This is a genomic window from Cylindrospermopsis raciborskii Cr2010, from assembly GCF_003367075.2.
Taxonomy (GTDB): Bacteria; Cyanobacteriota; Cyanobacteriia; order Cyanobacteriales; family Nostocaceae; genus Raphidiopsis; species Raphidiopsis raciborskii.
The window spans coordinates 403,700-634,385 of record NZ_CP065936.1 but is presented as its reverse complement, the minus strand read 5'-3'; the positions used below and the strand labels follow the sequence as shown (position 1 = coordinate 634,385).

The 230,686-nt window shown below is 40.3% G+C and carries 210 protein-coding genes, 1 tRNA gene, 13 pseudogenes and 1 CRISPR repeat array (2 of these 225 cut by a window edge); of the genes and pseudogenes, 106 read left to right on the top strand and 118 right to left on the bottom strand.

The window, feature by feature from the left end:
* The 4 genes from C6N34_RS02900 to C6N34_RS02885 all read right to left on the bottom strand — a co-directional run.
* On the bottom strand, nt 1-252 hold the 5' portion of the coding sequence (locus C6N34_RS02900) for a phycobilisome linker polypeptide (protein ID WP_006277657.1). Its footprint begins 609 nt before the window's first position; the window shows 252 of its 861 coding nt (coding positions 1-252); the start codon lies at nt 250-252; its stop codon lies beyond the left edge, outside the window.
* Between the two features lie 161 nt (nt 253-413).
* Nucleotides 414-902: a phycocyanin subunit alpha gene (gene cpcA, locus C6N34_RS02895; RefSeq protein WP_006277656.1), complete on the bottom strand. Its 489-nt coding sequence runs from the start codon at nt 900-902 to the stop codon at nt 414-416.
* Between the two features lie 97 nt (nt 903-999).
* On the bottom strand, nt 1,000-1,521 hold the full coding sequence (locus C6N34_RS02890; RefSeq protein ID WP_006277655.1) for a phycocyanin subunit beta: 522 nt from the start codon (nt 1,519-1,521) through the stop codon (nt 1,000-1,002).
* 573 nt (nt 1,522-2,094) lie between these two features.
* Complete coding sequence (locus tag C6N34_RS02885; protein WP_181884024.1) at nt 2,095-3,075, bottom strand: RluA family pseudouridine synthase; 981 nt, start codon at nt 3,073-3,075, stop codon at nt 2,095-2,097.
* Nucleotides 3,076-3,178: 103 nt separating this feature from the next.
* Here C6N34_RS02885 and C6N34_RS02880 point away from each other — a divergent pair, with 103 nt between their 5' ends.
* A complete protein-coding gene (locus tag C6N34_RS02880) occupies nt 3,179-4,105 on the top strand; it encodes a DUF4388 domain-containing protein (RefSeq protein WP_057178023.1) in 927 nt (308 codons plus the stop codon).
* On the opposite strand, the gene cobA (C6N34_RS02875) is transcribed toward C6N34_RS02880, so the two are convergent.
* Complete coding sequence (gene cobA / locus C6N34_RS02875; RefSeq protein ID WP_057178022.1) at nt 4,098-4,859, bottom strand: uroporphyrinogen-III C-methyltransferase; 762 nt, start codon at nt 4,857-4,859, stop codon at nt 4,098-4,100. The genes C6N34_RS02880 and cobA (C6N34_RS02875) overlap by 8 nt on opposite strands.
* A gap of 4 nt (nt 4,860-4,863) precedes the next feature.
* Nucleotides 4,864-5,595 (bottom strand): sirohydrochlorin chelatase, encoded by a 732-nt coding sequence (locus tag C6N34_RS02870; RefSeq protein ID WP_115538460.1) that lies wholly within the window; start codon nt 5,593-5,595, stop codon nt 4,864-4,866.
* A 37-nt stretch (nt 5,596-5,632) separates the two neighbouring features.
* Here C6N34_RS02870 and C6N34_RS02865 point away from each other — a divergent pair, with 37 nt between their 5' ends.
* Nucleotides 5,633-5,821 (top strand): hypothetical protein, encoded by a 189-nt coding sequence (locus C6N34_RS02865; RefSeq protein ID WP_006277650.1) that lies wholly within the window; start codon nt 5,633-5,635, stop codon nt 5,819-5,821.
* Nucleotides 5,822-5,832: 11 nt separating this feature from the next.
* On the opposite strand, the gene C6N34_RS02860 is transcribed toward C6N34_RS02865, so the two are convergent.
* A complete protein-coding gene (locus C6N34_RS02860; protein WP_115538459.1) occupies nt 5,833-6,213 on the bottom strand; it encodes a DUF4359 domain-containing protein in 381 nt (126 codons plus the stop codon).
* 106 nt (nt 6,214-6,319) lie between these two features.
* On the opposite strand from C6N34_RS02860, the gene C6N34_RS02855 reads away from it, so the two are divergent.
* Nucleotides 6,320-6,392 (top strand) — tRNA-His (locus C6N34_RS02855).
* A 57-nt stretch (nt 6,393-6,449) separates the two neighbouring features.
* On the opposite strand, the pseudogene ssb reads toward C6N34_RS02855, so the two are convergent.
* Nucleotides 6,450-6,749: pseudogene (gene ssb, locus C6N34_RS02850) on the bottom strand (single-stranded DNA-binding protein); the annotation flags it as partial.
* A gap of 405 nt (nt 6,750-7,154) precedes the next feature.
* The gene (locus tag C6N34_RS16995; RefSeq protein ID WP_006277645.1) at nt 7,155-7,286 is read right to left on the bottom strand and encodes a hypothetical protein; all 132 of its coding nucleotides are present in this window, start codon (nt 7,284-7,286) and stop codon (nt 7,155-7,157) included.
* Nucleotides 7,287-7,933: 647 nt separating this feature from the next.
* On the opposite strand from C6N34_RS16995, the gene C6N34_RS02845 reads away from it, so the two are divergent.
* From C6N34_RS02845 to clpB, 5 genes are all read left to right on the top strand, one after another.
* The gene (locus C6N34_RS02845; RefSeq protein WP_115538458.1) at nt 7,934-8,941 is read left to right on the top strand and encodes a rod shape-determining protein; all 1,008 of its coding nucleotides are present in this window, start codon (nt 7,934-7,936) and stop codon (nt 8,939-8,941) included.
* A gap of 170 nt (nt 8,942-9,111) precedes the next feature.
* Nucleotides 9,112-9,918 (top strand): rod shape-determining protein MreC, encoded by an 807-nt coding sequence (gene mreC / locus C6N34_RS02840; protein ID WP_057178018.1) that lies wholly within the window; start codon nt 9,112-9,114, stop codon nt 9,916-9,918.
* 31 nt (nt 9,919-9,949) lie between these two features.
* The gene (gene mreD, locus C6N34_RS02835; protein WP_057178017.1) at nt 9,950-10,588 is read left to right on the top strand and encodes a rod shape-determining protein MreD; all 639 of its coding nucleotides are present in this window, start codon (nt 9,950-9,952) and stop codon (nt 10,586-10,588) included.
* A 43-nt stretch (nt 10,589-10,631) separates the two neighbouring features.
* The gene (gene ribD, locus C6N34_RS02830) at nt 10,632-11,789 is read left to right on the top strand and encodes a bifunctional diaminohydroxyphosphoribosylaminopyrimidine deaminase/5-amino-6-(5-phosphoribosylamino)uracil reductase RibD (protein ID WP_115538457.1); all 1,158 of its coding nucleotides are present in this window, start codon (nt 10,632-10,634) and stop codon (nt 11,787-11,789) included.
* 134 nt (nt 11,790-11,923) lie between these two features.
* Nucleotides 11,924-14,539: an ATP-dependent chaperone ClpB gene (gene clpB, locus C6N34_RS02825; protein ID WP_115538456.1), complete on the top strand. Its 2,616-nt coding sequence runs from the start codon at nt 11,924-11,926 to the stop codon at nt 14,537-14,539.
* Nucleotides 14,540-14,548: 9 nt separating this feature from the next.
* Here the strand turns inward: clpB and C6N34_RS02820 are convergent, their stop codons facing one another.
* On the bottom strand, nt 14,549-15,055 hold the full coding sequence (locus C6N34_RS02820; protein ID WP_057178014.1) for an SRPBCC family protein: 507 nt from the start codon (nt 15,053-15,055) through the stop codon (nt 14,549-14,551).
* A gap of 111 nt (nt 15,056-15,166) precedes the next feature.
* Here C6N34_RS02820 and C6N34_RS02815 point away from each other — a divergent pair, with 111 nt between their 5' ends.
* Nucleotides 15,167-15,361 (top strand): hypothetical protein, encoded by a 195-nt coding sequence (locus C6N34_RS02815; RefSeq protein WP_006277638.1) that lies wholly within the window; start codon nt 15,167-15,169, stop codon nt 15,359-15,361.
* Between the two features lie 73 nt (nt 15,362-15,434).
* Here the strand turns inward: C6N34_RS02815 and rpsU (C6N34_RS02810) are convergent, their stop codons facing one another.
* Together rpsU (C6N34_RS02810) and rsmI are read right to left on the bottom strand one after the other, a co-directional pair.
* On the bottom strand, nt 15,435-15,614 hold the full coding sequence (rpsU, locus tag C6N34_RS02810) for a 30S ribosomal protein S21 (RefSeq protein ID WP_008226419.1): 180 nt from the start codon (nt 15,612-15,614) through the stop codon (nt 15,435-15,437).
* Between the two features lie 79 nt (nt 15,615-15,693).
* Nucleotides 15,694-16,551 carry a 16S rRNA (cytidine(1402)-2'-O)-methyltransferase gene (gene rsmI, locus C6N34_RS02805; protein WP_040009283.1) on the bottom strand — a complete coding sequence of 286 codons (858 nt, stop codon included), beginning with the start codon at nt 16,549-16,551 and terminating at the stop codon, nt 15,694-15,696.
* A gap of 70 nt (nt 16,552-16,621) precedes the next feature.
* Between rsmI and C6N34_RS02800 the strand changes: the two genes are divergently transcribed.
* The 4 genes from C6N34_RS02800 (at nt 16,622) to rpsU (C6N34_RS02785) (ending at nt 19,157) form a co-directional block, all read left to right on the top strand.
* The gene (locus C6N34_RS02800) at nt 16,622-17,488 is read left to right on the top strand and encodes a sugar kinase (protein WP_115538455.1); all 867 of its coding nucleotides are present in this window, start codon (nt 16,622-16,624) and stop codon (nt 17,486-17,488) included.
* Nucleotides 17,485-18,336 carry a 3'(2'),5'-bisphosphate nucleotidase CysQ family protein gene (locus C6N34_RS02795; RefSeq protein WP_115538454.1) on the top strand — a complete coding sequence of 284 codons (852 nt, stop codon included), beginning with the start codon at nt 17,485-17,487 and terminating at the stop codon, nt 18,334-18,336. The genes C6N34_RS02800 and C6N34_RS02795 overlap by 4 nt, the downstream gene beginning before the upstream one ends.
* Before the next feature lie 176 nt (nt 18,337-18,512).
* Nucleotides 18,513-18,824 carry an RNA recognition motif domain-containing protein gene (locus C6N34_RS02790; protein ID WP_006277633.1) on the top strand — a complete coding sequence of 104 codons (312 nt, stop codon included), beginning with the start codon at nt 18,513-18,515 and terminating at the stop codon, nt 18,822-18,824.
* A gap of 138 nt (nt 18,825-18,962) precedes the next feature.
* Nucleotides 18,963-19,157 carry a 30S ribosomal protein S21 gene (gene rpsU, locus C6N34_RS02785; protein ID WP_006277632.1) on the top strand — a complete coding sequence of 65 codons (195 nt, stop codon included), beginning with the start codon at nt 18,963-18,965 and terminating at the stop codon, nt 19,155-19,157.
* 86 nt (nt 19,158-19,243) lie between these two features.
* Here the strand turns inward: rpsU (C6N34_RS02785) and C6N34_RS02780 are convergent, their stop codons facing one another.
* The 4 genes from C6N34_RS02780 to C6N34_RS02765 are packed head-to-tail and all read right to left on the bottom strand — an operon-like array spanning nt 19,244 to nt 22,525.
* Nucleotides 19,244-20,458, bottom strand: a complete 1,215-nt coding sequence (locus tag C6N34_RS02780) for a geranylgeranyl reductase family protein (RefSeq protein WP_115538453.1) — start codon at nt 20,456-20,458, stop codon at nt 19,244-19,246.
* A gap of 46 nt (nt 20,459-20,504) precedes the next feature.
* A complete protein-coding gene (locus tag C6N34_RS02775; protein ID WP_006277630.1) occupies nt 20,505-21,089 on the bottom strand; it encodes an ATP-dependent Clp protease proteolytic subunit in 585 nt (194 codons plus the stop codon).
* A gap of 47 nt (nt 21,090-21,136) precedes the next feature.
* Entirely contained in the window at nt 21,137-21,781 is a 645-nt protein-coding gene (locus tag C6N34_RS02770; protein WP_040009238.1) for an ATP-dependent Clp protease proteolytic subunit, read from the bottom strand.
* 54 nt (nt 21,782-21,835) lie between these two features.
* Nucleotides 21,836-22,525, bottom strand: a complete 690-nt coding sequence (locus C6N34_RS02765) for an ATP-dependent Clp protease proteolytic subunit (protein ID WP_006277627.1) — start codon at nt 22,523-22,525, stop codon at nt 21,836-21,838.
* Between the two features lie 244 nt (nt 22,526-22,769).
* On the opposite strand from C6N34_RS02765, the gene C6N34_RS02760 reads away from it, so the two are divergent.
* The 8 genes from C6N34_RS02760 to C6N34_RS02725 all read left to right on the top strand — a co-directional run bounded on the left by C6N34_RS02760 (nt 22,770) and on the right by C6N34_RS02725 (nt 32,827).
* Nucleotides 22,770-24,026, top strand: coding sequence for a vWA domain-containing protein (locus tag C6N34_RS02760; RefSeq protein ID WP_057178010.1), 1,257 nt, complete (start codon nt 22,770-22,772; stop codon nt 24,024-24,026).
* A 7-nt stretch (nt 24,027-24,033) separates the two neighbouring features.
* Nucleotides 24,034-25,314 carry a vWA domain-containing protein gene (locus C6N34_RS02755; protein ID WP_115538452.1) on the top strand — a complete coding sequence of 427 codons (1,281 nt, stop codon included), beginning with the start codon at nt 24,034-24,036 and terminating at the stop codon, nt 25,312-25,314.
* 138 nt (nt 25,315-25,452) lie between these two features.
* On the top strand, nt 25,453-26,934 hold the full coding sequence (gene glgA, locus C6N34_RS02750; protein ID WP_006277624.1) for a glycogen synthase GlgA: 1,482 nt from the start codon (nt 25,453-25,455) through the stop codon (nt 26,932-26,934).
* A 148-nt stretch (nt 26,935-27,082) separates the two neighbouring features.
* Nucleotides 27,083-28,786: a beta-carotene ketolase CrtO gene (gene crtO / locus C6N34_RS02745; protein ID WP_115538451.1), complete on the top strand. Its 1,704-nt coding sequence runs from the start codon at nt 27,083-27,085 to the stop codon at nt 28,784-28,786.
* Nucleotides 28,787-28,886: 100 nt separating this feature from the next.
* Nucleotides 28,887-30,956, top strand: a complete 2,070-nt coding sequence (gene dnaK / locus C6N34_RS02740) for a molecular chaperone DnaK (RefSeq protein ID WP_057178007.1) — start codon at nt 28,887-28,889, stop codon at nt 30,954-30,956.
* A 55-nt stretch (nt 30,957-31,011) separates the two neighbouring features.
* The gene (locus C6N34_RS02735) at nt 31,012-31,989 is read left to right on the top strand and encodes a DnaJ C-terminal domain-containing protein (RefSeq protein WP_115538450.1); all 978 of its coding nucleotides are present in this window, start codon (nt 31,012-31,014) and stop codon (nt 31,987-31,989) included.
* Nucleotides 31,990-32,068: 79 nt separating this feature from the next.
* The gene (locus tag C6N34_RS02730) at nt 32,069-32,536 is read left to right on the top strand and encodes a J domain-containing protein (RefSeq protein ID WP_057178005.1); all 468 of its coding nucleotides are present in this window, start codon (nt 32,069-32,071) and stop codon (nt 32,534-32,536) included.
* Between the two features lie 24 nt (nt 32,537-32,560).
* Nucleotides 32,561-32,827 carry a DUF3143 domain-containing protein gene (locus C6N34_RS02725; protein ID WP_006277619.1) on the top strand — a complete coding sequence of 89 codons (267 nt, stop codon included), beginning with the start codon at nt 32,561-32,563 and terminating at the stop codon, nt 32,825-32,827.
* Between the two features lie 2 nt (nt 32,828-32,829).
* Here C6N34_RS02725 and C6N34_RS02720 read toward each other — a convergent pair whose 3' ends face one another.
* From C6N34_RS02720 to lysA, 3 genes are all read right to left on the bottom strand, one after another.
* On the bottom strand, nt 32,830-33,579 hold the full coding sequence (locus tag C6N34_RS02720; protein WP_057178004.1) for an isoprenyl transferase: 750 nt from the start codon (nt 33,577-33,579) through the stop codon (nt 32,830-32,832).
* Nucleotides 33,560-34,510, bottom strand: coding sequence for a diadenylate cyclase CdaA (cdaA, locus tag C6N34_RS02715; protein ID WP_040009232.1), 951 nt, complete (start codon nt 34,508-34,510; stop codon nt 33,560-33,562). The genes C6N34_RS02720 and cdaA overlap by 20 nt, the downstream gene beginning before the upstream one ends.
* A 73-nt stretch (nt 34,511-34,583) precedes the next feature.
* Nucleotides 34,584-35,984, bottom strand: coding sequence for a diaminopimelate decarboxylase (lysA, locus tag C6N34_RS02710; protein WP_115538449.1), 1,401 nt, complete (start codon nt 35,982-35,984; stop codon nt 34,584-34,586).
* Nucleotides 35,985-36,128: 144 nt separating this feature from the next.
* On the opposite strand from lysA, the gene rimI reads away from it, so the two are divergent.
* Both rimI and C6N34_RS02700 read left to right on the top strand, forming a co-directional pair.
* Nucleotides 36,129-36,689: a ribosomal protein S18-alanine N-acetyltransferase gene (gene rimI / locus C6N34_RS02705; RefSeq protein WP_006277611.1), complete on the top strand. Its 561-nt coding sequence runs from the start codon at nt 36,129-36,131 to the stop codon at nt 36,687-36,689.
* A 363-nt stretch (nt 36,690-37,052) separates the two neighbouring features.
* Nucleotides 37,053-39,524, top strand: coding sequence for an ATP-dependent Clp protease ATP-binding subunit (locus C6N34_RS02700; RefSeq protein WP_006277610.1), 2,472 nt, complete (start codon nt 37,053-37,055; stop codon nt 39,522-39,524).
* A 102-nt stretch (nt 39,525-39,626) separates the two neighbouring features.
* Here the strand turns inward: C6N34_RS02700 and C6N34_RS02695 are convergent, their stop codons facing one another.
* Nucleotides 39,627-41,840, bottom strand: a complete 2,214-nt coding sequence (locus tag C6N34_RS02695) for a glycoside hydrolase (protein ID WP_057178001.1) — start codon at nt 41,838-41,840, stop codon at nt 39,627-39,629.
* A 275-nt stretch (nt 41,841-42,115) separates the two neighbouring features.
* Between C6N34_RS02695 and C6N34_RS02690 the strand changes: the two genes are divergently transcribed.
* From C6N34_RS02690 to C6N34_RS02680, 3 genes are all read left to right on the top strand, one after another.
* Complete coding sequence (locus tag C6N34_RS02690) at nt 42,116-43,087, top strand: CobW family GTP-binding protein (RefSeq protein ID WP_006277608.1); 972 nt, start codon at nt 42,116-42,118, stop codon at nt 43,085-43,087.
* Between the two features lie 55 nt (nt 43,088-43,142).
* Nucleotides 43,143-44,228: a WD40 repeat domain-containing protein gene (locus C6N34_RS02685; RefSeq protein ID WP_115538448.1), complete on the top strand. Its 1,086-nt coding sequence runs from the start codon at nt 43,143-43,145 to the stop codon at nt 44,226-44,228.
* Between the two features lie 140 nt (nt 44,229-44,368).
* Nucleotides 44,369-45,373 (top strand): metal ABC transporter solute-binding protein, Zn/Mn family, encoded by a 1,005-nt coding sequence (locus C6N34_RS02680; RefSeq protein ID WP_115538447.1) that lies wholly within the window; start codon nt 44,369-44,371, stop codon nt 45,371-45,373.
* A 95-nt stretch (nt 45,374-45,468) separates the two neighbouring features.
* Here the strand turns inward: C6N34_RS02680 and C6N34_RS02675 are convergent, their stop codons facing one another.
* The gene (locus C6N34_RS02675; RefSeq protein WP_161808591.1) at nt 45,469-45,645 is read right to left on the bottom strand and encodes a hypothetical protein; all 177 of its coding nucleotides are present in this window, start codon (nt 45,643-45,645) and stop codon (nt 45,469-45,471) included.
* A 330-nt stretch (nt 45,646-45,975) separates the two neighbouring features.
* Here C6N34_RS02675 and C6N34_RS02670 point away from each other — a divergent pair, with 330 nt between their 5' ends.
* From C6N34_RS02670 to C6N34_RS02660, 3 genes are all read left to right on the top strand, one after another.
* Nucleotides 45,976-46,818 carry a tetratricopeptide repeat protein gene (locus C6N34_RS02670; protein WP_115538446.1) on the top strand — a complete coding sequence of 281 codons (843 nt, stop codon included), beginning with the start codon at nt 45,976-45,978 and terminating at the stop codon, nt 46,816-46,818.
* A gap of 73 nt (nt 46,819-46,891) precedes the next feature.
* The gene (locus tag C6N34_RS02665; RefSeq protein WP_057177997.1) at nt 46,892-47,407 is read left to right on the top strand and encodes a DUF192 domain-containing protein; all 516 of its coding nucleotides are present in this window, start codon (nt 46,892-46,894) and stop codon (nt 47,405-47,407) included.
* Between the two features lie 83 nt (nt 47,408-47,490).
* Entirely contained in the window at nt 47,491-47,682 is a 192-nt protein-coding gene (locus C6N34_RS02660) for a DUF2949 domain-containing protein (RefSeq protein ID WP_006276502.1), read from the top strand.
* A gap of 130 nt (nt 47,683-47,812) precedes the next feature.
* Here the strand turns inward: C6N34_RS02660 and C6N34_RS02655 are convergent, their stop codons facing one another.
* Nucleotides 47,813-49,309 carry an LCP family protein gene (locus tag C6N34_RS02655; protein ID WP_057177996.1) on the bottom strand — a complete coding sequence of 499 codons (1,497 nt, stop codon included), beginning with the start codon at nt 49,307-49,309 and terminating at the stop codon, nt 47,813-47,815.
* 288 nt (nt 49,310-49,597) lie between these two features.
* Here C6N34_RS02655 and C6N34_RS02650 point away from each other — a divergent pair, with 288 nt between their 5' ends.
* Genes C6N34_RS02650 through C6N34_RS02640 form a run of 3 tightly spaced genes read left to right on the top strand, consistent with a single transcriptional unit; the run spans nt 49,598 to nt 52,495 of the window.
* Nucleotides 49,598-50,662, top strand: a complete 1,065-nt coding sequence (locus tag C6N34_RS02650) for a mannose-1-phosphate guanylyltransferase (RefSeq protein ID WP_006276504.1) — start codon at nt 49,598-49,600, stop codon at nt 50,660-50,662.
* A 39-nt stretch (nt 50,663-50,701) separates the two neighbouring features.
* Nucleotides 50,702-51,700, top strand: coding sequence for an ABC transporter ATP-binding protein (locus tag C6N34_RS02645; protein WP_115538445.1), 999 nt, complete (start codon nt 50,702-50,704; stop codon nt 51,698-51,700).
* 6 nt (nt 51,701-51,706) lie between these two features.
* Nucleotides 51,707-52,495 carry an ABC transporter permease gene (locus C6N34_RS02640; RefSeq protein ID WP_071242578.1) on the top strand — a complete coding sequence of 263 codons (789 nt, stop codon included), beginning with the start codon at nt 51,707-51,709 and terminating at the stop codon, nt 52,493-52,495.
* Here the strand turns inward: C6N34_RS02640 and C6N34_RS02635 are convergent.
* From C6N34_RS02635 to C6N34_RS02610, 6 genes are all read right to left on the bottom strand, one after another.
* On the bottom strand, nt 52,492-54,648 hold the full coding sequence (locus C6N34_RS02635) for a Tex family protein (RefSeq protein WP_115538444.1): 2,157 nt from the start codon (nt 54,646-54,648) through the stop codon (nt 52,492-52,494). The two genes, C6N34_RS02640 and C6N34_RS02635, sit on opposite strands and share 4 nt — an antisense overlap.
* Before the next feature lie 200 nt (nt 54,649-54,848).
* The gene (locus C6N34_RS02630; RefSeq protein WP_236107363.1) at nt 54,849-55,715 is read right to left on the bottom strand and encodes a Uma2 family endonuclease; all 867 of its coding nucleotides are present in this window, start codon (nt 55,713-55,715) and stop codon (nt 54,849-54,851) included.
* A 569-nt stretch (nt 55,716-56,284) separates the two neighbouring features.
* Nucleotides 56,285-57,607, bottom strand: a complete 1,323-nt coding sequence (locus C6N34_RS02625) for a CO2 hydration protein (protein WP_115538442.1) — start codon at nt 57,605-57,607, stop codon at nt 56,285-56,287.
* Between the two features lie 39 nt (nt 57,608-57,646).
* Nucleotides 57,647-59,161: an NADH-quinone oxidoreductase subunit M gene (locus C6N34_RS02620; protein ID WP_115538441.1), complete on the bottom strand. Its 1,515-nt coding sequence runs from the start codon at nt 59,159-59,161 to the stop codon at nt 57,647-57,649.
* 61 nt (nt 59,162-59,222) lie between these two features.
* The gene (locus C6N34_RS02615) at nt 59,223-61,082 is read right to left on the bottom strand and encodes an NAD(P)H-quinone oxidoreductase subunit F (protein ID WP_115538440.1); all 1,860 of its coding nucleotides are present in this window, start codon (nt 61,080-61,082) and stop codon (nt 59,223-59,225) included.
* Between the two features lie 195 nt (nt 61,083-61,277).
* The gene (locus C6N34_RS02610) at nt 61,278-61,499 is read right to left on the bottom strand and encodes a hypothetical protein (RefSeq protein WP_057176913.1); all 222 of its coding nucleotides are present in this window, start codon (nt 61,497-61,499) and stop codon (nt 61,278-61,280) included.
* Nucleotides 61,500-61,584: 85 nt separating this feature from the next.
* Here C6N34_RS02610 and C6N34_RS02605 point away from each other — a divergent pair, with 85 nt between their 5' ends.
* On the top strand, nt 61,585-61,974 hold the full coding sequence (locus C6N34_RS02605) for a 6-pyruvoyl trahydropterin synthase family protein (protein WP_006277380.1): 390 nt from the start codon (nt 61,585-61,587) through the stop codon (nt 61,972-61,974).
* On the opposite strand, the gene C6N34_RS02600 is transcribed toward C6N34_RS02605, so the two are convergent.
* Nucleotides 61,943-63,118 (bottom strand): AI-2E family transporter, encoded by a 1,176-nt coding sequence (locus C6N34_RS02600; RefSeq protein WP_050784622.1) that lies wholly within the window; start codon nt 63,116-63,118, stop codon nt 61,943-61,945. The genes C6N34_RS02605 and C6N34_RS02600 overlap by 32 nt on opposite strands.
* Nucleotides 63,119-63,838: 720 nt before the next feature.
* Between C6N34_RS02600 and C6N34_RS02595 the strand changes: the two genes are divergently transcribed.
* Together C6N34_RS02595 and C6N34_RS02590 are read left to right on the top strand one after the other, a co-directional pair.
* On the top strand, nt 63,839-65,239 hold the full coding sequence (locus C6N34_RS02595; protein ID WP_057176914.1) for an LCP family protein: 1,401 nt from the start codon (nt 63,839-63,841) through the stop codon (nt 65,237-65,239).
* 55 nt (nt 65,240-65,294) lie between these two features.
* Nucleotides 65,295-66,458, top strand: coding sequence for an RNA-binding domain-containing protein (locus tag C6N34_RS02590; protein WP_057176915.1), 1,164 nt, complete (start codon nt 65,295-65,297; stop codon nt 66,456-66,458).
* Between the two features lies 1 nt (nt 66,459).
* Here the strand turns inward: C6N34_RS02590 and brxL are convergent, their stop codons facing one another.
* From brxL to C6N34_RS02555, 7 genes are all read right to left on the bottom strand, one after another.
* Complete coding sequence (brxL, locus tag C6N34_RS02585; protein ID WP_115538439.1) at nt 66,460-68,478, bottom strand: protease Lon-related BREX system protein BrxL; 2,019 nt, start codon at nt 68,476-68,478, stop codon at nt 66,460-66,462.
* A 39-nt stretch (nt 68,479-68,517) separates the two neighbouring features.
* Nucleotides 68,518-71,136: a BREX-1 system phosphatase PglZ type A gene (gene pglZ, locus C6N34_RS02580; protein WP_115538438.1), complete on the bottom strand. Its 2,619-nt coding sequence runs from the start codon at nt 71,134-71,136 to the stop codon at nt 68,518-68,520.
* 19 nt (nt 71,137-71,155) lie between these two features.
* A complete protein-coding gene (gene pglX, locus C6N34_RS02575) occupies nt 71,156-74,821 on the bottom strand; it encodes a BREX-1 system adenine-specific DNA-methyltransferase PglX (protein ID WP_115538437.1) in 3,666 nt (1,221 codons plus the stop codon).
* 212 nt (nt 74,822-75,033) lie between these two features.
* Nucleotides 75,034-75,789 (bottom strand): ribonuclease T2 family protein, encoded by a 756-nt coding sequence (locus C6N34_RS02570; protein ID WP_181884023.1) that lies wholly within the window; start codon nt 75,787-75,789, stop codon nt 75,034-75,036.
* Between the two features lie 64 nt (nt 75,790-75,853).
* A complete protein-coding gene (gene brxC, locus C6N34_RS02565; protein WP_115538435.1) occupies nt 75,854-79,408 on the bottom strand; it encodes a BREX system P-loop protein BrxC in 3,555 nt (1,184 codons plus the stop codon).
* Complete coding sequence (locus C6N34_RS02560; protein WP_115538434.1) at nt 79,395-79,997, bottom strand: DUF1788 domain-containing protein; 603 nt, start codon at nt 79,995-79,997, stop codon at nt 79,395-79,397. Before C6N34_RS02560 ends, brxC begins: the two co-directional genes overlap by 14 nt.
* Nucleotides 79,998-80,225: 228 nt before the next feature.
* Nucleotides 80,226-80,378 (bottom strand): hypothetical protein, encoded by a 153-nt coding sequence (locus C6N34_RS02555; protein WP_057176922.1) that lies wholly within the window; start codon nt 80,376-80,378, stop codon nt 80,226-80,228.
* Nucleotides 80,379-80,602: 224 nt separating this feature from the next.
* Here C6N34_RS02555 and C6N34_RS02550 point away from each other — a divergent pair, with 224 nt between their 5' ends.
* Nucleotides 80,603-81,229 (top strand): 7-carboxy-7-deazaguanine synthase QueE, encoded by a 627-nt coding sequence (locus C6N34_RS02550; RefSeq protein ID WP_115538433.1) that lies wholly within the window; start codon nt 80,603-80,605, stop codon nt 81,227-81,229.
* A gap of 195 nt (nt 81,230-81,424) precedes the next feature.
* On the opposite strand, the gene C6N34_RS02545 is transcribed toward C6N34_RS02550, so the two are convergent.
* From C6N34_RS02545 to C6N34_RS02495, 11 genes are all read right to left on the bottom strand, one after another.
* On the bottom strand, nt 81,425-82,270 hold the full coding sequence (locus C6N34_RS02545) for a hypothetical protein (protein WP_236107361.1): 846 nt from the start codon (nt 82,268-82,270) through the stop codon (nt 81,425-81,427).
* A gap of 211 nt (nt 82,271-82,481) precedes the next feature.
* Nucleotides 82,482-83,885, bottom strand: a complete 1,404-nt coding sequence (locus C6N34_RS02540; RefSeq protein ID WP_115538431.1) for an MFS transporter — start codon at nt 83,883-83,885, stop codon at nt 82,482-82,484.
* A 203-nt stretch (nt 83,886-84,088) separates the two neighbouring features.
* A complete protein-coding gene (locus C6N34_RS02535; protein WP_115538430.1) occupies nt 84,089-88,825 on the bottom strand; it encodes a non-ribosomal peptide synthetase in 4,737 nt (1,578 codons plus the stop codon).
* 61 nt (nt 88,826-88,886) lie between these two features.
* Nucleotides 88,887-89,903, bottom strand: coding sequence for a sterol desaturase family protein (locus C6N34_RS02530; protein WP_236107359.1), 1,017 nt, complete (start codon nt 89,901-89,903; stop codon nt 88,887-88,889).
* 248 nt (nt 89,904-90,151) lie between these two features.
* Entirely contained in the window at nt 90,152-90,595 is a 444-nt protein-coding gene (locus C6N34_RS02525) for a hypothetical protein (protein WP_236107358.1), read from the bottom strand.
* 180 nt (nt 90,596-90,775) lie between these two features.
* Complete coding sequence (locus C6N34_RS02520) at nt 90,776-91,534, bottom strand: hypothetical protein (protein WP_236107356.1); 759 nt, start codon at nt 91,532-91,534, stop codon at nt 90,776-90,778.
* A 180-nt stretch (nt 91,535-91,714) separates the two neighbouring features.
* Nucleotides 91,715-92,449, bottom strand: a complete 735-nt coding sequence (locus C6N34_RS02515; RefSeq protein WP_236107354.1) for a hypothetical protein — start codon at nt 92,447-92,449, stop codon at nt 91,715-91,717.
* Nucleotides 92,450-92,629: 180 nt separating this feature from the next.
* The gene (locus tag C6N34_RS02510; RefSeq protein WP_236107352.1) at nt 92,630-93,400 is read right to left on the bottom strand and encodes a hypothetical protein; all 771 of its coding nucleotides are present in this window, start codon (nt 93,398-93,400) and stop codon (nt 92,630-92,632) included.
* A 180-nt stretch (nt 93,401-93,580) separates the two neighbouring features.
* On the bottom strand, nt 93,581-94,090 hold the full coding sequence (locus C6N34_RS02505) for a hypothetical protein (RefSeq protein WP_236107350.1): 510 nt from the start codon (nt 94,088-94,090) through the stop codon (nt 93,581-93,583).
* A gap of 80 nt (nt 94,091-94,170) precedes the next feature.
* Nucleotides 94,171-95,211 (bottom strand): RpnC/YadD family protein, encoded by a 1,041-nt coding sequence (locus C6N34_RS02500; RefSeq protein WP_236107348.1) that lies wholly within the window; start codon nt 95,209-95,211, stop codon nt 94,171-94,173.
* The gene (locus C6N34_RS02495) at nt 95,192-95,704 is read right to left on the bottom strand and encodes a hypothetical protein (RefSeq protein WP_236107346.1); all 513 of its coding nucleotides are present in this window, start codon (nt 95,702-95,704) and stop codon (nt 95,192-95,194) included. Before C6N34_RS02495 ends, C6N34_RS02500 begins: the two co-directional genes overlap by 20 nt.
* 400 nt (nt 95,705-96,104) lie before the next feature.
* Between C6N34_RS02495 and queA the strand changes: the two genes are divergently transcribed.
* A complete protein-coding gene (gene queA / locus C6N34_RS02490) occupies nt 96,105-97,220 on the top strand; it encodes a tRNA preQ1(34) S-adenosylmethionine ribosyltransferase-isomerase QueA (protein WP_057178662.1) in 1,116 nt (371 codons plus the stop codon).
* Here the strand turns inward: queA and C6N34_RS02485 are convergent.
* Together C6N34_RS02485 and C6N34_RS02480 are read right to left on the bottom strand one after the other, a co-directional pair.
* Nucleotides 97,217-97,912: a potassium channel family protein gene (locus tag C6N34_RS02485; RefSeq protein WP_006277370.1), complete on the bottom strand. Its 696-nt coding sequence runs from the start codon at nt 97,910-97,912 to the stop codon at nt 97,217-97,219. The two genes, queA and C6N34_RS02485, sit on opposite strands and share 4 nt — an antisense overlap.
* 3 nt (nt 97,913-97,915) lie before the next feature.
* Nucleotides 97,916-99,250 carry a TrkH family potassium uptake protein gene (locus C6N34_RS02480; RefSeq protein WP_040009047.1) on the bottom strand — a complete coding sequence of 445 codons (1,335 nt, stop codon included), beginning with the start codon at nt 99,248-99,250 and terminating at the stop codon, nt 97,916-97,918.
* 138 nt (nt 99,251-99,388) lie between these two features.
* On the opposite strand from C6N34_RS02480, the gene C6N34_RS02475 reads away from it, so the two are divergent.
* From C6N34_RS02475 to C6N34_RS02460, 4 genes are all read left to right on the top strand, one after another.
* Nucleotides 99,389-100,231: a methyltransferase domain-containing protein gene (locus C6N34_RS02475; protein WP_057178661.1), complete on the top strand. Its 843-nt coding sequence runs from the start codon at nt 99,389-99,391 to the stop codon at nt 100,229-100,231.
* 62 nt (nt 100,232-100,293) lie between these two features.
* Nucleotides 100,294-101,214 carry a homogentisate phytyltransferase gene (locus C6N34_RS02470; protein ID WP_115538429.1) on the top strand — a complete coding sequence of 307 codons (921 nt, stop codon included), beginning with the start codon at nt 100,294-100,296 and terminating at the stop codon, nt 101,212-101,214.
* 11 nt (nt 101,215-101,225) lie between these two features.
* On the top strand, nt 101,226-101,948 hold the full coding sequence (cobA, locus tag C6N34_RS02465; protein WP_141303659.1) for a uroporphyrinogen-III C-methyltransferase: 723 nt from the start codon (nt 101,226-101,228) through the stop codon (nt 101,946-101,948).
* Between the two features lie 33 nt (nt 101,949-101,981).
* Nucleotides 101,982-102,803 (top strand): uroporphyrinogen-III synthase, encoded by an 822-nt coding sequence (locus tag C6N34_RS02460; RefSeq protein WP_141303660.1) that lies wholly within the window; start codon nt 101,982-101,984, stop codon nt 102,801-102,803.
* On the opposite strand, the gene C6N34_RS02455 is transcribed toward C6N34_RS02460, so the two are convergent.
* The gene (locus C6N34_RS02455) at nt 102,792-103,223 is read right to left on the bottom strand and encodes a hypothetical protein (RefSeq protein WP_006277361.1); all 432 of its coding nucleotides are present in this window, start codon (nt 103,221-103,223) and stop codon (nt 102,792-102,794) included. The two genes, C6N34_RS02460 and C6N34_RS02455, sit on opposite strands and share 12 nt — an antisense overlap.
* Nucleotides 103,224-103,999: 776 nt before the next feature.
* Between C6N34_RS02455 and hetF the strand changes: the two genes are divergently transcribed.
* Nucleotides 104,000-106,363, top strand: a complete 2,364-nt coding sequence (hetF, locus tag C6N34_RS02450) for a cell division protein HetF (RefSeq protein ID WP_115538428.1) — start codon at nt 104,000-104,002, stop codon at nt 106,361-106,363.
* 111 nt (nt 106,364-106,474) lie between these two features.
* Nucleotides 106,475-106,813 (top strand): P-II family nitrogen regulator, encoded by a 339-nt coding sequence (locus C6N34_RS02445; RefSeq protein WP_057178655.1) that lies wholly within the window; start codon nt 106,475-106,477, stop codon nt 106,811-106,813.
* Between the two features lie 127 nt (nt 106,814-106,940).
* Here C6N34_RS02445 and C6N34_RS02440 read toward each other — a convergent pair whose 3' ends face one another.
* Entirely contained in the window at nt 106,941-107,996 is a 1,056-nt protein-coding gene (locus tag C6N34_RS02440) for an ABC transporter permease (RefSeq protein WP_057178654.1), read from the bottom strand.
* Nucleotides 107,997-108,022: 26 nt separating this feature from the next.
* A complete protein-coding gene (locus tag C6N34_RS02435; RefSeq protein WP_006277357.1) occupies nt 108,023-108,541 on the bottom strand; it encodes an adenine phosphoribosyltransferase in 519 nt (172 codons plus the stop codon).
* A 122-nt stretch (nt 108,542-108,663) separates the two neighbouring features.
* Here C6N34_RS02435 and C6N34_RS02430 point away from each other — a divergent pair, with 122 nt between their 5' ends.
* Genes C6N34_RS02430 through pyrE form a run of 4 tightly spaced genes read left to right on the top strand, consistent with a single transcriptional unit; the run spans nt 108,664 to nt 111,815 of the window.
* A complete protein-coding gene (locus C6N34_RS02430) occupies nt 108,664-109,296 on the top strand; it encodes a DUF3038 domain-containing protein (RefSeq protein ID WP_115538427.1) in 633 nt (210 codons plus the stop codon).
* Nucleotides 109,293-110,657, top strand: coding sequence for a DUF4335 domain-containing protein (locus C6N34_RS02425; RefSeq protein ID WP_006277355.1), 1,365 nt, complete (start codon nt 109,293-109,295; stop codon nt 110,655-110,657). The genes C6N34_RS02430 and C6N34_RS02425 overlap by 4 nt, the downstream gene beginning before the upstream one ends.
* 12 nt (nt 110,658-110,669) lie before the next feature.
* Nucleotides 110,670-111,164 (top strand): GNAT family N-acetyltransferase, encoded by a 495-nt coding sequence (locus C6N34_RS02420; protein WP_115538426.1) that lies wholly within the window; start codon nt 110,670-110,672, stop codon nt 111,162-111,164.
* 27 nt (nt 111,165-111,191) lie between these two features.
* Nucleotides 111,192-111,815 (top strand): orotate phosphoribosyltransferase, encoded by a 624-nt coding sequence (pyrE, locus tag C6N34_RS02415; RefSeq protein ID WP_057178651.1) that lies wholly within the window; start codon nt 111,192-111,194, stop codon nt 111,813-111,815.
* A gap of 20 nt (nt 111,816-111,835) precedes the next feature.
* Here the strand turns inward: pyrE and C6N34_RS02410 are convergent, their stop codons facing one another.
* The 3 genes from C6N34_RS02410 to petB form a co-directional block, all read right to left on the bottom strand.
* Nucleotides 111,836-112,282: an ATP-binding protein gene (locus C6N34_RS02410; RefSeq protein ID WP_057178650.1), complete on the bottom strand. Its 447-nt coding sequence runs from the start codon at nt 112,280-112,282 to the stop codon at nt 111,836-111,838.
* 172 nt (nt 112,283-112,454) lie between these two features.
* Nucleotides 112,455-112,937: a cytochrome b6-f complex subunit IV gene (gene petD / locus C6N34_RS02405; RefSeq protein ID WP_009341662.1), complete on the bottom strand. Its 483-nt coding sequence runs from the start codon at nt 112,935-112,937 to the stop codon at nt 112,455-112,457.
* Between the two features lie 73 nt (nt 112,938-113,010).
* A complete protein-coding gene (gene petB / locus C6N34_RS02400; protein WP_006277347.1) occupies nt 113,011-113,658 on the bottom strand; it encodes a cytochrome b6 in 648 nt (215 codons plus the stop codon).
* Between the two features lie 393 nt (nt 113,659-114,051).
* Between petB and ctpA the strand changes: the two genes are divergently transcribed.
* Complete coding sequence (ctpA, locus tag C6N34_RS02395) at nt 114,052-115,311, top strand: carboxyl-terminal processing protease CtpA (protein WP_057178649.1); 1,260 nt, start codon at nt 114,052-114,054, stop codon at nt 115,309-115,311.
* 18 nt (nt 115,312-115,329) lie between these two features.
* A complete protein-coding gene (locus C6N34_RS02390; protein ID WP_115538425.1) occupies nt 115,330-115,962 on the top strand; it encodes a response regulator transcription factor in 633 nt (210 codons plus the stop codon).
* Here C6N34_RS02390 and C6N34_RS02385 read toward each other — a convergent pair.
* Together C6N34_RS02385 and C6N34_RS02380 are read right to left on the bottom strand one after the other, a co-directional pair.
* A complete protein-coding gene (locus tag C6N34_RS02385) occupies nt 115,955-116,560 on the bottom strand; it encodes an IS630 family transposase (protein ID WP_083383444.1) in 606 nt (201 codons plus the stop codon). The genes C6N34_RS02390 and C6N34_RS02385 overlap by 8 nt on opposite strands.
* Nucleotides 116,535-116,903, bottom strand: a complete 369-nt coding sequence (locus C6N34_RS02380; RefSeq protein ID WP_102981708.1) for a helix-turn-helix domain-containing protein — start codon at nt 116,901-116,903, stop codon at nt 116,535-116,537. The genes C6N34_RS02385 and C6N34_RS02380 overlap by 26 nt, the downstream gene beginning before the upstream one ends.
* A gap of 366 nt (nt 116,904-117,269) precedes the next feature.
* On the opposite strand from C6N34_RS02380, the gene C6N34_RS02375 reads away from it, so the two are divergent.
* From C6N34_RS02375 to C6N34_RS02330, 10 genes are all read left to right on the top strand, one after another.
* Entirely contained in the window at nt 117,270-118,508 is a 1,239-nt protein-coding gene (locus tag C6N34_RS02375) for a glycosyltransferase family 4 protein (RefSeq protein ID WP_115538423.1), read from the top strand.
* A gap of 95 nt (nt 118,509-118,603) precedes the next feature.
* Nucleotides 118,604-118,810, top strand: a complete 207-nt coding sequence (locus tag C6N34_RS02370) for a type II toxin-antitoxin system HicA family toxin (protein ID WP_057177884.1) — start codon at nt 118,604-118,606, stop codon at nt 118,808-118,810.
* Nucleotides 118,807-119,034, top strand: a complete 228-nt coding sequence (locus C6N34_RS02365) for a type II toxin-antitoxin system HicB family antitoxin (protein ID WP_115538422.1) — start codon at nt 118,807-118,809, stop codon at nt 119,032-119,034. Before C6N34_RS02370 ends, C6N34_RS02365 begins: the two co-directional genes overlap by 4 nt.
* Before the next feature lie 847 nt (nt 119,035-119,881).
* Nucleotides 119,882-120,652: a glycosyltransferase gene (locus tag C6N34_RS02360; RefSeq protein WP_115538421.1), complete on the top strand. Its 771-nt coding sequence runs from the start codon at nt 119,882-119,884 to the stop codon at nt 120,650-120,652.
* 94 nt (nt 120,653-120,746) lie between these two features.
* Nucleotides 120,747-121,406, top strand: coding sequence for a class I SAM-dependent methyltransferase (locus tag C6N34_RS02355; protein ID WP_236107344.1), 660 nt, complete (start codon nt 120,747-120,749; stop codon nt 121,404-121,406).
* Nucleotides 121,407-121,806: 400 nt separating this feature from the next.
* Entirely contained in the window at nt 121,807-122,658 is an 852-nt protein-coding gene (locus tag C6N34_RS02350; protein ID WP_220272383.1) for a glycosyltransferase family 4 protein, read from the top strand.
* A gap of 6 nt (nt 122,659-122,664) precedes the next feature.
* Entirely contained in the window at nt 122,665-123,093 is a 429-nt protein-coding gene (locus C6N34_RS02345; protein ID WP_181884022.1) for an asparagine synthetase B family protein, read from the top strand.
* A gap of 11 nt (nt 123,094-123,104) precedes the next feature.
* Nucleotides 123,105-123,797: an IS1 family transposase gene (locus C6N34_RS02340; RefSeq protein WP_141302948.1), complete on the top strand. Its 693-nt coding sequence runs from the start codon at nt 123,105-123,107 to the stop codon at nt 123,795-123,797.
* A 14-nt stretch (nt 123,798-123,811) separates the two neighbouring features.
* Nucleotides 123,812-124,339 (top strand): transposase family protein, encoded by a 528-nt coding sequence (locus C6N34_RS02335; protein WP_236107342.1) that lies wholly within the window; start codon nt 123,812-123,814, stop codon nt 124,337-124,339.
* Nucleotides 124,340-124,429: 90 nt separating this feature from the next.
* Nucleotides 124,430-125,182 carry a transposase gene (locus tag C6N34_RS02330; RefSeq protein ID WP_096547088.1) on the top strand — a complete coding sequence of 251 codons (753 nt, stop codon included), beginning with the start codon at nt 124,430-124,432 and terminating at the stop codon, nt 125,180-125,182.
* Nucleotides 125,183-125,348: 166 nt separating this feature from the next.
* Here C6N34_RS02330 and C6N34_RS02325 read toward each other — a convergent pair whose 3' ends face one another.
* Entirely contained in the window at nt 125,349-126,704 is a 1,356-nt protein-coding gene (locus C6N34_RS02325; protein ID WP_236107340.1) for a serine/threonine-protein kinase, read from the bottom strand.
* 452 nt (nt 126,705-127,156) lie between these two features.
* Here C6N34_RS02325 and C6N34_RS02320 point away from each other — a divergent pair, with 452 nt between their 5' ends.
* Nucleotides 127,157-127,909 (top strand): transposase, encoded by a 753-nt coding sequence (locus C6N34_RS02320; protein WP_096547088.1) that lies wholly within the window; start codon nt 127,157-127,159, stop codon nt 127,907-127,909.
* Nucleotides 127,910-127,998: 89 nt separating this feature from the next.
* Here the strand turns inward: C6N34_RS02320 and C6N34_RS02315 are convergent, their stop codons facing one another.
* Nucleotides 127,999-129,156, bottom strand: coding sequence for a GUN4 domain-containing protein (locus tag C6N34_RS02315; RefSeq protein ID WP_236107338.1), 1,158 nt, complete (start codon nt 129,154-129,156; stop codon nt 127,999-128,001).
* A gap of 788 nt (nt 129,157-129,944) precedes the next feature.
* Here C6N34_RS02315 and C6N34_RS02310 point away from each other — a divergent pair.
* Nucleotides 129,945-130,550, top strand: a complete 606-nt coding sequence (locus C6N34_RS02310) for a vWA domain-containing protein (RefSeq protein WP_040010139.1) — start codon at nt 129,945-129,947, stop codon at nt 130,548-130,550.
* Between the two features lie 1,211 nt (nt 130,551-131,761).
* Nucleotides 131,762-133,144: direct repeats of the CRISPR family, unit length 36 nt; unit sequence GTCTTGACCTTCGCAAGAAGGAATAGGTATTGCGAC.
* A 115-nt stretch (nt 133,145-133,259) separates the two neighbouring features.
* Here the strand turns inward: C6N34_RS02310 and C6N34_RS02305 are convergent.
* Together C6N34_RS02305 and C6N34_RS02300 are read right to left on the bottom strand one after the other, a co-directional pair.
* Nucleotides 133,260-134,123, bottom strand: coding sequence for a tyrosine-type recombinase/integrase (locus tag C6N34_RS02305; protein WP_115538089.1), 864 nt, complete (start codon nt 134,121-134,123; stop codon nt 133,260-133,262).
* Between the two features lie 427 nt (nt 134,124-134,550).
* Nucleotides 134,551-135,066, bottom strand: a pseudogene (locus tag C6N34_RS02300) (DNA/RNA non-specific endonuclease); the annotation flags it as partial.
* Here C6N34_RS02300 and C6N34_RS02295 point away from each other — a divergent pair.
* The 3 genes and pseudogenes from C6N34_RS02295 (at nt 135,041) to C6N34_RS02285 (ending at nt 136,893) form a co-directional block, all read left to right on the top strand.
* Nucleotides 135,041-135,295, top strand: a complete 255-nt coding sequence (locus tag C6N34_RS02295) for a hypothetical protein (protein WP_147290739.1) — start codon at nt 135,041-135,043, stop codon at nt 135,293-135,295. The pseudogene C6N34_RS02300 and the gene C6N34_RS02295 sit on opposite strands and share 26 nt — an antisense overlap.
* A gap of 362 nt (nt 135,296-135,657) precedes the next feature.
* Nucleotides 135,658-135,963, top strand: a complete 306-nt coding sequence (locus C6N34_RS02290) for a hypothetical protein (RefSeq protein WP_181884001.1) — start codon at nt 135,658-135,660, stop codon at nt 135,961-135,963.
* Between the two features lie 9 nt (nt 135,964-135,972).
* Nucleotides 135,973-136,893: pseudogene (locus C6N34_RS02285) on the top strand (transposase).
* A gap of 179 nt (nt 136,894-137,072) precedes the next feature.
* Here the strand turns inward: C6N34_RS02285 and C6N34_RS17050 are convergent.
* Nucleotides 137,073-138,254, bottom strand: coding sequence for a GUN4 domain-containing protein (locus C6N34_RS17050; protein ID WP_329606425.1), 1,182 nt, complete (start codon nt 138,252-138,254; stop codon nt 137,073-137,075).
* A gap of 72 nt (nt 138,255-138,326) precedes the next feature.
* Between C6N34_RS17050 and C6N34_RS16990 the strand changes: the two genes are divergently transcribed.
* A complete protein-coding gene (locus C6N34_RS16990) occupies nt 138,327-138,455 on the top strand; it encodes a hypothetical protein (RefSeq protein WP_268906689.1) in 129 nt (42 codons plus the stop codon).
* 672 nt (nt 138,456-139,127) lie between these two features.
* Here the strand turns inward: C6N34_RS16990 and C6N34_RS02270 are convergent.
* Nucleotides 139,128-140,267 carry a GUN4 domain-containing protein gene (locus C6N34_RS02270; RefSeq protein WP_236107336.1) on the bottom strand — a complete coding sequence of 380 codons (1,140 nt, stop codon included), beginning with the start codon at nt 140,265-140,267 and terminating at the stop codon, nt 139,128-139,130.
* Between the two features lie 97 nt (nt 140,268-140,364).
* On the opposite strand from C6N34_RS02270, the gene C6N34_RS02265 reads away from it, so the two are divergent.
* On the top strand, nt 140,365-141,024 hold the full coding sequence (locus C6N34_RS02265; RefSeq protein WP_236107334.1) for a hypothetical protein: 660 nt from the start codon (nt 140,365-140,367) through the stop codon (nt 141,022-141,024).
* Between the two features lie 49 nt (nt 141,025-141,073).
* Here the strand turns inward: C6N34_RS02265 and psbA are convergent, their stop codons facing one another.
* Nucleotides 141,074-142,156, bottom strand: a complete 1,083-nt coding sequence (gene psbA, locus C6N34_RS02260) for a photosystem II q(b) protein (RefSeq protein ID WP_006277031.1) — start codon at nt 142,154-142,156, stop codon at nt 141,074-141,076.
* A gap of 367 nt (nt 142,157-142,523) precedes the next feature.
* On the opposite strand from psbA, the pseudogene C6N34_RS02255 reads away from it, so the two are divergent.
* From C6N34_RS02255 to C6N34_RS02235, 5 genes and pseudogenes are all read left to right on the top strand, one after another.
* A pseudogene (locus tag C6N34_RS02255) lies at nt 142,524-142,898 on the top strand (4-Cys prefix domain-containing protein); the annotation flags it as partial.
* A gap of 222 nt (nt 142,899-143,120) precedes the next feature.
* A complete protein-coding gene (locus C6N34_RS02250) occupies nt 143,121-144,080 on the top strand; it encodes a Uma2 family endonuclease (RefSeq protein WP_236107332.1) in 960 nt (319 codons plus the stop codon).
* A gap of 48 nt (nt 144,081-144,128) precedes the next feature.
* A pseudogene (locus tag C6N34_RS02245) lies at nt 144,129-144,362 on the top strand (IS4 family transposase); the annotation flags it as partial.
* 130 nt (nt 144,363-144,492) lie between these two features.
* Nucleotides 144,493-144,981 (top strand): helix-turn-helix domain-containing protein, encoded by a 489-nt coding sequence (locus tag C6N34_RS02240; RefSeq protein WP_057178152.1) that lies wholly within the window; start codon nt 144,493-144,495, stop codon nt 144,979-144,981.
* Nucleotides 144,982-144,994: 13 nt separating this feature from the next.
* The gene (locus C6N34_RS02235) at nt 144,995-145,540 is read left to right on the top strand and encodes a PIN domain-containing protein (protein ID WP_220272392.1); all 546 of its coding nucleotides are present in this window, start codon (nt 144,995-144,997) and stop codon (nt 145,538-145,540) included.
* 1,092 nt (nt 145,541-146,632) lie between these two features.
* Here the strand turns inward: C6N34_RS02235 and C6N34_RS02230 are convergent.
* Together C6N34_RS02230 and C6N34_RS02225 are read right to left on the bottom strand one after the other, a co-directional pair.
* Nucleotides 146,633-147,562, bottom strand: a complete 930-nt coding sequence (locus C6N34_RS02230) for a Uma2 family endonuclease (RefSeq protein WP_236107330.1) — start codon at nt 147,560-147,562, stop codon at nt 146,633-146,635.
* A 328-nt stretch (nt 147,563-147,890) separates the two neighbouring features.
* The gene (locus tag C6N34_RS02225) at nt 147,891-148,184 is read right to left on the bottom strand and encodes a hypothetical protein (protein WP_236107328.1); all 294 of its coding nucleotides are present in this window, start codon (nt 148,182-148,184) and stop codon (nt 147,891-147,893) included.
* A gap of 464 nt (nt 148,185-148,648) precedes the next feature.
* Between C6N34_RS02225 and C6N34_RS02220 the strand changes: the two genes are divergently transcribed.
* Nucleotides 148,649-149,542, top strand: coding sequence for a transposase (locus C6N34_RS02220; protein ID WP_236107325.1), 894 nt, complete (start codon nt 148,649-148,651; stop codon nt 149,540-149,542).
* A gap of 371 nt (nt 149,543-149,913) precedes the next feature.
* On the opposite strand, the pseudogene C6N34_RS02215 reads toward C6N34_RS02220, so the two are convergent.
* A pseudogene (locus C6N34_RS02215) lies at nt 149,914-150,042 on the bottom strand (IS4 family transposase); the annotation flags it as partial.
* A 136-nt stretch (nt 150,043-150,178) separates the two neighbouring features.
* The gene (psbU, locus tag C6N34_RS02210; RefSeq protein ID WP_057177262.1) at nt 150,179-150,568 is read right to left on the bottom strand and encodes a photosystem II complex extrinsic protein PsbU; all 390 of its coding nucleotides are present in this window, start codon (nt 150,566-150,568) and stop codon (nt 150,179-150,181) included.
* Between the two features lie 224 nt (nt 150,569-150,792).
* Between psbU and C6N34_RS02205 the strand changes: the two genes are divergently transcribed.
* The gene (locus C6N34_RS02205; RefSeq protein WP_236107323.1) at nt 150,793-151,218 is read left to right on the top strand and encodes a helix-turn-helix domain-containing protein; all 426 of its coding nucleotides are present in this window, start codon (nt 150,793-150,795) and stop codon (nt 151,216-151,218) included.
* A 215-nt stretch (nt 151,219-151,433) separates the two neighbouring features.
* Nucleotides 151,434-152,628 (top strand): annotated as a pseudogene (locus tag C6N34_RS02200) (IS4 family transposase).
* A gap of 143 nt (nt 152,629-152,771) precedes the next feature.
* Here the strand turns inward: C6N34_RS02200 and C6N34_RS02195 are convergent.
* From C6N34_RS02195 to C6N34_RS02185, 3 genes and pseudogenes are all read right to left on the bottom strand, one after another.
* Nucleotides 152,772-153,539: a Uma2 family endonuclease gene (locus tag C6N34_RS02195; protein ID WP_236107321.1), complete on the bottom strand. Its 768-nt coding sequence runs from the start codon at nt 153,537-153,539 to the stop codon at nt 152,772-152,774.
* A gap of 299 nt (nt 153,540-153,838) precedes the next feature.
* Nucleotides 153,839-153,979 carry a pentapeptide repeat-containing protein gene (locus tag C6N34_RS02190; RefSeq protein ID WP_115538286.1) on the bottom strand — a complete coding sequence of 47 codons (141 nt, stop codon included), beginning with the start codon at nt 153,977-153,979 and terminating at the stop codon, nt 153,839-153,841.
* Nucleotides 153,980-154,466: 487 nt separating this feature from the next.
* Nucleotides 154,467-155,303 (bottom strand): annotated as a pseudogene (locus C6N34_RS02185) (Uma2 family endonuclease).
* A gap of 566 nt (nt 155,304-155,869) precedes the next feature.
* Between C6N34_RS02185 and C6N34_RS02180 the strand changes: the two are divergent.
* Together C6N34_RS02180 and C6N34_RS02175 are read left to right on the top strand one after the other, a co-directional pair.
* Nucleotides 155,870-156,616 carry a ParA family protein gene (locus tag C6N34_RS02180; protein ID WP_236107319.1) on the top strand — a complete coding sequence of 249 codons (747 nt, stop codon included), beginning with the start codon at nt 155,870-155,872 and terminating at the stop codon, nt 156,614-156,616.
* Entirely contained in the window at nt 156,616-157,536 is a 921-nt protein-coding gene (locus C6N34_RS02175) for a ParB/RepB/Spo0J family partition protein (protein ID WP_115538284.1), read from the top strand. The genes C6N34_RS02180 and C6N34_RS02175 overlap by 1 nt, the downstream gene beginning before the upstream one ends.
* Nucleotides 157,537-157,680: 144 nt before the next feature.
* On the opposite strand, the gene C6N34_RS02170 is transcribed toward C6N34_RS02175, so the two are convergent.
* Nucleotides 157,681-157,878 carry a hypothetical protein gene (locus C6N34_RS02170; protein ID WP_236107317.1) on the bottom strand — a complete coding sequence of 66 codons (198 nt, stop codon included), beginning with the start codon at nt 157,876-157,878 and terminating at the stop codon, nt 157,681-157,683.
* On the opposite strand from C6N34_RS02170, the gene C6N34_RS02165 reads away from it, so the two are divergent.
* Entirely contained in the window at nt 157,873-158,565 is a 693-nt protein-coding gene (locus tag C6N34_RS02165) for an IS1 family transposase (RefSeq protein ID WP_141302948.1), read from the top strand. The two genes, C6N34_RS02170 and C6N34_RS02165, sit on opposite strands and share 6 nt — an antisense overlap.
* A gap of 48 nt (nt 158,566-158,613) precedes the next feature.
* Here the strand turns inward: C6N34_RS02165 and C6N34_RS02160 are convergent, their stop codons facing one another.
* The 4 genes and pseudogenes from C6N34_RS02160 to C6N34_RS02145 form a co-directional block, all read right to left on the bottom strand.
* On the bottom strand, nt 158,614-158,751 hold the full coding sequence (locus tag C6N34_RS02160; protein WP_236107315.1) for a hypothetical protein: 138 nt from the start codon (nt 158,749-158,751) through the stop codon (nt 158,614-158,616).
* Between the two features lie 405 nt (nt 158,752-159,156).
* Nucleotides 159,157-159,270 (bottom strand): annotated as a pseudogene (locus C6N34_RS02155) (pentapeptide repeat-containing protein); the annotation flags it as partial.
* A gap of 394 nt (nt 159,271-159,664) precedes the next feature.
* A complete protein-coding gene (locus C6N34_RS02150; protein WP_236107313.1) occupies nt 159,665-163,177 on the bottom strand; it encodes a hypothetical protein in 3,513 nt (1,170 codons plus the stop codon).
* 417 nt (nt 163,178-163,594) lie between these two features.
* Nucleotides 163,595-163,759 carry a hypothetical protein gene (locus tag C6N34_RS02145; protein WP_236107310.1) on the bottom strand — a complete coding sequence of 55 codons (165 nt, stop codon included), beginning with the start codon at nt 163,757-163,759 and terminating at the stop codon, nt 163,595-163,597.
* Between the two features lie 363 nt (nt 163,760-164,122).
* On the opposite strand from C6N34_RS02145, the gene C6N34_RS02140 reads away from it, so the two are divergent.
* The 7 genes from C6N34_RS02140 to C6N34_RS02110 all read left to right on the top strand — a co-directional run bounded on the left by C6N34_RS02140 (nt 164,123) and on the right by C6N34_RS02110 (nt 167,666).
* Complete coding sequence (locus C6N34_RS02140; RefSeq protein WP_236107308.1) at nt 164,123-164,848, top strand: hypothetical protein; 726 nt, start codon at nt 164,123-164,125, stop codon at nt 164,846-164,848.
* Between the two features lie 29 nt (nt 164,849-164,877).
* Nucleotides 164,878-165,135, top strand: coding sequence for a hypothetical protein (locus C6N34_RS02135; protein WP_236107306.1), 258 nt, complete (start codon nt 164,878-164,880; stop codon nt 165,133-165,135).
* A 16-nt stretch (nt 165,136-165,151) separates the two neighbouring features.
* Nucleotides 165,152-165,844 carry an IS1 family transposase gene (locus C6N34_RS02130; RefSeq protein WP_141302948.1) on the top strand — a complete coding sequence of 231 codons (693 nt, stop codon included), beginning with the start codon at nt 165,152-165,154 and terminating at the stop codon, nt 165,842-165,844.
* A 173-nt stretch (nt 165,845-166,017) separates the two neighbouring features.
* A complete protein-coding gene (locus C6N34_RS02125) occupies nt 166,018-166,155 on the top strand; it encodes a DUF4160 domain-containing protein (RefSeq protein WP_235528960.1) in 138 nt (45 codons plus the stop codon).
* Nucleotides 166,156-166,159: 4 nt separating this feature from the next.
* Nucleotides 166,160-166,483 (top strand): DUF2442 domain-containing protein, encoded by a 324-nt coding sequence (locus C6N34_RS02120; RefSeq protein ID WP_006278987.1) that lies wholly within the window; start codon nt 166,160-166,162, stop codon nt 166,481-166,483.
* A gap of 608 nt (nt 166,484-167,091) precedes the next feature.
* The gene (locus C6N34_RS02115; protein ID WP_115538288.1) at nt 167,092-167,322 is read left to right on the top strand and encodes a hypothetical protein; all 231 of its coding nucleotides are present in this window, start codon (nt 167,092-167,094) and stop codon (nt 167,320-167,322) included.
* Complete coding sequence (locus C6N34_RS02110; protein ID WP_082604673.1) at nt 167,319-167,666, top strand: UPF0175 family protein; 348 nt, start codon at nt 167,319-167,321, stop codon at nt 167,664-167,666. Before C6N34_RS02115 ends, C6N34_RS02110 begins: the two co-directional genes overlap by 4 nt.
* A 245-nt stretch (nt 167,667-167,911) precedes the next feature.
* On the opposite strand, the gene C6N34_RS02105 is transcribed toward C6N34_RS02110, so the two are convergent.
* From C6N34_RS02105 to C6N34_RS02095, 3 genes are all read right to left on the bottom strand, one after another.
* Complete coding sequence (locus C6N34_RS02105) at nt 167,912-168,757, bottom strand: hypothetical protein (RefSeq protein WP_236107304.1); 846 nt, start codon at nt 168,755-168,757, stop codon at nt 167,912-167,914.
* Nucleotides 168,758-169,143: 386 nt separating this feature from the next.
* Nucleotides 169,144-170,112, bottom strand: coding sequence for a hypothetical protein (locus tag C6N34_RS02100; protein ID WP_236107302.1), 969 nt, complete (start codon nt 170,110-170,112; stop codon nt 169,144-169,146).
* 386 nt (nt 170,113-170,498) lie between these two features.
* Nucleotides 170,499-171,242, bottom strand: a complete 744-nt coding sequence (locus C6N34_RS02095) for a hypothetical protein (protein WP_236107300.1) — start codon at nt 171,240-171,242, stop codon at nt 170,499-170,501.
* A gap of 133 nt (nt 171,243-171,375) precedes the next feature.
* Here C6N34_RS02095 and C6N34_RS02090 point away from each other — a divergent pair, with 133 nt between their 5' ends.
* The 4 genes from C6N34_RS02090 to C6N34_RS02075 all read left to right on the top strand — a co-directional run bounded on the left by C6N34_RS02090 (nt 171,376) and on the right by C6N34_RS02075 (nt 175,432).
* Entirely contained in the window at nt 171,376-171,684 is a 309-nt protein-coding gene (locus C6N34_RS02090; protein ID WP_057177413.1) for a transcriptional regulator, read from the top strand.
* A gap of 263 nt (nt 171,685-171,947) precedes the next feature.
* Entirely contained in the window at nt 171,948-174,251 is a 2,304-nt protein-coding gene (locus C6N34_RS02085; protein ID WP_115538933.1) for a GumC family protein, read from the top strand.
* A gap of 77 nt (nt 174,252-174,328) precedes the next feature.
* A complete protein-coding gene (locus C6N34_RS02080) occupies nt 174,329-174,568 on the top strand; it encodes a DUF2442 domain-containing protein (protein WP_115538934.1) in 240 nt (79 codons plus the stop codon).
* A 249-nt stretch (nt 174,569-174,817) separates the two neighbouring features.
* The gene (locus C6N34_RS02075) at nt 174,818-175,432 is read left to right on the top strand and encodes a hypothetical protein (RefSeq protein ID WP_115538935.1); all 615 of its coding nucleotides are present in this window, start codon (nt 174,818-174,820) and stop codon (nt 175,430-175,432) included.
* A 2,174-nt stretch (nt 175,433-177,606) separates the two neighbouring features.
* Here the strand turns inward: C6N34_RS02075 and galE are convergent.
* From galE to C6N34_RS01975, 20 genes are all read right to left on the bottom strand, one after another.
* Entirely contained in the window at nt 177,607-178,590 is a 984-nt protein-coding gene (galE, locus tag C6N34_RS02070) for a UDP-glucose 4-epimerase GalE (RefSeq protein WP_115539333.1), read from the bottom strand.
* Nucleotides 178,587-180,008: a sugar transferase gene (locus C6N34_RS02065; RefSeq protein WP_115539332.1), complete on the bottom strand. Its 1,422-nt coding sequence runs from the start codon at nt 180,006-180,008 to the stop codon at nt 178,587-178,589. Before C6N34_RS02065 ends, galE begins: the two co-directional genes overlap by 4 nt.
* A 183-nt stretch (nt 180,009-180,191) precedes the next feature.
* Complete coding sequence (locus tag C6N34_RS02060) at nt 180,192-181,196, bottom strand: glycosyltransferase (RefSeq protein ID WP_115539331.1); 1,005 nt, start codon at nt 181,194-181,196, stop codon at nt 180,192-180,194.
* A gap of 103 nt (nt 181,197-181,299) precedes the next feature.
* Nucleotides 181,300-182,016, bottom strand: coding sequence for a transaldolase (locus C6N34_RS02055; protein ID WP_115539330.1), 717 nt, complete (start codon nt 182,014-182,016; stop codon nt 181,300-181,302).
* Entirely contained in the window at nt 182,003-182,560 is a 558-nt protein-coding gene (locus C6N34_RS02050) for a D-glycero-alpha-D-manno-heptose-1,7-bisphosphate 7-phosphatase (protein ID WP_115539329.1), read from the bottom strand. Before C6N34_RS02050 ends, C6N34_RS02055 begins: the two co-directional genes overlap by 14 nt.
* Nucleotides 182,557-183,156, bottom strand: a complete 600-nt coding sequence (locus C6N34_RS02045) for an SIS domain-containing protein (RefSeq protein WP_115539328.1) — start codon at nt 183,154-183,156, stop codon at nt 182,557-182,559. The genes C6N34_RS02050 and C6N34_RS02045 overlap by 4 nt, the downstream gene beginning before the upstream one ends.
* 14 nt (nt 183,157-183,170) lie before the next feature.
* Nucleotides 183,171-183,869 carry a nucleotidyltransferase family protein gene (locus tag C6N34_RS02040; protein WP_115539327.1) on the bottom strand — a complete coding sequence of 233 codons (699 nt, stop codon included), beginning with the start codon at nt 183,867-183,869 and terminating at the stop codon, nt 183,171-183,173.
* On the bottom strand, nt 183,869-184,852 hold the full coding sequence (locus tag C6N34_RS02035) for a GHMP family kinase ATP-binding protein (protein WP_115539326.1): 984 nt from the start codon (nt 184,850-184,852) through the stop codon (nt 183,869-183,871). Before C6N34_RS02035 ends, C6N34_RS02040 begins: the two co-directional genes overlap by 1 nt.
* Entirely contained in the window at nt 184,849-185,604 is a 756-nt protein-coding gene (locus C6N34_RS02030; RefSeq protein WP_115539325.1) for an FkbM family methyltransferase, read from the bottom strand. Before C6N34_RS02030 ends, C6N34_RS02035 begins: the two co-directional genes overlap by 4 nt.
* Entirely contained in the window at nt 185,594-186,580 is a 987-nt protein-coding gene (locus C6N34_RS02025) for a Gfo/Idh/MocA family protein (protein ID WP_115539324.1), read from the bottom strand. The genes C6N34_RS02030 and C6N34_RS02025 overlap by 11 nt, the downstream gene beginning before the upstream one ends.
* A 128-nt stretch (nt 186,581-186,708) precedes the next feature.
* Nucleotides 186,709-187,368: a class I SAM-dependent methyltransferase gene (locus C6N34_RS02020; protein WP_236107298.1), complete on the bottom strand. Its 660-nt coding sequence runs from the start codon at nt 187,366-187,368 to the stop codon at nt 186,709-186,711.
* A 322-nt stretch (nt 187,369-187,690) separates the two neighbouring features.
* Nucleotides 187,691-188,548, bottom strand: a complete 858-nt coding sequence (locus C6N34_RS02015; RefSeq protein ID WP_115539322.1) for an SDR family NAD(P)-dependent oxidoreductase — start codon at nt 188,546-188,548, stop codon at nt 187,691-187,693.
* Nucleotides 188,545-189,504, bottom strand: a complete 960-nt coding sequence (locus tag C6N34_RS02010; protein WP_115539321.1) for an NAD-dependent epimerase/dehydratase family protein — start codon at nt 189,502-189,504, stop codon at nt 188,545-188,547. Before C6N34_RS02010 ends, C6N34_RS02015 begins: the two co-directional genes overlap by 4 nt.
* A 187-nt stretch (nt 189,505-189,691) precedes the next feature.
* A complete protein-coding gene (locus C6N34_RS02005) occupies nt 189,692-190,585 on the bottom strand; it encodes an alpha-1,2-fucosyltransferase (protein ID WP_115539320.1) in 894 nt (297 codons plus the stop codon).
* 102 nt (nt 190,586-190,687) lie between these two features.
* Nucleotides 190,688-191,746, bottom strand: coding sequence for an NAD-dependent epimerase/dehydratase family protein (locus tag C6N34_RS02000; protein ID WP_115539319.1), 1,059 nt, complete (start codon nt 191,744-191,746; stop codon nt 190,688-190,690).
* A 151-nt stretch (nt 191,747-191,897) separates the two neighbouring features.
* A complete protein-coding gene (locus tag C6N34_RS01995; RefSeq protein ID WP_115539318.1) occupies nt 191,898-193,172 on the bottom strand; it encodes a hypothetical protein in 1,275 nt (424 codons plus the stop codon).
* A 74-nt stretch (nt 193,173-193,246) separates the two neighbouring features.
* A complete protein-coding gene (locus tag C6N34_RS01990) occupies nt 193,247-194,707 on the bottom strand; it encodes an oligosaccharide flippase family protein (RefSeq protein WP_115539317.1) in 1,461 nt (486 codons plus the stop codon).
* A gap of 137 nt (nt 194,708-194,844) precedes the next feature.
* Nucleotides 194,845-195,546 (bottom strand): DUF268 domain-containing protein, encoded by a 702-nt coding sequence (locus tag C6N34_RS01985; protein WP_161808589.1) that lies wholly within the window; start codon nt 195,544-195,546, stop codon nt 194,845-194,847.
* 707 nt (nt 195,547-196,253) lie between these two features.
* A complete protein-coding gene (locus C6N34_RS01980; protein ID WP_236107296.1) occupies nt 196,254-197,126 on the bottom strand; it encodes a Uma2 family endonuclease in 873 nt (290 codons plus the stop codon).
* A gap of 154 nt (nt 197,127-197,280) precedes the next feature.
* A complete protein-coding gene (locus C6N34_RS01975) occupies nt 197,281-197,436 on the bottom strand; it encodes a hypothetical protein (RefSeq protein WP_181884036.1) in 156 nt (51 codons plus the stop codon).
* Between the two features lie 489 nt (nt 197,437-197,925).
* Between C6N34_RS01975 and C6N34_RS17175 the strand changes: the two genes are divergently transcribed.
* Nucleotides 197,926-198,084 carry an HNH endonuclease signature motif containing protein gene (locus C6N34_RS17175; RefSeq protein ID WP_072149051.1) on the top strand — a complete coding sequence of 53 codons (159 nt, stop codon included), beginning with the start codon at nt 197,926-197,928 and terminating at the stop codon, nt 198,082-198,084.
* 757 nt (nt 198,085-198,841) lie between these two features.
* Here C6N34_RS17175 and C6N34_RS01970 read toward each other — a convergent pair.
* The gene (locus tag C6N34_RS01970) at nt 198,842-199,735 is read right to left on the bottom strand and encodes a Uma2 family endonuclease (RefSeq protein WP_236107295.1); all 894 of its coding nucleotides are present in this window, start codon (nt 199,733-199,735) and stop codon (nt 198,842-198,844) included.
* Nucleotides 199,736-199,889: 154 nt separating this feature from the next.
* A complete protein-coding gene (locus C6N34_RS01965) occupies nt 199,890-200,045 on the bottom strand; it encodes a hypothetical protein (protein ID WP_181884036.1) in 156 nt (51 codons plus the stop codon).
* A 489-nt stretch (nt 200,046-200,534) separates the two neighbouring features.
* Here C6N34_RS01965 and C6N34_RS17170 point away from each other — a divergent pair, with 489 nt between their 5' ends.
* The gene (locus tag C6N34_RS17170) at nt 200,535-200,693 is read left to right on the top strand and encodes an HNH endonuclease signature motif containing protein (RefSeq protein WP_072149051.1); all 159 of its coding nucleotides are present in this window, start codon (nt 200,535-200,537) and stop codon (nt 200,691-200,693) included.
* 757 nt (nt 200,694-201,450) lie between these two features.
* On the opposite strand, the gene C6N34_RS01960 is transcribed toward C6N34_RS17170, so the two are convergent.
* From C6N34_RS01960 to C6N34_RS01940, 5 genes are all read right to left on the bottom strand, one after another.
* Entirely contained in the window at nt 201,451-202,344 is an 894-nt protein-coding gene (locus tag C6N34_RS01960) for a Uma2 family endonuclease (protein ID WP_236107293.1), read from the bottom strand.
* 382 nt (nt 202,345-202,726) lie between these two features.
* The gene (locus C6N34_RS01955) at nt 202,727-203,662 is read right to left on the bottom strand and encodes a Uma2 family endonuclease (protein WP_236107291.1); all 936 of its coding nucleotides are present in this window, start codon (nt 203,660-203,662) and stop codon (nt 202,727-202,729) included.
* 382 nt (nt 203,663-204,044) lie between these two features.
* On the bottom strand, nt 204,045-204,980 hold the full coding sequence (locus C6N34_RS01950; protein ID WP_236107289.1) for a Uma2 family endonuclease: 936 nt from the start codon (nt 204,978-204,980) through the stop codon (nt 204,045-204,047).
* A gap of 614 nt (nt 204,981-205,594) precedes the next feature.
* Nucleotides 205,595-206,488, bottom strand: a complete 894-nt coding sequence (locus C6N34_RS01945) for a Uma2 family endonuclease (RefSeq protein WP_236107287.1) — start codon at nt 206,486-206,488, stop codon at nt 205,595-205,597.
* A gap of 96 nt (nt 206,489-206,584) precedes the next feature.
* Nucleotides 206,585-206,758, bottom strand: coding sequence for a hypothetical protein (locus tag C6N34_RS01940; protein ID WP_219995527.1), 174 nt, complete (start codon nt 206,756-206,758; stop codon nt 206,585-206,587).
* A 489-nt stretch (nt 206,759-207,247) separates the two neighbouring features.
* On the opposite strand from C6N34_RS01940, the gene C6N34_RS17165 reads away from it, so the two are divergent.
* Nucleotides 207,248-207,406: an HNH endonuclease signature motif containing protein gene (locus C6N34_RS17165; RefSeq protein ID WP_072149051.1), complete on the top strand. Its 159-nt coding sequence runs from the start codon at nt 207,248-207,250 to the stop codon at nt 207,404-207,406.
* A 446-nt stretch (nt 207,407-207,852) separates the two neighbouring features.
* On the opposite strand, the gene C6N34_RS01935 is transcribed toward C6N34_RS17165, so the two are convergent.
* The 3 genes and pseudogenes from C6N34_RS01935 to C6N34_RS01925 form a co-directional block, all read right to left on the bottom strand.
* Nucleotides 207,853-208,080 (bottom strand): type II toxin-antitoxin system HicB family antitoxin, encoded by a 228-nt coding sequence (locus C6N34_RS01935; protein WP_115538828.1) that lies wholly within the window; start codon nt 208,078-208,080, stop codon nt 207,853-207,855.
* Nucleotides 208,077-208,283 carry a type II toxin-antitoxin system HicA family toxin gene (locus tag C6N34_RS01930; protein ID WP_057177884.1) on the bottom strand — a complete coding sequence of 69 codons (207 nt, stop codon included), beginning with the start codon at nt 208,281-208,283 and terminating at the stop codon, nt 208,077-208,079. Before C6N34_RS01930 ends, C6N34_RS01935 begins: the two co-directional genes overlap by 4 nt.
* Nucleotides 208,284-208,915: 632 nt before the next feature.
* Nucleotides 208,916-209,059 (bottom strand): annotated as a pseudogene (locus C6N34_RS01925) (Uma2 family endonuclease); the annotation flags it as partial.
* 100 nt (nt 209,060-209,159) lie between these two features.
* Here C6N34_RS01925 and C6N34_RS01920 point away from each other — a divergent pair.
* A complete protein-coding gene (locus C6N34_RS01920; RefSeq protein WP_057178698.1) occupies nt 209,160-210,518 on the top strand; it encodes a GTP-binding protein in 1,359 nt (452 codons plus the stop codon).
* Nucleotides 210,519-210,596: 78 nt separating this feature from the next.
* Complete coding sequence (locus C6N34_RS01915) at nt 210,597-211,832, top strand: FHA domain-containing serine/threonine-protein kinase (RefSeq protein WP_115538903.1); 1,236 nt, start codon at nt 210,597-210,599, stop codon at nt 211,830-211,832.
* Nucleotides 211,833-211,840: 8 nt separating this feature from the next.
* Here C6N34_RS01915 and C6N34_RS01910 read toward each other — a convergent pair whose 3' ends face one another.
* Complete coding sequence (locus C6N34_RS01910; protein WP_040010333.1) at nt 211,841-212,059, bottom strand: DUF4327 family protein; 219 nt, start codon at nt 212,057-212,059, stop codon at nt 211,841-211,843.
* 576 nt (nt 212,060-212,635) lie between these two features.
* Nucleotides 212,636-213,160 carry a type IV pilin protein gene (locus C6N34_RS01905; RefSeq protein ID WP_115538829.1) on the bottom strand — a complete coding sequence of 175 codons (525 nt, stop codon included), beginning with the start codon at nt 213,158-213,160 and terminating at the stop codon, nt 212,636-212,638.
* Between the two features lie 214 nt (nt 213,161-213,374).
* Here C6N34_RS01905 and C6N34_RS01900 point away from each other — a divergent pair.
* The 10 genes and pseudogenes from C6N34_RS01900 to guaA all read left to right on the top strand — a co-directional run.
* Nucleotides 213,375-213,551, top strand: a pseudogene (locus C6N34_RS01900) (FAD-dependent oxidoreductase); the annotation flags it as partial.
* A gap of 665 nt (nt 213,552-214,216) precedes the next feature.
* Nucleotides 214,217-215,767 (top strand): reverse transcriptase N-terminal domain-containing protein, encoded by a 1,551-nt coding sequence (locus C6N34_RS01895; protein WP_115538830.1) that lies wholly within the window; start codon nt 214,217-214,219, stop codon nt 215,765-215,767.
* A gap of 8 nt (nt 215,768-215,775) precedes the next feature.
* A pseudogene (locus tag C6N34_RS01890) lies at nt 215,776-216,987 on the top strand (FAD-dependent oxidoreductase); the annotation flags it as partial.
* A gap of 85 nt (nt 216,988-217,072) precedes the next feature.
* Nucleotides 217,073-217,312: pseudogene (locus C6N34_RS01885) on the top strand (thioredoxin domain-containing protein); the annotation flags it as partial.
* 143 nt (nt 217,313-217,455) lie between these two features.
* Nucleotides 217,456-218,337 (top strand): ABC transporter permease, encoded by an 882-nt coding sequence (locus C6N34_RS01880; RefSeq protein WP_006276772.1) that lies wholly within the window; start codon nt 217,456-217,458, stop codon nt 218,335-218,337.
* Nucleotides 218,338-218,522: 185 nt separating this feature from the next.
* Nucleotides 218,523-218,765 (top strand): Calvin cycle protein CP12, encoded by a 243-nt coding sequence (locus C6N34_RS01875; protein ID WP_057178694.1) that lies wholly within the window; start codon nt 218,523-218,525, stop codon nt 218,763-218,765.
* A gap of 171 nt (nt 218,766-218,936) precedes the next feature.
* Nucleotides 218,937-219,536, top strand: a complete 600-nt coding sequence (locus C6N34_RS01870) for a DUF3177 family protein (protein WP_006276770.1) — start codon at nt 218,937-218,939, stop codon at nt 219,534-219,536.
* A 29-nt stretch (nt 219,537-219,565) separates the two neighbouring features.
* Nucleotides 219,566-219,877, top strand: coding sequence for a DUF7734 family protein (locus C6N34_RS01865; protein ID WP_006276769.1), 312 nt, complete (start codon nt 219,566-219,568; stop codon nt 219,875-219,877).
* 62 nt (nt 219,878-219,939) lie between these two features.
* A complete protein-coding gene (gene cbiD, locus C6N34_RS01860; protein WP_115538831.1) occupies nt 219,940-221,049 on the top strand; it encodes a cobalt-precorrin-5B (C(1))-methyltransferase CbiD in 1,110 nt (369 codons plus the stop codon).
* 88 nt (nt 221,050-221,137) lie between these two features.
* On the top strand, nt 221,138-222,760 hold the full coding sequence (gene guaA, locus C6N34_RS01855) for a glutamine-hydrolyzing GMP synthase (RefSeq protein WP_057178692.1): 1,623 nt from the start codon (nt 221,138-221,140) through the stop codon (nt 222,758-222,760).
* A gap of 29 nt (nt 222,761-222,789) precedes the next feature.
* Here guaA and C6N34_RS01850 read toward each other — a convergent pair whose 3' ends face one another.
* Entirely contained in the window at nt 222,790-223,686 is an 897-nt protein-coding gene (locus tag C6N34_RS01850) for a cation diffusion facilitator family transporter (protein WP_115538832.1), read from the bottom strand.
* 216 nt (nt 223,687-223,902) lie between these two features.
* Here C6N34_RS01850 and C6N34_RS01845 point away from each other — a divergent pair, with 216 nt between their 5' ends.
* Nucleotides 223,903-224,262, top strand: coding sequence for a hypothetical protein (locus C6N34_RS01845; RefSeq protein ID WP_115538833.1), 360 nt, complete (start codon nt 223,903-223,905; stop codon nt 224,260-224,262).
* 118 nt (nt 224,263-224,380) lie between these two features.
* On the opposite strand, the gene C6N34_RS01840 is transcribed toward C6N34_RS01845, so the two are convergent.
* The 5 genes from C6N34_RS01840 to C6N34_RS01820 all read right to left on the bottom strand — a co-directional run bounded on the left by C6N34_RS01840 (nt 224,381) and on the right by C6N34_RS01820 (nt 227,807).
* Nucleotides 224,381-224,617: a DUF4327 family protein gene (locus tag C6N34_RS01840; protein WP_006276764.1), complete on the bottom strand. Its 237-nt coding sequence runs from the start codon at nt 224,615-224,617 to the stop codon at nt 224,381-224,383.
* 321 nt (nt 224,618-224,938) lie between these two features.
* A complete protein-coding gene (rbfA, locus tag C6N34_RS01835) occupies nt 224,939-225,313 on the bottom strand; it encodes a 30S ribosome-binding factor RbfA (protein ID WP_057178689.1) in 375 nt (124 codons plus the stop codon).
* Between the two features lie 66 nt (nt 225,314-225,379).
* Entirely contained in the window at nt 225,380-225,586 is a 207-nt protein-coding gene (locus C6N34_RS01830) for a DUF751 family protein (RefSeq protein ID WP_071985347.1), read from the bottom strand.
* Between the two features lie 120 nt (nt 225,587-225,706).
* Nucleotides 225,707-226,921: a HetZ-related protein gene (locus tag C6N34_RS01825; protein WP_040008673.1), complete on the bottom strand. Its 1,215-nt coding sequence runs from the start codon at nt 226,919-226,921 to the stop codon at nt 225,707-225,709.
* A gap of 232 nt (nt 226,922-227,153) precedes the next feature.
* Nucleotides 227,154-227,807, bottom strand: a complete 654-nt coding sequence (locus tag C6N34_RS01820) for an L-threonylcarbamoyladenylate synthase (protein WP_115538834.1) — start codon at nt 227,805-227,807, stop codon at nt 227,154-227,156.
* Between the two features lie 142 nt (nt 227,808-227,949).
* On the opposite strand from C6N34_RS01820, the gene larC reads away from it, so the two are divergent.
* Both larC and C6N34_RS01810 read left to right on the top strand, forming a co-directional pair.
* Nucleotides 227,950-229,242, top strand: coding sequence for a nickel pincer cofactor biosynthesis protein LarC (gene larC, locus C6N34_RS01815; RefSeq protein ID WP_115538835.1), 1,293 nt, complete (start codon nt 227,950-227,952; stop codon nt 229,240-229,242).
* A gap of 27 nt (nt 229,243-229,269) precedes the next feature.
* A complete protein-coding gene (locus tag C6N34_RS01810) occupies nt 229,270-229,734 on the top strand; it encodes an SRPBCC family protein (RefSeq protein WP_115538836.1) in 465 nt (154 codons plus the stop codon).
* Between the two features lie 6 nt (nt 229,735-229,740).
* Here the strand turns inward: C6N34_RS01810 and C6N34_RS01805 are convergent, their stop codons facing one another.
* Nucleotides 229,741-230,686, bottom strand: the 3' portion of a protein-coding gene (locus C6N34_RS01805) for a tRNA nucleotidyltransferase/poly(A) polymerase family protein (protein WP_115538837.1). It continues 326 nt past the right edge of the window; only the last 946 of its 1,272 coding nucleotides appear in the window; its start codon lies off the right edge, out of view — the gene reads right to left on this strand; it ends in the stop codon at nt 229,741-229,743.

Sequence of the window (230,686 nt, the reverse complement as noted above, 5' to 3'; positions counted from 1 at the left end):
TACTTTGTAGAGTTCAGATTTAGCGATCGCTCTTACGAACTCACGAACGGTCAAATTGCCATCACGCAAAAGTGACTCCGCACTGACAAGTCTATCCGAAGCTAGTATATAGTCATTACCTAATACTTGCCGATAGGCTGTTCTAATAACCAATTCCACCTCTTCGCGACTGGCACTGGGGCGCAGCTCAACCCGACGCGCTTCGCTAAATGGTTCTGTTCCCAGTCTAGACGCTGCTGTTGTAATTGCCATTGTTTTCCCCTTGGTTATTTATACATAAAACTATGCCCGGAGCGAGATTCAACTGCTAGGTGATTCAGTCGCAGGAATCTCACTTCCCCACGCACAACTGACTAAACCCCAAAGGGATCTTCTCATCCAGCACTTGTACCCCTCTCCGGGCAAGGATCTATCTAGCTTAGAGCGTTGATAGCGTAGTCAATGTAGGTATTAGCTTCATTAGCAGCTTGACCGCTCAATCCATGGTTAGCTTTGATATATTTTAAAGCTTCCACATACCAGCTGGGGGATAGGTTAAAAGCACCGTTGATTTCAGCCAAACCAGCAATCAGGAACTCATCCAAAGGACCTGTGCCACCAGCAACTAAGCTATAAGTAACAATGCGGAGGTAGTGACCAACGTCACGAGCGCACTTGGATTTACCACGAGAATCAGCAGCATACTGAGCCCCGGGAGTGGAGGTGGTGTAGGGGAACTTTTGGTATACAGCGTTGGTAGCACCATCAATTAGTTTTTGAGCATTAGCTGTTAAGCCACGGGCGGCTTCCATGCTGGCAGCAGCACGTACAAAACGACCGTTAACTGCTTGTAATTCGGTATTGCTCAAAAAGCGTCCTTGGGTATCAGCAGCTGCAATAGCTTCGGTAATGGGGGTTTTCATGGTTAATTTTCTCCTTGATTGGTTTCGTATCTTGTTGGGAGTAATAAAGCAGAACTAGGATTTCTAGCTTCTGAACTACTTGTAGTTGAATAGGTAATTACGCAACAGCTGCTGCTGCACGATCAAAGTAGCCAGCCAATTCAGAAACTATCTGACTGCAATCGCCCTTGGTAATACCATTGGGATCGTTAACTATCTTGATTGCAGCTTCTTTCATTTTGCCAACACCAACAGCTACGGATGCACCAGGAGTACCCAAAGCTATATAGGTTTCGCGTAAGCCATTCAAGCAACGGTCATCGAGAACACTAGCGTCACCAGCTAATGCAGCGTAGGTAACATAGCGTAAGATGATTTCCATATCGCGCAGACAAGCAGCCATGCGACGGTTGGTATAAGCATTACCACCAGGAGCAATTAGTTGGGGCTGTTCTTCAAACAGTGCACGAGCAGCATCGGTAACGATAGCAGAAGCATTGCTTGTAATACGGTTAACAGTATCTAGACGTTTGCTGCCGGAAGCTACAACTGCTGCTAAAGCGTCTAACTGTTCAGTGCTCAAAAATTCGCCTCTGGCGTCAGCTTGGGAAACAACCTTGGAAAATACATCTAATGTCATGGACTCTAATCTCCTAATTACTTAGTTGAGAGATGGGCTGATCAAAACAACCGGGGATGAATGATCAAAAACTTTGAGCTCATTAGCGCCAACCTTCTCCCTATCCCCTGTGTCTTGGTGTTTCGTCTAGCTCCAGACTGAAATTCTGAGAACCACAGGGAATTTTATGAGAAGCCAGCTAACTCAACCCGATTGGTTGTCTTATTTAACTTTGCTCTGGTTTTGAACCCCTTTCTGATTAGTTTATACAATGCCATAGATACTTTATTTGTTACAATTTATGAATAAATGAGTCAAGAGAGAGAAAACCTCCAAAACCCTTTATCTACAAGGCTTAGATCCCCTAAAAGTTTCTCGAGTTTGTTACATAACTTCATGAAGTTTCCAGAATTTGGCGAATTTTGTCCCCTTTATACTAATTTAAGAATTCCGTAAAAATCTATCAAGACTGAACTGGATTGATGTTCCTGGCCTATCTGGATAGGGTGGTCATTATTAACTAATGTGAACTAGACATTGTAAATTTTACATTTCGAGATATTTCGCCATATTCCTCCATCTTTAGCCAATCTCTCAGCGTCGACGTAAAACCTCGATTAATTTTGTCAAGCTATCAGGAAGTGGAGCGGTTACTTCTACCCATTCTCCAGAAGTGGGATGTTGTAGTTTCAGTTGCCAAGCATGTAACGCTTGTCCTGGCAAGTTTACCCCCACGGAACGACCAGAACTATATACTGGATCCCCCACTATAGGATGACCCATTTTGGCACTATGCACTCTAATTTGATGGGTACGCCCAGTTTCTAGTTGAAAATAAATTAGTGTATAATTACCTAATCTTTCTTTAATGTGCCAGTTAGTAATTGCATTTCTACCTCCCTGCTCTACTGGAACTATGGCCATTTTTTTCCGCTGCTGAGGGTGACGACCAATGGGTAGGTCTATTGTCCCACTTTCACTTTTAGGCGCACCATAAACTACTCCTAAATATTCCCTTCTTGCTATCTTAGATTGTAACTGTAATTGTAATTGTTTGTAAGCAATGTCTGTTTTTGCAATGGCAATTGCTCCTGTAGTATCTTTGTCAAGCCTATGTACAATACCGGGTCGTTGCACACCTCCGATTCCTGGTAAATTAGGACAGTGGGCCAACAGAGCATGAACTAGCGTACCTTCCAAATGACCCGGTGCTGGATGAACCACTAAACCTGCGGGTTTATTGAGAATTAGTAATTGTTCATCTTCGTAGAGAATATCCAGGGGAATATCTTGTGCTACTAGTTGAGCAGCTTGCACTGGGGGAATTTCTACTTCCAGATATTCTCCCCCATCCAGGGTAATATTCTTGGAGTAACAGACTTTTCCATTTACCTGGACATAACCTTGTTCAATTAGGTCTTGAATTCGAGAACGAGATAGATCTGGTATTACAGATGACAAATAACGGTCTAATCGTTGGGTTTTTTGCGTAATAGAAAGATGAATTTTAACCACAATTAGTGAATAGTGATTTGCGATGTTCTTGCCATTTTGCCAGCATCCTGTGCAAATCATAGCAAAATTCCACGCTAATTTTGCTATAAATAGGGGAGAGAAGATAAAGGAAATAATTAACAGGTGTTGTTAAGTTTTGTATTTACACTCGTACTCACAAATTATGTCAACTACTATCCCTATTAATAGATATAGATTTTTTCAAAAAATACAACCTCTATCTATACTAGTGAAAATTGTCAACGACTCTACCACCGGTTGTTTGCAAGTTTTTAGCCCTTCTGGAACCTGGTCAATATATTTACAAGAAGGTCACCTTGTTTACGCTAGTCGGTCAGAAAACATCTGGGAGCCGATTTATCGAAATTTGCAGCGGTTAAGTTGGCAAAATTCTAATCTGATGAGGATTAATGAGCAGTTAGAGAATTTTGTGGAACAATGTGTACAAAATCAGACTATTTCCCATGCGGACTATTTAGCCATTTGCTGGTTAGTGGATGAGCAGTATATTAGCCTTGTAGAGGCAGGGATACTGATTGAACAATTAGTATTAGAGTTTTTAGAATCATTTTTTGAAATTGACCAAGGGAGCTATGAATTTATTCCTCAAAGCTTTTTAGATCCCCTACCCAAATTCTGCCACTTGAACGTCAATTCCTTGGTGCAAAAGTACAAATCAGAAATCCATGTTTCCCGAGAAGAATCTGGTCTGGATCCCCAAAATCTTTCCCCAACCTATACAATTGCTTGTGCTAGTCAAAATATAGTATTGTTAAACTATATTAGAAAACTATTAAATCAAACAATATTTAACATAATAGATATAACAGACCCAGATGTGATGGGAGTTTCTGTCATCAGACCGGACATGATTATTCTGGATGTAACCATGCCCAAGCTCAGCAGCTATGGTATTGGTTTATTATTATGCAAACAGTTCTCTTCAAAAGGCATACCAATAATCCTAGTAACCAAGAAAAATAACTTAATCAATAAAATTATAACTAGACTAGTAGGAGCTACTGCTTGTTTGGGTAAACCCTTCAATCAAGATGAGTTAATGAAAGTGATTTTTGAAAACATCAATTAGACGGTTTCAAAACTCCCTGATGAACGGATAAAACACCATGCATTTTTACTACTGAGCCAATAACAGCTATAGCTGGAGCGCTAAATCCCGTTTTTGCCACTTGTTGAATAATGGTTCCCAACTCACCGATTAATTCTTCCTGCTCCAGACGAGTTCCCCAGCGAACTAAAGCAATAGGAGTTTGTGAACTCATTCCTACCCCCATCAACTGTTCCAGGATATAGGGAAGATTGTGCATACCCATATAAATCACAATAGTTTCTGAACTTTGGGCAATTGCTTGCCAATTGACCGCTGGTCGGTACTTACCCATGGCTTCATGTCCAGTAACAAATGTCACAGAAGAACTATACAGACGATGGGTCAAGGGAATGCCAGCATAAGCTGCTGCTGCAATACCAGCGGTAATCCCTGGAACAACTTCTACGCTAATTCCCCCAGCTATCAACTCAGCCATTTCCTCGCCACCACGCCCAAAAATAAAAGGGTCGCCTCCCTTCAATCGCACGACAATTTCATGTTCTTGGGCTTTTTCTATAAGTAGTTGAGTAGTTTCCTCCTGTAAGAGTGAATGTCTTCCCATCCGCTTACCAGCATCTATTTTTTCTGCTTGGGGACTAATCATGTCCAAAACTTGTGGACTAACCAACGCATCATAGACAACCACGTTAGCACGTTCTAATAAACCCTTACCCTTGAGAGTCATCAGTCCTGGATCACCAGGTCCAGCACCAACTAAATACACCTTACCCAAAAATTTATTCCTCTTGTATTGCTAAATCCCAGATTATATCAACTAATTGGGAAGTTACTCCCAAAGGTGAGGCTAACTCTAACTTGATTTCTGGAAATTTTAATGTTAACCTTTCCACCATAATGACAATCTCATCCGTAATCCCTCCGGAAAAGAGAAAGTATGGTAAGATGCCAATCCGTTGATAACCAGTACTCACCAGGTCTATAACTCTAGCTTCCAAGCTGGGAGAAACTGACCAATAGGCGCTAAATGCACTTAAATTGTTGGCAATGGTTTCTACAGGATGATGAGAATTTGCACGCCTACTACCATGGGCTAAAAGAATGAATGCTTCTGCTGATATTTGAGCCATTCCCACGGCCAATAATTTCCACATCATGGCATGACTACCTAAATATGGTTTAATTTTAATGGGGAGGTCATTCCCTACAGAATCTTGGGCCAGTTTCACCTCCATGGGAAGATCTGACATCAGGTGGACCCCCAGTAGGAGAAACAAAGGTATGACTTGAATAGACTTGCAATTACAAACTACAGCCTTTTGGGCAAAATCCTTTATTTGTCCACTTAATGGCTGACTATTGAATTCTAAAGTGCCTACACCTACTAGGTGCTTTTCTGGATCTTCTCCAGCGTTTAGTTTCTCAAACAATAACCTTGCTAGTTCTTCTATGGCTAAGTTTGGTCGAGAGTCCTTACTACCGTGGGATACTAAAAGGTAAGCTGATGACATTAGATCTTATAGATTTTATACTTTACAAGAGGTTTTTATGAATGAACCAAGCCACGCTATAGAACATTTGGTTGATCAACTCACACTGGCCGCAGTTTTAGAGATCTTAGAACGAATTTGCCATAAAAAAGCGGAAAACCTCCGCACTCACTGGAAAGATGAAGATACTGCTAAACAATGGGAAAAAGCCGCTAAACAAATTGAGAGCATCACCGTAAATGTATAAATTCTTACTTCCTACTCCTGTTTTACTCTATAGGTGTAAAAACTATTGAACGCCCCCAGGGTCTCAAAAGTGTAACCTGGTAGGGAGTTGTGAATTTTTAAGTTGGTGATATATATACTCAGCAAAACATAGTTTTGTCTTTTTGTAGTAGCAACCACCACATCCTTAATCTGTGACTTAGCGGAATCAACCAGCTGATTACAGTCAAACTTAACCAGGTTGCGCAAGAAAATCGGCACTTTCTGACAACCGTCAGTCTTGAGAACAGTAGTTATTTTTTTAACTGCGTATTCCTGATAAGTCACTTCCCTGGGATTGGTATGGGCCATAGTTACTCCCAAACCAGCTATTGCCAGTGCACTTAGAGATATGATGATCACAGAGAGTTTCATATCTAAGGAAAAGAGGTACTTTCTGATTAATTTAACAAAAAAGATGAATTTTTACTAAGGAACTTGATCTTTTTCATGTGGTCGTGTTAATTTAGAAGAGTTGGTGGCGAGCGTAGCCAAGTGGTTAAGGCAGTGGATTGTGGTTCCACCACTCGTGGGTTCAAGTCCCATCGTTCGCCCTTGAATAAATACAGATGGCAGACTGGTAAGTTCCCGTCTGCCTAACTTTTTAGTGATTAAAAGTTCTCCGCTGCTGTATCAGCCATCCCAGCTTCGCTATCTCGTTTAGAACCTAGTAATTCTAGTTGTTCTACTTGAATGACGGGCTTAGAACGGTTTGTACCGGTCTGGCGATCGCTCCAGGTATCAAACTTAAGAAAACCCTTAATACCAATTAATGCACCTTTGCGGACATAATTATTAGCCACCTCTGCTGTTTTGCCCCAGATTTCCAGATTAAACCAATCTGGTTGGTCACTATTACGAGTTCTGCGATTAACTGCTAAAGTCAAATCGCACTTAACAGTTCCCGACTGTTACAGTCGATAAACAGGTCACCCTGGTTACCTCTGCTTCAAAACCGTGCATGCGACTTTCACCGCACACGGCTCCTCAATAACTCAATGGGACGTATTTTGAGTTATTGTGGCTCTGTCTGCATATCCTTTGGCTTTCCCAAAGGCCTTGGCTTCTGAGCCAATCCCTCCCCCCAAAATCATGCGGGTGACTCCCTACTCAGCAATAGAAAATTGAGAGAGAAATTGGGGGGTTATCCCGTTCCTAGCTCCTGCTTGACGATGGGGTTAGAGTCCTACTATCCGCCGGGTTTATGCGGGAATGCCCTAGGTCAAATTTTGGATTGCCTAGCCCAAATCCTTGCCTTTTGGCACAGCCAATAACCTGTGTAGGCTGATATCAATAACGACGGCTCCAACATAGATTCAGATTACCTTACTCATACCCATCTCTGCTCGGAGGGATTCCTTGCCAGGTTCAAAGTTACCTCCTTTACTCCCCGCTTCACCCTTGGTGATTGTCAGTCCCAAAAGTGGGGGCGTTGCATCTTCTGGCATCTAGAAGGAGGGAATTGAAGTTCTAAGAAGCTTGTTAAAGATTTTAATCTATGAGCATTTCTTGACATTTGTTATAGTTTTCTCACATTGCTTAGAAATCTCACCCTCTCAGGAGCTAAGTTTCAAGGTGAAGTAGGCACACAGCCACATCCTTGTAATGGTTTCCAGGCTAGGGCTTGGTTTCCCATTTAACGGGTCGCACCAAAATACTTGATACTGGGATCGCCGCCAGCACGTCCCACCAGAGTGACAACATTAATGCTCATTCGTGTTACCGTTACCTTGTTTCCAAAAAGAAATGCGGTTACATTATAACAAACAAATGTGGTATTGACAATTTAATCGTTATCGAGGCGGGAGATTTTCTTGTGAAAACCCATAAAATATGGTAGTTAATTCTTGGGAGAATATTCTCCCCAATTTTGCGGTTGTACTCAGTAAGTTAAGAATAGAGTAAAGGAGATGCCTGTGACTAATTGCTGAAAATGTCGAGAAAATTACTGGAAAAATAGTCTGATCAACTGGAGTTAGGCTAGGATGTGTCTGAGATCCAGAATAATAACACCTAACTGTTAACATTGAAATTAATGAAATTTGGGGGCATAAGCGTGGTTCCTTTCTTTAGAAACTTCCGCTCGTCATGGGATATGGGTATCGATCTCGGTACAGCTAACACCTTAGTATATGTGTCTGGTAAAGGCATAGTATTACAGGAACCATCAGTAGTGGCGATTGATCATAATGAAAAAATAGCCTTAGCAGTGGGAGAGGATGCCAAAAGAATGCTGGGCCGAACTCCAGGCAATATTACGGCAGTTCGACCCCTTCGTGATGGTGTTATAGCCGACTTTGACACAGCCGAGCTAATGTTAAAAAGCTTCATTCAAAGGGTAAATGATGGGAAACCTCTGCTCCTCCCGAGGATTGTCATTGGCATTCCCAGTGGAGTAACGGGAGTGGAGAGAAGAGCTGTTATGGATGCAGCTACTCAAGCAGGGGCCAGAGAAGTATATCTAATTGATGAACCAGTAGCAGCAGCTATTGGTGCTGGTTTGCCAGTAGCAGAGCCCACTGGTAATATGATTATCGATATTGGTGGGGGAACTACAGAAGTAGCTGTACTTAGCTTGCAGGGAACAGTGGTCAGCGAGTCAGTTCGGATTGCTGGTGATGAGCTGACCGATTCCATCACTCAGTACATGAAGAAAGTTCATAATCTGGTAATTGGGGAAAGAACAGCAGAAGAAATTAAAATCCGCATTGGTTCGGCCTATCCCACCAGTGATGAAGATCAGGGGACTATGGAAGTTCGAGGTCTCCACTTGCTTTCTGGATTGCCAAGAACAGTCACAGTGCAAGGGCAAGAAGTACGTGAAAGCATGCTAGAACCATTAGCAATTATAGTAGAAGCAGTTAAACGCACTCTGGAAAGAACGCCTCCAGAACTGGCAGCCGATATTATTGATAGAGGAATTATGTTAGCAGGAGGCGGTGCACTACTTAAAGGCATAGATACACTAATTAGTCATGAAACTGGTATAGTAACCCACATAGCTGCGGATCCATTGAGCTGTGTAGTCTTGGGAACTGGACGTGTCTTGGAAAACTTTAAGCAGCTTGAACGTGTATTTAGTGGAAGGTCGCGTAACACGTAGAAGTCTTAATGCTAGCCTAGTGGATACCTGGATCCATCTAAATTATTGTAATTGGATAGTATCCACTAAGTAATAATAAAGGTGAAAATCATTATTGAAATGCTTGATGGGTACTGTTTTTTACTAAAACACTGACTGACTAATCCATTACATGTTAATTTAAGGTACAAATGTTTACTATAAAGCGTTGGTGGGAACATAAAACATTGCAACTAGCATTATTAGGTTTGATATTGAGTGGTGCTTGGACATTGAAGGAGACAAATGGTGAATTATTAATGGAGCTATACCAATCTTTTATCTTTCCTTTAACTACTTTGCAATCTAGTAATCATGCGGAGAATAAAATTCGCGATGCCAAACTCATGGAGTTACAAACTCGCATAGTGGAATTACAAACCCAAAACCAAAGACTACAAAATTTACTGGGCTATGTAGAGAAGGGGGGCACTTCCAATCGCCCAGTAGTAGCAAGAGTAGTGGGACGCAGTGCAGATCATTGGTGGCAACAAGTAACTGTAAATAGGGGAGCACAAGTAGGAATTAAACCTGGTTTTGTAGTCAAAGCAGAAGGCGGGCTAGTGGGTTTAGTGCGGACAGTTACTCCCCATACTAGCCGTATTGTATTAATTAGCGATGCCACAAGTCAAGTAGGAGTAACTATTAGTCGAACTGCAGCTAAAGGTATTTTGCGGGGTGATTATTCCGGGGAGGGGGTGTTAGAGTTTTACGAGAAGGTCCCTAATATTAAGATAGGGGATCTAGTATCCACTTCCACCTACAGTCGAAAATTTCCACCCGGGGAACCGGTGGGGAAAATAAAGTCTTTAGATTTAAAGAAATTGCCAGCCCCGTTAGCTAAAGTGGAATTGTTTCCACCAATTCGTTACTTGGACTGGGTGACAATCTATCCCCACGTACCCGATAATCTGGAGGGAATACCAAACAACTCTAATGATAACCAGAGCAATAAATAATTAAACAGAATCTCATCAATCTGGTAAAACAATGAAAATTTCTGGATTTTTTAGTGCTAAAAATCTCAATTCAACCAAAAAATACCAACAATCTAAGCCCTTAATTCCTCCACTGAAGTACTGGTATCCATGGTCACGACAAGGTTTAAACTGGGTAATTATATTTATATCTGTGCTTTTATGTCTATTAATGTCACCAACCAGATTTTTGGGTATGGAGCTGTTGGGAATAGCACCCAACTGGGCATTAATTTGGTTAGTCGCTTGGAGTGTGAAACGTCCTGCAATTTCTGGTGCATTCGCGGGTATAATTATGGGGTTGTTGCAAGATGCTTTAACATCTCCTCATCCTTCCCACACTGTAAGCCTAGCAATTGTAGGAATATTAACTAGTCGACTGCAAAAACACCGTTTTATTCAGGAGGATTTTATTTCCATCGCCCTCATAGTATTTATTATGGTTCTTATATCAAATACTGTTTTTGTTGTTCAGTTATTCTTCACGAATAATAGTTGTAAACCTAATTGTTTCCAGATGATTGAGGATATCTGGATATACTACCAGAGATCTACTCTTTCTTCTGCTATTCTCAGCAGTCTTTGGGCCCCTGTAGTGTATTACCCTCTTAATCATTGGTGGCAAAAAATTATTAAGTTAACTCGTAATTAATAACTCGTAATTCATCATGTATTTATCAGGTGGAAAATAGCTGATGTTAACCCCACTCACAGTACCATCAAATATATTAGATAGCGAGTTTGACGCCCTAATGATGCAAAGGTGTTTAGAACTGGCACGATTAGCTTTGGGACGCACTTCACCCAACCCCCTAGTGGGAGCAGTGGTGGTCAAAGATGGAGAAATTGTCGGCGAAGGTTTTCATCCTCGTGCTGGTGAGCCCCATGCGGAAGTTTTTGCCTTGAGAGCTGCTGGGGAAAGGGCTCGTGGAGCTACTATTTATGTGAGTCTGGAACCTTGTAATCATTATGGAAGGACTCCTCCCTGTTCTCTGTCTTTAATTAACGCGGGTGTGGCTAAGGTAGTGGTGGGGATGGTTGATCCTAACCCATTGGTAGCTGGTGCTGGTATTGCTAGACTGCGTGCAGCAGGTATAGAGGTAATTATAGGAGTAGAAGAAGAAGCTTGTCAGAAACTAAATGAAGGTTTTGTCCATCGTGTTCTACACAAAAAACCTTTAGGCATTTTGAAGTATGCCATGACCTTAGATGGCAAAATTGCTAGTAATTCTGGACACAGCACTTGGATTACAAACAGTCAAGCCCGCAGCGAAGTTCATCAACTCAGAGCAGCTTGTGATGCTGTAATTGTTGGTGGTAACACGGTGAGACGAGATAATCCCCACTTAACAACTCACCAACAAACAGGATATAACCCCTTACGAGTGGTGATGAGTGCCAGTTTGAATTTGCCAGAAAATGCCCATCTTTGGGACACCAGGGTAGCTCCTACCTTGGTATTGACCCAGGAAGGTAGTTCACCTGATTTTCAGCAAATGTTACTCCAAAAGGGTGTAGAAGTGCTGGAACTACCTCTATTAACACCGGGACTGGTAATGGCTCATCTGTATGAGCGTGGCTTTTGTACCGTGCTGTGGGAATGTGGAGGAACTCTAGCTGCAAGAGCAATTGCTGAAAATGCAGTGCAAAAAGTCCTGGCTTTTATTGCTCCCAAAATCATTGGTGGCATAGACGCGCCTACGCCCGTTGGCGACCTGGGTTTGAGTTCTATGACTGAATCTTTAGTTTTAGAACGGGTTAATTGGCGTACTATCGGTTGTGACTGTTTAGTGGAGGGTTACTTGCCACAAAAGACTGTTAATCCGCAGTTAAAAACCACGTCCTCAACTTAAAAAGACCGAAGTATCACATTTGTGTTTTGTACCCATTGGGATAATACTACACGATCGGACCAGGAAGACCGATCCCAAAACAGCTCAATCCCCCATTAAAATTAGACAGAGTTATTTATGATTTATGAAAAAATATGCAGCCAAATAATCCTAACCAATTTACAGAAAAAGCCTGGGAAGCTATTGCTCATACTCCTGATATAGCCAAACAGTACCAACAGCAGCAGCTAGAAAGTGAGCATTTAATGAAAGCCTTGTTAGAACAAGATGGATTGGGAAATGCAATTTTTACTAAAGCTGGAACCAATATTAAAAAAATCACAGATTATACTGAGCAATTTATTATTCGTCAGCCTAAAGTATCAGGATCTAGCACATCCGTATATTTAGGACGGAGCTTAGATACATTATTGGATCGGGCAGAAAAATATCGTCAGGAATTCAAAGATGAATATATTTCTGTAGAGCATATATTGTTGGGATATTGTAGAGATGATCGATTTGGCAAAAATCTACTGCAAGAAGCGGGTCTGGATGAAGCAAAATTAAAAAATATTATTAAGCAAATTCGAGGGAGTCAAAAAGTGACAGATCAAAGTCCAGAGGGAAAATATCAATCACTGGAAAAATATGGCCGTGACCTCACAGAAGCAGCTAAAAAAGGTCAGCTAGATCCGGTAATTGGTCGGGATGATGAAATTAGGAGAACTATTCAAATTCTCTCCCGCAGAACTAAAAATAATCCTGTATTAATTGGTGAACCAGGAGTGGGTAAGACAGCTATTGCTGAAGGCTTAGCTCAACGAATAGTCGCCGGGGATGTACCCCAATCTTTAAAAGATAGAAAACTCATCGCTTTGGATATGGGAGCTTTAATTGCTGGCGCCAAGTTTAGGGGTGAATTTGAAGAAAGACTCAAGGCCGTATTAAAGGAAGTTACCGAATCTGGTGGTAATATTGTATTATTTATAGATGAGATTCACACGGTTGTTGGTGCAGGTGCTACCCAAGGAGCAATGGATGCGGGGAACCTTTTAAAACCAATGTTGGCACGAGGCGAATTGCGCTGTATTGGAGCTACAACTTTGGATGAATATCGGAAATATCTTGAAAAAGATGCAGCTTTGGAAAGACGCTTTCAACAGGTTTATGTTGATCAACCAGATGTGCCAGATACAATCTCTATTCTCAGAGGGTTAAAGGAAAGGTATGAGGTGCATCACGGCGTGAGAATTTCTGATAGTTCTTTGGTTGCTGCTGCTACTTTATCTAGTCGTTATATTAGCGATCGCTTTTTACCAGATAAGGCTATTGATTTAGTGGATGAAGCTGCTGCTAGATTAAAAATGGAAATTACCTCTAAACCGGAGGAATTAGACGAAATTGATCGCAAAATTCTCCAATTGGAAATGGAGAAGTTGTCTTTACAAAAGGAAAGTGATCCTGCTTCTCGTGAGCGTTTAGAAAGACTAGAAAAAGAGCTGGCTGATCTCAAAGAAGAGCAGGCGGTTCTGAGGATTCAATGGCAGTCGGAAAAAGATATTATCACCAAAATTCAATCAATTAAGGAGGATATTGATAAGATTAATTTAGAAATTCAACAAGCAGAAAGAAATTATGATCTTAATCGTGCTGCTGAGTTGAAATATGGCAACCTGGCTAATCTCAATCGACAATTGGAAAACATCGAAACCGAACTGGCTAATACCCAAAGAACCGGTAAATCTTTATTACGAGAAGAAGTGACTCCCGGGGATATTGCAGAAGTCATTTCTAAGTGGACTGGTATTCCTATTAGCAAATTAGTCGAATCAGAAAAAGAAAAATTATTGCATTTAGAAGAAGAACTGCATCAGCGCGTAGTTGGACAAGCTGAAGCTGTAACTGCCGTAGCGGATGCGATTCAACGTTCCCGTGCAGGACTTGCAGATCCCAATCGTCCCATTGCCAGTTTTATTTTCCTAGGACCCACGGGTGTGGGTAAAACAGAATTAGCCAAGGCCCTAGCTGCTTATATGTTTGACACAGAAGAATCCATGGTGAGAATTGACATGTCAGAATATATGGAGAAGCATACAGTTTCTAGGTTAATTGGTGCGCCTCCCGGTTATGTTGGTTATGAAGAAGGTGGACAACTGACAGAAACTATTCGTCGTCGTCCCTATGCGGTAATTTTATTTGATGAGATTGAAAAAGCTCACCCAGATGTATTTAATATTTTTCTGCAAATCCTAGACGATGGTCGGGTGACTGACTCCCAAGGTCGAACCGTGGATTTTAAAAATACCATTATTATCATGACTAGTAACATCGGTTCCCAATATATTCTTGATGTTGCTGGAGATGATTCCCGCTACGATGAAATGCGCCATCGAGTCATGGAAACCATGAGAAATAGTTTTCGTCCTGAATTTCTCAATCGTATTGATGAAATTATTATTTTCCACAGTTTGCAAAAGTCGGAGTTACGGAAAATTGTACAACTACAGGTAGAAAGACTCACACAAAGATTAACTGACAGGAAAATGTCTCTAGAACTTTCTGGATCCGCTCTTGACTTTTTAGCAGAAGTTGGGTACGACCCTGTATATGGTGCTAGACCACTCAAACGTGCCCTGCAGCGAGAGTTAGAAACTAAAATCGCTAAGGCCATCTTGCGGGGTGAATTTGATGAGGGGGATACAATTTTTGTCGATGTCCAAAACGAACGTTTAGTTTTCCGTGGTTCACCTCTGGTAGTTCCTGGTTAATTGTCACACTCAACTACACAAAAATTGTCGCATTTTGCGCAGGTTATCCGGTAATCCCCAGGACATTCCCTGTTCAATTAGCATGGAGGGAATAGGAATATTTGGTGTTGCTTCTACCGTATATATTAGTAAGGTACCATTCCCCATATCCTGAAATTGTAGGTTGGCATGAAAATCTTCAAATGTTCCTCTCTCCATCTTAAACTGTATTTGCTTTCCCAAAACTTCTACTACACTTAGATAAATCTCTACTTCAGCTGTAAAAAATAAAAATGCTTTTCGGGCGCGCTGGTACAAAAACTTGACATCTCCCTGAAAGATAAGTTCGCTTTTTGTCAAATCGGGAAAATACTGTACCCAACGTGGATATTCTGTTATTTTATCCCACACATAAGAACGCACTAAGGGTAAATACATAGAAGCAGTCACTGCACCACCCCAACCATTATGGGAACGAGTTTGTACTAGTATTTTCCCATCTATGAGTGATTTATGTTTGTCTTGACTCAAAAACATATACTTCCGCCTAGCTACAATAGTTGTTAAATACTTCTCCAATTAATTACAGTCTGCTGAGTGGATTTTCTGGATATGATTTGAGCAGAATCAGTTTCAGGATATAGTTAAGTGAAACAATCTTCTTTCAATCGTCAGTTAACTCAGTTTGTGGGTATCCTTATAGGTATGGGAATAGCCCTGTTCATACTTAGGGGTTTACGAATTATTACTTTTCTACCCGGTGGTGTCATTGGACTATTATTTTTGGGGGCGATCGCAATTGGTGTTTTAAGTTACTTACAAACAAAATGGTGGCGCTTTTAAATTTGTGTATTACACAACAAGCTAACCTGCGGCATCCACTGAGGGTGCATCGCAGGTGGGCTATATAATAAACTTATTTAAAACGGCGTTTCCGTCTGGCGGCCACAGCTTTCCGTTTGCGCTTTTCCAGGGGGGTCTCAAAGTGACGATGATACTTAACGTCAGCTAAAATACCAGCTTTAGAAACCTGGCGTTTGAACCGACGTAGGGCTGAATCTATTCCTTCGTTTTCTCCTAGAACCACTTGGGTCATTCTTGCTCTGTCCTCAATTTATCAATAATATCCATAGTCATATTACCCCCAAACCTAGCGAGCTGGTTGCAAACTGGTTTCAAACACCCTCTTGGTCAATAGAAAGTGCTAACTGGTACAAATAACGGCGAGAAATAGAAGTTTCTTGAGCCAACTGTCTGCTGGCCTGGGAGCGAGACACTCCCTGTTTGATTATTTCTAAAAGTTCAGCCCTCAGTTGAGCTTCTGTAATTTCAGGTTGACTTGGTGATGCTCCCCCCACTACTAAAGTATATTCCCCCTGGGGATCCTTTTCCCGGTAATAGGCGATCGCCTCTTTTATGTCTCCTCGCCAAATTTCCTCATATAATTTAGTTAATTCCCTAGCCATCACCATGGTTCTACTTCCACCTAGAATCTCTCCCAAATCCTCCAGTGTCTCCCTTAACCGATGGGGTGATTCATAAAACACCAAAGTTCTAGTTTCCGTTAATAAGGTTGCCAAATATTCTCGCCTATGCTGACGCTTAGCTGGTAAAAATCCATCAAAAACAAACTTACTTGTTGCCAATCCAGAAACACTTAAAGCCGTAATAGCCGCCGTAGCACCGGGAATGGGAACAACATCAATTCCTGCAGCTACACAAGCTGTAATTAACTCATGACCCGGGTCAGAAATTCCTGGCATTCCCGCATCACTGACCAAGGCGATCGCCTTACCATAATGTAGGTAGGTCAAAATTTCGGGAATGCGGCCAGTGCGATTATGTTCGTGATAACTGATTTGGGGGGTGTGAACTTGAAAATGCTGTAATAATTTGCCTGTATGTCTAGTATCTTCCGCTGCGATTATGTCCACAGCTTGTAAAATTCGTACCGCCCGAAAGGTCATATCCTCCAAATTTCCAATGGGAGTACCAACGATATATAATGTTCCTGGTTTCGGTTCAGCTTGCATAAATTTCATTGAGAATGCTTACCCAAATTTCATATTTATCCATCAACAGGTTTACAACCTATGATTTCCGATGAAAAAATCCGCTTTATTTATTGGTTTAATCACCCTGGACCTAATTTATCTAGCCGAATCACCACCTAAGAATAATCAAAAATTAGTTGCCATGGACTATACTGTAGCAGCTGGTGGGCCTGCAACCAACGCTTCCGTTACATTTAGTTATCTAGATAATAACTCTACAATTTTAGGTGTTTTAGGTTCCCATCATCTGACAAAATTAATTAGCACAGACTTAGCCAACTATGAAGTCAAAATAATCGACTTAGATCCTCATAAAAACACACCGCCTCCCGTATCCTCAATTATTGTTACCCAACAAACAGGGGAGCGGGCAGTAATTTCCCTGAATGCGGTCAAAAGTCCTGGGGAGATCAGCTCAATTCCCAGCAACATATTAGAGGGTATAGATCTAATTTTAATTGATGGACATCAAATGGTTGCCAGTAAAACCCTCGTCATGAAGGCCAAAAATCAGAACATTCCCATTGTCATGGATGGAGGTAGCTGGAAAGAAGGACTGGAAGAAATTTTGCCCTATATCGACTATGCCATTTGTTCAGCCAACTTTCAACCTCCTCCATGTGAAACCCGTCAAGATATTTTTACCTATCTCATGGGATTTAACATTCCCTATATAGCAATCACCCAAGGAGAAAAACCTATAGAGTATTATAGCATTGGTCAAACAGGTTCTATCCATGTACCTCAAATCAAAACTGTTGACACCTTGGGCGCTGGAGATATTTTCCATGGTGCTTTTTGCCATTACATTCTACAATCTAGTTTTACCATGGCCTTGGCATTAGCCAGTCAAATTGCAGCTAAATCCTGTGAACTATTTGGCACACGGCGGTGGATGGAGGAGCAAAAACCGTGATCGATTTACAACACATACTAAAAATCACTCGTGGAGTCAGCTGGGGAGCAGCCAACCTACTCAGGTCCTATTATCGGGGAACCGTGGGGGATGGAAACCTAGATATTAAATATGAACAGGATGCTCCTGTAACCATAGCAGATCTGGCAGTTAGTGAGTACATACTCTCACGGTTGCAAGCAGCTTTTGGTCAAGAAAAATTTGGTTATATCTGTGAAGAAACTTATAAAAGTCAACCGGGTCAACACCCTGCAGAATTGGTTTGGATTATAGACCCCCTAGATGGGACAAAGGATTTTATTGGTAAAACCGGAGAATATGCCCTACATATTGCTTTAGTACAAAACAACAGAGCAATTTTAGCAGTTGTAGCTATACCAGAAGCAGAAAAAATCTATTATGCTACCAAAGGTGGTGGTACTTTTATGGAAACAGCCAATGGCTGCCAGCAACTAAAAGTAACTAACAACAAAACAATAGAAGATTTAATTCTGGTAGTCACCCGTTCTCACAGAAATGAGAGGTTAGAATATTTACTGGCAAATCTTCCTTGTAAACAACAAAAAGCTATTGGTAGTGTGGGTTGCAAAGTGACCGCTATTGTTGAAGCACAAGCAGACGTTTACATTTCCCTCTCCGGTAAGTCCGCCCCCAAGGACTGGGATATAGCTGCTCCCGAACTAATTTTAACGGAAGCAGGAGGTAAATTTACTCATTTAGATGGCAGTCCCTTAGAATATAACACCGGTGATGTGAACCAATGGGGTTGTTTACTGGCTAGTAACTTTCCGGAACATGAAATACTATCCCAGAAAGCCAAAGAAATATTAACTGAATTTGCAACATAGCACTAAAGCAAAACTTTTTGAGAAAATGTTACTCATTTTTAAGTTCATCGCCAAAAACTATGCTATACTTACGGATAAAAGAATTATTTTCGGTTGAGTAATTCGTTTTAAAATTACTTTAATGCGTCTCTCCGAATCTAACTCTCTACACTGTCGGTTTGGGAGACCATTACTTTATGTCGATTTATGTTGGAAACCTGTCCTATGATGTGACATTAGAAGATCTGAAAAGTGCTTTCTCTAAATATGGCAACGTGAGCAAAGTGCAGCTACCTACTGATAAGGAAACAGGTCGTCCACGGGGGTTTGGTTTTGTAGATATGTCCAGTGAAGCTGAAGAGAACGCAGCAATTGATGCTTTAAATGGTGCAGAATGGATGGGTAGACAACTAAAAGTAAACAAGGCTAGACCCCGTGAAGAAAGATCTTCCCAGGGTACTTGGGGAGGAGGACGTTCTGGCGGTGGTGGTCGCGACCGTCGTTATTAATCCTGATTAATCCTGTAAGGAAAGATTTTTAAATATGGGGTTGTAAAGGTTATGGACTCAGTTCAGTACCTGTTAGAACTTGCCTTCGGCATTTTTACTGTCTAGTTTGTAAGTATTAACTAAAAAGGAGCAACAATAATGACACAAGTAGTTTTAGGGGAAAATGAAGGAATTGAGTCAGCTTTGCGTAGGTTTAAGCGGGAAGTTTCCAAAGCGGGAATTTTCCAGGACATGCGCAAAAACCGTCATTTTGAAACCCCATTAGAAAAAGAAAAGCGAAAAGCAATAGCTAGACACAAGCAACGTCGTCAGCAAAGAACTCGCTTGAAGTAGTAGCGGTTTGAAGCACTCCCCGACCGGAAGGTACGGGGAATACTCATATATAATATAAACAAATCCTAAATAGTTCTACTATTGTACTAAAACATCAAACCGCCCATTTTGCCTATCATTCGCTCCGCAATTTGATGGAAAGGAGTTTCTCCATAGAGCAAACGAGCGGCAATATGGGTGGCGGTGGGGCGAGTAACTATTTGCTGGTAGCAAAAGTGAGGCCATTGATAGTAAAATCGCGCCATTTGCAGTGCCGCGTCAAAGTTAGCAGCAAACTCATGGTGAATTCGCTGGGTATAACTAGAAGTGGTGTTTGTAGCAACGCACTCAGCTGCAAGCATTCCACTTTTAACCGCATGTAAAATTCCGTCCCCAAAAAAGGGATTAATTAGTCCCGCAGCATCCCCAGCTAAAAGAATTTTGCCATCAGGAGTGTGGCATTTTTCCCTACCATCCCATATGGGTAAAGGATGACCATGAAAACGGATTAATTCTGGGTTGTAAGAGATATCCATAAAGTCTAGATACTGACAGATAGCCTGCTGGAGCTGGTCACGAATGCTGTGGTCACTACGACAGTCACGGCGATCGGGTCGAAACAGTCCCGCCCCCACATTCAAATGGTCTTCTTTCGGGAAGATCCACCCATAGCCATTAGGAACAGCACCGTATTCCAAGTGGATCACATCTGGACGTAGATCCTTGGGGTGATCCTGCGTCCAATTATAAGGGTATTCCACCTCCATGGCCAGGGCCATGGTCCTCTCTCGTCTCAAGTTAGCTATTTTGGCTGTGATCCCATTAGCTCCGTCTGCTCCAATCACATAAGGAGCATAAGCTACAAATTCCCCCCCTCCTATTCCACTATCACTCTTAAAAGATCGGGCACGAACAATGACACCATGGGAGTCAATTTCTAAAGACTTAACTGCTAGTCCATCCCGTAAATCCGCTCCTGCTTGTGCTGCTTGTCGCGCTAAGGCATTATCAAATACTGAACGCTGCACCATCCACAACTTGAATTCTGGTTCGCTCCCCGGTGGGTTAATTGCACCTAAAATTGGATGGTCAAACTTCCATGTGTGCCGCATATAGTTGACTTGACAAGCCACTACTGCTTCCGGGACTAAATCAGGTAATAGATTCCCTAATACAGCAGGCATTCCTCCACCGCATGTCTTGTGACGTGGTAGAGGGTACTTTTCAATTAGCGCTACTTTAAGTCCTGTTTTAGCTGCCATCCATGCTGCCGTTGTACCGGCTGGACCTGCTCCACAGACAATCACATCGTAGTTTAACACAGCAAATTTACCCCCGGTGTTGTAAAGTCCCCATTCCCCAAGTGGTTTATTCGATCACACGGTCAATTAAACCATATTCTTTGGCTTCTTGGGCTGACATAAAGAAATCCCTATCCATATCCTTTTCAATTTTAGATAGGACTTGACCAGTATTGTCAGCATAAATTTGGTTGAGCTGATGACGGATACGTAGAATTTCCCTAGCTTCGATTTCAATGTCAGAAGCTTGGCCACGAGTACCACCGGAAGGTTGGTGAATCATAATTCGGGAATGGGGTAGAGCTAAACGTTTACCCTTCGCTCCAGCAGCTAGGAGGAATGATCCCATGGAAGCAGCTAAACCAACACAAATTGTAACGACTTCCGATTTAATGTACTGTATAGTATCATAAATTGCCATTCCTGCAGTTACAGATCCACCAGGGGAATTGATATACAGGTAAATCGGCTTAGTCTGATCATCGGAATCTAAGTAAAGTAGATAGGCAACAATGGCATTAGCTATACCATCATCCACCTCTTCAGTGAGGAAAATAATTCGCTCCCGAAATAGACGATCCTCTAGATCAATCCATTGCTCGTAATTACTACCAGGAAGACGATAGGGAACCTTGGGAATACCAATGGGCATGACGGTTTAATAGAATAATTAGGGTTTAGATGTACTTTATCTGTGGGTTATAGCTGCTTAGTATTTTCTAAGACATGATCAATTAACCCATATTCCCTAGCTTCTGGAGGGGTCATGTAAAAAATACGCTCACTATCCTGAGCGATTTTTTCGCGAGACTGTCCAGTATTATGGGAAAAAATATCTAGAATCAGGGATTTTTTGCGTAGAACCTCCTGTGCATTCACTTGAATATCCGTAGCTTGACCCCGGGTAGCGCTGCGGAACTGTGCCAAAGCAATACTGCAATGGGGTAGACTCACCCGTTTGCCCTTGGCACCAGAGGAAAGCAACAAAGCAGCCATGGATACAGCTTGTCCTAAGCAAATGGTAACAATTTCTGATTTAACGTGTTGGATAGTATCATAAATTGCCAAACAAGCATTAGTGGACTCCATTCCCGCCATCTCACTAATCATACCAGCCATAACAGGATCACCAAAAGAGTTGATGTAGAGGTAGACAGGTTTGCTTGAGTCCTCTGAGTCAAGATACAGCAGGGAAGAAATGAGAGAATTGGCCAGATCGGTGGTGAGTGGCTGATTCAAAAACAAAATTCGTTCCTGAGCCATACGGGTGTATATATTTACCCATTGCCAGGAATTACTACCGGGAATGTTATAGGGGACTCGGAGGGCGGCATTAACGGACATACGGGTAAGAAAAAACGACTAGAGATGTGGGCAGCAATTGGGGTTATTTTCGTGCTAAACAGGGATGGGCAGGGGTTTAGGCAAATCCTTCATACTTTCTAAAACACGGTCTATTAAACCGTATTCTTTGGCAGCTTGTGGAGTCAAATAGAACATTCTTTCCATATCCTTAGAGATTTTTTCCGGTTGCTGTCCCGTGTTTTTGGAGAAAATGTCTAGAATTGCTGCTTTGTTGGCCAGGACTTCCTTGGCATAAATTTGAATATCCGTAGCCTGACCTCTTGTACCGCTACGAGGTTGATTGAGAACTATTGTAGCATGGGGCAAACTGGCACGAAACCCTTTAGTCCCACAGGAGAGAATAAGTGCTGCTGTACCTATGGCCTGACCAATACAGATAGTATGTACAGGAGTCTTAATGTAGTCTATGGTATCACAAATGGCAAAGGCTTCCGTTTCATAGCCAATAGCATCTCCAGTGTACCAAGATGTACCTGTAGAGTTGATGTAGAAAAAGATGGGTTTGTCTGGGTTGTCAAATTTGAGATACAGTAGTTGGGCAATAATCAACTTGGTGACATCAACCCCCATTTGGCGTTTATATTCATCTGGAGAAACCAAGGGTGTGCCCAGATAAACTATTCTTTCCTTTAGCAATAGGGAGGCCAGGTCTGGTGGTGGTGTACGGTACCAGTTGTCGCTGTAGTAGGAGGTTTGGACAGCTTTGATGGGAGAAGTTTCCATGAACTAAATTGCCTGAGTCTATATTCTTAACTGTATGTATTACATCCTAGCGCGATCCTCAGATTAGTGAATTATTTACCGACCAAGATTAGTTCCAAGATTTAGTTAATGGTGGATCGGCTCAGTCGAGGTTAGAATTATCTTGTGCAGCGGAGTTTGATTGGAGCCTTTCTCCCACACTTTTCCGTATTACATCTACTTGAGTGTGAAATTATTTATTATAATCTGTTTAGGATAATGGTTTATGAAGGTCAATTTGCAGCCCGGTGTCAATAATACTAATGTGGATGCTAGTAAATCTGGTAGTCAACGCCTGATGGCCACCTCTGTTTCCGCTATTGGAGAAACTATAGATTCAAGAGTTCCTTTAAACCTATGTTTGATTTTAGACCACAGTGGTTCCATGAAGGGCCAACCTGTGGAAAATGTCAAACGCGCTGCTTGGTTGCTAGTTGATAAACTTAGGGATCAGGATAGACTAAGCATTGTAGTGTTTAATCACCGAGCGGAAGTATTACTATCTAATCAAAATGTTGTAGATAGAGATCACATTAAACAACAAATCAATCGTCTGTCAGCAAATGGGGGAACATCTATTGATGAGGGATTGCGATTGGGAATCGAGGAGTTGGCTAAGGGAAGAAAGGATACTATTTCCCAGGCCTTTTTACTCACAGATGGCGAAAATGAACATGGTGACAATAATCGCTGTTTAAAATTTGCCCAGTTAGCTGCTGACTATAATTTGACCGTTAACACCTTGGGATTTGGCAATAATTGGAATCAACATATTTTAGAGAAAATTTCTGACGCTGGACTGGGAAGTTTATCTCATATTGAACACCCAGATCAGGCAATGGACAAGTTTGATAGCTTGTTGACGCGAATGCAAACTGTAGGGTTGACTAATGCTTATTTGTTACTTTCACTAGCACCAAATGTGCGTTTGGCTGAATTTAAACCCTTTGCTCAGGTGGCTCCAGATACGATTGAATTACCAGTGCAAATGGAACCAGATGGACGGTTTGGGGTTAAATTAGGGGATTTAATGAAAGATGTGGAACGGGTGATATTAACTAATATTTATCTGGAACAATTGCCCGAAGGTCAACAGGCGATCGCTAATGTACAAGTACGTTACGATGATCCTTCTGTAGACAAAACCGGATTATATTCCCCAAATCTACCACTATATGTGAACGTGGAACGCACCTACCAAGAAAATATTAGTCCAAAAGTGCAAAATTACATTCTGGCTTTAGCTAAGTATCGTCAAACCCAGTTAGCAGAAGATAGATTGCAGCAGGGAGACCGTTTGGGAGCAGCAACTATGTTACAAGCGGCCGCAAAAACAGCTTTGCAAATGGGTGATGCTAATGCAGGGACCGTACTACAAAATTCTGCAACTCGTTTACAAGCTGGAGAGGATTTATCAGCAAGCGATCGCAAGAAAACCAAAATTGTCTCAAAAACTGTATTACAGGATCCTACCCCTACATAAACCTTCAATGAAAATTCAACTACTGTCTGCACTGAACAACACTAACATAGACGCCTCCCAAGACAATAGTCAGCGTCAACTAGAAGTTTCCATTTCAGCCATTGCTGATGAACTAGACACCAGTTTACCCTTGAATTTGTGTCTGATTTTAGATAAAAGCGGGTCTATGCATGGTGAATCCATGAGCATGGTAATTAATGCAGTAGAGCAGTTAATAGACCAACTCCAGTCTGGGGATAGAATTGCCATTGTGGCTTTTGCTGGGAGTGGGGAAGTAATTATTCCCAATCAGATAATTAAAGACCCAAAAACCATTAAATCTCAGCTACACAACAAACTAAAAGCTGGGGGAGGAACCATAATTGGTGAGGGACTTTCCCTGGGAATTACCGAACTACTCAAAGGAAGTAAAGGTGCTTGTTCTCACGCCTTTCTGCTCACAGATGGGTATGGTGACAATGGGTTCAAAATTTGGCGGTTACAAATAGGACCAAATGACAATCAACGCTGTTTGGAACTAGCACAAAAAGCTGCCAAACTCAATCTCACCATTAACAGCTTTGGCTTTGGTGATGAATGGAATCAGGATCTGCTAGAAAAAATCGCCGATGCTGGCGGAGGTACTCTAGCTTACATAGAAACTCCGCAAAACGCTATAGAGCAGTTTAACCGGATATTTAAACGCATTCAATCCGTGGGATTGACTAACGCCCATTTGTTATTATCCCTGGTTCCCGGTGTGCGATTAGCTGACCTCAAACCGGTGGCCCAGGTTGCTCCAGAAACCATTGAATTACCTATCAGCACGGAACTCAATGGCACCTTTGTCTTCCGGTTGGGAGATTTAATGAAAGACGGAACACGGAGAGTGTTAGCAAATATTTATTTAGGTAGCTTGCCAGAAGGTGAGCAAATAATTGGACATATTCAAGTTCGTTACGATAATCCTGCTGTGAATAAAGAGGCTATCCTTTCACCTCTTATTCCAGTCTATGCTAATGTTACCAAAACTTACCAGCCAGCTAATAATCCAGACGTGTTAAACTCAGTCTTAGCATTAGCCAAATATCGCCAAACCCAAGTCGCAGAAACAAAACTAGAATCAGGCGATCGCACAGGAGCAATAACCATGTTACAAACAGCTGCCAAGACAGCATTACAAATTGGTGACAGTCGTGGTGCAACCGTATTACAGAGTTCTGCGACCCGTCTGCAAAATGGAGAAGAACTATCAGATGCAGAGCGGAAAAAAACCAGAATTGCTTCTAAAACAATATTAATGGATTAGTCCCGGGGGGATGGTGCTCCCCCAACAAGTCTCGAGTCACGGTTTCAATCAATAAAAATAAAGAAACAAATGAGTAATAATTACTATATATTAAATGAAGTTAAATAAAAATAAAGTTTTGTGAAGTGAGGGCTAGGAATGTACATAGTACAAATTGCCTCAGAATGCGCTCCAGTAATTAAAGCTGGGGGGTTAGGGGATGTTGTCTACGGACTTAGCAGGGAATTGGAAGGAAGGGGAAATACAGTTGAACTAATACTACCCATGTACGACTGTATGCGCTATGACCATGTATGGGGATTACACGATGCTTATTTAAACTTGTGGGTACCCTGGTTTGGTGCAGCAATTCACTGCTCAGTATATTGTGGTTGGGTACATGGTAGAGTGTGTTTCTTCATTCAACCCCATAGCCAAGACAACTTCTTTAATAGGGGTTGTTACTACGGATGTAATGATGACAATATGCGATTTGCCTTTTTCAGCAAAGCCGCCCTGGAGTTTTTATTACAGAGTAATAAAAGACCAGACATAATTCATTGTCACGACTGGCAAACCGGACTAATTCCTGTCATGTTGTATGAAATTTATAAATACCATGGCATGGAATATCAAAGAGTGTGCTACACCATTCACAACTTCAAACATCAGGGAATGGGGGGTGTAGAAACCCTGGAAGCAACCAACTTAAACCGACCGGAATATTACTTTCAGTACGACAAATTAAGAGACAACTTTAACCCCTTTGCCATCAACTTTATGAAGGCGGGGATCAACTATGCCAATGCCATCACCACAGTTTCACCAAATCATGCTGTAGAAGCACAAACCACAGAAGTAGGTTGCGGATTAGGACACACATTATATTTGCAAAAAGACAAATTTAGTGGAGTTCTAAACGGCATTGATTATGACTTTTGGAATGGGGAAATTGACCGTTATATTCCCCATAGTTACAGCTGGGATGATTTTGAGCAAAAAGCCTATAACAAAAAAGCCTTACGAGAACGACTGATGTTACAGGATGATGATAGCAAACCCATCATCGCCTATATTGGTCGCTTGGATAATCAAAAAGGTGTACATCTTGTCCACCATGCCATTTATTATGCCCTAAATCAAGGAGCGCAATTTGTACTTTTAGGTTCAGCCACCGAACCAGCAATCAACGCTCATTTTCAACATGAAAAACAATTTTTAAATAGTAACCCAGATGTTCATTTAGAACTAGGATTTAACGAAGAACTATCCCATCTAATTTATGCAGGATCGGATATGATAGTTGTCCCCAGTAATTATGAACCCTGTGGATTAACTCAGATGATTGGGTTAAAATATGGCACAGTTCCCATAGTTAGAGGTGTGGGTGGATTAGTAAACACAGTTTTTGACAGAGATCACGAAGAAACCCTACCCCCAGAAAGGCGTAATGGTTACGTGTTTTATAGTCAAGACGAGCAAGGCCTAGAGTCAGCCATGGGTAGAGCTATTGACCTATGGAAGGACCAACCAAAGGAGTTTGAAAAGTTAGCCATTCAGGGTATGCAGTATGACTACTCCTGGAATCTTCCCGGGGAAAAATACTTAGAGATCTATGATTGGATAAGACACAAATGGTAAATTTGGTAAATCTTGTGATATAAGCTAGGAGGGGGAAGTTTTTTTGTCAACTCCCCTCCCCAAAAACTCTATTTTTGAGTTATGATACTTGGGTTATAATACTTACAGTAAACTACAAGCAGTATATATTATAGTATATTAAGGCTACATGAACCATAAAGATGAATATGATGTAATAATTATTGGTGCTGGACACAATGGTTTAGTGTGTGCAGCTTACCTACTTAAAGCTGGTTATAGTGTTCTACTACTAGAAAAGCGTTCCGTTCCCGGTGGTGCAGCTACCACGGAGGAATGTATTCCAGACCAAGCACCAGGGTTTAAATTTAACCTTTGTGCCATTGACCATGAGTTTATTCACCTAGGTCCAGTGGTAGAAGAATTAGAGCTGGAAAAATATGGTTTGGAATATCTAGAATGCGATCCAGTGGTTTTCTGTCCCCACCCAGATGGTAAGTACTTCCTAGCTCATAAATCCCTAGAAAAAACCTGTGCAGAAATCGCCAGGTACAACCCAAAGGACGCTAAAAAATACGCAGAATTTACTCAATATTGGCAACGAGTAATTAATGCCATGATCCCCATTTTCAATGCTCCACCAAAATCAATCATAGAAATTTTTGGTAACTATAATCTGGAAAAATTCCAAGATTTATTTTCGGTTGTTGGCTCTACTCAAAAAAGTTTAGATTTTATTCGCACCATGCTTACAAGTGCAGAAGATATTTTAAACGAATGGTTTGATGAAGAGTTTTTAAAAGCTCCCCTCTCAAGATTAGCATCAGAACTGGGAGCACCACCATCACAAAAAAACCTAGCCATAGGCGTAATGATGATGTCCATGCGTCACCACCCAGGAATGAGTAGACCCCGGGGAGGTACGGGTGCTTTAATCAAGGCGCTAGTAAATTTAGTTACTGCCAAGCAAGGTAAAATCCTCACTGACCAGTTGGTAGAAAAAGTCCTAATTGACAATGGTGAAGCGGTGGGGGTACGTGTAGCTGGTGGTAGGGAATATCGTGCTAAGTATGGAGTAATTTCTAACATTGATGCTCAACGATTGTTTTTACAACTAGTCGATCCCACGGAAGTAGACGATGGAGATCCCCAACTGCGAGAAAGATTGGCAAGACGGATCGTCAACAATAATGAAACTATTTTAAAGATAGATTTAGCCTTAGATGAGCCTTTGCGTTTCCCCTACCACGAACATAAAGATGAATATTTGGCTGGGTCTATTCTAATTGCTGACTCCATGCACCATGTGGAACAAGCTCATAGTAAATGCACTTTAGGAGAAATTCCCGACAGCAACCCATCCATGTACGTGGTAGTGCCTAGCTTTTTAGACCCCAGTTTAGCCCCAGCGGGAAAACACACAGTGTGGATTGAATTTTTTGCCCCCTATCAAATTGCCAGCGCCCAGGGTAAGGGTTTAAACGGAACAGGTTGGACTGATGAGTTAAAAAATCAGGTAGCAGATAAAGTGGTGGAAAAGTTGGCTACTTATGCTCCTAATGTAAAAACCGCTACCATTGCCAGAAGGGTAGAAAGTCCAGCAGAATTAGGGGAAAGACTAGGAGCTTATAAAGGCAATTATTACCATATTGACATGACCTTAGACCAGATGGTATTCTTTAGACCCCTACCGGAATTGGCCAATTACAAAACGCCTATTAACAATTTATTTTTAACAGGTGCGGGAACCCATCCTGGTGGATCCATTTCGGGAATGCCTGGACGTAATTGCGCCAAGGTGTTTCTCCAGTCTAAACACCCAATTACCAAAACCCTAAAAGATGCGGGAAACTCCATCAAATCTACTATGGGTTCGGTGTTTGGCGTTAGTTGACCTAGGCAATTGATGCCGAGCAACCGGGGGACAATGGGAAAGCATAATAGAATAATATCATATAAATCTAGTTGAACAGAAAACAGGAGAAAAAAAACCTATGGGCAAGGTAGTCGGCATCGACTTGGGTACAACCAACTCAGTAGTCGCCGTAATGGAGGGTGGCAAGCCGGTGGTGATTGCTAATGCTGAAGGTATGCGAACTACTCCCTCAGTTGTAGGTTTCAGCAAAGAAGGTGAAAGAGTTGTAGGACAAATGGCCAGAAGGCAAACAGTTCTCAACCCCCAAAATACGTTTTTTGCTGTTAAACGATTTATTGGACGTAGATATGGAGAACTGAATCCCGATTCTAAACGTGTACCCTACACCATTCGTAAGGATGAAATGGGCAATATTAAGGTTGCCTGTCCCAGATTAAATAAGGACTTTGCCCCGGAAGAAATTTCGGCAATGGTGTTGAAGAAATTGGCCACTGATGCCAGTCGCTATTTGGGTCAACCCGTCACTGGGGCGGTAATCACCGTACCTGCCTATTTTAATGATTCTCAACGGCAAGCCACCCGCGATGCTGGTAGAATTGCTGGGTTAGAGGTGCTGCGTATCCTCAATGAACCTACTGCTGCTTCCCTAGCATACGGATTAGAACGAGGTGATTTGGAAACCATACTCGTTTTTGATTTGGGGGGTGGCACTTTTGATGTCTCTATCCTAGACGTGGGTGATGGTGTTTTCGAGGTTAAATCCACTAGTGGTGATACTCAGTTAGGTGGTAATGATTTTGACAAAAAAATAGTAGACTGGTTGGCGGAACAGTTTTTAGCTACAGAAGAGGTAGATTTAAGAAAGGATAGACAAGCTTTACAACGTTTAATGGAAGCAGCGGAAAAGGCAAAAATTGAACTTTCTAATGTGAGTGTTACGGATATTAATCTGCCTTTTATTACTGCAACAGAGGATGGTCCAAAACATCTGGAAACTAGACTGACTCGCTCCCAATTTGAAGGTTTATGTAGTGATTTACTCACCAGAATTCGTAATCCAGTTAAACGGGCACTTAAAGATGCCGGAATTTCACCTGTGGATATAGAAGAAGTGGTATTAGTTGGGGGATCTACCCGAATGCCAATGGTGAAGCAGCTAGTGCGAGATTTAATTGGCATTGAACCTAGTGAGAATGTTAATCCGGATGAGGTAGTAGCTGTAGGTGCGGCCATTCAAGCAGGGATTCTAGCTGGGGAAATGAAAGACGTTCTACTTTTGGATGTTACTCCTCTTTCCCTAGGTTTGGAAACTATTGGCGGTTTGATGAAAAAACTGATTCCCCGTAATACTACTATTCCCGTTAGGCGCTCCGATATTTTTTCCACATCAGAAAATAATCAAAACAGTGTGGAAATTCATGTAGTTCAGGGTGAAAGGGAAATGGCATCGGATAATAAATCCCTGGGAAGGTTTAAGTTATATGGCATTCCTCCCGCTCCTCGAGGTATACCTCAAATTCAAGTATCTTTCGATATAGATGCTAATGGTATTTTGCAGGTCATGGCTTTAGACCGCACCACTGGTAGGGAACAAAGTATTACTATTCAAGGTGCTTCTACTTTAAGTGAATCCGAAATTAACAGAATGATTCAGGATGCTCAGAAGTTTGCTGATGTTGATCGTGAGCGAAGAGAAAGAGTGGAAAAACGCACTCGGTCTGAGGCTCTCATCTTACAAGCAGAACGACAGTTAAGAGAAGTGGCTTTGGAAATGGGTATGCAGTTTGCCCGCAACCGTCGTCAGCGTATTGATAATATTTGTCGTGAACTGCGGGAAAGTCTCAAAGAAAATGATGACCGGGGTATTGACCAGGCTTACTCAGACCTACAAGATGCTCTGTACGAGCTAAATCGTGAAGTGCGGGAGTATTATGCTGAGGATGAAGATGAGGACTTGTTTGGCGCCATTCGGGAGATTTTCATGGGTGAAAAAGAAAAACAGCCAGAATATCCCAGAGAACCCTATCGAGAATCCCGTTCCTATAACAGAGACTATGGTAGGGATAATACTAGGGATCAGAACTATGGTCAAAACAACCGCTCCTCCCCATCCTATAATAACGAGTCCCGTCGCACCCGTCCCGGTTACCAGGATAATTGGGATGACGAGGATGATGATTGGCTATAAATCCCTCAACCAAAATATCTGTTTCCCCCTACTACCCCAGCACTGATAACTAATTATGCAAAATTTGCAGAATTTCCGTGATTATTACGAAATTTTGGGAGTCACCAAGGATGCTTCCAATGAAGAAATTAAAAAGGTTTATCGTCGATTGGCTAGACAGTATCACCCCGATCTCAACCCCGGTAACAAGGAGTCTGAGGAAAAGTTTAAGATGATTGGGGAGGCCTATGAAATACTTTCCGATTCCGCTCGCAGATCTCAATATGACCAGTTTAGTCGCTACTGGCAACAAAGAGGTTTTACAGGTGCTAAAACAGCTGCAAAGTCTAAGAGCTGGGGTACTAACCGCCCTAGTGAATCTAGTAACCAGGGTGTCAATCCAGCTGATTTCCCAGATTTTGAAAGTTTTATTAATCAGGTTATAGGTGTTAGCAGTCGTAAGGAGGCTAAGAAAAGCCCTAATACAACTACTCAAGACCCTTTTGGTAATCCTCGTACCAAGGTCGCTTATACTGTTAATAATCGTACTACCCCTAAAGATATTGAAGCTAGATTGACTTTGCCTTTAGAAAAGGCTTATCAAGGCGGTAATGAGAGAATACGCCTAGAAGATGGGCGATCTTTGGAAGTGACTATGCCACCTGCTATGCTCACAGGACAAACTATCCGCTTACGCAATCAGGGAATTAGTGGAGGTGATTTATATTTAAAAATTACTGTTGAACCTCATCCGTTATTTAAAATGGAGGGATTTAACATTTCTTGTCAGGTACCTGTAACCCCCAGTGAGGCGGTTTTAGGTGGCCAGGTGGAAGCACCTACTTTAGATGGTCCAGTAAAAATGACTATTCCTCCCGCAGTCAGGTCTGGGCAAAGATTCCGGTTGGCAAATAAAGGTTATCCCATGGAAGATGGTAAACGTGGTGACCAACTAGTGGAAATTCAAATCATCACCCCCAAAAATATTAGTGATCAGGAGAGACAACTTTATGAGAAGTTACGGGAAATAGAAAGCTTAAAGCTCAAACCTTAGATAGGTTTGTTCTTGACTAAGTGAAAGAAATAAGTTATACTTCTCTAAATGCCAAGTGCAATTAAGGTAAACCACAACTGTGAATCAAACTGGAGAAGAAGTACAAAGCGATCGCCCTAACTATTACACCTTGCTAGGACTTCACCCCTGGGCATCAGTGATTGATATTCGCCGCGCTTACCGGGAAATGAGTAAACACTATCATCCAGACACTACGGAACTTCCCGATCAGGTTGCTACTGCTAAATTCCAGCAAATTAACGAAGCTTATGCTACTTTGAGTAATCCTGAACGTCGTTTGAGTTATGATTTAAAAATTGGTTATTACAGATTTGGGGTTATTCCATCACCTACAAATTTCAATGATTCCATTCCCAAACCCCATGATTATTCTAAGTCTATGTATTTAGAGGCGAGCGATCGCCCTTTATCATCTGGAGAACTATTTATACTGCTTGTACTAGCTCTGACAATAATAGGTTGTTTGATACTGGTAATCTTAGTAGCATTTATAAGAGGTGAGCCAGGTTTTTCCATTGCTCTATAGTGATTTATTGATTTTTAATTATCTATGTTATCCCCAGAGACCCCCCTATACAATCATCCCTTACCACAAATTGAAGAGTGGTTAAAGCATCAGGGTTGCCAACAAGACGAAACAGAACTACATTGTTGGCGGTTAAAAAAGCAAACATGGCAGGCAGAATTATGGCTAGATATTGAGCAGCTGACAGTAAGATATATCCAAGCGGGGGAAAATGGTCAAGATATCCAACGTTCCTTTAGGTATTCCCTAAGTCGGAAAGATATAGAGCAAGCGGTTTTTTCTGGTCCTTGATTTTATACTCCACCGAACCGTCGTTCTCTTTGTTGATAAGCACGTAGAGCTTGATGGAATTGGTTCCTGTCAAAATCTGGCCATAAAGTATCAGTGATATAAATTTCTGCATAAGCCATTTGCCAAAGCAAGAAATTAGATAAACGCATTTCTCCACTGGTGCGGATGAGTAAATCTGGGTCTGCAATTCCTGCTGTGTACAAGTGACCAGCAAATAACTCCTCAGAAATTTCCTCTGGGTTTAATAGGCCCTCTTTAACTTTTTGAGCAATAGCTTGACAAGCTTGTACAATTTCTTGTCTACCACCATAATTGGTAGCCACAGTAAACTTAATACTTTGATTACCACGAGTTTGTGCCATAGAGTGGGAGATTTCCCGCTGTAGTGCTACAGGTAAGGCTTGTAAATTGCCAACAAACTGAATTTCCACATTTTCTTCAACCATTTCCCGTAGTTCCTGACGTAGCACCCCTTGGAAAAGAGTCATTAAAAATTCCACCTCTTCATGTGGTCTATTCCAGTTTTCCGTGGAAAAAGCATAAGCAGTTAGAGCTTGAATACCCCAATCCTTGCAACAGCGTAGCAAGTTTTTAAGAGCGTCCACACCCTGCTTGTGACCCATAATTCGAGGAAGGCCCTGGCCTTTAGCCCATCGACCATTGCCATCCATAATTACGGCCACATGTTTAGGCAATAATTCTGGTTTTAAATCGGGAGGTAAATATAGAAGTTCAGTTTGTTGTATTGTCATTTTTCAGTCTGATTTTTTTGGCAAAAGATAATGGTAATCTAAATAAACGGAAAACAAATCTAAAAATTTGACTAGCAATTTGACTAACTAAACCGAAAACACCAGGTGCAACGACTTCCCGATCCACAGTGGTCGAAAAACGAGCCTCCAGAGACTCCTTTAGCTTCCTAATTGTCAGTGGTCTATATAAAGTTCCCCGTTCCGCTAGGGAAATAGAACCAGTTTCTTCTGATACCACAACACAAATACAATTTTCCACTCGCTCAGTGATTCCCATAGCTGCTCGGTGTCTTGTTCCCAACTGACGGGAGGCCGTACGTCCTGAGAGTGGTAAAATTATACCTGATGAAACAATCCGTGAACCCCGAATTAAAGTTGCTCCATCGTGTAATAGGGTTTTGGGCTGAAAAATCGTCTGTAGAAGTTCCTTAGACACTTGTGCATTTAACTTTACTCCTGGTACTGAGAAGTCCCGCTCATCGATAGGTTCAGTAGTCTCCAAAATTAATAAAGCACCAATACGATTTTTAGAAAGTTCTTTGATAGAATCAACAATTTCATCAATTACGCTGTCAGATTTAGTTACTGTTAATCGGTGAGGTTGAAATAACTGGCGAAACTCCCCTCTTCCTAGTTGTTCTAGAAACCGGCGAAATTCCAACTGTAATGATACGGCCATGGCCACTGCACAACCAATAACTAGCTTCTCTAAAACAAAATTGAGTAAAATGAGGTTTAAAGCTCCACTTATTGCTGAAGCCAACATTAGAAAAATAAACCCCCTTACCATCCATAGTGTTCGACGTTCACTAATAATTACCAGAATCATATATGTCAAACCGACCACCAAGAGAATATCCAGAGTCCCAATCAGCAAGGACTGTGACCATTCTAAGTTTGTCGTCAGCCATTGCTTCCACCAATTTCTCATGACATCTGGATAAACTAAGGTTAATAACCATCCAAGAGACTCGCTCCTTGATGACTCTCTTAATTACTTCTAATTATTTAAGTCTTTCCGGTAAACAATCTTGTCGGATGATATCTTGATAGGTTTCCCGTTGCAAAATTAAATTTGCCTCTCCATTGGCTACTAGAACAGCTGCTGGACGGGGTAAACGATTGTAGTTGGAGGCCATACTGTAATTATATGCTCCCGTTGTCATAACCACTAGCACATCCCCCGGCTCAGTTTTTGGCAGTTGGACATTTTTAATCAGAATATCTCCCGATTCACAGTGTTTACCCGCTAAGGTGACCGTTTCTGTGAGGGGGGCAGACATTTTATTGGCTACCACTGCTCGATAAACCGATTGATATGTAATTGGACGAGGATTATCGGACATCCCTCCGTCAATAGTTACATAGGTACGAATATCCGGAATGGTCTTAGTTGAACCAATAGTGTAAGCAGTTACACCTCCCGTAGCAATCAGCGATCGCCCGGGTTCACACAAAAGTTTAGGTAAGGGTAAGTTTTCTTCAGCGCAAACACTTTGAACTACTTCACAAATTGCCCTAGACCATTCTTCAATACTTGGGGGATCATCGGACTCGGTATACTTAATTCCCAGACCACCGCCAACATTTAGCTCTGCCAATTCTAGATTGTATTGTTTTGCTTCACGCAACCACTGTACCATGACAGCGGCTAAATCTCGATGGGGTTGACGTTCAAAAATTTGGGAACCAATGTGAGCATGTACACCCACACAGTGTAGTCTTGACTGTTGACTGACAAAGCTAAATACCTCTGGTAAGTCATTGGGGTCAAAACCAAATTTACTATCTAAATGTCCAGTACGGATATATTCATGGGTATGACATTCAATTCCCGGGGTTAACCGTAACATGATCCTGATTTTTTTAGCCTGGTCCTCCTGCTCTAGGATAGCTACCAGGGTCTTTAATTCGTACCAGTTGTCAACTACGATTGTGCAACCTGTCTCTACGGCAAAAATCAGTTCATGGTGAGATTTATTATTGCCATGAAGGTAGATTTTGTCCGGACTCATACCCGCAGTTAAAGCGGTGTAAAGTTCCCCACCAGATACCACATCTATTCCTAAACCTTCTGAAGCAACAATGGCACAAACTGCTAAACAGTTCCATGCTTTAGAAGCATACAATATTTGGGATTGTCCTTTGTAATATTTATTAAAGGCGTCTCGATATTGTTGACAAGCGGTGCGCACAGTTAGTTCATCTAGGATATAGAGGGGAGAGCCAAACTGTTGAACCAGGGTTTTAACATCACACCCGCCAATTTCCAGGAAATCATGATCAATAACTTTGGCACTTACAGGTAGAAGTTGCTGATTAGGAGAAACACTGGTAGGAACATCTACAATAGATAGATACTGATGACCGGAAGGTTGAACCTTGACAGGGTAAGTCGATACCATAATTAATTAAAATTTGTCCTGATTAAAGCTTTGATTTTTGAGTTGGTTAGAGTTAACTTTTGATGGTGGGAGCTAAACTCCCGACATCCACTTTATCAAAAAACCTAGCTAAAAGCTCTAAAAAGAAGATAGAACAGGGGAAGTATGGTGAAATTATCCGAATTAAAAATTGAACCCGTGACCTTAGAACATTTAACTGACCTGCTAGAACTTGATCAGGCTTGTTTTGATGGTCTGTGGACAATAGAAGGCTATCGCCAAGAGATAGAAAATATCAGTAGTCACTTCCTCGGTTTATTTTCACTAATTCCCAGCCATGACTTACTAGGAATAGGTTGTTTTTGGTCAGTTTTAGAAGAAGCACACATTACCATTTTAGCTGTGCATCCGGAATATCAAGGTCAAGGTCTAGGACAAGCCCTATTATACTCTCTGATAAAAGACGCGGTAGATATGGGATTAGAACGGGCCACACTAGAAGTTCGTGTTTCCAACACCCCAGCAATTTCCTTGTATAAAAAGTTTGGGTGGAAAACTGCGGGCATTAGACCCCGTTATTATCAGGATAACCAGGAAGATGGTTTGATTTTATGGATTTCTCAGTTACAACACCCCCACTTTCTCCAAACATTAGAGAAATGGCATGTTCTTGTCGAACAGCGTCTGCAACAGTTCTCCTGGATATTAATACAAGAGGAGAATTAGTAGATAAATCATCAAACATTGAAAATTATTATCTATTTTGGATAAGAATATCTTATGTAAAGTTTTACTAACTTTTAATAAAATTATTATAGGTTGACAAAGCAGCGACCAGTATGATATTGGGTTTAGGCTGAGAATAAGGGCGGAAAAATAGGAGAAAAACTAGTCTATCCTCGAGCCTAGTGGCGAAAAAGCTAGTGAATTAGACATCTACAGCCAACTAGCTAGCAAAAAAGTCCAAGGATCAACCCATCGGCAAAAGTGATGGTCACTGGATATCTATTTTGGCAACAGGGATATCCAAAAGTTTTGCTTGTGCTAAAATCGACGTACCGGCACGACGCAGGTGATGGGAAGGATGCCATGTTTGAACGCTTCACAGAAAAAGCCATTAAGGTAATCATGCTGGCCCAAGAAGAGGCCCGCCGTTTGGGTCACAACTTTGTCGGAACCGAACAGATCCTCCTGGGTCTGATAGGGGAAGGAACAGGGGTGGCCGCCAAGGTGCTAAAGTCAATGGGTGTCAATCTCAAAGATGCCCGAATTGAGGTAGAAAAAATCATAGGTCGGGGATCCGGCTTTGTGGCTGTAGAAATTCCGTTTACACCACGAGCCAAGCGGGTTCTGGAGCTATCCTTAGAAGAAGCACGCCAACTAGGGCATAACTACATAGGCACCGAGCATCTGCTGTTGGGTCTCATCCGTGAAGGGGAAGGCGTAGCAGCCAGGGTGCTAGAGAACCTGGGTGTAGATTTGTCAAAGGTGAGAACCCAAGTAATTAGGATGTTAGGAGAAACTGCAGAAGTTACTCCTGGCGGTTCTTCGGGTCGCACAAAAACCCCGACCTTGGATGAATTCGGCTCTAATTTGACTCAAATGGCCGTAGATAACAAGCTTGATCCCGTGGTGGGACGCGCCAAGGAAATCGAGCGTGTGATTCAAATTTTGGGTCGCCGGACTAAAAATAATCCGGTGCTGATTGGTGAACCTGGAGTTGGTAAAACGGCCATTGCTGAAGGTTTGGCCAGCCGCATCGCTAACAAGGATGTCCCGGACATCTTAGAGGATAAGCGTGTTGTTACCCTAGATATTGGTCTCCTGGTAGCAGGAACTAAGTATCGTGGGGAATTTGAAGAGCGCCTAAAGAAAATCATGGATGAAATCCGCCAAGCGGGTAATGTCATCCTGGTAATTGACGAGGTTCATACCTTAATCGGTGCAGGTGCTGCTGAAGGAGCTATTGATGCTGCTAATATTCTCAAACCAGCTTTGGCCAGGGGTGAATTACAGTGCATCGGTGCTACTACTTTGGATGAGTACAGGAAGCACATCGAACGAGATGCAGCCCTGGAAAGACGGTTTCAACCTGTAATGGTGGGCGAACCCTCTGTTGATGAAACAATAGAAATTTTATATGGGTTGCGCGATCGATATGAAGCGCATCACAAGTTAAAAATCTCTGATGAAGCTTTAGTAGCAGCAGCCAAATTATCTGATAGATATATTAGCGATCGCTATTTGCCAGATAAGGCAATCGACCTAGTTGACGAAGCAGGTTCTCGTGTTCGTCTAATTAATTCTCAGTTACCTCCAGCAGCTAAGGAGTTAGATAAGGAACTGCGGCAAATATTAAAAGAAAAAGATGATGCTGTGCGTTCCCAAGACTTTGACCGTGCGGGAGAACTGCGTGACAGAGAAATGGAAATTAAGGCGGAAATTAGGTCGATCGCCCAAAACAAAGCTAATGGAACCAGTGCAGAGGGGGTTGAACCGGTAGTAACTGAGGAGGATATCGCTCACATTGTGGCTTCCTGGACCGGTGTACCAGTGAATAAACTCACTGAATCCGAATCGGAAAAGTTACTACACATGGAAGATACCCTACATCAGCGTCTTATTGGTCAAGAGGATGCGGTTAAGGCCGTTTCTCGAGCCATTCGTCGCGCTCGTGTAGGTTTAAAAAATCCCAATCGCCCAATTGCTAGTTTTGTCTTCTCTGGTCCTACTGGAGTAGGTAAAACCGAATTAGCTAAATCTCTGGCATCTTACTTCTTCGGATCGGAAGAAGCAATGATTCGCTTGGATATGTCCGAGTACATGGAGCGTCATACCGTTAGTAAGTTAATTGGTTCCCCTCCAGGTTACGTCGGCTACAACGAAGGTGGTCAGCTTACGGAGGCGGTACGCCGTCGTCCCTATACTGTAGTGCTGTTCGACGAAATCGAAAAGGCACACCCGGATGTATTCAATATGCTGCTGCAAATTTTAGAAGATGGTCGTTTGACCGATGCTAAAGGACGCACAGTAGACTTTAAGAACACCTTGTTAATTTTGACCTCTAACATTGGTTCTAAGGTAATTGAAAAAGGTGGTAGCGGTATTGGCTTTGAGTTTGCCGAAGATGCAGCTGAATCGCAGTACAATCGTATTCGTTCCCTGGTGAATGAAGAACTCAAACAGTATTTCCGTCCTGAGTTCTTAAACCGTCTGGATGAAATTATTGTCTTCCGTCAGTTGAACAAGGCTGAAGTTACCGAAATTGCCGACATCATGCTCAAGGAAGTGTTTGGTCGATTGACGGAAAAAGGTATTGCCTTAGAAGTGAGCGATCGCTTTAAAGACCGTCTAATCCAAGAAGGTTATAGTCCTAGCTATGGTGCCAGACCATTACGTCGAGCAATTATGCGATTACTCGAGGATAGTTTAGCAGAAGAGATTCTGTCTGGACGAATCAAAGATGGGGACATTGCTTACGTTGACATAGACGAAAATGGTGTTGTCCAAGTAACAGCTAGACAGCGTCCGGAGTTACTTGCTCCAACTATTGAGCTGTAGTCCGGAGTTTTTAAAAACTTAAACACCTTAAACCTTAAACATCAGTAAACGGTGGGGAAATCTAATCTCCCCACCGTTTTTGATGAATAGATTTTAGAGATTTTAGGGAACCTCGATAGGAATCAGGGCGTTTTCTGGTAAATAACTATGAAAACAGCCATCATCAGCCAAAACCAAAATTAACCGCAGAGGATAATCAGGAGGAATCTGTAAATCTACCCATGGCACTGCTACCTCCAAACAGGTATTTAAAGCCACCTGAGCGCGACTAGCACGGGGTAACCATTGATAATTCTCTACAGCTTCCCGAAATTGAACTGCTTGGGAAATCAAATTAATTTCTAGGTGATGGTGGAACAAATAATTAACCGGAGCCATATCCGGAACCTCCGCTAGAGGTATGGAACTGTTCACCATTGGTCTGTCTGGATAGTACCACAGTAAATTTAATTCCGGTGGCAATTCCTTTCCTGGAGTAAGTCCATTTTTAAAGTCCACTCGCAAATAGAAGTTGAGGTGATCTACCCCATACCAAAGACGCTGGATTAGACTACTTTGGTGCATTGTTCCTCTAGCACCACCCACTTCTACCCTACCAGCCTTGTCCCAATCTTGCTCATCCCCATTACCATCAATAACTGGATGAATAAAACTTTCTGGGCGACGGTCCGCTTTCACTTCATGCAGTTCTAGGGGCGAATTTAAATAAGCAGGTATGGGTTCATTTAGTGCTTTATAAATGCCATAAAGATGCTCTCTAAATAACTGGTCAAATATGGCATCTTGATTTGATGAATGTCCTTCACCAAACCACCAAAACCAGTCCGATCCCTCAGCAGCATATAAAGCCTCCCATGCGGCGGGATTATTTTCTTCCGTAGCTTCCGGGTGTCTGGCCAAAGTTTGTCTAGCTTGAACAAGATAATCCCAAGCTCGGTTTTTTACCGGATCTCCTATCCAAGTGGTAAAACTACCATCTACCCATGAACCACTATGTAACCTGTCTCCATTAATAGTCGCTGTAGGAGGATACTTGTCTAAAAATTCAGAAACCGTTACTAGTTGAATATTAGGTTCGTGACTTAGGGTTTGATATAGAGTTTCTAAAAAGGGTTTGCCATCTTCCGGGTAGAATTCCCAGCAATTCTCCCCATCCAAAGCAATAGTGACCAACCAGGGTTGTTCAGTTGACCTCTCTCTTTGCTGTCTAGAAATTGCCTCTAAATGTCCAACCAAGTTGGCAACCGCTTGCCTAGGTTGCATAGAACTATAGGTAAACCCGATTAAATCCGATAATCTATGATCCCGAAAAACAATAGACACCTCACCTTCGGGAGTTTGTAATCTATAGGGACGATATAGTAGTTCCGGTTCCTGGACATTTCCCGCTCCATCCCGATGGAAAAAATGTCTTGTAGTCCAACCCAAAACCGCTTCATCCGAGCAAATCCACTTGAATCCTTGTTTTATCACATAGGGCAAAATCTCCGGACTAACGGACTGCTCCGAAGGCCATAAACCCCTTGGCACCCTTCCAAATCTTTCTTGGTAGAAATCCCAGGCTTTTTGTAAATGACGAGGAATATCTTCGGCCCAGTTAAACCGAGAATTGGGCAATGTCATATTTCCAACCGCCACCCTTCCAGCATTAGTATCTGCTAATAGGGGTAATATGGGATGGGTATAGGGAGTAGTAGTCACCTCCAACTGTCCGGTTTCCTGCATTTTCCGATGTTGAGGAATAATGCGACTTAGTATTTGTTTCTGTTTAGAATAGATCCTTTGGCGATCGCCCAAAGTAAAATCCCGTCCCTGTTTTAACCAAGCTGAAATTTCCGGGTCATCCCAAAATAGGGGATCAATCCAAGCCAAATTATGCCAAGCCAATAAATCGCCGTAATCCGCCGATTCCCAATTTGACAAACACCAGTTCTGTCCTTTTTCCTGTCTTTGGTGGTATAACTGTCCATAACGGGGATGGGGGTCAATTAAAGTGTGGTGATTAGCATCAAAAAAGTGTTGGATAATGAATTCTTTCTGTTCTATGGTCAAATTTTCCACAGGGGTCAAACTGGCCGTCAGATAGGGGTCAAAAGCATCACCCTTAATATAATCTTCCAACTGGAGAATTAGAGACGGGACCAAATTTACCGTTTGGTGCAATTTAGGATATTTTTCCAGTAATAGGATTAAATCTAAATAGTCCTTTGTGCCATGTAACCTCACCCAGGGCAAACGATAGTGGTTATTAGCGGGTGACTTATACAGTGGTTGATGTTGATGCCAGATAAAAGCGACGTATAACGGATAAGACATAGGAACTGACCAACTACTTAGTATCCGAGATTTTACAAAAGTTAGTACAAGATTCTAGTTCTCTAAATATTTCTTTAACATTTAACTTACCATTCACCCGGTGAGCATACCACCTTCATCTCAACTCCTGCAACAACTATGAGCAAATTGTTGCTAAACTTTACAAAACTTCAAACAAATTAAGTGATTCCTCCCAGAAAATAAGGCTCCCAACTGCCAAAACTTATGTTAAAAAAAAGAATGATTATCAAAAACTGGGGATAAATGGATAAATTATGATAGGTTCAGAAATCTCGACTACCATACCTGTAACCGTTTTAACAGGCTATTTAGGGGCAGGAAAAACCACCCTACTGAATCACATTCTCACCTACGAGCACGGTAAAAAAGTAGCTGTAATCATCAATGAATTTGGGGAAGTGGGCATTGATAATCAACTAGTGATTGATGCGGACGAAGAAATCTTTGAAATGAACAACGGCTGTATTTGCTGTACAGTACGTGGGGATTTAATTCGGATCATTGGTAACTTAATGAAACGGCGGGATAAGTTCGACCATTTAGTGATTGAAACCACCGGATTAGCAGATCCTGCGCCTGTAATTCAGACCTTCTTTGTAGATGAGGACATGCAAAATCAACTATCATTAGATGCGGTAGTAACAGTTGTGGATGCCAAACACATTTGTCAACATTGGGAAGCGGATGAAGCTCAGGAGCAAATAGCCTTTGCCGATGTAATTTTGTTAAACAAAACCGATTTAGTTTCCCCAGAAACTTTGGAGGAATTAGAAAAGCGAATTCGTGCCATGAACGCCATGGCTAAAATTTACCATACCCAGAATTCCCAACTATCCATGGATGCCTTATTAGGTGTGAGAGCCTTTGATTTAGCCAGAGCATTGGAAATAGATCCCAATTTTTTAGGTGAAGATACTCATGAACATGATAATAGCGTAGGTTCAGTAGCTTTAGTAGAATCAGGTGCCTTAGATGGGGAGAAATTAAATGTTTGGTTAGGGCAATTATTGCGCAATCAAGGGCAAGATATTTTTCGCATGAAGGGCATTTTAAATATTGCTGGTGAAGAGGAGCGTTTTGTCTTTCAGGGGGTACACATGATATTTGATGGTAGACCAGATAGACCCTGGAAATATAGTGAACCGAGAAAAAATCAACTAGTTTTTATCGGAAGGAACCTAGATGGGACAAAATTAAAACAAGATTTTTTATCCTGTATGCTATAATCGCTCCCAAGATCATCAACAGAATTGATATTCCCAATTTCCATATTTCCCATATATGAACTTCACCACTAACAAACCGCAAAAATTCACCACCCATTATTCAGAAAAGCTAACAGAATATGTAACATCCTTAAACTGGTCTAAATCCGGTCACAAGCTGGCCGTCACCTCCGCATCAGGAGAGGTAATCATTTGGGAAAACCAAACAATTACCAATCTCCAAACTTCCACAGGTAAATCCCTAGACTGTGGAGGTTTCTCAGCTGATGACCAGTATTTGGCTGTAGGTGGTCAGGATGGAAACGTAAAAATCTGGAAGGACAAAGAGTTAATTCAAACCCTAGCAAACGCTCCAGCTTGGATTGATAAGTTGGCTTGGAACCATACCAATAATCTATTAGCTTTTAGTTTAGGTCGTTATGTTCAAGTGTGGGATGTGGATGCGCGGGAACTGGTGGTCACCCTCAACTTTGAAAACTCATCAATTTTAGGAATTGATTGGCGTCAGGATGGAAAGTATTTGGCTATTAGCGGTTATAAAGGAGTTAAGGTTTGGAATAGGGAAAATTGGGATGAGGAACCTTATATACTGTATACGGATACAGTCAGTACGGGTGTGGCATGGTCCAGTGACGGTAAATATTTGGCTTCAGCAAATATGGATCGTAGTATCGCAGTATTAGAGTGGGAAAATCCCGATCCCTGGCTAATGCGTGGTTTTCCTGGCAAAATTCGTCAATTGGCTTGGTCTAATAGAACAAGTGATACAGGAGATCCCATCTTAGCTTGTGCCAGTGTAGAAGGTGTAGTAATGTGGCATAAATCTGTTGATGAATCTGTAGGTTGGGAGTCAACAATTTTGACTAATCACTTCGACATTGTAACTGCGATCGCCCACCCACCCCAGTCCTTAAATTATAGATTGCCAAATAATGAGTTAGTACTTGCTTCTGCTGGTGCTGATGGTTGGTTGTGTTTATGGGATGAAAATTTTCAAGTATGGGAAATTTTGTCAGGTGTAACTGAAGGTTTTTCTACCCTAGCTTGGGAACCCCAAGGCAAATTTTTGGCAGCGGGTGGAGACCAAGGGGAATTAATTATTTGGTCATCTAATAATTCCCAGTGTGAAGTTATAGACTAAGTAAGTTGGCGTTAAAAGACCAAACTATGTAAAGATAAATAGGATAAGTAGGTGAGTGGAATTAAACATGAACGTAATGGTTTACCCTACCGCTAACCCATCCTATAAATAATCGTGCCTCCCTACTTAAAATAATTGTGATGAATAAGTTGTTAAATTGTAAGTTTTGCAATATTTGTTTACCAATTGGCCTACCAATAATACTAGCAATTTTAGGTTGTAATCATAGGAATCTAAATAATAACTATACTCAAGATCACCAGAATCAAAAGATCAGTCAAAATCTACCCCAAGTTGTAGTTACTACAACCATACTCTGCGATATTACTAACCAAATAGCCAAAGAAAGTATCAATCTAATTTGTTTAGTTCCTCCTGGTTTGGAACCTCCTATATATCAGCCAACACCGGAAGATATCAAAGCCATCAAAAAAGCAGATCTGATTTTATATCACGGTTATAATTTTGAGCCTAACCTAATTAAGTCCTTCAAAAATAGTCGAAAAAACATAGCCAAAATATCAGTTGGTCAACGTGCTGTGAAACAACCACAAAAACTGCACCAAAATGGCAAAATTATTAACGAACCACATATTTGGCATGATGTGAGAAATGCCATCAAAATGGTAGAAGTAGTGAATTTTCAATTAGGCAAAATATCACCGGAAAATCAACAGAGATATAATAGTAATACCCGCCAACTGACCCGAGAATTAAAAGAATTAAACCAGTGGATTAAATCTACTCTTTCCACCATTCCTGACAAAAAACGGAAATTGCTGACCACCCATGGGGCGATGATTTATTACGTCAAGGCCTATGGGTTAGATTATAAAGGAACCTTACCAGATATCAGCAATGAAGATAAATTAACAGCTAAAAAAGCTAAAAGTCTAGCTGAATATATTAAAACAACCCAAGCACCAATAATTTTTGCTGATAGAGCAGTTAATTTGATGTTACTTGCGCCAATTGCCAAAAAAACAAAAGTGAAAATTTTTCCTCGACCACTTTATATTGATGGATTGGGTGAACCAGGTAGTGATGGAGAAACCTATCAAAAAATGATGGATGCAAATACTCGCAGCATTGTAGAAGGTTTAGGGGGTACATATTTAAGATTCGTGCCCAATATTGGTAGATAAATTAGCTTTTCCAGTTGCTACCAACCATTTACCAGCAGAAGGAGCTAGGGTAACACCTCTCCTGAGAGGTTTAACCTTGATATTATCAACCAGGCTTAAATGCTAATAAATACTATTGGTTCTTGACTGGATAATTTGAGTGTAAAAAAATCCCCGTAGGCCTGGGCAGATTTTTCCATTAGTTGCACGGGATTAAAAACCCAGTTGATTCTCTGTAGAAATCTGGGAGTTTGAGACTCACCCGGTAATTTCATCAGGTTTTTTTCTAGCATAGTTAGTATGATTGGTAAGCTGTGATATGAGTTTACTCATTATGGCTTGGGGTTTAATCCTGTTTTTGCCATCTGCTCCCAGTATAACAGATCAATTGAACATTGTGCCACATTAGGAATGAAACTGTTTATACATTAAAACCATCAATTATTTGGTTAAATTTAGGAGAAAGTAAGTGAGTGGGTGGAATTAAATATAAGATGAACGTAGGTTGGGTTGAAGTATGAAACCCAACACCCGCATGGATCTCGTTACTCGACCCATCCTACAAATAATTGTGCCTCCCTACTTAATTCCCTTGAGGATATGAAAGTCATTAATAGAAACTTATGAAATGGCAGTTATTGACACATAATAAGCAAGTGCTAGGCAAAATATTCACAATATTAGTCTTTACTGGGTTAACTGGAATTTTATGCGTTTCTTGTAATCGCAATCAGGATCTTTTGGTAACTGAAATAGGGGTCAATCCCCCTAAACGTCCCACCCGTAAAACCTCTGGTGCAGGAGCATTTTATCTTCAGGGACAAAATCAGCACTCGAGAGGCAATTTTCAAGCTGCTATTGCTGCTTATAGTAAGTCTATCAGTTTAAATTCTGACTATGCACCTGCATTTAAGGCTCGTGGTTTAGCTTATTTTGACTTAAATAATAAAGAAAGAGCAATTAATGATTATAATCAGTCTCTGCAAATTAATCCTAATGACCCAGAAACTTACAACTATAGGGGTAATGCTCGTGCTTTTTTAGGAGACCAAAAAGGTGCTATAGAAGATTATAACGAAGCTATTCGTTTATCGCCTAACTATGCCGAGGCTTTCAATAATAGAGGCAATTCCCATGCTGCTCAAGGAAACAAAAATGCAGCTCTAGAAGATTATACTCAAGCTATTCGCATTGACCAAAATTATTCCGTTGCTTATAATAATCGCGGTAATGCCTATTCTAGTCTGGGAAATACATCAAAAGCGATCGCTGATTATAATCAAGCCATTCGGTTAAATCCACAGTTTGCTCCTGCTTATAATAATCGTGGTAATGCTTTTGCCTCTTCTGGAGATAAACGTCGTGCTTTACAAGACTTGCAAAAAGCAGCAACTATTTTTGACCAAGAGGGTAACAGGGGATTATATCAACAGACCATGAAAAACATTGAGGAGTTGGAAAATTAATTGTCGACTAACCATTAGATATTAGTTGGGTATATCTTAGATATTTAGACATGGATGAGATATTTCATAACTTATGTTACACTGTCTTATAATATGTTATTTACTGTTGAGTATTTTACTCGCCAGCTGTTCTGCTCCGAGTTCGGCCCAACTCAATACCACCTTAAATGCTCAGTTACCCCAGTCAAACACTAAAGGTCAATACTTGCCAGTTTCCGCTCAAATGACCATTGCCAATGGCAAAAAAATTGATTTGGAAGTTGCAAAAACACCAGAACAGCAGATGATGGGGTTAATGTATCGTCCAGCTTTACCAGATAACCGGGGTATGTTGTTTGCATTTCCCTCACCCCAACCAGTAGGATTTTGGATGAAGAATGTACCAGTGTCATTAGACATGGTATTTATTAACAGAGGCGTGGTTCAATATATCAAGACCGCCCCCCCCTGCAAAAATGAACCCTGTCCTACCTACGGTCCAAGAGTGCTAATAGACCAAGTGGTTGAATTAAGAGCTGAACGGGCCCGGGAACTGGGTCTCAAAATAGGAGATAGGGTCAAAATTGAGGTATTCAAACCGCTCAGGTGACACATTAAATACTGTCTTTAGGTAACTAAAAAAAAAGAAACGATATAAGATAATATGCTTTACCCCCGGGAGGTGAGATAGAAATGGTACAATCGAGATACACCCGTCTGATCAATTTCCTGCAGGAAGATTTAGCGATTTCAGCAGCTTCCCTAGCTGTCGCTCTGCGTCACCCTGAGCAAGATACTGGATCCCTAACCATGATCCTGTGGCAATATGGACTAATAACTCTAGACCAGTTAGAGCAGATCTATGACTGGTTAGAAACTATCTAAATTTCACCCAGCTGTAGTTAAATACATTCAGACCTTTCCTAGGAATTAAACATGCTTTTTGATATACTCCCCGACCTGATGGTACGGGGAATATTGATGGTGGCCTCAAATTTCGCCTTTCATTTCTAATCTATTTCCAATCTTCACCAATGCGAATGGTGAGATCTGCATCTAAATCTCCTTGAGCGGAAACTTCAATTTGACCCCTACCCAATATTGTCTGTAGCTCTACTCCTGGTTGTCGAGTTCCTCTGCGAACAAAGATCTGGGTTTGGCGTTGGTTTTCAGCCCAATCGGGAACAGTGTAAATATTAGCAAAACCCTTGGACTTGAGTTGGTTGATAACTTTTGCAGTTACTTGAGGTTGACTGCTGGCATTTTGAATGGCAATTTTTAGCTGAGAAACTGAACGAGAGTCTGATTTGACTTGATAAATATCCACCCCAACATAATTTTTTAACAAACTTTGTTGTCCGGTGAGATTCAACCAGTAACTTTCTGGATCTTTACTGAACTTACTAAAGGTACCAGGAAGCATGGTCATTTGAAAATTATCCCGTTCCACATTGACGGCAAAATTGGCCAAGGCCATCATCTCTTCCATTCTCAAATTGGTGTCAAAATACTTGCGCATCATACGAGTAAGTTGGGGTAACCGAGGTAGAACGACAGGATTATTTAGGCGTTGAACCAGACCACCAATCAGAGCTTGTTGTCGTTGCACCCTGGCTATATCTCCCAGACTAGATTCCCGAAAACGAGCAAATAATTCCGCCTGTTCACCGTTGAGGGTTTGCCACCCACTCACTAAATTTGTTGGTGTTCCACCAGTTTGCTCCTGAGAGCTCATAGACTGGGGTACAAATATATCTACTCCCCCCAACTGATCCACCAGTTCTCGTAAACCACTCGTGGAAATACGAATATACCTATCTATGGGAGCGTTACTAAAAGTGCGACTGATTACCCGTGCAGCTAATACCGGACCACCCTTGGTATTAGCTTCTGATATCTTGCTGAGTCCATCTTCTGGTAAGGACACCATTGTCCCCTTGGGAATGGAAAGCACCCTTATTGATTTATCACTAGGGTTTAACCGCACTAGTAACATGGTGTCACTGCTACCGGCAAAACTTTCTGGTGAACCATCTAGGGTGCCTTTAATCGGTTCAACACCCATCACTAAAATGTTCATGGGTTTGGATAGTTGATAAAGGGAAAGTTTATTCCATAAACCATCCGATACTTTTAAAGTATCTCTATTACTTGGTGTAAATCCGTCATCTTCTGCTTTCTCTAAGTTACTCCATAGGGGAGTCCATAAAGCAACTGCTGACATGAATAGCCCTGATAAGGTGATGCTTATAGAAAAGGTTAATACCCACAATAGCCAACGAGGCATACTTAATCCTAATTTGTCAGAAATCTGATATGGCATTGATCCCATTAGTTCAGCGACTGTTCGTTGACTATTTACACCCCCTGCAGTTACCTCCGCTCTCAATACCGGATTTGACACAGTCTGAGTTTCAACTGACATAAATTGCTCCAGTTGTCCCTCATGTTCTAAAGCAGTCACTTGTTGAATTGCAAGCTGATTTTCTAACCACTGAACTTGTTTAATCACAATTGCCTCCCCACTTAATCACTTTTTCATAAGAGTACGTTCATATTAAGCCACAAATTTCTGGTATCGCAGGTTATAATTCAGATAGTGCAGGGAAAATTAGGCTTGCAAGGAAACCAGTTGAACAACCAAACCAACCTTGATCTGAAATTAATGTAGACTACTAGATTTTTTATTCAATAATTCCCCACTGGCCAGATGGATTCAGTCAAGATTATCCCAAATGGGATGAATAATAAATATAGACTTAATATTGTTTTACAGTAGTTCCCATTTTCTGAAAACAACATGACTAGTTCCATGATCCCCGTTATTTTGGCTGGTGGTAAGGGCGAGCGCTTTTGGCCCCTAAGTCGCAAAGACAAACCTAAACAGTTCTTAAATCTGGATGGTAGTTCCCAAAGTTTACTGCAATCCACAGCCAAGCGACTGCTAAATGTCTCTGGAGGTTGGGATAATCTGTGGGTAATCACTTCCAGCCAAATATCTCAGGGTGTAGAACAGCAATTGCCCAACCTGTTACCCTCAAACCTGTTAGTTGAATTAGAGGGTAGGGATACAGCAGCTGCGATCGCCTGGGCAAGTTTGGAAATCCAGAAGCGTCATGGGGATGACACTGTGATTGGATTTTTCCCTGCTGATCACTGGATTGCTGACCAAGAGGCGTTTGAAAACACTCTCAGTGCTGCTACCCAATTAGCAACCAGCACACAAGCGATCGTCACTTTGGGGATTAAGCCTAGTTTTCCATCCACTGCTTATGGGTATATTGAACAGGGTGAAAGGGTTGGTAAATTTAATAATTTACCAGTCTATCACGTCAACCGGTTTACTGAAAAGCCCAACCGAGAAACAGCTGAACATTTTTTATCTACAGGACGTTTTAGCTGGAATAGTGGCATGTTTGTATTTCGCGCTGGAGTCATACTACAAGAATTACACACCCATACTCCAGAAATTGTCATCCCTTTAGCAGAACATGGACCTGGGATTTACCCTTCTTTGCCTAAGCAAAGTATAGATTATGCCCTCATGGAAAAGACTAATTTGGCTTATGTCTTACCAGTAGAATTTGGCTGGGATGATCTGGGGGACTGGAATGCCATTGAACGTCTACTCAAAACCCAGGAAGATCAAAATGTAGAATTAGCTACCCATGTCGGTCTCCATACCCAAGGAACTATTATTTATGCTTCCGATCCCAACGATTTAGTGGTCACTATCGGTTTAGAAAATTTGGTGATTGTGCGCGATCGCAATGTTACCCTAATAGTTGACAAAGATCGAACTCAGGAAATTAAACAGGTGTTAAAGAAACTACAGAGTGATCCTCGATTTACGGATCTTTTGTAGGCGAAGGCTTGACGTTTCAGCACATATTGTAATATTTTTATGTCGATTATCCAAGCTCAAAATCTTAGCAAATCGTATTCAGTTGCCATTAAACAACCTGGGTTTGTTGGTACAATAAACCACTTCTTCAATCGTCAATATCGTCACATTCAAGCTGTTAAAGATGTAACCTTCACCATAGAACCTGGAGAAATAGTGGGGTTTTTGGGGCCCAATGGTGCGGGTAAAACCACGACCTTAAAAATGCTGACTGGTCTAATTCATCCTTCCAGCGGATCACTAAAAGTGGGGGGATTCAGTCCTTTTCGTCGTCAGGAAGCATTTTTGCAAAGAATTACCCTAGTTATGGGACAAAAGCAGCAATTATTATGGGATTTACCAGCCATAGATTCCCTAAAAATCAATGCTGCAGTATATAATATATCCAATAGAGAATTTCAGCAGCGAGTTGGTGAACTGACAGAAATGCTTTCCCTAGGTAGCAAACTAAACCAACCAGTCAGGAAACTTTCTCTAGGTGAAAGAATGAAGGCAGAAATTTTAGCCGCTCTTTTACACCGTCCCCAGGTTCTGTTTTTAGATGAACCAACTCTGGGACTGGATATTAACGCCCAAGTTAACGTAAGAGACTTCTTAAGAGAATATAACCAACTTTATCAATCTACCATATTATTAACAAGTCACTACATGGCGGATATCACAGCTCTTTGTGAAAGAGTGTTAGTAATTCACCAAGGCGAACTGATGTATGATGGCAGACTGGAAGAATTAATACAGAAATTTGCCCCCTATCGTCAAATCTATATAGAATTGTCCCAGTCACTACCTATTGAAAAACTTACTTACTATGGAGAGGTAGAACATCTAGAAGGTAGAAGAGTTAGTTTACTCGTGCAAAGGGAAGGTTTAACCCGCACCGTAGGACAAATATTAGCAGATTTAGACGTGGTAGATTTAACTGTCACCGAACCACCAGTAGAAGAAGTAATAGGTAAAGTTTTCCAGTCCGTTCTTATATCACCAACCCACCGTAAGTAAATAAAGATGAAGTATTTTTTCAGGAAGGCCCACATCTTCCTCACAGTGTATTACGCCTACATGCTAGAATATCGCTCAGAACTACTATTATGGGTTTTATCTGGTTCCCTACCCATAATAATTATGGGTGTGTGGAATAAAGCAGCACAGGGGGGAAACTTTGGTTTAAGTCCACTTGACTTTACCCGCTATTTTTTTGCAGTATTTCTATTTAGACAACTAACGGTTGTTTGGGTAATTTATGATTTTGAAAGAGAAGTAGTCGAGGGGAAACTTTCCAATCGATTATTACAACCCTTAGACCCGGTATTTCATCATCTTGCTGGTCACATTAGTGAAAGATTTGCCAGAATGCCATTTATTGTGGCAATTGTGGGCATATTCTTCGCATTTTACCCCCAAGCTTTCTGGATCCCCAGTTTTACCAACTTTTTTTGGTTTATCCTAGCTGCATTCCTATCTTTTGCATTGAGGTTCCTCATCCAGTACACTCTAGGAATGTTAGCCTTTTGGACTGAAAGAGCTACATCCCTAGAAAACTTTTGGTTCTTATTATTTCTGTTTCTATCAGGTATGATTGCACCCTTAGAGGTTTTTCCCCCAGCGGTTAAAAACTTCGCCCTATGGACACCATTTCCCTACCTAATTCATTTTCCCGCAAGCATTTTAGTAGGTCTACCCGTAGATTTAACCAGGGGATTTTTATCCATTTTAGCTTGGTTGTGCATATTTTGGATAGCCAATCGCCTACTATGGCGCTTAGGGTTAAAGCAGTATTCAGGCATGGGAGCTTAATTAGGCTTTCTCATAGATAAACTAATACGTTTTAACTTTTCATTCACCTCCAGCACCCTCACCCTTACCAACTGTCCCACCTTAACGATGGTTTTGGGATCCTCCACAAATCTATCTGCTAATTGGGATATGTGAACCAATCCATCCTGATGAACTCCAATATCAACAAAAGCACCAAAATTAGCCACATTAGTAATAATTCCTTCCAATTCCATACCCACGGTTAAGTCCCTAATTTCCTTAATTCCCTCCCGGAAGGTGGCATATTTAAATTCCGCACGAGGATCTCTTCCTGGTTTTTCCAGTTCCCTGAGAATATCTCGCAAAGTAGGCTCTCCGATGGCATCAGTCAGGTATTTTTTGATGCCAGTTTTTTTCAACCGTTCTGCTATTTGGGTAACTTGATTTAATGGTACTTGTAAATCCCCTGCTATCTTTTCTACCAGGGGATAACTTTCCGGATGAACTGCAGTATTATCCAGGGGATTTTCCCCATTTCTAATTTTTAAAAACCCTGCTGACTGTTCAAATGCTTTCGGACCAAGTTTTGGCACTTTCAACAGTTGTTGACGATTTTTAAATGCCCCATATTGATTGCGATAGGTGATAATATTATTAGCAACTGTAGGGTTAATTCCAGAAACAAATGTCAACAGTTCTTTAGAAGCAGTATTCAAATCTACTCCCACATAATTGACACAACTTTCAACGGTTTCATGTAATTTCTTTTTCAGGAGTTTTTGATCCACATCATGCTGATATTGTCCCACCCCAATGGATTTGGGGTCAATTTTTACTAATTCAGCCAGGGGATCTTGCAATCTTCTCCCAATACTAATTGCACCTCTGACAGTTATATCTAAATCAGGAAATTCCTTTCTAGCTACTTCACTAGCTGAATATATAGATGCACCAGACTCATTCACCATAACCTTAATTGGTTTGGAGTGGCAATCTCTTAAAACCTCGGTGATAAATTCATCCGTTTCGCGAGATGCTGTGCCATTGCCAATTGCTATTAGTTGAATCTCATACTTTTCTATGAGCTTTTTTACCGTCTGAACCGCTTTTTGCCTCTGTTCCCCTCCCTGGTGAGGAAAAACAGCTTGATATTCTAGGAATTTACCCGTCGGATCTAAAATCGCTGTCTTACAACCCGTTCTAAACCCTGGATCTATGGCCAAGGTGGGTTTCATCCCTGCGGGTGCAGACAATAACAACTCCCTCAGATTTGCTTCAAAGGTTTTAATAGATTCAACATCAGAATAGGTTTTCTTTTCACTAATTACTTCATTAATTAACGAAGTTTTCATCAAGCGGTTAAAAGCATCCTTTAACATAGCTTGGTAGAACTGTCTGATATTTTGTGTTCGGGTGTGAATTTCCTGAGATTCCAAATAAGCAAGTAGAAAATCTTGGTCAAAACCAATGTCAAAGACTAAGAGTTTTTCCGCTTCTCCCCTACTTAAAGCTAACATATTATGGGGAGCAACATTTTTGACCTTTACCTGATAGTTACGGTACATTTCAAATTTAGTTGTCCCTTCCGCATATTCCTCTTTGATTCGGGAAATAATCACACCCGTTTCCAACACATATTCCCTGATATAGGCTCTTAAATGAGCCTTGTCAGCTATTTCTTCCGCTAAAATATCACTAGCGCCTTTTAACGCCTCTTCACTGGTATTCACACCTTTTTCCTGGGCAACATATTTACTTGCTACTGAATCCAGGGAAATGGATGTACCATTTTTTACATTTAATGATTTAATAAATGCTGCTAAGGATTCCAGACCTTTTTCTCGAGCAATAGTAGCACGAGTGCGACGCTTTGGTTTGTAGGGTAAGTATAAATCCTCTAATTCCGTTTTCTGTAAACAGGAGCTGATTTTCTCTTCCAGTTTGTCCGTGAGTTTACCTTGTTCTGATATGGCGCTTAAAACTGCCCGTTTTCTCTCTTCTAGTTCTGTCAAATATGTATATCTATCGGATAAATCTCGTAGTTGTACTTCCGTCATTTCTTGGGTAAGTTCCTTACGATAACGTGCAATAAAGGGAATAGTTGCACCCTCAGCTAAGAGATCCAAGGCGTTTTGTACCTGGTTGACTTTAAGTCCTAATTCAAGAGCGACTAATTGGGGAATATTCAACATATTTTTAGTGATTAATAATACTGAAAACGGTAAAGTCCTGACGGAATGGAAAGTTCACATAACTGGCAATTATAGCTGTAGCCATCAAGATTAGGACATAATGGCGAGATCCCGTAGGGAGTGCTTCGCAATCGCTCTTCTCTTTAGTATAAACTCCAGTTTTTAAAAACCCCCAAGGGTATTCTGGTGCAGGTAATAGTTTATTCGAGTGCAGTAATATCAATACCCTTAGCTTTTAATTGTGATAGCAATGTTTGATACTTTATTTGTTCCTGCTCTTTGAGAAGTCTTTCACGTTCTGCACGCTGAGTTTCTTGTTCTTTGAGAAGTTTTTCACGTTCTGCACGTTGAGTTTCTTGTTCTTTGAGAAGTTTTTCACGTTCTGCACGCTGAGTTTCCTGCTCTTTAAGCAATTTTTCACGTTCTGCACGTTGAGTTTCTTGTTCTGCATAATTACTCAATTCTACAGGATTAAGAAACTTACTCCCATCTGGATAATAGATGACTAATTCATCTTGGGTCATGTCAAATCTTATTTTCAATCTTGGACTGGTCCAAGTGGTAAAATTCTCAATTTCCTTAAATGAGTTATTTTCCCTAATAGATACTTCTAGACTAGTCTTGTCTGGGTTATACACATAATACTCCTCCACTCCATGTTCCAGATAAAAGAGCTTTTTTCTGTCCATCTCAGTATTATTATTACCAGGAGATAAAATTTCAAACACCACCTGGGGGGGAATATTATTCTCTTCCCACTGTCGATAAGACCCCCGGTACCCCTTGGGTCTCCCAAACACTACCATGGTGTCAGGGGCCAGTTTAATTTTGTTACTACCCTCCACTGGATACCAAAATAAGTCCCCAGCCACAAACACATCCGCATTGGACTTAAATAGTATTTCTAAATTTTCCTTAATTTTGACAATCCATGTAAATTGTCTAGTGTTATCCGCCATAGGTTTATTATCACTTTCTGGGTAGACAATTTCAGGCGTCTCCACACCCTGACTAATGTTAGATTTTATCACCCGCAGTTGAGTTTTTGATGGAATTTGCCTCACCATGTCTATACCTCCCATTCACTTTGGTACTGACTCAATCGGTTTAGTTTAATATAACATGGTTTGTCTAGGGGTGTTGAGTTTAATCAACCCAACTTACGATTACCCACGACAAAACCAGTCGGTTTTAGACTGGGAATTGATTCCCGGTCTCCCCAACAGACAGTCTCCAGGTAGGGGTTAATTTAAACAATTATGGTTAATCCCCTGGGGAGCTCCCATAGAGAGTGTTTTGCGAGCTCCCGTAGGGAGTGCTTCGCAATCGCATTTATATATATCCTGTTGGTTTGTTGGGTTTCGTGCCTCAATCCAACCTACGATTACTCAGGACAAAACCAGTCGCTTTTAGACCGGGAATTGATTCCGGGTGTCCCAAACAGACAGTCTTCAGGTAGGGGTTAATTTAAACAATTATGGTTAATCCCCTAGGGAGCTCCCGTAGGGAGTGCTTAGCAATCGCATTTATATATATCCTGTTGGTTTGTTGGGTTTCGTACCTCAACCCAACTTACGATTACTCAGGACAAAACCAGTCGCTTTTAGACCGGGAATCAATTCCCGGTGTTTTATTCTCATCTGTAGTTCGGACTCTGAATGCTTCGCAATTTAGCTGCATCTCGCATTCCATATTCGACACGGGTAAAACGGTTTAGTTGGGATTCAAAGAAGTCTCGATTTGCCTGCAAGTGACGAGGGTTGGTGTCATCCAGTGGATATAAAAGAGCTGTTCTCAATGCTTGAATTACAGCAGATGTGACATTGTACATGGAACGCTGGAAGGTAATTCCCAACTGAATCAACATATCATCCTCACCTCGACAATGTTGTTTATAGTAATCTACCAAGTAGGGGGGGAGGAAATGCAGCATATCCTGCATCAGCAAGGTGGGGGGAATACCCGCAGTTCCTACGGGGAATACATCAGCATAGAGAATACCATAGTGAAAGTCTTTTTGGTCATTTGGCACTTGTCCAGCTTGAGCGTTATATGATTTTGTTCCTCTAAATGGTGCAGTGCGGTAAAACACAGCTTCTACATAGGGTAGAGCTCCTTCATATAACCAAGTGAAACCTTTGGATTTGGGGATAACTTCATAACATTTGCCATCAACGTAAACATGATGATAAATGGGACGACCAGCAATGGCAAAAATGCCATTTATCAGAAAATTCATGGCATCGGGAACACCGGAGAAACCCCCTTCATCATAAATATCTGACATTTCAAAAAATACGGGTGCCATTACTTCCCAAAACAGTCCTAAGTTGGCATAGTAAGACATCATCCGACACTGTTCTAAAAACATGTCTGGGAACAGTTTATAAAGTGCCAACATGGGGAGGTTTTTCCGAAAGTAGGCTTTGATGGCTTGGTCAGCATTAGCTTTATATTCTTCTGAGTCTAAATAGGCATCAAATTGGTTTACGGGAGCATACATTTTACGATGCCAAAGCATGGCTTGCATACAAGCTTCCGCAAATTCCATGTTGATTCTGTCATGGAGTAAATGGTGGAATAGTTTGGGTATTTTCCCGGTTTCACCCTTTTCCATGAATGCCAAAAGTTCCGGATGTGCTGTCGCTTCACCTCGCCAAATTCTTAAATCCGCATCGTCTCCAGCATAATGATTATGTAGGTCTAAGTATTCTTGCGGTAGGAAGTATTTAAAAGCAGGAAGGGGATTTAAAAAGACTCTTTCACCAATGTATAGCAAATCTCTCCAATAGAAGTCCATTGGCACAGCGTATGCTTTATAAATGCCAATGATTTGCATGAGGTTTTCTGGTGTATCTGGTAGCATGGAACCACCAGCTTCTAACCGATGAATGATATCCGCAAATTCATGGGTTGATGGTGGTAGTTTACTGGTGGGTTTGGGGACTGTTTGTACCATGTTGGTTAATTGGATTTAACTGGATTATTAGTGTTTAGTTTACTGCTGATGCTGATTTGTTTCTACTTGGGAAATAATGATTTTCCCCGCTGTGGGAATGGCACCTACCATGGCAGAAGTTGTAGTTTCATTCCAACGCACTAACCAAGTTGGTTGCACTCCTAAAAAGATAATTAGTCCAGCTAGTACTAGAGCAGGTATTTTTTCTGCCCATACTACTTTGGGATAATAGGCAAGATCATTATTAAGTTTACCAAAACAGGTGCGGTTGAGTAGAATCACAAAGTAAACCGCTGTTAAACCAGAGGATGCAACACATAGGAGTGTGGGTATGGGGAAGCTAGAAAAACTTCCTTGGAAAACAATAAACTCCGCAATAAACCCCGTTAAACCAGGAATACCAGCGCTGGCCATACCCCCTAGAACAAGTAATGCACTGACAATGGGTAGTCCCCGAATTGGACTCATCAAACCATTCAGTTTATCTAGTTCTCTAGTACCAACTTTCGCTTCGATAATTCCTACTAAATGGAAGAGAATGGCTAATATTAGACCATGACTAAACATTTGTGCCACCGCACCCACTAAAGCTAGTTTAGTCCCAGAAGCAGCTGCAAGCAAAATATAACCCATGTGACCGATGGAACTATAAGCTACCATCCGCTTGATATCTTTTTGAGAAATGGCTACTACTGCTCCATAAATGGCGCTAATAGCTCCCCATATTGCTAATGTGGGTGCTACCACATTCCATGCTTGGGGAAATAAGCCAAATCCAAATCTTAACAGTCCGTAGGTTCCCAATTTCGCTAGGATTCCACCCAGTAAAATAGCAATGGGAGCAGATGCTTCCACGTAAGCATCTGGTAACCAGGTGTGAAAGGGAATTAGGGGAATTTTAATGCCAAAACCTAAAATTATGCCTGCTAATAAAACTATCTGCATGGTTGTAGAAAGGTTTTGAGTCTTCACAGCATCTAGGGTAAAACTGTGGGAACCACTTAACCAGACTATTCCTAAGAAGGTGGCTAAAATTAACGCTCCTGATACTGCTGTGTAAATCAGGAATTTCATTCCAGCATAAGCTCGTTTGTTACCCCCCCATATAGAAATTAATAGGTAAAAGGGAATTAGTTCCAGTTCGTAGAACAGGAAGAACAGTAATAGGTTTTGAGCTAGGAATGCACCAGCAACTCCACCGGAAACTAATAAAACCAGGGAGTAGAAAAGTTTAGGACGTTCGGTATTTTCGCTACTGCTATAGATTGCAATCCAGGTTAACAAGCTGTTCAATATCAACATGAGGATTGATAGTCCATCAACACCTAGTTGATAAGCTAGACCCAAGGTTTCATTCCAAGGTAGATATTCTGAAAACTGCATTCCCGGATTGGTGATGTCGAATTTCAGCAGGATAAATGCGTTCCATAGCAGAACTAGAAACGCAATAGTTAACGATACTAGTCGAACCCTATTTTTAGGGATGATTGTATCGGGTAGGATACTGATAATGGCAGCACCAATGATGGGTAACCAAATTAAAACGCTCAACATAGTTTAATGATGGGTAGGATATGAGTTTAAAAAATGGGTTATAAACTGGTCATCCGGGTTTTTAAAAAACTAGATTCATAAATTGAACACTCCAAAAAGGCCAGGTTGCCCAAGCTCCTAAAACAGCAACACCAACTAAGACGGTGAAGGCATAAAATTGGGTTTGTCCACTGTTGCTGTACTTCAAACTTTCTCCTCCTAAAAGGGAGAATAAACCCACGAAATTCACTATCCCATCAACCACAAATCTATCTACAATGTCAGCTAGTTTAGAAAGCTGGGCAACTCCAAAAATGATGGTAACTTTATAGAGTTTGGGGGTGTAAAAGTCATAAGCTAACAGGTTCTGTAGGCCTTTCCAGGGTAAGGCAATTGGTTTGGGAATGTTACCCAAGTAAATGACAGCACTAATACTGACACCAAAAATGCTAGACCAAATTAACAGCAGTGCCACATCTTTTTGTAATGCGGTCCAACTGGGTAGTAAGGATAAACTTTGCAAGATTAGTGGTAAATGTAAAACCAGACCAAATAATACCATCATGGGTAAAACCATCAACCAAATGGCTTCTGGTGAACGTTCACTCATTTGTTTGGGTTTACCACCAAATATTAAACCAAATTCTCTGGTTAAACTAAAAGCTGTTAGGGCGTTTACTGCAATAATAATTCCCACTAACCAAGGGTGATTTGCCCATATCCCATCGGCCAATTTCAGAAGGGCCCAAAAACTACCCAGGGGAGGAAAAGCTATTAAACCTAAAGTTCCGACAATGAATGCTAAACCGGAAATTGGACGCCGTGACCATAAACCACCCAGTTGAGTTACATCTTGGGTAACGCTATTCCAAACTATTCCCCCCGTACTCATTACTAATAATGCTGCGGATAAAGCATGGGTGAGGACTAGTAGTAAGGCAGCTTCGTCTTGCTGAGTACCTACTGCAATAAAAACTAGTCCCATATAGGTACTAACTGAATAGGATAAACAACGTTTAATGTCAATTTGAGCGATCGCAATTAGGGAACCACCCACTGCTGTAACTGCACCAATGGCAATCATGGTGGTGGAAGCTATTGGTGATAAGCTAAATACGGGTTGGAGTTGGATTAGAACCCAAGCTCCACTGGCAACTACTACGGAGTTCCGGAGTATGGTACTGGGAATAGGTCCTTCCATAGCTTCGTCTAACCATAGGTGAAGGGGGAACTGAGCGCATTTACCCATGGGTCCAGCGATTAGAGCTAAACAAACTAAGGTGATAATGGTGGGGTCTACTTTAGCTGTCTGTGCCCAGGTGGCTAGATCTTGGTAATCCCAAGTTCCTGCTAATGTCCATAGTCCTAGAACTCCCATCAACAGGAATAGGTCACCTACCCGTTTGGTTAAGAAAGCATCTCTTGCACCAGTTACCACCAGGGGTTGACTAAACCATAAACCTACTAATAGGTAGGTTCCCAGGGTCAGGATTTCTAAAACCACGTAACTGAAGAATAGGTTATTGCACAGAACTAATGCACATAACCCGGCTTCAAAAAATCCTAACAGGGAGTAAAAGCGTCCCCATCCCCAGTCCATTTCCATATAGCCCACAGCATAAACCTGGGCAAGAAAGTTTAATCCGGTGATTACAACTAGGGCACCAACCGTAATTGAAGATAGTTCCAGATTAATGGTTAGGTTTAACCCAGCGGTAGATAGCCATGGAATGAAGACTTCTTTAGCTGGATGGTTCCAAGTGGCTGTAAAAGCAATTGCTGAATGTAAAAAGGCCAAAAATGTTGTTATTAAATTGACATAACCAGCTGGTCTTGGTCCTGTGCGTTTAATTATCCCCGGAGACCAGGGTAATGCCAAAAGACCACCTAATAAAGCATAGCCAGGAACCAACCAAACGGTTTCTAGCAAGTATTGGGACATGTATTTAACCTCTATATTTACCGACAGTATTATTCTTAGAAGACAAAAAGGCGTTGATCCCTAATGATCTCAAGCTAAAAACAATACGAGTTTATCTTTTGTTATCGTTAGATTCAGTTTACCGTTATGTTTGGCAAAAGGGAATTACCCAGGTAGATCAATATGCGATATCTTATGTAACTTATTCTTATAGCTCTATATATTGGTTTCTCCAATGATAAACATTGATTTTTGCTTGAGGTTCTGACTACCCCCATTATTGAACCTCATTTGAGTAGCTATTGGCATTGTTAATTCCCCCGTGGGAGCGGGTTTCATATCCCGATAGTCCAGAATCTGGACTACAATTAGGTAAGCTATAGCTAAAAGGATAGAAATTGCGCCTGTAAGAATTGCGATAATTTTTGATCTACTCATACATTTAATTACTAGCTCGTTGTTATAGTTAATTCTTTAGTTTCCCGTTGTAATAAACTTTGTAATAAATAAGGAAGCCAAATCAATGCCCAGATGGAAATTATCTACGGAATTTACATTTGACAGTGCCCACTACATCAAAGATTATAAAGGACCCTGTGGGAGAATGCACGGTCACACTTATAGAGTGAAAATGGAGGTCACATCATCACAACTCCATAGCTCAGAATACTGTCCCCATCCCGTTATGGTGGCTGATTTTAAAAGTTTACGCTGGGCTAAAAAGGATGTTACCCAGGGAGGTTTAGATCACTGTGTGCTAAATGAGGTTTTACCACCTGAGTACGAAACAACTGCGGAAATGATTGCTAAATATATTTATGATGAAACTAAAAGACGCTTGCCAACGGGGGTGAAACTCAAGGTAGCAGTGTCGGAAACACCTAATTCTTGGGCTGAATATGAGGATGATTAACCAAGCTGGTCATGGGTAAGTTATTTTCTACAGGTGCTAAACCTTGCTCACCTGTCTCATCCAACTGCTGATTTGTCTGGTCAATCACCATGGGAGAACGAATCACTCCAATAATGGTTTTAATTACTACCGCAAAGGGAACAGCAACTATTACCCCTAACAAACCTCCAACTCTGGCTCCAGTAAGCACTGAAATCAATACCCATACAGGATTTAGCCCAGTAAAGTTACCTAGGATACGGGGAGCGAGGATGTTTTCCAAAATCTGTTGAACTATCACAGCTGCTGCTAATACCCTCACCCCCATGGAAATATCCTGGAGGGAAACTAATAGGGTGGTGATGGCAATACCTACGGAACCACCAAAGGGAATTAATGCCATAATCCCGATGGTCAAACCAAATAACAGTCCATAGGGAACTTTTAACCACAAAAATGAGGGAATTAGGGCTGAGGCCATACATGTGGATAAAATCAGTTGGGTGATGAAAAAGTTCTGGAAGCTCAATCGGACTGTTCGAGAAAATGGTTCCCGAAATTTACTCGGTAACCATTCTACTAAGCTTTGCCAAAGTTCACCCCCATGTTGCAACAGATAAAAGGTTAAAACCATAGTTAGCAGAAAGTCTAATAGACTGGTCACAGTCACCACAGCTAAGTTTAAAACCTGAGCGGTAATTGCCTGTAGTTGACTCTTGACACGATCATTAATTTGCACCACAATGGCATCAAGATTGATTGGTAAACCCATCATCTCCGCTTTCTCATTTAAGATCATTAATTGCGATCGCCCGGAATCTATCCATTCTGGTAAGCGGTTTACTAATTGTCTAGCCTGGGTCAAAGCTAAGGGAAATAGGGTCACACCCAATGCTAGGAGAATTGATAAGGCTATCAAAAATACTAGTATGGCCACTTGTTCCCTTTTAGCACCCTGTTTTTCCATCCAGATAAGTGGATAGTTAAGCAAAAATGCCAGGACTGAAGCTCCTACCAAAATTACTATCAATGAATGGAAATAATTGAAAATTGAGGACAAAGCCCAACCATTGATCACCAATAGGGGAGCAAATAGAGCGATCGCCCCGATACGGGACAATGGTGTAAATCTTTGCCACCATTCTAGTAGCTTTCTCGTGTGCATTTTGGGTTGATTGGGGTAAAAATGAAGATGACCGGAGACAAGTTACAGATTAGGAAAAACCTATGACTTAAAAACCATTATTCAAAAATAAGTGGGGAGGCAAAATTATTTCTAGGATGGGTTGAGGAACGAAACCCATGCGGGCGTTGGGTTTCATACTTCAACCCGTCCTACGTTCATCTTATATTTAATTCCACTCACCCACTTATGGTGGTAAGTAACTATCATAGTCGATTTGCCGTATCCTTGACAATTCCAGGTGGTTCAACTGCCAACCCCTCGCTTTTACCTATTAACCCCTTGTATAGCCTAAATAAAGCTATATCTAACTAAGAAACTAAGAATTTACCTAAAGTAAGTAGGGAGGCACAATTATTTGTAGGATGGGTCGAGTAAGGAGACCCGTGGCGTTGGGTTTCATACTTCAACCCAACCTACGTCCATCTAAAGATTGGATTTATTAAGAAACTTAATAGGTTATACTCTCGTCAATATAATCAAATTGCATTGATTACTGTGGGGCCACCATCAACCTTTCCGGATTGCTCATAAATCCGGAGAATGGCATGAAAGTTCTTTTTAGTAATCAAGACGGCCTGTTTTGGGTTTGTGGTAAGTCCCCGTGTCTTTAGACCGGGGGTCATATCAAGTAGAAGTTAATATATTTAATAACATAAAGAAAAAAGGTACATTGTTTTATCCATGAGTGTGAGGAAATCTGTGAGTAGTCAAAGAACATCAGCAGCGGGTAACAAACCAGTCAGAAGTAAATCCAGAAATAAAAAACCCAGGAGGTCAAAATCCGGGCGCTGGTTATTATTTGTGATAGGAATGGGGGGAATTGCAGTGCTATCGGGGTTAGCTGGAGCCCTATTAGCTGTTTCTGATAGCACCCCCTTACAGCAAGCCAACCTCACCCCAGAGCAGGCTTCGGTTTTTGCCAGAAATCCCATTTCTGGTAATGGTTGGCAATTTTCTCAGTTAACTCGCCCTGTGAATATTTTGGTCATGGGTATGAGCGTACTACCCCCCGACATACAAAACCCACCTGACCACACCAAGAATTTGGGTTATTTACCCCAACTTAACTCTTTTGACGGTCTTTCAGATGTGATGCTCCTGCTCAAATTTGACCCCCAGACCAAAAAAATTGTCATGCTTTCTATTCCAAGGGATACCCGCGCCGAAATTGAAGGGGTTGGCACAAAGAAGATTAACTCGGCTAATGTGAACGGTGGACCTGCATTAACAGCTAAAACCGTTAGTAATCTTTTAGGTGGAGTAGCTATTGATCGTTATATCCGAATTAATGTTTTAGGAGTAGGTAAACTAATTGATGCTTTGGGTGGGATAACAGTTTATGTTCCCAAAGATATGAAATATCAGGATGACTCCCAACATTTATATATTAATTTAAAAGCAGGTAAGCAACATCTTAGTGGTGACCAAGCACTACAATTATTGCGATTTCGCCATGACGCTTTAGGTGACATTGGCAGAATTCAACGACAACAAATGGTACTGAGGGCGCTTTTTGAACAAAGTGTGAATGGTGCAACCCTGACCAGATTTCCGCAGATTTTAGAAACTATTAAGGAGCATATTGACACTAATCTATCTATTGAAGAGCTAATTGCCCTGCTGGGTTTTGGCACAGGAACAAATAGGTCTAATATAGAAATGTTAATGCTTCCTGGTGGATTCAGCGAAAACGGTAAATATGGTGCAAGTTACTGGATACCGGATCAAGAGGCCATTCAAAAACTAGCGGTGAAAAACTTTGGTTTGGGAGCATCATGGATGGATACCCAGGAAACCATTGACCCTTCCAGATTACGCATTGCTATTCAAGATAGCACGGGAGAAGGACAATCGGTTAGGGGTCTAATTAATACTTTACAACAAGCTGGATATGTGAATGTTAGTCGCGTTTCTCGTGGTGCGGGGGAACCGCTGGAAACAACCCATATTGTGGCCCAACAGGGTGATAGTAACAGTGCGGAGTCTGTTCGTCAGGTTTTGGGTTTTGGTGAGGTACGGGTAGAAAGCACTGGTGATATTGGTTCTGACATTACTATTCAAGTGGGGAGGGATTGGTTGCGAAAGTCACAGGAATTTTAGGGCGATTGCGAAGCACTCCCTACGGGAGATGATTAATACTGAGGGACTTTACTAAATGACTGACTATAGAGAAGAAATCATATCTGGAGAATCGGAAGAACTGGAATTTAAACGCTCCACCTCTCTACTAAAAGAAGCCACCCAGACTCTATGTGCTTTTGCTAATCACAAAGGCGGCGTACTGTACTTTGGTATATCCGATGACGGAACCGTGGTTGGACAGATGGTAAGTAATGACACATTAAAAAACATTGCTAATACCATTAAGCTCAACACAGATCCCAAATTGTATCCCCAAGTGGAAAAAGTGGAGATTGAAGGCAAATCTTGTATTCGGGTATGCATTGAGCAGAGCCCATTAAAACCCCATGTTGCCTATGGTAGACCCTATATCCGGATTGGCCCCACCACCCAGCAGTTGGATCAGGAGCAGTACCGAATCCTGCTTCAGCAAAGAACCAACGGTTATGGCTTTGATTTCCAGCCTTGTCCTGGTGCCACTTTAGCAGATATAGATGAAACAAGCGTGCAAAGGTTCATGGAAACAGCCAATGTTGTGCGTGACTTCAATCAGAATCTCTACCTACCAGTTGATCAGGTTATGGAAAAGCTGGATCTAGTCAAGAATGGCATAGTTAGCAATGCAGCAGTGCTTCTTTTTGGAAAAAACCCCGCCCGCTTCTTTTTGACCCATTATGAGGTCAAGGTTGCAAGTTTTCCTACAGATACGGGTTATGATGAGATGACAAATAATCATGAGTACACAGGTAATTTACTCGATACCTTTGGCAAGTCCATGGATTTCCTTTTGGGTAGCATAAGGAAATCCTATGGGAAGGGCGAACAACAAGGTGTTGAAATTCTTGAATTCCCCAGGTTGATGCTGCGGGAGGCGTTGGTCAATCTGATCGCCCACCGAGATTACCGTATGGATGTTAAATCCACCATCGAAGTCAGACCCTCGTTTATTCTTTTCTACAACCCTGCTCAACTGTTTACGCCTACTATTACTATTGACGCTCTCAAGCGGCACCATCCATCCAGACCTGGTAATAAATTAATCGCCAGAGTGTTTTATATGATGGGTTTGTTTGAGAACTGGGGTGGGGGCACACTCAAGATTATTGAAAGTGCTAGAGAAAGCACGGGTATAGACCCGGAGTTTGCCTTTGAAAATGGCATGTTTTCCTTGAAGATTTATCGAAAACCAGCCAGCTGACCTAATCTACGGACAAGGCTTTAAATACAGCATCAACAGGGTCAGTGTAAAACGAAGTTTGGAATTTGGCAAACAATTCAGGAGGAACACTGGCAATATCTACTGCGCTGCTCATGGGTAAAAGAATTCGTTTAGCACCAGCATCAAATGCTACTTGTAAACTAGTAGCTAGGTTAGTGACTGGTGTAATAGTACCACCTAGGGTCATTTCTCCCAAAATGACTAGTTGGGCTTGAAGACTGCGTTTAAGAGTGGCGGAGCATAATGAGATGAGTAGAGCTAGTCCACTTTCTTGGGGAATTCCACTACCTTGCAGGTCTATTATTTGTAACAAAAAGTCCCAGTTAGTGGGAATAATACCGCTGCTCACTCGTTGGGAGTTGGCTTTAAAATAGTTCATGGCTATGTTTAAACTATCTTTGATTTTGGATGTGTTGGCCATTCCTGTGCGGGTTAATTTACCGCTACCTATGACTGTTTGTAATTCCAGTTTGAAAGCGCCAATTACATTGTTGTCTGTGGGACTGATGAAGTGAAGGTGACCGGGATTTAAAATATCTGGACTAATTAGGGTTGCTGCTCCCTGTTCTGGAACCGAAACAAACTGCTCTTCCATTGTTTCCAAATCAATGTAGCTAAAATGCACATCATAAAATTCCATGCCACCAATTTTTTTCAGCTGCTCTTTGATTCGCCTCCTTACTTTTAGGGCATATATTAAAGCATCCCGTACATCTTCCTTACTAAATGAGCCATCGGGAAAAATTAGTTTTAGCATGCCTGAAACTGTTTTGCGCACTGCTTGCACGTCTCTTTGTTTTAGATTATTACCAAGACGAAAGTATTTATCTAAGACATCAGCAAAACTACGTTTACGCATTTCCCGCAGCCATTCAGCTAAATAATCTACTATAAAACCATATTGATTGGTAAAGTTCTCCGGACTAAATTTAGGCACTTCCCACCCTGGTATATAGGCGTGAAATCGGTCAAAAAATGCCGTGTCTATCATTGCTTGAGGAAAAGGTGCCAGCAGATGAGATGTTTTAACTAGAGATTCTACGCTATGATCAATGTTACCCACAAATACCATAGAAGCATTGGCACTAATTTCCGCTTTTCCTCGTGCGAAAGAGCCCGATGCCATATAATCTTTCATAATCTGCACACCATCGTTATCATGAAAGCTGATTCCCGCAACTTCATCAAAAGCTACTACGTCGAATAAACCCACTAGTCCAATTCGACGGGTGGACATATTGTAAAACAAATTGGCTACTGTGGTTTTACCTCCCGAAATCAAGATAGAATTGGGAGAAACCTCTTTATACACATGAGACTTACCCGTGGAGCGAGGTCCGAGTTCACAACTATTATAGTTGTTCTCGCACAAAGGTATCAATCTAGCTAGTAAGTGCCATTTTACTTCTTCTTTGAGGGTAGTTGGCTCAATTCCTGTGGATCTAATTAGAATATCAATCCATTCACTACGGGTAAAAGCTAAACGAGTACCAAATAGTTCTTCCATGTCTATTGTGGGCATTTGTACTGGTTTTAAACTACTCACAATAAAAGGACTTGGTTTTGCTCCTGCTTCATACTCTAGTTGCAAAATGCACCAAATTCCACTACCCAATAATTTAGAGTTGGTTTTGACAATCTCCGGATCTATGACTAGATTTTTTATCCCTAGATTGGTTAATGTCCCCTGGTAAATATCATTCTTTTCATTTAATGTGACGCTAACTTGATCTATAACTGTAAAACGCCCTAACTCTCTAATTTTAGACTTTACTAGTTCTGCTTCATCTGGACGTACATAATTTTGGGCAAGAATCTTTTTTACTCGCTCTACCCCTTCCTCAATAGTAGTTTCATCATCGGTAGCACAGTACATACCCAATAGATATTCCAACACATAAACAGGTACATTAGCACCTTCCTTAATACGCTTGGTTAAGTCCTTGCGTACAACTTTTCCAGGATAATGGGTGTTAAGTTTGTGATTGAGGTCGTGCATGGGGGGGAGCTGGGTGAGGTTTATGAAAAGTCGGCAAAATTAAAAGTCGCCAAAATCATTGGCAATTCCGAGACTGATTCTCCATTTTTCTTTGACCAGTTCAGTTTGGTCTTCTTGGTCTTTGATAATTAGGTAACCTTCCGTGGGTGGAACACTTGTGGTTATCATTAATCTTATCTCCATTTCTCGCTCTTTGATATGCTGACTGGTTCTATCTAGGTTGGTGGTGCACTCATCTGTAATTTGAATATTACCTTGAATGTCATACATGGCAACTGTAATCTTACGAGGACGCCATCTTCCTTGTACTGGCTCAGTTTGTAGTATTCTGACCGTAAATCGGTTATTGCTAACTCTTTTATTAGTGCCAATTGTTTCTACTTCCACTTTGCGCGGTAGTCCTTCGTCACCTTTGGCTGGTTTTTGCTGATAATAGATTACGGGGACGCAAATTTCCTGTAGGGATGCTCCTCCATGGACAAATCTTGATCCTCCTCCTTGCACTGCAAATCTTAATGTCCCTCGGGGAACCGCTGCAAATACTTCCTCTTGAACATAAGGGAGTTTAAAATTCTGTAGGGTGTTATCATTCAGTTGTTTACTTGTTAGTAGATAACGACGTGTTTTCTCTAAGATACATTGATCCGATGGCATGACCAGTTTATCTCTTGGTTCAAGCCCAGGTCTTTGATATAAGAATCCATGGTCTGCTGTAATAATAACATTTTTTCCATTCAGGGAATTACAAATTTTTTTGACTAGTCTTAACAGGTCTTCAATAGCTGTTTGACAAGCCGAAAAAACATGAGATTCACTAGATGCTTGGTCACCAATGGCATCAATTACATTGTGATATATATAAATTAGTCTGTTGGGTTGTACTATTTTTTTGGCGTTTTCCGTATTCTTTGTTAATAGCTCTTTAGCTTCTATCACTTTTGCTTGTACAGAGCTGTTTTGATTTAGTACGTTTTCCCTAGTCTTACTGCTTTTCGTACTCATGCTATCTACTAACACATCCTCACTATTTGGTATTAATTCCAACTTAGATCCGGGTAGGAGAGCTGCCATTCCCAGACGGGTAATACTGGGTAAAACACCGAGAACTGGTTCTATTTGGATTTCTCCTCGTAAGTTTTGTTGGATTATTTCTACCAGTTCTTTGGCTACCTCATAGCGAAAAGCATCAGAAATAATGACAAATACTCTTTCTTTGTTATTTCGTTGCAGAATGGGTAACACATATCTACGAAAGAATCGCTGTTGGGGGGGAATATCCGTTAGTTCCCAATTGCTATTCTTGCTGAGAACATTAGACCAGGAGGAACCGAGATTTTCTAAAAACCATTGGGTATAAAAGTTGTCTATATCTTCCATTAGTTCTTTAATAATATCCCCTAAAGATTGGGTACTGGCTAAAATGAAGTGGCGATATTCTTGGTCGAATTTGTATAGGTTTTCCGTATATTCTTGAAATAGGGGTTTGGGAGTTGACTCAAATCCTTTTGGATATTGTTGTTGTATTTCCCAAAGTGCGATCGCTGATTCTAGAGCTTGATAGACATATTTGTATTTAGAGTACCAAATCAACTCGGAACGAGGTTTTAACCATTGTTTCCAGGATTTTACTTCTAGGGGTACAGTTTCTGGAAGGGAGATTTGTGCAAAAGCAGTGCGGAGGGTTTTTACACAACTACGAATTAACACTTGGTCTATCACTTCAAAACTAGCAGATCTGTATAGAATCTCTGGTGGTTCATTTTCGATGAGGTCAAATATTTGTAATTGTTCGCTAATTTCTTCACTGAGTTTTTGCCAACCTTCGCGATGTTTATCATCGCGCATCCACTGGTCTATGAATGAGTAGGCTCGTTGTCCTGGTTTGATAATTTTATCTGCTATTTTTTCAGTTAATGGTGATTCTTTAATTAGGGTTCGTGAAGATGGGGTATTTAAGGATATACTAAAATGGGTAATGAGCAGATGGGTGAATAGCTTATTTAGGCTAGGAGTATTAGATGAGAAACCAGTGTATTCTTCTACCACATCCCAAAAAGCTTGAGCGGAAACAAATCGCACAATATCTTGCCAGATAGGGTTATCAGACTCTAATAATCCTTTTAGTAATACTTCACGAATTAAAAGATTACCATCAGGAACTTTTAAATTGACTAAAACCGAAAGCATGGCCAGTAGTAGTCCTTTTTCTTCCGTGTCGGGAGAAATAGCCATGGATTGTAAATGACCTATCCGCTTTTTACAATTAAAGAATTTTTTGAGATATTGGCGAATAGTCTCTTCTAAAGAGCGATCGCGTAGACCCAGGTCAGCATAAATTAGAGCTGCTGGGTCAGCGGAGAAGGTTAAACTGCTTTTTTCGATATCTAAGAGCCAGTTGTCTTGGGGTTCCGGTGGAGGAAAGGGGGCATAAAGTAAGAAATTTTGCTCAGGTTCTTCAATAAAGAGACGATATTTAAGAGTGAATGGGGTGTCACCCAGTTGAATTTTTTTGACATCATTTATTTCTAACTCCTCAAAAATACTGACAAATTGCCCATCTGGGTCATACCAAAATACAACTCGTCTTTGGTGGTGAGGCCAACGGGAATCTTCTTGAAATAGATTTTGCAGTAGGTTTTTGATACGTGTGATGTTCATGTGTTCATTTTCGTCTCTCTCAATTTTTCCATTGTGATGCTTTTTCTAAGTCAGCAATTTTAAGGTCAGTGCCCTCATAGACTAGTCCTTTGAATTGACAGTAGTTATATGCTACACCATCATCTAAGTCTAGTTTAATTCGAGCATCAGCTAAATGTTGCAGTTTTTCTTGATATTCTGCTAGTTCTGACTGTTGGTCTTGTAATTCTTTGAGACGCTTGGTGGCAATTTTTTTATCTGCATTGTTAGTGCTGATTTCCAGTTGTTTTTGATATTTAGTGATTTCTCCTTGGAGTTTGATTTGTAATTCTAGGACATAGTCTGTGCGCATACGGGAAAGGGTATCTTCCTGGTAGCGGTGTAAATAGATTAAGGCATTAAAGGCTCGTTTTTTCCCGCTAGTGAATAACCAGTATATGGGGCGTTTTTTATAGGTTTGGATATGGTCGGAGATAAATTCTTGTAGGAAGTAGCGTCGGATCCGTTCTCGTGGACTTTCTGAGTTTTTGATGGTGAGGGTGTCAGCAATGAATTTGAGGTTTGCACTCAGGTTATTGGGATCCCAGGCAATTTGCAGGAATTCTTCAAAACGAGTAAGGATGTCATTGGGGAAGTAGGTTTGATCTGTGATGGGGATTATGGCATCATTACTAGCTGGGAATTTTTGGTGTAGGGATGGGTCGAATTTGCTTCCAGCGTGAATGATTCCGGGTTTGTCAAGTCTATATCTACCCATGATACAGCCAATTATGTAGGAAATGAGGGAGCGCATATCTCGTTGTGGGTCTGCGCGGTGGATGGTGACTTGGTCTTCTGGGACTTCTGGTGTGAGTTCTGTTTCTAGTCCGTAGGATTTTATCCAGTATCGGTTATTTTCTTCTTCTAGCAGTTGGAGTTGTCGAAATGCGGTTTCTGTGCGGTTTTGCCAATTGGTGAAGGATGTGGATATATTGGGGGAGTTTTCTCGCAGTAAGGGGTGGGTTTGGAAGTCCCAGGAAGTTTCAAAGTTATCCCAGTCTTCTTTAGCAATGTTAATCGCTTGTTCTATGGATTGATTAAAAACACTATCTTGTAGGGAGGTAATAATAGGTAGGTTAGCAACATTTCCTACTTGAAAATTAAGGGTGGGGTTCATGATTTCCATGAAACTGGAAATCACTTTACTGCATAGGAGTCCCACTAGGTTAATGATTATTTGAGAGTGCGGGAATATGGAAGATCCTCCTACATCAAAAATAAATCCTTTGGGCGAATATCTAACTCCAAAATATGAAGAACTTACAAAAGACCAAGTTATACTTTCTTGAAAATATTTATCTGTGTTTTGGGGACGGGATCTAGCTTTTAGTCCATGTTCAGTGCCAAAATTACGAATCTCGAAACCATCATTTTCCCAATTAACAACATATTCCTGATTGCCATACCATTTTCTAAATTCCCCGCCTTTATTATAGGGAAACCATTTTTTTCCAGATTTTTTTGCCGCTTCTCTGCTATCTAATCCAAAACCTATATTATTAATGTTAACTTCTGTCCATAATCTCAGAAATCTATCATTATTACCAGTTTGCAGTCCAACACATGGGTTAGCAATATCATTCAGGGGTTTGGATTGTTGAAAAATCTCTAAAATCTTATCACTCACCCAATAGGCGATCGCACTTCCTGGAATTTTGCAGAAATCAGCCGACTTAGCATAATAAAGATACCCGCAATTAGGATTTTTGATAGCTTCTAGCAACTTGACTGGTTGGATCTCTGATCCATAAAATTGATTAAGGTCAATAAATATTCCTTGATGTTCTGGTAAACTTCTATTTAATAAGGTAAAGGTACATATTGGGACATAAGCAGAATCAAAAAAGGCATGATATTCTGGTCTTATCAAACTTGTTATTGTTGTGGTATTTAATATATTTTTACGTAATTTTTCATAGGAGCTTAGAAACATCCATGTAAAAGGTGTCATGAATCCAATGAACCCGTTTTTGAAAATCATGGTCAAAAAGCGTTCAATAAACATGGAGAAAGCATCTGACTTGGAATTGGCGTAATTTTTACTAGCAAAGGTCTTGAGGACATCATTCAAACTCCTATTCCCCATATAAGGAGGATTTGCCACCACTACCCAATACTGATTACTCAATAATTCAGCCTGATCAACTAAATGACGTAAAAAACCAACAACTTCCTGTTGAAAAAGAGGATTATCCAATGCTAAATCTGCCAATTGCTTTCTCAAAATCGTGCCATTAAAAGATGGCGGGGTAATCAAACTCCCTAAATTATCTGCATCAGAAAAAGCCTCCACTAGAGGTTGCCAATCCTTCTCAACAACCCCTTGTATGGTTGGTAACTTATACCCCCGTGTACAGCGCACAGTTTTAATATTCAAAGTAGGAGCGGTAGGAGCATTTTTAAAAACACGCTTATTTATAGCCCTTGCCTTCATTAAAACTGCAAAACTTGCTAACTGTACAGCTCTTTCATCTATATCCAATCCATACAAATTATGAGTTAAGATGAGTCCGGGAATATCCTTTTCCAAATATCCCTGCTCCTTATAAATTTCCACCAACAAATCGAAAGCATAGACCAAAATATGTCCACTCCCACAAGCTGGATCAATTACTGTTAACTCCTCCGGTGTTAAAGGAATTCCTGGACTTACCTTCTTGAAACTGGGGGGTGTTGGGTTCAATAATCCCAACAATGGAGCTGTGTCCCCTGATTGTTCTTCTTGTTCTTCCCCACCCCTGATTTTCTCACCCTCCAAATAATAGGGCATTTTTTCCCGTAAATTTGATTGGGGGTGGTTTTCTAACCATAACCTGCCTAAACTATTTTCTACCATATACTGCACAATCCAACGAGGTGTGAATAGTTGAGTTGCTGCTGGTATATCCTTAGCTTCTATCTTAGATTTGGCTCCAATTACCTGGTCTTTGCGCTCAGAAATATAAAATTGATATAGCCATCCCACTATTTCTATATCTTCCCAATCTTCCTGGGCAATTTCCTTCACCAGTCTCCCGACGATTGAATCTTGACCTAGTAGATTAACTGGCAAAAATAATGCTGGATATCCCGTATCAAATAAAGCTGGTACACTAGAAGACAAGGCCTGACACTGGGCTAATAATAATTGACGGTATAGATATTCATCCGGATTAGTCTGTTTACTTGCTAGATCCTCCCATTTTTTCAGGGTTTCTCGATTAATTCCAGCTATTTCTCCCGTATCTGCTATGGAATCCCTATCTCGCAAAATGTCCGGATCTACCAAACTGCGATCGCTACTACTTAACACCCTTCCGATATAGCCCTTAACCTCCATAAAGCGCAGTGCTACTAATCGGTTAAACCAGGTATAGGCAATTTCCTCAATCAGTATATCCAGAACACTATCAACTTGTTTAGTTAACTTTTTGTCTAAATTTTTAGATGCTTGTTGTTTTAATAAATATTCTATATGGGAATGTAGTTGTTGATATTGTTTAGCTTCCTCGCTATTGAGAGTTTGCTCCCCACTCAATAAACCTCCCGCAAAGGTCCTTTGGTCAGTAATGGTCTTTTCGGTAATGGTTTTTTCGGTAATGGTAAGTTGGGTAGCACGAGTGCTTACCTGTTCTTTTAGATGGTTCCGTGCCCAAATGGCAAAGTTTTTAATAGTGGTTCTATTCATAACAAAAGTTGAATAAGTAAGTGGGTGGAATTAAATATAAGATGAACGTAGGTTGGGTTGAAGTATGAAACCCAACACCCCCATGGGTCTCGTTACTCGACCCATCCTACAAATAATTGTGCATATCTACTTACTAGTTTTATTTTTGACTTTTCCCTGGTTGAAAACACCAGGGACTCTAGCAAACCAAAAAATTTTTTAAAAAATCTTTATTAGTTTAAACTGCTAACACCAAAGCCATCAACCACAACTTGACTACAAGACTGACCACCACTGGGAAGTAGGAGATCCGCCAGTTTTTGACCAACCTGAGGGCGTTTGATTTTCAGACGAATTTCGGTGGCCAAATTGTTCCTAGAATCGCATTTAAGACTCAAACTGGAAGAACTACCACTGCCAAAAGTTCCTTCAAATGCTGTTTTTACCTGATCTAGGGAGATTGTTTCACCTATGTGCTCAACAAACAAATTTCGCACTTGAGAATCATTAAATTCCTTCAGTAGGTCTACAGATAAATCATAGTAATCATCCGAGTTTCTCCCATCACAGGTTCCATGTTTGATCCATTCATGACGTTCAAGACTAGACTCTCCAAAACCCGGCATTACTTCATCTAATTCATCAGTAGTTTCTCCGTCTACCTCCACTGTGGGTAAATCTTTCCAGTTCCCGGTTTTGTCGTTCTTGATATTACTAGCGGAAACATTACAGTATTCCAACTTATCCGGCCATAATCCATGTAAGGTGAAGTTACTAGCATCGTAGCTGGTTGCTGTTTGTTCCTGACATTCTGCTTTATCCCCATGGGTTTCACAAAATCCAGGTTGCCAGGATAATGCTAAAGTATATTTTTGAGCGCATCCTTTGGTGGGACAATTATCTGCTATTGCAGTTCCTTGATGAGTAAGTAGGAAAGCTAGTATACATGCTATTACTAGTCTTACAGATTGCATAAGTCGTCTAGTCATAAGTTCAGATTCGTTAGAAAACACACAAAATTTATCACATTATATTTATCACATTATTTTGGCATCATCTCTCCAAACGGATTCTGTAACCTGTTTGAATCTGTTTGAGAAATTCCTCCCGCAATACTCCCAGATACACCTCCACATCTTCTTCATTTTCTAGCACTTTGCTGGGAGTAAACCTCCCCAACTGAATAAAAGTGATGGGTTTTACTTGCTCTGGTATGTGGTTTGCTGTATGATATGATTTGCCCAATTTTTCTTGAACTTTTTGAGCTTCAGCATCTATTTTCTTCCATAACTGGTTTGTCTTGTCGCTTAATTCGCTCCGATGGGCGATCGCTGAATCAATAGTTTTGATTTCCGATGGGTGAAAATTGTTTATCTCCTGCGTGATCTCAGAAATTTCATTGACAATCGCTGGGTATTGCTCCTGAATATAATCGCGTATTTCTTTTTCTTGGTTTTCCATTTCCCGATGCAGTTCTCCAATCTTTTGTCGGAGGATTTCCTGTATTTTTTGCTGCACTGGTTTCAGCAAATTTGGCAACAGCTGTATTTTACTGGTTGGGTCATCCATATTGAGAATTTCCTCAACTGATTTTACCTGCTCCAGCAGTTCCTCTTCCTCAATATGGCGCAATTCTGGTTTCAACTCTTTTAAACTCTGTTGAGCTTCTTGAAATATTTTCAGTTGTGAGGTGAAGAAAGACCTTAACTTTTGTAAGTCATCAATATATTCTTCCAGGTCATCCCGACGACCACGAACAAGCTGAAAAAACTCCTGTTCATGAGAGTTATCCGTTCTTAGCTCTTCTAGCATGGCTATGTGGTCTTTCAGCAAATTCCCAAATGGTAATTGCTGTTCTTGAGTCAGTTTTAACCATTCTTTTAACCTTTGAACATGTTGCCATAAAAGTTCTTCATAGGTTTGAAATAATTTGCCACTTTCCGTAGGTATGTCTAGTATATTCTTATCAAGTAATTGACTGGCTAAGTCTCTAGCCACCTTTAAACTAGCTGGATCAATGGTACTAGCCAATCTCACAATATAAGTTTCTTTACCATCGCGAGAAAGTAACTTATCTATTAGTCCTTCCTCTTGTAGATTGACCTTATTTTGTGCGTGTCTCAATTCAACTACACCTGCATTAGCCAACTCTGCCATTATCCCTAGGGTGTCTAGCTCTGACCAACCATAGGGAGTACAGGTAAATTTATCTATTAAAGATTTAATCGTAGTTGGATGATGTTTATTTTGACTATGCAAAAAAGATTCCATGTCTTTTCGTGCGGATATATTAACGTCCTTAACCACCTCTCCATCGGTGGTCTTTTCTTGGATATGACGAGTTAAGGCATTTTTCACCTGATCTGAATTTTCAAATCCACTATCGATGTATTTTAACTTGCTGTAGGCATTGTTAATTAAATAGGTAAGAGCTTGTTTTAATAACTCTGTTGCAAATTCAGTTCGAGTAATTTCTACTTTATTGCCATAACTAAACACATCCGCACTGGCAATAAGTTTTTGTAGGCTATCTTTGATATTTTTCTCCCGCTGTGTATTTTCATCTTTCCGTGCTGTTATAATCTTTTGAATACTGGGACTAAGATTACTACCGGCTTTTTGGCGCAAATACTGATCGGTTTGACTAAACGTCTCTAAGTCTTGCAAAAGGTGATCCTCATTCCCTAGCCTAATTAATAACTCTGGACTTGACTGGGTTGTGATTAGACACTTTGTATTGTTCTCAAATTCAGCATAGTTTTCTCCATAGGGAGTAATAATATGCACAGTTAGTTCTTGTAATTTCTTTCCATGATCACGCTCATCTAACTTTCGATTGAATGAATACTTACGTTTACCAAATTTGAATTCCCTATCGGTCAAAATTGATCCCCACACCCATTCTTGCAGTTTTTTGTAAATCTCCCCTGGGTTCACCCTTGTGTTTTTAATTTCTTTACTAATATCTTGCTCTTCGTTTGTGAGAAATATGTATTCATCTGTATTACGCTGAATTAGGGTTTGTTTTTCCAATCTTCCCAGGGCTTCTGCTACTTGTTTTTTCAAGCCTAGTCTATCTTCATCTATGTCGGTTAAACTCAAAGTCGTTAAGTTTTCTAAGTTTGCCCTAATCTCTTTAATATATTTAATCATAAATAGGGTTTTTAAGAGCTGAATATCAAACTCCTTTAGTTGGGGATTATTCGTAGCCTGGGTAATCACCTGACTAATAACACTATCCAAAAAACCCTCAATGGCCAAATAAAAAGTATGAAAAGGAACTAACTTACCCAGGGATTGTGCGGAAATTGCTTGGGAAGCAACCTGAAAAGCATCCAGCAAGGAGCGTTCTCCTGATGCTAAATGTTTACCCGCAGAACCCATTAGCCGAATTTGGGTAAATACCTTCTGCAACAGATAAAACTGATAGGGAATAAACGGATAGGCTGCCACAAAATCCTGTGCATCCTTATACCCTGGCATATCCGCAGAGTCCTTAAATGTGATTTGGTTTGTGAGAATGGCAATTTTTTCGGTATATAAAACTTTTAAACGTTTTTTGGCTTCGTCAGTTTTAGACAATAACCGTAATTTAATTACCTCATCAGTATTAGCAGAAGATAAATTCAGAGGACGATGAAAGCGCCCAATAATTTTAGAGAAGTCTTCCCCCTTGATTTTGTTTTTGGTGATTTCATCCATAGCTTCTTGGGATGTCACCACCACCCAAGCTCTTCCCTGACTATGGATACCCAGATCTTCCACTACTGTTTGCAGATTGAGCATTAATTTGGTATCTTCGCCAATATACTGACCTACTTCATCTACCATAAAAACTAGGCGATGTTTTGGTCCCTTGGTGTGTAAATACTCTTTAACCGTTTTAGCAAAGTCTTCTGGACTTAAAGTATATTTCTCATTGAACTTTAATAGGCGATTAGCCTGTTCTCCACTCATTCCTGTGCTAACGGTTAAAGCAGCAACAATATCATCTTGATAAAAGGCCCAAGCTTCTCGAGTTTCTTCCCAGGATTGGTTGGTTTGGCGATAAAAAGCCTCTTTGAAGGGCTGATACTTACCTTGACTCGCTAATTGACGTTCAAATCGGGCAATTTCCGGTGTTGTGCCAAAATACCCTAAATGGTCGTCAAAGACTTTTTGGAACACCTTGGTAATGGTTTCTTTGTCATTTTTGTTATTGGCATCCGCCTTAGAATCAATATTAAAGAGAATTACATCACAGTGAGTTTGTGCTGATAAGGCAATATTTGCCAACAGGGATGGATCGGGAATTCTTTGGGAATCAAAGTAATCTAAAGCCCGATTATTTCCCACTGAACGGTTTTCTAGTAGATAGGAAAGTATTTTCAAAAAATGAGATTTGCCAGAACCAAAGAATCCGGAAATCCACACACCCATCTTATCCGTGGGACTTTCAATTGATTCAGCAAATCTGCCAAAAAAGGTATAAAAATGCTTTTTGAGTTCTTCGGTAACTACATACTCTTCTAACTCTTGACGGATATTAGTATCATCCTGCTGTCCCACCTTGATGACACCATTAATACTGCGGTTAATATCCTTGGCAAACAGTTCAGCAATGTTCATAGACAGCTCCATGATGTGGTATTAAAGCAAAAGCTCGATAATAGTTATCACTTTTAAAGGTATTAAATAAACAGAGTTCATGTCCATCATAGGATCCAGGAAAGAACAGCACTAAGGGAATGTGGTCAAGATAAGGTTGTAGACCATTCAAAATACTGTGGGATCTAATTAGGGGCCAACTCGCTCCAACTCCAGTCAGGAATACTAATTGTTCGTTCCCCTGGAGATGGTTTTGGATCTGAGTAATCACCTTTTCGGGTCTAACTATGGGTTGGATTTTATTCCAGAGAGATTTGTGTCCTTCTTTCGCTTCTACAATAAAAGCTTTATTGAGAATTCCTTTTTCTTGTAATATCTCTAGGATTATGTTATACAGATTGAATTCTTTAACGACTAGATTTATTGGATCCCTAGTTAACTGCGAAATAAGTATTTTAGTATATTCTTGGACATATAGTTCATCTTCTGGAGCATAATCAAAAACGTAGAAACCAATCTCATTGCCAATACCACGATTGCCCAACAGTCGGGAGTCTTGTAGTTTAGGTAGTAGTTGATTTAATCGTTCCTGAATACTCAATTTAGACATCTGTTTAGGTTAGCAGCACTCAAGAACTAGTATAACAGGCGATCGCATTTTTGAGGAGGGGCTATTATATTTTATGTTATGTTTTATCCAGATAGGTTTGCAGACCATAGCGTGGTTCTTATGAAGCATCAATTGGCAAAGCTTCTTTTTGATAGAGAAGTCAAAGCGCTAGGATCATTCAACCAGTTAGGTTTATAGACCGTAGCGCGGTTCTGTAGTAATATCCACTTACCAGGATGCTAATCTACCCCTCTTATAGGGTACACCGGTAAAAGGTTGAAAACCAGTCATGGGATAAGCATCATCGGTGGGGCTGAATATGCGCATAAAAGCTTCACTGAGAAATTGAACAACTCTAGAAAGCGATTTGGAGATCATCATAAACTTCGACTCCTTATTATTATGCTATTTATCTGATGTACCTGCAGTGTAATTCCAAATCTTGGGACTGACTCATTTTTGTAATATATATACAAGTAACTCAACTTTTCTTAAAAGTTCAATTGGAGTAGTTTTAGGTAAGTTTTATTGGTATAAAATAAACTTGAGAATATTTTCTCGTAAGAAAATATAGTCATCCACCTTATGAGTAGAAAACCAGAGAAATGTCGATTTTAGAAATCAAGCTACCCATTCATGAAACTTTTCAGAGTACAGTTCAAGGTGAAGGGTATTGGACTGGTTCTTTAGTAGATTTTATTCGCTTGTCTGGTTGTCCATTGAGCTGTCCTTGGTGTGACACTGGTTATGCGGATGGTGGGGCAAACTTACCACGATTTGAGCGTACCATTGGTGAGCTTCTAGCAGAACTAAAATCTCCGAGAATAGTTATTAGTGGTGGAGAACCATTCATTCACAAGCATTTACCTGAATTAGTTGAGGCCTTGTTAGATGCTGGTAAACAAGTTAATATTGAAACATCAGGATCTTTTTGGAAAGAAGTTCCTTTATCAGCTTGGATCACCCTATCTCCCAAGGAACATATTAACCCTAAATATCCAGTACAGAATCAGTTTTGGAGTAGAGCTAATGAAGCGAAAATAGTTATAGAAACTGGTCAGGAAATTGATTTTTATCAAGAACAGTTATCCGCACACCCTGATTTGTGTGTCTACCTACAACCTGAGTGGAATAGTTCATCAAAATCACTGGCTCTGATTTTGCAGTTATTACAACAAAAACCCGATTATAAACTTTCTTTACAAACACACAAATATATAGGTTTACAATGAGTAGGTTTTTTGAGTAGGTTTTTTCTCCTAACACTTTATAAAGTTATAAAGGTGCAATAGACTTACTTACGAGTTAAAATAAAATGCGATCGCTTAATGCGGACTCAAAAAAAATGTGGTAATTATCAGGTGGGAATTTGAAAATAGAGTTCCCAAGAACGGTTGTTGTGTGTTGACAGTTTTAAGATCCCAATATCATTGCTCCTGATTTTTTATTTGGTTGACACCCAATTGAGACAGAATAACTGCCAAGTGCTGTAGCGTCTCTGGTGAAAGTCCTTCTAGGAGGTCCTGAGGAGAATATTGCTTTAACACCTCTTCGGGAGAATATTGCTTTAACACCTCTTCGGGAGAATATTGCTTTAATACCTCTTCGGGAGAATATTGCTTCAACACTTCTTCAGTTGGTATCTCTCTCAAGTGACTTATTACAAAATCTTTTTTGAATTGCTCTAATGTGTATGTCATTGGCAGTTTCTCCTTTAAGTAAAACTCATATAGTTGTTGCATTAATATGCTATACTCGCTCTTGCGATAACTTTCTTGATAATGGCTAATCGCTTCTTCCACCACTTCTGCTCTCGCACTAAACAGTCTCCACAACTCATTGTTGACACTTTTGGGTATTTTCGACAGCACTATCAGTCTCACGTTCATGCTAACACATTCTATATCATAAACCCCTTCACTGACAGTTTTCCATTTTAATCTCCCCATTAATTGGGTCGGTTCGTGGGTTGTTAATCCGTACAGTCTGTAATCCTCCTCTGGTAGCAGGTTCGACAAGGATTTACTTGTTTGCTTCCGATAATTGACATAGTGTCCTATTAGTTCCATTAGTGACCAAACTGTGAATGATTCATGAATGGACTTATAGCTGATTAGGTTGTGTTTAGACATGTTTTCTAAACCTGCTGGATACAAATTGAATCCACTGTCTTTATATCTCTTAATGACTATGATGTCTAGCAGTTGTTTTCTGATGGTTAGATCCTTTTCTACTTCTACCTCATAAGGGCTATTATAGAAGTGGACGGTCATAAACATTCCTAAGAGGCGGTGCCAGTCTCTATTTAGGGTGTCGGAAGACTTTTTTTTCTGAGGTTTGGGTTTTTTACTTACCATAACCGGACTGTTCGCATAATTTATTAGATGTGGGTTAATTACCCCATGTCAATATAGTATCAGAAATTATTAAGTGGCTCAGTGGAATTAAATATAAGATTAACGTAGGTTGGGTTTCGTATTAAACTCAACCCAACCTTGTATCTGGTAACTCATCTTCTACAAGACGCAGACGGGGATAAAAGTAGCAAATGAAAGTAAAAAGGATGCTAAATAGGCCCATGATGACGAACATTAAACCAATACCGCGACCATGGCCAATACCAATTATTTGTCCAATGGTGTTTGCTGCTGGTCCGTCAGCTTGCATAAAGGGTTCAAATAGTTGATCAGCTAGTGGTCCTGCTAGCAGAAAAGAAAGGGGTAGAAAACCTTGAGTAACTGCTATGCGGAAGGCAAAGACTTTTCCTTGCACTTCTGGAGCAACTTTCTTTTGATAAATTACCTGGATTGCACCATTAACAATGGGGACCATAAGAAATATAAAGAAATCGGAGATGGTAAACAGAATTGGGTTAGGACGTAACCCGGCTACAATATAGAATATACCTAAGAAAAACATCGAGGTAAAGATGAGGTTGATTTGGCGCTTTGGTCCTCCCCAGATGCTGATGATAAAACTGCTAACTAACATTCCAGAGCTTGCTATGGAAGAGATTGTACCTAGTGCTTCTGTTGAAGCAAAGGAAAGAACTAGAGGTGTGGTGAGAGCTTCAGCACCACCAATAAGAAAGTTGGCGATTGCAATAAGAAAGACTAGGCCAATTAGTCCAGGTCTCTCGATAAAATAATACCATCCAAAGGATAATTCTTGCCAGAATGAAGAGAATAAACCAGCTTCCTCGGTTTCAGTTTCTTTGGTTTTAACTTCGGGGAAATTCACGACCAATAAGCAAAGCAAGGCAAAACACAAAGTACATAAATCAATGAGAACCACTCCGGGAATTTCAACGCTCACTAAGAGTACAGTTGCTACCACTGGTGAGAGAATTTCTGCAACAGCTAATCTAATTTGGGTCATGGAACTGGCGCGACCCAGTTGTTCTTTTGGGACTAATAATGTGGTAGCTGAAGAATAAGCGAGGGCTTGAAATGCACTAAAACTAGCATTAAAGGCGCTAATTAGGCACAGAGTCCACACTTCTAGCTGGTTATTCATAAATAACCAAGCAATAGTTAAGGTACATAAACCAGCACAGAAGTCACTAATAATCATAATCCAGCGTCGGGGAAAGCGGTCAACAACTACTCCTGCAATGGGAGAGATAATAATCGTAGGTAAAGTCGTTGATAGAATTAGGAGGGTGAATTGGGTGGCTGAATTAGTATGTTGGTAAAGCCAAATACTTAAAGCAAAACTGGTCATGCGAGAGCCAACCAGAGATAATACTTGGCCAATCCAGATGAGGACAAAAACGCTCATGCTGGGAGCTTTCTCTGCTTGCTGATTGGAACGGTCCCCAGTCCACTTAAATAAAGATGATGCAAAACTGGGTTTTTGTTTTAATTCTGTTGGGTCGTTATCTAACATAGTAACAGTTATGACTGTATAAGTGGGTGGGTGAAATTAAATATAAGATGAACGTAGGTTGGGTTGAAGTATGAAACCCAACGCCCGCACGGGTCGAGGAACGAGACCCATCCTACAAATACAAATAATTGTGCCTCCCTACTTATTTCAATATTTTCAGTTAGCAAGGTAATTTGGCAGTTAAAACAGGCATGGAATTGTAATTATCCAAATTGGGTAATTGGTCTGTTTGGATTTTGCACAATTTTTTGGAGAATTTCTTGGTAATAAGTAAACATAAACTCTATAGTATCATTTGTAAATAGCTCCGTGCTGTAAAAAACTTTAATTTCAATGGTGGGATTATTTACTGAAGGTGAAGAAACATAAATTTCTAAAGGAATTTCTTCATCCCATAAACTCAGATCACGCTTAATCGATACAAATTCAAAATCCAACATCCGGTTATGCCAATTTTGTGGGGGTAACATAGTTAGGGATGCAGAGATATTCAGTGGTTGTTTACTGGTGATAGTGTCAATGACTGTTCGAGAGGCAATTTCTTTATTGTTGATTGCTTCTATGAGGGTTTGTTGGACTTGTTCTAGAAGAGTAAGTGCGGTTTCCTCAGATGAGAAATGAGAGTGCAAAATTACATCGTTGATGAAGCAACCGAGCATTGTTTCAGTTTCCACTGAACTACGATTACCAACTGTTGTCATTACTAAAATATCGTTTTTACCGCTGTAATTAAACAAAAGTATGTTCAGAGCAGTGATGATAATCACAAAGATAGTAACTTTTTGCTCAAGACTGAAGGCTTCAATTGACCTAACCATACTGGCTGATAAAACTATGGAATAAACGGATGCACTCCTACTCACCTGTGGCGGAATGTTAGAAAAATTATCAGCTATTTGTGAGGTATTGGTTAATTTCTCTACCCAATAGGCCAACTGCTTTAATAAGTAGTGTAAATGTCGAAATGCCATCGGTACTTGTTGAACCATTTGGTTAAATAGTGCGGTCGTGATAAGCAAGATGGTAATACCGTGGGTTTGTAAGCTACTGGCAAAATCTCGTGGTGATAGTATGGTTTCTCTATCGAGAATTACGAGTTTTGCACCATTGAGTAATGCTCCCCAAATCTCAAAGGTAGCAGCGTCAAAGCCAGTATTAGAAGCTTGTGCAATTACATCTGTCGGTTGCAAGTTTACATAGTCAGTATTGACTACTAACCGCACTACCCCGCAATGAGTAACCATCACACCTTTAGGTTGACCCGTTGACCCTGATGTGTAAATAACATGAGCCAAATTATCCGGGGTAGTATCGCAGTTCAAGTTCTGTTGGTTCCTTTGGGCAATGATGGACCAGTCCCGATCTAAACAAATCTGCTCAACATTGGTCAGTTTTCCCCCTAGCTGCTGTTCTGTCAAAAGTAAAAAGGCTTTTGCATCTTGCAGCATAAATGTCAAGCGATCGCTCGGATGGCTAGGATCCAATGGTAAATAAGCACCTCCAGCTTTCAGGATCCCTAGCATGGCGATGATGATTTTAGGCGATCGCTCTAAATAAATTCCCACCAAAGTTTGTGCACTAACACCCAGAAACTGCAAATAGTGGGCTAGTTGATTGGCTTGATTATTTAACTCCCGATAGGTAAGTTGTTGATTTTCCCATTGGATAGCGATCGCATCTGGTGTTCTTTCTACTTGTTGCTCAAATAATTGATGAATACATTGGTGAGGATAATCAGTTTGTGTGTTATTCCATTCCACAAGTAGCTGATGTTTTTGCGCTGCTGAGAGTAATGGTAATTCTCCCACCTTTTCATCAGGATTACTAACAATAGACTCCACCAAAGTTTGAAAATTATCTACCATGCGGGCGATGGTTGTGGTGTCAAACAAATTGGCGTTATATTCAAAGGCTCCTATGAGTTCTAAATTTACTTCTTGCATCGACAGGGTCAAATCAAAAGTCGCTCCTGCTGTAGGTCTATTTAATTCAATTTGGGTTACATTCAGACCTGGTAAGTTGAATTTTTCCAAGGGAGAATTTTGCAATACAAACATTACCTGAAACAGGGGACTGAGATTTTTGTGCCGTTTGGGTTGTAGAGCTTCAACTAGGGTATCAAAAGGTAAGTCTTGATGAACATAAGCATCAAGAGCAACCTGTCGCACCTGGGATAATAGTTGTTTAAACGTAGGATTGTTTTCTAAGCGAGTACGTAAAACTAAAGTGTTGACAAAAAACCCAATTAATGACTCGAGGGCTTGACGATTGCGGTTAGTAATAGGGGAGCCAATAACAATATCTTCTTGGCCAGTGTAACGATAAAGAAAGGTGACAAAAGCTGCTTGCAGCGTCATAAATAGAGAAGTACCCGACTTCTGACTTAATATTTTCAGTTTGTTAGTCAGGTCATTACCCAATCTAAACCGGTGGATACTACCGCGAAATGTTTGAACAGCGGAACGGGGGTAATCTGTTGGTAATTCTATGATTGATGGAGCGTCTGCTAACTGTTGTTTCCAATAGCTTATCTGGGTATTGATAACATCATTTTGCAGCCCTTGACGTTGCCAGTAAGCATAATCTGCATACTGAACTGGCAAGTTTGCCAGGGGAGAATTTCCATATAAACTCGACAATTCCTTGAAGAAAATTGCTACTGACCAAGCATCCGAGATTATGTGGTGCATGGTGACTAGCAAAATATGGGAATTTGATTCCAGGCGAATCAGTTTTACTCTTAGTAGAGGGGCTTGGCTTAAATCAAAAGCTTCTGTATATTCAGCGGTAATTAAGCGTTGTAATTCTGCCTCTCTTTCAACTTCTGCTAGGGTTTGTAAATCTACTAATGGTAAGGTGAATGATAAAGTTTCTGCAATAAATTGCACTGGTTTTCCTTCTGATATACCAAAAGAAGTACGCAGGGTTTCGTGACGTTGAATAATTGACTGCACTGCTTGTTGAAGTGCCATTAAATTCAGGGAACCAAATAAGTGCAAAGCTCTGGTAATATTGTAAGCTGCATTTGCTCCTTCCATTTGGTCAAGAATCCAAAATCTCTGTTGAATCAAAGATAAAGGTGATTCTGCAGTTCGGGAAACTGGCTGTAAAATTGGGAGGGAATTAGTGGGATGAAAATCATCCTGAAAAGTTGTAACTTTTTCGCTTAAACTAGCTATAGTTGGCGCTTCAAATAAAATGCTGATGGATAGCTCCAAAGATAGGGCTTCGCGCAATCTTGATACAACTAAACTGGCAAGTAGAGAATGTCCCCCCAATTCTAAAAAGTTGTCATAAATGCCTACTTTCTCCAGTCCTAAAACTTCTCCCCAAATGTTAGCTATTAGTTCTTCTTGGGGGTTACGGGGTGCAACAAAGTTACTAATTCCAGCAGATAGATTTGGTACGGGTAAATTATTCCTGTCTAACTTTCCGTTGGGTAATACTGGCAGTTTTTCTATCAACACAAAGGCATTAGGAACCATATAATCTGGTAGTTTATGCTCTATAAAGTTCCGAATTTCTGCCAAGTCTAAGGTTTGAGTGTTAGGGACGATATAGGCAACCAAGCGCTGATCTCCCGGTATATCCTCTCGGAGGCTAATTGCACCTTCTCGAACTGAGGGATGCAGTTTTAATATGGCTTCAATTTCTTCCAGTTCTACGCGCATCCCTCGGATATTTACCTGAAAGTCAATCCGACCAAGAATTTCTAAAGTACCATCTTGGCAGTGTCGAGCTACATCCCCGGTTTTGAAAAGTTTTTGCTGGGGATTAAAGGGATTATTAATAAATTTTTCAGCATTGGCATGGACGCGGTTTAAATAACCACGTGCTAATGTACCACCAGCTATGTGCAGTTCTCCAGATTCTCCATTTTTCACCGGTTCCAGTTGGGAGTTGAGGACGTAAACCTGTTGCATGTCTTGGAGGGGATTACCAACGGGAACATATCCTTGTTCAATATCGCAGTTTTCAGGAATGGGATAAAAAGCATTACCAATAGTTTCCGTTTGACCTAGGATATTAAAAAATTGAGGTGGAGTTTGAAATAGGTTACGTAATTTCTTAATTAGTTGATAAGGTAGTAACTCCCCGCCAAATATGAGGTATTTTAGCTTTGATTCCCCTATAGCTACTGTATATTTTTTGTCTAAACTTTCCAAAGCCATGAGTCCATAACGCCACACCGAGGGCACGCCATCACAGATAGTGACCTCTTGTGTTTCAATTAGTTCAAATAACCTAAGGGGATCTCTGGTTTTTTCACGGGTAGCAATAACAACAGCTGCGCCTTGGGATAAGGGTAGGAATAGTTGTCTGACTGAAGCAGTAAATGAGAAAGATGCTGTATGCAGGTAAATATCTTGGTTATCAACCGGGATTATTTTAGTTATACCCTGGAGATAATTCACAATACTGCTATGGGGCATTTGTACTCCTTTTGGCTTACCAGTAGAGCCAGAAGTATATATTAAGTAGGCCAAATTATCTGGTGTAACATCACAACTGGGATTATCTTCACTTTGTTGCTCAATTTTTTGCCAGTCCGCATCTAAACATAAAACCGTGGCGTTGATAATAGGCAGCGCCTCTAAACACTGATTTTCAGTTAAAACTACCTTTGGCTTGGCATCCTCTAGCATAAATGCTAGCCTTTCCTGGGGATAAGCAGGGTCCAAAGGAACATAAGCACCACCCGCTTTGAGGATACCCATAATTCCAATAACTATTTCTATGGAACGAGTTACACAAAGACCTACAAACACCTCTGGTCCTACACCAATCGATTGCAAATAATGCGCTAGTTGATTGGCTTTACAGTTTAATTCTCCATAGGTCAACTGCTGATTTTCAAAGATTATTGCCACTGCATCAGGCGATTTTTCTACTTGCTGCATAAACAGCTCGTGAACAGACTTGTTTTGAGAATATATCATACTATCAGATTAGTATTAACTTATATGTAATATAGACGGGACTACAATTGATCACTGGAATTCAGACTGTGGTTTGATTGATTTGCTTGATTTGCTGCAAAATTGATTTAAATGGTTGTAAAAATATATTGGAGACACTATTAAATAAATTGGATTCTCCATTAGCCAAACCAAAATTCAGTTTTTCATAACTAGTTGGGATATATAAAGAGCCAAAAATCCAGTCCCAAATTCCAAAAATATAACCAAAGTTTTTATCATAATGCTTTGGATCCACACTATGATGAATTTGGTGTTGTGCTGGACTGATAAAAATGTGGCTAACCCATTTGGGGTAAGCTAACCAGATATGAGAATGACGCAAGTTATATCCAGCTAAATAAAAGATAAAGAGATCGAGACTAACTCCACAAACTAATAGACGTTTTATTTCTGTACCAAACAAATAGCTCCAGATACCAGTTCCTAAACCCGTGGCTGTAGTAATGATTATTATTCCCACAAGCAACTCAACTGGGTGGGTTCGATATACAGTCAAAGGTGTGATCACTTCAGCAGAGTGATGCACCTTATGAAATTGCCATAAAGTCTGGTTTTTGTGAGAGAGATAATGGTAGAAAAAATTAGCGAAGTCAGCCAATAATCCTATGAACAAAGTAAATATTAAGTTATGCCAGATATGGGCGTTAGAAATAGCCCAGGGTGCTGTAATATTCGTTATTTCTGTCAGAGCTTTGTTAGTTATATCCGCAATGTTATCTAAATATATTGCTATTGGCTCTACAAAAACTATTTCAAATAAGGCAATGGCAAAAAAGTATTTGTACTGAGTAACTGATGATGGATGTGTATAGACTTCTTTGGGTAATATGTATTGCAAAAAAGTCACATCTTCTTGCCACTTTTTAACGTAAACATATATTACTATAGCAATTAGCACAGATCCCAACAAGTATACCCAATATATTTGGGATGATCCCAGAAAGAATAATTGGAATGGGTAGATAATTAAGTCAAAAATCCTTTTTTCTAACACAAACATTACTGCCTCAAATACAGCCACATCGCAGTACAACATATTTTTCCCTTTGTCAACTCTGTTGATAACAATACCCTAAAATTTAGACTGCATGATGAAGTTGCGCTATATTCCAGTTTAAATCATAAGGGCGATTACAAAGCACTCTCTCTCTTAATTCTAGTTAAAATAAAATGCGATCGCTTAATGCGTGACTCAAAAAATGTGGTAATTATCAGGTGGGAATTTGAAAATAGAGTTCCCATTGTGGAGTGGACTTCTCCCTGCTCTTTAGAGACAGGAATTGATTAGAACCGTTTTTGTGTGTTTACAGTTTTAAGATCCCAATATGTATCCAAACTTTCCTGTAACTTTTTGGGTAACTCCATCATGATGTCAATTATCCCAAATAATCGAATTATTTGCTCTCTATGGAACCCCTTATCATATAATCCCCTGATTAAACTCCATTTCCATTTTTCTCTCTCCCCTAGGTTCCGGGTGGTTGCTTTTGTCTTTAAATGTGCCATCACTATGATAGCAAAAGGATTATTACTTTCTTCTAGCTCTGACCATTTGGCTTCATAGCTGAGTAATTTTACTATGGGGAATTTCAGGGTTACTTCACACCCTCCTATGTTATGATTATAACTTTCTGGTTGCCAATCAGCTCTCTCATCTCCCAGAATTGCCAAACTAATCACCGGTTTTTGATTTAGGTCAAAAGCACGATAATTATAAGGGAGGCACAATTATTTGTAGGGTGGGTCGAGTAACGAGACCCATGGGGATGTTGGGTTTCATACTTCAACCCAACCTACGTTGATCTTATATTTAATTCCACTCACCCACTTAATTGGTGAATTGAAGGAAAGAAGAAGAAGAATTGTTCAAAATACTCGGTTAATGCTTCTTTCCATGGTTCGTCATAATTAGCTCTTATCTGACTCATTTGATTCGGGAACTTTAGGAGACAATTTGACTAAGGATTGATGAAAGTCCTCAAAACAATCAACTTTGATTGCCACTTTTAACAGCTCATCTAAAATAGACAATACTGATATTTTATCCACAGCTTGCTCAATTTTCACTGGTATGTCACCCAATCTTGTTCTCAACACCAGCTTCACATCTTCATGAGCTTTTTCTAATATGCCAATTTCCCTCCCGATTTCCTTACCAATTTCCTTACCAATTTCCTTGCCAATTTCCTTACCAGTCTCTATTCCTCTTAACTCCATATTAGTTAATAACGGCATCTTTCTATCCTCCTCAAATGTCTTTATCTTACTATCCAAACTTTCCTGTAACTTTTTGGGTAACTCCATCATAATGTCAATTATCCCAAATAATCGAATTATTTGCTCTCTATGGAACCCCTTATCATATAATCCCCTGATTAAACTCCATTTCCATTTTTCTCTCTCCCCTAGGTTCCGGGTGGTTGCTTTTGTCTTTAAATGTGCCATCACTATGATAGCAAAAGGATTATTACTTTCTTCTAGCTCTGACCATTTGGCTTCATAGCTGAGTAATTTTACTATGGGGAATTTCAGGGTTACTTCACACCCTCCTATGTTATGATTATAACTTTCTGGTTGCCAATCAGCTCTCTCATCTCCCAGAATTGCCAAACTAATCACCGGTTTTTGATTTAGGTCAAAAGCACGATAATTATAAGGGAGGCACAATTATTTGTAGGGTGGGTCGAGTAACGAGACCCATGGGGATGTTGGGTTTCATACTTCAACCCAACCTACGTTGATCTTATATTTAATTCCACTCACCCACTTAATTGGTGAATTGAAGGAAAGAAGAAGAAGAATTGTTCAAAATACTCGGTTAATGCTTCTTTCCATGGTTCGTCATAATTAGCTCTTATCTGACTCATTTGATTCGGGAACTTTAGGAGACAATTTGACTAAGGATTGATGAAAGTCCTCAAAACAATCAACTTTGATTGCCACTTTTAACAGCTCATCTAAAATAGACAATACTGATATTTTATCCACAGCTTGCTCAATTTTCACTGGTATGTCACCCAATCTTGTTCTCAACACCAGCTTCACATAATCACGGGCATTTTTCAATATGCCAATTCCCTCACCAATTTCCTTACCAATTTCCTTGCCAGTCTCTATTCCTCTTAACTCCATATTAGTTAATAACGGCATCTTTCTATCCTCCTCAAATGTCTTTATCTTACTATCCAAACTTTCCTGTAACTTTTTGGGTAACTCCATCATGATGTCAATTATCCCAAATAATCGAATTATTTGCTCTCTATCGAACCCCTTATCATATAATCCCCTGATTAAACTCCATTTCCATTTTTCTCTCTCCCCTAGGTTCCGGGTGGTTGCTTTTGTCTTTAAATGTGCCATCACTATGATAGCAAAAGGATTATTACTTTCTTCTAGCTCTGACCATTTGGCTTCATAGCTGAGTAATTTTACTATGGGGAATTTCAGGGTTACTTCACACCCTCCTATGTTATGATTATAACTTTCTGGTTGCCAATCAGCTCTCTCATCTCCCAGAATTGCCAAACTAATCACCGGTTTTTGATTTAGGTCAAAAGCACGATAATTATAAGGGAGGCACAATTATTTGTAGGGTGGGTCGAGTAACGAGACCCATGGGGATGTTGGGTTTCATACTTCAACCCAACCTACGTTGATCTTATATTTAATTCCACTCACCCACTTAATTGGTGAATTGAAGGAAAGAAGAAGAAGAATTGTTCAAAATACTCGGTTAATGCTTCTTTCCATGGTTCGTCATAATTAGCTCTTATCTGACTCATTTGATTCGGGAACTTTAGGAGACAATTTGACTAAGGATTGATGAAAGTCCTCAAAACAATCAACTTTGATTGCCACTTTTAACAGCTCATCTAAAATAGACAATACTGATATTTTATCCACAGCTTGCTCAATTTTCACTGGTATGTCACCCAATCTTGTTCTCAACACCAGCTTCACATAATCACGGGCATTTTTCAATATGCCAATTCCCTCACCAATTTCCTTACCAATTTCCTTACCAATTTCCTTACCAATTTCCTTGCCAATTTCCTTACCAGTCTCTATTCCTCTTAACTCCATATTAGTTAATAACGGCATCTTTCTATCCTCCTCAAATGTCTTTATCTTACTATCCAAACTTTCCTGTAACTTTTTGGGTAACTCCATCATAATGTCAATTATCCCAAATAATCGAATTATTTGCTCTCTATCGAACCCCTTATCATATAATCCCCTGATTAAACTCCATTTCCATTTTTCTCTCTCCCCTAGGTTCCGGGTGGTTGCTTTTGTCTTTAAATGTGCCATCACTATGATAGCAAAAGGATTATTACTTTCTTCTAGCTCTGACCATTTGGCTTCATAGCTGAGTAATTTTACTATGGGGAATTTCAGGGTTACTTCACACCCTCCTATGTTATGATTATAACTTTCTGGTTGCCAATCAGCTCTCTCATCTCCCAGAATTGCCAAACTAATCACCGGTTTTTGATTTAGGTCAAAAGCACGATAATTATAAGGGAGGCACAATTATTTGTAGGGTGGGTCGAGTAACGAGACCCATGGGGATGTTGGGTTTCATACTTCAACCCAACCTACGTTGATCTTATATTTAATTCCACTCACCCACTTAATTGGTGAATTGAAGGAAAGAAGAAGAAGAATTGTTCAAAATACTCGGTTAATGCTTCTTTCCATGGTTCGTCATAATTAGCTCTTATCTGACTCATTTGATTCGGGAACTTTAGGAGACAATTTGACTAAGGATTGATGAAAGTCCTCAAAACAATCAACTTTGATTGCCACTTTTAACAGCTCATCTAAAATAGACAATACTGATATTTTATCCACAGCTTGCTCAATTTTCACTGGTATGTCACCCAATCTTGTTCTCAACACCAGCTTCACATCTTCATGAGCTTTTTCTAATATGCCAATTTCCCTCCCGATTTCCTTACCGATTTCCTTACCAGTTTCTATTCCTCTTAACTCCATATTAGTTAATAACGGCATCTTTCTATCCTCCTCAAATGTCTTTATCTTACTATCCAAACTTTCCTGTAACTTTTTGGGTAACTCCATCATGATGTCAATTATCCCAAATAATCGAATTATTTGCTCTCTATCGAACCCCTTATCATATAATCCCCTGATTAAACTCCATTTCCATTTTTCTCTCTCCCCTAGGTTCCGGGTGGTTGCTTTTGTCTTTTCACCCACTTAATTGGTGAATTGAAGGAAAGAAGAAGAAGAATTGTTCAAAATACTCGGTTAATGCTTCTTTCCATGGTTCGTCATAATTAGCTCTTATCTGACTCATTTGATTCGGGAACTTTAGGAGACAATTTGACTAAGGATTGATGAAAGTCCTCAAAACAATCAACTTTGATTGCCACTTTTAACAGCTCATCTAAAATAGACAATACTGATATTTTATCCACAGCTTGCTCAATTTTCACTGGTATGTCACCCAATCTTGTTCTCAACACCAGCTTCACATAATCACGGGCATTTTTCAATATGCCAATTCCCTCACCAATTTCCTTACCAATTTCCTTACCAATTTCCTTGCCAATTTCCTTACCAGTCTCTATTCCTCTTAACTCCATATTAGTTAATAACGGCATCTTTCTATCCTCCTCAAATGTCTTTATCTTACTATCCAAACTTTCCTGTAACTTTTTGGGTAACTCCATCATAATGTCAATTATCCCAAATAATCGAATTATTTGCTCTCTATCGAACCCCTTATCATATAATCCCCTGATTAAACTCCATTTCCATTTTTCTCTCTCCCCTAGGTTCCGGGTGGTTGCTTTTGTCTTTAAATGTGCCATCACTATGATAGCAAAAGGATTATTACTTTCTTCTAGCTCTGACCATTTGGCTTCATAGCTGAGTAATTTTACTATGGGGAATTTCAGGGTTACTTCACACCCTCCTATGTTATGATTATAACTTTCTGGTTGCCAATCAGCTCTCTCATCTCCCAGAATTGCCAAACTAATCACCGGTTTTTGATTTAGGTCAAAAGCACGATAATTATAGATGTACATTCTCTGGGGAAATTCTTCCTCATATTGACTTTGAATTTCAATATGAATTAACACCCACATTTCTTCTCCACTAACCAGCCAAACCTTGTATAGTTTATCTGCATAGCGTTTTTCCGTTTTTGAAGAAGCTGTGACTCTTTGTAATTCTTTATCCAGAGACTCGGGGATTTTTTCCCAATTGATTAATTGGTGAATTGAAGGAAAGAAGAAGAGCAAAAATTGTTCAAAATACTCGGTTAATGCTTCTTTCCATGGTTCGTCATAATTAGCTCTTATCTGACTCATTTGATTCGGGAACTTTAGGAGACAATTTGACTAAGGATTGATGAAAGTCCTCAAAACAATCAACTTTGATTGCCACTTTTAACAGCTTATCTAAAATAGACAATACTGATATTTTATCCACAGCTTGCTCAATTTTCACTGGTATGTCACCCAATCTTGTTCTCAACACCAGCTTCACATCTTCATGAGCTTTTTCTAATATGCCAATTTCCCTCCCGATTTCCTTACCGATTTCCTTACCAGTTTCTATTCCTCTTAACTCCATATTAGTTAATAACGGCATCTTTCTATCCTCCTCAAATGTCTTTATCTTACTATCCAAACTTTCCTGTAACTTTTTGGGTAACTCCATCATGATGTCAATTATCCCAAATAATCGAATTATTTGCTCTCTATCGAACCCCTTATCATATAATCCCCTGATTAAACTCCATTTCCATTTTTCTCTCTCCCCTAGGTTCCGGGTGGTTGCTTTTGTCTTTAAATGTGCCATCACTATGATAGCAAAAGGATTATTACTTTCTTCTAGCTCTGACCATTTGGCTTCATAGCTGAGTAATTTTACTATGGGGAATTTCAGGGTTACTTCACACCCTCATAAGCTATGATTATAACTTTCTGGTTGCCAATCAGCTCTCTCATCTCCCAGAATTGCCAGACTAATCACCGGTTTTTGATTTAGGTTAAAAGCACGATAATTATAGATGTACATTCTCTGGGGAAATTCTTCCTCATATTGACACCTCCCCTAGGATGTACAATTATAGCTTTATGAACGCCAATTAGCTCTTTCATCTCCCAGAGTTGTCAGATTAATCTCTGACAGCACTTAAAAAACCTTGATGCTAATATGAAGCATTTAGACATTAAATATCCTAATTCAAAGAATAAGAATGCAAAATAGTGACCTAGATATCTCATTATCTGGATATGACTATGAACTACCTCCAGAATTAATTGCCCAGAACCCCGTGGTTCCCAGAGACAGTTCTCGCTTAATGGTGATTAATTCCCCCAATACGGGAACCTCCACACCTCCTCTAGACCACATTTTTAGAGATCTACCAGAATTATTAAAACCTGGGGATTTATTAGTGATGAATAATACACGAGTTATCCCCGCTCGACTATATGGTCGCAAGTCTACAGGAGCAAGGGTGGAAGTGTTACTTTTGGAAGAAAAACAACATAATTGTTGGTTGGCATTGGTTAAACCAGGTAAATATTTTAACGTCGGAACTGAAATTATTTTTGATGATCAGGGATTATCCTCTGCGGATAAATTAATACCCCAATTCACTGCTAGGGTGATTGAACGGGATGAGAATACGGGCGGTAGATTGTTGCAATTTGATTTGCCTATAAATGTTTCTTTGCTCCATTTATTACACAAATTGGGGGAGGTTCCTTTACCACCTTATATTAATAATTCTCATGCGCTGGAGGAGCAATATCAAACTGTATATGCTAAATACGACGGTGCTGTGGCAGCTCCCACAGCAGGACTTCACTTTACACCAGAACTATTGGTCAAATTGCGGGAGCGCGGTATTGAACAGGAGTTTCTCACTTTACATGTTGGTGTCGGCACATTTCGACCAGTGGAAGTGGAAGATGTTACTACCCACCAAATGCATGAAGAATGGATAGAAGTTAGTGGGGATTTGGTAGAGAAGATTTACTCTACCAAAAATGCTGGAGGGCGAATTATTGCGGTTGGTACTACGGTAGTTCGCGCTTTAGAAGGTTCTGCCCAAACTGGTTCTTTACAACCATATACAGGCAAAGTTAATCTTTTTATTTATCCAGGCTATCAGTGGCGTGTCGTGGAAGGTCTTATTACTAACTTTCATCTACCTCGTTCTAGTTTGCTTATGTTAGTTAGTTCCCTAATTGGTCGAGAAAGATTATTAGGTATTTATAAACAGGCGATCGCATCTAGATATCGTTTCTATTCTTTTGGTGATGCTATGTTGATTTTACCGGAAGCAAGAATTTGTTGCAGTTAAATTGGTAGGCGATTAATATCCTTATTACAGCCAATTACTACCATCGCTGAACCACGTTCCAGTCGTTTACTGGGGTCAGGATTAATCTTAAACTTACCATCCTGACTAACTGCTAGTAAATTTAGACCATAACGATTTCGCAGCTGGATTTCGGCCACGGTTTTACCATGAAATTCATCGGGGACAATCAACTCTACAATACTATTATCTGGATCTAGATCAAACCGGTCTAAAATTGATGGTTTAGTTAGAGTGCGCGCCAAAGCACAACCCGCTTCGTATTCGGGAAATACTACATGGTCTGCACCTACTCTTTTTAAGAGCTTACAATGTACCTCACTGGAAGCTTTAGCAACCACATGGGGTACACCACCTTCCTTAACATTAAGAGTGGTAATAATACTTTCCTGAACATAGTTGCCAATAGCGACAATAACGGTATCAAACTCAAAAATGCCCGCTTCTTTAAGTGCTGCTGATTCGGTGGAGTCTAACTGCACTGCATGAGCGACAATTGACTCATTTAATGCTTCAGATACCCTTTTTTCATCCACATCTGTAGCTAATACCTGATAACCCAAACCATGTAATGTGGAGCAAACAGAACGACCAAAACGACCTAATCCAATTACTGCAAATTGGTGATTGTCTTGTTTTAAACTGCGAAAAAACTTCAATGATGAAATGTCCATAAACTAACCTACAAGCAAATTTCCTTCTGGGTAGTGAACTCTACTGGGACGAGGATCTCCTAATATTGCTGACATTGACAATAAAACACCGACCCTTCCTATATACATTGTGACAATTATAACTATTTTAGCAGCAGTAGAAATACTACCAGTTATCCCTGTGGATAGTCCCACTGTACCAAAAGCTGAGACTACCTCAAAAAGAATTTGAATGAACTCTAGTTTTGGGTCAGTTAAACTAATTAAAACTGTTGCTGATAAGACGGTTGCCAAAGAGCCGAAAACCACACCTATGGCTTTCAAAATAAGAGTTATGGCTATTTTGCGCTCATAGAGCCAAACTTCTTCTTTACCCTGAAGTATTGCTTTTGTGCAGCTGGTTAATACCCTCAAGGTTGTTGTTTTTATCCCACCACCCGTACCACCTGGACTAGCACCAATGAACATTAAAGCAATGGTAATAAATAGACCTGCATCACTCATCTTACCAATGTCAATGGTGTTGAAACCTGCTGTTCTTGGAGTAACAGACTGAAACCAAGCTAATAATAGTTGGTCGGAAAATCCAAATTTGCCAAAGGTTTCAGGATTTCTAATTTCTATGAGAAAGAAAGCTACTGTCCCTACCACTAATAATATTAAAGTAGTGCTAACTGCTACTTTAAAGTCAAGGGAGAATACCATAAATGTCGTTTTTCTTTTTAGGCGATCGCGTAACCAAAGATACATATCCAAAATGACTTGATAACCAATTCCGCCAAAGATGATTAACCCAGTGACTGTAAAAACCACGAGTAGGGATGTTTGATAACCTATCAAATTATCTTTAAAGAGACTAAATCCCGCATTATTAAAGGAATTGATGCTGTGAAATATTGCTAACCACATTCCATGACTCCAACCATGGTCAGGGACAAAAGCGGGGAGTAAGAGGAAAATTCCCGTAATCTCAAAAATTATAGTTGTAGCAATAATGGAGCGAATAATTTGGCTACTACCACTCATACCTGGACGGTCTAGAGCTTGTTGAATAGCTACCTTTTGCCTTAAATCAAATCTTTTGCCAATTAGTAAAATCAGGAAGGTGGTAGTTGTCATATATCCCAAACCACCGATTTGTACTAGCAGTAAAATCAGTAGTTGACCCCAAAAGGAAAAATAGGTACCCGGATCAACCACTGACAGTCCGGTCACACAGACTGCGGAAGTTGAGGTAAAAAGTGCTACTATCGGGTCGTTCCATGTGCCATTGCTAGTGGAAAAAGGCATCATCAACAGAATGGTTCCACATAAGATAACCGCCATAAATCCCAAGCATATCGTCCGAGCAACAGTCATAACCAAGTTGAGTTAAGAGTTTTTTCAGGATTTTTTTATTGAGCAAAATTGCTTTATATTTAAGTTAAACAGATATGTACCACCTCTAAAATATATTTTCTAGAGTTTTGATTTTTAGTAATTTTTACCTTTAAGAACATGAGTACAAAAATTTATCAGCAAATCCAAGAATTTTATGATGCTTCCTCTGGTTTATGGGAACAAATTTGGGGTGAACACATGCATCATGGCTATTATGGTGCGGATGGAAGAGAAAGAAAGGAACGTAGGCAAGCACAAATTGATTTAATTGAAGCAGTGCTAAATTGGTCAGGAGTAAAACATGCAGATGATATCTTGGATGTGGGTTGTGGAATAGGTGGTAGTTCCCTATACTTGGCGCAAAAATTTCATGCCATGTCCACAGGAATTACCCTCAGCCCAATTCAATCCGCTAGAGCCAAAGAAAGGGCACTGGAAGCCAATTTGCAATCAAGGAGTAGTTTTTTAGTGGCCAATGCTCAAGAAATGCCTTTTGGTGATAATTCCTTTGATCTGGTGTGGTCACTAGAAAGTGGTGAACACATGCCAGATAAAACCAAATTTCTGCAAGAGTGTTATCGGGTGTTAAAACCAGGTGGTACTTTAATCATGGTAACATGGTGTCATCGTCCCACGGATGTTTTACCACTGACTGAGGATGAACAAAAGCACCTACAAGATATTTACCGGGCTTATTGTCTACCCTATGTGATTTCCCTACCAGAATACTATGCGATCGCCAGTCAATTAGGACTAAAAAACATTAAGACTGCTGATTGGTCAACTGGGGTTGCACCATTTTGGAATGTGGTAATTGATTCTGCTTTTACCCCCCAAGCATTCCTGGGGTTATTGTTTTCTGGTTGGACTACAATTCAAGCGGCGCTCTCTCTTAGTTTAATGCGCCGTGGATATGAAAGGGGTTTAATTAAATTTGGTTTGTTATGTGGAATTAAATAGCCAGTTAACTAAATGAACCATATACAATTTACAGATAAACATAAGCAACTTATAAATAGCCCATGAATCAGTTTACTCCTTCTAATTGGCTCCACAGCTTGTGGAAGTTTTCCAGGCCTCATACCATTATAGGCACAACTCTAAGTGTACTAGGTTTATACTTGCTGACTCTTGGTGTGACCAACTCTAATTTTTCTATAGCACACTTGGGTCAAATTTTAATCACCTGGTTAGCTTGTATATCCGGAAATATTTATATTGTAGGTTTAAACCAACTAATAGACGTAGATATTGATAAAATCAACAAGCCCCATTTACCCGTAGCTGCAGGAGAATTCTCCGAAGAGCAGGGAAAGTCCATTGTGATTACTACGGGTATTTTAGCTCTAGCTCTAGCTTGGATTAGTGGACCATTTTTATTGGTTACGGTAGTAACTAGCCTAGTAATTGGAACCGCCTATTCCTTACCACCATTAAGGTTGAAGCAATTTCCATTTTGGGCAGCCTTATGTATTTTTTCCGTCCGGGGAACTATTATCAACTTAGGACTGTTTGAGCATTTTAGTTGGCTATTACAAAGGAGCCAGGGCATACCCTTTGCCGTCTGGACTTTAACATTATTTATCCTGGTTTTTACCATGGCGATCGCCATATTTAAAGACATACCTGATTTGGAGGGGGACTTGCGTTATAACATTAATACCTTCACCATCAAATTAGGGAAAAAAGCTGTATTTGATATTGCCCTTTGGTTACTAACATTTTGTTATATAGGAATAATTATTGTTGGTATGTTCCAGTTAGCAGAAATTAACCCCACATTTCTAGTTATCAGTCACACCATACCCCTAATATTCCTATGGTCAAAAAGCCAGAAAGTGAACTTGGAGAGCAAAAAAGAAATTGCCAAATTTTATCAATTAATTTGGAAAATGTTTTTCCTTGAATATCTAATCTTTCCCATTGGTGCCCTTTTAAATTAATCCGATAGAAAATGTCCAGAAATAAAGTTTATATTGTAGGAGCAGGACCAGGGGATATAGAATATCTAACAGTAAAAGCCTATAGATTACTGGGGATTGCTCAAGTTTTAATATATGATGCACTAGTAGACGAAGAATTATTAAATTCTGTCCCCAGTAACTGTTTAAAACTAGATGTAGGTAAAAGGGGAGGGGGTATAAGCACCTCCCAAGGAGAAATTAATAACCTGTTAGTGAAATATTATCGAGAAGGTAAACAAGTAGTCAGACTAAAAGCAGGAGATCCATTTATTTTTGGTAGATGTATGGCGGAAATTACCGCTTTAAAATCAGCAGGTTGTGAATTTGAAATCATCCCGGGAATTTCCTCAGCTCTAGCGGGGCCATTATTAGCTGGAATACCACTGACAGACACGGTTTTAAGTCAGTGTTTTGCCGTAGCTACAGCACATGATCCTGATATTTTAGACTGGGAAGCTCTATCAAGATTACAAACCCTAGTAATTTTGATGGGAGGAAAAAACCTAGAGATAATAGTCCACCAACTACTCACACATGGAAAATCTAAATCCACTCCCATAGCAATTATTCGCTGGACTGGAACTGCCAAGCAAAAAATTTGCATAGGTGAACTAGGTAATATAGTGGGAAAAACCAGAGACACATCACTTTCTCCCGCTGTAATCGTGATTGGAGAAGTTGTGGGACTGAGAAAATTTCTGGAAAAAGTATAGAATAGATTAATTATTGCTTCCCCTCCTTGAATCGTGTCAATTAATATCTCCATCACACCCCTAAGCGGTAAAACCATCCTCGTCACCCGCGCAGTAGGACAATCCAGCGAATTGAGTCAAGGACTAACCAATTTAGGAGCAAGAGTAATTGAACTACCAGCACTAGAAATTGGTCCTCCTTCCAGTTGGATGTTCTTAGATCAGAGCATATTAGAATTATCCACTTTTGATTGGTTAGTTTTTACCTCCACTAACGGGGTCGAATACTTTTTTGAGAGAATGGCATTGCAAAATAAAAATCAGCAAGCCTTAATTAAACAAGCAATAAATAGAATTAAAATTGCTGTTGTCGGTGAAAAAACGGCTCAAAGTCTGAAAACGCACCACCTTGAACCAGATTTCATACCCCCTGACTTCATAGCTGACTCCCTGGTGAACAACTTTCCCGAAAACCTAGCAGGTAAAAAGATCCTATTTCCCCGGGTTGAAAGTGGAGGGAGAGAGATTTTGGTCAAAGAACTAACACAAAAAGGTGCCCAAGTGGTGGAAGTTCCCGCTTATGAATCTCTTTGTCCCCAGAGCATACCTACCACAGCACAGCAGGTCCTGATTAATCAGTCAGTAGATGTAATTACCTTTGCTAGCTCTAAGACCGTCAAGTTTTTCTGTGTATTATTAGAAAATAATTTACCTCAAGAGATAGAACACTACTTAAAGAAAACTGCGATCGCCTCTATTGGTCCACAGACATCCAAAACTTGTATAGACTTACTAGGTCGGGTAGACATTACTACCCAACAATATACCATTGATGGACTAATCAAGGCAATTGTTGAATGGTCATTAAGAAGGTAAATTTTGTAACCTATTTTGGAGGAAATGACCCCATTGAGCTGCCAAGGGGATCTCGGTAAAAGGTATGTTTAGAGATGGAGCAAAAGCAGCACCTGGGTAAAATATGAACTCCAGTTCTATTAAACGACCCTTCTGGGGCGGTTGGTCCAACCTGACCGATTGACCATCTATCAGAAGGCGGATTTCTTGAACATCCACCAGAGAAAAGGTCTGCACTTGAACAATGGCTTGGGGTGTGGGTTTTCCCCAGGTAATGTAGTTGTCTTTTTGACCAATTACCCCATAAATATCATACTTAGAGCGTTGAAAACTTTCAGCCCAGACACGATAGGTTTCAACCTTTTGATATTCCCTTGCACCTTGCCAAGCCAACCAAAAAAAAACCCCCAGTAAAGGTAACCAAAAAAGACCACGTTCCATAGTTTACAGATATATTGAACTATTTGGAGCTAATATGAATAAAATACATCATAGCGCCAGAACGCTTAGTAAAGGTTGATGTCCAAAAATGAGAATTAGGCAATATTGAATTTGTTTCAATTTGTGATCAGAGCAATCATTCTGGGAGGGGATTTGAGGTAAAAATAGATAAAGAAAGACAAAAGGCAGTTATCATGGGACTAAAAAATCCAAGAAAAAACCCCCAGAGGTTTTAGCCGACTAGGGGGGATTAGTTATCAGGGTGCATCTACCACCTTAGTATCCCGTAGCAGGGGAAGGCAATCCGGATGAATTTTGAGCTTGTTTAATTTTAATTTATAGTTTATGGGCAATAAAAAACCCCCAGAGGCTTAAGGCCTCCGGAGGAGATTAATTATCAGGGTGCATCTACCATTTAAGTCTTCCTCGGCAATATGCCATATTCCGGAGAAAAAGATTGGGAATGAGAGATTTTCTTAATTGGCCAGCTGAAGCAGTTTCTAACTGATTAGTCCCAAGAAAAAACCCCTAGAGGCCTGCAGCCAGCTAGGGGAGTTGAAGATCAAGGTGCATCTACCAGTAAAGTGTTCCAGTGTGAATTAGTTAAATCCGGATAAAGTTCTAAACCATCCAGGAAAAAATGATGGTCAAATGGGAACATTTTAAAAAAAAATACTTCTAAAGTGTTAGCAGAATATTAATATAGTACAAAGGGAAACTAGGGACTTTTTATTTTTAGGTAAGAAGCAAGTTTTAGGAAGCAAACAGGAGAGGTTGTGACCCAGGAATTTCACATTTCCGTAACCCCAGTAGGGCAAAGTGACTACTTGGTGCGGACGGAACAAGTCGCACTTGGGGTGCCCTTGGCAGAAGAACTGGTGACTTGGCCTGTAGCTGAATGGTTAGCAGCTGCGGGACATTTAATGAATGACCCTTTAAAATCAGTGCTACAGGGGGAAAGCTTGACCCAGTCCGCTGGGGGCACTCCCAGAAACCCTGTAAACTTGGTGGCACTGGGTCAAAAATTATACAATGCACTGTTTCAAGGTACCCTCAGAGATAGTTGGATTACAGCTCAGGGCGTTGCCCAAAATCAACACCAGTTGTTGCGATTGCGCTTAGGAATAAAAGACGACAAATTGGCACGATTACCCTGGGAAGTTATGTATGCGGGAGATCGTCCTGTAGCAACCGGTCCCTATATTGCTTTCTCTCGCTATCAGAATGGTGTTCTTTCTGTGTCAAGTCCCATACGCTTACCTCCACGTCAAGAAGAAAATCTCATCAAAGTGTTAATGGTAATTTCTTGTCCTGTGGATCAGGCTAGACTTGAATTACTTAAACAAGAAGCATTGCATTTAAAATCGGAGCTAGATCGTAATAATTGGGTTCGGGAGGAAACTAGTAGGAACTTGCCAGAAATTGAACTAACGGTTTTAGAGCAACCGGGTAGAGAAGAGTTAACTCGGTCCCTAGAACAGGGAAGATACCATGTTCTCCATTACTCAGGCCATAGTAATTTAGGGTCTCGGGGCGGGGAGATCTATCTAGTGAGTCGTCGAACAGGACTGACGGAATCACTAACTGGTGATGATTTAGCAGGGTTGCTGGTCAATAATAATATTCAGATGGCGGTGTTTAACTCCTGTTTGGGAGCTTACAGAGCCAAATCCAATAGTGAAGGAGATACGGGGGAGTACAACTTAACCGAGAGCCTAGTTAAAAGAGGTATTAGTAGTGTTTTAGCTATGTCTGAACGCATCCCTGACGAAGTAGCTTTGACATTAACACAATTATTCTATCGTAATCTTCGTCAAGGCTACCCGCTAGATTTATGTGTAAGTCGAGTGCGTCAGGGGTTAATTTCCGCCTATGGTTCCCATCAGGTCTACTGGGCTTTGCCTACGTTGTATTTACACAAGGAATTTGAGGGTTTTCTCAGCCCTCAATTAGATGTTTCTGGCAGTTCGGAGGTTTTTGGAGATTATCAAGCATCTATAGGCGGATTTGAAGGTGAAGTATCTAATTTAGACTGGTTAGAGGATAATAACTGGGATTTAGATGAAGTCATCCATGACGATGATGAGCAAGATGCGGCTATTGTAGCGGACTTGTTTCGCAAAATTAATAATAAACCGGTTGCTAGTGAACAAATGTCCGTCACCCAATCAGAAATACCAATCAAGGCACAGGAAAGCACCAGAAGGGAAAGGGAATTAGGTGTTGGTAGTGATTCAAGTACACCTAAATCATCGAGCCAAGAGTCTGTGAGAAGGTTTTCCCCACTACCGCCCCTAACTAAAGTTACCGTTCGCCGTAGACACCAAGGGACTATTTTGGTGGTCAGTGGCCTAGCCATGATTATTGCCCTAATCTGGTGGTGGAATCGTCGTCCTTTGGTAGCCAATATCACTAATATCCCTTTGAGTTCCCCTCGGGAAATAACAGAGGTAATTAACCTAAAAACAGCTAAAACCGAAATTGTTTCTGGCCAAGCAATAACCGAGTTGAGTCAGGGCAATTTAGATAGCGGTCTCCTTGCTGTAGAAGAGTTACTAAACAGAGGTGCCTTTAAATTGGCAGATACTGCTCTTTCCTCAGTTCCTTCCAAACACTGGAAAAACCCTGCTCTTAATTTTCTGCGCGGAAGATTGGCTTGGCAGTCCGCTCAAATCCAAGATAAGAAATACAGTATTGATGATGCCCGGCGTTACTGGGATGTTGCAGTGAAGAATCAACCTAGTTCTGTTATGTATAATAATGCCCTAGGATTTGCTTATTATGCTGAGGGAAAGTTGAATCGTGCTAATGACATCTGGTTTAGGGCACTCAATCTTTCCTTAAAATCTAATAGTGATGGGTTAATCACTGTAGGATCTGTAGGTTCTGCTGATGAAAAGGTCTCCCTAGATTCCTTAACTGCTTATGGGGGATTGGCTTTGGGTTTATACAAGTCCGCAAATGGTCAATCTCCTAATAGAAGGCAAAGATATATTGACGAAGCAGTAAAACTGCGTCAAATGATAATTCAGAAGGAACCTGGGCAATTTACAGTGGCGAGGTTGGGTCAGAATTGGTTGTGGACAGAACAAGCCATTTCCGATTGGCAGTCCCTCCTGCAAGAAAATCCAAAAAGGTGACATAAAATACATAAGATGGATTTCTCACCAGTGTTAAATGAATTAGGTTAACAATACCGACAAAAAATCTGGTTAGATATATAAACATCTGAGAATTCAGGAACTGAAAAAATGAAAAAAGTAGAAGCCATAATTCGTCCATTTAAGTTGGACGATGTAAAAATTGCTCTCGTGAATGCGGGAATTGTTGGTATGACGGTTTCGGAAGTTCGCGGTTTTGGTAGACAAAAGGGCCAAACGGAACGCTACCGTGGTTCCGAATATACCGTGGAGTTTTTACAAAAACTCAAATTAGAAATTGTCGTTGAGGATAGCCAAGTGGATATGGTGGTAGATAAAATTATTTCCGCTTCCCGCACGGGAGAAATTGGCGACGGCAAGATTTTCATTAGTCCCGTTGATAGTGTTATCCGCATTCGTACCGGTGAAAAGAATGGTGAAGCTGTCTAGATTTTATCCGAGCAATTATTGACCACTAATTCTAATTAGGGTTAGAGAACTTTGTATTTGCTCCTATAACTCACAGGAAGCGTTGTTGAAGGTCTTAATTCAGCAGCGCTAGTTTATGTAGCCAAGGCTATAAGTCCTCTAACCTGATTCTAGGATCAGCCGCTTTTAACATTAGGTCAGCAATTAAATTCCCAAAAATTAATAATACGGCACTCATTACTAAACTAGCCATTACTAAGTATTGATCTTTTGCCAAAACAGCTTGTAAAGTCAACTTGCCTAAACCAGGCCAGTTAAAAAAGTTTTCTGTAATAAAAGCACCGCTTAGTAGACTGGCTAGTTCGAATCCCAGCAAAGTGATTAAAGGATTAATAGCATTTCTCAAAGCATGAACATAAATAACTCGGTTTTCTGGCAGTCCTTTTGCGCGAGCAGTTTGAATGTAGTCTTGGCGTAGAGTATCTAGCAGTTGACCACGCATAATCCTTTGTAAGCCGGCAAAACTGGTAATACTTAATGCAATTAAAGGTAATAAGATATGCCAACTAATATCTAATATTTTGCCAAACCATGTCAATTCAGAATGGTTAAGACTAGTAATATTACCTACTGGAAATAAGGGGGTAGTAATTTGAGCTACAAACAGCAGAAACAAAGCTGTAATAAAACTGGGAAACCCTTGACCAGCATAACTCAATACTTGAAGAACCTTATCCGTGGACCGATTTTGTTGAACAGCGGCAATAATACCCAGAGGAATAGCTACCGCCCAGGTAACAATTAAGGATGCAACTGCCAACAACAAGGTATTTGGTATCCTTTCCCAGATTAGGGAAGCTACAGGACGCTGGTAAACAAAACTGGTGCCAAAATCACCTCTAGTGATGATTTGCCTGATCCATAGTAAAAACTGTTCCCACCAGGTTCTATCCAATCCAAATTGCCGCCTAATTTCCTCAATCCTCTCCGGGGAAATCTTGGGGTTTTGCCTAAGTGTATCTATATAGTCACCTGGAGAAAACTTCATGACGAAAAACGACAGTGCTGAGGCCAGAAAAACAGTTAATAAAGCCTGTAATAACCGCTTGATAACATAAATACATGTTTCGTCAGTAACCAGTTTAATTAACCAATCTCGACTCCTAACCCAGGGAATTATGATCTTTGTTTTAATATCTGTCATGGGCAATCTTGAGTTTTCATAACCTACTAATATTCTACCAGAGATATAATGGGCACATCAGGCAAATGTTTACGTCCTTGCAAATCTTTAAGTTCAACGATAAAACCAAACCCCACTAACTCACAACCGATTTTTTCTAGCAATTTGGCTGTAGCACTAGCAGTACCACCAGTAGCAATCAAATCATCTACAATCAGAACCCTACTACCAGGAGTCAAAGCATCCTGATGTACTTCTAGACTATCTGTACCATATTCTAACTGATAATCAATTCTGTGAACTGGTGCTGGTAACTTTCCCTTTTTCCGCACAGGGACAAAACCAGATGCTAGCTTATAAGCTAGAGGTGCACCGAAAATAAAACCTCTTGACTCCATACCCACAACATAATCTACCTGCATTTCCAAGGTTCCACATTTTTCTGCCAAAATATCAATGGTGTAGCGCAAACCTTGAGGATCACCCAGTAAAGTAGTAATGTCCCTAAATAAAATTCCAGGCTTAGGAAAATCAGGTATGTCACGAATGAGAGATTTTAAGTTCATACTAGTTTGGCGTTCATTGTTAATACAAAATATGGTAGAATGATGGAAACTAAAATGCAATCCAAGATTACAAACTTGCCATACTAAATTTCTTACTCGTATATTACAGGATATCTTAGAGCATGAACTCCTATGCAAGCACAACTACATTTGAGCCTCCCACTGATAGTTCTACCCCAATGATTTTGGAAACACTACCAGATCCGGCGATCGGAACTAGGGCCTGTCCCCGGAGAACTGCCATAGACATTGACCTAATCTTACTAGCAATTGAGTCCATCGAATTAGGTGGATCAGCAGCCATACTCACCTTTGCCCAGGAACTGGAACTAAATCAGGTGATCAGGAATCGGGTTAATTTATGGCGAATGCGTGCTGCCAACCCACTGCGCAAGGCCCATACCCGTCGTCCCCTAACTACTATGGAGGCCAAGTGTTTAGTTATTATCACCTCTTGTATAGCTAAAAGATTGACAGTGGTGATTCGTCAGCTACTAATGATATATCAACAACTATCAGAAAAACAAATTCCTCTGTCCCATAATTTGCGTCTGGCTAATTATCTGGAAAGATTTAGAACCCATTTTAAAAGTCGGATGAATCCTAGACGTTCTCTCCTACTTACACCTAATTCTAATTCTGATGAAAAGTTGGATCAACTTGCCATAGATTTATTAGCCAAACTACTATTCTGCACTGGTACAGCTGGTATGCAGCGCTTTTGGATTTCTCTTTTTGACGGCGAGGTAGAATGAACATTCAACGTAAATATAGTTTACCTAACTGCACAATCCTTTTAGAAGGATTTAGCACTGCTCCTTCCACAACATTTTCTCAGGCTCGACCTGAGATGTCCATACTCATTAATGCTGAATGCTACTTGTCAGGCTACAATCAACCTATAAGTGGGGGCAGAGAATTTTTCGAGAGTTTGGTCAGGGCGGTAAGTGGCTATGCACAGGAGTTTTTAAGTAATGTACCCAATCCCCAGGCCCACAGCAAGGGGTCAGAGTTAGTAGAAGTGGAAAGAATTAATAATGACAGACACCAACTAATTATATATTCAGATTCTACGGATACCCGAGATAACCCCCTGAGAATAGACATGAATACGGTTGGGCTATTTGATTTAGTGGAGGCGGTTGACCAATTTTTTGCTGATAGCCAAACATTGCCAGAACTGATCTTGGAATTACAACCCGTTAGCAGAAGTTATGGTATGTCTGGTCAGGTGGCATTGAGACAAGCAGTACCAGCTACTGTAGGAGTATCAAGTTTAGCTATAGCAGCCTTGGCCCTGGGCATAATTCCACCACCTCAGTGGAATCCAACTACACAAAATACACAAACTAGCTCGGGAGTGCCAGAATCATCACCTGCTTCCACAACATCACCCACACCTGATTCCACACTAGCATCTGATATTCAAGATTTAGAAGCACTACTCAATACCGTACCGGAAATTACTGACCCCTCCCAGTTGAAGTCTTTAAACCGACAAGTGTATAACCAAATCAATTCAGAATGGCAAAGTCGGGGAAAAATAGGAGAAAATTTGATTTATCGTATAGGTGTGGCAGCAGATGGGCGCATTATAGGATATAAGTCACTTAATCAAAGTTCTAATGATCAAATAGAGAAAACACCCCTACCCAGGTTGTTATACAATCCCGTCAGTGGTACTGGTAATAAAGAGCCCATAGCTCAATTTAGGGTCGTGTTTACAAATAAGGCCCAGTTACAAGTTAGTCCATGGATTGGGTATAGTCGTACCCCAGATGTTATAGGTGACAAAATTACTGATCCTACTTCCATAAGGGAGTTAAATCAAACCCTATATCAGACGATTCGCCAGAACTGGAGTATTAAACCTTCCTTTCCAAGAGAATTGAGATATCGAGTAGCTATCAACAAAAATGGTGTAATTGCCGATTACGAACCATTAAACCAAGTTGCCTTTGACTATTATACAGAAACTCCCCTACCAGAAATATTTAAAACCCTCTACGGTTCAAATTTAGCCGCACCTAAAAACCGGGAACCTCTGGCTCATTTTCGAGTGCTTTTCAAACCCAATGGTGTTCTAGAAGTTTCTCCGTGGGAAGGATATAGATAGGACTAACTTGAGATGATTATCCGCAATGCCACGGAGTTAGATTTGCCAGCAATCGTCGCCATTTATAATGCAGCTGTTCCCACTCGTATGGCCACTGCAGATCTGGAACCCGTAACTTTAGAAAGTCGGATGACATGGTTCCAGGAAAGAGTACCCTCACAACGTCCTCTGTGGGTAGTGGAAATAAATTACAATATTGCTGGTTGGCTAAGTTTTCAATCCTTTTACGGTAGACCAGCTTACCATGCTACTGCTGAAATCAGTATTTATATTTCCCCCAGCTTTCACAGACGTGGTTTGGGTAAAACCTTACTGCTAAAAGCAATCGATGAAGGTCCTAGTTTAGGAATAAAAACTCTCCTTAGCTTTATTTTTGCCCATAATCAACCCAGTTTACAACTATTTGCTCAATTTGGCTTTCAACACTGGGGACTCTTACCCAAGGTTGCTGATTTAGCAGGTGTGGAACGGGATTTAATTATTATGGGTTTAAGGATTGAGCAATAGACATCTATTAACAGTTAATCAGTGCTAATGTCCCATTCTACCAAAACATCTCATGATTCCACAATTTGGTCAACTACTGATGATTTGGCCCTCCTACGTCGGAAGTTACTAGATTTATTCTGTCAACTTGCTTATCAGGAAGGTGATTTTGTTCTCTCTTCTGGAAGGCGGAGTTCCTACTATATCAATGGCAAACAAGTTACTCTTCATCCCCAGGGTGCCCTAGCTATAGGTAGATTAATACTTAATATTCTACCAGTAGATACTCAAGCTGTCGCTGGTTTAACTCTGGGCGCTGATCCCATTGTGTCTTCTGTTAGTGTGGTCTCTGTTTATGAAAATAGACCCATACCTGCCCTAATTATTCGTAAAGAAGCTAAGGGACATGGTACAATGGCTTATATTGAGGGTCCAAATTTACCGCCAGCAGCTAGGGTGGTGGTTTTGGAAGATGTGGTTACCACTGGGAAATCTGCTCTTCAAGCAGTAGAACGCCTCACATCGGCCGGTTATCAGGTTGATCGGGTGGTTTCTCTCGTAGACAGACTTCAAGGAGGAAGAGAATTGTATGAATCAGTTAACTTGCATTTTGATACCCTATTTACTATTCTTGATTTACAGGAAATATATCAAAAGTTAAAGGGTACTTGAAGCGGGCTGGTCATACTAGTTTAAGCAGGTATGCCTTCAAAACGGTTCTTTACGATTAATAAACAGTTTCTCTGATTATCTATACGTTCATAAACCACCTGATCTGCTAGACGGCGAATTAAAAACCATCCATAACCATGCTCTTGTAGGGTACCGGGTTTAGGTTCCGGTATCTGATCAGGATTAAAGGGTTGACCGTAGTCCCAAATTCGGATTTCTAATCTATCTACCCATAAACCCAATTCAATTTCTATATTTGTTTCTGGTGGCAAATTCCGATGAGCATGACGCACCGCGTTGGTAAAGCCTTCTGCTAATGCCAGGTTCATACGGTATATGTGGCTTTCTGACCAGCCTTGTTGAACAAGATATCGCAAACAAAAGGTCTCAAACCACTCCTGGACTTGATTCTGTAGCTTTAATTCGCTTTTTACTGTTGTTCGGTCTTGCTGAACTTTAGTAAGCATTGACCTGAGTCTAAAATTGTTGTTTAGCCATTTAACACTCTTTGGTAACCTGTTGGTTCCAAAAGTATATCAGTTGAAATCACGGGAAACAGATTTCTCCCTAACCTCTCTCATACACTTTTAAAACCCCCAGGCATTAGTCTGAGATTAGCAAAATTAGGGCTTGACTAATTTAGAATAGTCCCAAAGTTAGAGATTTGTCTAAAGGCAGTGCTGCACCAATACCTAACCAGATGGTAACAAGAGTACCAAATAAGAATACTGTTGTTGCTACTGGACGACGGAATGGATTTTGAAACTTGTTAACGCTTTCAATAAAGGGAACAAGAATCAGTCCCAGGGGTACTGATGCCATGGCCAATACTCCCAAAAGTTTATTGGGTAGAGAGCGGAGAATCTGGAACACTGGGAACAGATACCACTCGGGCAAAATTTCTAAAGGGGTGGCAAAAGGATTTGCTGGTTCACCTACTAATGCAGGCTCTAGTACAGCTAGGGCTACAATACAGGCAAATGAACCCATGATTACAATGGGGAATACATAAAGTAAATCATTGGGCCAAGCAGGTTCGCCATAGTAGTTATGACCCATTCCCTTAGCCAGTTTCGCTCTTAAAATAGGATCGCTTAGATCCGGTTTCTTTTGTGTGGACATTTTTAGTTGTTGTCTCCCGATTACTCAAGTGTCTGGTAATTACAATTTTCCACTAATTACAGTTTTACAGCAATTACAATGGTCCAGAAATACCTTGCTTGCGGATCATCAAGAAGTGGAACAGCATGAATACTGCAATTAGCCAAGGTAGTACAAAGGTGTGGGCACTGTAGTATCTGGTTAGGGTGGCTTGACCTACGCTAGAACCACCACGTAATAAATCAGAAATCAAAACCCCTACTACGGGAATTGCCTCTGGCACACCACTAACGATTTTCACCGCCCAGTAACCCACTTGATCCCAAGGTAATGAGTAACCAGTTACACCAAAGGAAACGGTGATGACTGCTAGAATTACTCCGCTAACCCAGGTCAGTTCCCGTGGTTTTTTGAACCCACCAGTTAAGTATACCCGGAAAACGTGGAGGATCATCATTAATACCATCATGCTGGCGGACCAACGATGGATGGAACGAATTAGCCAACCAAAGTTAACTTCATTCATTATGTACTGCACAGAGGAGAATGCCTCTGCTACTGTAGGCTTGTAGTAGAATGTCATGGCAAATCCAGTGGCAAACTGAATTAGAAAACAAACTAGAGTGATTCCGCCTAAACAGTAAAAGATGTTAACGTGGGGTGGTACGTATTTGCTGGTTACGTCCTCAGCGAGCGCTTCCAGTTCTAAACGTTCCTCAAACCAATCATAGACGCTGGCCATATAATTTCAAGTCCCTACAAATTACCTATGGTGGATAATTGACTTCTCCCCGCTTCAAAAAGACGAGTCTCTCAAAGCTATTGGGATGCGCAAGCAAAAAGAGCAGCTAGGTTACAAAACTGTTAGGTTTTTCAGAAACTTAACATTCTGTAAATATGGAATATATTGCGTTCCGCTTGCAAGCCAACGTGAAAAATGTTGGTTCCCAAGAAGATTTTATCGTTTTTTGGCTGGTTGTGCTTCTCCATGTCATCTGAAGAATAATTAACTTCAGAATTGATTACAAGACACCCCCATAAGAAAAGTAACATAATTGAGAGTGAAATTTCATTAAAAACTTCCCTACCGGAGGTTAATAATTAGTTTAGTTAGGAATAAGAGGAAAAAAGCTCCATGAATAAATGGCTCTTACGATGGGGATTTTCGTTACTTTTGGCTTTTGGTGTGGCTTTCATCTGGGGTTTTAGCTACTTTGTTCCATCAGCTATTGCTTTAACTCAACAGCAAAAAGTAGTAGCTGAGGCTTGGCGAATTGTTAATAGATCATATATAGATGCAAGTTTTAATAACCAAAACTGGGAAAGTGTAAGACAACGAGCTTTTAAACAACCCCTGGGAAATGATCAAGCAGCATACAAAGTAGTGCGAGATATGCTTAAAAGCCTAGATGATCCTTTCACCAGATTTTTAGACCCAGACCAGTATCGCAGTTTACAAGTTAACACTTCCGGAGAGTTGACCGGTATAGGTTTACAAATCGCTCTCAATTCTGAAACTGGTATATTAGAGGTAATTACACCTATTCAGGGTTCACCTGCAGAAAGAGCAGGCTTAAAACCACGAGATCGGATTTTACAAATTGAGGGATTATCCACGGAAAATATCACCCTGGATGAAGCAGCAGCGCGGATGCGTGGACCCATTGGCACAGTAGTCACCCTACTGATTGGTCGCGAGGGACAACCAAATCAAGAAGTAGTTTTAGTGCGCGATCGCATTGAATTAAATCCTGTACTGGCTGACTTACGTCTTTCACCGGAAGGAATGCCCATTGGTTATATTCGTCTTTCACAATTCAATGCTAATGCTGCTTTAGAACTAGCGAATGCAATTAATAGCATGGAGGAGCAGGGGTCGACAGCCTACATTTTGGATTTGCGCAATAATCCAGGAGGACTATTAAAAGCGGGGATAGAGGTAGCCCGTCAATGGTTAGACTCGGGAATGGTAGTGTATACTGTTAACCGTCAAGGTATACAAGGGAGTTTTGAAGCCTTTGGTCCAGCTTTAACTCAGGATCCTCTAGTGATTTTGGTCAACCAGGGCACTGCTAGTGCCAGCGAGATTTTAGCGGGTGCTTTACAAGACAATGGTAGAGCGGAGCTAGTCGGTGAAACTACTTTTGGTAAAGGGCTAATTCAGTCATTATTTCAACTAACTGACGGTTCTGGTTTAGCAGTGACAATTGCTAAATATGAAACACCGAACCATCGAGATATTAATAAATTAGGGATTAAGCCAGATGTAGAGGTTAAACAATCAATGATTAGGCGTGAACAAGTAGGCAGTTCAGATGATAAGCAGTATCAAGCTGCCCTAGAAATACTAAACAAAAAACTGCTGATAGCAGAAAGTTTAAAAAAGTCAAATTAAAACATCAGTTAAATAGTGATGTGGATTCTTGTTGTAGAGGATGATTATTACCTAACAGAATCCCTGACAGAAGCTCTAACCATGGAAAGGTACGAAGTAGAATGTGTCAGGGATGGTGAAGCTGCTTGGAGGCGATTACAGGACTTATCAGTAATAAACTATGACCTGATAATTATGGATATTACCCTACCTAAACTAGACGGGATTCGACTATGCCAAAAACTGCGTGACCATGGTTGTACTTTACCCATTCTCATGCTCACTGCTCGCGATACAATTAGTGATAAAATCACAGGTTTAGATGCTGGAGCGGACTCTTACATGGTCAAACCCTTTAATTTGCAAGAACTAATGGCCCAAGTTCGGGCATTATTACGCCGAGGGAAGCCTGTAACTAATAACACTCTCACCTGGGGTGACTTGTCCTTGGATTTTAGCACGTACAAAGTTTTATATGGGAAAAAACCTATTCATTTGACACCTAAAGAATTTGCTCTCATGGAAGCTCTATTGCGTTGTAATGGACGTATTGCTACTCGTAGCATCTTAATTGACCAAATTTGGGCTTGGGAAAATCCACCAGAAGAAGAAACCATCAAAACCTATATTAGGAACCTACGAGCTAAACTGATTACAGCAGTTTTCATGTAAATAAACCACAATGATTGAACCAATTAAGCGCATCCTCTGCTGTAATATAATTTACTGCACTTGTCATGGCCTCATTTAGGGCTTCTAATGTTCGTGCCTCCCGACTACGGAGAAATTGCTTTAATTTTGACCAACACAATTCTATCGGAGATAAGTCTGGAGAATAGGGGGGTAAAAACTTAACTTTTGCACCGACTGATTCAATTGACAATCTCACGCGCTCGGCATAATGAACCTTTAAATTATCCATAACAACAATAGCCCCTTTCCATAATTGAGGTACTAAAACCTGATTTACATAAGTGAGAAATACTTCTGTATTTGTGCTTCCCTCTACAGTCATTGCTGCCAGAATTCCATCCATATTTAAAGCCCCAATCAGAGAAATATTTTTGCCCTTGTTTCCTGGTACGCTACCAATTGCTCTTTGTCCATCTTGGCTTCTGGCAAACAACCTTGACATCCCTAAATTTATCCCCGATTCATCTAAAAACACTAAATTTCTAATATCAACTGTATCTACCCAACGACGATAATCATGCCTTAATTCTTGAACACGTGGAGTCTCCTGTTCACTGGCATTTAGACTTTTTTTTATGACGTAGACCCAACTTTTCTAAGGCTCGATGCATGGTTGTGATACTAACACTAGTGCCCGTCGTTTCTCTCAGGCGATCGCACAATTCTGAAAGTAGTAAATCATTTTTCTCATCCAGCCAAGACTTGATCATGTTTAAATATTGGCCTGCAATTACAGGCTTTTCATATCCTCCACATTGCTTTGGCTCAACTTGCCCAGTTTCACGATAACGACGTACTAAATTTCTCACAAATGATAAGCTGACCTTGAATCTTTCTGCCAACTGGCGTTGAGATCCCTCTTGAGCAACCCATGCTACAATCACGCGATTACGCAAATCTATTGAATAAGGTTTTGGCATATAATTTGACAGTACTTCTACTCTATTTTAGTTTATTACCCTTATTATAGCTTATCTTATTTTGTAGTTTAACTACATGAAAATTGCTGTAAGGCATTTCGCACGCAAAATGTTAGTCTGGCAACTGTTGGGGAACGCCATCACTGGTTGTGGGACTTCCGCCAAATACAGCGAGCACTGGAGTCAGTTGGTTTTATCGCTACTAGTCGATGCAGCTTCAATACAAGTATGTTCCACGAATTTCCATTTCAGCCCTTAGACGTGGATGTAGACGGACTTCCTAGAAAGGGTTTAGAGTCAATGTATATCGAGGCGAAAAAGCCTAGCTAGATATTTAATTTTTGAATTTTCTCATGGGAATAATTTGTGAAAATAATACATATTAATCACTCCGACATTCTGGGAGGTGCATCACGTGCGGCCTATCGAATTCACAAAGCCCTGCGTCTTCACGGAGTGAATTCCACCATGGCAGTAAATGTAGCTCAGTCGGGAGATTGGACCGTAAATGGACACAAAACCAAATTGGGCAAGGGGTTGGCTAAAATTCGCCCTCAGATAGAGGTTTTATTTCAACAAATCTTCCAAACCGAGAACAAAGTTCTTCATTCTCCCGCGATCATCCCATCCACCTGGGTAAAACGGCTCAATGCTTCGGATGGAGACATACTTCATTTACATTGGTTAAACGGAGAAATGCTGTCAATCAGCGATATAGGTAAACTAGATAAACCAATAGTATGGACTCTCCATGACATGTGGGCATTTTGTGGAGCGGAGCATTACACAGAAGAATTTCGCTGGCGCGAGGGCTACTGGAAAGATAATCGACCGGACTATGAGAGTGGCTTTGACCTTAACCGGTGGACATGGAATCGCAAACTCAAGCACTGGAAAAAGCCGCTACAAATTGTCACTCCTAGCCAATGGTTGGCAGATTGTGTAACCAAAAGCCACCTAATGCACAACTGGCCAGTCAAATTAATACCCTATGCTATTGATACTGAGATATGGCAACCCTTTGACAGAAATCTGGCGCGAAAACTTTTGGATCTACCCACAGACGTTCCCTTACTGTTATTCGGGGCGGTAGGTGGGTCTCGCGATCCCCGAAAAGGATTTGACCTGTTGCGATCAGCTCTTAATCTCCTCCGTGGGCAATTTGCTGGATTAGAATTAGTCGTGTTTGGACAATTGGAACCTAGAGAACCCATAGACCTAGGGTTTCCCATACACTACACTGGTCATTTGCATGATGATCTTAGTCTGCGAATTCTCTACTCTGCTGCTGATGCAATGGTCATTCCTTCGCGTCAGGATAACCTTCCCAACACCGGTCTTGAGGCCCACGCCTGTGGCACACCCGTAATTGCATTTAACATTGGTGGGTTACCTGATATAGTAGAGCATCTTAAAACGGGATATTTAGCTAAAGCTTTTAATGCTGATGATTTAGCCTTAGGTATTGAGTGGGTTTTATGCGACCATTCGCGACTTAGTGATCTTGGATTAGCTGCTAGAGAACGCGCTGTTGGGAGGTGGGCTAATCATTTAATAGCTGATCAGTATTGTAAGGTTTACAGTGAAGTTCTCCAGAAAAATTAGGATGTTTTTATAAACGGGCGCTCACTATTCTGAACATAACGTTGAGAAAAAAGGAAATCCCATACTCCTTTTATGTATTTATTTAATAACTTTGAATGCCTAAAAAAATTCGAGAACTAAAGGCAATGTTGTTAAAAGCCGGGTTTATCCAACGGACTGGTAAAGGTAGTCACACAATCTGGATTCACGAAAAAATGCCAGATATGCCGATAACAATTGCAGGTAAGGATGGTGACGATGCTAAAATCTATTTAGAGAAACAAGTTAAACAAAGACTCGCAAGACTAGAAGAATTACAATGAATTCACATTATAGTATGATTATTTTCTGGTCTCAAGAGGATAACTGCTATGTAGTTCACCTTCCTGACTTCCCTTTTCAAGACATCCACACCCACGGGAATACTTATGAGGAAGCAGCCAAACATGGTCAGCAAGTGATTGACAGTTATCTTCAGCTTTATCAAGAAAATAACCAACCTCTACCCCAGCCTAAAAACCCCTTGAAATATATTCAAGTAGCATAAGCACTCTGGAAGATTGCCCTGACAAATGTCTTTTAATCAAGAGCGATCGCTCTTCTAAACACAGCTGTGAAAAAAAATGGAATCCCATACTCCTTTTCTAAACAGGCGATCGCATTTAGCAAACATAGAATCATTTAACTAAACTTTGATTCAGTGTTCTTTAAGTTAAGTAAAAGCATACATTATAAAGCATACATTATAAAAGACGAGCTCCCGTGGGGAGTGCTTCGCAATCGCCATTGTAAACATAACGTTGAGAAAAAAGGAAATCCCATACTCCTTTTGTAAATGAGCGATCGCATTTACCAAACAAATAATCATCCAACTAAACTTTGGCGATGTTATTTAAGCTAAGTGAAAACATACACTATGAAAAGGCGAACTCCCGTGGGGAGTGCTTCGCAATCGCCCTTCTAAACACAACGTTGAGAAAAAATAGAATCCCATACTCCTTTTGTAAATAAGCGATCGCATTCAGCAAACAGATAACCATCAAGGTAAACTTTGATGCAATATTCTTTAGTCTGAGTAAAAGTATACACTATAAAAAGGCGAGCTCCCATGGGGAGTGCTTCGCAATCACCATTGTGAACATAACGGTGAGAAACAAGGAAATCCTATACTGCTCTTGTAAATAGGCGATCGCATTCAGCAAACAGATAACCATCAAGGTAAACTTTGATGCAACATTCTTTAATCTGAGTAAAAGTATACAATATGAAAAGGCGAGATCCCATGGGGAGTACTTCGCGATCGCTCTTCTAAACACAATGCTGAGAAAAAACGGAGTCCCATACTGCTTTATGATTTTCTATTTTCCACCGAATCCACTGGTAGGCTAAAGTACATGAAAACTAGATTATATATCATTTCAGCAAGTTTTAATGCTGGAAATTGTATAGAAAGGTTAATTCAATCGTTAGAGTCACAGACAGATAAGGACTTTGTTTGGATATTAGTTGATGGAGGATCGAATGACAACACTCTTCAAAAGGCAGAAAAAATACAAGGCATCGCTAAAAAATTAATTCTCAACAGGAATGATTTTGGTATATATCACGCTATTAATACTGGCTTAGAGTTATGCAATGAAGGTTATTATGTAGTCGCAGGGTGTGACGATGTCTTTTATGCTGACGCTGTAGCAAACTTCAAAAAAGCTATTCTTGAGGATAATGCGGATATCATCGCTGCGAACGTAAAAATTTTGCAAAGGCTTAAAAAGCCCAAGGGATCGCACTTAGTTTGGTTGTATGGAGGTAGTAGCTTGATTGCCGCCCATTCAGTAGGGACTGCCATAAGATGTAGTCTTCACAAAAAACTTGGTAATTATTCTAATATGTACCCTATTTATGCAGATGGTGAGTTTATGATTAGAGCATTAGTAAGCGGTGCAAAATTTTCATATCCAGATTTCATTGCTGGAGAATTTTCAGATGGAGGTATAAGCAATAAAAGTCAGCTCATTAGCTTTTCTGATCAGTTTAAGGCTTTAGTTGCACATGGTTATAACTTTTATCTTCAGTGGTTTTTGTTTAATCTTCGATTGCTTAAGTGGTATAGGAAAATTTCTCATTTACAAGCATTAGCGAAAACAAACCAGAGAAATGGTTCATGAGAGTTCTAGATTCCAATTTTCCAGTGATCTCGTCTGTTTAGTACATCAGTTTGCATCTCATTCAACCGCATACTGCTATATAAGGAGAATGTTAATGATCGATAAGAACAACGTTATTGGCTGTTTAGATAACAAATATCCTGTTACAATTGAACTAGGATGCGGCTCACGAAAAAGACATCCTGAAGCAATTGGAATTGACATTTTAGATGCACCTTGTGTTGACATTGTTGGTGATATTTACGAGGTTTTAGTTTGCTTTAAGACCGGTACTGTTAGCCAAGTTTATTCCTATCATTTTATCGAACATATTCCAGATCTGTTTCTGTTGATGAAAGAGTTAGAAAGGATCGTTAAACCAGGTGGCAGCATAGAGCTAGTAGCACCTCATTTTTCAAATCCTTATTTTTATTCAGATCCAACCCATCAAAGATTTTTCGGACTTTATACTTTTTGTTATTTGTCCACGGGGTCACCCTTTTTTCGACAGGTTCCTACTTATAATATGAACCTAAAATTTAAAACTGAAAAAGTCGATCTTATTTTTAAGTCAGCGCCCCCTTTTTATATAAGACATGGATTTAAACTGTTGCTGGGTACTTTTTTTAACTCATGTATCTATATGAAGGAGTTTTATGAAGAAAACCTGTGTTACATATTTCCTTGCTATGAAGTTCGCTATCTAATTAGTAGAATTAGCGGCGTTGCTGAATCATGGGATGATTTACCCAAATTTTCAACGATTTTTCAATGATTTCGGATGCCAGTTCATCCCGCAAATATGCAACACCGAATTAGCGACTGATTCATGTATGTAGTTGCAAATTATTGTCTGCGTTAAGCTAATTTACAACACTTTTATTCGACTTCAAATCAAAAGACAACTATACTAAACACAATCATATATTTAAAGTGCTACTCATCCTATGTAAACTAGTTTTGCTGTAACTATGCAACACCTCCTGATACTTACCAGATATGGAAAACTAGGAGCCTCATCACGGTTAAGATCCTACCAGTATATTCCATGGTTAGAAAAAAATGGTATACAGGTTACTGTATCTTCTTTATTCTCCGATCAATATGTTAGCAGTCTCCAAGGTGGAAGTAAGAATATATATAACGTTTTGAGAGGATACTTCTCTCGACTAAAGATGGTTCCGACACTTCCTAAGTATGATCTTCTATGGATTGAAAAAGAGTGTTTTCCCTGGTTACCTGCTTGGTTTGAAAAGAATATCTTCTTGAAGAACATACCATACGTCCTTGATTATGATGACGCTGTTTTCCATAATTATGATCAACACCCTAACTTTTTAGTTAGATATCTGCTTGCTAATAAACATCCGGACTTGATTTGCAGTTCTGCACTCGTTATTGCTGGCAACTCTTACTTGGCACAATTTGCCCGCACTGCAGGTTCGGAGAATGTTGCAGTCGTACCTACAGTAATAGATCTGAACAAATATCATTGTGTAAATTCCGTAAGAAAAAACCACTTACCCTGTATCGGTTGGATTGGTCAAAGATCTACAGCAAAGCATCTCCGTATGCTATCTCCTCTACTCAACCAATTATCAGTTCAAGATAAAAGTCGATGCCTTGCTATTGGAATTAATACTCGTGAACTGCAAATTCCCATGGAATCAGTTCCATGGAGTGAGGAAACGGAAGTCGGTCTCATAAGTAAGCTTGATATTGGCATCATGCCACTTGATAATTCTTCATTCAGTCGCGGCAAGTGTGGGTACAAGTTAATTCAATATATGGCCTGTGGATTGCCAGTGGTCGCCTCCCCTATTGGTGTGAATACTCAGATTGTCGAGCATGGTGTTAATGGTTTTTTAGCAACCACTCTTTCAGAGTGGGAAGATGCTCTGGAGAAATTGTTATCTAATCCAGATCTGAGGTTTAAGATGGGACAAGCTGGTCGGCAAAAGGTTGAACGTGAGTATTGTATTCAAGTAACTGCACCAAAAGTATTAGAACTTTTAAAAAGATATTAAAACCCCATGTGTGGAATTACTGGTTATTGGACTAAATCAATTAGAATTACTGGTTATTGGACTAAATCAATTAACAGTCAAGAGTTGGAGTTGATTGCCCAGCAAATGTCCAAGCCTCTCTACCATCGAGGACCTGATGACGGGGGAACATGGACAGATAAAAGAGCAGGGATAGCCCTAGCACACCGCCGCCTATCCATAGTGGACCTTTCTCCCCTAGGGAAACAACCTATGGCATCATCTGATGGTCGCTATATTCTGGTATTCAATGGTGAAATTTATAACTTTTCCCAGCTGCGCCAGGAACTGATTGGGCTAGGTCATACTTTTCGTGGACACTCTGATACAGAAGTAATTCTAGCTTCATTCTGTCAATGGGGAATTAAATCCGCAGTAGAAAGATTTGTGGCGTTGCATAATAGAGGTATGAATTGAGGTAATCTACTGTGCATTGTCCAAACTGCGGGTCTTCCAAAATCAGAAAGAATGGCAAACGTCGAGGTAAACAAAATCACATTTGTGTTGATTGTGGTCGTCAATTTATCGATGTCTATAGTCCACCTAAAGGCTATTCAGAAGAAGTTAAACAAAGTTGCCTGCGCTCTTATGTTAACGGTATGGGATTTAGAGCAATTGAACGCGATAAAGGCGTTCATCATACAACTATTATTTACTGGCTAAAACAAATTGGTTCCATACTTCCAGATGCTCCACCAGTTGAGGAAACACCCTTGGTAGGTGAGCTTGATGAGTTGGAGACCTTTGTGGGATCAAAAAAAAACAAAATATGGTTGTGGACAGCAGTAAATCACTTCCGTAAAAATATCCTGGCTTGGGTTGTGGGAGACCACAGCTCACAAGCATTTCAACCTTTGTGGGACATCGTTAAACTCTGGCAATGCTTTTTTTATGTTACTGATGGGTGGAGGGTTTATCCGAGTTTTATTCAGCCAGAGGATCATATTGTGAGCAAAACATATATGACTAGGGTAGAGGGTGAAAATACACGTTTACGTCACTACTTAGCGCGACTACATAGAAAAACGCTATGCTATTCAAAATCTGTAGATATGCTTAGGTATTCAATTAAATTATTACTTCACTATTTAAAGTATGAAGTAATACCCGCGTTTAGTTGATTCATCCCGCAAATATGCAACGCCGGTTTCCAGATGTGAAGGAGGTGATTGTGGATGGTACGGAGCGTCCAGTCCAGCGTCCTCAAAACCGAGAACGCCAAAAAGAGTATTACTCTGGCAAGAAAAAGCGGCATACATGCAAGCAGATTACAGTCAGCACAAGGGAGAAACGAGTGATTATTCTGACGAAAACCAGAGCAGGTAAAGTGCATGACAAACGGCTACTCCATGAATCAGAGATAGTGCAATACATTCCTGATGAAGTAGCAATAGAGGGAGATTTGGGTTTTCATGGGTTGGAGAAAGAATTTGTCAATGTCCATTTACCACACAAGAAACCGAAAGGTAAGGAGTTAACACAGCAGCAAAAGGAGGAGAATCGAGAACTCAGTCGTCAGCGAGTTGTGTGTGAGCACGCTCACTCTGGAATTAAGAGATATAACTGTGTACATTCTGTATATAGGAATCGTGTGACCGATTTTGATGATCAATTGATGTTGGTCAGTGCAGGGCTATGGAACTTCTATTTAGATGCAGCATAAATTCAATCGGGATGGGGAAAGTTCTGTCATCCGGAAATATGCTTTTATTTCCCAACAGCTCTATTGAGAATAACCCAGTCTTAAATTTTTATGAGTCGAAAACCAAGAAAATTAGAAGCAGGATACTGCTATCACATTACAATCAGATGTAACAATCGGGAATTTAGACTAACTAAATTAGAATGTCGTCAGGTCTTGATTTATGCAATAAAAAAAGCAATTGACAAGTATAATTTTAGAATGTATGGGTTATGTCTAATGAGTAATCACATACATTATTTAATAGAACCATTACAGCCCTCAGATCTGCCTAAAATTATGCACTGGTTAAATTGGTATACAGCACTGTGCTTTAATCAGATGCTGAATAGAACAGGGCATTTTTGGGAAAAAAGGTATCACAGCACGGGGTTTGCCATGTCAGATAAGAAAAGGGCATTAAACACGCTGAGATATATACACGGCAATCCTAAAGCAGCAGGAATACAACAGGGGATGTTTTATGATTTTAGTAACTATGGAGTACATGAGAGGTTAGGTAGTGATGGGGTAACAACATGGCATCCAGCCTTTTTAGCATTAGGGAAAACTTTAGATGAGTGTGCAAGCATTTATAAAGGATTTTGTCAAAAATATCGTCCTCAACCGAAAAAGGTGGAAAAAAACCGCTGGGGGAGTAAACTTTTGGCGGGGATGAAACCAAATCAAAAAAAGAAGGGAACATCACCAGGACAGCTAAAGCTTTTTTGGGATGAGTTAGACATAACTAATGAGGAAATAATAAAGGCAGCAACAATATTTGTCAAGGCAAATTGTTATACACCTAATCCTAAAAATAAATAGTACCAGGTATCCGAAACCCTGGAACTAGCAAGGTTTCGTTAATTTCTTGTTATTTACAAAAGTTAACAATACTATCAAACCTTTATGGGTTACACTCTACATGTCTTGACAGGAGGGAAGTGTCCACCAAATCTATACACCAACCACTCCAAACAAAAACTCCAAACTACCCACCCCAAGGTGAATAAAGGTGAATAGGTGACCAGAGGTGACCCGTTGGTGCGGATAATGAAAAGTTTAAATCTTTGTAATCGAGCCATGAACCTTGTTTTCTCCATCCCACCCTGTCTCCGAAGGATTCAAAGGATCTCCATAATTCACGTTCATTACTAGATTTTGTTCCCCCCAGGTTTTTGTATATTTCTTGTTGGACAGATATACCAAATTTACCCTGACTATATTTTAACCACAAATTATCAATGGTGCGCAATTCTTGACAGGGAAAATTTTCTGCATCTTCTATTCTCAACCAACCCTCGCTTTGTCTGTTAGCTACTGCTAACATTACTCTGGCTGTTTCTTCATCTGCTTCTCTAAAGTTTTGAGCTTTTAATAGGGTTTCTAATTTTGTGTACCTCCTAGGGATCACCTCTGATTCAACAGATTTTTCTGCCTTTATTGGTTCTTTTTTCTGTGGTTCTGGTTGTTTTACCGTTAGAACTTCCTCTTTTGGTAATGATTTAGATTCTATCAAACCCAAGTCTTTTCTAAATTCTTCTATATTTTTCGTTCTCTGCTCAGGATTTATAGCCATTGCAGCTATTATGGCATCATTCACTTTCTTGCTAATACTAGGATTGTAACTTTTAGGTTCTGGTAGTTCCTCTTCATCATATTTGCGATTTACTGCTGGGACTGGTGATGATTCCCCCTTTAACCGTAATCCGTTAGCCGTTAATACGTAATATAGAGTTGCCCCTAAAGCATACACATCTGTATGTGGTCCAAAATTAGCTTTTCTTTGATACTGTTCTATTGGTGCATAACCATGTGTTAATGAGTTGGTCATACTTTGAGTAGATATAATTCTTGCTAGTCCAAAATCTATTAGCACCGCATCTTTATAATTATTTCTCAATAAAATATTATCTGGCTTTATATCCCTATGTAAGTAGTTATCTTTATGTACACATTCTAGAGCTTGACTAATTTGGTCAATGTATTTTAGTGCTAATACTTCAGTTAACTGCCCATTTTCTTCAATATACTTAGAGAGAGGGATTCCTTTTATATACTCCATTAATACGGCAAAAAGTTCCCCCTCCTGAATAACTTCATAGACTTTAACTATGTGGGGATGCCTAAAGCCCTTTACTGTTAATGCTTCGTTGATAAATTTAACTTGTTGCTCTTTAAAATCGACCCGATTTTGTATGGTGGGGTTTAAGGTCTTAATGGCATATAGTTCACCTTTACGGTCTTTAGCTTTATAGGTAATGCCAAATCCTCCGACACCAAGAACCTCTTCTATGGTAAATCTATCATTAACGATTGACTGTCCCGGTTGCCAAGTGATTAACATGTTTAATCAGTTTATCTTTGGTAAGTAATAATCCATATCTTAATAGGGTAACAGAAAAAGGAGCATATAAAAGGGAGTCAGGGAATTCATTATTTGCGCCACATTCAGTTTGACTCCGATAACCTGGGTAAGAGTTATCCTTGCTAAGCACTCCATACAGGCGATTGCGCAGCACTCGCTACGCGAGATCGCAAGGCACGCTCTCATCTAGGCACGTTTCATGTTCGGTTCCCGGTTCGTAAAAGATTGACGGTAAACGTTTTCCGTCAAAGGATGAATCAGTTATTTCAAGGTTTTTGGGATATTTGGAGGGGGATCTCGCATTCAGTGTTCCCCCCGATTCCTTCTCAAGGGAAAATTCTGAATGTATTGAGAGGCGATTGCGAAGCACTCCCTACGGGAGACAGCACATTCTCAGCTTTATATTGAGAATAACCCAGTCTTAAATTTTTATGAGTCGAAAACCAAGAAAATTAGAAGCAGGATACTGCTATCACATTACAATCAGATGTAACAATCGGGAATTTAGACTAACTAAATTAGAATGTCGTCAGGTCTTGATTTATGCAATAAAAAAAGCAATTGACAAGTATAATTTTAGAATGTATGGGTTATGTCTAATGAGTAATCACATACATTATTTAATAGAACCATTACAGCCCTCAGATCTGCCTAAAATTATGCACTGGTTAAATTGGTATACAGCACTGTGCTTTAATCAGATGCTGAATAGAACAGGGCATTTTTGGGAAAAAAGGTATCACAGCACGGGGTTTGCCATGTCAGATAAGAAAAGGGCATTAAACACGCTGAGATATATACACGGCAATCCTAAAGCAGCAGGAATACAACAGGGAATGTTTTATGATTTTAGTAACTATGGAGTACATGAGAGGTTAGGTAGTGATGGGGTAACAACATGGCATCCAGCCTTTTTAGCATTAGGGAAAACTTTAGATGAGTGTGCAAGCATTTATAAAGGATTTTGTCAAAAATATCGTCCTCAACCGAAAAAGGTGGAAAAAAACCGCTGGGGGAGTAAACTTTTGGCGGGGATGAAACCAAATCAAAAAAAGAAGGGAACATCACCGGGACAACTAAAGCTCTTTTGGGATGAGTTAGACATAACTAATGAGGAAATAATAAAGGCAGCAACAATATTTGTCAAGGCAAATTGTTATACACCTAATCCTAAAAATAAATAGTACCAGGTATCCGAAACCCTGGAACTAGCAAGGTTTCGTTAATTTCTTGTTATTTACAAAAGTTAACAATACTATCAAACCTTTATGGGTTACACTCTACATGTCTTGACAGGAGGGAAGATCTTCCTACTACCCATCACCCCTCCCCACCTCCCCCACAAACCCCCTTCCCACCCCACCCCACCACCAACAAAGAGGTGACCCGTTGGTGCGGATAATGAAAAGTTTAAATCTTTGTAATCGAGCCATGAACCTTGTTTTCTCCATCCCACCCTGTCTCCGAAGGATCTCCATACATTTACATCAAATTGTTTTGTTCCCCCCAGGTTTTTGTATATTTCTTGTTGGACAGATATACCAAATTTACCCTGACTATATTTTAACCACAAATTATCAATGGTGCGCAATTCTTGACAGGGAAAATTTTCTGCATCTTCTATTCTCAACCAACCCTCGCTTTGTCTGTTAGCTACTGCTAACATTACTCTGGCTGTTTCTTCATCTGCTTCTCTAAAGTTTTGAGCTTTTAATAGGGTTTCTAATTTTGTGTAATTGATTGGTGGATACAATGTTCCAGAATAGTAGACTTTACCAGTTGTTTTATCAAAAATCTTGAATTCTAATATCTTCACATTTAAGGAAGTATCAGAATATGATATACTATAAGGGTTATCAAAGGTTGCATTAGAGCGTCCTATTTGCCTTTTTACAGGGCTGTATCCTTCTATTTTGGAAATAAATATTATCCTAAAATTCTCTTTAAGTTTTTTAGCTAAATTAGAACTTATTCTAAGTGTAATAGTTTGTTCGTTACTTTTCCTGTCCGGCTTTATACTAAATGATTCCCTATCCCAACTACTAACATCTATTGTAGCTCCAAAAGCATTAGAAGCTTTATACGTTCTGTAGTTAAATGTCTTTGACTTCCACGTAAATTCTGTATAATCACTTTTAGGTATTTCTATACGAAATAAACTTAAATCAGCATTGTAGGATGACTCAAACTTATCTGACAGAACAAAAGCTAAGGTACTATCAACATTGATTGTTCCAAGTATTGGTTTAAGTCCTTCTTTGATTACTCTTTGATTAAATGCTTGTGTAGTTTCAAATTCATCCTTTTTCAAAGACTCCTGTCTTTTAATTAACGCGTTTGAAATGGCTTCAAGATCATGCCCAAGAAAATTTGGTAGTATTTTGGTTGAGTTATTGAAAGGCGTAGTAAGATAAGTCGCTTTGTTTGACATACGACTTGAGTTGCTTCTTTGTGAACTATTCTTTTTAGATGCAATTGTATACTGTGGTATCCACAGTATGTTTATTAATGCAAAAATTGCTATGCTGGTAATTGACAGATGTAATTTGTTTATCTTCATATATCCCTTTATGTTGGTTCTATCTACTTTTGAAATATTTTTGGACTAAGTAGGAAGGCACAGTTATTTGTAGGATGGGTTAGGGGTAGCATAAGCCACGCGTGTAGTGGGTTTTATACTTCAACTCAACCTACCTTCATCTTATATTTAATTCCACTTATTGAAAAGGGTGCTGTGACCTAGATTAGAGCTTTATCGGTTTTGCACTTTTGAACCATTGCTCCATAGTGGGATATGACAATTGTCTTTTATAACGTGAACCCAAAGTATTTCCTACGGTAGCTCGCGAGGCACCACTTACTACCTGAAATACCATGAGAAAGGAGAGTTGGGCTAAATACGCGAGGTAAGACTAGGTAAACTATGCAAGGGAGGGAAAAACATCCCCACTTGACAACCCCATTGTTCCCAACCTCCCAGTAATGGTAGTTGACCCTTTGATGCGTAAAGTGACGATAAATCATCATAATAAAGACTAATAATACTATTATAATATAGCTAATATCCGTTATGCCTCCATCCTGTTCTGTCATCGAAGGATATCTATGTACTGTTTAAATTTATCTCATTTTTCTAACTGGGAATTAGGATACCCTCACCTTGCGCAAAAATGCTAGATAACAGATAAAATAAGAGTAACCTAATATTTAGAGCAAAATATGTTGAACGATCGCGACTATACGCTAATCATTGATAAAAGTGGGAGCATGTCAACTCGAGATCAACGGGGTGGAAAAACCAGATGGGAAATAGCCCAAGAATCTACCATAGCCCTAGCCAGAAAGTGTGAGGAATTTGACCCAGATGGTATTACTGTTTATGTATTTTCCGGTAGATTTAAACGATACGAAAATGTGACAGCAGCAAAGGTTGCCCAAATATTTCAAGAAAATGATCCTGTTGGTGCAACCAATTTAGCTGGAGTGCTTTTAGATGCTACTAATCAATATTTTCAACGTAAAGCATCTGGTCAAGCCAAACCGAATGGTGAAACCATTCTAGTGATTACTGATGGCGAACCGGATGATCGGAAAGCAGTTTTTGAAGTAGTTATTAAGGCCTCTCGCAAAATGGATAAAGATGAGGAATTAGCAATTTCTCTAATTCAAGTAGGTAGGGATCCGCAAGCTACAAAATTTCTCAAAACTCTCGATGACCAGTTACAAAGTGTAGGAGCTAAATTTGATATTTGTGACACTGTGACTTTAGATGAGTTAGAAGAAATGAGTTTAACAGAAGTTTTAATGAATGCGATTACTGATTAGTAGAATTGTAGGAGGTTGACAAAAGATCATTCGCTTTCAGTATGTTCTGGAAAAATGTGTGGGACATGGTAGCATAGACCTCGGGTAATTTGGCAAAAGACTAATTAATATGAAATATGTCTCGACCTTCGTAAGAAGGAATAGGTATTGCGACTGCTTGTACAACTAAAGAGGTATTTGATTGTTTTACAGCTACATCTTGACCTTCGTAAGAAGGAATAAGTATTGCGACCTGGTAGATACTGGGTTGGATTCTGCCCTCGCACCCTGGTTCGGAAGCATTTCCCTTGCGAATTTCCTAGGGTTCGTCTTCCCCCTATGAGCGATTGCGAAGCACTCCCTACGGGCGATTGCGCAGCACTCCCTACGGGAGATCGCATTGCACTCCCTACGGGCGATTGCGAAGCACTCGCTACGCGAGATCGCTTTGCTACAGGAAGCAGAATTCATATCCAGGCTCATTTCATGTTCGGTTCCCATTTGGTAAAACTTTGACGGTAAACGTTTTCCGTCAAAGGATAAATCAGTTATTTCAAAGTTTTGGGGATATTTGGAGGGGGATTGCGAAGCACTCCCTACGGGCGATTGCGAAGCACTCCCTACGGGAGATAGCGCAGCACTCGCTACGCGAGATCGCTCTCCTCTAGGCACGTTTCATGTTCGGTTCGCGGTTGGTAAAAGATTGACGGAAAACGTTTTTCGTCAGTGCATAAAGCCATTACTCCAAGAATTTTAGCGTATACTGTTTAATTGGATGTAGCTATGTAAGTTAGTATTGTATTTTAAGATATTAAATTATAGCTATACATTTTTATCCAGACAATGAAATATACTTTTAAAGTTTTGCACCCAGTAACTTACAGTAGCGTATTCACAATAAAAAGAAAATATACATAATTTTTAGGGAATTATTTTGCTGTAAATGTGTTATAATACGGGGGAATATAGGGGAAAATCGATATAAATATTTAAGTAATAAGAAAGAATAATGATAAAAATAAAGACAAAAAAAACAGTAATTAACGAAGAGATTGCGAAGGTCAAGAAAAAACGCTGGAATGCCTATTATTTCGTTGGGAACCTCGCAGCCTTGTGGTGTAAAGGTTTCAGCCATTATTTTGATGGTGCTGGAGGTGAAAAACAGAGAAATTTTGCTGACCTTCGCAAAGTGGGTCTAGACACCAGTCAGGGTAAGGGGTTAAAATGGAGGGGTCTTGACCTTCGCAAGAAGGAATAGGTATTGCGACGACAATCTTTCAGTCTCTCTCTCAATTCCTCTAACAATGTCTTGACCTTCGCAAGAAGGAATAGGTATTGCGACAATTCAGACGAGGGATTAATGCTGAAAAACGATTGGTGGGTCTTGACCTTCGCAAGAAGGAATAGGTATTGCGACACCCATTGTCCTTGGGTCATGTCAATAAACTGCCAGCTCTGTCTTGACCTTCGCAAGAAGGAATAGGTATTGCGACTTAAAACTGTTAGGGGCCGCGCCTCTAACAGAAAACAGTCTTGACCTTCGCAAGAAGGAATAGGTATTGCGACAACTGGTCGGCTGCCATGAGCATTTCATGGTTGCTCCTTACCAATTGGTAGTCTTGACCTTCGCAAGAAGGAATAGGTATTGCGACTAGCCATTCCCCTCTAGATGGTCAATCAATCGCTCTGGTCTTGACCTTCGCAAGAAGGAATAGGTATTGCGACCATCTATCCAAGACTCTCTAACACCATTGTTCATGTCTTGACCTTCGCAAGAAGGAATAGGTATTGCGACCAGAGGTACGGCTGTAGTTGTGTAAAAAGGACAGTACCGTCTTGACCTTCGCAAGAAGGAATAGGTATTGCGACACACAACACTGACAAGATGTCAAAGATGTGAGGTGGTGGGTCTTGACCTTCGCAAGAAGGAATAGGTATTGCGACCAAGAAGTAGTAACCTCTTGGGGTGTCCAGGACTCATATTGTCTTGACCTTCGCAAGAAGGAATAGGTATTGCGACAATTAAATACCATACAGGTATTCAAAGTCTGAGGCAACCGTCTTGACCTTCGCAAGAAGGAATAGGTATTGCGACTCACCACCGTTTTCGAAGAGTTCTATACCTCCTCTAAGTCTTGACCTTCGCAAGAAGGAATAGGTATTGCGACTTGTTTTTAACAGCATTGCCGTCTTGGTTCAGGAATAGTCTTGACCTTCGCAAGAAGGAATAGGTATTGCGACGGTCTTCTGCCAGAACTAGCTTAATTGCGGAATTAAGCTTGTCTTGACCTTCGCAAGAAGGAATAGGTATTGCGACCTGAAACAATTGCAGCAACAATCGAGATAACCAACTCAGTCTTGACCTTCGCAAGAAGGAATAGGTATTGCGACTCTAGGTTTCTAGAAGGTGTTTGTTTGAGGGCATCACTCTGGTCTTGACCTTCGCAAGAAGGAATAGGTATTGCGACTTAGAGACGACATCCACATTCACTCCGTCCTCCAGGGTGGTCTTGACCTTCGCAAGAAGGAATAGGTATTGCGACTTTTTTATAGGATTACCATCTTCAACGGTGAAGACGGTCTTGACCTTCGCAAGAAGGAATAGGTATTGCGAATTGAGTATATTTAGTGTAGATAAGTAAATTCGCAAACTTTAACTTTCATAAGAGAACTAAGTGTTAAGACAAATAAAAAAGAGGGAGGATAATCTTCCCTCTTTCATTTAAGTATCTATAGATAAAGACTACTACAATCATTAGGTCGGGCATGTAGATATTTAGTTGTAGTAGCAACAGAAGAATGACCTAAAGATGTAGAAACTTGATTAATATCAGCACCATTGTGTAAAGCTAAGGTAGCATGAGTGTGGCGGAGCCAATGGGGACTGGCGCTGATACCAATTCTTTTAGAAGCAGTGCGAACAATATCCCAAACAGCTTTTTGTGTAAGATTTTTACCACCCTTGCGAGATTTAAATACAGGAGACTCATTAGTAGTTTTATGCGACTTTAAAGATGTCCATAGTAAAGGAGGAATGATTAAAGTGCGTTGTTTGTTACCTTTACCAGTAATATGAACATAAGCAGTAGAACCATTATCTTTAATATCTGCCCAGAGAAGTATAGTTAATTCACTAACTCTAAGTCCACAAAAGAATAATAGCTCTAAGATAAGTCGATTACGTGTATTAGTTTCTAATGTAATCATAGCATCTACTTCTGCTCGAGTTAAAATTCTTTCACGTAAAGCAGAGACAGGCTTAGGAGATTTAACACGATGGGTGATATTAGTAGGAAGTACACTCTCATCTCTAAGAAAAGTAAAGAAGGATTTTATTATATTGGTGTAAGTGTTAATAGTATTAATAGTTTTACCAGATTGATAGAGATATTCCTGGTAATCTCTAAAATGAGCAGCAGTAGAATTAGCTATATGGATATCATCTAAATAAGATATGTAACTACGAATTACCCTATTATAGCTTCTTTTAGAGTGTGTAGATTTACCATATAACCATTGATTAATAGCATTAGTAATAGAATCTTCTTTGGTAATTGTAGTAGAGGGGTTAGACAAGACAGAGATGGTAGACAATAGAAAAACCTCCCGAATGAACTACTGATAATTGCACTTATCTTACTTTCACTCCCTCTTATCCTCTATCCGTACTCTTTCTGTATTTTTTTATTCTCTGTATCTATCTCCTCCTTCACTACTTTCCTATAAATACATTTACTTTATTAAAAACTTATAGATTTACTATTTTCCCATGAAAAGACATAACTAACTGCCTGTACCGCAATATAATTACATACAAAAAACTTCTTCATTTATTTACTTTTATAAAAAATAGTAGGCATTCAAATACAAATCTCATTACTTGTTACCAAATATAGATTCAACAATATTCCTCTTGTAATATGCTCAACTGCCATCGCACGCCAATTAATAAGAACAGATTCAACTGTTTTTCCTTAAGAAGTGCGATCGCGCCTACCATTGAGAATAAACTAAAGTGCGATGATGGGTGATCCAGTACAACAATAATTTTCCAAGTGTATTTGGGGATATTGACCAGATTATTGATTTTTCCTTGACTTCCCCAAGTACCAGCAATAATGTATAGGGTTTTACCTTGTTCTACTAAATCCCTGCTGTAATCTTCTAGGTTCCCCCAGGTGTTTCTATTATTATCTGGCGTTTGTGGAATGATATTAGTCATCAGGAAGGTAGATGAATTATCTTCAATGTTTGCCTTCCTATCTCCAGAAGGAACTAAATGTCCTCTATCGTATCCAGAACCTTTATAAATACTTGGTTTTATTCGTTTCCACTGTTTCGGAAGAGTTGGATCAGGTCTGAAATTATCTTGTCTTTCTGCATTTCCTAGCCACGATTGGTTAAGTTCCCAGGCTACCCAATTAGCAGTCCCATGACTGCGATTATAAGATAAAGCGTATTGCTTCTTGACCATCAGATAGTTATTTGAACTATCAATACTGTTTTTAGCGATGCTGGGATTACCTAGCAATAAATGTGGTACTCATGCTCTTCGGCGCGATCGCCTGATATATGACGTTTCCAAATCTATGTTAAATAGTGACGGAAAACGTTTTCTGTCAAAAGATAAATCAGTTATTTCAATGCTTTTAGGATATTTGCCGGGCGATCGCTTGTGGGAATCGTCTCTACTTCCTTCTCAATGGAAAATACTGAACATGAGGACAGGCGATCGCTTTGCACTCCCTACGGGATCTCGCATTTAGAAATGCCCCTGGTTTCTTCTCAAGGGGAAAATCTGAATGTATAAAGGGGCGATCGCAGTTTGGGTAACAAGCTTCTGGGGATCTCAATCAATATTTATTCCGTAGGGCGATTGCGAAGCACTCCCTACGGGCGATCGCATTACACCCACTACGGGCGATCGCTCTTAGTGATTATCCCCCGATTCCTTCTGAAGGGAAAAACTTGAACATGCTGAAGGGCGATTGCGCAGCACTCCCTTTGGGAGATCGCTCTCCTCCAGGAAGGAGAATTTATATCTAGGCTCATTTCATGTTCGGTTCCCGTTTGGTAAAAGATTGACGGAAAACGTTTTCCGTCAAAAGCAGCAGGAATACAACAGGGAATGTTTTATGATTTTAGTAACTATGGAGTACATGAGAGGTTAGGTAGTGATGGAGTAACAACATGGCATCCAGCCTTTTTAGCATTAGGCAAGACTTTAGATGAGTGTGCAAATATTTATAAAGGATTTTGTCAAAAATATCGTCCTCAACCGAAAAAGGTAGAAAAAAACCGGTGGGGGAGTAAACTTTTAGCCGGGATGAAACCAAATCAAAAAAAGAAGGGAACATCACCGGGACAACTAAAGCTCTTTTGGGATGAGTTAGATATAACAAATAGACATCTCCGAAAAAGAATCAAAGTGTGATAAAATAATATGAAATGGTATTTTTGGCAACTTATTATGAGCAACATATCTGAATATATCCAGAATAATCCTCACGAATCACACCGTTTATTGGGTCTGAAGTATGAGCAGTTACAGCAACTTTTGGAAAAAGCCATAAAACTGCATCATCAGAAACAACAATTGGTTGAATCAAAAAAAACCCGAATTATTCAAGGCGGTGGAGGGCGCAAACCCAAATTATCACCGTCGGAGCAAATAATCTTAACATTAACATATTTACGGCAGTTAACAACATTTCAGCTACTAGGTATTCAATTTGGAGTAAGTGAAACAACTGCAAATGATATCTTTAACTATTGGTTGCCAATAATAGGAGAATTATTGCCACCAAGTTTGCTAGAACAGGTAAAAAAAAACTCCAGTGATTACGAAGTCGTTAAAGAAATATTAACAGAATTTGAGTTAATAGTGGATAGCTATGAACAGCCTATAGACAGACCTGGAGAGTACCAAGAACAAAAAAAATATTATTCAGGTAAAAAAGCCTGTCATACTAGAAAAAGTCAACTAATCGTTTTACCAAATGGTAAAGATATTGTTGATGTAGTAGCGGGTAAACCTGGTCCAAAAAGTGATGTAAATTTATTCCGTGAAACCAGAAATATATTTGATAAAAAACAAAAATTTAGTGGTGATAAAGCTTATCAAGGAGAGGAGTTAATGAAAACTCCGACAAAAAAACCTTAAAACCAAGAATTAACGTCTGAACAAAAAGAAAAAAATAAAGAGTTAGCTTCCGAACGAATTTTTGTTGAACATTTAATTCGTGTAGTGAAAATATTCAGAGTGGCACAAGAAAGATTTCGATTAAATTCAAGTAAGTATGAACAGGTAATCATGACTATTTGTGGACTTGTTCGTTTCCGAATAGGAACCTACTTATTTTAGTTATCAAGATTTAGACTTGGCTAAAAATAAATTATCTCACATAGGTGTTATCTTTTGGTTAATTCCCAACAAGAGGCATCTCTAACGCTTATTTTAGCATACCAGTCAGCTACTTTTGTATTGGGGTGTCTCACCTTAAAAAGTAGTATTGGTAACGCTTTGGCTATTTCCGGAGATGTCTACTCTACATGTCTTGACAGGAGGGAAGACCACCCACATTTCCCAAACCCACATAAAAAACCCCCAAATACTAACACGCAACAAACACCGACACGACACGTGGGGAGTTGACCCGTTGGTGCGGATAGTGAAAAGTTTAAGCCGCTACTGTACAGCCATGAACCTCCTGACCTCCATCCAATTCTATCTCCGAAGGATTCCCATACCTTTAAATTAAATTGTTTTGTGCCGCCTAAGTTTTTGTATATTTCTTGTTGGACAGAGATACCAAATTTACCCTGACTATATTTTAACCACAAATTATCAATGGTGCGCAATTCCTTACAAGGAAAATTTTCTGCATCTTCCACTCTTAAATAACCATTGCTTTGTCTGTTAGCTACTGCTAACATTACACTCCTTGTTTCTTCATCTGCTTCTTTAAATTTTTTAGCTTTTAATAAGGTTTCTAATTGTGTGTACCTGCTAGGTGTAGGTACTGAAGATGTTGTTTCTTGTTTCTGCTCAGCCATAAGGTTCATTGTTTTTAATTTTAGGTTTCTTCTCTCATCATATTGTTTTGTCCCGCCCAGGTTTTTGTATATTTCTTGTTGGACAGAGATACCAAATTTACCCTCACTATATTTTAACCACAGATTGTCAATGGTGCGCAACTCTTCACAAGGAAAATTTTCCGCATCTTCCACTCTTAACCAACGCTCGCTTTGTCTGTTAGCTACTGCTAACATTACACTCCTTGTTTCTTCATCTGCTTCTTTAAATTTTTTAGCTTTTAATAAGGTTTCTAATTGTGTGTACCTGCTAGGTGTAGGTACTGAAGATGTTGTTTCTTGTTTCTGCTCAGCCCTTCTAGTTTTTTGTAGTGTGGTTATTTGAGGCATCTTATCTAAAACCTGGGCCCAACTTTCAACTGCATATTGGGCAGCTTCTTTTGTTAAACCCAAATCATTCTGCATTTGGTTAATTAATCTACCTAATAGCACTTCAACAGGAATGTTGCCAGAATTGAGTAGGTCTTTTGCCACACCTTGTTTTAAAGCACTGATAAGCAAAAATATTTCTCGTCTATATTGTCCACAGTAGTCATTCAGGAATGCTCCACAACGTTTTGGATTGTCACATAAGTCGCGACCATATTGAATAATAATTTCCTTGAGTTTTTGACGAGGTAAATCATTCATAATTGCATTTTTGCATGTAGGTTAAACTTTGCTAAGATTTTAACAGTTAGTTTTGAAATATAGTGCCTTAAAATGGGTGCGTTTGTAAAGCACTCCCTATGGGCGATCGCATTTAGGGCTCCTCGTGTTTCTTCTCAAGGGAAAATTCTGAATGTGTTGAGGGGCGATCGCGAAGCAATTCCTATGGGCGATCGCATTTAGGGTTCCTCGTGTTTCTTCTCAAGGGAAAATTCTGAATGTGTTGAGGGGCGATCGCGAAGCAATTCCTATGGGCGATCGCATTCAGGGTCCCCCCGTGTTTCTTCTCAAGGGAAAAATCTGACTGTGTTGAGGGGCGATCGCGCAGCACTCCCTCTGAGTGATCGCATTTAGGGTCTCCCCATGTTTCTTCTCAAGGGAAAAATCTGAATGTATAGAGGGGCGATCTCAAAGCATTCAAGACGGGCGATCGTATTCAGGGTTCTCCATGTTTCTTCTTAAGGGAAAAATCTGAACGTATGGAGGGGCGATTGCGCAGCACACCCTGCGGGAGATCGCATTCAGTGTTCTCCCCGGTTCCTTCTCAAGGGAAAAATCTGAACGTATGGAGGGGCGATTGCGCAGCACACCCTGCGGGAGATCGCATTGCACTCCCTAGAGGGATGAAACCAAATCAAAAAAAGAAGGGAACATCACCAGGACAGCTAAAGCTTTTTTGGGATGAGTTAGACATAACTAGTGAGGAAATAGTAAAGGCAGCAACAATATTTGTCAAGGCAAATTGTTATACACCTAATCCTAAAAATAAATAGTACCAGGTATCCGAAACCCTGGAACTAGCAAGGTTTCGTTAATTTCTTGTTATTTACAAAAGTTAACAATACTATCAAACCTTTATGGGTTACACTCTACATGTCTTGACAGGAGGGAAGCCCTGGAGGGAAGCCGACTATCCATATCCGTAAGGGAGTTTATCAAGATACTGATAAATATCATCCGATACAAAGGGAGTTGACCCGTTGGTGCGGATAATGAAAAGTTTAAATCTTTGTAATCGAGCCATGAACCTTGTTTTCTCCATCCTACCCTGTCTCCGAAGGATCTCCATACATTCACATCAAATTGTTTTGTTCCCCCCAGGTTTTTGTATATTTCTTGTTGGACAGATATACCAAATTTACCCTGACTATATTTTAACCACAGATTATCAATGGTGCGCAATTCTTGACAGGGAAAATTTTCTGCATCTTCTATTCTCAACCAACCCTCGCTTTGTCTGTTAGCTACTGCTAACATTACTCTGTCTGTTTCTTCATCTGCTTCTCTAAAGTTTTGAGCTTTTAATAGGGTTTCTAATCTTGTGTACCTGCTCGGTGTGGGGGGTGGTGCATTTAAAAAGGTCTGAAGTGGAATTCCATATTCTTCCGGTGTACCGCGTCCATCTCCTAGGCTTTGACTGTGGGTTAGCCCATGAATACCTACTAATTTACCATTCTCATCTAGGATGGGACCTCCACTCATTCCTTTTAATGCTCCTATTCTATATACCAAGCTATATCCCCCGTCTCTTGGTTTTTTTAAAATCCGGGAGATTCCATCAAATCTAAAGGTAAAGTCTTGTTTAGAAGGAAACCCACTAATATAAACTACCTGCCCTATGGTTACAGTATTAGAGTCACCCAATGCCACTACTTGATATTCTTGGTCACTGTTAAATTGAAGGGTGGCTAAATCAAGATTAGGTATTTCTGTTACGTTATTTGATTGGTATTTTCTCCCATCGTAGGTGATAATTTCAAATGCGCCTTTATACTGAAAAACATGGGAATTGGTTAATACTGTGTAAGTGTTACCATTTTTATTGATAATTACACCTGAACCTTGGTCGGGACCGCTAAGGCGAACAGTCACCCTTTCAGCGATCGCGCCGATTTCTTTGGTAGTTAGGGCAATAGTAATAAATGGATAGAATATGGTAATAAAGGTGACAAGAATTGCAATAGTGATTAGTTGGGTAAGTTTTTTGCGGTTCATCTCATGGGATGGGTGAGTTTTTTATCAGTATAGCTATTGTCTCCCAAACCAAGAAACTAGGGCTAATGTATAATAGGGGTATGCCAAAGGAGTGACTATGCCACGTAAACAGCAAGTACCAAAGAAAGAAGAGCCAAAGCAGGAAACAAAACTGCAAATAATATCTGTGGTTAAGAAAACTGCTGCTCCCCCTCCAGTGGAATCTAATCCTGATGAGATTATTCCACCTGCTGAGGAAAATAAAAAGGCTACCCCCCAAAAAGCTGCAAGAAAAAAATCTCAAAAAGCATCACCTGTGGTTCTAGCTCCACCACCTCCTCGGGATGTTACACCCCCAGTTGAAATACCCCCAGTGGTTATGACTCCCCCAAAAGACAGGGAGGTAGCATTACCTATTGAAATGGTTCCATTAACTCAACCAGATGTTACACAACCGGTCGAAACTACTCTGCTAAAAGACCAGGAGGTAGGAGAACCAAATGTAGAATCATTGCCTGATGAAAAGACACAATACAAAAAGAAAGAGAAATTCTATATCTTTAAACGCCCCTACAAATTTACTCTAAAGGGCGATATAAATTTAATTGAGTGGGAATGCTCTTGTGGATATGAAGACGAAGTGTCTGTGCTTGTAGGAATGGAAAATTTACTTGTATTTTGTCCCCAGTGCGGGAAACCCAATAAGTTCAGAGGAACTCTATTAAGTCAAAAAGGCGCAACAGTTGGGGATGAAACTATCCCTGATGTCTCCCCATAAAAAAAGCCCCTCACCTGGTGAGGAGCTTTTCATTTACCAGTATTTGTTATTAACCGTTGATTGCGGGAGCGGTTAATGCTACAGGTGCTACTTCACCAGCAGCTAGGTCTAAGGGGAAGTTGTGCGCATTGCGCTCGTGCATTACTTCCATACCTAGGTTAGCGCGGTTGATTACGTCAGCCCATGTACCGATTACGCGTCCTTGAGAATCAATGATGGATTGGTTGAAGTTGAATCCATTCAGGTTGAATGCCATGGTGCTTACACCCAGTGCTGTAAACCAGATTCCTACTACTGGCCATGCTGCCAAGAAGAAGTGTAGTGAACGGCTGTTGTTGAATGAAGCATATTGGAATATCAAGCGTCCGAAGTAACCGTGTGCTGCTACGATGTTGTAGGTTTCTTCCTCTTGTCCGAACTTGTAACCATAGTTCTGAGACTCGGTTTCGGTTGTTTCTCTTACTAAGGAAGATGTTACTAAGGAACCGTGCATAGCGCTGAACAAGCTACCACCGAATACACCTGCTACTCCTAACATGTGGAAGGGGTGCATGAGGATGTTATGCTCTGCTTGGAACACAATCATGAAGTTGAAGGTTCCAGAGATACCTAAGGGCATACCATCAGAGAATGAACCTTGTCCGATGGGGTAGATTAAGAATACTGCGGTAGCAGCTGCCAAAGGAGCGGAGAATGCTACGCAAATCCAAGGACGCATGCCTAAACGGAAGGATAGTTCCCATTCACGACCTAGGTAGCAGGCTACACCAATCAAGAAGTGGAAAATTACTAGTTGGTAAGGACCACCGTTGTATAACCATTCATCTAAGGATGCAGCTTCCCAAATTGGGTAGAAGTGCAAGCCAATGGCGTTGGAGGAAGGAACTACAGCACCGGAGATGATGTTGTTACCGTACATTAGGGAACCAGCTACGGGTTCACGAATACCGTCGATGTCCACGGGGGGAGCAGCAATAAAAGCAATGATGAAGCAAGTGGTAGCTGCAAGCAGGGTGGGGATCATTAACACGCCGAACCAGCCAATATAAAGGCGGTTGTTGGTGCTGGTGATAAATTCACAGAAGCGATCCCATACGTTGGCGCTTTGGCGCTGTTGAATGGCGGTGGTCATGGTTTTATAATTGCGGTTTTACGAGAGATTTATGTATGTTCTGGTAGGTGTTTCTACCTTATGAACTTATATTAAGACAGATGTTTAGTTTTGTAAAGAGGTTTTTACAAAATTTTTAATAATTTTGCCAATTAGGGATTTTCCTATATGTGGTAGGGGTTTCCGATTATTAAGTTACTAGTTTTGACGCTCAGTTTCACTTGTAATGATTATTTTATGTTAACTCCTATATAATTTAATTTGATTAAGTTAGCTTTTATTTATATCCTGTTATAGGAATTGTGATAGGAAGTGCAATCTGGAGAGTGCTACTGCTTCGCAATCTTATGGACTTTTGATATACTGAGGTAAAATACTTACAAGTAAGATGAATAAAATCCTCTGCGTAAAACCAGACTGTTTGCACCAGAATCCAAACGACTGTAAATTCTGCCAAAAATGTGGCAACAAATTAATTTTGCGAGAGCGGTTCATCCCCCGGGAAATTTTGGGGGAGGGAGGATTTGGACGTACCTTTTTAGCAACAGATACGGGTAAACCATCTCAACCTACCTGTGTGATTAAACAATTTTTACCCCAAGCCCAGGGCACAGACACTATTGAAAAAGCATCCCGTTTTTTTAATCAAGAAGCAAAACAGTTAGAGCAGTTGGGTCAACATCCTCAAATCCCAGAACTTTTGGACTATTTTATCCACACAGAGGATAATCGTCAGTATTTGGTTCAGGAGTATGTGGAGGGGGATTGCGCAGCACTCCCGACGGGAGATCGCAAAGGACTAGCAACCTGGAGACTGTCTGTTGGGGAGACCGGGAATCAATTTTGGGTCTCAAAGCGAAAGTCGGTTTAAAACCGACTAGTTTTGTGATATTGTAAGTTGAGTTCAATAACTCAACATCCCTAAACAAACTATGTTATATTAAATTAAACCGATTAAGTCAGTACCAAAGTGGGAGGTATAGACATGGTGAGGCAAATTGCACCAAAAACTCAACTGGGGGTGATAAAATCTAACACTAATCAGGGTGTGGACACGCCTAAAATTGTCTACCCAGAAAGTGATAATAAACCTATGGCGGATAACACTAGACAATTTACATGGATTGTCAAAATTAAGGAAAATTTAGAAATACTATTTAAGTCTAACCTAGATGTGTTTGTAGCTGGGGACTTATTTTGGTATCCAGTAGAGGGTAGCAACAAAATTAAACTAGCCCCTGACACCATGGTGGTGTTTGGGAGACCTAAGGGTCACCGGGGGTCTTATCGACAGTGGGAGGAGGATAATATTCCTCCCCAGGTGGTGTTTGAAATTTTATCTCCTAGTAATAATAATACTGAGATGGATAGAAAAAAGCTCTTTTATCTGGAACATGGAGTGGAGGAGTATTATGTATATGATCCAGATAGGATTAGTCTAGAAGTATCCATTAGAGAAAATAACTCATTTAAGGAGATTGAGAATTTTACCACTTGGACTAGTCCAAGATTGAAAATAAGATTTGACATGAGCCAAGATGAATTAGTCATCTATTATCCAGATGGGAGTAAGTTTCTTAGTCCTGTAGAATTGAGTAATTATGCAGAACAAGAAACTCAACGTGCAGAACGTGAAAAATTGCTTAAAGAGCAGGAAACTCAACGTACAGAACGTGAAAGACTTCTCAAAGAGCAGGAAACTCAACGTGCAGAACGTGAAAAATTGCTTAAAGAACAAGAAACTCAACGTGCAGAACGTGAAAGACTTCTCAAAGAGCAGGAAACTCAACGTGCAGAACGTGAAAAATTGCTTAAAGAACAAGAAACTCAACGTGCAGAAAGTGAAAAATTGCTTAAAGAGCAGGAACAAATAAAGTATCAAACCTTGCTATCACAATTAAAAGCTAAGGGTATTGATATTACTGCACTCGAAAGTATGAAGTAATACTAGTGTTTAGTTGATTCATCCCGCAAATATGCAACGCCGCCGTACGGTCAACGGATGAAAAAATTAGGGATAGAGACTTATGCCGGACGGATTCAACAACATCAGGACAATTACCCACGTCAGAGTGATTTTAGCTTTGCTGTCTACGGACAATTATGGATTTATGGCATGGAACTATGGGCTGATTTAGCTCTAAGCTTAATTAGTCTTAAACCTCATAAACGCCGCTTTTTCAAGCGTGGCTTTCAGGCTCTATCCCTTATGAAACAAGCTGTTTGACCACTTTGTCACCCCTAAAGGGGAGCAACTGGCACAACCGATCAAGCAACGAGGATGAGACTTTACTTGCGTTTATAGCGTTTAGCTTGATAAGATAGTATTCTCAGGTAAACCCGCTCTGCAAAACAAGATGCTATCGACTGTTTTAGACCACCAACCAATTACAGCTAGAGAAGAAGATCGACCCGCTCTGATCGAACTAGAAGACCTCTTAGGACAATTAGACCCAGAATCCCCTAGCTTTCAACTTGTCAGCACATCAGGAGCTGCCATCGATATCCCCACTCCAGTCTTTAACCTGATGCAGCAGATGGTGCACGAGCTACTTCAAGGCAACAGTGTTACCATCGTCCCGATCCATAAAGAACTTACCACTCAAGAAGCCGCCGACATTCTCAATGTCTCCCGTCAATATCTCGTCGAACTCCTAGATGCCCAAACCATCCCCCATACCAAAGTTGGCACCCACCGTCGCATCCGTTTCGGCAATCTGATGCATTATAAAACTGAGCGCGATGCTAAGCGGCAAGCGGGACTATCGCGGATGACCAAGAAGAGTCAGCAGCTCGGTCTATATACCGAAGCAGCCAATACCCTCCAAGACCCGCAAGGCACATAGAGAGGAAACAACCTTGTCATCTTTTGGAGTAGTTTTGGATGCCTGTGTCCTAATTCCTGCCACCTTGAGAGATACGCTCCTCCGCGCTGTCGAAAAAGGGATGTATCGGCTGCACTGGAGCGACGAAATCTTAGACGAAGTGAGGCGCAATTTGGTCAAGAGAGGAATGACCAGTCCCGAAGATGCTCAAGATCTGATCGACCAAATGAATCGGTTTTTCGCCGAAGCTAATGTGCGAGGGTTTGAAGTACTCATCCCTGCCATGACTAACGATGAGAAAGACCGCCATGTCTTAGCTGCAGCGGTGATGTCTCGATCTCAAGTAATTGTCACCAGCAACATCAAGGACTTTCCCAAACAAACATTAGAACCGTTTGGGGTTGAGGCTCAAACCCCAGATGAGTTTCTGACCCATCTCTTCTACTTGAATCCCACGCTGATGATGGAAATTTTGAGCGAACAAGCTGGCGACCTCGACGACCCACCACTGACAGTTCCAGAAGTGTTAGCAGTTCTCGCGATCGTGGCACCAGGGTTTGTGAAATTGATGCAATCATAGATATTTTTATTGCCAAAGCGATCGAATTTCCGGACAAATTTCACTCAAAGAGTTTTCCTTACATTTGTCAATGAATGATGAGTGGCAATCGGGAAACCTAATAGAATAAATCAAATCTAGTTGGTAAGCTATCTCATAAGCTAATCCGCGATATGTACGACATTTTTGATTTGGGATGAGGTGAAGATTATGCTTATCCCTTCAAAAGAGCTAAAGCTTGTCCCGGTGATGTTCCCTTCTTTTTTCGATTTGGTTTCATCCCTGCCAAAAGTTTACCCCCCTTACCTACCCCCTCCTATAAATGCGATCTCGCAATCGCCCTTCAGCATATTCAAGTTTTTCCCTTGAGAAGGAACTAGGGGGATAATCTCTAAGAGCGATCTCGCGTAGCGAGTGCTTCGCAATCGCCCGTAGGGAGTGCTTCGCAATCGCTCATAGGGGGAAGACGAACCCTAGGAAATTCGCAAGGGAAATGCTTCCGAACCAGGGTGCGAGGGCAGAATCCAACCCAGTATCTACCAGGTCGCAATACTTATTCCTTCTTACGAAGGTCAAGATGTAGCTGTAAAACAATCAAATACCTCTTTAGTTGTACAAGCAGTCGCAATACCTATTCCTTCTTACGAAGGTCGAGACATATTTCATATTAATTAGTCTTTTGCCAAATTACCCGAGGTCTATGCTACCATGTCCCACACAATTTTCCAGAACATACTGAAAGCGAGTGACAGAACAGGATGGAGGCATAACGGATATTAGCTATCTTATAATAGTATTATTAGTCTTTATTATGATGATTTATCGTCACTTTACGCATCAAAGGGTCAACTACCATTACTGGGAGGTTGGGAACAATGGGGTTGTGAAGTGGGGATGTTTTTCCCTCCCTTGCATAGTTTACCTAGTCTTACCTCGCGTATTTAGCCCAACTCTCCTTTCTCATGGTATTTCAGGTAGTAAGTGGTGCCTCGCGATCTCCCGTCGGGAGTGTAATGCGATCTCGCGTAGCGAGTGCTGCGCAATCGCTCTTCTCTTTAGTATAAACTCCAGTTTTTAAAAACCTCCTAAGGGTATTCTGGTGCAGGTGATAGTTTATTCGAGTGCAGTAATATCAATACCCTTAGCTTTTAATTGTGATAGCAAGGTTTGATACTTTATTTGTTCCTGCTCTTTGAGAAGTCTTTCACGTTCTGCACGTTGAGTTTCTTGTTCTTTGAGAAATCTTTCTTGTTCTTTAAGCAATTTTTCACGTTCTGCACGTTGAGTTTCTTGTTCTTTGAGAAATCTTTCTTGTTCTTTAAGCAATTTTTCACGTTCTGCACGTTGAGTTTCCTGCTCTTTGAGAAGTCTTTCTTGTTCTTTAAGCAATTTTTCACGTTCTGCACGTTGAGTTTCTTGTTCTGCATAATTACTCAATTCTACAGGACTAAGAAACTTACTCCCATCTGGATAATAGATGACTAATTCATCTTGGCTCATGTCAAATCTTATTTTCAATCTTGGACTAGTCCAAGTGGTAAAATTCTCAATCTCCTTAAATGAGTTATTTTCTCTAATGGATACTTCTAGACTAATCCTATCTGGATCATATACATAATACTCCTCCACTCCATGTTCCAGATAAAAGAGCTTTTTTCTATTCATCTCAGTACTATTATTACTAGGAGATAAAATTTCAAAAACCACCTGGGGAGGAATATTATCCTCCTCCCACTGTCGATAAGACCCCCGGTGACCCTTAGGTCTCCCAAACACCACCATGGTGTCAGGGGCTAGTTTAATTTTGTTACTACCCTTCACTGGATACCAAAACAAGTCCCCAGCCACAAACACATCCGCCTTAGACTTAAATAGTATTTCTAAATTTTCCTTAATTTTGACAATCCATGTAAATTGTCTAGTGTTATCCGCCATAGGTTTGTTATCACTTTCTGGGTAGACAATTTCAGATGTCTCCACACCCTGATTAATGTTAGATTCTATCACCCCCAGTTGAGTTTTTGGTGCAATTTGCCTCACCATGTCTATACCTCCCATTCACTTTGGTACTGACTAAATCGGTTTAATTTAAAATAACATAGTTTGTCTAGGGATGTTGAGTTATTGAACTCAACTTACAATATCACAAAACTAGTCGGTTTTAAACCGACTTTCGCTTTGAGACCCAAAATTGATTCCCGGTCTCCCCAACAGACAGTCTCCAGGTTGCTAGTCCTTTGCGATCTCCCAAAGGGAGTGCTTCGCAATCGCCCTCCAAATATCCCAAAACCTTTGAAATAACTGATTTATCCTTTGACGGAAGACGTTTACCGTCAATCTTTTACCAATTCCTTCTTGCGAAGGTCAAGACTCAATGGAAGTCTACTCTAGGGTTCGTTCCTACAAAATCTTTTACCAATTCCTTCTTGCGAAGGTCAAGACCCCACCATTTTAACCCCTTACCCTGACTGGTGTCTAGACCCACTTTGCGAAGGTCAGCAAAATTTCTCTGTTTTTCACCTCCAGCACCCTGAAAATAATGGCTGAAACCTTTACACCACAAGGCTACGAGGTTCCCAACCAAATAATAGGCATTCCAGCGTTTTTTCTTGACCTTCGCAATCTCTTCGTTAATTACTGTTCTTTTTGTCTTTATTTTTATCATTATTCTTTTTTATTACTTAAATATTTATATCGATTTTCCCCTATATTCCCCCTTATTATAACACATTTACAGCAAAATAATTCCCTAAAAATTATGTATATTTTATTTTTATTGTGAATACCCTACTGTAAGTTACCGGGTGCAAAACTTTAAAAGTATATTTCATTGTCTGGATAAAAATGTATGGCTATGATTTAATATGATAAAACACAATACCAAATTGCATAACTACATTTAGTCAAATAGTATACGCCAAAATCCTTGAAATAATGGCTTTATGCACTGACGGAAAACGTTTTCCGTCAATCTTTTATCAGAGGGGAAGTGCTGTAAAATAGACCTATATGAGAGCGATCTCCCGTAGGGAGTGCTGCGCAATCGCCCACGAGGAGTGTAATAGACATCTCCGAAAAAGAATCAAAGTGTGATAAAATAATATGAAATGGTATTTTTGGCAACTTATTATGAGCAACATATCTGAATATATCCAGAATAATCCTCACGAATCACACCGTTTTTTGGGTCTGAAGTATGAGCAGTTACAGCAACTTTTGGAAAAAGCCATAAAACTGCATCATCAGAAACAACAATTGGTTGAATCAAAAAAAACCCGAATTATTCAAGGCGGTGGAGGGCGCAAACCCAAATTATCACCGTCGGAGCAAATAATCTTAACATTAACATATTTACGGCAGTTAACAACATTTCAGCTACTAGGTATTCAATTTGGAGTAAGTGAAACAACTGCAAATGATATCTTTAACTATTGGTTGCCAATAATAGGAGAATTATTGCCACCAAGTTTGCTAGAACAGGTAAAAAAAAACTCCAGTGATTACGAAGTCGTTAAAGAAATATTAACAGAATTTGAGTTAATAGTGGATAGCTATGAACAGCCTATAGACAGACCTGGAGAGTACCAAGAACAAAAAAAATATTATTCAGGTAAAAAAGCCTGTCATACTAGAAAAAGTCAACTAATCGTTTTACCAAATGGTAAAGATATTGTTGATGTAGTAGCGGGTAAACCTGGTCCAAAAAGTGATGTAAATTTATTCCGTGAAACCAGAAATATATTTGATAAAAAACAAAAATTTAGTGGTGATAAAGCTTATCAAGGAGAGGAGTTAATGAAAACTCCGACAAAAAAACCTAAAAACCAAGAATTAACGTCTGAACAAAAAGAAAAAAATAAAGAGTTAGCTTCCGAACGAATTTTTGTTGAACATTTAATTCGTGTAGTGAAAATATTCAGAGTGGCACAAGAAAGATTTCGATTAAATTCAAGTAAGTATGAACAGGTAATCATGACTATTTGTGGACTTGTTCGTTTCCGAATGGGAACCTACTTATTTTAGTTATCAAGATTTGGACTTGGCTAAAAATAAATTATCTCACATAGGTGTTATCTTTTGGTTAATTCCCAACAAGAGGCATCTCTAACGCTTATTTTAGCATACCAGTCAGCTACTTTTGTATTGGGGTGTCTCACCTTAAAAAGTAGTATTGGTAACGCTTTGGCTATTTCCGGAGATGTCTAATGCAATCGCCCCTCAACACATTCAGATTTTTCCCTTGAGAAGGAACCAGGGGAGAGTTCTTAAATGCGCGCCCTTCAACATGTTCAAATTTTTCCCTTGAGAAGATGTAGGGAGGCGATCGCCCTAAACGGGTGACAAAGTGGTCAAACAGCTTGTTTCATAAGGGATAGAGCCTGAAAGCCACGCTATCTATAGAGGCATAAAGTTTGTTTGAGATTTGGTAGATTCGTTAAGATATACCAAGGTTCTTTTGGTCCTTTATGACAATATTTTCTCTTCCAATAAACAGCGATATTAAATAACCCTAATTCATCTCCTTAGAGTATTTTTGCTGGGAAGAACAGCAGTTGGACAAGCATGAGCTAATCGATGGTCGCGTATATACAATGAGTGGTGGCACACAAAAATCACAGTGCCATCGCACTGTGATTTTCTATTATTAATTCGGTCTCATCAAGGGCGTTCTTCAAGTCCAGAGAAATTGTGTTCTTCAACGGTAAAATGATCTAAATTACTACGTAATACTTCTACCTGTCCATCGGTCAACCCTGAAATTTTCAGCACGTCTTCTACTTTTTTGTATGGTGAATTCTTCACTATCCAAACAGCCAATGTGGGATACAAACCAGGATACTGCTTAAATTCCCGCCTACTTGCATTATTGAGGTTAATTTTTCGACCAAAGTCAGTACCCAGCTTATCCTCGGCCGAATTTTGCAAGGCAATGAGGTTAGAAAAATTGTCCACCTTCAATCCATCAGCTAATGTTGGTTGGGAAAGAATTATTCCCAAAATTACGAATACCGCACTCAAAAACATTAATAAGCGTGTCCTAACCTGCATAATGTAAATAATCTCCTAAGATAAAAACCCTCCCAACAGTAGCATGATTTCACCAAATTTATTACAGCGGTTTTCATGTAAATAAACCACAATGATTGAACCAATTAAGCGCATCCTCTGCTGTAATATAATTTACTGCACTTGTCATGGACTCATTTAGGGCTTCTAATAGAGTTGTTGGAAAATAAGGGATAATAATCAAGCAGACAAGTAGGGTGACATTAATGTTGAACTTAGACCGCATCCTGAATCAAGAGCGACTGCTACGAGCAATGACTGGACTTAACCGCCAAGCATTCAACGAGCCGTTATCTCAGTTGATTGTAGCATGGGTTGCTCAAGAGGGATCTCAACGCCAGTTGGCAGAAAGATTCAAGGTCAGCTTATCATTTGTGAAAAATTTAGTACGTCGTTATCGTGAAACTGGGCAAGTTGAGCCAAAGCAATGTGGGGGATATGAAAAGCCTATAATTGCAGGCCAATATTTAAACATGATCAAGTCTTGGCTGGATGAGAAAAATGATTTACTACTTTCAGAATTATGCGATCGCCTGAGAGAAACGACGGGCACTAGTGTTAGTATCACAACCATGCATCGAGCCTTAGAAAAGTTGGGTCTACGTCATAAAAAAAAGTCTAAATGCCAGTGAACAGGAGACTCCAAGTGTTCAAGAATTAAGGCATGATTATCGTCGTTGGGTAGATACAGTTGATATTAGAAATTTAGTGTTTTTAGATGAATCGGGGATAAATTTAGGGATGTCAAGCTTACCGGGTGACAAGGGGGTTGAAGATGAGATGTGGCAATAATTTGAGAAAATAAGGGGGTAAAAAAATAGGGGCAAGGGAGCCCCAAAACAACAAAATGTTACCACAATCATATCACAAAATTTTCCGAAAGCATTTGAGTGAACAGCAGTATTTGACACTGGAGATATTGTTATTATTGATACAAGCTTATCGCCAAGTAAAACTGTCAAAATTGGCGAGTTTGTTTCCCCAACCAATTAAATATGAAAGCAGGAAACGTAATTTACAAAGATTTTTAGGAATAAATAAACTCTGCGTAAAATTATTATGGTTTCCCTTGATAAAATATTGGATTAGACAATCGTTAACACCACAACAATTGAATTGAGAACAGCGCCGCTATTTTCATAAAAAACAATATCAAAAGTATGGTTACTGGATGGTAGCACTGGATAGAACACAGTGGAAAGGACGGAATATATTTATGGTGACATTGGTATGGGGTACTCATGCCTTACCACTATATTGGGAAACATTAAATCATGTAGGAAATAGTAACTTATCAACCCAAAAAAGATTGATAAAGACAGCAATAAAGTTGTTGAAAAAATGTCGAATTGTGGTGTTGGCAGATAGAGAATTTCATAGTGCAAAACTGGCTAAGTGGCTTGATGAGCAAGGAGTTTACTTTGCTTTACGTCAGAAAAAAGACCTTCATTTTCAAGAAGAAATAGGACTTGAATATCAAGTTTTTAAAAACCAAGGATTTAAGCCGGGGATGTCGAAGTTTTATCATGGAGTTAAATGTGGTAAAGGAGATGAATTAGGGTTATTTAATATCGCTGTTTATTGGAAGAGAAAATATAGTCATAAAGGACAAAAAGAACCTTGGTATATCTTAACTAATCTACCAAATCTCAAACAAACTTTATGCCTCTATAGATGTCGATGGGGAATTGAACAATTCTTCAAAGATTGTAAAACAGGAGGTTATAATCTAGAGGATACTAAAGTAAATGAAACTCGTTTTTTAGCCTTAGTTTTATTAATTGTAATTGCTTATAGTTTGGCCGTACGGTCAACGGATGAAAAAATTAGGGATAGAGACTTATGCTGGACGGATTCAACAACATCAGGACAATTACCCACGTCAGAGTGATTTTAGCTTTGCTGTTTACGGACAATTATGGATTTACGGCATGGAACTATGGGCTGATTTAGCTCTAAGCTTAATTAGTCTTAAACTTCATAAACGCCTCTTTTTCAAGCGTGGCTTTCAGGCTCTATCCCTTATGAAACAAGCTGTTTGACCACTTTGTCGCCCGGTAAGCAGGTTCACAGTTTTCCCTTGAGAAGATGTAGGGAGACGATCTCCTGCAGGGAGTGCTGCGCTCTTTAGTATAAACTCCAGTTTTTAAAAACCTTCCAAGGGTATTCTGGTGCAGGTAATAGTTTATTCGAGTGCAGTAATATCAATACCCTTAGCTTTTAATTGTGATAGCAAGGTTTGATACTTTATTTGTTCCTGCTCTTTGAGAAATCTTTCTTGTTCTTTAAGCAATTTTTCACGTTCTGCACGTTGGGTTTCTTGTTCTGCATAATTACTCAACTCTACAGAACTAAGAAACCTACCACCGTCTGGATAATAGATGACTAATTCATCTCCCGTCATATCAAACCGTACATCCAATCTTGGACTAGTCCAAACACTAAAATCCTTAATCTCTTTAAATGAATTATTTTCTCTAATAGATACTTCTAGACTAATTCTATCTGGGTCATACACATAATACTCTTCTACTCCATGTTTCAGATAAAACAGCTTTTTTTTGTCCATTTCATCTTGAGTATTCCCGGGAGATAAAATTTCAAAAACCACCTGGGGAGGAATATTATCTTCTTCCCACTGTCGATAAGACCCCCGGTGTGCCTTGGGTCTCCCAAACACCACCATGGTATCGGGAGCTAGTTTAATTTTGTTGCTACCCTCTACTGGATACCAAAATAAGTCCCCAGCTACAAACACATCTAGGTTAGACTTAAATAGTATTTCTAAATTTTCCTTAATTTTGACAATCCATGTAAATTGTCTAGTGTTATCCGCCATAGGTTTATTATCACTTTCTGGGTAGACAATTTGAGGGACGATTGTCTCTCCAAGCTGATTTTTATCAGATTTTATCCCCCCCGGTTCAGTTTCTGGTACAATTTGCCTCACCATGTCTATACCTCCCACTTTGGTACTGACTTAATCGGTTTAATTTAATATAACATAGTTTGTTTAGGGATGTTGAGTTATTGAACTCAACTTACAATATCACAAAACTAGTCGGTTTTAAACCTACTTTCGCTTTGAGACCCAAAATTGATTCCCGGTCTCCCCAATAGACAGTCTCCAGGTATGGATTAATTCAAAAAATAACGGGTAGTTGGCAATCTCCCGTAGGGAGTGCTGCGCAATCGCCCCTCAATACATTCAGGTTTTTCCCTTGAGAAGGAACTGGGGGGTAATTACTAAGATTAAGCTTCTCCGGTATCGTATAGTTGGAGAAATTGCCATTCAGGGTTCAGCTTAGCATTCTTGAAACTAGTACCTCCCACCTCAGCACGAGAGAGGTCAGCACGTCTGAGTTTAGCACCTCGTCTTAAATCCGTAACCAAATTATCGAGTTAAGCTTCTCCGGTCTAAAGACACGGAGATTTCTGAACAGTCCATAAACGAACTTTCTGAGGCTGGTTTAAACAGCCTGTACTGATTCTGCTAAAATTAATTCTTAGCATCACCGCTACTTTAAGTTTATTCCGAAAGTATAGCCTCAGATAAGACTTACTTGTCAATAGCAGCCACAAAATAACATAAAGACAACACTGCAATATTGAAGATCCGCATCACGGTTAAATATCAAGGCGAATAAATTCGCCGTTGGCACTTCCTGTCTAAAGCCAAGTGGCTTCCGTGCCTTTCGGCGATTTTCTTGTGAGGAGCTTTTCATTTACTAGCAAGTACGGAGGCACAATTATTTGTAGGATGCCCATGGGGGCGTTGGGTTTCGTTCCTCAACCCAACCTACGTTCATCTTGTGTTTAATTCCACTCACCCACTTATCCTATTCGTCTTTACATAGTTTGGTCTTTTTGGGAATTTATTTTATATTTTCTCTGGGTCAATACCAAGGGAACGTAGATAGGCAACTAGTTTTTCTTTTTGTTGGCGTTCTCGAATAGCAATAGCTTCCGCCTGCTCCTTTGCTAAGCGTTCCCGAATAGCAATAGCTTCTGCTTGTTCCGCACGCTCATTTCTCGTCAATAACAAGCTCCCTTTTTCATCCCACCATCTTAACCACGGTGTGGGTGGGTTCTGGTTGTCATACAGTATTCCCAATTCTATGCCCATCTCTTGTATGGCATAGTGTCCTTGCCTGTTTGCCTTGATTTCTTTGTATCTTTTTCCCTGTAAATGATATACCTCCAGTGTACCTTTAAAACTATTGAATATAGCATAGTATGATACTTTTACCGCTTGTTCGTACACCCAAAACTTCCCCGCTTTTTTTAGTTTCCCGGTTTCTGGATCTATTTCATCTCCTTCTGGTGGAGGAGAACTGTCTTTTTCCTCCTTCCCATTTTTAGACGCAAATTCTATCACTATGAAGGGAGGTACTTTTTCCTTCCATAGCACATAGGACCTTCTCAATTGCCCATTTAGTCTGGATGGCACTCCAGGAACATAGAACCAATCTGGTGCTTCTACACCTTTTTCCGGAAGTTATGTGAACCGCCAATATATACCACTATCTTGTCCTATGCAATAGTCTCCATTGGGATGGATTTCTTTTAGTAAGGGTTCAATTGATGTGGTTAATATTATGCTTTGTGGGTGTTCTTGGAAATTCTTCACGAAATTATCATCAGAGTCTGGTAGCTGGGTGTGATCTGGGAGATTGAGGGATTCCCCAGCAAGGGGAGTGGTTAAAGGTTGGCGCACGGTTGATAAGAGGGGGTGCAGGGTTGGAAAGTAGTCTCATCTACTCAATTTTAGCATTTGTTTTTGGTTTTGTGTTGGTTTTTAAAACTATCTATGGTCTTATTTAGTAGTATATATAAAGGTAACTACCATAACTCAAATTGTATTTCTGCATTTTCTTACCTCTCCTGTCTATTTCTCCACTAACAGAGCCTCAACTTTTTAAACCTTATGATCCTTGACAGCTTTTTCCTGGATTAATTCTTCAATCTCTGCCTGTTTCTTGCGAAGGACTTCCTGAAACTCCATTAATTGAGACACCTCAACTTTCTTCAACGCTTCCCCAAAAATTTTATACAAAGAGCGTGTTCTTGTTGCTACTGGTTTAACTTGTTTTTCTATTTTTTCAGCATCTGTACTTGTGATGAGGATGTGTATGTTAGATATCAGGGGAATTGTTTTGATAAACAGAACAGAAAAATCAGATACTCATTGAGCGAAAAGTAATTGAAATAGTTCAGAGATTATTTGACGGAAAACGTTTTCCGTCAATGTTATAATTTAGTCAAGACCCCTAAAAAGAGAACATGACTAAAACTATCGCTGTCTTTAACCAAGCGGGTGGGGTGATGAAAACCACCCTGACAATGAACCTGGGTTATGATCTGGCAAAAAAATATAAGGTCCTACTCATTGACCTAGACCCACAAGCATCTCTAACCACATTTATGGGGATTCAACCCCACGAGCTTAATGAAATCATCTCCAATCCACTTCTTAACCCAGGAGCTAAATTACCAATCCATAATTTACACGGTATGGATCTAGCCCCAGCAAATATAACTCTCAGTGCTGTAGAATTACAATTAGCTGGTGTGATGGCGAGGGAGACCAGATTAAAACAAGTCCTGGAACCTATCTCCCACAACTACGACTTTATTTTCATTGACTGCCCCCCTTCCCTCGGTATTCTCAGTATTCTCGGTTTATCTGCTGCTAGTTATGCCTTAATTCCAGTTCAAACACATTATAAGGCATACAAAGGAACAGAACTATTACTGGATAGCATTAAACAGGTAAAACAACATATTAATACAAACTTGAATATTGCTGGGTTTGTGCCAACCTTATACGTTAACGCGAACCAAGATAAGGTAATACTGGATGGTTTAGAGCGGCAGTTATCAATGTTGGGGAAGGTATATCCAAAAATCCCCCGCGCCACAGCTTTTGCAGATGCGGCAATGAATAGTCAACCATTAGCCGTGTATGACCCAAAACATCAGGCGCTGACGGTACTGAAAGAGATAGCGAAGGGTATGGAAAAACTCTAATGGTCAAAAAAACTCTCGAACTCCCAAGAATGCGTGGCATACAAGATTTATTAAGCATAAACATGGATGTGGAATCTCCAACCACTACCATTAGTATTGATAAAATCAGATTACCTGCCAAGCAAGCGCGTCGTTATTTTGATGTTGAAAAACTAAATCATTTAGCACAATCAATTCAAGAACACGGTATTTTACAACCTTTATTAGTGCGTCCTTTTTCTGGAGTTTCTGGCGAATACGAATTGGTGGCTGGTGAACGCCGACTCAGAGCAGCTCAAATAATAGGTTTAAAAGAAGTCCCGATTATCTCAAAAGATCTATCTGATATTCAAAGGTCGCAAATCACTTTACTAGAAAACTTACAGCGGGAAGATCTCAGCCCCCTGGAAGAAACTGAGGGAATTCTGGAATTGCTTGGCATTCAACTTGATGTAGCGCCTAGTGACATTATCTCAATTCTTAACCAAGCTGCTAATAACAAAAGACGTAACTTGGAATTGACGGAAAACGTTTTCCGTCAGATAGAAACCATAGAGAAGGTCTTTTCTACGATTGGAAAGTTTAGTGCTGAAAGTTTCAGGACTAGCCGTTTACCACTGTTGAATTTACCTGGTGATTTACTAGATGTATTACGTCAGGGAAAACTTCAATACACTAAAGCTAGGGTCATAGCCCAAGTTAAGGATGAAGGTAAACGTAACGAACTAATCAATAAAGCTATAAGTGACAATTTGTCACTTAATGAAATTAAGCAGTTACTCAAGATCTCGAAATCAGCAGAAACTACTATTGAAGAAAGTTTGAGAACAAGATACACCGCTATCGCCAAAAGGTTAAAGAATACTAAGGTCTGGGAGGATGTCAAGAAAACTAAGAAACTAGAAAAACTCCTGAAGGACTTAGAAGAGTTATTAGACTAGATGTGATCGCTTTCTGAATACCAAGACGAAACCTGATTTCTGTGACCATTTGATATAGCTTGGAAAATCTCATATATCCTGGCGCATCGCACTTCTTTTATAGTTTCGAGTGCGATCGCTCTTTTTACCTAAGCCTTTTTACTATTACTCTACTCCAAAGCGATCGCCTGTCAAAACATTTATATTTTTCCCGTTCTCCGTGAAAAGTAAGGTTTTGAATACGCCTGTCAAGCGCTGGACTAACATCAGCAACTCCATAAGCATTAGTGCTAAAGCGATCGCATGTCTTGATTTTTCGGCGTTGCATAATAGAGGTATGAATTGAGGTAATCTACTGTGCATTGTCCAAACTGCGGGTCTTCCAAAATCAGAAAGAATGGCAAACGTCGAGGTAAACAAAATCACATTTGTGTTGATTGTGGTCGTCAATTTATCGATGTCTATAGTCCACCTAAAGGCTATTCAGAAGAAGTTAAACAAAGTTGCCTGCGCTCTTATGTTAACGGTATGGGATTTAGAGCAATTGAACGCGATAAAGGCGTTCATCATACAACTATTATTTACTGGCTAAAACAAATTGGTTCCATACTTCCAGATGCTCCACCAGTTGAGGAAACACCCTTGGTAGGTGAGCTTGATGAGTTGGAGACCTTTGTGGGATCAAAAAAAAACAAAATATGGTTGTGGACAGCAGTAAATCACTTCCGTAAAAATATCCTGGCTTGGGTTGTGGGAGACCACAGCTCACAAGCATTTCAACCTTTGTGGGACATCGTTAAACTCTGGCAATGCTTTTTTTATGTTACTGATGGGTGGAGGGTTTATCCGAGTTTTATTCAGCCAGAGGATCATATTGTGAGCAAAACATATATGACTAGGGTAGAGGGTGAAAATACACGTTTACGTCACTACTTAGCGCGACTACATAGAAAAACGCTATGCTATTCAAAATCTGTAGATATGCTTAGGTATTCAATTAAATTATTACTTCACTATTTAAAGTATGAAGTAATACCCGCGTTTAGTTGATTCATCCCGCAAATATGCAACGCCGATTTTTCTTATAGGTTAAAAAACTCAAGAATCATTAGATTTGAGTAGCCTTTCTTGAATAGATTGAGCACGTTGAATAATAGATGCTGCTTCTGTGTATCTCCCTTGATTCTCATAAAGTGCCGCCAGATTTAGATTGTTTGTCAGATCAGTAAGATTCATAAATCAAAACCTTATTTTTTATACATTTCATGGTGTAATTATAACAGCAAAATTGTTTTACCTTAAAGTTTAAGCTGCGAAAGATATATTAGAAGTGGGATGGTGCTTATACCATTGTATTTAGATTCAGTAAGGTTAAGATTAGTGACAGACGTGATAAATTTAGTGGGTAATCACGAGACATTCTCGACGGGCGATCGCAAAGCACGCCCTGCGGGAGAACGCATGTCCTGTTTTTTCTCAAGGGAAATTAACTAGCAGGTTTTACCAGTTAGTCAGTGATTATTCAGCTTCAAGAAAACCTTTTATCGTTTCAGCAGGAATACTAAAGAGTGGATGATCAAAAATCGCTTTTAGCACTTCTAATCCTCCTGCTTCTAGTGCCGATTGTAATCTATTTTTTAAATCAGTGAAATTTGCACCCCTGATATCAGCATGGCTAAAGTTTGCACCTTCAAGATTTTGTCCCTTGAAAGAACGTCCTCTGAGATTTTGATTAGAAAAATCCTGGTTTATCATTTGTCTTGGATCTTTGTATAGTTTATTTGTATCAAAGTAATTTTTATGTAGTTACACTAAAAAATCAGGTAACCCATAACAGCAGTATTCAAAACATTTAGTCATGAAATACCTATAAAATTTTTTGGTAGCTCGATTGAATAAAAGGTCAATTTCATAACATATTTACTAACCTTTGCGTGCAATAATAATACATAGGGAAATCAAAGTCAAGACCTGGTATTAATTTTTTATACTGAAAGCACACAATTTCGTCTGACTTAACCTGTGGGTCAGAATGGTCAAGGGAAATTAACCAGGTTGTTTTACCGGTTCGCTAGAACAGTATTAATAGTAGATGTGCGATTGCATTACACCCCGTATAGAATAACGCCTGTCCTAGTCTCAAGAGAGATCAGGAGGGTGACAACTGCCAGGGGACTTCCAAATCCTTACAAAGTAGCCAGAGGATACCCTGCTTTAAATATTTTGGTAGCCGGCTTAACATTTCGGCTATTTTCTCTGGAGTTTGTGCCACCCTTTCTAAGGTTTCAATTACCTCTTGGGGCCCCACCTCCTCTTCTATAAGTATGGGTAAATACTGGTCTATGAACCAACTTTCATCCGGTAGCAACTCAGGTTCTTTTTTATCGGATTCTGTATTAAATCTCCCTAATAGGATTTCCGATATTTTTTTGAACTTACCCCAGGGGATACTCTCTGCTATGGTTGACTGTCCTATACCCGCTACTTTAGCTAGGTTTTGTTGAGTCACTTTTTTACCCTCTTCTATCAGTTTTCTTACTCCCTTGCTAACCAGCGCTAAAACCCTATGGCTGGCATCCCCTGCTTCAGGGCAAATTTCTCCCACGTCTTGTGTAGTTATTTCCGCTCCATTAAAGTTCTCTTTGAGGGCTTTACTCAAGTCAAATCTGGTATCTCCTGCTATGTATACTATTATCTCCTCTTTGGGTCTGCGACTAGCTCTCAGTCTACCTATGGTTTGACATATCTCCGCTACAGTTAACCTCCCTAGGTAATCATCAAATCCTTTTCCCCCACCCAACCCAATTTCCCAGGCGGCTCGGGCATCAGCAAGATTAGGGATGGGAACTCCTAATAACAAGCAGGCTTTTTTCTCCTGGTCTGTGTTGTTTGCTCTACTGTCTCGAAAGTGGACTCTATCCCCTTCTCGAGCCACTGATTTATACTCAAAAACTACTCCATCGGGAAAAAGAGTGAGAAATTTTTCTCTTATTGCATCTACTCTCTTTTGTTTGCTGCTAGTTCTTTCCTTACCCTGGGGTCTTAAATTCCCCATCCCTGTTAGGATTTTTATTTTCAGATTGGGGGTTTCCACTTCCGATGTTAAAACTATGGTCTTTTCCGTCTCCATTTTTAATGCTGTTACTATGTATTCTGGATCCGCTGTAGCATCTAATATGATATTAACTTTGGCAGCTTCCATTATTTTGGTGTGTTTCTCTTCCGGTACAGAAATGGTGAAGACCCCCTTCTTGTAGTATAAAAATCCTTTTTCTGTAATAGCTCTTACAAAAGGTAATAACCACTGTTTACCCATATTATTTATGGTTTCAGCAGTTTCCTTCACTGACTCTTTTCTCAAGCTCAAGTTGGCTGACCTATTACCATGCACTCCATTAAAAAAGTTTTCTAAAAAGGAAAGGTCGGGGACAAGGTTGGTTGCCAAATCTAGATGCTCCCTGGTTACTTCCGGTAGGCGGGCAAGAATTTCTTCCCTTTCATATCCGTTGTAAGGGCTGCTCTTCTCTTTAAAGAATTCTCTAATTCCATTTAACAAAGGTAGAAATTTTACCAATACTTCTGTGTTATGTGCTAGAAAACCTAAGGTAGCATTTAAGTCTGTTTCAGTGAAAGTAATATCTTTTTTAAACTTGATGATATTTTCATCCCAAATAGCTCCAATGGGTAAATGAGAATCGAAAATGGTGGGATCTATTGATTCAGGATGGATACGCACTCGGTCTTGTTCTAATGCAGTCTTGCGGTCTATGAGAAATCCTTGAAAAGATTTGCAGGTTCCTGATACGGGACATCCATCGCAAATAACAGATGAGTTATCTACATTGACCTCTTGTTGTCGCAAACCCTCAAATACCTCGCTAGCAATGCAATTAGGCTGAATATCCGGCTTTTCTCCCTTTTTGGCTCGTCGTAGGTAATATCTACCATCAGCAGTTTTTTGAGAGGTATCCCACTTCAGACCACCGTGTCTTGCCGTGGCTGGAGACCAATCAACCAGACTTGATACTGTGGGATTTTGCACCCCATTTGTCACATAAAGAATTTTATTTACATTTAGCTCATCAGGCATAAATGTGCCTGCTGTGTGGGTTTTTCCACTGCCGGGAGGTGTTTTTACAATTATGTTCTTATAACCACTTTTATAAGCATCTAGTATCTCTTTCTTGATTTCTTTTACATTTATTTTCTTTCTTGTTACTGTATGTGATGGATTAGATATCACATATTTTTCTTTACCAAATCCTTTAGCTATTTTACGCAGACTTTTGCCTGCTTTTTTCAATAAGGCAAATAGGTCTTGAGATTCCTCAACCCGGTTATCTTCTATATCCTTGGCCTTAATTTCTTCTCCTAGTTTAGCTAGACTGCCATTTTTTACTGGCTTCCAATCGGAAAATGCTATGCCCATTTCCGTGAGATAGGCTTTGGCAATGTCAACCCATTCTTTACCGGTGGGGTTTTCTTTGCCGTAACGCAATTTAGAAAAGAACCGGAAAAGGTCTAAAAGTCTATTGTCAGTATCTATGGGACAAGCCCAACCTACCTTGCTACCAATGCTTCCAAACCAACCAGCTGTTCCTGATTGTGATTGATGAAAAGGACAGTCACTTTTAGCCTTTTTGCCAAACCACTTTACTTTCAGGGGATGTAATTTTTCAAAGTCCTCAATGGTGGCTTGTTCCGCAGTTTTATTAACCAGTTCAATTAAATTATTCTCCTCTTCCCAGACCAACTGTTTTCTGGCTGCCAGTTGCTTCTGCCTCTCCATCCTGCTCACCACAGTTGGTAGTGATTCCTCTGGCATGGATAAAATCCCATTCTTCTCAGCTTTTTCCGCTAGTCTCCAATCATTCCACCGCTCATCGGATAAACCATAGGGAAAAAAGGATTGTAAGATATCTTCAATCTCTTTAATAGAATAGCGTCTATCCCCCGTACTCACCAGGGATTGATATTTGCCCTTATCCGGGCGAAAGAACCCTGGTAACCGCATTTCCCGGTTTAAGTTCTTAATAGCTGGATCTGACTGAGTTAGGCAGATCAATTTTTTCTGCAAAATAACCCATAGGTCTGGACCGGGGTCTTCTGTTAGAGATAGGAATGTATGGAAAGACTTGCCACCAGAGAAAACTATTGCGCTCGGTAAAAGACCTAAACTCTTTAGATTTTCAATATTTTGGAACTGTTGGTCTAGGGGGAGGTCATCTACCTCAAAGAAAAGATTAGAGAAATTGGTGCAGTGTCCCTTGCCAATCCCACCTTGAGGATGGTTGGGCAAGAAGAATAAGGAAGTTTCTTGAGAAAGCTGGTATAGGAACTCCCATCCATAGGATTTACCAGCATCCCGCCACACAGAACCACCTTTCGGATCTTCTACCTTGCTTACCTTCCGTTGGGGAAATACTTCTAATTCTCCCTTTCCTACCACCGCCCTTAACACCTGGCGCTTAGAAGTTTTTATCCACAGTTCTTTTCCTACAGTAAACCCAAGGCGGGTTAGAAAGCTAAAGGTTTGTTCTTTAAGTTCGGTCTTATCTAAATTATCAGTTCTTTCGCACCGGTCGTCTATCTTGTCTTTGACTTCAGAAAATTTTTGTGAACTAGGTTGACACGAATAGGAAAAATTGTGTATTATGGTCATGTGATTAGCCCTCCGGGGAATATTCCACAGTCATCAAAGTCACCGGTTCTTGGCAGAAATAGAGACGATGTTCTGTGGGGTTAATAAGTTAAAAGGAGAGAAACTCCCTTGCCGGGGGGTTTCTTTCTGTTTAACCGTTTTTATTATACATGCTCTCTAATAAATTTGCAACTAAGACAGGTTTATTTATTGAAATTTGGTATTACCTGAATTAGTATTTGTATTTACGCTGAATTAACGATATAAAATGCTACTATTACCCAATACCGGAGATGTCACCCTGTGTAAGTTATAAGCATCTATGCCCTGGGTGGGAAATAAATATATCTGATGGTAGAACTAAATCATCTTCTGTAATAAAAAATACAGCTAATTGAAATCAGGAAATGGTTATCCCCCCAGGTAGATCCCGGGATTTTATTTTTTCTTTTTCTCCTCTTTTTGATTTTCCACATAATCACATATTATTTCTCTTACTTTGTCTTTCATGGTTGTATTTTCTTCTAAGCAAATCTTTCTAAACTCTAATTTTTCTTCCTTAGAAAGAAAGAATCGAATGGGGACTAGCTCTTTTTCTTCCATTACTCAAAGTACCTGAATTACTTGACAACCAGATAATATCACCCAATCCTTAAATTTTCAACACACTATTGACACTATAAGGTGTGTGTGGTGTATAATGGTTTTAGTGTATTTGAATATCGTTTCCTTCGCATTACCATAAGTCCTGTGGGCAGGAGATCTGGATAAAGATAGCAAATGGCACAAAATCACTGAAATCAGCACTGAGTCTGAACAGTAAAAATAACCCACAATGCTCCCCCAACTTGAGTTGTTCCCAGGTTTGCGTAATTCTTGCCGCTTACGCCATTTGGTAAACTTGCTGGTGATTAAGCGCTGTGGAAATTACTTCTTTGAAAAATGCAGTAATTTGACTATGCAGTTATGTATACGGTAGAAAGACAATTGTATGAATCCTTATTGGGGAAAAGCGTTTCTGACTCTCATTGGTCGAACCTGAAAAAAACTGCCCAAGAAGCAGACCATGTAATTACTCTAGACGAGCCTCCAGAGCTATCACAAAATAAGGAAATTACCTTAGCAGAAAAGCAAACCATATCTACTGTAGCTAAAGACCTGGGTTTTATTCTCCCCCAGGATGAACTAAAGGCGATCGCGAGTAGTTTAAGGGAGGACAGTGAAATAACAAGCATTACAGAGATAAAAGAAGCCATACTGAGGTTCATTGCCAAAAAAGGGGAAAGAACCAGAAGGGAGGTAGATACAGCGCTATCAGAAATAGCTACCGCTTATGCAGCAGAGCAATTAATAAGTTCCCGTCTATTTGCCAGTTCATTAGCTAATTTAAGCAAGGAGGTAAAAGTAGCCAAGGGCTGGAATGGAGTAAGACATATAGTAGCAGTAGAATTACGTAATAACATGGACCTAGCGCAAGCTGTTAAAGTAGTCAAAGTTATACCTAGTGACGATGTCCTAGCGCCTTACTTTGCCCTGGGTGGAACAGCTCTGTTAATAACTGCTGCAACTATCTCCCATAAACTTACTCAAGACCAGGCAGTTCAGTTGCTTTCTAGCTTGAGGGGAATTAAAGGAAAGGGAGCTGCGGGAAGATATGCAGGAGGAATAGAGTTGTTGGAAAATAAGGGATAATAATCAAGCAGACAAGTAGGGTGACATTAATGTTGAAGTTAGACCGCGTCCTGAATCAAGAGCGACTGCTACGAGCAATGACTGGACTTAACCGCCAAGCATTCAACGAGCTGTTATCTCAGTTTGCTGATACCTATGAACGCACCGTGTTCAACTCCTTAGCAAACCGCAAACGTGCGCCCGGGGGCGGACGCAAGCCTACACTCAGAAGTATAGAGGAAAAACTATTTTATATCCTGCTGTACTGCAAATGTTATCCGACGTGGCGTTGCATAATAGAGGTATGAATTGAGGTAATCTACTGTGCATTGTCCAAACTGCGGGTCTTCCAAAATCAGAAAGAATGGCAAACGTCGAGGTAAACAAAATCACATTTGTGTTGATTGTGGTCGTCAATTTATCGATGTCTATAGTCCACCTAAAGGCTATTCAGAAGAAGTTAAACAAAGTTGCCTGCGCTCTTATGTTAACGGTATGGGATTTAGAGCAATTGAACGCGATAAAGGCGTTCATCATACAACTATTATTTACTGGCTAAAACAAATTGGTTCCATACTTCCAGATGCTCCACCAGTTGAGGAAACACCCTTGGTAGGTGAGCTTGATGAGTTGGAGACCTTTGTGGGATCAAAAAAAAACAAAATATGGTTGTGGACAGCAGTAAATCACTTCCGTAAAAATATCCTGGCTTGGGTTGTGGGAGACCACAGCTCACAAGCATTTCAACCTTTGTGGGACATCGTTAAACTCTGGCAATGCTTTTTTTATGTTACTGATGGGTGGAGGGTTTATCCGAGTTTTATTCAGCCAGAGGATCATATTGTGAGCAAAACATATATGACTAGGGTAGAGGGTGAAAATACACGTTTACGTCACTACTTAGCGCGACTACATAGAAAAACGCTATGCTATTCAAAATCTGTAGATATGCTTAGGTATTCAATTAAATTATTACTTCACTATTTAAAGTATGAAGTAATACCCGCGTTTAGTTGATTCATCCCGCAAATATGCAACGCCGGATTTACTATTTCTGGCTGCTAGAAGACAGGATATAGGGAAGTTACTGATGATACTTGGAAAAATAGTTCCAGAGTATACAGGTATGGCAGCAGGGCGTCAAGGAAGGAATTTGCCGTTTTAAGTGCGAGATTGAAATCAATACGGGTGTGGTAAGTGGATCCTTTCCAAAACGTGCATTGCGTCATGTTTTGGAATGGCATGATTTACATCAATCTGAGTTGCTGACCAATTGGCAACTTTGCCGACGGCAAGATCAACCGAATCATATCGCTCCTTTGGAATAAACATATGTTCTTACACATTGTTTCTGCTGAGCATCTCGATGGCTACAAGATTAAAATTAAGTTTAATGACAATCGCAGTGGGATCGTTGACTTAGGCGATAGCTTAAATGGCAAAGTGTTTAAGCCCCTGCAAAACCTGGATATCTTTCAGCAGTTTGAAGTTGATCCCCAGTCGAAGACAATACGTTGGTCAAATGGAGCGGACTTTGCACCTGAATATCTATATTTTCTTGCATTTCGTCATCTACCGGAATTGCAGGCACAATTTGAGAAATGGGGATATTTGCCAGATAAAGTTTCTATAACTTGTGAACTGATTACGAGTTAAATAAAATGTGATCGCTTACAAGTCATTGATGGCACTTTTGGGTATTTTCGACAGCACTATCAGTCTCGCGTTCATAGTAGCACATTCTATATCATAAACCCCTTCACCCTCTTAATTCGAGTTAAAATAGAATGCGATCGCTTAATTGATATTGCGCCAGAAACACTCTATGAACTGTCCGTACGTTTACCTGGTTAATTCTGTGTGCTTCCCAATCGCCCTCTTAATTCGAGTTAAAATAAAATGCGATCGCATTCCCATGGGGGTATTGTGTTTCGCGTGTGAATCACGACTTCTGCAAGGAGATAAATTCATTCCCTTGATGATGATGGCGAGCTCCCGTAGGGAGTGCTTTGCAATCGCATTTATACATATCCCGTTGGTTTGTTGGGTTTCGTTCCTCAACCCAACCTACGATTACACACTACAAAGCCAGTCGGTTTTGAACCGACTTGAGCTTTGAGACCGGGAATTGATTCCCGGTCTCCCCCACGGACAGTCTCCAGGTGTGGGGTGATTCAACCAAATCATGGTTCATTCCGTGTGCTTCCCAATCGCCCTCTTAATTTGAGTTAAAATAAAATGCGATCGCTTATGAGCAAACCCAAGTGTGGGGTAGTTTTCGAGCAGCACGCAAATCCCAGCCTAAGCTAATAACAAGTGGTATTAGTGGCAATCAATCCTTATGGCATTGGGTAAGTGCCAGTGGAGATAAAATGAATTTGCCGGTTATCGACACCATACAGTATAATCCGGAATTGCAGGTACAATTTGAGAAATGGGGATATTTGCCAGATAAAGTTTCTATTAACTTATTAAATTTACGTGTAGAATTATGATGGACATTTCGATTCAATTACCTGATGAAATCTTTGACAGTTTTCGCTGTAAACCTCAAGAGTTTGTGAAAAAAATGAAACTCGCTGCTGCTATTCATTGGTATCAAAAAGGCGAAATTTCTGAAAAAAAAGCTGCTCAAATAGCAGGATTAAGCCATCGAGACTTTGTAATGTCTTTAGCCGAAGAAAAAATTTCTGTGTCTACCATTGGCTTAGATCAGGTTAAGGAAGATGTCTCTAATCAGCGGAAAGAGTTTATTCGTTCTCTTAGAGGCAAGTATAAAAATTACTTGAGTCCCAGTGATTTTTTTATGCAACAAAAACAAACTAACATCTTGTTATAACACCAGATTTTTACGCCTTCAACCACAAAAACTCATCTCAAACCTTTTTTGCATGGTGATGGCGATAAGATATTGGGCAGATTATTGCTAGTGTCGGTTAACGCTTATGCTCTTAATTCGAGTTAGAATAAAATGCGATCGCTTAACGCGTGACTCAAAAAAATGTGGTAATTATCAGGTGGGAATTTGAAAATAGAGTTCCCAAGAACCGTTTTTGTGTGTTTTACAGTTTTAAGATCCCAATATCATTGCTCCTGATTTTTTATTTGGTTGACACCCAATTGAGATAGAACAACTGCCAAGTGCTGTAGTGTCTCTGGTGAAAGTCCTTCTAGGAGGTCCTGAGGAGAATATTGCTTTAACACCTCTTCGGGAGAATATTGCTTTAACACCTCTTCGGGAGAATATTGCTTTAATACCTCTTCGGGAGAATATTGCTTCAACACTTCTTCAGTTGGTATCTCTCTCAAGTGACTTATTACAAAATCTTTTTTGAATTGCTCTAATGTGTATGTCATTGGCAGTTTCTCCTTTAAGTAAAACTCATATAGTTGTTGCATTAATATGCTATACTCGCTCTTGCGATAACTTTCTTGATAATGGCTAATCGCTTCTTCCACCACTTCTGCTCTCGCACTAAACAGTCTCCACAACTCATTGTTGGCACTTTTGGGTATTTTCGACAGGACTATCAGTCTCACGTTCATAGTAACACATTCTATATCATAAACCCCTTCACTGACAGTTTTCCATTTTAATCTCCCCATTAATTGGGTCGGTTCGTGGGTTGTTAATCCGTACAGTCTGTAATCCTCCTCTGGTAGCAGGTTCGACAAGGATTTACTCGTTTGCTTCCGATAATTGACATAGTGTCCTATTAATTCCATTAGTGACCAAACTGTGAATGATTCATGAATGGATTTATAGCTGATTAGGTTGTGTTTAGACATGTTTTCTAAACCTGCTGGATACAGATTAAATCCGCTGTCTTTATATCTCTTAATGATTATAATGTCTAGCAGTTGTTTTCTGATGGTTAGATCCTTTTCTACTTCTACCTCATAAGGGCTATTATAGAAGTGGACGGTCATAAACATTCCTAATAGGCGGTGCCAGTCTCTATTTGGGGTGTCCTTTTTTTTCTGAGGTTTGGATTTTTTACGTACCATAACCGGACTGTTCGCATAATTTATTAGATGTGGTGTGGGTTAATTACCCCATGTCAATATAGTATCAGAAATTCTTACACTAATTTATTCCTAATCCACTTGGATGAGGTTGCGCTATATTCCCCGCAGGTCCAGTGTTAAATTGGAGGTGGGCGATTGCGAAGCACTCCCTCTCTTAATTTGAGTTAGAATAAAATGCGATCGCTTAACGCGTGACTCAAAAAAATGTGGTAATTATCAGGTGGGAATTTGAAAATAGAGTTCCCAAGAACCGTTTTTGTGTGTTTTACAGTTTTAAGATCCCAATATCATTGCTCCTGATTTTTTATTTGGTTGACACCCAATTGAGATAGAACAACTGCCAAGTGCTGTAGTGTCTCTGGTGAAAGTCCTTCTACGAGGTCCTGAGGAGAATATTGCTTTAACAGCTCTTTTGGAGAATATTGCTTAATCTCTTCGAGAGAATATTGCTTTAACAGCTCTTTTGGAGAATATTGCTTAATCTCTTCGAGAGAATATTGCTTTAACAGCTCTTTTGGAGAATATTGCTTAATCTCTTCGAGAGAATATTGCTTTAACAGCTCTTTTGGAGAATATTGCTTAATCTCTTCGAGAGAATATTGCTTTAATACCTCCTCAGTCGGTATCTCTCTCAAGTGACTTATTACAAAATCTTTTTTGAATTGCTCTAATGTGTATGTCATTGGCAGTTTCTCCTTTAAGTAAAACTCATATAGTTGTTGCATTAATATGCTATACTCGCTCTTGCGATAACTTTCTTGATAATGGCTAATCGCTTCTTCCACCACTTCTGCTCTCGCACTAAACAGTCTCCACAACTCATTGTTGGCACTTTTGGGTATTTTCGACAGGACTATCAGTCTCACGTTCATAGTAACACATTCTATATCATAAACCCCTTCACTGACAGTTTTCCATTTTAATCTCCCCATTAATTGGGTCGGTTCGTGGGTTGTTAATCCGTACAGTCTGTAATCCTCCTCTGGTAGCAGGTTCGACAAGGATTTACTCGTTTGCTTCCGATAATTGACATAGTGTCCTATTAATTCCATTAGTGACCAAACTGTGAATGATTCATGAATGGATTTATAGCTGATTAGGTTGTGTTTAGACATGTTTTCTAAACCTGCTGGATACAGATTAAATCCGCTGTCTTTATATCTCTTAATGATTATAATGTCTAGCAGTTGTTTTCTGATGGTTAGATCCTTTTCTACTTCTACCTCATAAGGGCTATTATAGAAGTGGACGGTCATAAACATTCCTAATAGGCGGTGCCAGTCTCTATTTGGGGTGTCCTTTTTTTTCTGAGGTTTGGATTTTTTACGTACCATAACCGGACTGTTCGCATAATTTATTAGATGTGGTGTGGGTTAATTACCCCATGTCAATATAGTATCAGAAATTCTTACACTAATTTATTCCTAATCCACTTGGATGAGGTTGCGCTATATTCCCCGCAGGTCCAGTGTTAAATTGGAGGTGGGCGATTGCGAAGCACTCCCTCTCTTAATTTGAGTTAGAATAAAATGCGATCGCTTAACGCGTGACTCAAAAAAATGTGGTAATTATCAGGTGGGAATTTGAAAATAGAGTTCCCAAGAACCGTTTTTGTGTGTTTTACAGTTTTAAGATCCCAATATCATTGCTCCTGATTTTTTATTTGGTTGACACCCAATTGAGATAGAACAACTGCCAAGTGCTGTAGTGTCTCTGGTGAAAGTCCTTCTACGAGGTCCTGAGGAGAATATTGCTTTAACAGCTCTTTTGGAGAATATTGCTTAATCTCTTCGAGAGAATATTGCTTTAACAGCTCTTTTGGAGAATATTGCTTAATCTCTTCGAGAGAATATTGCTTTAACAGCTCTTTTGGAGAATATTGCTTAATCTCTTCGAGAGAATATTGCTTTAATACCTCCTCAGTCGGTATCTCTCTCAAGTGACTTATTACAAAATCTTTTTTGAATTGCTCTAATGTGTATGTCATTGGCAGTTTCTCCTTTAAGTAAAACTCATATAGTTGTTGCATTAATATGCTATACTCGCTCTTGCGATAACTTTCTTGATAATGGCTAATCGCTTCTTCCACCACTTCTGCTCTCGCACTAAACAGTCTCCACAACTCATTGTTGGCACTTTTGGGTATTTTCGACAGGACTATCAGTCTCACGTTCATAGTAACACATTCTATATCATAAACCCCTTCACTGACAGTTTTCCATTTTAATCTCCCCATTAATTGGGTCGGTTCGTGGGTTGTTAATCCGTACAGTCTGTAATCCTCCTCTGGTAGCAGGTTCGACAAGGATTTACTTGTTTGCTTCCGATAATTGACATAGTGTCCTATTTCCACTTCATAAGGGCTATTATAGAAGTGGGCGGTCATAAACATTCCTAAGACGATGCAATCTTGATTGTCGAGGTTTTTAATAAAACAACGAGATCAACACCTAAAAACGTAATTGACATTTGCAAAAAGCGTTTGGGCAAATACGATACCGACCCACAGGAGCAAATCGATGGAACAACTTAAGAAGGAACGTTTGGAATCTAAAGGTTGGAAAGTTGGGACCGTCTCAGACTTTTTAGAGTTAACACCAGAAGAAGCGTTTTTGCTTGAAATCAAACTGGTTCTTAGTCGCAGCTTGAAGGAGCGCCGGCAAAAATTGATGACTCAGGTTGAACTCGCTTCTAAAATTGGCTCCAGTCAACCTCGGATTGCTAATGCTGGGAATGGTAGTGATTCGGTGGAATTGTTAATTCGAGCAATGTTGGCAACAGGTGCAACTCCTAAAGATATTGGGCAGATTATTGCTAGTGTCGGTTAACGCTTATGCTCTTAATTTGAGTTAGAATAAAATGCGATCGCTTAATGCGTGACTCAAAAAAATGTGGTAATTATCAGGTGGGAATTTGAATATGACAAAACCAGTCGGTTGAAAATGGACTTGTTAATTTGTATTAAAATGTTAAACTGGTACAGTTTATGATATTATGTCCATGTAGTTCAGGTTTATTCTGTTCAATCAGTAAGAATACCCTCTGCTAAAAATGAATTCTCCGTAGTTTAAATGTCAAGCATAAGTTAAGTATGAACAGTACCAACGAAAGCAAAAGTCTCATCACCAGAGAAAAAGAAAATATTATTCTCCAACCAGAAGTGATATCCTCTGGGAATCTGATATCCCTTCAAACAACTGAGGATGACATTGATCTCAAAGAGATAATGTCCATCCTCAAAAGACGAGCATTAGGCATTTTGACAATTGCCTCCCTGATCATGGCTGGAGGTAGTTACTACCTGTTTACAGCAGAAAAAATTTACCAAGGCAGTTTTGAGATTTTAGTAGAACCAGTTAGTGGCGAAAAAAATAACTTACTGACCGCAGCCCTAGAAAGCACTCAACTTGACCAATCAGGATTAGACTACGATAGCCAAATTAAAGTTCTCAAAAGCCCTGAATTGCTTAATCAGGCCCTACCTGACATACAATCTCAATATCCTGAGCTTACATACGATTTATTTATCAAAAACTTAGCCATCCAGAGATCAGCTGAAACTAAAGTTCTAGAAATTACCTATAAAAGTCCAGATCGGGCGGAAATTGACTTGGTGTTAAATACCCTGTCCAAATTTTATTTAAAATATAGCTTAGAGAAACGCAAGACTAAATTAAATCAAGGTCTAAGGTTTATAGACGAACAACTGCCTAGAATTGGCGCTACTGTGGATCAACTACAGCGTGAACTACAAGTATTTAGACAAAGGTACAAGTTTGTTAATCCAGAGGATCAGTCCGGTAAGTTGGTAGAGCAAATTCAGAGCTTAGAAACACAAAGAATAGCCATAGAGCAGAAGTTGGCTGTGGCTAGAACCAGTTATGCCACATTGCTCACACCAGAAGGACAACAAGCTGCATTAAACCAGACTCAGAGTCAAACTCAGTCGCCTTACAATATATTAGTTATTCAGCTTAGACAAATAGAAGCCCAACTATCTGGAGAACTAGCCAGATTTCAAGGGGATAATCCATATATAACAACATTAGAAGAAAAAAGACAAAACATATTACCTCTCATAGAAAAAGAGAAAGAGAGATATATAGGTCTGAAAATAGCGGAAGTGGCCAATACTATTTTATTACTAGAATCGGAAAACAGAGAAATCACCAGAGCGCAAGAGCAAAGCAAAGCCAGATTCGATCTATTACCCCGTTTAGCCAGACAAAACACGGATCTGCAAAGAAAATTACAACTAGCTAGTGAAAGTTTAAATCGCTTCTTAGAAGCCCGGGAAAAACTGGCCATTGAAGTAGCCCAAACAGAAATACCTTGGGAACTGGTCCAAGCTCCAATGACGCCTGAATTGCCAGTTTTTCCTAAAATCTACCAGAGTTTATTGATTGGACTAATTGGCAGCTTATCTATAAGTGTTGCGATCGCCTTCCTTTTAGAGAAACTAGACAACTCCTATCATGATGCCATCAACATGCAGGAGAGGACCAAACTCCCCCTATTGGGGACTTTGCCGAGAATGAAAAATGTTGGTATCAGCTATCAATATCGCCATGATTCTGACCAAAGCCAAAATAAACCTGCTAAAACCAATCCATTAGATATACCCCTTCCCTTTTTCTCTCGCAAGAAAAAGAAGAAAGGCTACGGGTATGGTTATGGATATGGTTATTATGGAGAGGGTCATTTTTGGCAATCTTTGCAAGTGCTGTATGCCAACATTCAGTTACTCAACTCCGACGAAGTTGTCAAGTCTGTAGCCATCACCTCTGCTCTCAAAGAGGAGGGAAAAAGTACATTGGCACTACACCTAGCTCAAATGGCAGCTTCTGTGGGAAGAAGGGTTTTGCTGGTGGATACTGATTTGCGACTTCCTCAAGTACACAAGAGGTTAAACTTACCCAACTTAGTTGGTTTAAGCAATGCTATCACCTCAAATCTTACTCCTGATGAGGTAATGCAAAAGTTACCAGATTTGGATACTTTATCAGTAATTACCTCGGGAACTCAACCGCCAGATCCCATGCGACTAATTTCATCTGAGAAGATGAAACAAATGATGGCATACTTTCGTGAAAAATTCGATTTAGTAATTTACGACACACCACCTGTTATGGGTATAGTGGATAGTAGACTGGTGGCTTCGCAAACAGATGGTTTGATTTTAGTGGTCAAAATGCACAGGACAGACCGCTCGATGATTAAGCAAGCTCAGGATGCTCTGAGGCAGTCATCTATTAATGTATTAGGTGTAGTTGCCAATCAATATAATAAGAGCATTCATCAATATCATGATTATTACTACGGTTATAGTTATGGTGGTCGTAGGAAGGATAAAGAAGCAGCGGAGGAGGGAATCAATTCCCCATCTCAAAGCTAAAGGAATTACCGCTCATTAATGTCTACCCTAGAAAAATGCGATCGCATTTCTCAATTATATCTACGTTAGGTTGTCTTATGATAAGAGTATTTACCGTTGTTGCTGAATCAGACTTCCATCTTATTTTGAGATTTAGTAATGACGAAAAACGTCGGTTCGATATGCGTCCCTATCTGGACATGACTGTCTTTCAACCATTGAAAAATCCAGGTTTTTTTGGACTGGCCTCTGTCAATTATGGCACAGTGGTGTGGCCCGGGGAAATTGATATTGCGCCAGAAACACTCTATGAACTGTCCGTACGTTTACCTAGTTAATTCTGTGTGCTTCCCAATCGCATTTATATATATCCTGTTGATTTGTTGGGTTTCGCACTCCTCAACCCAACCTACGTTAATCCTATGTTTAATTCCACTCACACAAGGTACTAAGTATGTTTCTCGAGGAGAAAACAGATAGTGAGTCAAATTTCTAAGGTTGGGCAAGATTGAGCTTAGGGAGCTAAATTCGGTTTTAAACTGAATGAAAAAGACCATACTAAACTTTACGTATTATAATATGGTAACATGGCTTATAGTGATTTTAGTCTTGTATCTGTCAAAAAAGCTTTTGGGCTTAATTTAATTGAAAAAGCCCATTTATTTGCTCAATGTCCAGAATTTGCACCCAGTGCTTTACTGGGTGAGATCCTTGAGGAAAACATTCCCCTAGCATTAGCTAGTAACACGGAAAAATCTCGATCTGAGATGCTGATTGCCCCAATTTTAGTCGATTTGCGCAGGCAATTTTCTAACCATATTGGTGTGTTTTCTGGGGTTAATTTTACGGTTGATTCCTCCCAAGGTTTGAATGGCAATTGTGATTTTTTAATCACCTATTCCGATGATTTATTGCTAGTCACCGCGCCAATTATTACTTTGGTGGAAGCCAAAAAAGAGGATTTAAATGCTGGATTAGGACAATGTATAGCTGAAATGATTGCAGCACAATATTTTAATCTTCAAGAAGAGAACGAAATTAAGGAAATTCATGGTGCTGTAACATCGGGAACTATTTGGAAGTTCTTGAAACTATGCGATCGCAATGTGTGGATTGATTTGACTGAATATTATTTAGACAATTTATCGAAAATAATGGGTATTTTAGCTCATTCAGTGAGGGGAGTAATTACCAGATTTTAGTTGCAGCTATGATAACATTTATTTAGGGGAATGAATTTATCTCCTTGCAGAAGTCTGTGATTCACACACGAAACACAATACCCCCATGGGAATGCGATCGCATTTTACTTTAACTCAAATTAAGAGGGCGATTGGGAAGCACACGGAATTAACCGGGATTGTTTGAATTAAACCACACCTGGAGACTGTCCGTGGGGGAGACCCGGAATCAATTCCCGGTCTCAAAGCTCAACTCGGTTCAAAACCGACTGGTTTTGTAGCGTGTAATCGTAGGTTGGGTTGAGGAACGAAACCCAACAAACCAACAGGATATGTATAAATACAATTGCAAACCACTCCCTACAGGAGCTCGCCATCATCATCCAAGTTCCCAGTCAATTTCTAAGGGAATGAATTTATCTCCTTGCAGAAGTCTGTGATTCACACACGAAACACAATACCCCCATGGGAATGCGATCGCATTTTACTTTAACTCAAATTAAGAGGGCGATCGGGAAGCACACGGAATTAACCGGGATTGTTTGAATTAAACCACACCTGGAGACTGTCCGTGGGGTAGACCTGGAATCAATTCCCGGTCTCAAAGCTCAAGTCGGTTCAAAACCGACTGGTTTTGTAGCGTGTAATCGTAGGTTGGGTTGAGGAACGAAACCCAACAAACCAACAGGATATGTATAAATACAATTGCAAACCACTCCCTACAGGAGCTCGCCATCATCATCCAAGTTCCCAGTCAATTTCTAAGGGAATGAATTTATCTCCTTGCAGAAGTCTGTGATTCACACACGAAACACAATACCCCCATGGGAATGCGATCGCATTTTACTTTAACTCAAATTAAGAGGGCGATCGGGAAGCACACGGAATTAACCGGGATTGTTTGAATTAAACCACACCTGGAGACTGTCCGTGGGGTAGACCTGGAATCAATTCCCGGTCTCAAAGCTCAAGTCGGTTCAAAACCGACTAGTTTTGTAGCGTGTAATCGTAGGTTGGGTTGAGGAACGAAACCCAACAAACCAACAGGATATGTATAAATACAATTGCAAACCACTCCCTACAGGAGCTCGCCATCATCATCCAAGTTCCCAGTCAATTTCTAAGGGAATGAATTTATCTCCTTGCAGAAGTCTGTGATTCACACACGAAACACAATACCCCCATGGGAATGCGATCGCATTTTACTTTAACTCAAATTAAGAGGGCGATCGGGAAGCACACGGAATTAACCGGGATTGTTTGAATTAAACCACACCTGGAGACTGTCCGTGGGGTAGACCTGGAATCAATTCCCGGTCTCAAAGCTCAAGTCGGTTCAAAACCGACTGGTTTTGTAGCGTGTAATCGTAGGTTGGGTTGAGGAACGAAACCCAACAAACCAACAGGATATGTATAAATACAATTGCAAACCACTCCCTACAGGAGCTCGCCATCATCATCCAAGTTCCCAGTCAATTTCTAAGGGAATGAATTTATCTCCTTGCAGAAGTCTGTGATTCACACACGAAACACAATACCCCCATGGGAATGCGATCGCATTTTACTTTAACTCAAATTAAGAGGGCGATCGGGAAGCACACGGAATTAACCGGGATTGTTTGAATTAAACCACACCTGGAGACTGTCCGTGGGGTAGACCTGGAATCAATTCCCGGTCTCAAAGCTCAAGTCGGTTCAAAACCGACTAGTTTTGTAGCGTGTAATCGTAGGTTGGGTTGAGGAACGAAACCCAACAAACCAACAGGATATGTATAAATACAATTGCAAACCACTCCCTACAGGAGCTCGCCATCATCATCCAAGTTCCCAGTCAATTTCTAAGGGAATGAATTTATCTCCTTGCAGAAGTCTGTGATTCACACACGAAACACAATACCCCCATGGGAATGCGATCGCATTTTATTTTAACTCAAATTAAGAGGGCGATTGGGAAGCACACGGAATTAACCGGGATTGTTTGAATTAAACCACACCTGGAGACTGTCTCCAGGGGTTACATACAACATAATTGATGAAACATATATTGGGTTCAATCAACCCACAATCCGACAAAACTAGTCGGTTTTCAATCAACTTGGGCTTTGATCCAGGGAATGAATTTACTGGATCCCTTGAGCTTGTCAAGCTTACACGAATAAGGCAAAAAATGACGGAGTCCAATTTAAAACAATCACTTACCTGGTGGCTTTACTTTTTTCCCAATCCAGAGTGGTAGATATTATATCATCCAGGTTATCATACTTAGGTTCCCAATTGAGAACTTGCTTAATCTTCTGTGCATGAGCAGTCACACAAGCTGGATCCCCCGGACGACGACTGGCTATGGTTATGGGAATATCCATCCCAGAAATAGCTCTGATTCTTTCTACTACTTGCAACACACTATAACCTTTACCGTACCCACAGTTTAAAATTTGGGACGTTCCATTATTCTCCAAATACTTCAAGGCATCCACATGGGCTGAAGCTAAATCTTCTACATGAATATAATCACGCACTCCCGTACCATCCACAGTGGGAAAATCCACACCGAAAATCTTGAGTTCCGGTTGGCGTTTCAGTGCCACATTACAAGCATTGGCAATTAGGTGGTTGGCATGGGGTGAGTTGGAACCAAGTCTCCCCCGGGAATCGGCTCCAGCAACATTAAAGTACCGTAAAATTACGTAGCGAAAATCAGATGCCAATCCATGATCCTGAATTATCCACTCGCTCATCAGCTTGGAACGACCGTAAGGATTAATGGGTGAGGTAGGACTCTCTTCTGTTACGGGATTTTCCTGGGGTTGTCCATAAACTGCAGCTGTGCTGGAAAAAACAAACTGGTTGACTCCCATCACACTACAGCACCGTAGCAGGTTGAGTGTGTTACGGGTGTTGTTAGTATAGTAGTCTAGGGGATGGGCTACGGACTCTGGAACCACTAAACTGGCTGCAAAATGTAATACTGCACTAAATCTGTGCTGGCTAAATATTTGGTAAAGTCGGTCTATATCTGATAAATCACCAATAACTAGCTCCCCATGAAGTACGGAATCAGGCGTACCAGTGGAGCAATTATCATATACTACTATATCATATCCCGATTCAGCTAACTGAAGCACCACATGGGAGCCAATATAGCCTGCACCCCCAGTCACTAAAACCTTTTTATTCATCTACCTTTACCTAAAAAGACCACTCTGATGGTTTTGAAAATGATAGCAAAGTCTAACCATAGAGAATAATTTTTGATGTAGTAGAGGTCATAAGCCAGTTTTTCATAGGAATCCTCCAAGGAAGCTCCATAAGGATAGAGAACCTGAGCCCAACCAGTAATTCCCGGTTTGACCAGATAACGCAATTCGTAGTAAGGAATGGCCTCTTTCAGCTTGATATCAAATTCTGGTCTTTCTGGACGGGGACCAATCAGACTCATTTCTCCCCGTAACACATTCAAAATTTGTGGTAGTTCGTCAATGCGTAAGATCCTCAACCAGTAACCAACCTTGGTAATCCGGGGATCCCGTTCACTTGCCCATTGGGCCCCTCTTTTTTCCGCATCCTTATACATGGAGCGGAATTTGTACACTCGAAATGGGTTGCCATGGAGTCCTGTGCGGATCTGGCTATAGAAAATGGGTCCGGGACTCTCCAATTTAATCAAGATTCCCACCACTACCATAATTGGAAACAGTGTTACTAGTAATAGAGTCGCTAGGACAATATCGATGACACGTTTAACCCTAATTCTCAGACTACCGGAGACCAAATTGAACCCACTACTGAAGGCGAACCAATGATCTTCTAGCAAAGAGGGGGAGATTTTCCAACATAGTTCTTCACAAGCATCAGGCAGTCTATACACTGGAATGCCCTGTAGGCGAAGTTTCATCAATGTCTGATGTAAGTTATCAGATATATCTATGCCATCTCCCACAACTACTCCAGACCACTTTTGGTCAGCCCAATTGGGCAGATTATCTAGTTTGTCTAAGATGAGTGGAGGGTCCATGCCATTGAGCTTAGGTATATAGGGATTTTCCGTTAGGACTATCAATTGTCCACTATGCTTGGTCTGGGAGAAAATGTCGGCAAATTTCATAGACCTATCCCCAGCGCCCAGCATTAGCCAATAGGAATTTTGTACGTGCGATCGCTCCCACTGAGCTGCCAATAGTCGGATATTGATAGCCCAGATTGTAAAAGCGACTAAGCTAATTAGAAAGGTTATTGGGTCTAAGGATAAATCTTTTTGCCAGGAGTTGGCGAGATAAATTAACAGCGAGCAGAGGAGAGCAGTGGTAGAGTTGCTAACGATGACCCTGGCCCCAGCTCGCATTCCGGCAATTTGCTTATTGGGATGGTATGTATCTAGTAAGTACATCCCTGTAAGAATTAGGAAGACAAATGCCCATGTGGTTGGGTTGAGTATGAGTTGTACGTGTCCAAGCCTTAAATAGGATGTTAGTGCTAGGGAAATAACTAGTCCAAAGAGGTCAGCGGTCAAGATAATTGGGGCGATTAAGCGCGAGATTTTGCTGACTCTGGAAGCATTGATTTTTAATCTGGGATTTTCAAGTTTTACTTCTAGCATGTATCTCATTATGGGCTATTTAGAGGATACCAGTATAACAACTGGGCTGAAAGTGGGTTCTAATTATAAACAGGATGGCACAAGTAAGGAGTTATGGCAAGGGCTATTATTATTGACTGGATATGTACTAGTTCATGTATGAGTTTGTAACTCAGATCACGAGCATGCCAGAGTTTTTAATTGTTATGAACTAAATCGTAGATTTTGAATGTAGTAATAAGGACTAAGTAAAATTCCAAAAGAATAGAAAAAATGGCATCCAGAGAAACCAATTATTGCCTTAATTGTAAACAACAGATCCTTTTTGAGAGAAATAGAGAAAAATGTTACAAGAAGTCCATAAACCAAAAATAGCCCTATTAGAATATGATGGAAAATAATATGGTAAAAACCAAATGCTCCAAGAAAGAGTATTAAAAACACAACAGCGATGGGGAATATTTGTCTTATAGCTGTAAGAGTCCGATATTTACAAAGGAAAAGTCCTCTTCCCACACCAAAGTTAAAACAAAGTTTGAAGAACTTGCTTAAGTTTTCTCTGGGAAAATACTGCACTATTATACTAGAATCCATGTACACCTTTCCTCCGTTTCTCCTGATCCTATAATTTAGGTCGGAATCTTCACTAATTCCAGGATGTACCTCATCGAACCAATTAGCATTAAACTTACATATACTTTTTCTAAATGCACCAAGATAAACAGAGTCAACCAGTCCAGAATAAGAATGATTTCTAAACTTGGCTCCACCAAAAGAGAATGGATGTCTCATAATATCAGCAATTAACTGTTGATCGGGAGTTCTCCCAATGGGAGACATCACACCACCTACATTCTCAGCTCCACTGTCAGAGGAAAGTTGAACTATCCGCTTAATATAGTCCGATGCGATATGAGAACGTGCATCAAGTCTAATAATTAATTCTCCCTCTGATAATTCAAATAATTTGTTTAAGGATTTTGTCCTGGAAAGATTGGGAGCGTGTATAAATTTCAGATACTTACCCAAATCACCCAAGTAGTAAACTGCTCTTTCTTCACTATAACTACCAGCTTCTAAAAGTATTATTTCTACTTTCAATCCATCAACTTCCTGTTTGCTGATGTCTCTTAACAAATAATCCAGGTTTTCACCTTCATTGAATGTTGTAATGACAATACTAACTGTAGTTATTTTTTCTTTACTCATTTACTTTTTTGGGTTATGCACTACGGTTGTTAAGTGTTGTTAAGAATAATAGGAAGAGCTTAGTATGGTTTATTGATTGAACAGCTCTTCCTAGATAGTTTTATTAGAGAGTGTAACCGGCTTTTAAAGCATCATCATAAAACATTTTGACTGTATCTAAAGAAAAGAGTTGCAAATCATATCCGACAAGTGTCAATTTTTTCAGTATATCATTCGTGACTGTAATTACATGACAACCTATGGCATCGGCCTGGAATATATTGAGTAGCTCTCTGGGACTGGCCCATATTAACTCAGCCTGGGGGGTCATCTTTAACAATTCTATAGCTGCTGCCATAATTGGCAACGGGTCACGACCTGTATCAGCAATTCTGCCGGCAAAGATTGAAACATAGCTAGGTACGTGAGGGTTGAGAGCGGAAATAACATCACGAACCTGTGTCAGTGACATAAGTGCAGTGACATTCAACTTAACGCCTTTGTCAGACAATTTGGCGACAAGTTCATAACTGGGTTCAGCTCTTGTATTTGTAATCGGTATTTTAACGTAAACATTATCAGCCCAACTAGAAATCTCAAGAGCTTGTCGCTCCATTTCCTCAAATTCATCGGAGAATACTTCAAAAGAAAGTGGTTTATCTTTTATGGAAAGAAGAATGTCTTTGCAGAAACTTTTGTAGTCGGTAATTCCCGCCTTTCTCATTAGGGTAGGATTGGTTGTAAGTCCTTTGATATAGGATTTTTCATACATTTCCAACATTCCCGCTTTATCCGCTCCATCGGCAAATATCTTGGTCTGTAGTTCGTCAATCCTTTTCATCAAATTTCTCCGGAGTTTTCAGAATTATTCTAGCAGCTTCAAAAAGGGAACTGACCCTGAAGTCAAAACGATCAGGTTGTTTTTCTTCGTAACCATAGTCAATAAATATGGTTCTACACCCAGCTCCATACCCAGCTTCTATGTCTCTCCAACGATCTCCCACCATAAAGCTAGAGGTCAGACAGATGTCGTGTCTTGTCGCAGCTGAGAATAGTGAACCCGCCTTTGGCTTCCGACAGTCACAATTGTCAGAATCATCATGGAAGCAGGTACAAAACTCATCTATTGGTAAACTACTAGCCAATCTAGAATTAATTGCATCTACAAACTCTCTTTTAGTTTTACCTCTAGCCACATCTGGTTGATTAGTGACTACAATAAGAAGAAAGCCCTCTCTTTTTAGAGAACTTAATGCTTCATCAACACCGGGTAGAATCTCAAGCTCATCGATGGTAGAAGGGGGATAGGGTTTTCCCTGCTTGACTAGGGCCCTATTAATCACACCATCTCGGTCGAGAAATACGGCTTTATGTGCTTGATTCACTTAACGGTTGATTCCCACTTTGTTTGATTAGCTTTGAGTTTGGGATGGGATACCAGCAAATGCCAGATAACTGCCTGGAACGCTTCAGAATGGGGAGTAATAGTATCTGGATTTACTGTGGGAATAATAACACAGGCATCCGCTACTTTTGCAGTATAGCCACCATCCCGACCAACAACACCCGTAATTTTGGCACCTACTGTCTCCGCATATTTCAGTGCTTCCACGAGATTGGGACTAATGTTTTTTTCCAGATTACCCCCTCCCACGGAAAATACGAAAATACAGTCTTTTGTCTTCAACTTGCTGGTTTTTAGCCACTCGACAAAGATTGTTGCCCAGCCCTCATCATTCACTCGTGCTGTTAATTCGGAAACATTATCTGTGGGCGCGTATGATTCAATGCCAACTATTTTACGAAAGTCGTTAACCGCATGAGAACAATTACCTGCACTGCCACCAACACCAAGAAAGAATATTCTGCCTTCTTCTGCTTTGACAGATGCTAAAATGTCAGCTACTTGTTCAACAGTATTAAAATCTATCTTTTCAAGAATGCGTGTAGCTTCTTCTAAATGTTGTTGTGCGTAGGTCATGGTGTTGTTATCTCCTAAAGTTTTCTTAAAAAGTAAGTCTCAGTTTCTTGAAGACCCACAGTGGATCCTATTTCATAAAAACGCTCGTGAACTTGGTATCCCAGTAGATTTCCTTCCGTAGAAAGAGAATGGTATACATCTGCCAGATCAAAGGGCTGAGCTATGGGATATTTATCCAGAACGGATCTAGACAAGATGCCCAGTCCATAGTCAATAAACTCCATGTCCGTACGATATATACTCTTATTGTACTCTTCTAGAGTTCCATTGCGAAAAATAACATTACTCTTGTCCCACTGATTGGCATTACGTAGAATGGTCATCAAGGCTGGTTTATTACAACTTAGGAAAAAATTTTCCACCGCTGAAAAATCTATAGGCAAAAAACTGTCACCATATAGAACAAAAAATTCATCTCCGAGGAGAGGTAAGGCTTGTTTTAAAGCGCCTCCGGTTCCTAAAAGCACTGAGCCATCGAGAGAGTAATTAACACTTAGACCGAAATTTTCCCCGTTTCCTACCACTTCTTGGATCATCTCTCCCAGATAACCAATACACAGGACAACTTTCTCTAGTCCCTGTTCACGCAGGTAATTTAACTGGTGACAAATAAAAGGCTTACCAGCAACGGGAACAAGAGACTTGGGAATTTTTTCAGTAATTGGACGTAGCCTAGTGGCCAATCCACCTGCAAGAATAGCTACTGGAAGCATCAGGATGTCAACACCACTTTGGTGCCCTCAAAATCAAAACCGAACCTAACTTCTTCTAGTCCAGCATTTGTCATGGCGTGACGTAGCTTATTGCGATCGCTTGCCATAAACATCAGAAATCCGCCGCCACCAGCGCCAACCAACTTGCCACCTATGGCACCATTATTCATGGCCAATTGGTACCACTCATCAATTTGAGGGTTACTCATTCCCCCGGAGCGTTTCTTTTTATGTTCCCAGTGTTCATGCATTAGTTGCCCAAAAAGGTAGGTATCACCCGACTCAAGAGCTGCTTTACTACGATATCCTAAATCCTTTACGTAATGTAGATTAGCCAGCATATCGCTATCACTTTTTTGGGTGCGCTCCTTTTGGTCTTTGAGAATGCCACTAGCACTACGAGAAAAGCCCGTAAAAAACAATAGCAAGTTATCTTCCAGGTCAAACATCGTATCCATACTGATTGCCAGAGGGTTAGCTGTCACCTGATCATCTTTATGAAAAGTAAAACAGGTAATACCACCGATAGCAGCTGCATACTGGTCTTGTTTGCCAATGGGTTCGCCCAAACGGTCAATCTCAATATGACAGGCTAGTTCTGCCAGTTCTTCTTGATGTAGATGGCATCTGCGATGGGTGTATAGAGCTTTGAGTAGGGCTGTAGTAAAACTACCAGAGGATCCTAATCCTGTTCCAGCAGGGATATCCGCCAAAGTGGTAATCTCCACCTGGGGGGTTTTTAGGTCAAGGATATGGAGACATTCTCTGATAATGGGATGCTTCACCTCAGCGATCTCATTCACATGTTCCAGCTGGGAGTACTTAAGAAAGATTCCCTCTGTAAAGGGACGCATAACAGTGACATAAACGTATTTATCAATCGCTGCAGCAATTAAAAACCCTTCGTGGTCACGGTAGTAGGAAGGAAGGTCAGTACCTCCACCACCGAGAGTAATGCGTAATGGACTACGGGCAATAATCATAGTAAGGATCTATTTCTTGCAATAAAATTAGTTGTTGAATAAAATTCATCAATTTCACGGTATTTACTTATTTTTTCTGAACCGAATGGCGTTATTCTATATATTTCATAATTGTGTTCTTTAAAGAAATAAAAGAAGTCTTGAAAGGTAGTGTGGGTATCTAAATTACATCCACCAAACTCAAATTGAATGAGTTCAGTAGCCCAGATTGCGGATCCGAATCCTCTTAAAGCATCTAACTCATGTCCTTCAATATCTAGCTTTACTAGATTTATTCTTTTCCGATTCAGTTGATTGATCCAGTAATTTTCAAAGCAAATAGTCTGGATCTGCTCCGAAAAGTCAAAGCTAATATCAAAGTGATCCAATCGTCGCTTCGATAGACTAGCAATTCCAGATCCCTGTTCATTAGAATACAACAAGAAACTTCCCTCACAGTTAGAAACCCCAACGGGATTCAAAATAACCAATGGATCGCCTTTAAATCGTTGACTTAACTTGTTTACATTGACAATAGATGGTTCAAAAATATGAACTTCTGCCTGCTTGAACCCTTTACGCAACTGGTATGTGTAGTCGCCTATATTGCCGCCAATATCAATCATGAGTAATTCACGTTGTAAGGACTGCATCAGTTTTTTTGCAACAGCAATCTCCTGGCGAATACTTCTACTGCCATAACCCTTACCCTGAGCAAAGGCCGATAATTTCTCAAGGATATATGCAGATTTATAAAGCAGGTTAAAAATCATAGTTAGAGATCCTATAAATATGTTGAATGACCTTAAGTGATTCGTAAGCATCCTGAAGTCCAGCATCCACTGATCGATTCAAAAGAATATCGTCATAAAATTCAGCTAACTCAATTGCCCAAGAATTATCGGTCATCGGATATTCCCAGGTGGTAGTTTCAGGGGGACCCATCTCAGGTAACATTTTGTACCAGGTCAGTCGTTCTACACCATAGCTACCACCCAACCCAGAAATCTCTAACTTGCCATCACGTCCATAGATCTCCATGGAAAATAGATTCTTCCACTCAGTGCACGAAGCATGGAGAAAGGCAGTCTGGTGGTTAGCAGTCTTGAGCAACATAAATCCATTGTCATCCACCGGCATATCCCAGTAGTAAGTATGAGCAAATCCCTGAACTTCTACAAATTCTTGAGATAAGAACCAACGGGATAGATCGATTAAGTGAGGGCCTTGATCAATCAATTCCCCTCCCCCCGACAATTCTGGTCTGGACCGCCACTCCTTGTCATAGCCAACTCGACCACCATGACCATAACGGGCTCTAATAAACATTAAATCTCCTAGAACACCATCATCAACCAACTGCTTGGCCTTACGCATGGCTCGGTGATATCGGTGATTAAAGCCTACACGCACCTTGACATCTATTTGATTAGCTGCTGCCATAACCGGTTCTAATTCTCTTGTGTGGCGAGCAGCGGGTTTTTCTACCAGTACATGCTTACCAGACTGGATGGCAGCCAGGGTAATTGCAGCCAAGGAGTCGTGGAGGGTGGACACCACCACCGCATCAACCTCGGGGAGTGCAAGGAGATCGTGGTAATTATCAAATGCCTTGGACTGGGTGCCCGCTAGGGATTGGGCACGGTTTAGATCGATGTCCGCACAGGCCACAAGGCGACTGCCTTCGCCTAGGGATTTGGCGCGTTTTTGCCCAATCAGTCCACAACCAATTATTCCAATATTTAACATGCTGTTGTACTACTGATTTAGTATACAAGTGTTTATCATACCAATAATATAAAAAACACCACAACAACGGATTTCTAAAGTTTACAGGTTTTATTTCATCCCCTGTCCAACGTCCGAATTAGAGGATCTCACTTAATTGCCCAGTCAAACCGACGCCGGAAAAATGCTACCTCGCTGGCCTTAAAAATATGTGAGTAGAACAACTTCTCCATAGTTGTTTTAGGATAACCTTTCGATAACTTGATCCCCAACTTTCTCATTAATTTATAGCCCGCATTATTTTTGGTATAGAAACTGTATATATCAACCCTACCAGAAAATCCAGTTTCTTTGAGGTATCTATCCATAATGCCTCGAGTAAAAAAGTGTATATGAGCGTCAGGTATATTCATATAGCTCCAATTCTTACCTTGTAAGCGAGTCTCTGCGTAATTACCCGTTGTATAACAAAAAATTCCACCCGGACGAAGTAGTCTAAATACATCTATAAGAAATTTTCTTGGTGAATAAACGTGCTCAATTACCTCGTTAGCAACAACAACATCCACCTTACCATGCAGATGTTCAAGCTCCTCTGAATCAAGTTCTCCAAGAATGCAATTGATACCATTATTTCGAGCTATATTTATAGAGTCAGGAGATAGGTCTGTCATAATTGAGTTGAAGTGGCGGTCATTTGCCGCTTTACAAATAAGACCCGCACCTCCACCAGCTTCGATTAGTATTTTTCTATCTTCAGGTGAATGATGTACTTGCTCAAAGTACGAAGATATAGCATCTAAAAGCATTTCAGAATCATTTGCCTTGGTTGACCCTTCAGCAGAAAAGACCGGATCGCACCCTTCTCCATAATAGTATTCCGTGGTGTATATCAAATGGGTCAATGAGGGGTGCGGTCTAGGATTAGTGTATACTAAGCCACAATTACTACACTGAACGATACTGAAGTCTATTGGCAAAGCGGAACCTTTCTTAACATATCTCGTTTTAGGCTGATTAGCTCCGCAGAGATCGCAGTTTACGTATTCAAGCAAATAGGGAAAGCTATTCTCCGACATATTTACAATTACCTCATTTCTTAGATTGTCCTTGGAACTGATATAAAAGCATTTATTTATCCCCCCAGGTCATACCACGGTCTCGTCCAACAATACGCCGCAAGGTGTAAACATCTGTTTTACTCAACTCGTCAAGATACAAAGGCCAATCTTCCCAGCGATCCCAGACTGCACTAATTAACTTACCTGTAATACCTTTACTATCTTCAGAGGCGAGAAATAAAGCCAGGTCAGCTACCCTATCCATTGATGCTCCACCCTCCACAAGGACCTTGCTGGCAAGATCAAACTCACGCTCACCAGACAATTGAGTGCCCTTTTCTAATATTTCCGCCAATAAAGCCGTCTTCATGGCACCAGGTGCAATACAGTTAACTCTAATACTTATTCCTCGTGTTTCCTCTGCAAGGGTTTCACTAAAACGAACTAGAGCCGCCTTAGCCGTTGCGTATGCTGAAAAATTGGGACGCGGGCCAGTTGCGCCTCCGCCAGAAAGATTAATTATTACCCCGCCACCAGTTTGCTCCATAAGCGGAACTGCTATTTGACAAAGGGCCACAGGAGCGAAGAGATTTACTTGTATGGTTTTTTGCCAGTCAACAGTATTGTTAACCCAACTCTGACCAATTGGACCATGGGTTCCGGCGTTATTAATGAGCACATTTAAACGTGACAGGTTGTTATAAATTTCAGATCTTAAACGTTCAATAGACTCAGAAATACTCAGATCACAACCATAAATGTCACAATTTTGACTGGGCCTAGGCGGTAAAGAAGATCTTACCTTTTGTAATTCTTCGTAACTTCTAGCGATGAGATAGAGACTGTAATTGGACTCCCAAAACCGATGAGCCAAGACCTTGCCCAAACCTCTCGAAGCTCCAGTAATTAAGGCAACCTTAGAGTTCATTTGCGAACCTCAAATACCCATTCGTTAGCTCTCAGGTATTGAACAGTTTTGATCACACCTTCTCGGATGGTCAACTTAGGTTCCCACCCCAGTGCTTGAATCTTACTCACATCAAGATGGATGAAGGGATTGTCACCAATCCAACCGCGATCGCCCCCTGAATATTCCAATTGGGGATTAACGCCCAACTCCTGGCAAATCCAGCCAATGGAGTTATTTACCTGGCAATAGTCATCAACCCCTAGATTAAATATATTAACCCGATTAGAAGCACGCTCTATAGCTAACAGTATAGCATCTAGACAGTCTTGGATATAGAGATAAGACTTACGTTGAGTGCCATTTCCCAACACAGCTAAACGTGTTGGATCGGCTTTTAGTTGCTTATAAAAGTCGAAAACATGCCCATGAGTATACCGTTCACCCAGGATAGAAACAAAACGAAAAATCCAGGATTGAAAGCCAAACCCCTCACAGTAGGCGGCAATCAACCCCTCTCCAGCCAGTTTAGAAGCTCCATAAAGGGAGGTTTGAATGGGAAAGGGCGCATCTTCTGGGGTGGGAATGACAGGTGCTTCGCCATACACAGACCCGGTGGAAGAAAAGGCAATGTGTTGAATACCATTCTGTCTCATAGCTTCAAGGACATTATAAGTAGCAATGGTATTTTGCTCAAGGTCACGACGGGGATGATTAGTTCCGAAACGCACATCAGCATTGGCTGCCAGATGAAACACCATTTCGCACCCCTCCATGGCATTAGTAAGGACAGTTTGGTCCAGCAAATCGCCGCGAACTAAGTTGAAGTTAGCATTTTTAGAAGCCAATGCCAAAAAACGTTCTTGGCCAGTGGAAAAGTTATCATAACCAGTAACTTTAGTACCTAAGCTTAGTAAGCGATCAGTGAGATTACTGCCGATAAAACCAGCACACCCAGTAATGAAAACTTTTTTCATACAATTTACAATGCCTATGTTTGGTAATGTATTATATGGGAGAATACCGCTGAAAATAAAAGTAGTAGCACGGATAAATATGTTGAAAATATGTTGAATGACCTTAAGTGATTCGTAGGCATCCTGAAGTCCAGCTTACAGTTATTACACTGCACCAGTATATTGCATATTACACTGGTTTGAGAATCTAAAAAAGATTCCAATGTTTAGGTATAGCATCTGAATTGATGAAATTGTCCGCAGCAAAAACGATTTGACTTCCCTGAATATAAAACTTCTGACTTAACCAGGCTCCCCACCAGTAAAATGTACTGTTAGTAAATATATGGTGCTTACATTGTGTCAAAAGCCACATTCTCTCCATACTACCAACATATCCATCATCATGGGTGACAAAAATGGTATTTTCAGGTAAGGCTAGTTCTTGCAGCAGAGGGGAGCGATGGGTGCAAAATACAAAAAATTTAGCCCCATTGCATAATTCTCTCAACTTTAGAATAGCTTGATTGATTTCAAAATGACTCTTTAACTCACCACTGCTTGAATGAGATCCAGGATTTTTACTTTCCTCATATAGCCTGATTCCTAAAGCCACAGACTCAGTTTGTCTTAAGAGTTTGCCAAGTTCCAAAAAATGCTTTTCCATTGGTTCAGGGGGCATTAATTCTCTGGCAATTGAATCAGAATGTTTCTGGAAATATAAAGGACTTTGCCAGTAGCCGTTTAACCAACAGTTTTGGGATATTTTGGTTTCTTCAATCTCTGGTATATATTCACCACCTACTTCATTGATTAGCAGACCATAGAACTGTTGTTGAAAGACTTTTGGTAATCTTGGGAAGAACTTAGACTTTAGTTCGTAAAACCAAAAAGGAAACTTTTCGGTTAGGTTGGCGGGGCGGCCTACTATGGAAAAAGTACCAAGTTCATATTGTCGGTGATACTTGTAATCGAATGTAAATCCGGACCAGTTGTCTATTACAAGTTCTGAAGAATTTTTAAGAGAAATAGATCTGGCAAAGGCATACTGGAACATTTGATTTCCCAGACCTCCCTTCAGAAGGACTACTGTTTTTTTCATGACTGAGTATTGATGACTCCTAAATTTTGTAAATCAGAGAAAATTTTTCTCGAATGCGCGGGTTAGGATAAATAAAATTATTAAGAAACTATTATTTAGTGTTCATTGTTCCAGCAACCGGGATTTCCAGGAGTCAACTATCTCGGCAAAAATCTGGGCAAGAGGAATTGTGATAGCCCAGTTGGGATAGTCTGCTTGCATCTTTGTCAAATCGCTATAATAACAAATGTGATCCCCTTCACGATTTTTGTCTATGTATTCATAGTGCATTGGTTTACCCGAAAGGGAAGACACCATATCAAAAGCCTCTAAAATTGAGCAGGTATTGTTTCTACCACCACCAAGGTTGTAGACTTCTCCTGAACGGGGACTTCTAATAAATTCATCAATAAACCTAGCTACATCTAATGAATGAATATTATCTCTAACCTGTTTACCTTTATAGCCAAATACATTGTACACGCGTCCTTCTAAGTTACATTTGACTAAATAACTTAGAAACCCATGTAGCTCTACTCCAGAGTGATTTGGACCAGTTAAACACCCCCCACGCAAGCAGCACGTGTTCATATTGAAGTAACGACCATACTCTTGGACCATTACATCAGCAGCAACTTTGGATGCTCCAAACAATGAGTGCTTTGACTGATCAATACGGAAAGTTTCCGGAATGCCTTCTTGATAACACGGGTCGGCATAATTCCAACGAGTATCAAGTTCAATTAAAGGAATCTCGTTAGGAGCATCTCCGTACACCTTATTGGTTGACATATGAATAAAGGGAACTTCGGAGCAAAATTGGCGTGCTGCTTCTAAAAGATTCAACGTACCTACAGCATTAGTATCAAAATCATCAAAAGGAATTGCAGCCGCTCGATCATGGGATGGTTGTGCAGCAGTGTGAACAATAGCATCCGGACGCAAATCGCATAGTAAATTTAACACTCCTTGGCGATCGCGAATGTCCAATTCGTGATGGGTGAATCTATCAATAGAAGACTGTAAGCGGTGTTGATTCCAACGAGTATCCCCCTGGGGTCCAAAAAAGATAGCTCTTTGATTATTGTCAACACCATGTATTTCCCAACCCGAGTTGGCGAAATAAATACAAACCTCGGAACCAATTAAACCTGAAGAACCGGTAACTAGTAGTTTAGTCATTTTGAAAGAGTGAGACTTTGTAGTGTTAGTAACTAAAGTGTTTTAGCCAGCTTTGCAGAATTAGGGTGTTGGAAGAATGAGGGATGAAATAAATCTGAAGTCATTTTAATTAAAAAAATCTCATGATTCAGTAATGCCAATACTTTCTCTTTCACAGCCAATCCATGAAAACAGGTAGTGAAACGTCTTGATAGAAACTTTTTTGAGAAAAAAGTAGGTTCCCTACTATCACTAAAACACCAATCAAAACCGATATCGTCACTAGCATTTTCCTGGTGGAGGAATTTTGACAAGTGAACAAAGCAAAAGTAAATGGTGTAATGGGAATAAAGTACCGAAATGTAAATCCAGGACTCACAACTACAATGAACATAGATAATAGTGCAAAAATAAGGAATGCATTGGGACTATCATTATTTGGCGAGGAAAGAATTTCTTCCCCGGATTCTGATGAATTTTCAGAATTATTGTAGTTGTTCTTGTTGAAGAACGTTAAAATCAAACTCAGGTTAATTGGGAAATACGCAACTGCCAAAAAACTATATCCTACATCAAGGAGTTCAAAAAAACTGAATGGCCTGACAATGAAACCAAAAAATAACAGGATTGTTTTGGCTATGAAGGCAGGATATTGCATTATTGGATCAAGACTATATTTAGCGAGAGTTGCAGCTAAATCGTAAATACTGGAACTGGTGAAGCTAGACAAGCCTTGATCTACTTGTTGAGCGTAAATTTCGTTGATAGCCGGAATTGATATGGACACAAAGTAAAACACAAGTACCCATGTTGCCACTAGTCTAGTTTTTTTAAACCTAAAAATCTTGTAAATCAAACTAACATAAAGGAGAATTGATACAATTGGTCGAATAAACAAAGGTATGGAAGCTAAAGTAAATAGTGCAACTAGCTTGATTATTTTTGCCACCAACTTTCCTTTATTGTTTGATCTCCTCTCCTCATTCCTATAACCATAAAAGCATGAATACCAAAAGAGTAGGTTTATGAACAGTAAAATGCTTTCTTTGTTAGGTCCAATTGCACTAATTAGTAAGTATGGATTGAATACAATAGCAAATCTCGCATAATTTACGGAATTCTCTGAAATACTAGCAAAAACGGGTCTACATAGCCAAACAGATAAAAAAAGTAATGATGAGTTGAATAAAAAAAAGCCAAATGCACCCAAGAAACTATTATAAATAAATTGATTAAAGAGATTGTATGAGAATGCAGAAAACTCTTCAAGTTCCCTGTTTTCTAGCGCCCTTAATTCATAGGTATAACCATCGGGAACATAAATACCAGTCAAGGGTATGTAACCGTGTTTGGACAAATACTGAATATATAAAGTTAACAACAGCAAAGCAAACAACAAAAAGTACCAAACGGTATCTGATTTTCTGAAAAATCTGTATGTATACATGAATAATGAAAATAGTGATTGCTTTTCGCTATGACTGGCAAATCCGGTAACTTTATGGTTGTTGATTGACGGATTTATCTTCCTAAACTCCTAATAATTGTAGGAATACGGATATTATTTTGGAAAGCAAACCAGGTCAGAACCACACAGCACTGCAAGACTAGTAAAAATGAGAAAATGGAGTGAGGGAAATAAAATATGTAATTCATGGCAAATGTCATGAAAAACAAAAACATTGGAAAAGCCATATAAGTAAAAGTTAACCTATAACTAATACCGAATTTCTCGGCAGATTTAAAAGTGCAAATGGTCATTATGTTGTAGCCAAAATTTCCAATAATTGATCCCACTAAACCATATCCTAGCGATCCTAGATATATTAGTAGTATAGATGAAAACCCACCTATAAACAATATTGATGCCAAATATCTAACATCTTGACTCATAAAAACATAGTAGCCGGTGTTACAAAGAGACTGTATGGTGGTTATCAGTGCCAATGCTTGAAGACAAAACAATGCAGTATTGTACTCACTACCCTTCAATCCAATCGCATAACTAATAACAAGTGGGGAGAAAATTAAAACAAGTGATCCAGACCAAACCGCCATACAGCTATTTATTTGGATGACCTGTCTAAACTTATTTTGGAGAGCATGCAAGGAGGTAGAGTCTAGTGCAAGGCGACTAACCACAGGTAAAAATGGTTGAATTGGCTGCGCTACAAGGAAATTTATTCCAGATGCAACATCACTTACTATGGCATAAATGGCCAGAGACTCTGGACCTAAGACCGAACCCACGACAATTCTATCACCACGTGTAAATAAGATTCCTCCAATCGTCATTAACCACATTGCTAAATTGTAGCGAAAAATTTGGGTAGCTCTTTGGTTGTTCCATAGAAATTGTAGATTGTGATCTTTAGTCAAAGCTCTAACCACATAAATGTGCCAACCTAGAACAATTAAAGTCACAACCAGTTGCCAGGTGGCAAGTGTAACCGAACCTCCACCTAAATGGGCGGAAATAATCCATCCAACACTCAATGATCCAAATTGTACAGTTTTTAAAAAACTCAGTAGTTTATACTCATGGTATGCCTGTTCAATTCCTATAAACACCTGTTGTAATAGCTGGCACAAAACCGAAAAACAACCTATCTGTAAAGCTCGAATACTGTTGTGCTGCTGTGTAGAACTTAGCCCAGGAAAGTAATTGATAACTATTCCTGCGGTTGAATACAGGAATACAGATGCTAAAATTGCTAAAACTAGCATCCAGGTCAGCGAAATGGTTATGGTCTCAGATATCTTTAGGTCATCTTTATCAGCAATATCTCTGGAAAGAAAGACGGTAATTGCATTAGATAGTCCCCCCTCTACCACTGTTAGGAAAGCTAACACTGACGAGATAAGAGCCCAAATACCATATTCTTCCAAACCCATTAAACGGGACAGAACCGGTCCCGTAATTATACCAGCTACTGCACGCAGCGAAGCTCCTATTATATTATAGGCTCCATTTTTTAACATTCTTTCAGTCGGACACCATGTTAGTATATTTTAGATTCTGATGTTGTTAAATTAAACAATTTGTGTTACTTTGCTTTTCAATGTTAAGTTCCGCTTGTATTTTATAATAACCTTAGGGAATGTAGTGTTTTGATGTTCTACTTCTTTTTCAACTCGTATAGTCCACACCCATACAACATGGTGGGAACAAATGATGTATCAACGTTCTCATATAAAGTGTTTGTATCATCTATGTATGAAAATGACACTAAGTCATAGTCACTAGTAGTTAAATTTAGTATAGTGGTTACGGAAAAAATGCGGTGTCCGTTGAACTCTATTCTTTCTTTTCCTGTGGGAACTGATAACAACAACGTCCCACCTGATTTTAGCATCTTAGTTAAAGACTTAAGTCCTTTAATATGTCCCTCGGGATCAATCGGATCCCCGTAGCGACCTAAACCAAAGTGTTCCAGGGCATGAAGACAAGAAAGTGAATCACATACGCTGCCAGGCACTTTTTGAAATTCCATCAGATTAACTTGCCTAAAGGTCATTCCCTTCACAGAAGAGGTCATTTTTCTCACATCTAGCACTTCGACCGTACGAAACGTGAGTAAATGCGCTACAAAACCATCAATTCGAGATCCTACATCAATGTGATTCTCTGGTTTATTCTCGTAGACCTTTCTAGCTGCCCATAGATCTTGATGGAAATAATGGCGACTGATACTACCAGCAAAATCACGTCTATCAGTTAAATAGGGAAACAATCGAATCTTAACTGGACTTTTGCTTCTTATCGAAAATGAAGTGAGTTGATAAATATAAAGTGGTAATTCTAAGATGGAAACTACCATTTTAATTGGGTTGTATCCAAACTCTCCCAAAACATGAAACAGGATTTTTGCTGTGTATAGGAGCCTTGCTTTTAACATTATAGGTTTTGTTGCGTGGACCATATTAGGATTTCTTGTGAACTATTGTTTTAGGGTAGGCTTATGTTAGTTTTATTTATATATAATATATAAATTGGGAATTAATTGGATGGATAGGGCGATCAGCTAGGCTAAAATTGAGACAGAGAATCCTTACTAATCGACTCTTGTAGCTACTTGGGTTTACGAGTCTGGTTGGTACGAACCGAGATCATGTAGACCGTCAAAGCTCAGTACCTTATTGTTTACTTGATATTTTATTCGTATGTGGCGGGGTTATTTAACCCGTGAAAACATAATATCAGGTTTTTCGTATAAGTCAAGGAGTGCGGTTCAGGGCGATTGCGAAGCACTCCCATAGGGATCTCGCTACATTCTTTAGTAACCTCTGGTAAATTGAATAAAACTTTTGCATCAGGATGAAATCCAGTTTTCTAATTTAAGGGTGGAGATTCAGCTATATCGTTCGATTACACATCTAAAGGTAACTCCGCACCCACATTATAACCCTGACTGGGCAAGATCAGCAAACCTTGCCACGGACGACTTACTTCGTACTGCTTTAAGTAGAGAAAAATCTCAGGTTGAGAAGACCCTTCTCACGGGGGTATTCCGGTCCAGGTAGTAGTTTATTCGAGTGTGCTGATATCAATACCCTTAGCTTTTAATTGTGCTAGTAAGGTTTGATACTTTAGTTGTTCCTGCTCTCTAAGCAGTTTTTCCCGTTCTGCACGTTGAGTTTCTTGCTCTTTCAGAAATCTTTCTTGTTCTTTAAGCAGTCTTTCCTTTTCTGCACGCCGAGTTTCCTGCTCTTTCAGAAATCTTTCTTGTTCTTTAAGCAGTCTTTCCCGTTCTGCACGTTGATTTTCTTGTTCTGCATAATTGCTCAACTCTACAGGACTAAGAAACCTACCACCATCTGGATAATAGATGACTAATTCATCTCCCATCATATCAAACCGTACATTCATTCTTGGACTAGTCCAAACACTAAAATCCTTAATCTCTTTAAATGAATTATTTTCCCTAATAGATACTTCTAAACTAATTCTATCTGGGTCATACACATAATACTCTTCTACTCCATGTTTCAGATAAAACAGCTTTTTTTTGTCCATTTCATCTTGAGTATTACCAGGAGATAAAATTTCAAACACCACCTGGGGAGGAATATTATCCTCCTCCCACTGTCGATAAGACCCCCGGTGTCCCTTGGGTCTCCCAAACACCACCATGGTATCGGGAGCTAGTTTAATTTTGTTACTACCCTTCACTGGATACCAAAATAAGTCCCCAGCTACAAACACATCCGCATTACACTTAAATAGTATTTCTAAATTCTCCTTGATTTTGACAATCCATGTGAATTGCCTAGTATTATCCGCCATGGGTTCACCATCACTTTCTGGGTAGACAATTTCAGGGACGATTGTCTCCCCAACCTGATTAATGTTAGATTTTATCACCCCCAGTTGAGTTTTGGGTGGAACTTGCCTCACCATATCTATACCTCCCATTCACTTTGGTATTGACTCAATCGGTTTAATTTACTATTACATAGCTTCTTATCAGTCCCAAACCCCCATGTACCTGGAAATTCAGAAAAAACCGTCGGTAGAAATTCTCCTGTCGTTACCTATCTTCCCACTCTCCTCCTCATTCGTTCCTAACAACTGTAACAAGGTCAAATTGGGACTCAGGTTTTGCCTTTCCCTCAAATCCGTTAGATAAAGCCGCGTTACTCTTCGTTCGCTGTCTTTCCTCTCTTCCTTTTTCTCTCCCACGCCGTTCTCCCTCTTGTAGGGCCTCCATCCGAATCTCTTGGTAAAAACGAGACTTGCAACTGCATAATCATCTCCTTGGTCAAGTCTGGGAACTTATTTGCTAGTATAGTCTCTATCAAACTTAACCGCTGCTCAAACTGTGGGTAATTATTGATTGTAGTCTAAAATTGAGACAAAGACCCCTTACCACTCGACTCTTGTAGTTACTTGGGTGGATGAGTCTGGTTGGTACGAACCGAGATCATGTAGACCGTCAAAGTTCAGCACCTTATTGTTTACTTGATATTTTATTCGTATGTGGCAGGGTTATTTAACCCGTGAAAATATAATATCAGGTTTTTCCTATAAGTCAAGGGGTGCGGTTAAGGGGGATTGGGAAGCACTCCCTGTGGGAGATCGCCAATGAATTACCCGTGACGGAATTCCTTATCAAACCCTCGAAAAAGAAAGTGTTAGCTCTCTGTAAGAGACTAGGGGTGGAAGTCAAAAATCTAAACGGTCGAGAGCAAAATGTCCCATCTGCGGTGAACCACTACTCAATGGAGATGGAATCGAAACCCACCACATAGTACCTGTTGCAAAAGGTGGTCTGGACGACATAGAAAACCTGAAGTATTTGCACTCAGTCTCTCATAAACAGGCACACTCAAAACCCAAGTTGAAAGGCTTGAAGTAAGGCTTGAGCCGGAGGAAACTGTCAAGTCCGGTTCTTAGGGGAGGGAAGGATAGTGATGTCCAACCCTTACCCGACTGGTTTTGTCGTGGGTAATCGTAGGTTGGGTTGAGGCACGAAACCCAACAGACCAACGGGATATGGCTCCGTACCCGACTGGTTTTGTCGTGGGTAATCGTAGGTTGGGTTGAGGCACGAAACCCAACAGACCAACGGGATATGGCTCCGTTTCTGCATTTTGCAACAGTTCCTTGCAATTCTTCTAGTCTTGCGAGTCTTTGTTTAAGTTGTTTTTCTAAATAGATTTTAGCATCTTTACCATCTTTACCTGCAATTGTCAAAGGCGACAAACTCAGCAGCTAGGCTGTCGGTGTTGGTGATATCGCGCTTGAACTGATGGCGATCGCTCTTGGTTAAAAGATATTGGTCAAGGCAATCTTCCAGAGTGGTTATGCTACCTGAATATATTTCAAGAGGTTTTTAGGCTGGGGTAGAGGTTGGTTATTTTCTTGATAAAGCTGAAGATAACTGTCAATCACTTGCTGACCATGTTTGGCTGCTTCCTCATAAGTATTCCCGTGGGTGTGGATGTCTTGAAAAGGGAAGTCAGGGAGGTGGACTACTAAATTTAATAAAACTTTTGCATCAGGATGAAATCCAGTTTTCTAATTTAAGGAAGGTAACTTTGCACCCACATTATAACCCTGACTGGGCAAAATCAGCAACCCTTCTCACGGGGGTATCCGGTCCAGGTAATAGTTTATTCGAGTGTGCTGATATCAATACCCTTAGCTTTTAATTGTGCTAGTAAGGTTTGATACTTTAGTTGTTCCTGCTCTTTAAGCAGTCTTTCCTGTTCTGCACGTTGAGTTTCCTGCTCTTTCAGAAATCTTTCTTGTTCTTTAAGCAGTTTTTCCCGTTCTGCACGTTGAGTTTCCTGCTCTTTAAGCAGTTTTTCCCGTTCTGCACGCTGAGTTTCCTGCTCTTTAAGCAGTTTTTCCCGTTCTGCACGTTGATTTTCTTGTTCTGCATAATTGCTCAACTCTACAGGACTAAGAAACCTACCACCATCTGGATAATAGATGACTAATTCATCTCCCGTCATATCAAACCGTACATTCAGTCTTGGACTAGTCCAAACACTAAAATCCTTAATCTCTTTAAATGAATTGTTTTCCCTAATAGATACTTCTAGACTAATTCTATCTGGGTCATACACATAATACTCTTCTACTCCATGTTTCAGATAAAACAGCTTTTTTTTGTCCATTTCATCTTGAGTATTACCAGGAGATAAAATTTCAAACACCACCTGGGGAGGAATATTATCCTCCTCCCACTGTCGATAAGACCCCCGGTGTCCCTTGGGTCTCCCAAACACCACCATGGTATCGGGAGCTAGTTTAATTTTGTTACTACCCTTCACTGGATACCAAAATAAGTCCCCAGCTACAAACACATCCGCATTACACTTAAATAGTATTTCTAAATTCTCCTTGATTTTGACAATCCATGTGAATTGCCTAGTATTATCCGCCATGGGTTCACCATCACTTTCTGGGTAGACAATTTCAGGGACGATTGTCTCCCCAACCTGATTAATGTTAGATTTTATCACCCCCAGTTGAGTTTTGGGTGGAACTTGCCTCACCATATCTATACCTCCCATTCACTTTGGTATTGACTCAATCGGTTTAATTTACTATTACATAGCTTCTTATCAGTCCCAAACCCCCATGTACCTGGAAATTCAGAAAAAACCGTCGGTAGAAATTCTCCTGTCGTTACCTATCTTCCCACTCTCCTCCTCATTCGTTCCTAACAACTGTAACAAGGTCAAATTGGGACTCAGGTTTTGCCTTTCCCTCAAATCCGTTAGATAAAGCCGCGTTACTCTTCGTTCGCTGTCTTTCCTCTCTTCCTTTTTCTCTCCCACGCCGTTCTCCCTCTTGTAGGGCCTCCATCCGAATCTCTTGGTAAAAACGAGACTTGCAACTGCATAATCATCTCCTTGGTCAAGTCTGGGAACTTATTTGCTAGTATAGTCTCTATCAAACTTAACCGCTGCTCAAACTGTGGGTAATTATTGATTGTAGTCTAAAATTGAGACAAAGACCCCTTACCACTCGACTCTTGTAGTTACTTGGGTGGATGAGTCTGGTTGGTACGAACCGAGATCATGTAGACCGTCAAAGTTCAGCACCTTATTGTTTACTTGATATTTTATTCGTATGTGGCAGGGTTATTTAACCCGTGAAAATATAATATCAGGTTTTTCCTATAAGTCAAGGGGTGCGGTTAAGGGGGATTGGGAAGCACTCCCTGTGGGAGATCGCCAATGAATTACCCGTGACGGAATTCCTTATCAAACCCTCGAAAAAGAAAGTGTTAGCTCTCTGTAAGAGACTAGGGGTGGAAGTCAAAAATCTAAACGGTCGAGAGCAAAATGTCCCATCTGCGGTGAACCACTACTCAATGGAGATGGAATCGAAACCCACCACATAGTACCTGTTGCAAAAGGTGGTCTGGACGACATAGAAAACCTGAAGTATTTGCACTCAGTCTCTCATAAACAGGCACACTCAAAACCCAAGTTGAAAGGCTTGAAGTAAGGCTTGAGCCGGAGGAAACTGTCAAGTCCGGTTCTTAGGGGAGGGAAGGATAGTGATGTCCAACCCTTACCCGACTGGTTTTGTCGTGGGTAATCGTAGGTTGGGTTGAGGCACGAAACCCAACAGACCAACGGGATATGGCTCCGTACCCGACTGGTTTTGTCGTGGGTAATCGTAGGTTGGGTTGAGGCACGAAACCCAACAGACCAACGGGATATGGCTCCGTTTCTGCATTTTGCAACAGTTCCTTGCAATTCTTCTAGTCTTGCGAGTCTTTGTTTAAGTTGTTTTTCTAAATAGATTTTAGCATCTTTACCATCTTTACCTGCAATTGTCAAAGGCGACAAACTCAGCAGCTAGGCTGTCGGTGTTGGTGATATCGCGCTTGAACTGATGGCGATCGCTCTTGGTTAAAAGATATTGGTCAAGGCAATCTTCCAGAGTGGTTATGCTACCTGAATATATTTCAAGAGGTTTTTAGGCTGGGGTAGAGGTTGGTTATTTTCTTGATAAAGCTGAAGATAACTGTCAATCACTTGCTGACCATGTTTGGCTGCTTCCTCATAAGTATTCCCGTGGGTGTGGATGTCTTGAAAAGGGAAGTCAGGGAGGTGGACTACTAAATTTAATAAAACTTTTGCATCAGGATGAAATCCAGTTTTCTAATTTAAGGAAGGTAACTTTGCACCCACATTATAACCCTGACTGGGCAAAATCAGCAACCCTTCTCACGGGGGTATCCGGTCCAGGTAATAGTTTATTCGAGTGTGCTGATATCAATACCCTTAGCTTTTAATTGTGCTAGTAAGGTTTGATACTTTAGTTGTTCCTGCTCTTTAAGCAGTCTTTCCTGTTCTGCACGTTGAGTTTCCTGCTCTTTCAGAAATCTTTCTTGTTCTTTAAGCAGTTTTTCCCGTTCTGCACGTTGAGTTTCCTGCTCTTTAAGCAGTTTTTCCCGTTCTGCACGCTGAGTTTCCTGCTCTTTAAGCAGTTTTTCCCGTTCTGCACGTTGATTTTCTTGTTCTGCATAATTGCTCAACTCTACAGGACTAAGAAACCTACCACCATCTGGATAATAGATGACTAATTCATCTCCCGTCATATCAAACCGTACATTCAGTCTTGGACTAGTCCAAACACTAAAATCCTTAATCTCTTTAAATGAATTGTTTTCCCTAATAGATACTTCTAGACTAATCCTATCTGGGTCATACACATAATACTCTTCTACTCCATGTTTCAGATAAAACAGCTTTTTTTTGTCCATTTCATCTTGACTATTACCAGGAGATAAAATTTCAAACACCACCTGGGGAGGAATATTATCTTCTTCCCACTGTCGATAAGACCCCCGGTGTGCCTTGGGTCTCCCAAACACCACCATGGTATCGGGAGCTAGTTTAATTTTGTTACTACCCTTCACTGGATACCAAAATAAGTCCCCAGCTACAAACACATCCGCATTATACTTAAATAGTATTTCTAAATTCTCCTTTATTTTGACAATCCATGTGAATTGCCTAGTATTATCCGCCATGGGTTCACCATCACTTTCTGGGTAGACAATTTCAGACGCGATCGTCTCCCCAAGCTGATTTTTATTGGATTTTACCACCCCCAGTTGAGTTTTTGGTGGAACTTGCCTCACCATATCTATACCTCCCATTCACTTTGGTATTGACTCAATCGGTTTAATTTACTATTACATAGCTTCTTATCAGTCCCAAACCCCCATGTACCTGGAAATTCAGAAAAAACCGTCGGTAGAAATTCTCCTGTCGTTACCTATCTTCCCACTCTCCTCCTCATTCGTTCCTAACAACTGTAACAAGGTCAAATTGGGACTCAGGTTTTGCCTTTCCCTCAAATCCGTTAGATAAAGCCGCCTTACTTTTGGCACCCACATTATAACCCTGACTGGGCAAAATCAGCAACCCTTGCCATGGACGACTTACTTCGTACTGTTTTAAGTAGAGAAAAATCTCAGGTTGAGAAAACCCTTCTCACGGGGGTATTCTGGTCCAGGTAATAGTTTATTCGAGTGTGCTGATATCAATACCCTTAGCTTTTAATTGTGCTAGTAAGGTTTGATATTTTAGTTGTTCCTGCTCTTTCAGAAATTTTTCCTGTTCTTTAAGCAGTCTTTCCTGTTCTGCACGTTGAGTTTCCTGCTCTTTCAGAAATTTTTCCTGTTCTTTAAGCAGTTTTTCCCGTTCTGCACGTTGAGTTTCCTGCTCTTTAAGCAGTTTTTCCCGTTCTGCACGCTGAGTTTCCTGCTCTTTAAGCAGTTTTTCCCGTTCTGCACGCTGAGTTTCCCGTTCTGCACGTTGATTTTCTTGTTCTGCATAATTGCTCAACTCTACAGGACTAAGAAACCTACCACCATCTGGATAGTAGATGACTAATTCATCTCCCGTCATATCAAACCGTACATTCAGTCTTGGACTAGTCCAAACACTAAAATCCTTAATCTCTTTAAATGAATTATTTTCTCTAATAGATACTTCTAGACTAATCCTATCTGGGTCATACACATAATACTCTTCTACTCCATGTTTCAGATAAAACAGCTTTTTTTTGTCCATTTCATCTTGACTATTACCAGGAGATAAAATTTCAAACACCACCTGGGGAGGAATATTATCTTCTTCCCACTGTCGATAAGACCCCCGGTGTGCCTTGGGTCTCCCAAACACCACCATGGTATCGGGAGCTAGTTTAATTTTGTTACTACCCTTCACTGGATACCAAAATAAGTCCCCAGCTACAAACACATCCGCATTATACTTAAATAGTATTTCTAAATTCTCCTTTATTTTGACAATCCATGTGAATTGCCTAGTATTATCCGCCATGGGTTCACCATCACTTTCTGGGTAGACAATTTCAGACGCGATCGTCTCCCCAAGCTGATTTTTATTGGATTTTACCACCCCCAGTTGAGTTTTTGGTGGAACTTGCCTCACCATATCTATACCTCCCATTCACTTTGGTATTGACTCAATCGGTTTAATTTACTATTACATAGCTTCTTATCAGTCCCAAACCCCCATGTACCTGGAAATTCAGAAAAAACCGTCGGTAGAAATTCTCCTGTCGTTACCTATCTTCCCACTCTCCTCCTCATTCGTTCCTAACAACTGTAACAAGGTCAAATTGGGACTCAGGTTTTGCCTTTCCCTCAAATCCGTTAGATAAAGCCGCCTTACTTTTGGCACCCACATTATAACCCTGACTGGGCAAAATCAGCAACCCTTGCCATGGACGACTTACTTCGTACTGTTTTAAGTAGAGAAAAATCTCAGGTTGAGAAAACCCTTCTCACGGGGGTATTCTGGTCCAGGTAATAGTTTATTCGAGTGTGCTGATATCAATACCCTTAGCTTTTAATTGTGCTAGTAAGGTTTGATATTTTAGTTGTTCCTGCTCTTTCAGAAATTTTTCCTGTTCTTTAAGCAGTCTTTCCTGTTCTGCACGTTGAGTTTCCTGCTCTTTAAGCAGTTTTTCCCGTTCTGCACGTTGAGTTTCCTGCTCTTTAAGCAGTTTTTCCCGTTCTGCACGCTGAGTTTCCTGCTCTTTAAGCAGTTTTTCCCGTTCTGCACGCTGAGTTTCCTGCTCTTTAAGCAGTTTTTCCCGTTCTGCACGTTGATTTTCTTGTTCTGCATAATTGCTCAACTCTACAGGACTAAGAAACCTACCACCATCTGGATAGTAGATGACTAATTCATCTCCCGTCATATCAAACCGTACATTCAGTCTTGGACTAGTCCAAACACTAAAATCCTTAATCTCTTTAAATGAATTATTTTCTCTAATAGATACTTCTAGACTAATCCTATCTGGGTCATACACATAATACTCTTCTACTCCATGTTTCAGATAAAACAGCTTTTTTTTGTCCATTTCATCTTGACTATTACCAGGAGATAAAATTTCAAACACCACCTGGGGAGGAATATTATCTTCTTCCCACTGTCGATAAGACCCCCGGTGTCCCTTGGGTCTCCCAAACACCACCATGGTATCGGGAGCTAGTTTAATTTTGTTACTACCCTTCACTGGATACCAAAATAAGTCCCCAGCCACAAACACATCCGCATTATACTTAAATAGTATTTCTAAATTCTCCTTTATTTTGACAATCCATGTGAATTGCCTAGTATTATCCGCCATGGGTTCACCATCACTTTCTGGGTAGACAATTTCAGACGCGATCGTCTCCCCAACCTGATTAATGTTAGATTTTACCACCCCCAGTTGAGTTTTTGGTGGAACTTGCCTCACCATATCTATACCTCCCATTCACTTTGGTATTGACTCAATCGGTTTAACTTACTATAACATGGCTTCTTTAAAGTAAAAGGCAACTCGTCACCTTACGGGTGATTATTGGTTAGCAGTCGGGCGATCGCTCTTGGTTAAAAGATATTGGTCAAGGCAATCTTCCAGAGTGGTTATGCTACCTGAATATATTTCAAGAGGTTTTTAGGCTGGGGTAAGAGAATCCTTACCACTCGACTCTTGTAGTTACTTGGGTGGGTGAGTCTGGTTGGCACGAACTGAGATCATGTAGACCGTCAAAGCTCTGCACCTTATGGTTTGACTTATATTTTATTTCCACACGAGGCTATTAATTACCTGTCTGATAATATCATATTTCTTGCATAAGTCAAGGGGATATGGCACTTAGTCTACATTTCTTTAAGCCATTTTTTATAACATTAATTCTGTTTATTTTAGTTATGCAATGCAGTTTGCGATCGCTATTGCCAAAAATGGGCATTGAGCATGGTGTCAATATCAGTTCCAAACTCCCATGTTACTTCGTACTGCTTTAAGTAGAGAAAAATCTCAGGTTGAGAAAACCCTTCTCACGGGGGTATTCCGGTCCAGGTAATAGTTTATTCGAGTGTACTGATATCAATACCCTTTGCTTTTAATTGTGCTAGTAAGGTTTGATACTTTAGTTGTTCCTGCTCTTTAAGCAGTCTTTCCTGTTCTGCACGCTGAGTTTCCTGCTCTTTAAGCAGTTTTTCCCGTTCTGCACGTTGAGTTTCCTGCTCTTTAAGCAGTTTTTCCCGTTCTGCACGTTGAGTTTCCTGCTCTTTCAGAAATCTTTCTTGTTCTTTAAGCAGTCTTTCCCGTTCTGCACGTTGATTTTCTTGTTCTGCATAATTGCTCAACTCTACAGGACTAAGAAACCTACCACCATCTTGATAGTAGATGACTAATTCATCTCCCGTCATATCAAACCGTACATTCAGTCTTGGACTAGTCCAAACACTAAAATCCTTAATCTCTTTAAATGAATTGTTTTCCCTAATAGATACTTCTAGACTAATTCTATCTGGGTCATACACATAATACTCTTCTACTCCATGTTTCAGATAAAACAGCTTTTTTTTGTCCATTTCATCTTGACTATTACCAGGAGATAAAATTTCAAACACCACCTGGGGAGGAATATTATCCTCCTCCCACTGTCGATAAGACCCCCGGTGTCCCTTGGGTCTCCCAAACACCACCATGGTATCGGGAGCTAGTTTAATTTTGTTACTACCCTTCACTGGATACCAAAATAAGTCCCCAGCTACAAACACATCCGCATTACACTTAAATAGTATTTCTAAATTCTCCTTGATTTTGACAATCCATGTGAATTGCCTAGTATTATCCGCCATGGGTTCACCATCACTTTCTGGGTAGACAATTTCAGGGACGATTGTCTCCCCAACCTGATTAATGTTAGATTTTATCACCCCCAGTTGAGTTTTGGGTGGAACTTGCCTCACCATATCTATACCTCCCATTCACTTTGGTATTGACTCAATCGGTTTAATTTACTATTACATAGCTTCTTATCAGTCCCAAACCCCCATGTACCTGGAAATTCATAAAAAACCGTCGGTAGAAATTCTCCTGTCGTTACCTATCTTCCCACTCTCCTCCTCATTCGTTCCTAACAACTGTAACAAGGTCAAATTGGGACTCAGGTTTTTCCTTCGCTGTCCTTCCTCTCTTCCCTTTTCTCTCCCACGCCGTTCTCCCTCTTGTAGGGCCTCCATCCGAATCTCTTGGTAAAAACGAGACTTGCAACTGCATAATCATCTCCTTGGTCAAGTCTGGGAACTTATTTGCTAGTATAGTCTCTATCAAACTTAACCGCTGCTCAAACTGTGGGTAATTATTGATTGTAGTCTAAAATTGAGACAAAGACCCCTTACCACTCGACTCTTGTAGTTACTTGGGTGGATGAGTCTGGTTGGTACGAACCGAGATCATGTAGACCGTCAAAGTTCAGCACCTTATTGTTTACTTGATATTTTATTCGTATGTGGCAGGGTTATTTAACCCGTGAAAATATAATATCAGGTTTTTCCTATAAGTCAAGGGGTGCGGTTAAGGGGGATTGGGAAGCACTCCCTGTGGGAGATCGCCAATGAATTACCCGTGACGGAATTCCTTATCAAACCCTCGAAAAAGAAAGTGTTAGCTCTCTGTAAGAGACTAGGGGTGGAAGTCAAAAATCTAAACGGTCGAGAGCAAAATGTCCCATCTGCGGTGAACCACTACTCAATGGAGATGGAATCGAAACCCACCACATAGTACCTGTTGCAAAAGGTGGTCTGGACGACATAGAAAACCTGAAGTATTTGCACTCAGTCTCTCATAAACAGGCACACTCAAAACCCAAGTTGAAAGGCTTGAAGTAAGGCTTGAGCCGGAGGAAACTGTCAAGTCCGGTTCTTAGGGGAGGGAAGGATAGTGATGTCCAACCCTTACCCGACTGGTTTTGTCGTGGGTAATCGTAGGTTGGGTTGAGGCACGAAACCCAACAGACCAACGGGATATGGCTCCGTACCCGACTGGTTTTGTCGTGGGTAATCGTAGGTTGGGTTGAGGCACGAAACCCAACAGACCAACGGGATATGGCTCCGTTTCTGCATTTTGCAACAGTTCCTTGCAATTCTTCTAGTCTTGCGAGTCTTTGTTTAAGTTGTTTTTCTAAATAGATTTTAGCATCTTTACCATCTTTACCTGCAATTGTCAAAGGCGACAAACTCAGCAGCTAGGCTGTCGGTGTTGGTGATATCGCGCTTGAACTGATGGCGATCGCTCTTGGTTAAAAGATATTGGTCAAGGCAATCTTCCAGAGTGGTTATGCTACCTGAATATATTTCAAGAGGTTTTTAGGCTGGGGTAGAGGTTGGTTATTTTCTTGATAAAGCTGAAGATAACTGTCAATCACTTGCTGACCATGTTTGGCTGCTTCCTCATAAGTATTCCCGTGGGTGTGGATGTCTTGAAAAGGGAAGTCAGGGAGGTGGACTACATAGCAGTTATCCTCTTGAGACCAGAAAATAATCATACTGTAATGTGAATTCATTGCAATTCTTCTAGTCTTGCGAGTCTTTGTTTAACTTGTTTCTCTAAATAGATTTTAGCATCGTCACCATCCTTACCTGCAATTGTTATTGGCATATCTGGCATTTTTTCGTGAATCCAGATTGTGTGACTACCTTTACCAGTCCGTTGGATAAACCCGGCTTTTAACAACATTGCCTTTAGTTCTCGAATTTTTTTAGGCATTCAATTGAAAGTTATTAAATAAATATATAGCGGGTTTCACAAAGATGCAGTACAATCAGAGACCAGTTTGATGATTCTCCCTTTGCTAAATGCGATCACCACTCACAAAAGCAGTATGAGGCTTGCTTTTTCTCAGGGTTTTGTTTAGAAGAGTGATCGCTCTTGGTTAAAAGATATTGGTCAAGGCAATCTTCCAGAGTGGTTATGCTACCTGAATATATTTCAAGAGGTTTTTAGGCTGGGGTAAGAGAATCCTTACCACTCGACTCTTGTAGTTACTTGGGTGGGTGAGTCTGGTTGGCACGAACTGAGATCATGTAGACCGTCAAAGATCTGCACCTTATGGTTTGACTTATATTTTATTTCCACGCGAGGCTATTAATTACCTCACCGTCTGAATAATATCATATTTCTTGCATAAGTCAAGGGGATATGGCACTTAGTCTACATTTCTTTAAGCCATTTTTTATAACATTAATTCTGTTTATTTTAGTTATGCAATGCAGTTTGCGATCGCTATTGCCAAAAATGGGCATTGAGCGTGGTGTCAATATCAGTTCCAAACTCCCATGTTACTTCGTACTGCTTTAAGTAGAGAAAAATCTCAGGTTGAGAAAACCCTTCTCACGGGGGTATTGTCGATAAGACCCCCGGTGTCCCTTGGGTCTCCCAAACACCACCATGGTATCGGGAGCTAGTTTAATTTTGTTACTACCCTTCACTGGATACCAAAATAAGTCCCCAGCCACAAACACATCCGCATTACACTTAAATAATTGGTTGAATTAACCCCTACCTGGAGACTGTTTTTAACCGACTGATTTTGTCGTACATGATAAACTAAACTTATTTGGTCACCTATTAAAATTGTCCACAATGCAGGAATTTCAGTCGCGAGTAGTTTCCCAAGAAACCCATCTAAATCGCGCTCGTGCCAGCATCAAACAAACTCTATCTTGGTATGCCTATCTTCGTAAGTCAGGACACTTGTCGTCTAGACCAGATTTGGCAAGTTTGATTAAACCTCAAATGGAAATCCTCAATGCTACTCTGCACAAGCTGGACTCAAATCTGATCAAAATAGCTGCTTTTGGTCTGGTCAGTCGTGGTAAGTCCGCTGTGTTAAATTCCCTCCTGGGGGAAAAAATCCTGGAAACAGGACCTCTTAATGGTGTCACTCAATGGCCCCGCTCCCTCCGTTGGCAATCGGGTACTAAGGTGTGTGTTGAATTAATTGATACTCCTGGTTTGGATGAAATCAATGGGGAAGTTCGGGGAGAAATGGCTCGCACTGTGGCACAACAAGCTGATTTAATTCTGTTCGTGGTATCCGGAGATATAACTAGAACAGAGTACCAAGCTTTACTAGAATTACGACAAGCTCAAAAACCTCTGATTTTAGTGTTCAATAAAATAGATTTGTATCCAGATACGGATAAAAGCACAATTTATCACAATTTACAAGTTTTAGGAGCAGCTACGGGTGATCAGGAAAGTGATCCATTATTACCAGATGAAATTGTGATGGTGTCCGCTGAACCTGCACCTATGGAGGTGAGGGTGGAATATGCAGATGGTAGGATAAGTTATGAATGGGAAACTCCCAAACCTCAAGTGCAAGAGCTAAAGCAAACTATTCTGAATATACTAAATCGAGAAGGGCGATCGCTTTTGGCTTTGAATGCACTGGTACAAGCTAGGGAATCGGAAGCAATTATAGCGGAAAAAACTTTGTATTTTCGTCAACAAGAAGCGGAGGCGTTGATTTGGCGATTCTGTAAATATAAGGCCTTAGCTATTGCTCTAAATCCCATTGGTTTTTTAGATGTTATTGGTGGTCTAATTACTGATTTGGCTTTAATTCGTTCTTTGGCTAGATTATACTCTCTCCCTATGACTAGCTATGAAGCAACTAGGTTATTAAAAACTATCCTCTTGAGCTCTGGTGGTCTATTACTTGCAGAAATAGCTAGCAATTTAGTTCTAGGCATGGGTAAAAGTGCAGCAGCAGTAGCTGGTGAAGGTTCTATAAACATTACTACTTTTGCTGGTGGTGCCCTGGCTCAGTCCGGTGTGGCTTCTTATGGTGCTTATGCTGTAGGAAAAGCCGCACAAGTATATTTAGAAAATGGCTGCACCTGGGGAAGGTTGGGTGCTAATACTGTAATTGAGGAAATTTTGACTCAGGTGGAAAAAAATACTATTTTGTACCGATTGAAACAAAAAATAAAATGAATGATAAATTTAAATTAATAAGTTGTTAGTGTCTATTACTTATCTATATTTGTATAATTAGTTATATAATTAATCATGCTGGTTATCCTGACTCTTTTAGATCCGCAATACCAAACTCCAGTCCAAGAATGGCGTTTCGAGAATGCCACTCTCATTCGCATTGGTCGAGCTGTAGATAATCACGTAGTATTACATAGTAACTTAGTTTCAAGGTATCATTTAGAACTGAAAAAACTCCCGGAAACTGGAGATGTTGATAGCTGGCAAATAGTTAGTCGGGGGACAAATGGGACTTTTGTCAATGGTGTGCTAACTTCAAAATGTAGGTTGATGGATAATTACCTGTTCCAGTTGGCACAGGGTGGTCCTATAGTACGATTCCAAATACAAAGTATACCCAACTTGACCAATCCTTCTTGGATGACACCACAAGTTACAGGTCAAGTCTCACCCCTAGCTTGTAAACACGAAGGCAATTTACCCAATAACATGTTTTGTGTTCACTGTGGTCAGCCTATGTCTGTTATTAAACAAATACGTCATTATCAAGTGTTACGTGTTTTAGGACAGGGAGGCATGGGTACTACCTATCTAGCTTGGGACAGTGCGGGTATAACTACGGGAGTGCCACAACTTTTAGTTTTGAAACAAATGAACAGAGACATGAGCGTAATTGCTAAAGCTCAGGAGCTATTTGAGAGAGAAGCAAATACGCTTAAATGTCTCCATCATCCGGGAATCCCTAAATATTATGATTTTTTTGTGGAAGGGGGGAAAAAATTCTTGGCCATGGAATTAATCCAGGGACAGGATTTGGAAAAAGTTGTATCCTATGGTGGATCGGTAACGGTAACCCAGGCGATCGCCTGGATGGTCCAAACCTGTGAGATTCTGGATTATCTTCATTCTCAAAACCCACCTTTGATTCATCGGGATATTAAACCAGCTAATCTGATGGTGAGAAATGGTAATCATCGAATTGTGGTTTTGGACTTTGGTGCTGTGAAGGAAATTGGCACTGGATCGGGAACAAGGATTGGTGCTGAGGGGTACTGCGCTCCCGAACAGGAAAGGGGACAACCGCTGACCCAGTCGGATTTGTATGCAGTAGGACCAACCCTGATTTTTTTATTGACTGGACAAAATCCTCTCAAGTTCTTTCGTCCTAGGGGTAAGGGGTTTTGTTTTGATGTCCAAAACGTTCCGACCATTACACCAAAAATTCAGAAGGTGATTGAGAGAGTGACCGAACCACTACCGGGGGACCGTTTTCAAAGTGCTCAGGATTTGGCTCAAGCACTGTTGGAATGTTGATTGTGGCTTTAATCTTCGTCCCAGGTTTCTACTGCTAATAGATCCCCGATGGGATCTTGCATACTAAAACCAAAGTCTAGTAGCTCTTGTTTCCAATATTTCCATTCGTCAGCATATAGAAAGGCAATCTTCCATATACTGTCGCTGGGCTTGATAATATTCGATTCTACTAATGATTGAACATTACGCTGCAATTTCACCATGTGGTGAATCACTTGTTGAGTCATAACCAGGATTGTGTTCAGATTTTATTGAAGTAAATGCTCAGTTAAAACTGTGCAACATTTGACGTTTTCAAACTTATACAAAGCTATGTGTTTGAGCTTTCTTGCTTGCGGTAGACAGAGGTTTGTTGAGGAGTCCATGGAGGACCGTTTTAGACTGATTTGAACAACTTGTGCTGATTTTGCTAGGGATTTGTTTTAGCATTGTCGTTGATTTTAACAGTCACTTAATAGTTTCAAGGTTAACTCCTGATAACTAACATACCATTGTAAACTATCTGATTATTTTGGTCAAGAGAAAAATAATGCAGTGTTGGCGATTTTTCTACCGTGCAACATTTAACTTTATGGTTAAGTTTTGGTTTTAACTCTCATAGCATATCATACAATATTCCCTCAAATTGAGAATCTTTAGCTTTTGTACGGTAATTACTACCACCAGCCAAGTAGGGAGGCACGATTATTTATGAGGATGGCTAACCCATGGGGGCGTTGGGGTTTTACGCTCGATCAATAAAAGGGAGAGCCAGAACGACTAGTCAGTACTAAACTTTCTGGCTCAGGCTATAATTTATTTGATTATTTCATGGCGGTCATATTTTTTGTGTCATCGCATTTGGCTTGGGTAGAATCCAGAATGGGAACAACAACAGGGTGAACTTGCTGCACTTGTTCAGTTTGACAGGCAACAGACTGGGTTTGTCCGCTTCCTGACAATATGGTTACTCCACCACTAAACCCTTTGAGGGAGTTAGGGTCTTTAGTACTTGCTGTAAGGTTGGTAATAGTACCACTCCCTCCAATCGTGTAGTTGTAAAAATCTGTGGATGCGGGAACGGTAATTGATAACTGATTAAGAGTGGTAGCAAACCCGGTATTTTCTAGCCTGTATAGGGTTTGAGCTTTATTAAAGGAACTGACATAGGTTTTAGCCTCTGATTCCTTAGCTTTGTTGGCTTGGGTAAAAAAAGAGGGCAAGGCGATCGCGGACAGTATACCAATAATGACAATAACCACTAGTAGTTCTAGCAGAGTAAAACCTTGAGCTGTTTTGTCCCTAATCAGGATATACTGGAGTAGTTTAACCTGGAGTTTAGTTTTCATGGTAGCTTGTTGGTAATATCATTCTGATTTATTTATACCAAAAACCAAAAGGAATGTGGGTAATTTTCTGTTATTGAAGCCAAGGAAAATTTTATGATATAGAGTAATATTATCAATGGTTCACATAACCGTTAAAATTTAAGCTTACTTTTGATACAAGAGGTTGGGCACAGGCATCATTCTGTTATACTATATTCAGTAGAGTGTAGTCAATATGAGTTGGGATAAAAATATGACCAAGTCCACAGTAGAAAACGTAGAAAATCTAGTGATTATTGGTTCTGGACCAGCTGGATATACAGCAGCTATTTATGCTGGGAGAGCCAATTTAAAACCGATTGTGTTTGAAGGATTTGCAACAGGTGGTTTACCTGGTGGTCAACTAATGAGTGCGATTCGTTGATCTGAAATCAATTCTGATTATGAGTGCAAATAATAGTTGTAAAACAGCTATAGCTTGCATAACCAATAATAAGATTGAGGGATAGGTCACTGGGTGGAATAAACCCAGATAACTTAATCTTCGTGAAGGTGAACCTGAACATTATTGAATATCAGGTAATTCCTTCCCCTAAGGTGCATGGGTGAAAGCATATCCCCCATTGGAGAGAGTAGCCATCAAACTAATGAAGCGGGGATAAACGGAGGTAACCTATAGAGTCCGACTGGGAATCCCTTCTAGCACAGTTAGTCATGAACAGACCTAGGGGTCAAACTTTCGACAGAACCATCGTAATGACCAATAAGCCAACGCGGATTAGGCTTTTCCTAAAATTGGGAATGGTGAAAAGGGTTGGAAAATTCATTATTTGCAACCTTGCACCCTGGAAGTAACCCGGTGGAGAGAGAGGTTCTAAAACTAACGCCAAACGAAGATTAGGAACGAAGTAACCTCTATGTTAGCTCTTGAGTTGAGGTCGAAAACTTGAGTAGGTGCTAACCGCAAGCAACATAGTAGGAGGGATTGTCTAAGAAGCATTGGCCTTTGGGAGAGCCAAAGGATAAGCTGACGTAGACACGATGGGTTGGAATGTATGGTTTTAAGTAGCAGTAAAAATGTCCAAGGCCCAAAATAACTTGCGGATGGAATGGAAAAACAATGGACCAGTTCCTGGGGAAATTGAGTCAGATGTAAACTGGCAAGAAATTCCTTGGAAAAAACTGGAACGTCATGTTTTTAAGCTGCAAAAGAGAATATACAAAGCCTCGCAGCGTGGGGATGTCAAAACGGTTCATAAGCTCCAGAAGCTGTTAATTAAATCTTGGTCAGCAAGATGTATTGCGGTGAAGGGGGTATTTCCCCAGGACCAGGGTGCTAAATCTTTCTCTCCTGAACAAAAACTGGTTTTGGCTAGGGAACTCTCTGTTATTGCCAAATCACTACTGGTCAGGAAAAATCTTTCTTTGGTTGTGTTTACTATATACAACCAGGCTCTGACTTTGCTTATTAGTATGGCGATGAGTCCAGAATGGGATGCAAAGTTAAATTTGGGTTTACACGAGGCTAATTCTGATATTTCTTGTTATGATGCTATTAGGTCTATTCGCAGGGAAGTGGTAAAAAAACCTAAGTATGTTTTAGTTGGTGAGTTGGAAGAAAGTTTCCAGGGGGTTAACCCTGAATATTTCCTCAAGCAGCTTAATACTTTTCCATTACTGGGGAAACAAATCAAATTATGGTTGAAGTTGGGTTTTCTCAATCACCCACATTCCCTATGTTCCCTTTTATTGGGTGCAGCTTTAGGGGAATTGCAACGGAGGATTAATTGGGTTGGTCTAATAGCTGATACTACTAGTTTTGGCTGTGATGTAATTCCTCACTTTGTTAAGCACAAAGGTAGATTCGTGCTGGTACATCAGGAATTGGAAGTGATTATTCTGTGTCAGAATATTATTACCCAATGGCTATCAGAAGTGGGTTTACAGCTGAAAGCGGGAGGAAGCAGGGTCTCCCACAGTCTCTATGATTATCAGGGAAATGTGGGTTGTAACTTTTTGGGGTTTTATATTAGACAGTTTGTCACCCATGACAAATTATCCCAAAACTCTGATTCAGGGTCAAACCATTATAACACCAGCTATAGCACTTTGATTTCTATTAGTAAAGAAAGCCTAGAACACCATACTAAGTCCCTGGGAGCAATTATTGACCAGCACCGATCCGCTAAACAATCAGTGCTGATTAGTAAGCTGAATCCCTTAATTGAAAGCTGGACAAAATACTACTCTCCCCTAATAAGCGATCGCATTTTTAGCAAGGTAGATTTTGAGTTACAATCTAAATTAAGAGCTTGGTCACGACGACGACACAACCAAAAAGGTAAGAGATGGATTAGTAAAAAATACTGGTCAATGGGAGAGAGTTGGAGATTTTGTCACCAGAACTCGGGGGGTAAAACCTACGAACTGATGAAGCACCAACATATCCACCAAGATTTGAAATTAAGAAGATCTGGAAGCACACAGAATATTCATCCCCAGGCAAAAGCTGTTAAAGACGGTATGCTAGGTAGACAAGACAAGTCCCACCCCATTGAGGAGCCGTGTGAATTGAAAAATTCATGCACGGTTCTGAAGACGAGTCAAGAGGGTGACCTTTTGGCTTAGTTTAACCAACCACGGAAGTAGAAAATTTTCCGGGATTTCCCCAGGGAATCACCGGACCAGATTTAATGACTAATATGAAAGCCCAAGCGGAACGCTGGGGGGCAGAATTGTACACAGAGGATGTGATATCCGTTAATTTGAGTCAGCGTCCTTTTATTGTTAGTTCTTCAGAGAGGGAGGTGAAAACCCATAGTTTAATTATTGCGACTGGTGCAACTGCTAAACGTCTAGGTTTACCCAGTGAGAAGGAGTTTTGGAGTCGGGGAATTTCTGCTTGTGCCATTTGTGATGGTGCAACTCCTATTTTTCGCGGTCAAGAGTTGGTGGTAATTGGTGCTGGTGATTCCGCAGCGGAAGAAGCTGTTTACCTCACCAAGTATGGCTCTACAGTACATTTATTAGTGCGTTCTGATAAGATGCGTGCTTCTAAAGCTATGCAAGATCGGGTTTTAAGTAATTCTAAAATCAAGGTTCACTGGCATACAGAAGCGGTAGATGTAATCGGTAAGGAGCAAATGGTGGGGGTGCAAGTGCGTAACAACCATACAGGGGAAGAAAATACCATTCCTGCTAGGGGTTTATTTTACGCCATAGGACATAAACCAAATACAGAGCTATTTCAGGGACAATTGGAGCTAGATGGGATAGGTTACATTGTCACCAGACATGGAAATGTGGAAACTAGTGTGGAGGGGGTGTTTGCTGCTGGTGATGTTCAAGACCATGAATTTCGTCAAGCAATCACCGCTGCGGGTACTGGTTGTCAAGCAGCACTATTAGCAGAAAGATGGTTATCATCAGGGGGTTTAATTCAGGAATTCCATCAAACCCAATCGGAACCAACTCCAGAATCCACCACCCAACCCCAACAAGAAATTCCCCCCACCGAGTTCAATCTACAGAAAACACGCCATCATGGTGGTTATGCTCTCAGGAAACTATTCCATGAAAGCGATCGCCTGTTAGTGGTAAAGTATGTTGCTCCTGGTTGTGGTCCTTGTCATACCCTTAAACCCATACTCAACAAGGTGGTGGATGAGTTTGATGGGAGGATACATTTTGTGGAAATTGATATTGATGAGGATCAGGACATTGCGCAAAATGCTGGAATTGTGGGTACACCAACGGTGCAAGTTTTTAAAAACAAGGAATTGATTCAAGAATGGAAGGGTGTCAAACCTAAGGGGGAATATCGTGAGGTAATTGGGGGTAATTTGTAGGGTAACCTGTGGGGGTGTTGGGTTTCGTATCCTCAACCCAACCTACGTTCATCTTAATGTTTAATTCCACTCACCCACTTAATGGACCGATCGCCTGTTAGTGGTAAAGTATGTTGCTCCTGGTTGTGGTCTTTGTCATACCCTTAAACCCATACTCAACAAGGTGGTGGATGATTTTGATGGGAGGATACATTTTGTGGAAATCGATATTGATGAGGATCAGGACATTGCGCAAAATGCTGGAATTGTGGGTACACCAACGGTGCAAGTTTTTAAAAACAAGGAATTGATTCAAGAATGGAAGGGTGTCAAACCTAAGGGGTAATTTGTAGGGTAACCTGTGGGGGTGTTGGGTTTCGTATCCTCAACCCAACCTACGTTCATCTTAATGTTTAATTCTACTCACCCACTTAATGGTTGGATTGGTTGTGAGTTAAAATCAATTGAGCCATTTCCCCAATTTGCATTATGCAGATCAAAAAACGAAGAATACCCTCTTTTTTAAACTTTGCTCAATCTAATCTCTCTGGCAAACTCATGCTCCTGGGGTTGATAATTACCCTATTTTTCGTCTTGCTGGCTTTTATGGCACCGGTTTGGCAAAATTGGGGGTGGTTATCTGACCCTAAAGAACTTCTGACCAATCCCATTCATCAACCCCCCTCGGGAAAATATTGGTTTGGCACTAGTCGCTTGGGTTATGATGTTTTCTCCCGTACCATTTTTGGTGCTCAAGCAGCATTACAGGTGGTCATATTAGCTACAGGGTTGAGTATGGTGGTGGGCGTACCCCTGGGAATGGTCAGTGGTTATCTAGGTGGCAAATTAGATAAAACCCTGCTATTTCTCATGGACAGTATCTACACCCTACCCGGACTTCTACTTTCTGTTACCCTGGCATTTGTGGTGGGTAGGGGAATCTTAAATGCGGCGATCGCCATTAGCATAGCCTACATCCCCCAATATTATCGAGTTGTCCGTAATCATACGGTGAGTGTGAAAACGGAAGTATATATCGAAGCTGCCCAAGCCATGGGTGCTTCTACTTGGACTGTGTTATCTCGATATTTATTTTTAAATGTAATTCAGAGTGTTCCTGTGTTATTTACCCTGAATGCAGCAGATGCCATATTAGTTTTGGGTGGTTTGGGCTTTTTGGGTTTGGGACTACCAGAAGAGGTACCAGAGTGGGGATACGATTTACGACAAGCTTTAGAGGCTTTACCCACGGGTATTTGGTGGACTACCCTTTTTCCTGGTTTGGCTATGACTATTATGGTGGTAGGTTTATCACTACTGGGTGAGGGATTAAATGAACTGATCCATCCGCGAATGCAAAAGAGATTCTAAAATCTTAAAACATTGAGACGGATCCGGTCTATATATGGTAAGTTGCTCTATTAGTAATTAATAATTCCGGATTCTAGTCTAACTTAACAACCTAGAGGTTAGAATAGTATGTGAACTATAAAACCAAAACGGCAATTTTGAACTTTTCTAGACTGATATAAACGTTAATCAAAGAGACTAAGCTCATGACAAACACTCAAGAAACAGCAACCTCCATAGAAGATAAAATCGAAGAAGAACGCCAACAAGCTCGTGCAGTTTGTGATATTTCCGGTGGCAACTCTGCAGCTTGTGCTGCTGCATGGGATGCGGTAGAAGAACTGCAAGCTGCTGCTTCTCACCAGAAACAAGAAAAACCTAAGAACTCCTTAGAAGCATATTGTGAAGCTAATCCGGATGCAGATGAATGTCGCATTAATGACAATTAGAGATTCAGGAGTCCATGTTCAGATGGCTGCACCGATTCTTGACTGAAGTTCAAATGTGGTCATCCGGTGTCAAGCATAGGGAGACAAAGGTGGTCAAAAGTGTTAATCTTTGGTACCTGTCTCCCATTACCAAAACAACTTCAAATTGACTAATACAAGACTAATCAAGAGATGACAAACCTGGAAGAAGTTTGGTTTCGCCCTTATGTGTGGACAGATTACAGATTGGCGTTGCTATTTAATTTAATTATCCCCATAGTTTTGACAATTTGGGCATTTGTGCAAAGCTCAGACTGTATACAAAGGTTATTGGCTATTTACTGGCGTGTAGCCAGTCTTGCGGCTATAACTGTATACCTGATGATTGGCGGATTTGCAGTCAGTTTTATATCTGGTCTAATAGCTCGGATCCTCATTCCCCTTTCCATCTGGTTCTGGGTTGATTTGAATGATGAAGTTGAGTATCAGTCCCCAGGACCTTTAAAACTGGTTTTTACCTCTTGGCGTTGGGCAATAACCGTTTATGGAATTTTAGGGGTAATTGGCACCGTGCCCTTTCTGGGCTGTGCTTTTTCAGGTGATTCTAGGAATTCAGCCTACTGTAAGGTTTGGACCGAAGCACCCCTAATGTTTAAGGACTATTTCCATCATAACAGCACACCTGCATTTCTTGGCTTTTTAGGTATTGTTGGCTTAACAATTTACATAATCTATCTTACCTATTTTGTCTTGGTTAAATTTGGCAAGTATGGTAGAACAGCAGTACATTAAAGTTTTCATAAAAGTGTTTATAAACTGTGATGAGTAATTCCATTGCTAAGTGCTTAGAAGAATACACGAGCAAAAGGTCTCAGGAAGTGCTAGTAGTCACCATCAATATTGATGGGGAGGAGGACAAAATAGCAGTTTTTAAAGGATTTTCCAGCTCCTTGATGCGCCCCACCGCTTTTGACCCTGATGTGGCGGTACTACCGGAAGGTGCCATAATTGTCACCATTGACCGAATAGCTAGTCCTTATAATCCCGAATCACCCCGTTATATTCAACAGGGTATTTCTTGGGAGACCATGGCAGTTTTATTATCAGAGGTGGGTATTTTTCTGGAAAGTTGAAAGATTCAACACCTATATAATTAAATACAAAAACACAAAATTTATCACATACAAAATTTTTTATGTTTCGTTCCGGTTATACCCTACCAGTTTTTGCCTGTGGTGGTGCAATAGCGGCGTTATATTGGTTGCGCCATTGCCGTATATTAAATACAGCGGGTGTTGATCTAATTTCACCGGATCAAATAGTGGAAATTCCCATTGAACAGGTAGCTGGAATTTCCGAGAGTGGTGCTTTAGCTATTACTCGAAGTGATCCGGGGGATAACTTAGATCTAACTAAAGATACACCAATTTGGACAAAAGTAGAATGGTATGATGGAGAGGGGGAAACGATTGTTATCAGGGGTGGAGAAGGGATTGGTAAGGATTTACAGGGGATGGCTGCTATTTATACATACGCCCAGCAATTGTTGCGGAAAAACCTAGAGAAACTACTATTTCCGGGGGAAAAAATCCTAGTGACGGTGATTTTACCCGAGGGGCGCTCCCTAGCTACCAGAACCTCCAACCCTGCTTTTGGAGTGGTGGAAGGACTTTCTTTATTAGGAACAAGCGGTATATCTCAACCATTAAGTACACCAGAACAGCTTGAGGTTTTTCGGGACGATTTAAGGACGAAGGCAAAGGAATTTAATAGCTTAGTTTTTTGTATTGGCGAAAATGGTTTAGACCTGGGGAGAAAATTGGGAATAAATCCGCAACGCATGGTAAAAACTGCTAATTGGATTGGTCCTCTATTAGTTGAGGCCCATCTTTTGGGGGTTGAAGAAATATTATTATTTGGCTATCACGGAAAATTAATGAAACTAGCAGGGGGAATATTTCATACTCATCATCATTTAGCAGATGGAAGGAGAGAAATTATAGTCGCCCATAGTGCTATCCTGGGGTTAAAGTATGAAGATATACAAATAATATTTCATAGTCCCAGGGCGGAGGATGCCCTGCAACATCTGCGCTTTCTGGATACTATAAGTGGTAGTAACTGGACTAACCAAATTTATTTCAGTATTGCCCAAACTATTGACAATCGTTCCCAAGAGTATATAAAAAGCCATAGTGACCAGAGTGTGAAAACAACAGTTTGTGGTTCTGTGCTTTTTGACCGAAATAGAGAAGTTATTATTAAAAGTCAAACAGGTTGTGTGCTAATGGAGAAATTGTGCTAACCTAAATGGACTGTCAAAATCAAACCGCTCGTAGTTGTTAACAACTACATAGTAACTCAATTATGTTCAAAGACACACTCCCACCATCATGAATACAGCGGTAGGTCTACCAATAGATATAACATGCCAAAGTGAGGAAAATCTCCCAGATGGCGATCGCCAAATGATAGTGATTTTAGACTTTGGTTCCCAATATTCGGAACTGATTGCTCGACGCATAAGGGAGACACAAGTATATTCCGAGGTGCTTTCCTATCGCATCACACCGGAAGAGATAAGGAAAATGAACCCCAAGGGGATAATTTTATCTGGTGGTCCTAGGTCAGTTTATAGCGATTATGCACCTCAATGTGACCCAGAAATATGGGAATTGGGTATTCCCATATTGGGTGTATGTTATGGAATGCAGCTGATGGTGAATGAACTGGGGGGAAAGGTAACCCAAGCTGATCGTGGGGAATATGGTAAAGCATCATTACTTATAGATGAACCCACACACTTGCTTACTAATGTGGAAAATGGTGTGATTATGTGGATGAGTCATGGGGACTCAGTTACAACCATGCCTCCTGGTTTTGAACTGCTAGCACATACAGAAAATACTTCTTGTGCAGCTATTGCGAATCATGAGCGCAAACTGTATGGTGTGCAGTTTCATCCTGAAGTAGTTCATTCCCAGGGAGGACTGGCACTAATTCGCAACTTTGTTTACCATATTTGTGACTGCGAACCCAGTTGGACAACAGCAGCTTTTGTGGAAAATGCTATTCAGGAGATTCGTGCTAAAGTCTCCGATAGAAGAGTGCTGTTAGCGCTCTCTGGAGGCGTGGATTCTTCTACCCTGGCATTTTTGCTCCATAAAGCTATTGGAGATCAATTGACCTGCGTGTTTATTGATCAGGGTTTTATGCGAAAATTAGAGCCAGAAAGATTATTAAAATTGTTCCAGGAGCAATTTCATATTCCCGTAGAGTACGTTAACGCACGCGATCGCTTTATAAATGCTATTGCTGGTGTGACAGATCCGGAAGAAAAACGCCGTCGTATTGGTCACGAGTTTATTAGGGTGTTTGAAGAAACATCCAAAAGATTGGGTCACTTTGACTATTTAGCACAGGGTACACTATATCCAGATGTAATTGAATCTGCTGGCACTAATGTAGATCCTAAAACTGGGGAGAGGGTAGCAGTGAAAATCAAGAGTCATCACAATGTGGGTGGACTACCTAAGGACTTGAGATTTAAACTGGTGGAACCCCTGCGAAAACTATTTAAAGATGAAGTGCGTAAGGTGGGTCGTTCCCTTGGTCTACCAGAGGAGATAGTTCAAAGACAACCTTTTCCTGGACCGGGTTTAGCTATTCGCATTTTGGGGGAGGTGACAGCAGAAAGGTTAAATATTCTACGTGATGCTGATTTAATTGTTCGCCAAGAAATCAACCAAAGGAATTTATATAATCAGTATTGGCAAGCATTTGCTGTTTTACTACCTATTCGTAGTGTGGGGGTTATGGGTGATCAGCGCACCTATGCCTATCCTGTGGTCTTACGAATAGTGACTAGTGAAGATGGCATGACAGCAGATTGGGCACGAGTACCTTATGATGTGCTAGAAGCCATTTCTAATAGAATTGTCAATGAGGTTAAAGGGGTCAATCGAGTGGTCTATGATATTACTTCTAAACCACCGGGCACTATAGAATGGGAATAGGTATATGAAAGCAAATTCGGGTGCTAATCCTAATTACCAAAGCTAATGTTCTCCGATTGGTATGCTGGTGGTTCTATATGAATTATAATCCTCACAGGACTATATCTCTCCTGTAGTTTGTTTTCTACTTCCTCTGTGATTTGATGGGCAGTTTCTACTTCCGGTGTATCTACTACTAGATGCATTTCTATGAATACCTGTCTACCTATTACCCCACGAGAAGCAATATCATGGCAGTTAATTACACCAGGTACGGAAGTGGCAATCCCATGTATTGCTTCTGGAGCGATCGCCATTTGATCCACTAACCAGGGCAAATTTTCTTTTAAAACGGACCATCCACTCCAAAAGACTAGCAAAGCTACGGGAAAGGCCAATACCACATCCAACCATTGAAAGTTGAACCACCAAATCCCTATTAGTCCCCCTAACACGGAAATGGTTACCCACACATCACTCATGGTGTGTTTAGCATCAGCAACTAAAATGGAACTGCCTATTCTTGTCCCTACGTTACGCTCATAAAATGCGACGAAGATATTTACGCCCAATACAATTAGTAATAACCACAGTTCAGGACCAGATATTCTCACGGGTGAACCACCTCGAATAATTTTCTCTATCGCTCCTTGAAGAATTTCAAAACAAGCTATCCCTAAAAATGCTGCTATTCCTAACGCCCCCACTGCTTCAAATTTGTGATGTCCATAGGGATGTTCTCGATCTGGTAAGGGAGAAGAAAATTTATTAGCTACTAGTCCTAACACGTTGTTAGCACTATCTGTAACACTGTGTAAAGCGTCCGCTAATAAGCTCAAGGAACCAGTAGCATATCCTACTACAACTTTTAATGCCATCACAAACAAGTTAAGTAAAAGGGTAATAATTAGTACTTTCCTTACTTCCCTTAGGTAGTTGTAATTCATAATCGAATATTTACCATTGCTATTCCTAATTATGGAGCAATTAGGTAAGTAGGGAAGCACAATTATTTGTAGGATGGGTTAACCCATGCGGGTGTTGGGTTTCATACTTCAACCCAACCTACGTTCATCTTATATTTAATTCCACTCACCCCCTTAACCTATCATTATAGTTATTATGGTTGCCAAAGTTTTAGAAAATTTTTACCCCATACCATTATGTCTTCCCCATTACTCACTCTCAATCTTGACCATGGCTCTATTTCTTTCACTTTTTCCCACCACGCTGCTATAGAACTAAAAACTGCCATGGATAAATTAATGCTAAGTCTGAAAGCTGTTACTGTTAAATCTAACCCCGGGGTAAAAATCACACCTGAACCCGCTTTGGAATATCGCCATACAGGTGATGTTTTCTTTGAGGTGTTCTGTAACCCCAATATCTGGCCCACTCCCTTCGCAGCTAAAGTTCTACTCACTGTACGCAATTTAGGCGTTCGCTTAACTACAGAAGCAGATCTCACCCGCTTAGTTGACGATGTTAATCAGTACCTCCAACAAACGGAACCAACCTCCTGAGAAAAATATACTTGCCAAAGTCAGTAACTTTAGACAAGCATAGATTAAATAAGTTACTTAACTACTACTTAGGAAACTTGGGGATCTTCGGGATCCTCCTTAATTACTGCAGTCCTGATTAGTCATTTTCCCATTGTTCTCGACCAATCAAATCCCCAATGCGATCGCGCAACAAAAAGTCACATTTCTCTAATTCATATTCCACAAAGACCCATTCCCGAGCGGGGATGTACTGGCAGAGTGTGTATATCGGCTGTTGCCGACTGACGATTCCCTTACGCACAAGTTGGCTTGCTTCGTACTGGATTACGTCTAGAGAGTAATAATTGATAGAAGGCACCGTACTTACACTCATTGCTTTTACTCACAAATTTACGTTTAGATAGTATTCCCAATTTTCATTGAGAAGACGTGGTGATAATTTAGACCTGTGGCTAGGTTTTGTAGTTTGCTATACGGAACTATTATTATTTTGACGCTACAGACCTATAAATTATCTAAAGAAATGTGAAGTTTGTCAAGGAAATATAACATCAAAACTAAATGTACTAGTAATAGTCAAACCGAAAAGCAGGCACAAACATGACAGAAAGTACCATATAGACAGTATTAACATATTTGAGTGAAGTATGAATATGTCTAGAGTTACAATCTGATCTAGTATTTTGGTGGTAGATCAATCTTGGTGGGAGTCTTCGCGTTTTTGTTGAAGTTGGTTTAATAAATTTAACACTTTAGTTCCCCTTTCTAAGGAATGGTCTTCCACAAAAATCACTTCTGGAGTGCGACGCAATCTAACCCTAGCGCCCAACTCACTACGAACATAACCGGTAGCGGATTTTAACCCCGCCATAGTTTCGGCTTTTGCTTCTTCTGTTCCATAAATGCTGACAAATATTTTGGCGTGTTGTAAATCTCCTGAAACATCGACATCAGTGACGCTTACCATACCCACACCCACCCGGTCATCCTTAATACCGTGGATTAACATTTGGCTGACCTCCCGTTTAATTAATTCCGCAACACGGGAAACACGGCGATTTGTAGCCATATTATAAATTCCGCCTTTTGATAGAGATTTAACAATAGATAGTTTATCTTATTAGGAATAATCCTTTTAGATTGCACTCAGTCCCAACATAGCTCGGAGAGTTAGGGTGAGGAAGAAGAACCCTCCCACAAACAGACCTATAATCGCCAGTAGTGTACCTGGACGTTTTAAAAGTGGAATTAGAGGGTCAAATGTATTAACTAGCAGACCTAAGACTATAGTCACCAGGTAGCGGGGGTAGCGAAATACGTTATTCCAGAATCCGTCAAACATTTGAGTTTTGAATATACACTTTTTTATTATTAAGTAGTTTAGCAGAAAATGGGCAATAGGGAAACTAATACACTTTCAAATTTTGCCCATGGTCAATCTCGGTTTAGGGGTTTCAACGGTTCAACAAGTCTTAACTTCCATATTTCCATTACGTATAGCCCAGGCCAATTCCAACATTTGAGTCCATCGCTTTTGTAACTGCTTAGGAGTACATTGCACAGCCTTGGCGATCGCCTGATCATTTTCCATAGTGGTTTTAAGTTGAAAGATTTGTTGTTGTTGTTCAGTCAATTGATTCCAGAAAAGATCCCATTGTTGAGAGGATAAACCCAGCTTATGTTCTAGTCCAGCTCCCAACCATTGATGTACCAATTGCCAATGATGTTGTTTAGCGAACTTTTCAACGTGGTATTTAAATCTTTGTTGTAAATAATCGCGCTGACGACTGGTTAGTCCCAAAATTTGATCGATTTCTGGTGCGGATAGATCCTGAAGTTTCAAAGACAAATAATTCATACAGTCCGCTTGACCCTGAGATTGAAGATACTTCATCAACTCAGTAATTACCCGGTCTCGTTCTGACTCTTCAGAGGGGTCAAAGGTGGGCTTAGCAACCATTTGGGAGCGAATTTGCTGAACTGCCAAATTACGCTGATAAGATTCCGCTTCTTCTGTTTTAGCTGAATCCACAGCCATTTCAATATCAACCGTTGTTTCCTGGGGTTGACGACGAGCAAAACCCTGGGCTCGCAGCACAATTAACTGTTGATTAGCTCCACCGGGCAAATTAATTCGACGTTTAGCATACTGCTCTGTAAATGCCATATACTCAGCTAATTCCAGTTGAGTGCGTGGTGTATAATCTTCTGCTAATTCGTTTTCCCGACGAAAGGCTTTAATGGCCTCAATATAAAATGCTTGTAAAAAATCTTCAATTAGATTATAACGGGCTTCAAAACCTAGTTCAGATCCAGCTGTAGTGACGTGACGATATACAATTGCACCTAAACTACTATGTAACTCTACTCTTCCTTGTCTTGAACCCAATTGATAATAACGTAGGCATTTTTGTAAGCGATGTTTAGCTAAAGTAGCCTGCCAAGACTTAACTTGTCCAGAAGTTTGAATACGGGAACTTTTATCACAAATTCTTTCTACTTCCTTAGTTATGCGATTTACAACAGCTTGTATACATCCAGAGGAAGCCTTAACTTGAGACTCGATTTCCTCAGATAGGAGCTGTACTAAGGTTTTGGAACTAGCAAGTGGTGAGTCTTGAGAGTCACCATCAAGAGCGGGTCTAAAATTTGGCAGATTAACGGGGTTAGCTTTCATGACTTTTCCTGAGTATTGCACCTTAACTACAATTAAACGCAACCGATTGATGTCTTTCCATGGCATTATCCGGTATGAAACCACCTCTTCCCTTGAAGATTTTTTGCGGATAGTCTTGGTGTATGTTACCGTGAAGTGTTAAAGCTGTATTTTCTGAATTGAGCATTTTTTGGTGCAATAGTATCAAAGTAATAGTCAAAATGGGGATCATCTATTAAAATTGGCAAGGTGATTATATCCAAGCTGCTACTGCTTCCCAACCCATTCCTTTTCTTGTTATAATAGGTTGATTATCCGTCAAGTCTAAAATAGTAGATACCTGATTCTTGGGTTCCTCACCCGTGTCTATAATAATATCTACCAAGCTATCTAAACGGTCAAACAGGTCCATCTTAGATGGGTGTATGTCAATATCTACATTTAGGTCATCCATATCATAAAGGGGTAAATGCGCCGAAGTAGAGATAATGGGATTCCCCAAAGATTCTAGTAAGGCCAAACACAGGTGGTGATTTGGCACTCGAATCCCCGTGGTTTTACGCTTAGGATTTTGTACCAATCGCGGTACTAACTTGGTAGCAGGCAACAAAAAAGTGTAGGGACCTGGTATCAAGGATTTCATAATCCGATAAGCTATATCACTGACAAAGGCATAAGTAGCTACGCGAGAAAGAGAAGGACATAGGAAGGTTAATGGTTTATCATTGGCCAACCGCTTAATTTTCTTAACTCTTTCTACAGCTGACTTGGCATTTAAATCGCAACCGATGGCATAAACCGTATCAGTGGGATAAAGCATAACAGCACCACCAGAAAGTGCCAACCTTATATCCTCTATCCGACGATTTTGTGGGTTATCAGGATGAATTTCCAAAATTCTAGCCATAAGCTAATAAATGGGTGAAAGATTAATTTCCAACTTAAACGTCATTGCTACCTATGACCCCTCCATGACCATAAGATCAGTAGAATTTAACTTACAGTTTAAACAGAAACACAAAAAAACGATTAATCATTATTAGCATTTTATGAGTAAAATTGCCTATTTTCAATGTCCTACGGGAATATCTGGTGATATGTGTTTGGGCGCTTTCGTAAGTTTGGGTGTTCCTGTCAACTACTTACTGGAAAAACTTGGGGGTTTGGGGATTGACCAGGAATATGAATTGGAAAGCGAGTTAGTTCATCGTCAAACTCAACAAGCTACTAAAATCCATGTCAACCTAACCAGTTACCATCATGATCACGATCATAATCACCATCATCACCATGGTCGTCATCTACCAGAAATAGAAAAGATGATCCTCGCAGCTAATCTACCCACAAGAGCAGCTGACTGGAGTTTAGCTGTATTCCGCCAATTAGCAGTAGCAGAAGGCGCAGTACATGGCATTGCACCTGAAAAAGTTCACTTTCATGAAGTTGGTGCTGTTGATGCAATTGTGGATATTGTGGGAACCTGTTTGAGTTTAGACTGGTTAGGAATAGACAGTGATGAAACTGGGCTACCCTTAGTCTATTGTTCAGCCTTTCCTACGGGGGGGGGAACGGTTAGAGCTGCTCATGGTAGAATGCCAGTTCCCGTACCCGCAGTGTTAAAGTTATGGGAAATGACCAATTCTCCCGTCTATAGTAATGGTATTGACAGAGAACTAGTTACACCAACAGGAGCAGCGATCGCCACTACTTTGGCGAGGAGTTTTGGTTCACCTCCACCGATGGTGTTGAAGCAGGTGGGATTGGGTGCTGGTTCTCTGGATTTACCCATTCCTAATATACTACGCATTTGGCTAGGTGAAACTTCCCCAGATCCTTTACATATTCACAAGTTACAGGTGAATGATGGGGATCCTCATGGACAAGGGGAAGAGACAATTTGTGTTTTAGAGACCCAAATAGATGATTTGAGTCCCCAAGCTATAGGTTATGTTTTTGAAGCTTTGTTTGCTGCTGGTGCGGTAGATGTGTTTACCCAATCTATAGGTATGAAAAAATCACGTCCGGGAATTTTACTAAGTGCAATTTGTCATCCGGAAAATCTGACTGGTTGTCAGGAGGTGATATTTAGGGAAACTACCACCTTGGGTATTCGTTATACTACTCAACAACGCCGTATTTTACAAAGAGATATGCAAACGGTGCAAACTCCCTATGGTCAAGTTGCTGTAAAGGTGGCTTGGCAAGGTAAAACGTCACAAAAGGTCATTACTAATGTACAACCTGAATATGAAGACTGTGCCAATCTAGCTAGACAGCATCATCTCCCTTGGCGTGAAATCCAACGCTTGGCCTTACACCATTGGTATGCGAGCCAACCCTAAATTCTGGCACAAGCTATATTTTTAAAAATGACCCAACTTTTACAACAGTCAATTCAAATTAATGCTCCTGCTACATTAGTAGAACAATGTTTAACCGACTTGCATTTAATGCACCAATGGTTAAATCCCCTCCTTCGCTGTGAACCCCTAGGGGAGGTTTGGACCACAGAAATTGGCAGTCGCAGTCGTTTTATGATTCAAATCCCAGGAATTAAACCCACTCTCAATGTGGTGGTCATTGAAAGACAACCAGGACTTATTGTCTGGGGTTTTAAGGGGTTCTTTCAAGGGAGCGATCGCTGGGAATGTCAACCTCTAAGTCAAGGCACATTATTGATTAATTCCTTTGAATTTAAAATACCCAATCCCATTATCAGTTGGGGATTTAACACTTTTGCTGCATCCTGGACCAAATCGGATATGCGGTCACAGTTAGTCCGGTTTAAAAATGTTGCCGAAGGATTAGCCAAGTCTCCCAAATATGCTTTGTAGTGCCTATTACTTATCTATTAATTTTCTAGCTAGTGCTAGTGCCCCCTGGGAATTATTTACCTTACCCTCAGCTTGAGCAATGGCAATTTCCTGCAAAATTTCTCCCACCAGTGGTGAGGGTGGGATATTTAGTGCTATAATCACCTCCTTACCAGTCACCAACGGTGATGGGTGGGCCACCAAATCATCAGGGTTCAAATAACGTTTAACCAGGGGTCTATACAATTCTAAACTATGCTTGTGGGACTTGGTGTTTAACATATCCTGTGCTAAAGCTAGAACGATTGTAGAGCTAAAAACAACCCCTACCTCCCTAAACCAACAGTACTGTTCTCGCAAGGACATGCTATTTGCTTGTTTCATCTGCGGGAATAGTCGTAGGGCGGTAATAATACTACGAATCTCCACTCGACTGTATGTCATTTCCCCCAGCTCCCGTTCTGCTATCTCAGGAGCAGGATTCACTAAACACCCTAGTTTAGCAATATCCAACCATCTGGTTTTCATAGAATCCCGAATGGGTTTTTCTAGCTGTTCCCCCAGTTCTGACCAATTTTCCCCTATTGCTTGAACCGCTGGATCTACTGCAATTAGTTTATCTACACTTTCTGGCGTTGCATAAATAAAAAATTGACCTAATAACCCATCCTCCCAAGCGGTTTTTAACCAAAATGTACCTACAGCACTTTGCAAAAGATAACCAATTTCTGTTCTAATCCTTTCGGAAGCGACTTGACAAAGATTTGCAGACAATTTACGAATAGTTAGTTGGGTATGAGGTTCAATAACAAAATTTAATTGGGCAGCTTGACGATAAGCACGCATTAAACGCAAAGGGTCATCTTGGAGATTTTGGGGAGATATCATCCGCAATAAACCACTTTCTATGTCTTTACAACCACCTAGAGGATCCATCAGTTCTTGAGTATAGGGATTATAGGCGATCGCATTA

What these genes read in the sequence shown, in the direction of transcription:
- cpcA (WP_006277656.1), bottom strand. Translation starts at nt 902, where the DNA reads ATGAAAACCCCCATTACCGAAGCTATTGCAGCTGCTGATACCCAAGGA.
- C6N34_RS02890 (WP_006277655.1), bottom strand. Translation starts at nt 1,521, where the DNA reads ATGACATTAGATGTATTTTCCAAGGTTGTTTCCCAAGCTGACGCCAGA.
- C6N34_RS02885 (WP_181884024.1), bottom strand. Translation starts at nt 3,075, where the DNA reads ATGATTTGCACAGGATGCTGGCAAAATGGCAAGAACATCGCAAATCAC.
- C6N34_RS02880 (WP_057178023.1), top strand. Translation starts at nt 3,179, where the DNA reads ATGTCAACTACTATCCCTATTAATAGATATAGATTTTTTCAAAAAATA.
- C6N34_RS02870 (WP_115538460.1), bottom strand. Translation starts at nt 5,595, where the DNA reads ATGTCATCAGCTTACCTTTTAGTATCCCACGGTAGTAAGGACTCTCGA.
- C6N34_RS02865 (WP_006277650.1), top strand. Translation starts at nt 5,633, where the DNA reads ATGAATGAACCAAGCCACGCTATAGAACATTTGGTTGATCAACTCACA.
- C6N34_RS02860 (WP_115538459.1), bottom strand. Translation starts at nt 6,213, where the DNA reads ATGAAACTCTCTGTGATCATCATATCTCTAAGTGCACTGGCAATAGCT.
- C6N34_RS16995 (WP_006277645.1), bottom strand. Translation starts at nt 7,286, where the DNA reads ATGCCAGAAGATGCAACGCCCCCACTTTTGGGACTGACAATCACCAAG.
- C6N34_RS02845 (WP_115538458.1), top strand. Translation starts at nt 7,934, where the DNA reads ATGGGTATCGATCTCGGTACAGCTAACACCTTAGTATATGTGTCTGGT.
- mreC (WP_057178018.1), top strand. Translation starts at nt 9,112, where the DNA reads ATGTTTACTATAAAGCGTTGGTGGGAACATAAAACATTGCAACTAGCA.
- mreD (WP_057178017.1), top strand. Translation starts at nt 9,950, where the DNA reads ATGAAAATTTCTGGATTTTTTAGTGCTAAAAATCTCAATTCAACCAAA.
- ribD (WP_115538457.1), top strand. Translation starts at nt 10,632, where the DNA reads ATGTTAACCCCACTCACAGTACCATCAAATATATTAGATAGCGAGTTT.
- clpB (WP_115538456.1), top strand. Translation starts at nt 11,924, where the DNA reads ATGCAGCCAAATAATCCTAACCAATTTACAGAAAAAGCCTGGGAAGCT.
- C6N34_RS02820 (WP_057178014.1), bottom strand. Translation starts at nt 15,055, where the DNA reads ATGTTTTTGAGTCAAGACAAACATAAATCACTCATAGATGGGAAAATA.
- rpsU (WP_008226419.1), bottom strand. Translation starts at nt 15,614, where the DNA reads ATGACCCAAGTGGTTCTAGGAGAAAACGAAGGAATAGATTCAGCCCTA.
- rsmI (WP_040009283.1), bottom strand. Translation starts at nt 16,551, where the DNA reads ATGCAAGCTGAACCGAAACCAGGAACATTATATATCGTTGGTACTCCC.
- C6N34_RS02800 (WP_115538455.1), top strand. Translation starts at nt 16,622, where the DNA reads ATGAAAAAATCCGCTTTATTTATTGGTTTAATCACCCTGGACCTAATT.
- C6N34_RS02790 (WP_006277633.1), top strand. Translation starts at nt 18,513, where the DNA reads ATGTCGATTTATGTTGGAAACCTGTCCTATGATGTGACATTAGAAGAT.
- rpsU (WP_006277632.1), top strand. Translation starts at nt 18,963, where the DNA reads ATGACACAAGTAGTTTTAGGGGAAAATGAAGGAATTGAGTCAGCTTTG.
- C6N34_RS02775 (WP_006277630.1), bottom strand. Translation starts at nt 21,089, where the DNA reads ATGCCCATTGGTATTCCCAAGGTTCCCTATCGTCTTCCTGGTAGTAAT.
- C6N34_RS02770 (WP_040009238.1), bottom strand. Translation starts at nt 21,781, where the DNA reads ATGTCCGTTAATGCCGCCCTCCGAGTCCCCTATAACATTCCCGGTAGT.
- C6N34_RS02765 (WP_006277627.1), bottom strand. Translation starts at nt 22,525, where the DNA reads ATGGAAACTTCTCCCATCAAAGCTGTCCAAACCTCCTACTACAGCGAC.
- C6N34_RS02760 (WP_057178010.1), top strand. Translation starts at nt 22,770, where the DNA reads ATGAAGGTCAATTTGCAGCCCGGTGTCAATAATACTAATGTGGATGCT.
- C6N34_RS02755 (WP_115538452.1), top strand. Translation starts at nt 24,034, where the DNA reads ATGAAAATTCAACTACTGTCTGCACTGAACAACACTAACATAGACGCC.
- glgA (WP_006277624.1), top strand. Translation starts at nt 25,453, where the DNA reads ATGTACATAGTACAAATTGCCTCAGAATGCGCTCCAGTAATTAAAGCT.
- crtO (WP_115538451.1), top strand. Translation starts at nt 27,083, where the DNA reads ATGAACCATAAAGATGAATATGATGTAATAATTATTGGTGCTGGACAC.
- dnaK (WP_057178007.1), top strand. Translation starts at nt 28,887, where the DNA reads ATGGGCAAGGTAGTCGGCATCGACTTGGGTACAACCAACTCAGTAGTC.
- C6N34_RS02735 (WP_115538450.1), top strand. Translation starts at nt 31,012, where the DNA reads ATGCAAAATTTGCAGAATTTCCGTGATTATTACGAAATTTTGGGAGTC.
- C6N34_RS02725 (WP_006277619.1), top strand. Translation starts at nt 32,561, where the DNA reads ATGTTATCCCCAGAGACCCCCCTATACAATCATCCCTTACCACAAATT.
- C6N34_RS02720 (WP_057178004.1), bottom strand. Translation starts at nt 33,579, where the DNA reads ATGACAATACAACAAACTGAACTTCTATATTTACCTCCCGATTTAAAA.
- cdaA (WP_040009232.1), bottom strand. Translation starts at nt 34,510, where the DNA reads ATGAGAAATTGGTGGAAGCAATGGCTGACGACAAACTTAGAATGGTCA.
- lysA (WP_115538449.1), bottom strand. Translation starts at nt 35,984, where the DNA reads ATGGTATCGACTTACCCTGTCAAGGTTCAACCTTCCGGTCATCAGTAT.
- rimI (WP_006277611.1), top strand. Translation starts at nt 36,129, where the DNA reads ATGGTGAAATTATCCGAATTAAAAATTGAACCCGTGACCTTAGAACAT.
- C6N34_RS02700 (WP_006277610.1), top strand. Translation starts at nt 37,053, where the DNA reads ATGTTTGAACGCTTCACAGAAAAAGCCATTAAGGTAATCATGCTGGCC.
- C6N34_RS02695 (WP_057178001.1), bottom strand. Translation starts at nt 41,840, where the DNA reads ATGTCTTATCCGTTATACGTCGCTTTTATCTGGCATCAACATCAACCA.
- C6N34_RS02690 (WP_006277608.1), top strand. Translation starts at nt 42,116, where the DNA reads ATGATAGGTTCAGAAATCTCGACTACCATACCTGTAACCGTTTTAACA.
- C6N34_RS02685 (WP_115538448.1), top strand. Translation starts at nt 43,143, where the DNA reads ATGAACTTCACCACTAACAAACCGCAAAAATTCACCACCCATTATTCA.
- C6N34_RS02680 (WP_115538447.1), top strand. Translation starts at nt 44,369, where the DNA reads ATGAATAAGTTGTTAAATTGTAAGTTTTGCAATATTTGTTTACCAATT.
- C6N34_RS02675 (WP_161808591.1), bottom strand. Translation starts at nt 45,645, where the DNA reads ATGCTAGAAAAAAACCTGATGAAATTACCGGGTGAGTCTCAAACTCCC.
- C6N34_RS02670 (WP_115538446.1), top strand. Translation starts at nt 45,976, where the DNA reads ATGAAATGGCAGTTATTGACACATAATAAGCAAGTGCTAGGCAAAATA.
- C6N34_RS02665 (WP_057177997.1), top strand. Translation starts at nt 46,892, where the DNA reads ATGTTACACTGTCTTATAATATGTTATTTACTGTTGAGTATTTTACTC.
- C6N34_RS02660 (WP_006276502.1), top strand. Translation starts at nt 47,491, where the DNA reads ATGGTACAATCGAGATACACCCGTCTGATCAATTTCCTGCAGGAAGAT.
- C6N34_RS02650 (WP_006276504.1), top strand. Translation starts at nt 49,598, where the DNA reads ATGACTAGTTCCATGATCCCCGTTATTTTGGCTGGTGGTAAGGGCGAG.
- C6N34_RS02645 (WP_115538445.1), top strand. Translation starts at nt 50,702, where the DNA reads ATGTCGATTATCCAAGCTCAAAATCTTAGCAAATCGTATTCAGTTGCC.
- C6N34_RS02640 (WP_071242578.1), top strand. Translation starts at nt 51,707, where the DNA reads ATGAAGTATTTTTTCAGGAAGGCCCACATCTTCCTCACAGTGTATTAC.
- C6N34_RS02635 (WP_115538444.1), bottom strand. Translation starts at nt 54,648, where the DNA reads ATGTTGAATATTCCCCAATTAGTCGCTCTTGAATTAGGACTTAAAGTC.
- C6N34_RS02630 (WP_236107363.1), bottom strand. Translation starts at nt 55,715, where the DNA reads ATGGTGAGGCAAATTCCATCAAAAACTCAACTGCGGGTGATAAAATCT.
- C6N34_RS02625 (WP_115538442.1), bottom strand. Translation starts at nt 57,607, where the DNA reads ATGGTACAAACAGTCCCCAAACCCACCAGTAAACTACCACCATCAACC.
- C6N34_RS02620 (WP_115538441.1), bottom strand. Translation starts at nt 59,161, where the DNA reads ATGTTGAGCGTTTTAATTTGGTTACCCATCATTGGTGCTGCCATTATC.
- C6N34_RS02615 (WP_115538440.1), bottom strand. Translation starts at nt 61,082, where the DNA reads ATGTCCCAATACTTGCTAGAAACCGTTTGGTTGGTTCCTGGCTATGCT.
- C6N34_RS02610 (WP_057176913.1), bottom strand. Translation starts at nt 61,499, where the DNA reads ATGAGTAGATCAAAAATTATCGCAATTCTTACAGGCGCAATTTCTATC.
- C6N34_RS02605 (WP_006277380.1), top strand. Translation starts at nt 61,585, where the DNA reads ATGCCCAGATGGAAATTATCTACGGAATTTACATTTGACAGTGCCCAC.
- C6N34_RS02600 (WP_050784622.1), bottom strand. Translation starts at nt 63,118, where the DNA reads ATGCACACGAGAAAGCTACTAGAATGGTGGCAAAGATTTACACCATTG.
- C6N34_RS02590 (WP_057176915.1), top strand. Translation starts at nt 65,295, where the DNA reads ATGACTGACTATAGAGAAGAAATCATATCTGGAGAATCGGAAGAACTG.
- brxL (WP_115538439.1), bottom strand. Translation starts at nt 68,478, where the DNA reads ATGCACGACCTCAATCACAAACTTAACACCCATTATCCTGGAAAAGTT.
- pglZ (WP_115538438.1), bottom strand. Translation starts at nt 71,136, where the DNA reads ATGAACATCACACGTATCAAAAACCTACTGCAAAATCTATTTCAAGAA.
- pglX (WP_115538437.1), bottom strand. Translation starts at nt 74,821, where the DNA reads ATGAATAGAACCACTATTAAAAACTTTGCCATTTGGGCACGGAACCAT.
- C6N34_RS02570 (WP_181884023.1), bottom strand. Translation starts at nt 75,789, where the DNA reads ATGACTAGACGACTTATGCAATCTGTAAGACTAGTAATAGCATGTATA.
- brxC (WP_115538435.1), bottom strand. Translation starts at nt 79,408, where the DNA reads ATGAACATTGCTGAACTGTTTGCCAAGGATATTAACCGCAGTATTAAT.
- C6N34_RS02560 (WP_115538434.1), bottom strand. Translation starts at nt 79,997, where the DNA reads ATGTCTAAATTGAGTATTCAGGAACGATTAAATCAACTACTACCTAAA.
- C6N34_RS02555 (WP_057176922.1), bottom strand. Translation starts at nt 80,378, where the DNA reads ATGATGATCTCCAAATCGCTTTCTAGAGTTGTTCAATTTCTCAGTGAA.
- C6N34_RS02550 (WP_115538433.1), top strand. Translation starts at nt 80,603, where the DNA reads ATGTCGATTTTAGAAATCAAGCTACCCATTCATGAAACTTTTCAGAGT.
- C6N34_RS02545 (WP_236107361.1), bottom strand. Translation starts at nt 82,270, where the DNA reads ATGACCGTCCACTTCTATAATAGCCCTTATGAGGTAGAAGTAGAAAAG.
- C6N34_RS02540 (WP_115538431.1), bottom strand. Translation starts at nt 83,885, where the DNA reads ATGTTAGATAACGACCCAACAGAATTAAAACAAAAACCCAGTTTTGCA.
- C6N34_RS02535 (WP_115538430.1), bottom strand. Translation starts at nt 88,825, where the DNA reads ATGATATATTCTCAAAACAAGTCTGTTCACGAGCTGTTTATGCAGCAA.
- C6N34_RS02530 (WP_236107359.1), bottom strand. Translation starts at nt 89,903, where the DNA reads ATGTTGTACTGCGATGTGGCTGTATTTGAGGCAGTAATGTTTGTGTTA.
- C6N34_RS02500 (WP_236107348.1), bottom strand. Translation starts at nt 95,211, where the DNA reads ATGAGTCAGATAAGAGCTAATTATGACGAACCATGGAAAGAAGCATTA.
- C6N34_RS02495 (WP_236107346.1), bottom strand. Translation starts at nt 95,704, where the DNA reads ATGGCACATTTAAAGACAAAAGCAACCACCCGGAACCTAGGGGAGAGA.
- queA (WP_057178662.1), top strand. Translation starts at nt 96,105, where the DNA reads ATGCAAAATAGTGACCTAGATATCTCATTATCTGGATATGACTATGAA.
- C6N34_RS02485 (WP_006277370.1), bottom strand. Translation starts at nt 97,912, where the DNA reads ATGGACATTTCATCATTGAAGTTTTTTCGCAGTTTAAAACAAGACAAT.
- C6N34_RS02480 (WP_040009047.1), bottom strand. Translation starts at nt 99,250, where the DNA reads ATGACTGTTGCTCGGACGATATGCTTGGGATTTATGGCGGTTATCTTA.
- C6N34_RS02475 (WP_057178661.1), top strand. Translation starts at nt 99,389, where the DNA reads ATGAGTACAAAAATTTATCAGCAAATCCAAGAATTTTATGATGCTTCC.
- C6N34_RS02470 (WP_115538429.1), top strand. Translation starts at nt 100,294, where the DNA reads ATGAATCAGTTTACTCCTTCTAATTGGCTCCACAGCTTGTGGAAGTTT.
- cobA (WP_141303659.1), top strand. Translation starts at nt 101,226, where the DNA reads ATGTCCAGAAATAAAGTTTATATTGTAGGAGCAGGACCAGGGGATATA.
- C6N34_RS02455 (WP_006277361.1), bottom strand. Translation starts at nt 103,223, where the DNA reads ATGGAACGTGGTCTTTTTTGGTTACCTTTACTGGGGGTTTTTTTTTGG.
- C6N34_RS02445 (WP_057178655.1), top strand. Translation starts at nt 106,475, where the DNA reads ATGAAAAAAGTAGAAGCCATAATTCGTCCATTTAAGTTGGACGATGTA.
- C6N34_RS02440 (WP_057178654.1), bottom strand. Translation starts at nt 107,996, where the DNA reads ATGACAGATATTAAAACAAAGATCATAATTCCCTGGGTTAGGAGTCGA.
- C6N34_RS02435 (WP_006277357.1), bottom strand. Translation starts at nt 108,541, where the DNA reads ATGAACTTAAAATCTCTCATTCGTGACATACCTGATTTTCCTAAGCCT.
- C6N34_RS02430 (WP_115538427.1), top strand. Translation starts at nt 108,664, where the DNA reads ATGAACTCCTATGCAAGCACAACTACATTTGAGCCTCCCACTGATAGT.
- C6N34_RS02425 (WP_006277355.1), top strand. Translation starts at nt 109,293, where the DNA reads ATGAACATTCAACGTAAATATAGTTTACCTAACTGCACAATCCTTTTA.
- C6N34_RS02420 (WP_115538426.1), top strand. Translation starts at nt 110,670, where the DNA reads ATGATTATCCGCAATGCCACGGAGTTAGATTTGCCAGCAATCGTCGCC.
- pyrE (WP_057178651.1), top strand. Translation starts at nt 111,192, where the DNA reads ATGTCCCATTCTACCAAAACATCTCATGATTCCACAATTTGGTCAACT.
- C6N34_RS02410 (WP_057178650.1), bottom strand. Translation starts at nt 112,282, where the DNA reads ATGCTTACTAAAGTTCAGCAAGACCGAACAACAGTAAAAAGCGAATTA.
- petD (WP_009341662.1), bottom strand. Translation starts at nt 112,937, where the DNA reads ATGTCCACACAAAAGAAACCGGATCTAAGCGATCCTATTTTAAGAGCG.
- petB (WP_006277347.1), bottom strand. Translation starts at nt 113,658, where the DNA reads ATGGCCAGCGTCTATGATTGGTTTGAGGAACGTTTAGAACTGGAAGCG.
- ctpA (WP_057178649.1), top strand. Translation starts at nt 114,052, where the DNA reads ATGAATAAATGGCTCTTACGATGGGGATTTTCGTTACTTTTGGCTTTT.
- C6N34_RS02390 (WP_115538425.1), top strand. Translation starts at nt 115,330, where the DNA reads ATGTGGATTCTTGTTGTAGAGGATGATTATTACCTAACAGAATCCCTG.
- C6N34_RS02380 (WP_102981708.1), bottom strand. Translation starts at nt 116,903, where the DNA reads ATGCCAAAACCTTATTCAATAGATTTGCGTAATCGCGTGATTGTAGCA.
- C6N34_RS02370 (WP_057177884.1), top strand. Translation starts at nt 118,604, where the DNA reads ATGCCTAAAAAAATTCGAGAACTAAAGGCAATGTTGTTAAAAGCCGGG.
- C6N34_RS02365 (WP_115538422.1), top strand. Translation starts at nt 118,807, where the DNA reads ATGAATTCACATTATAGTATGATTATTTTCTGGTCTCAAGAGGATAAC.
- C6N34_RS02360 (WP_115538421.1), top strand. Translation starts at nt 119,882, where the DNA reads ATGAAAACTAGATTATATATCATTTCAGCAAGTTTTAATGCTGGAAAT.
- C6N34_RS02355 (WP_236107344.1), top strand. Translation starts at nt 120,747, where the DNA reads ATGATCGATAAGAACAACGTTATTGGCTGTTTAGATAACAAATATCCT.
- C6N34_RS02350 (WP_220272383.1), top strand. Translation starts at nt 121,807, where the DNA reads ATGGTTCCGACACTTCCTAAGTATGATCTTCTATGGATTGAAAAAGAG.
- C6N34_RS02345 (WP_181884022.1), top strand. Translation starts at nt 122,665, where the DNA reads ATGTGTGGAATTACTGGTTATTGGACTAAATCAATTAGAATTACTGGT.
- C6N34_RS02335 (WP_236107342.1), top strand. Translation starts at nt 123,812, where the DNA reads ATGCAACGCCGGTTTCCAGATGTGAAGGAGGTGATTGTGGATGGTACG.
- C6N34_RS02330 (WP_096547088.1), top strand. Translation starts at nt 124,430, where the DNA reads ATGAGTCGAAAACCAAGAAAATTAGAAGCAGGATACTGCTATCACATT.
- C6N34_RS02325 (WP_236107340.1), bottom strand. Translation starts at nt 126,704, where the DNA reads ATGTTAATCACTTGGCAACCGGGACAGTCAATCGTTAATGATAGATTT.
- C6N34_RS02320 (WP_096547088.1), top strand. Translation starts at nt 127,157, where the DNA reads ATGAGTCGAAAACCAAGAAAATTAGAAGCAGGATACTGCTATCACATT.
- C6N34_RS02315 (WP_236107338.1), bottom strand. Translation starts at nt 129,156, where the DNA reads ATGTCAAACAAAGCGACTTATCTTACTACGCCTTTCAATAACTCAACC.
- C6N34_RS02310 (WP_040010139.1), top strand. Translation starts at nt 129,945, where the DNA reads ATGTTGAACGATCGCGACTATACGCTAATCATTGATAAAAGTGGGAGC.
- C6N34_RS02295 (WP_147290739.1), top strand. Translation starts at nt 135,041, where the DNA reads ATGCTGGGATTACCTAGCAATAAATGTGGTACTCATGCTCTTCGGCGC.
- C6N34_RS02290 (WP_181884001.1), top strand. Translation starts at nt 135,658, where the DNA reads ATGTTTTATGATTTTAGTAACTATGGAGTACATGAGAGGTTAGGTAGT.
- C6N34_RS17050 (WP_329606425.1), bottom strand. Translation starts at nt 138,254, where the DNA reads ATGAATGATTTACCTCGTCAAAAACTCAAGGAAATTATTATTCAATAT.
- C6N34_RS16990 (WP_268906689.1), top strand. Translation starts at nt 138,327, where the DNA reads ATGGGTGCGTTTGTAAAGCACTCCCTATGGGCGATCGCATTTAGGGCT.
- C6N34_RS02270 (WP_236107336.1), bottom strand. Translation starts at nt 140,267, where the DNA reads ATGAACCGCAAAAAACTTACCCAACTAATCACTATTGCAATTCTTGTC.
- C6N34_RS02265 (WP_236107334.1), top strand. Translation starts at nt 140,365, where the DNA reads ATGCCACGTAAACAGCAAGTACCAAAGAAAGAAGAGCCAAAGCAGGAA.
- psbA (WP_006277031.1), bottom strand. Translation starts at nt 142,156, where the DNA reads ATGACCACCGCCATTCAACAGCGCCAAAGCGCCAACGTATGGGATCGC.
- C6N34_RS02250 (WP_236107332.1), top strand. Translation starts at nt 143,121, where the DNA reads ATGGTGAGGCAAATTGCACCAAAAACTCAACTGGGGGTGATAAAATCT.
- C6N34_RS02240 (WP_057178152.1), top strand. Translation starts at nt 144,493, where the DNA reads ATGCTATCGACTGTTTTAGACCACCAACCAATTACAGCTAGAGAAGAA.
- C6N34_RS02230 (WP_236107330.1), bottom strand. Translation starts at nt 147,562, where the DNA reads ATGGTGAGGCAAATTGCACCAAAAACTCAACTGGGGGTGATAGAATCT.
- C6N34_RS02225 (WP_236107328.1), bottom strand. Translation starts at nt 148,184, where the DNA reads ATGATAAAAATAAAGACAAAAAGAACAGTAATTAACGAAGAGATTGCG.
- C6N34_RS02220 (WP_236107325.1), top strand. Translation starts at nt 148,649, where the DNA reads ATGAGCAACATATCTGAATATATCCAGAATAATCCTCACGAATCACAC.
- psbU (WP_057177262.1), bottom strand. Translation starts at nt 150,568, where the DNA reads ATGCAGGTTAGGACACGCTTATTAATGTTTTTGAGTGCGGTATTCGTA.
- C6N34_RS02205 (WP_236107323.1), top strand. Translation starts at nt 150,793, where the DNA reads ATGTTGAACTTAGACCGCATCCTGAATCAAGAGCGACTGCTACGAGCA.
- C6N34_RS02195 (WP_236107321.1), bottom strand. Translation starts at nt 153,539, where the DNA reads ATGGTGAGGCAAATTGTACCAGAAACTGAACCGGGGGGGATAAAATCT.
- C6N34_RS02180 (WP_236107319.1), top strand. Translation starts at nt 155,870, where the DNA reads ATGACTAAAACTATCGCTGTCTTTAACCAAGCGGGTGGGGTGATGAAA.
- C6N34_RS02175 (WP_115538284.1), top strand. Translation starts at nt 156,616, where the DNA reads ATGGTCAAAAAAACTCTCGAACTCCCAAGAATGCGTGGCATACAAGAT.
- C6N34_RS02170 (WP_236107317.1), bottom strand. Translation starts at nt 157,878, where the DNA reads ATGCACAGTAGATTACCTCAATTCATACCTCTATTATGCAACGCCGAA.
- C6N34_RS02160 (WP_236107315.1), bottom strand. Translation starts at nt 158,751, where the DNA reads ATGAATCTTACTGATCTGACAAACAATCTAAATCTGGCGGCACTTTAT.
- C6N34_RS02150 (WP_236107313.1), bottom strand. Translation starts at nt 163,177, where the DNA reads ATGACCATAATACACAATTTTTCCTATTCGTGTCAACCTAGTTCACAA.
- C6N34_RS02145 (WP_236107310.1), bottom strand. Translation starts at nt 163,759, where the DNA reads ATGGAAGAAAAAGAGCTAGTCCCCATTCGATTCTTTCTTTCTAAGGAA.
- C6N34_RS02140 (WP_236107308.1), top strand. Translation starts at nt 164,123, where the DNA reads ATGTATACGGTAGAAAGACAATTGTATGAATCCTTATTGGGGAAAAGC.
- C6N34_RS02135 (WP_236107306.1), top strand. Translation starts at nt 164,878, where the DNA reads ATGTTGAAGTTAGACCGCGTCCTGAATCAAGAGCGACTGCTACGAGCA.
- C6N34_RS02120 (WP_006278987.1), top strand. Translation starts at nt 166,160, where the DNA reads ATGTTCTTACACATTGTTTCTGCTGAGCATCTCGATGGCTACAAGATT.
- C6N34_RS02110 (WP_082604673.1), top strand. Translation starts at nt 167,319, where the DNA reads ATGATGGACATTTCGATTCAATTACCTGATGAAATCTTTGACAGTTTT.
- C6N34_RS02105 (WP_236107304.1), bottom strand. Translation starts at nt 168,757, where the DNA reads ATGACCGTCCACTTCTATAATAGCCCTTATGAGGTAGAAGTAGAAAAG.
- C6N34_RS02100 (WP_236107302.1), bottom strand. Translation starts at nt 170,112, where the DNA reads ATGACCGTCCACTTCTATAATAGCCCTTATGAGGTAGAAGTAGAAAAG.
- C6N34_RS02095 (WP_236107300.1), bottom strand. Translation starts at nt 171,242, where the DNA reads ATGACCGCCCACTTCTATAATAGCCCTTATGAAGTGGAAATAGGACAC.
- C6N34_RS02090 (WP_057177413.1), top strand. Translation starts at nt 171,376, where the DNA reads ATGGAACAACTTAAGAAGGAACGTTTGGAATCTAAAGGTTGGAAAGTT.
- C6N34_RS02085 (WP_115538933.1), top strand. Translation starts at nt 171,948, where the DNA reads ATGAACAGTACCAACGAAAGCAAAAGTCTCATCACCAGAGAAAAAGAA.
- C6N34_RS02080 (WP_115538934.1), top strand. Translation starts at nt 174,329, where the DNA reads ATGATAAGAGTATTTACCGTTGTTGCTGAATCAGACTTCCATCTTATT.
- C6N34_RS02075 (WP_115538935.1), top strand. Translation starts at nt 174,818, where the DNA reads ATGGCTTATAGTGATTTTAGTCTTGTATCTGTCAAAAAAGCTTTTGGG.
- galE (WP_115539333.1), bottom strand. Translation starts at nt 178,590, where the DNA reads ATGAATAAAAAGGTTTTAGTGACTGGGGGTGCAGGCTATATTGGCTCC.
- C6N34_RS02065 (WP_115539332.1), bottom strand. Translation starts at nt 180,008, where the DNA reads ATGCTAGAAGTAAAACTTGAAAATCCCAGATTAAAAATCAATGCTTCC.
- C6N34_RS02060 (WP_115539331.1), bottom strand. Translation starts at nt 181,196, where the DNA reads ATGAGTAAAGAAAAAATAACTACAGTTAGTATTGTCATTACAACATTC.
- C6N34_RS02055 (WP_115539330.1), bottom strand. Translation starts at nt 182,016, where the DNA reads ATGAAAAGGATTGACGAACTACAGACCAAGATATTTGCCGATGGAGCG.
- C6N34_RS02045 (WP_115539328.1), bottom strand. Translation starts at nt 183,156, where the DNA reads ATGACCTACGCACAACAACATTTAGAAGAAGCTACACGCATTCTTGAA.
- C6N34_RS02040 (WP_115539327.1), bottom strand. Translation starts at nt 183,869, where the DNA reads ATGCTTCCAGTAGCTATTCTTGCAGGTGGATTGGCCACTAGGCTACGT.
- C6N34_RS02035 (WP_115539326.1), bottom strand. Translation starts at nt 184,852, where the DNA reads ATGATTATTGCCCGTAGTCCATTACGCATTACTCTCGGTGGTGGAGGT.
- C6N34_RS02030 (WP_115539325.1), bottom strand. Translation starts at nt 185,604, where the DNA reads ATGATTTTTAACCTGCTTTATAAATCTGCATATATCCTTGAGAAATTA.
- C6N34_RS02025 (WP_115539324.1), bottom strand. Translation starts at nt 186,580, where the DNA reads ATGTTAAATATTGGAATAATTGGTTGTGGACTGATTGGGCAAAAACGC.
- C6N34_RS02020 (WP_236107298.1), bottom strand. Translation starts at nt 187,368, where the DNA reads ATGCTTTTAGATGCTATATCTTCGTACTTTGAGCAAGTACATCATTCA.
- C6N34_RS02015 (WP_115539322.1), bottom strand. Translation starts at nt 188,548, where the DNA reads ATGAACTCTAAGGTTGCCTTAATTACTGGAGCTTCGAGAGGTTTGGGC.
- C6N34_RS02010 (WP_115539321.1), bottom strand. Translation starts at nt 189,504, where the DNA reads ATGAAAAAAGTTTTCATTACTGGGTGTGCTGGTTTTATCGGCAGTAAT.
- C6N34_RS02005 (WP_115539320.1), bottom strand. Translation starts at nt 190,585, where the DNA reads ATGAAAAAAACAGTAGTCCTTCTGAAGGGAGGTCTGGGAAATCAAATG.
- C6N34_RS02000 (WP_115539319.1), bottom strand. Translation starts at nt 191,746, where the DNA reads ATGACTAAACTACTAGTTACCGGTTCTTCAGGTTTAATTGGTTCCGAG.
- C6N34_RS01995 (WP_115539318.1), bottom strand. Translation starts at nt 193,172, where the DNA reads ATGTATACATACAGATTTTTCAGAAAATCAGATACCGTTTGGTACTTT.
- C6N34_RS01990 (WP_115539317.1), bottom strand. Translation starts at nt 194,707, where the DNA reads ATGTTAAAAAATGGAGCCTATAATATAATAGGAGCTTCGCTGCGTGCA.
- C6N34_RS01985 (WP_161808589.1), bottom strand. Translation starts at nt 195,546, where the DNA reads ATGGTAGTTTCCATCTTAGAATTACCACTTTATATTTATCAACTCACT.
- C6N34_RS01980 (WP_236107296.1), bottom strand. Translation starts at nt 197,126, where the DNA reads ATGGTGAGGCAAGTTCCACCCAAAACTCAACTGGGGGTGATAAAATCT.
- C6N34_RS01975 (WP_181884036.1), bottom strand. Translation starts at nt 197,436, where the DNA reads ATGGAGGCCCTACAAGAGGGAGAACGGCGTGGGAGAGAAAAAGGAAGA.
- C6N34_RS01970 (WP_236107295.1), bottom strand. Translation starts at nt 199,735, where the DNA reads ATGGTGAGGCAAGTTCCACCCAAAACTCAACTGGGGGTGATAAAATCT.
- C6N34_RS01965 (WP_181884036.1), bottom strand. Translation starts at nt 200,045, where the DNA reads ATGGAGGCCCTACAAGAGGGAGAACGGCGTGGGAGAGAAAAAGGAAGA.
- C6N34_RS01960 (WP_236107293.1), bottom strand. Translation starts at nt 202,344, where the DNA reads ATGGTGAGGCAAGTTCCACCAAAAACTCAACTGGGGGTGGTAAAATCC.
- C6N34_RS01955 (WP_236107291.1), bottom strand. Translation starts at nt 203,662, where the DNA reads ATGGTGAGGCAAGTTCCACCAAAAACTCAACTGGGGGTGGTAAAATCC.
- C6N34_RS01950 (WP_236107289.1), bottom strand. Translation starts at nt 204,980, where the DNA reads ATGGTGAGGCAAGTTCCACCAAAAACTCAACTGGGGGTGGTAAAATCT.
- C6N34_RS01945 (WP_236107287.1), bottom strand. Translation starts at nt 206,488, where the DNA reads ATGGTGAGGCAAGTTCCACCCAAAACTCAACTGGGGGTGATAAAATCT.
- C6N34_RS01940 (WP_219995527.1), bottom strand. Translation starts at nt 206,758, where the DNA reads ATGGAGGCCCTACAAGAGGGAGAACGGCGTGGGAGAGAAAAGGGAAGA.
- C6N34_RS01935 (WP_115538828.1), bottom strand. Translation starts at nt 208,080, where the DNA reads ATGAATTCACATTACAGTATGATTATTTTCTGGTCTCAAGAGGATAAC.
- C6N34_RS01930 (WP_057177884.1), bottom strand. Translation starts at nt 208,283, where the DNA reads ATGCCTAAAAAAATTCGAGAACTAAAGGCAATGTTGTTAAAAGCCGGG.
- C6N34_RS01920 (WP_057178698.1), top strand. Translation starts at nt 209,160, where the DNA reads ATGCAGGAATTTCAGTCGCGAGTAGTTTCCCAAGAAACCCATCTAAAT.
- C6N34_RS01910 (WP_040010333.1), bottom strand. Translation starts at nt 212,059, where the DNA reads ATGACTCAACAAGTGATTCACCACATGGTGAAATTGCAGCGTAATGTT.
- C6N34_RS01905 (WP_115538829.1), bottom strand. Translation starts at nt 213,160, where the DNA reads ATGAAAACTAAACTCCAGGTTAAACTACTCCAGTATATCCTGATTAGG.
- C6N34_RS01895 (WP_115538830.1), top strand. Translation starts at nt 214,217, where the DNA reads ATGTCCAAGGCCCAAAATAACTTGCGGATGGAATGGAAAAACAATGGA.
- C6N34_RS01880 (WP_006276772.1), top strand. Translation starts at nt 217,456, where the DNA reads ATGCAGATCAAAAAACGAAGAATACCCTCTTTTTTAAACTTTGCTCAA.
- C6N34_RS01875 (WP_057178694.1), top strand. Translation starts at nt 218,523, where the DNA reads ATGACAAACACTCAAGAAACAGCAACCTCCATAGAAGATAAAATCGAA.
- C6N34_RS01870 (WP_006276770.1), top strand. Translation starts at nt 218,937, where the DNA reads ATGACAAACCTGGAAGAAGTTTGGTTTCGCCCTTATGTGTGGACAGAT.
- C6N34_RS01865 (WP_006276769.1), top strand. Translation starts at nt 219,566, where the DNA reads ATGAGTAATTCCATTGCTAAGTGCTTAGAAGAATACACGAGCAAAAGG.
- cbiD (WP_115538831.1), top strand. Translation starts at nt 219,940, where the DNA reads ATGTTTCGTTCCGGTTATACCCTACCAGTTTTTGCCTGTGGTGGTGCA.
- guaA (WP_057178692.1), top strand. Translation starts at nt 221,138, where the DNA reads ATGAATACAGCGGTAGGTCTACCAATAGATATAACATGCCAAAGTGAG.
- C6N34_RS01850 (WP_115538832.1), bottom strand. Translation starts at nt 223,686, where the DNA reads ATGAATTACAACTACCTAAGGGAAGTAAGGAAAGTACTAATTATTACC.
- C6N34_RS01845 (WP_115538833.1), top strand. Translation starts at nt 223,903, where the DNA reads ATGTCTTCCCCATTACTCACTCTCAATCTTGACCATGGCTCTATTTCT.
- C6N34_RS01840 (WP_006276764.1), bottom strand. Translation starts at nt 224,617, where the DNA reads ATGAGTGTAAGTACGGTGCCTTCTATCAATTATTACTCTCTAGACGTA.
- rbfA (WP_057178689.1), bottom strand. Translation starts at nt 225,313, where the DNA reads ATGGCTACAAATCGCCGTGTTTCCCGTGTTGCGGAATTAATTAAACGG.
- C6N34_RS01830 (WP_071985347.1), bottom strand. Translation starts at nt 225,586, where the DNA reads ATGTTTGACGGATTCTGGAATAACGTATTTCGCTACCCCCGCTACCTG.
- C6N34_RS01825 (WP_040008673.1), bottom strand. Translation starts at nt 226,921, where the DNA reads ATGAAAGCTAACCCCGTTAATCTGCCAAATTTTAGACCCGCTCTTGAT.
- C6N34_RS01820 (WP_115538834.1), bottom strand. Translation starts at nt 227,807, where the DNA reads ATGGCTAGAATTTTGGAAATTCATCCTGATAACCCACAAAATCGTCGG.
- larC (WP_115538835.1), top strand. Translation starts at nt 227,950, where the DNA reads ATGAGTAAAATTGCCTATTTTCAATGTCCTACGGGAATATCTGGTGAT.
- C6N34_RS01810 (WP_115538836.1), top strand. Translation starts at nt 229,270, where the DNA reads ATGACCCAACTTTTACAACAGTCAATTCAAATTAATGCTCCTGCTACA.